Source organism: Pseudomonas marginalis (assembly GCF_001645105.1).
Lineage (GTDB): Bacteria > Pseudomonadota > Gammaproteobacteria > Pseudomonadales > Pseudomonadaceae > Aquipseudomonas > Aquipseudomonas petroselini.
Genome location: NZ_LKEG01000044.1, coordinates 113,762 through 340,817, shown reverse-complemented (window position 1 = coordinate 340,817; position 227,056 = coordinate 113,762). Strand labels below are relative to the sequence as shown.

The 227,056-nt window shown below is 61.1% G+C and carries 211 protein-coding genes, 2 pseudogenes and 1 riboswitch (1 of these 214 only partly in view); of the genes and pseudogenes, 118 read left to right on the top strand and 95 right to left on the bottom strand.

Annotated elements, in window-relative coordinates; translation table 11 throughout:
- Positions 1-186: 186 nt before the first annotated feature.
- The 3 genes from AO064_RS19760 to gcvH all read left to right on the top strand — a co-directional run bounded on the left by AO064_RS19760 (position 187) and on the right by gcvH (position 3,479).
- Complete coding sequence (locus tag AO064_RS19760) at positions 187-1,803, top strand: ABC transporter permease (RefSeq protein ID WP_064054372.1); 1,617 nt, start codon at positions 187-189, stop codon at positions 1,801-1,803.
- A 156-nt stretch (positions 1,804-1,959) separates the two neighbouring features.
- The gene (gene gcvT, locus AO064_RS19755) at positions 1,960-3,042 is read left to right on the top strand and encodes a glycine cleavage system aminomethyltransferase GcvT (RefSeq protein ID WP_064054371.1); all 1,083 of its coding nucleotides are present in this window, start codon (positions 1,960-1,962) and stop codon (positions 3,040-3,042) included.
- 53 nt (positions 3,043-3,095) lie between these two features.
- Positions 3,096-3,479 carry a glycine cleavage system protein GcvH gene (gene gcvH / locus AO064_RS19750; protein ID WP_015886436.1) on the top strand — a complete coding sequence of 128 codons (384 nt, stop codon included), beginning with the start codon at positions 3,096-3,098 and terminating at the stop codon, positions 3,477-3,479.
- A 41-nt stretch (positions 3,480-3,520) separates the two neighbouring features.
- Here gcvH and AO064_RS19745 read toward each other — a convergent pair whose 3' ends face one another.
- From AO064_RS19745 to AO064_RS19715, 7 genes are all read right to left on the bottom strand, one after another.
- Positions 3,521-4,660 (bottom strand): DegT/DnrJ/EryC1/StrS family aminotransferase, encoded by a 1,140-nt coding sequence (locus tag AO064_RS19745; RefSeq protein WP_015886435.1) that lies wholly within the window; start codon positions 4,658-4,660, stop codon positions 3,521-3,523.
- Positions 4,661-4,818: 158 nt separating this feature from the next.
- The gene (locus AO064_RS19740; RefSeq protein ID WP_064054370.1) at positions 4,819-5,484 is read right to left on the bottom strand and encodes an outer membrane protein; all 666 of its coding nucleotides are present in this window, start codon (positions 5,482-5,484) and stop codon (positions 4,819-4,821) included.
- 188 nt (positions 5,485-5,672) lie between these two features.
- Complete coding sequence (locus tag AO064_RS19735) at positions 5,673-5,987, bottom strand: DUF2388 domain-containing protein (RefSeq protein ID WP_003176799.1); 315 nt, start codon at positions 5,985-5,987, stop codon at positions 5,673-5,675.
- 69 nt (positions 5,988-6,056) lie between these two features.
- Positions 6,057-6,503, bottom strand: coding sequence for an NfeD family protein (locus tag AO064_RS19730; RefSeq protein WP_015886433.1), 447 nt, complete (start codon positions 6,501-6,503; stop codon positions 6,057-6,059).
- Positions 6,504-6,513: 10 nt separating this feature from the next.
- A complete protein-coding gene (locus tag AO064_RS19725) occupies positions 6,514-7,434 on the bottom strand; it encodes an SPFH domain-containing protein (RefSeq protein WP_010207363.1) in 921 nt (306 codons plus the stop codon).
- Positions 7,435-7,511: 77 nt separating this feature from the next.
- The gene (locus AO064_RS19720) at positions 7,512-9,191 is read right to left on the bottom strand and encodes a GspE/PulE family protein (protein ID WP_064054369.1); all 1,680 of its coding nucleotides are present in this window, start codon (positions 9,189-9,191) and stop codon (positions 7,512-7,514) included.
- 82 nt (positions 9,192-9,273) lie between these two features.
- The gene (locus tag AO064_RS19715; protein WP_064054368.1) at positions 9,274-9,612 is read right to left on the bottom strand and encodes a hypothetical protein; all 339 of its coding nucleotides are present in this window, start codon (positions 9,610-9,612) and stop codon (positions 9,274-9,276) included.
- Between the two features lie 127 nt (positions 9,613-9,739).
- Here AO064_RS19715 and AO064_RS19710 point away from each other — a divergent pair, with 127 nt between their 5' ends.
- A complete protein-coding gene (locus tag AO064_RS19710) occupies positions 9,740-10,210 on the top strand; it encodes an Lrp/AsnC family transcriptional regulator (RefSeq protein WP_015886430.1) in 471 nt (156 codons plus the stop codon).
- Between the two features lie 85 nt (positions 10,211-10,295).
- Here the strand turns inward: AO064_RS19710 and AO064_RS19705 are convergent, their stop codons facing one another.
- Entirely contained in the window at positions 10,296-11,663 is a 1,368-nt protein-coding gene (locus AO064_RS19705; protein WP_064054367.1) for a CYTH domain-containing protein, read from the bottom strand.
- Positions 11,664-11,821: 158 nt separating this feature from the next.
- On the opposite strand from AO064_RS19705, the gene argE reads away from it, so the two are divergent.
- Positions 11,822-12,970: an acetylornithine deacetylase gene (gene argE, locus AO064_RS19700; RefSeq protein ID WP_046034906.1), complete on the top strand. Its 1,149-nt coding sequence runs from the start codon at positions 11,822-11,824 to the stop codon at positions 12,968-12,970.
- 135 nt (positions 12,971-13,105) lie between these two features.
- Positions 13,106-14,407 carry an amino-acid N-acetyltransferase gene (gene argA / locus AO064_RS19695; protein ID WP_015886427.1) on the top strand — a complete coding sequence of 434 codons (1,302 nt, stop codon included), beginning with the start codon at positions 13,106-13,108 and terminating at the stop codon, positions 14,405-14,407.
- Between the two features lie 167 nt (positions 14,408-14,574).
- Here the strand turns inward: argA and tauA are convergent.
- Positions 14,575-14,946: pseudogene (gene tauA, locus AO064_RS31315) on the bottom strand (taurine ABC transporter substrate-binding protein); the annotation flags it as partial.
- Between the two features lie 370 nt (positions 14,947-15,316).
- Here tauA and AO064_RS19685 point away from each other — a divergent pair.
- The 8 genes from AO064_RS19685 to AO064_RS19650 all read left to right on the top strand — a co-directional run bounded on the left by AO064_RS19685 (position 15,317) and on the right by AO064_RS19650 (position 22,638).
- Positions 15,317-16,717 carry an OprD family porin gene (locus AO064_RS19685; protein WP_064054365.1) on the top strand — a complete coding sequence of 467 codons (1,401 nt, stop codon included), beginning with the start codon at positions 15,317-15,319 and terminating at the stop codon, positions 16,715-16,717.
- Positions 16,718-17,009: 292 nt separating this feature from the next.
- The gene (locus AO064_RS19680) at positions 17,010-17,648 is read left to right on the top strand and encodes a peroxiredoxin (protein ID WP_015886425.1); all 639 of its coding nucleotides are present in this window, start codon (positions 17,010-17,012) and stop codon (positions 17,646-17,648) included.
- A gap of 314 nt (positions 17,649-17,962) precedes the next feature.
- A complete protein-coding gene (gene ssuE / locus AO064_RS19675) occupies positions 17,963-18,556 on the top strand; it encodes an NADPH-dependent FMN reductase (protein ID WP_064054364.1) in 594 nt (197 codons plus the stop codon).
- A gap of 94 nt (positions 18,557-18,650) precedes the next feature.
- On the top strand, positions 18,651-19,619 hold the full coding sequence (locus AO064_RS19670) for a sulfonate ABC transporter substrate-binding protein (RefSeq protein WP_064054363.1): 969 nt from the start codon (positions 18,651-18,653) through the stop codon (positions 19,617-19,619).
- 25 nt (positions 19,620-19,644) lie between these two features.
- Positions 19,645-20,793: an FMNH2-dependent alkanesulfonate monooxygenase gene (gene ssuD, locus AO064_RS19665; protein ID WP_015886422.1), complete on the top strand. Its 1,149-nt coding sequence runs from the start codon at positions 19,645-19,647 to the stop codon at positions 20,791-20,793.
- Between the two features lie 9 nt (positions 20,794-20,802).
- Positions 20,803-21,591 carry an aliphatic sulfonate ABC transporter permease SsuC gene (gene ssuC, locus AO064_RS19660; RefSeq protein ID WP_064054362.1) on the top strand — a complete coding sequence of 263 codons (789 nt, stop codon included), beginning with the start codon at positions 20,803-20,805 and terminating at the stop codon, positions 21,589-21,591.
- Entirely contained in the window at positions 21,588-22,394 is an 807-nt protein-coding gene (ssuB, locus tag AO064_RS19655) for an aliphatic sulfonates ABC transporter ATP-binding protein (protein ID WP_015886420.1), read from the top strand. Before ssuC ends, ssuB begins: the two co-directional genes overlap by 4 nt.
- Before the next feature lie 28 nt (positions 22,395-22,422).
- Entirely contained in the window at positions 22,423-22,638 is a 216-nt protein-coding gene (locus AO064_RS19650; RefSeq protein WP_003213899.1) for a TOBE domain-containing protein, read from the top strand.
- A 115-nt stretch (positions 22,639-22,753) separates the two neighbouring features.
- Here AO064_RS19650 and AO064_RS19645 read toward each other — a convergent pair whose 3' ends face one another.
- Positions 22,754-23,383: a TetR/AcrR family transcriptional regulator gene (locus tag AO064_RS19645; RefSeq protein ID WP_046034907.1), complete on the bottom strand. Its 630-nt coding sequence runs from the start codon at positions 23,381-23,383 to the stop codon at positions 22,754-22,756.
- Positions 23,384-23,614: 231 nt separating this feature from the next.
- A complete protein-coding gene (locus AO064_RS19640) occupies positions 23,615-24,991 on the bottom strand; it encodes a glutamine synthetase family protein (protein ID WP_003213894.1) in 1,377 nt (458 codons plus the stop codon).
- Positions 24,992-25,269: 278 nt separating this feature from the next.
- Here AO064_RS19640 and AO064_RS30385 point away from each other — a divergent pair, with 278 nt between their 5' ends.
- The 8 genes from AO064_RS30385 to AO064_RS19605 all read left to right on the top strand — a co-directional run bounded on the left by AO064_RS30385 (position 25,270) and on the right by AO064_RS19605 (position 34,004).
- A complete protein-coding gene (locus tag AO064_RS30385; RefSeq protein ID WP_015886418.1) occupies positions 25,270-25,509 on the top strand; it encodes a hypothetical protein in 240 nt (79 codons plus the stop codon).
- A 79-nt stretch (positions 25,510-25,588) separates the two neighbouring features.
- On the top strand, positions 25,589-26,947 hold the full coding sequence (locus AO064_RS19635; RefSeq protein ID WP_015886417.1) for a glutamine synthetase family protein: 1,359 nt from the start codon (positions 25,589-25,591) through the stop codon (positions 26,945-26,947).
- A 59-nt stretch (positions 26,948-27,006) separates the two neighbouring features.
- Complete coding sequence (locus AO064_RS19630; protein WP_015886416.1) at positions 27,007-28,371, top strand: aspartate aminotransferase family protein; 1,365 nt, start codon at positions 27,007-27,009, stop codon at positions 28,369-28,371.
- A 195-nt stretch (positions 28,372-28,566) separates the two neighbouring features.
- Positions 28,567-29,661, top strand: coding sequence for a polyamine ABC transporter substrate-binding protein (locus AO064_RS19625; protein WP_064054398.1), 1,095 nt, complete (start codon positions 28,567-28,569; stop codon positions 29,659-29,661).
- Positions 29,662-29,902: 241 nt separating this feature from the next.
- A complete protein-coding gene (locus AO064_RS19620) occupies positions 29,903-30,997 on the top strand; it encodes a polyamine ABC transporter substrate-binding protein (protein WP_064054361.1) in 1,095 nt (364 codons plus the stop codon).
- A 66-nt stretch (positions 30,998-31,063) separates the two neighbouring features.
- Positions 31,064-32,206: an ABC transporter ATP-binding protein gene (locus AO064_RS19615; RefSeq protein ID WP_064054360.1), complete on the top strand. Its 1,143-nt coding sequence runs from the start codon at positions 31,064-31,066 to the stop codon at positions 32,204-32,206.
- A 35-nt stretch (positions 32,207-32,241) separates the two neighbouring features.
- A complete protein-coding gene (locus AO064_RS19610; protein ID WP_231810212.1) occupies positions 32,242-33,123 on the top strand; it encodes an ABC transporter permease subunit in 882 nt (293 codons plus the stop codon).
- The gene (locus AO064_RS19605) at positions 33,120-34,004 is read left to right on the top strand and encodes an ABC transporter permease subunit (RefSeq protein WP_046034911.1); all 885 of its coding nucleotides are present in this window, start codon (positions 33,120-33,122) and stop codon (positions 34,002-34,004) included. The genes AO064_RS19610 and AO064_RS19605 overlap by 4 nt, the downstream gene beginning before the upstream one ends.
- A 211-nt stretch (positions 34,005-34,215) precedes the next feature.
- Here the strand turns inward: AO064_RS19605 and AO064_RS19600 are convergent, their stop codons facing one another.
- Positions 34,216-34,857 (bottom strand): HD domain-containing protein, encoded by a 642-nt coding sequence (locus tag AO064_RS19600; RefSeq protein ID WP_064054359.1) that lies wholly within the window; start codon positions 34,855-34,857, stop codon positions 34,216-34,218.
- Between the two features lie 208 nt (positions 34,858-35,065).
- Here AO064_RS19600 and AO064_RS19595 point away from each other — a divergent pair, with 208 nt between their 5' ends.
- Positions 35,066-36,031: a GlxA family transcriptional regulator gene (locus tag AO064_RS19595; protein ID WP_064054358.1), complete on the top strand. Its 966-nt coding sequence runs from the start codon at positions 35,066-35,068 to the stop codon at positions 36,029-36,031.
- Positions 36,032-36,076: 45 nt separating this feature from the next.
- On the opposite strand, the gene AO064_RS19590 is transcribed toward AO064_RS19595, so the two are convergent.
- On the bottom strand, positions 36,077-38,431 hold the full coding sequence (locus AO064_RS19590) for a penicillin acylase family protein (RefSeq protein ID WP_064054357.1): 2,355 nt from the start codon (positions 38,429-38,431) through the stop codon (positions 36,077-36,079).
- A gap of 30 nt (positions 38,432-38,461) precedes the next feature.
- Positions 38,462-39,037, bottom strand: a complete 576-nt coding sequence (locus AO064_RS19585) for a DUF6436 domain-containing protein (protein WP_064054356.1) — start codon at positions 39,035-39,037, stop codon at positions 38,462-38,464.
- A 99-nt stretch (positions 39,038-39,136) separates the two neighbouring features.
- Here AO064_RS19585 and bipL point away from each other — a divergent pair, with 99 nt between their 5' ends.
- The gene (gene bipL, locus AO064_RS19580; RefSeq protein WP_015886407.1) at positions 39,137-40,078 is read left to right on the top strand and encodes a phospholipase BipL; all 942 of its coding nucleotides are present in this window, start codon (positions 39,137-39,139) and stop codon (positions 40,076-40,078) included.
- A gap of 46 nt (positions 40,079-40,124) precedes the next feature.
- On the opposite strand, the gene AO064_RS19575 is transcribed toward bipL, so the two are convergent.
- Complete coding sequence (locus AO064_RS19575; protein ID WP_015886406.1) at positions 40,125-40,877, bottom strand: DUF2059 domain-containing protein; 753 nt, start codon at positions 40,875-40,877, stop codon at positions 40,125-40,127.
- Between the two features lie 131 nt (positions 40,878-41,008).
- On the opposite strand from AO064_RS19575, the gene AO064_RS19570 reads away from it, so the two are divergent.
- Together AO064_RS19570 and AO064_RS19565 are read left to right on the top strand one after the other, a co-directional pair.
- The gene (locus AO064_RS19570; RefSeq protein WP_043206041.1) at positions 41,009-41,641 is read left to right on the top strand and encodes a 2OG-Fe(II) oxygenase; all 633 of its coding nucleotides are present in this window, start codon (positions 41,009-41,011) and stop codon (positions 41,639-41,641) included.
- A gap of 2 nt (positions 41,642-41,643) precedes the next feature.
- Complete coding sequence (locus AO064_RS19565; protein ID WP_015886404.1) at positions 41,644-42,138, top strand: 2-thiouracil desulfurase family protein; 495 nt, start codon at positions 41,644-41,646, stop codon at positions 42,136-42,138.
- 104 nt (positions 42,139-42,242) lie between these two features.
- On the opposite strand, the gene AO064_RS19560 is transcribed toward AO064_RS19565, so the two are convergent.
- Complete coding sequence (locus tag AO064_RS19560) at positions 42,243-42,737, bottom strand: transporter substrate-binding domain-containing protein (RefSeq protein ID WP_064054355.1); 495 nt, start codon at positions 42,735-42,737, stop codon at positions 42,243-42,245.
- 134 nt (positions 42,738-42,871) lie between these two features.
- Between AO064_RS19560 and AO064_RS19555 the strand changes: the two genes are divergently transcribed.
- Complete coding sequence (locus tag AO064_RS19555) at positions 42,872-43,312, top strand: DUF4399 domain-containing protein (RefSeq protein WP_064054354.1); 441 nt, start codon at positions 42,872-42,874, stop codon at positions 43,310-43,312.
- Between the two features lie 64 nt (positions 43,313-43,376).
- On the opposite strand, the gene serA is transcribed toward AO064_RS19555, so the two are convergent.
- Positions 43,377-44,606: a phosphoglycerate dehydrogenase gene (gene serA / locus AO064_RS19550; RefSeq protein WP_003176761.1), complete on the bottom strand. Its 1,230-nt coding sequence runs from the start codon at positions 44,604-44,606 to the stop codon at positions 43,377-43,379.
- 204 nt (positions 44,607-44,810) lie between these two features.
- Between serA and AO064_RS19545 the strand changes: the two genes are divergently transcribed.
- The 4 genes from AO064_RS19545 to AO064_RS19530 all read left to right on the top strand — a co-directional run bounded on the left by AO064_RS19545 (position 44,811) and on the right by AO064_RS19530 (position 49,033).
- The gene (locus tag AO064_RS19545; RefSeq protein WP_015886401.1) at positions 44,811-46,205 is read left to right on the top strand and encodes an FAD-binding oxidoreductase; all 1,395 of its coding nucleotides are present in this window, start codon (positions 44,811-44,813) and stop codon (positions 46,203-46,205) included.
- Between the two features lie 21 nt (positions 46,206-46,226).
- Positions 46,227-46,892, top strand: a complete 666-nt coding sequence (locus tag AO064_RS19540) for a fumarylacetoacetate hydrolase family protein (RefSeq protein ID WP_064054353.1) — start codon at positions 46,227-46,229, stop codon at positions 46,890-46,892.
- Between the two features lie 179 nt (positions 46,893-47,071).
- Complete coding sequence (locus AO064_RS19535; RefSeq protein WP_064054352.1) at positions 47,072-47,998, top strand: SdiA-regulated domain-containing protein; 927 nt, start codon at positions 47,072-47,074, stop codon at positions 47,996-47,998.
- A gap of 120 nt (positions 47,999-48,118) precedes the next feature.
- The gene (locus tag AO064_RS19530) at positions 48,119-49,033 is read left to right on the top strand and encodes an SdiA-regulated domain-containing protein (RefSeq protein WP_064054351.1); all 915 of its coding nucleotides are present in this window, start codon (positions 48,119-48,121) and stop codon (positions 49,031-49,033) included.
- A gap of 27 nt (positions 49,034-49,060) precedes the next feature.
- On the opposite strand, the gene rpiA is transcribed toward AO064_RS19530, so the two are convergent.
- On the bottom strand, positions 49,061-49,732 hold the full coding sequence (gene rpiA / locus AO064_RS19525) for a ribose-5-phosphate isomerase RpiA (RefSeq protein WP_015886397.1): 672 nt from the start codon (positions 49,730-49,732) through the stop codon (positions 49,061-49,063).
- Positions 49,733-49,868: 136 nt separating this feature from the next.
- Here rpiA and ilvA point away from each other — a divergent pair, with 136 nt between their 5' ends.
- Both ilvA and AO064_RS19515 read left to right on the top strand, forming a co-directional pair.
- Positions 49,869-51,383, top strand: a complete 1,515-nt coding sequence (gene ilvA, locus AO064_RS19520; protein WP_015886396.1) for a threonine ammonia-lyase, biosynthetic — start codon at positions 49,869-49,871, stop codon at positions 51,381-51,383.
- Positions 51,384-51,423: 40 nt separating this feature from the next.
- On the top strand, positions 51,424-51,837 hold the full coding sequence (locus AO064_RS19515) for a DUF2269 family protein (RefSeq protein ID WP_064054350.1): 414 nt from the start codon (positions 51,424-51,426) through the stop codon (positions 51,835-51,837).
- Positions 51,838-51,939: 102 nt separating this feature from the next.
- Here the strand turns inward: AO064_RS19515 and AO064_RS19510 are convergent, their stop codons facing one another.
- Positions 51,940-52,596, bottom strand: a complete 657-nt coding sequence (locus AO064_RS19510) for a histidinol-phosphatase (RefSeq protein WP_064054349.1) — start codon at positions 52,594-52,596, stop codon at positions 51,940-51,942.
- A 143-nt stretch (positions 52,597-52,739) separates the two neighbouring features.
- On the opposite strand from AO064_RS19510, the gene AO064_RS19505 reads away from it, so the two are divergent.
- Together AO064_RS19505 and ptsP are read left to right on the top strand one after the other, a co-directional pair.
- Entirely contained in the window at positions 52,740-53,219 is a 480-nt protein-coding gene (locus AO064_RS19505; RefSeq protein WP_003176750.1) for an RNA pyrophosphohydrolase, read from the top strand.
- Positions 53,220-53,241: 22 nt separating this feature from the next.
- Complete coding sequence (ptsP, locus tag AO064_RS19500; protein ID WP_015886393.1) at positions 53,242-55,521, top strand: phosphoenolpyruvate--protein phosphotransferase; 2,280 nt, start codon at positions 53,242-53,244, stop codon at positions 55,519-55,521.
- A gap of 147 nt (positions 55,522-55,668) precedes the next feature.
- Here ptsP and AO064_RS19495 read toward each other — a convergent pair whose 3' ends face one another.
- Positions 55,669-56,415, bottom strand: coding sequence for an NRDE family protein (locus tag AO064_RS19495; protein WP_064054348.1), 747 nt, complete (start codon positions 56,413-56,415; stop codon positions 55,669-55,671).
- Positions 56,416-56,536: 121 nt separating this feature from the next.
- Between AO064_RS19495 and AO064_RS19490 the strand changes: the two genes are divergently transcribed.
- The 3 genes from AO064_RS19490 to AO064_RS19480 all read left to right on the top strand — a co-directional run bounded on the left by AO064_RS19490 (position 56,537) and on the right by AO064_RS19480 (position 59,094).
- Positions 56,537-57,319: a sulfite exporter TauE/SafE family protein gene (locus tag AO064_RS19490; RefSeq protein WP_015886391.1), complete on the top strand. Its 783-nt coding sequence runs from the start codon at positions 56,537-56,539 to the stop codon at positions 57,317-57,319.
- 77 nt (positions 57,320-57,396) lie between these two features.
- A complete protein-coding gene (gene lgt / locus AO064_RS19485) occupies positions 57,397-58,209 on the top strand; it encodes a prolipoprotein diacylglyceryl transferase (RefSeq protein ID WP_064054347.1) in 813 nt (270 codons plus the stop codon).
- 51 nt (positions 58,210-58,260) lie between these two features.
- Entirely contained in the window at positions 58,261-59,094 is an 834-nt protein-coding gene (locus tag AO064_RS19480; protein ID WP_015886389.1) for a thymidylate synthase, read from the top strand.
- Positions 59,095-59,222: 128 nt separating this feature from the next.
- Here AO064_RS19480 and cadR read toward each other — a convergent pair whose 3' ends face one another.
- The gene (cadR, locus tag AO064_RS19475) at positions 59,223-59,663 is read right to left on the bottom strand and encodes a Cd(II)/Pb(II)-responsive transcriptional regulator (protein ID WP_015886388.1); all 441 of its coding nucleotides are present in this window, start codon (positions 59,661-59,663) and stop codon (positions 59,223-59,225) included.
- 85 nt (positions 59,664-59,748) lie between these two features.
- Between cadR and AO064_RS19470 the strand changes: the two genes are divergently transcribed.
- The 8 genes from AO064_RS19470 to AO064_RS19435 all read left to right on the top strand — a co-directional run bounded on the left by AO064_RS19470 (position 59,749) and on the right by AO064_RS19435 (position 69,426).
- Positions 59,749-61,995, top strand: coding sequence for a heavy metal translocating P-type ATPase (locus AO064_RS19470; protein WP_064054346.1), 2,247 nt, complete (start codon positions 59,749-59,751; stop codon positions 61,993-61,995).
- Between the two features lie 16 nt (positions 61,996-62,011).
- Positions 62,012-62,875 carry a LysR family transcriptional regulator gene (locus AO064_RS19465; protein WP_046034919.1) on the top strand — a complete coding sequence of 288 codons (864 nt, stop codon included), beginning with the start codon at positions 62,012-62,014 and terminating at the stop codon, positions 62,873-62,875.
- A 223-nt stretch (positions 62,876-63,098) separates the two neighbouring features.
- The gene (locus AO064_RS19460; RefSeq protein WP_064054345.1) at positions 63,099-64,163 is read left to right on the top strand and encodes a putative 2-aminoethylphosphonate ABC transporter ATP-binding protein; all 1,065 of its coding nucleotides are present in this window, start codon (positions 63,099-63,101) and stop codon (positions 64,161-64,163) included.
- Position 64,164: 1 nt separating this feature from the next.
- Positions 64,165-65,871, top strand: a complete 1,707-nt coding sequence (locus AO064_RS19455) for a putative 2-aminoethylphosphonate ABC transporter permease subunit (protein ID WP_064054344.1) — start codon at positions 64,165-64,167, stop codon at positions 65,869-65,871.
- Between the two features lie 18 nt (positions 65,872-65,889).
- The gene (locus AO064_RS19450) at positions 65,890-66,912 is read left to right on the top strand and encodes a putative 2-aminoethylphosphonate ABC transporter substrate-binding protein (protein WP_015886383.1); all 1,023 of its coding nucleotides are present in this window, start codon (positions 65,890-65,892) and stop codon (positions 66,910-66,912) included.
- Between the two features lie 124 nt (positions 66,913-67,036).
- Entirely contained in the window at positions 67,037-68,170 is a 1,134-nt protein-coding gene (locus AO064_RS19445; protein WP_064054343.1) for a TIGR03364 family FAD-dependent oxidoreductase, read from the top strand.
- Positions 68,170-68,721: a phosphonate degradation HD-domain oxygenase gene (locus AO064_RS19440; protein ID WP_015886381.1), complete on the top strand. Its 552-nt coding sequence runs from the start codon at positions 68,170-68,172 to the stop codon at positions 68,719-68,721. The genes AO064_RS19445 and AO064_RS19440 overlap by 1 nt, the downstream gene beginning before the upstream one ends.
- A gap of 141 nt (positions 68,722-68,862) precedes the next feature.
- The gene (locus AO064_RS19435; RefSeq protein ID WP_064054342.1) at positions 68,863-69,426 is read left to right on the top strand and encodes a hypothetical protein; all 564 of its coding nucleotides are present in this window, start codon (positions 68,863-68,865) and stop codon (positions 69,424-69,426) included.
- Between the two features lie 9 nt (positions 69,427-69,435).
- On the opposite strand, the gene AO064_RS19430 is transcribed toward AO064_RS19435, so the two are convergent.
- Entirely contained in the window at positions 69,436-70,794 is a 1,359-nt protein-coding gene (locus tag AO064_RS19430; protein ID WP_064054341.1) for a DUF3482 domain-containing protein, read from the bottom strand.
- Complete coding sequence (locus AO064_RS19425) at positions 70,787-72,166, bottom strand: DUF2868 domain-containing protein (RefSeq protein WP_064054340.1); 1,380 nt, start codon at positions 72,164-72,166, stop codon at positions 70,787-70,789. Before AO064_RS19425 ends, AO064_RS19430 begins: the two co-directional genes overlap by 8 nt.
- 69 nt (positions 72,167-72,235) lie before the next feature.
- On the opposite strand from AO064_RS19425, the gene AO064_RS19420 reads away from it, so the two are divergent.
- On the top strand, positions 72,236-72,748 hold the full coding sequence (locus tag AO064_RS19420; protein ID WP_043206339.1) for a dihydrofolate reductase: 513 nt from the start codon (positions 72,236-72,238) through the stop codon (positions 72,746-72,748).
- A gap of 94 nt (positions 72,749-72,842) precedes the next feature.
- Here AO064_RS19420 and AO064_RS19415 read toward each other — a convergent pair whose 3' ends face one another.
- Complete coding sequence (locus AO064_RS19415) at positions 72,843-74,234, bottom strand: L-cystine transporter (protein ID WP_015886376.1); 1,392 nt, start codon at positions 74,232-74,234, stop codon at positions 72,843-72,845.
- Positions 74,235-74,476: 242 nt separating this feature from the next.
- On the opposite strand from AO064_RS19415, the gene AO064_RS19410 reads away from it, so the two are divergent.
- The 4 genes from AO064_RS19410 (at position 74,477) to AO064_RS19395 (ending at position 79,804) form a co-directional block, all read left to right on the top strand.
- On the top strand, positions 74,477-75,535 hold the full coding sequence (locus AO064_RS19410; protein WP_064054339.1) for an HAD family hydrolase: 1,059 nt from the start codon (positions 74,477-74,479) through the stop codon (positions 75,533-75,535).
- A 212-nt stretch (positions 75,536-75,747) separates the two neighbouring features.
- Positions 75,748-76,281, top strand: a complete 534-nt coding sequence (locus AO064_RS19405; protein ID WP_015886374.1) for an RNA polymerase sigma factor — start codon at positions 75,748-75,750, stop codon at positions 76,279-76,281.
- Positions 76,278-77,225, top strand: coding sequence for a FecR family protein (locus AO064_RS19400; RefSeq protein WP_064054338.1), 948 nt, complete (start codon positions 76,278-76,280; stop codon positions 77,223-77,225). Before AO064_RS19405 ends, AO064_RS19400 begins: the two co-directional genes overlap by 4 nt.
- A gap of 131 nt (positions 77,226-77,356) precedes the next feature.
- On the top strand, positions 77,357-79,804 hold the full coding sequence (locus tag AO064_RS19395; RefSeq protein WP_064054337.1) for a TonB-dependent siderophore receptor: 2,448 nt from the start codon (positions 77,357-77,359) through the stop codon (positions 79,802-79,804).
- Between the two features lie 91 nt (positions 79,805-79,895).
- On the opposite strand, the gene ilvD is transcribed toward AO064_RS19395, so the two are convergent.
- The 3 genes from ilvD to AO064_RS19380 all read right to left on the bottom strand — a co-directional run bounded on the left by ilvD (position 79,896) and on the right by AO064_RS19380 (position 84,490).
- Positions 79,896-81,737 carry a dihydroxy-acid dehydratase gene (gene ilvD, locus AO064_RS19390; protein ID WP_003195159.1) on the bottom strand — a complete coding sequence of 614 codons (1,842 nt, stop codon included), beginning with the start codon at positions 81,735-81,737 and terminating at the stop codon, positions 79,896-79,898.
- A gap of 240 nt (positions 81,738-81,977) precedes the next feature.
- The gene (locus tag AO064_RS19385) at positions 81,978-83,168 is read right to left on the bottom strand and encodes an MFS transporter (RefSeq protein WP_064054336.1); all 1,191 of its coding nucleotides are present in this window, start codon (positions 83,166-83,168) and stop codon (positions 81,978-81,980) included.
- Between the two features lie 125 nt (positions 83,169-83,293).
- Positions 83,294-84,490: a class I SAM-dependent rRNA methyltransferase gene (locus tag AO064_RS19380; RefSeq protein ID WP_064054335.1), complete on the bottom strand. Its 1,197-nt coding sequence runs from the start codon at positions 84,488-84,490 to the stop codon at positions 83,294-83,296.
- Positions 84,491-84,784: 294 nt separating this feature from the next.
- Here AO064_RS19380 and AO064_RS19375 point away from each other — a divergent pair, with 294 nt between their 5' ends.
- Together AO064_RS19375 and mutM are read left to right on the top strand one after the other, a co-directional pair.
- Positions 84,785-85,597 carry an HDOD domain-containing protein gene (locus AO064_RS19375; RefSeq protein WP_173390415.1) on the top strand — a complete coding sequence of 271 codons (813 nt, stop codon included), beginning with the start codon at positions 84,785-84,787 and terminating at the stop codon, positions 85,595-85,597.
- A gap of 21 nt (positions 85,598-85,618) precedes the next feature.
- Positions 85,619-86,431: a bifunctional DNA-formamidopyrimidine glycosylase/DNA-(apurinic or apyrimidinic site) lyase gene (gene mutM, locus AO064_RS19370; RefSeq protein ID WP_064054334.1), complete on the top strand. Its 813-nt coding sequence runs from the start codon at positions 85,619-85,621 to the stop codon at positions 86,429-86,431.
- 101 nt (positions 86,432-86,532) lie between these two features.
- Here mutM and AO064_RS19365 read toward each other — a convergent pair whose 3' ends face one another.
- The 5 genes from AO064_RS19365 to AO064_RS19345 all read right to left on the bottom strand — a co-directional run bounded on the left by AO064_RS19365 (position 86,533) and on the right by AO064_RS19345 (position 91,322).
- Complete coding sequence (locus AO064_RS19365) at positions 86,533-86,784, bottom strand: YfhL family 4Fe-4S dicluster ferredoxin (RefSeq protein WP_003195146.1); 252 nt, start codon at positions 86,782-86,784, stop codon at positions 86,533-86,535.
- A gap of 272 nt (positions 86,785-87,056) precedes the next feature.
- Positions 87,057-87,536 carry a pantetheine-phosphate adenylyltransferase gene (coaD, locus tag AO064_RS19360; RefSeq protein ID WP_003176711.1) on the bottom strand — a complete coding sequence of 160 codons (480 nt, stop codon included), beginning with the start codon at positions 87,534-87,536 and terminating at the stop codon, positions 87,057-87,059.
- Positions 87,537-87,639: 103 nt separating this feature from the next.
- A complete protein-coding gene (locus tag AO064_RS19355) occupies positions 87,640-89,235 on the bottom strand; it encodes a GMC family oxidoreductase (protein ID WP_064054333.1) in 1,596 nt (531 codons plus the stop codon).
- Positions 89,236-89,320: 85 nt separating this feature from the next.
- Positions 89,321-89,866: a hypothetical protein gene (locus AO064_RS19350; protein ID WP_064054332.1), complete on the bottom strand. Its 546-nt coding sequence runs from the start codon at positions 89,864-89,866 to the stop codon at positions 89,321-89,323.
- A 28-nt stretch (positions 89,867-89,894) separates the two neighbouring features.
- Positions 89,895-91,322 carry a coniferyl aldehyde dehydrogenase gene (locus AO064_RS19345; RefSeq protein WP_064054331.1) on the bottom strand — a complete coding sequence of 476 codons (1,428 nt, stop codon included), beginning with the start codon at positions 91,320-91,322 and terminating at the stop codon, positions 89,895-89,897.
- A gap of 146 nt (positions 91,323-91,468) precedes the next feature.
- Here AO064_RS19345 and AO064_RS19340 point away from each other — a divergent pair, with 146 nt between their 5' ends.
- The gene (locus AO064_RS19340; RefSeq protein WP_015886364.1) at positions 91,469-92,140 is read left to right on the top strand and encodes a TetR/AcrR family transcriptional regulator; all 672 of its coding nucleotides are present in this window, start codon (positions 91,469-91,471) and stop codon (positions 92,138-92,140) included.
- A gap of 33 nt (positions 92,141-92,173) precedes the next feature.
- Complete coding sequence (locus AO064_RS19335) at positions 92,174-93,028, top strand: sulfurtransferase (protein ID WP_064054330.1); 855 nt, start codon at positions 92,174-92,176, stop codon at positions 93,026-93,028.
- Here the strand turns inward: AO064_RS19335 and AO064_RS19330 are convergent.
- The 4 genes from AO064_RS19330 to AO064_RS19315 form a co-directional block, all read right to left on the bottom strand.
- Positions 93,015-94,007, bottom strand: a complete 993-nt coding sequence (locus tag AO064_RS19330) for a hydrolase (RefSeq protein WP_064054329.1) — start codon at positions 94,005-94,007, stop codon at positions 93,015-93,017. The two genes, AO064_RS19335 and AO064_RS19330, sit on opposite strands and share 14 nt — an antisense overlap.
- A gap of 146 nt (positions 94,008-94,153) precedes the next feature.
- A complete protein-coding gene (gene rsmD / locus AO064_RS19325) occupies positions 94,154-94,762 on the bottom strand; it encodes a 16S rRNA (guanine(966)-N(2))-methyltransferase RsmD (protein ID WP_064054328.1) in 609 nt (202 codons plus the stop codon).
- Positions 94,762-96,252 (bottom strand): M16 family metallopeptidase, encoded by a 1,491-nt coding sequence (locus AO064_RS19320; RefSeq protein WP_064054327.1) that lies wholly within the window; start codon positions 96,250-96,252, stop codon positions 94,762-94,764. The genes rsmD and AO064_RS19320 overlap by 1 nt, the downstream gene beginning before the upstream one ends.
- Positions 96,245-97,600, bottom strand: a complete 1,356-nt coding sequence (locus AO064_RS19315; protein ID WP_064054326.1) for a M16 family metallopeptidase — start codon at positions 97,598-97,600, stop codon at positions 96,245-96,247. Before AO064_RS19315 ends, AO064_RS19320 begins: the two co-directional genes overlap by 8 nt.
- A 337-nt stretch (positions 97,601-97,937) precedes the next feature.
- Here AO064_RS19315 and ftsY point away from each other — a divergent pair, with 337 nt between their 5' ends.
- From ftsY to rpoH, 4 genes are all read left to right on the top strand, one after another.
- Positions 97,938-99,329, top strand: coding sequence for a signal recognition particle-docking protein FtsY (ftsY, locus tag AO064_RS19310; RefSeq protein WP_064054325.1), 1,392 nt, complete (start codon positions 97,938-97,940; stop codon positions 99,327-99,329).
- Positions 99,326-99,997 carry a cell division ATP-binding protein FtsE gene (gene ftsE / locus AO064_RS19305; RefSeq protein WP_003234627.1) on the top strand — a complete coding sequence of 224 codons (672 nt, stop codon included), beginning with the start codon at positions 99,326-99,328 and terminating at the stop codon, positions 99,995-99,997. Before ftsY ends, ftsE begins: the two co-directional genes overlap by 4 nt.
- Positions 99,994-101,019 carry a permease-like cell division protein FtsX gene (gene ftsX / locus AO064_RS19300; protein ID WP_015886357.1) on the top strand — a complete coding sequence of 342 codons (1,026 nt, stop codon included), beginning with the start codon at positions 99,994-99,996 and terminating at the stop codon, positions 101,017-101,019. Before ftsE ends, ftsX begins: the two co-directional genes overlap by 4 nt.
- Positions 101,020-101,148: 129 nt before the next feature.
- Positions 101,149-102,003: an RNA polymerase sigma factor RpoH gene (gene rpoH / locus AO064_RS19295; RefSeq protein ID WP_003176698.1), complete on the top strand. Its 855-nt coding sequence runs from the start codon at positions 101,149-101,151 to the stop codon at positions 102,001-102,003.
- A 121-nt stretch (positions 102,004-102,124) separates the two neighbouring features.
- On the opposite strand, the gene mtgA is transcribed toward rpoH, so the two are convergent.
- Complete coding sequence (gene mtgA, locus AO064_RS19290) at positions 102,125-102,847, bottom strand: monofunctional biosynthetic peptidoglycan transglycosylase (RefSeq protein WP_064054324.1); 723 nt, start codon at positions 102,845-102,847, stop codon at positions 102,125-102,127.
- A 74-nt stretch (positions 102,848-102,921) separates the two neighbouring features.
- Between mtgA and AO064_RS19285 the strand changes: the two genes are divergently transcribed.
- From AO064_RS19285 to trmB, 4 genes are all read left to right on the top strand, one after another.
- Complete coding sequence (locus AO064_RS19285; protein WP_015886355.1) at positions 102,922-103,299, top strand: DUF423 domain-containing protein; 378 nt, start codon at positions 102,922-102,924, stop codon at positions 103,297-103,299.
- A gap of 71 nt (positions 103,300-103,370) precedes the next feature.
- Positions 103,371-103,571, top strand: coding sequence for a sulfur carrier protein ThiS (gene thiS / locus AO064_RS19280; protein WP_015886354.1), 201 nt, complete (start codon positions 103,371-103,373; stop codon positions 103,569-103,571).
- A 52-nt stretch (positions 103,572-103,623) separates the two neighbouring features.
- The gene (locus AO064_RS19275; protein ID WP_064054323.1) at positions 103,624-104,418 is read left to right on the top strand and encodes a thiazole synthase; all 795 of its coding nucleotides are present in this window, start codon (positions 103,624-103,626) and stop codon (positions 104,416-104,418) included.
- 9 nt (positions 104,419-104,427) lie between these two features.
- Positions 104,428-105,153 carry a tRNA (guanosine(46)-N7)-methyltransferase TrmB gene (gene trmB, locus AO064_RS19270; protein ID WP_015886352.1) on the top strand — a complete coding sequence of 242 codons (726 nt, stop codon included), beginning with the start codon at positions 104,428-104,430 and terminating at the stop codon, positions 105,151-105,153.
- A gap of 141 nt (positions 105,154-105,294) precedes the next feature.
- Here the strand turns inward: trmB and AO064_RS19265 are convergent, their stop codons facing one another.
- The 9 genes from AO064_RS19265 to AO064_RS19225 form a co-directional block, all read right to left on the bottom strand.
- Positions 105,295-105,618 carry a DUF3392 domain-containing protein gene (locus tag AO064_RS19265; RefSeq protein ID WP_016972961.1) on the bottom strand — a complete coding sequence of 108 codons (324 nt, stop codon included), beginning with the start codon at positions 105,616-105,618 and terminating at the stop codon, positions 105,295-105,297.
- Between the two features lie 17 nt (positions 105,619-105,635).
- Positions 105,636-106,838, bottom strand: coding sequence for a radical SAM family heme chaperone HemW (gene hemW, locus AO064_RS19260; protein ID WP_064054322.1), 1,203 nt, complete (start codon positions 106,836-106,838; stop codon positions 105,636-105,638).
- Positions 106,835-107,431, bottom strand: coding sequence for an RdgB/HAM1 family non-canonical purine NTP pyrophosphatase (gene rdgB, locus AO064_RS19255; RefSeq protein ID WP_043206037.1), 597 nt, complete (start codon positions 107,429-107,431; stop codon positions 106,835-106,837). The genes hemW and rdgB overlap by 4 nt, the downstream gene beginning before the upstream one ends.
- Complete coding sequence (locus AO064_RS19250; protein WP_015886348.1) at positions 107,428-107,862, bottom strand: DUF4426 domain-containing protein; 435 nt, start codon at positions 107,860-107,862, stop codon at positions 107,428-107,430. Before AO064_RS19250 ends, rdgB begins: the two co-directional genes overlap by 4 nt.
- 21 nt (positions 107,863-107,883) lie before the next feature.
- Entirely contained in the window at positions 107,884-108,504 is a 621-nt protein-coding gene (gene metW / locus AO064_RS19245) for a methionine biosynthesis protein MetW (RefSeq protein ID WP_003234603.1), read from the bottom strand.
- A gap of 7 nt (positions 108,505-108,511) precedes the next feature.
- Positions 108,512-109,651 carry a homoserine O-succinyltransferase MetX gene (gene metX, locus AO064_RS19240; RefSeq protein ID WP_046034941.1) on the bottom strand — a complete coding sequence of 380 codons (1,140 nt, stop codon included), beginning with the start codon at positions 109,649-109,651 and terminating at the stop codon, positions 108,512-108,514.
- A 135-nt stretch (positions 109,652-109,786) separates the two neighbouring features.
- Positions 109,787-110,377, bottom strand: coding sequence for a YggT family protein (locus tag AO064_RS19235; RefSeq protein ID WP_015886346.1), 591 nt, complete (start codon positions 110,375-110,377; stop codon positions 109,787-109,789).
- Positions 110,378-110,386: 9 nt separating this feature from the next.
- The gene (gene proC, locus AO064_RS19230; protein ID WP_046034942.1) at positions 110,387-111,205 is read right to left on the bottom strand and encodes a pyrroline-5-carboxylate reductase; all 819 of its coding nucleotides are present in this window, start codon (positions 111,203-111,205) and stop codon (positions 110,387-110,389) included.
- Positions 111,206-111,238: 33 nt separating this feature from the next.
- On the bottom strand, positions 111,239-111,925 hold the full coding sequence (locus tag AO064_RS19225) for a YggS family pyridoxal phosphate-dependent enzyme (protein ID WP_064054321.1): 687 nt from the start codon (positions 111,923-111,925) through the stop codon (positions 111,239-111,241).
- Positions 111,926-111,982: 57 nt separating this feature from the next.
- Between AO064_RS19225 and AO064_RS19220 the strand changes: the two genes are divergently transcribed.
- Entirely contained in the window at positions 111,983-113,017 is a 1,035-nt protein-coding gene (locus tag AO064_RS19220) for a type IV pilus twitching motility protein PilT (RefSeq protein ID WP_064054320.1), read from the top strand.
- Positions 113,018-113,140: 123 nt separating this feature from the next.
- Here AO064_RS19220 and AO064_RS19215 read toward each other — a convergent pair whose 3' ends face one another.
- On the bottom strand, positions 113,141-113,776 hold the full coding sequence (locus AO064_RS19215) for a C40 family peptidase (RefSeq protein WP_046034944.1): 636 nt from the start codon (positions 113,774-113,776) through the stop codon (positions 113,141-113,143).
- 268 nt (positions 113,777-114,044) lie between these two features.
- Between AO064_RS19215 and AO064_RS19210 the strand changes: the two genes are divergently transcribed.
- Positions 114,045-114,455 carry an NINE protein gene (locus tag AO064_RS19210; RefSeq protein ID WP_167355335.1) on the top strand — a complete coding sequence of 137 codons (411 nt, stop codon included), beginning with the start codon at positions 114,045-114,047 and terminating at the stop codon, positions 114,453-114,455.
- An 85-nt stretch (positions 114,456-114,540) separates the two neighbouring features.
- On the opposite strand, the gene AO064_RS19205 is transcribed toward AO064_RS19210, so the two are convergent.
- The 7 genes from AO064_RS19205 to gshB all read right to left on the bottom strand — a co-directional run bounded on the left by AO064_RS19205 (position 114,541) and on the right by gshB (position 120,596).
- A complete protein-coding gene (locus tag AO064_RS19205) occupies positions 114,541-115,812 on the bottom strand; it encodes a dihydroorotase (RefSeq protein WP_064054318.1) in 1,272 nt (423 codons plus the stop codon).
- Positions 115,809-116,813 carry an aspartate carbamoyltransferase catalytic subunit gene (locus AO064_RS19200; protein WP_015886339.1) on the bottom strand — a complete coding sequence of 335 codons (1,005 nt, stop codon included), beginning with the start codon at positions 116,811-116,813 and terminating at the stop codon, positions 115,809-115,811. Before AO064_RS19200 ends, AO064_RS19205 begins: the two co-directional genes overlap by 4 nt.
- A gap of 24 nt (positions 116,814-116,837) precedes the next feature.
- On the bottom strand, positions 116,838-117,344 hold the full coding sequence (gene pyrR / locus AO064_RS19195; RefSeq protein WP_015886338.1) for a bifunctional pyr operon transcriptional regulator/uracil phosphoribosyltransferase PyrR: 507 nt from the start codon (positions 117,342-117,344) through the stop codon (positions 116,838-116,840).
- A 73-nt stretch (positions 117,345-117,417) separates the two neighbouring features.
- The gene (gene ruvX / locus AO064_RS19190; protein ID WP_003176676.1) at positions 117,418-117,855 is read right to left on the bottom strand and encodes a Holliday junction resolvase RuvX; all 438 of its coding nucleotides are present in this window, start codon (positions 117,853-117,855) and stop codon (positions 117,418-117,420) included.
- Entirely contained in the window at positions 117,855-118,424 is a 570-nt protein-coding gene (locus tag AO064_RS19185; RefSeq protein WP_015886337.1) for a YqgE/AlgH family protein, read from the bottom strand. The genes ruvX and AO064_RS19185 overlap by 1 nt, the downstream gene beginning before the upstream one ends.
- 235 nt (positions 118,425-118,659) lie before the next feature.
- Positions 118,660-119,565, bottom strand: coding sequence for an energy transducer TonB (locus AO064_RS19180; protein WP_064054317.1), 906 nt, complete (start codon positions 119,563-119,565; stop codon positions 118,660-118,662).
- Between the two features lie 77 nt (positions 119,566-119,642).
- Positions 119,643-120,596: a glutathione synthase gene (gene gshB, locus AO064_RS19175; RefSeq protein ID WP_005792255.1), complete on the bottom strand. Its 954-nt coding sequence runs from the start codon at positions 120,594-120,596 to the stop codon at positions 119,643-119,645.
- Positions 120,597-120,835: 239 nt separating this feature from the next.
- Between gshB and pilG the strand changes: the two genes are divergently transcribed.
- The 8 genes from pilG (at position 120,836) to AO064_RS19135 (ending at position 131,679) form a co-directional block, all read left to right on the top strand.
- On the top strand, positions 120,836-121,243 hold the full coding sequence (pilG, locus tag AO064_RS19170; RefSeq protein ID WP_003176671.1) for a twitching motility response regulator PilG: 408 nt from the start codon (positions 120,836-120,838) through the stop codon (positions 121,241-121,243).
- 46 nt (positions 121,244-121,289) lie between these two features.
- A complete protein-coding gene (pilH, locus tag AO064_RS19165) occupies positions 121,290-121,655 on the top strand; it encodes a twitching motility response regulator PilH (RefSeq protein WP_014720320.1) in 366 nt (121 codons plus the stop codon).
- Positions 121,656-121,667: 12 nt separating this feature from the next.
- Positions 121,668-122,192: a chemotaxis protein CheW gene (locus tag AO064_RS19160; RefSeq protein WP_015886335.1), complete on the top strand. Its 525-nt coding sequence runs from the start codon at positions 121,668-121,670 to the stop codon at positions 122,190-122,192.
- A complete protein-coding gene (locus AO064_RS19155) occupies positions 122,189-124,240 on the top strand; it encodes a methyl-accepting chemotaxis protein (RefSeq protein WP_015886334.1) in 2,052 nt (683 codons plus the stop codon). The genes AO064_RS19160 and AO064_RS19155 overlap by 4 nt, the downstream gene beginning before the upstream one ends.
- A 106-nt stretch (positions 124,241-124,346) precedes the next feature.
- Positions 124,347-130,166 carry an Hpt domain-containing protein gene (locus AO064_RS19150; RefSeq protein ID WP_064054316.1) on the top strand — a complete coding sequence of 1,940 codons (5,820 nt, stop codon included), beginning with the start codon at positions 124,347-124,349 and terminating at the stop codon, positions 130,164-130,166.
- Positions 130,159-130,614 (top strand): chemotaxis protein CheW, encoded by a 456-nt coding sequence (locus tag AO064_RS19145; protein ID WP_015886332.1) that lies wholly within the window; start codon positions 130,159-130,161, stop codon positions 130,612-130,614. The genes AO064_RS19150 and AO064_RS19145 overlap by 8 nt, the downstream gene beginning before the upstream one ends.
- Before the next feature lie 284 nt (positions 130,615-130,898).
- The gene (locus tag AO064_RS19140; RefSeq protein WP_082893961.1) at positions 130,899-131,282 is read left to right on the top strand and encodes a polymorphic toxin type 44 domain-containing protein; all 384 of its coding nucleotides are present in this window, start codon (positions 130,899-130,901) and stop codon (positions 131,280-131,282) included.
- The gene (locus AO064_RS19135) at positions 131,260-131,679 is read left to right on the top strand and encodes a hypothetical protein (protein ID WP_064054315.1); all 420 of its coding nucleotides are present in this window, start codon (positions 131,260-131,262) and stop codon (positions 131,677-131,679) included. Before AO064_RS19140 ends, AO064_RS19135 begins: the two co-directional genes overlap by 23 nt.
- 555 nt (positions 131,680-132,234) lie before the next feature.
- Here AO064_RS19135 and AO064_RS19130 read toward each other — a convergent pair.
- Positions 132,235-135,546, bottom strand: coding sequence for a dermonecrotic toxin domain-containing protein (locus tag AO064_RS19130; RefSeq protein WP_244159535.1), 3,312 nt, complete (start codon positions 135,544-135,546; stop codon positions 132,235-132,237).
- A 396-nt stretch (positions 135,547-135,942) separates the two neighbouring features.
- On the opposite strand from AO064_RS19130, the gene mdcA reads away from it, so the two are divergent.
- The 9 genes from mdcA to madM all read left to right on the top strand — a co-directional run bounded on the left by mdcA (position 135,943) and on the right by madM (position 143,064).
- Complete coding sequence (gene mdcA / locus AO064_RS19125) at positions 135,943-137,613, top strand: malonate decarboxylase subunit alpha (protein WP_064054313.1); 1,671 nt, start codon at positions 135,943-135,945, stop codon at positions 137,611-137,613.
- Positions 137,614-138,447 carry a triphosphoribosyl-dephospho-CoA synthase gene (locus AO064_RS19120; protein WP_015886329.1) on the top strand — a complete coding sequence of 278 codons (834 nt, stop codon included), beginning with the start codon at positions 137,614-137,616 and terminating at the stop codon, positions 138,445-138,447.
- A complete protein-coding gene (locus AO064_RS19115) occupies positions 138,447-138,746 on the top strand; it encodes a malonate decarboxylase subunit delta (RefSeq protein ID WP_015886328.1) in 300 nt (99 codons plus the stop codon). Before AO064_RS19120 ends, AO064_RS19115 begins: the two co-directional genes overlap by 1 nt.
- A complete protein-coding gene (locus AO064_RS19110) occupies positions 138,739-139,581 on the top strand; it encodes a biotin-independent malonate decarboxylase subunit beta (protein ID WP_064054312.1) in 843 nt (280 codons plus the stop codon). Before AO064_RS19115 ends, AO064_RS19110 begins: the two co-directional genes overlap by 8 nt.
- Positions 139,578-140,348, top strand: coding sequence for a biotin-independent malonate decarboxylase subunit gamma (gene mdcE / locus AO064_RS19105; RefSeq protein WP_064054311.1), 771 nt, complete (start codon positions 139,578-139,580; stop codon positions 140,346-140,348). The genes AO064_RS19110 and mdcE overlap by 4 nt, the downstream gene beginning before the upstream one ends.
- Positions 140,342-140,938 carry a malonate decarboxylase holo-ACP synthase gene (locus AO064_RS19100; protein WP_043206034.1) on the top strand — a complete coding sequence of 199 codons (597 nt, stop codon included), beginning with the start codon at positions 140,342-140,344 and terminating at the stop codon, positions 140,936-140,938. Before mdcE ends, AO064_RS19100 begins: the two co-directional genes overlap by 7 nt.
- Positions 140,935-141,834, top strand: coding sequence for a malonate decarboxylase subunit epsilon (gene mdcH / locus AO064_RS19095; RefSeq protein ID WP_064054310.1), 900 nt, complete (start codon positions 140,935-140,937; stop codon positions 141,832-141,834). Before AO064_RS19100 ends, mdcH begins: the two co-directional genes overlap by 4 nt.
- Before the next feature lie 67 nt (positions 141,835-141,901).
- Positions 141,902-142,294, top strand: coding sequence for a malonate transporter subunit MadL (gene madL, locus AO064_RS19090; protein ID WP_064054309.1), 393 nt, complete (start codon positions 141,902-141,904; stop codon positions 142,292-142,294).
- 5 nt (positions 142,295-142,299) lie between these two features.
- Positions 142,300-143,064, top strand: coding sequence for a malonate transporter subunit MadM (gene madM / locus AO064_RS19085; RefSeq protein ID WP_026067508.1), 765 nt, complete (start codon positions 142,300-142,302; stop codon positions 143,062-143,064).
- Here the strand turns inward: madM and AO064_RS19080 are convergent.
- Positions 143,061-143,975, bottom strand: coding sequence for a LysR family transcriptional regulator (locus tag AO064_RS19080; RefSeq protein ID WP_064054308.1), 915 nt, complete (start codon positions 143,973-143,975; stop codon positions 143,061-143,063). The two genes, madM and AO064_RS19080, sit on opposite strands and share 4 nt — an antisense overlap.
- Positions 143,976-144,120: 145 nt before the next feature.
- Between AO064_RS19080 and trhA the strand changes: the two genes are divergently transcribed.
- Complete coding sequence (trhA, locus tag AO064_RS19075; RefSeq protein WP_015886320.1) at positions 144,121-144,738, top strand: PAQR family membrane homeostasis protein TrhA; 618 nt, start codon at positions 144,121-144,123, stop codon at positions 144,736-144,738.
- A 23-nt stretch (positions 144,739-144,761) separates the two neighbouring features.
- Here the strand turns inward: trhA and AO064_RS19070 are convergent, their stop codons facing one another.
- Complete coding sequence (locus AO064_RS19070; protein WP_064054307.1) at positions 144,762-145,664, bottom strand: LysR family transcriptional regulator; 903 nt, start codon at positions 145,662-145,664, stop codon at positions 144,762-144,764.
- A 108-nt stretch (positions 145,665-145,772) separates the two neighbouring features.
- On the opposite strand from AO064_RS19070, the gene AO064_RS19065 reads away from it, so the two are divergent.
- The 3 genes from AO064_RS19065 to AO064_RS19055 are packed head-to-tail and all read left to right on the top strand — an operon-like array spanning position 145,773 to position 148,284.
- A complete protein-coding gene (locus AO064_RS19065; RefSeq protein ID WP_064054306.1) occupies positions 145,773-146,996 on the top strand; it encodes a D-amino acid dehydrogenase in 1,224 nt (407 codons plus the stop codon).
- A gap of 10 nt (positions 146,997-147,006) precedes the next feature.
- Positions 147,007-147,357 carry a RidA family protein gene (locus AO064_RS19060; RefSeq protein WP_046034957.1) on the top strand — a complete coding sequence of 117 codons (351 nt, stop codon included), beginning with the start codon at positions 147,007-147,009 and terminating at the stop codon, positions 147,355-147,357.
- A gap of 24 nt (positions 147,358-147,381) precedes the next feature.
- Positions 147,382-148,284 carry a transporter substrate-binding domain-containing protein gene (locus tag AO064_RS19055; RefSeq protein WP_064054305.1) on the top strand — a complete coding sequence of 301 codons (903 nt, stop codon included), beginning with the start codon at positions 147,382-147,384 and terminating at the stop codon, positions 148,282-148,284.
- Positions 148,285-148,314: 30 nt separating this feature from the next.
- Here the strand turns inward: AO064_RS19055 and AO064_RS19050 are convergent, their stop codons facing one another.
- Both AO064_RS19050 and AO064_RS19045 read right to left on the bottom strand, forming a co-directional pair.
- Positions 148,315-149,034, bottom strand: a complete 720-nt coding sequence (locus tag AO064_RS19050) for a 16S rRNA (uracil(1498)-N(3))-methyltransferase (protein ID WP_064054304.1) — start codon at positions 149,032-149,034, stop codon at positions 148,315-148,317.
- Positions 149,035-149,084: 50 nt separating this feature from the next.
- Positions 149,085-150,491 (bottom strand): adenosylmethionine--8-amino-7-oxononanoate transaminase, encoded by a 1,407-nt coding sequence (locus AO064_RS19045; protein ID WP_064054303.1) that lies wholly within the window; start codon positions 150,489-150,491, stop codon positions 149,085-149,087.
- A gap of 273 nt (positions 150,492-150,764) precedes the next feature.
- Between AO064_RS19045 and AO064_RS19040 the strand changes: the two genes are divergently transcribed.
- Positions 150,765-151,316, top strand: coding sequence for a cytochrome b (locus AO064_RS19040; RefSeq protein WP_015886313.1), 552 nt, complete (start codon positions 150,765-150,767; stop codon positions 151,314-151,316).
- Positions 151,317-151,348: 32 nt separating this feature from the next.
- Positions 151,349-151,927, top strand: coding sequence for a YceI family protein (locus tag AO064_RS19035; RefSeq protein WP_046034960.1), 579 nt, complete (start codon positions 151,349-151,351; stop codon positions 151,925-151,927).
- Positions 151,928-152,128: 201 nt separating this feature from the next.
- Here AO064_RS19035 and rhlE2 read toward each other — a convergent pair whose 3' ends face one another.
- From rhlE2 to ahcY, 5 genes are all read right to left on the bottom strand, one after another.
- Entirely contained in the window at positions 152,129-154,015 is a 1,887-nt protein-coding gene (gene rhlE2, locus AO064_RS19030; RefSeq protein ID WP_015886311.1) for an RNA helicase RhlE2, read from the bottom strand.
- Between the two features lie 221 nt (positions 154,016-154,236).
- Entirely contained in the window at positions 154,237-155,028 is a 792-nt protein-coding gene (locus AO064_RS19025; RefSeq protein ID WP_064054302.1) for a substrate-binding periplasmic protein, read from the bottom strand.
- 63 nt (positions 155,029-155,091) lie between these two features.
- Positions 155,092-156,174, bottom strand: coding sequence for a hypothetical protein (locus AO064_RS19020; protein WP_064054301.1), 1,083 nt, complete (start codon positions 156,172-156,174; stop codon positions 155,092-155,094).
- 78 nt (positions 156,175-156,252) lie between these two features.
- Positions 156,253-157,098, bottom strand: coding sequence for a methylenetetrahydrofolate reductase [NAD(P)H] (metF, locus tag AO064_RS19015; RefSeq protein ID WP_015886308.1), 846 nt, complete (start codon positions 157,096-157,098; stop codon positions 156,253-156,255).
- A 186-nt stretch (positions 157,099-157,284) separates the two neighbouring features.
- Positions 157,285-158,694: an adenosylhomocysteinase gene (ahcY, locus tag AO064_RS19010; RefSeq protein WP_015886307.1), complete on the bottom strand. Its 1,410-nt coding sequence runs from the start codon at positions 158,692-158,694 to the stop codon at positions 157,285-157,287.
- 21 nt (positions 158,695-158,715) lie between these two features.
- Positions 158,716-158,822: riboswitch (S-adenosyl-L-homocysteine riboswitch) on the bottom strand.
- A 198-nt stretch (positions 158,823-159,020) separates the two neighbouring features.
- On the opposite strand from ahcY, the gene AO064_RS19005 reads away from it, so the two are divergent.
- The 3 genes from AO064_RS19005 (at position 159,021) to AO064_RS18995 (ending at position 162,413) form a co-directional block, all read left to right on the top strand.
- The gene (locus tag AO064_RS19005) at positions 159,021-159,425 is read left to right on the top strand and encodes an acyl-CoA thioesterase (RefSeq protein ID WP_010207175.1); all 405 of its coding nucleotides are present in this window, start codon (positions 159,021-159,023) and stop codon (positions 159,423-159,425) included.
- Between the two features lie 97 nt (positions 159,426-159,522).
- Complete coding sequence (locus tag AO064_RS19000) at positions 159,523-161,454, top strand: patatin-like phospholipase family protein (RefSeq protein WP_064054300.1); 1,932 nt, start codon at positions 159,523-159,525, stop codon at positions 161,452-161,454.
- A gap of 71 nt (positions 161,455-161,525) precedes the next feature.
- The gene (locus AO064_RS18995) at positions 161,526-162,413 is read left to right on the top strand and encodes a formate/nitrite transporter family protein (RefSeq protein WP_064054299.1); all 888 of its coding nucleotides are present in this window, start codon (positions 161,526-161,528) and stop codon (positions 162,411-162,413) included.
- Here the strand turns inward: AO064_RS18995 and AO064_RS18990 are convergent.
- A complete protein-coding gene (locus AO064_RS18990; protein WP_064054298.1) occupies positions 162,407-163,666 on the bottom strand; it encodes a cation:proton antiporter in 1,260 nt (419 codons plus the stop codon). The genes AO064_RS18995 and AO064_RS18990 overlap by 7 nt on opposite strands.
- Positions 163,667-163,872: 206 nt before the next feature.
- On the opposite strand from AO064_RS18990, the gene AO064_RS18985 reads away from it, so the two are divergent.
- Positions 163,873-164,259: an MAPEG family protein gene (locus AO064_RS18985; RefSeq protein WP_043206031.1), complete on the top strand. Its 387-nt coding sequence runs from the start codon at positions 163,873-163,875 to the stop codon at positions 164,257-164,259.
- A gap of 196 nt (positions 164,260-164,455) precedes the next feature.
- Here AO064_RS18985 and mltA read toward each other — a convergent pair whose 3' ends face one another.
- Positions 164,456-165,640: a murein transglycosylase A gene (gene mltA / locus AO064_RS18980; RefSeq protein ID WP_064054297.1), complete on the bottom strand. Its 1,185-nt coding sequence runs from the start codon at positions 165,638-165,640 to the stop codon at positions 164,456-164,458.
- 129 nt (positions 165,641-165,769) lie between these two features.
- Here mltA and AO064_RS18975 point away from each other — a divergent pair, with 129 nt between their 5' ends.
- Complete coding sequence (locus AO064_RS18975; protein WP_015886301.1) at positions 165,770-166,219, top strand: c-type cytochrome; 450 nt, start codon at positions 165,770-165,772, stop codon at positions 166,217-166,219.
- A gap of 6 nt (positions 166,220-166,225) precedes the next feature.
- On the opposite strand, the gene AO064_RS18970 is transcribed toward AO064_RS18975, so the two are convergent.
- The 5 genes from AO064_RS18970 to AO064_RS18950 form a co-directional block, all read right to left on the bottom strand.
- On the bottom strand, positions 166,226-166,621 hold the full coding sequence (locus AO064_RS18970; RefSeq protein ID WP_015886300.1) for a DUF1090 domain-containing protein: 396 nt from the start codon (positions 166,619-166,621) through the stop codon (positions 166,226-166,228).
- Between the two features lie 42 nt (positions 166,622-166,663).
- The gene (gene ligB / locus AO064_RS18965; RefSeq protein ID WP_064054296.1) at positions 166,664-168,328 is read right to left on the bottom strand and encodes an NAD-dependent DNA ligase LigB; all 1,665 of its coding nucleotides are present in this window, start codon (positions 168,326-168,328) and stop codon (positions 166,664-166,666) included.
- Positions 168,329-168,423: 95 nt separating this feature from the next.
- Positions 168,424-168,774, bottom strand: a complete 351-nt coding sequence (locus AO064_RS18960; RefSeq protein ID WP_064054295.1) for a hypothetical protein — start codon at positions 168,772-168,774, stop codon at positions 168,424-168,426.
- A 222-nt stretch (positions 168,775-168,996) separates the two neighbouring features.
- Positions 168,997-170,187 (bottom strand): methionine adenosyltransferase, encoded by a 1,191-nt coding sequence (metK, locus tag AO064_RS18955; protein WP_015886297.1) that lies wholly within the window; start codon positions 170,185-170,187, stop codon positions 168,997-168,999.
- Between the two features lie 19 nt (positions 170,188-170,206).
- Complete coding sequence (locus tag AO064_RS18950) at positions 170,207-171,202, bottom strand: ArsR/SmtB family transcription factor (protein ID WP_015886296.1); 996 nt, start codon at positions 171,200-171,202, stop codon at positions 170,207-170,209.
- 259 nt (positions 171,203-171,461) lie between these two features.
- Between AO064_RS18950 and tkt the strand changes: the two genes are divergently transcribed.
- The 7 genes from tkt (at position 171,462) to AO064_RS18915 (ending at position 178,565) form a co-directional block, all read left to right on the top strand.
- A complete protein-coding gene (gene tkt, locus AO064_RS18945) occupies positions 171,462-173,459 on the top strand; it encodes a transketolase (protein ID WP_064054294.1) in 1,998 nt (665 codons plus the stop codon).
- A 142-nt stretch (positions 173,460-173,601) separates the two neighbouring features.
- Positions 173,602-174,657, top strand: coding sequence for an erythrose-4-phosphate dehydrogenase (epd, locus tag AO064_RS18940; protein WP_058415149.1), 1,056 nt, complete (start codon positions 173,602-173,604; stop codon positions 174,655-174,657).
- A 17-nt stretch (positions 174,658-174,674) separates the two neighbouring features.
- Positions 174,675-175,838 (top strand): phosphoglycerate kinase, encoded by a 1,164-nt coding sequence (locus AO064_RS18935; protein WP_015886293.1) that lies wholly within the window; start codon positions 174,675-174,677, stop codon positions 175,836-175,838.
- Between the two features lie 29 nt (positions 175,839-175,867).
- Positions 175,868-176,095, top strand: a complete 228-nt coding sequence (locus AO064_RS18930; protein ID WP_064054293.1) for a hypothetical protein — start codon at positions 175,868-175,870, stop codon at positions 176,093-176,095.
- A 61-nt stretch (positions 176,096-176,156) separates the two neighbouring features.
- Complete coding sequence (locus AO064_RS18925; protein ID WP_015886291.1) at positions 176,157-176,489, top strand: MliC family protein; 333 nt, start codon at positions 176,157-176,159, stop codon at positions 176,487-176,489.
- 280 nt (positions 176,490-176,769) lie between these two features.
- Positions 176,770-177,834 carry a class II fructose-bisphosphate aldolase gene (fba, locus tag AO064_RS18920; protein WP_003177554.1) on the top strand — a complete coding sequence of 355 codons (1,065 nt, stop codon included), beginning with the start codon at positions 176,770-176,772 and terminating at the stop codon, positions 177,832-177,834.
- 359 nt (positions 177,835-178,193) lie between these two features.
- On the top strand, positions 178,194-178,565 hold the full coding sequence (locus AO064_RS18915) for a hypothetical protein (protein WP_375232531.1): 372 nt from the start codon (positions 178,194-178,196) through the stop codon (positions 178,563-178,565).
- Between the two features lie 60 nt (positions 178,566-178,625).
- On the opposite strand, the gene AO064_RS18910 is transcribed toward AO064_RS18915, so the two are convergent.
- Positions 178,626-179,291 (bottom strand): polysaccharide lyase family 7 protein, encoded by a 666-nt coding sequence (locus tag AO064_RS18910; protein ID WP_064054292.1) that lies wholly within the window; start codon positions 179,289-179,291, stop codon positions 178,626-178,628.
- A 313-nt stretch (positions 179,292-179,604) separates the two neighbouring features.
- On the opposite strand from AO064_RS18910, the gene AO064_RS18905 reads away from it, so the two are divergent.
- The 3 genes from AO064_RS18905 to AO064_RS18895 are packed head-to-tail and all read left to right on the top strand — an operon-like array spanning position 179,605 to position 182,570.
- Positions 179,605-181,710, top strand: a complete 2,106-nt coding sequence (locus tag AO064_RS18905) for a putative bifunctional diguanylate cyclase/phosphodiesterase (protein ID WP_064054291.1) — start codon at positions 179,605-179,607, stop codon at positions 181,708-181,710.
- 43 nt (positions 181,711-181,753) lie between these two features.
- Positions 181,754-182,254: a M48 metallopeptidase family protein gene (locus AO064_RS18900; RefSeq protein ID WP_015886287.1), complete on the top strand. Its 501-nt coding sequence runs from the start codon at positions 181,754-181,756 to the stop codon at positions 182,252-182,254.
- Positions 182,255-182,273: 19 nt separating this feature from the next.
- On the top strand, positions 182,274-182,570 hold the full coding sequence (locus AO064_RS18895; RefSeq protein ID WP_015886286.1) for a winged helix-turn-helix domain-containing protein: 297 nt from the start codon (positions 182,274-182,276) through the stop codon (positions 182,568-182,570).
- A gap of 104 nt (positions 182,571-182,674) precedes the next feature.
- On the opposite strand, the gene AO064_RS18890 is transcribed toward AO064_RS18895, so the two are convergent.
- Positions 182,675-183,127, bottom strand: a complete 453-nt coding sequence (locus AO064_RS18890) for a GNAT family N-acetyltransferase (RefSeq protein WP_064054290.1) — start codon at positions 183,125-183,127, stop codon at positions 182,675-182,677.
- A gap of 201 nt (positions 183,128-183,328) precedes the next feature.
- Here AO064_RS18890 and AO064_RS18885 point away from each other — a divergent pair, with 201 nt between their 5' ends.
- Positions 183,329-184,066, top strand: coding sequence for a substrate-binding periplasmic protein (locus AO064_RS18885; RefSeq protein ID WP_015886284.1), 738 nt, complete (start codon positions 183,329-183,331; stop codon positions 184,064-184,066).
- 104 nt (positions 184,067-184,170) lie between these two features.
- On the opposite strand, the gene yccS is transcribed toward AO064_RS18885, so the two are convergent.
- The 10 genes from yccS to betI all read right to left on the bottom strand — a co-directional run bounded on the left by yccS (position 184,171) and on the right by betI (position 198,947).
- Entirely contained in the window at positions 184,171-186,354 is a 2,184-nt protein-coding gene (gene yccS / locus AO064_RS18880) for a YccS family putative transporter (RefSeq protein ID WP_064054289.1), read from the bottom strand.
- Between the two features lie 134 nt (positions 186,355-186,488).
- The gene (locus tag AO064_RS18875; RefSeq protein ID WP_015886282.1) at positions 186,489-187,667 is read right to left on the bottom strand and encodes a BaiN/RdsA family NAD(P)/FAD-dependent oxidoreductase; all 1,179 of its coding nucleotides are present in this window, start codon (positions 187,665-187,667) and stop codon (positions 186,489-186,491) included.
- Between the two features lie 196 nt (positions 187,668-187,863).
- Entirely contained in the window at positions 187,864-189,201 is a 1,338-nt protein-coding gene (gene dbpA, locus AO064_RS18870) for an ATP-dependent RNA helicase DbpA (protein ID WP_231809651.1), read from the bottom strand.
- Between the two features lie 130 nt (positions 189,202-189,331).
- Positions 189,332-190,759, bottom strand: coding sequence for a multidrug transporter subunit MdtD (gene mdtD / locus AO064_RS18865; protein ID WP_015886280.1), 1,428 nt, complete (start codon positions 190,757-190,759; stop codon positions 189,332-189,334).
- 36 nt (positions 190,760-190,795) lie between these two features.
- On the bottom strand, positions 190,796-191,686 hold the full coding sequence (locus AO064_RS18860) for an alpha/beta fold hydrolase (protein ID WP_064054288.1): 891 nt from the start codon (positions 191,684-191,686) through the stop codon (positions 190,796-190,798).
- 288 nt (positions 191,687-191,974) lie between these two features.
- Entirely contained in the window at positions 191,975-193,291 is a 1,317-nt protein-coding gene (locus tag AO064_RS18855; RefSeq protein WP_064054287.1) for a TldD/PmbA family protein, read from the bottom strand.
- Positions 193,291-194,733 (bottom strand): TldD/PmbA family protein, encoded by a 1,443-nt coding sequence (locus tag AO064_RS18850; protein ID WP_064054286.1) that lies wholly within the window; start codon positions 194,731-194,733, stop codon positions 193,291-193,293. Before AO064_RS18850 ends, AO064_RS18855 begins: the two co-directional genes overlap by 1 nt.
- A gap of 191 nt (positions 194,734-194,924) precedes the next feature.
- Complete coding sequence (gene betA, locus AO064_RS18845) at positions 194,925-196,628, bottom strand: choline dehydrogenase (RefSeq protein ID WP_064054285.1); 1,704 nt, start codon at positions 196,626-196,628, stop codon at positions 194,925-194,927.
- A gap of 142 nt (positions 196,629-196,770) precedes the next feature.
- Positions 196,771-198,243, bottom strand: coding sequence for a betaine-aldehyde dehydrogenase (gene betB / locus AO064_RS18840; RefSeq protein WP_015886275.1), 1,473 nt, complete (start codon positions 198,241-198,243; stop codon positions 196,771-196,773).
- A gap of 110 nt (positions 198,244-198,353) precedes the next feature.
- Positions 198,354-198,947 carry a transcriptional regulator BetI gene (gene betI, locus AO064_RS18835; protein WP_015886274.1) on the bottom strand — a complete coding sequence of 198 codons (594 nt, stop codon included), beginning with the start codon at positions 198,945-198,947 and terminating at the stop codon, positions 198,354-198,356.
- A 389-nt stretch (positions 198,948-199,336) separates the two neighbouring features.
- On the opposite strand from betI, the gene AO064_RS18830 reads away from it, so the two are divergent.
- A complete protein-coding gene (locus AO064_RS18830) occupies positions 199,337-201,271 on the top strand; it encodes a BCCT family transporter (protein ID WP_236381388.1) in 1,935 nt (644 codons plus the stop codon).
- Between the two features lie 188 nt (positions 201,272-201,459).
- Here the strand turns inward: AO064_RS18830 and choV are convergent, their stop codons facing one another.
- From choV to AO064_RS18810, 4 genes are all read right to left on the bottom strand, one after another.
- Entirely contained in the window at positions 201,460-202,638 is a 1,179-nt protein-coding gene (gene choV, locus AO064_RS18825) for a choline ABC transporter ATP-binding protein (protein ID WP_015886272.1), read from the bottom strand.
- Positions 202,635-203,480, bottom strand: a complete 846-nt coding sequence (gene choW, locus AO064_RS18820) for a choline ABC transporter permease subunit (protein WP_015886271.1) — start codon at positions 203,478-203,480, stop codon at positions 202,635-202,637. Before choW ends, choV begins: the two co-directional genes overlap by 4 nt.
- A gap of 68 nt (positions 203,481-203,548) precedes the next feature.
- Positions 203,549-204,496 carry a choline ABC transporter substrate-binding protein gene (locus AO064_RS18815; protein WP_015886270.1) on the bottom strand — a complete coding sequence of 316 codons (948 nt, stop codon included), beginning with the start codon at positions 204,494-204,496 and terminating at the stop codon, positions 203,549-203,551.
- Between the two features lie 196 nt (positions 204,497-204,692).
- Positions 204,693-204,908, bottom strand: coding sequence for a hypothetical protein (locus AO064_RS18810; RefSeq protein ID WP_064054283.1), 216 nt, complete (start codon positions 204,906-204,908; stop codon positions 204,693-204,695).
- Positions 204,909-204,912: 4 nt separating this feature from the next.
- Here AO064_RS18810 and AO064_RS18805 point away from each other — a divergent pair.
- Both AO064_RS18805 and gbdR read left to right on the top strand, forming a co-directional pair.
- Positions 204,913-206,290: pseudogene (locus tag AO064_RS18805) on the top strand (L-serine ammonia-lyase).
- A 532-nt stretch (positions 206,291-206,822) separates the two neighbouring features.
- Complete coding sequence (gene gbdR / locus AO064_RS18800) at positions 206,823-207,926, top strand: choline metabolism transcriptional regulator GbdR (RefSeq protein WP_005792167.1); 1,104 nt, start codon at positions 206,823-206,825, stop codon at positions 207,924-207,926.
- 95 nt (positions 207,927-208,021) lie between these two features.
- On the opposite strand, the gene AO064_RS18795 is transcribed toward gbdR, so the two are convergent.
- The 5 genes from AO064_RS18795 to AO064_RS18775 form a co-directional block, all read right to left on the bottom strand.
- Positions 208,022-208,285 carry a hypothetical protein gene (locus tag AO064_RS18795; protein WP_015886268.1) on the bottom strand — a complete coding sequence of 88 codons (264 nt, stop codon included), beginning with the start codon at positions 208,283-208,285 and terminating at the stop codon, positions 208,022-208,024.
- Positions 208,286-208,509: 224 nt separating this feature from the next.
- On the bottom strand, positions 208,510-209,010 hold the full coding sequence (locus tag AO064_RS18790; protein WP_064054282.1) for a thioesterase family protein: 501 nt from the start codon (positions 209,008-209,010) through the stop codon (positions 208,510-208,512).
- Between the two features lie 13 nt (positions 209,011-209,023).
- Positions 209,024-209,989, bottom strand: coding sequence for an L-carnitine dehydrogenase (locus AO064_RS18785; protein WP_015886266.1), 966 nt, complete (start codon positions 209,987-209,989; stop codon positions 209,024-209,026).
- Positions 209,990-210,054: 65 nt separating this feature from the next.
- A complete protein-coding gene (gene cdhC / locus AO064_RS18780; RefSeq protein ID WP_015886265.1) occupies positions 210,055-210,942 on the bottom strand; it encodes a 3-dehydrocarnitine:acetyl-CoA trimethylamine transferase CdhC in 888 nt (295 codons plus the stop codon).
- Between the two features lie 87 nt (positions 210,943-211,029).
- Positions 211,030-211,974, bottom strand: a complete 945-nt coding sequence (locus tag AO064_RS18775) for a choline ABC transporter substrate-binding protein (protein ID WP_064054281.1) — start codon at positions 211,972-211,974, stop codon at positions 211,030-211,032.
- Positions 211,975-212,168: 194 nt separating this feature from the next.
- Here AO064_RS18775 and AO064_RS18770 point away from each other — a divergent pair, with 194 nt between their 5' ends.
- Positions 212,169-213,113 carry a GlxA family transcriptional regulator gene (locus AO064_RS18770; RefSeq protein WP_064054280.1) on the top strand — a complete coding sequence of 315 codons (945 nt, stop codon included), beginning with the start codon at positions 212,169-212,171 and terminating at the stop codon, positions 213,111-213,113.
- A 237-nt stretch (positions 213,114-213,350) separates the two neighbouring features.
- Complete coding sequence (locus tag AO064_RS18765; protein ID WP_064054279.1) at positions 213,351-213,779, top strand: hypothetical protein; 429 nt, start codon at positions 213,351-213,353, stop codon at positions 213,777-213,779.
- Positions 213,780-213,786: 7 nt separating this feature from the next.
- Here AO064_RS18765 and AO064_RS18760 read toward each other — a convergent pair whose 3' ends face one another.
- Positions 213,787-214,200 (bottom strand): DUF3010 family protein, encoded by a 414-nt coding sequence (locus tag AO064_RS18760; RefSeq protein WP_064054278.1) that lies wholly within the window; start codon positions 214,198-214,200, stop codon positions 213,787-213,789.
- A 217-nt stretch (positions 214,201-214,417) separates the two neighbouring features.
- On the opposite strand from AO064_RS18760, the gene AO064_RS18755 reads away from it, so the two are divergent.
- Positions 214,418-214,714, top strand: a complete 297-nt coding sequence (locus AO064_RS18755) for a helix-turn-helix domain-containing protein (protein WP_064054277.1) — start codon at positions 214,418-214,420, stop codon at positions 214,712-214,714.
- The gene (locus AO064_RS18750; RefSeq protein ID WP_064054276.1) at positions 214,711-215,949 is read left to right on the top strand and encodes a type II toxin-antitoxin system HipA family toxin; all 1,239 of its coding nucleotides are present in this window, start codon (positions 214,711-214,713) and stop codon (positions 215,947-215,949) included. Before AO064_RS18755 ends, AO064_RS18750 begins: the two co-directional genes overlap by 4 nt.
- A gap of 3 nt (positions 215,950-215,952) precedes the next feature.
- On the opposite strand, the gene AO064_RS18745 is transcribed toward AO064_RS18750, so the two are convergent.
- Positions 215,953-216,354 carry a lysozyme inhibitor LprI family protein gene (locus AO064_RS18745; RefSeq protein ID WP_015886258.1) on the bottom strand — a complete coding sequence of 134 codons (402 nt, stop codon included), beginning with the start codon at positions 216,352-216,354 and terminating at the stop codon, positions 215,953-215,955.
- A 219-nt stretch (positions 216,355-216,573) separates the two neighbouring features.
- Between AO064_RS18745 and AO064_RS18740 the strand changes: the two genes are divergently transcribed.
- From AO064_RS18740 to etfB, 6 genes are all read left to right on the top strand, one after another.
- Complete coding sequence (locus tag AO064_RS18740; protein ID WP_015886257.1) at positions 216,574-217,551, top strand: dipeptidase; 978 nt, start codon at positions 216,574-216,576, stop codon at positions 217,549-217,551.
- 69 nt (positions 217,552-217,620) lie between these two features.
- Entirely contained in the window at positions 217,621-218,151 is a 531-nt protein-coding gene (locus AO064_RS18735) for a DUF5943 domain-containing protein (RefSeq protein ID WP_015886256.1), read from the top strand.
- 15 nt (positions 218,152-218,166) lie between these two features.
- Positions 218,167-220,227 carry a dimethylglycine demethylation protein DgcA gene (dgcA, locus tag AO064_RS18730; RefSeq protein ID WP_064054275.1) on the top strand — a complete coding sequence of 687 codons (2,061 nt, stop codon included), beginning with the start codon at positions 218,167-218,169 and terminating at the stop codon, positions 220,225-220,227.
- Between the two features lie 170 nt (positions 220,228-220,397).
- On the top strand, positions 220,398-222,341 hold the full coding sequence (gene dgcB / locus AO064_RS18725) for a dimethylglycine demethylation protein DgcB (RefSeq protein WP_064054274.1): 1,944 nt from the start codon (positions 220,398-220,400) through the stop codon (positions 222,339-222,341).
- Positions 222,341-223,561: an electron transfer flavoprotein subunit alpha gene (gene etfA, locus AO064_RS18720; RefSeq protein WP_015886253.1), complete on the top strand. Its 1,221-nt coding sequence runs from the start codon at positions 222,341-222,343 to the stop codon at positions 223,559-223,561. The genes dgcB and etfA overlap by 1 nt, the downstream gene beginning before the upstream one ends.
- Positions 223,562-223,571: 10 nt before the next feature.
- A complete protein-coding gene (gene etfB / locus AO064_RS18715; RefSeq protein WP_064054273.1) occupies positions 223,572-224,342 on the top strand; it encodes an electron transfer flavoprotein subunit beta in 771 nt (256 codons plus the stop codon).
- A gap of 923 nt (positions 224,343-225,265) precedes the next feature.
- Here etfB and gbcA read toward each other — a convergent pair.
- On the bottom strand, positions 225,266-226,561 hold the full coding sequence (gene gbcA, locus AO064_RS18710) for a glycine-betaine demethylase subunit GbcA (RefSeq protein WP_015886251.1): 1,296 nt from the start codon (positions 226,559-226,561) through the stop codon (positions 225,266-225,268).
- A 280-nt stretch (positions 226,562-226,841) separates the two neighbouring features.
- Between gbcA and gbcB the strand changes: the two genes are divergently transcribed.
- Positions 226,842-227,056, top strand: the start of a protein-coding gene (gbcB, locus tag AO064_RS18705; protein WP_015886250.1) for a glycine-betaine demethylase subunit GbcB. The gene runs 886 nt beyond the window's last position; only the first 215 of its 1,101 coding nucleotides appear in the window; it begins with the start codon at positions 226,842-226,844; its stop codon lies beyond the right edge, outside the window.

The following is a 227,056-nucleotide window of genomic DNA, read 5'->3' as shown; positions in this document are numbered from 1 at the left end:
TGTAGTGACCGGGCTTCCTGTGATGAGCGAGCTTCCTGTGGTGAGCGGGCTTGCCCCGCGCTGGGCTGCGGAGCAGCCCCAAGGTTCTGCAGTGAACCCGTCGGGGGCAAGCTCCCTCACCACAGCAAGCCCCCTCCCACATTGGGTTGCGGCGATTTCAAGCTATTCATTCACTGAGAACTGACTTTGGCCCACCCCGCCCAACGCCGCTGGTACCTGCCGGTCTTTACCGTCGCCGCCCTGGTGCTGCTGCCGCTGAGCGTGCTGTTGCTGTCCTGGCAGAGTATCGACGCGCAAATCTGGTCTCACCTCTGGGAAACCCAGATGCCCCGCCTGCTGGGCAACACGCTGACGCTGGTGCTGGGTGTCGGTGTTGGCGTAACCCTATTAGGCGTGAGCCTGGCCTGGCTCACTAGCCTTTGCGAATTCCCCGGCCGACGCTGGCTCGACTGGGCGCTGATGCTGCCCTTCGCCATACCGGCTTATGTGCTGGCGTTTGTATTCGTCGGCTTGCTGGACTTCTCAGGGCCTGTGCAAACCCTGCTGCGCGAATGGTTCGGCACCGGCCTGCGTCTGCCACGGGTGCGCTCCACCAGTGGTGTGATCATCGTCCTCGTGCTGGTGTTCTACCCCTACGTCTACTTGCTGGCGCGCTCCGCGTTCCTGGCCCAGGGCAAAGGCCTGATGGAAGCAGCGCGGGTGCTCGGCCAATCGCCGTGGCGAGCGTTCTGGCACGTGGCACTGCCCATGGCGCGGCCGGCGATTGGTGCCGGGGTGGCGTTGGCATTGATGGAAACCCTGGCGGATTTCGGTGCAGTCTCGGTGTTCAACTTCGACACCTTCACCACGGCCATCTACAAGACCTGGTACGGCTTTTTCAGCCTTTCCAGCGCCGCCCAATTGGCCAGCCTGTTGCTGCTGGTGGTGATGCTGGTGCTGTACGGCGAACGGCGTGCCCGGGGCGCGAGCCGACCGAGCAATGAGCGGCCACGGGGCCAGGCGCTGTATCAGCTGCGCGGGTTCAAGGCGGCGGCGGCCAGTAGCGGGTGTGGGCTCGTGTTCGCCTGTGCGTTTGTCATCCCGATGCTGCAATTGTTCGCCTGGTTCTGGCAGCGCGGCCGCTTCGATCTGGATGAGCGTTATTCCGGACTGATCCTCCACACCCTGTACCTGGGTGGCATCGCTGCCCTGATCACCGTCAGCGTGGCACTGGTGCTGGCCTTCGCCAACCGCCTGGCGCCGACACGGGCGATCCGCTCCGGCATCAGCCTGGCCAATGTCGGCTATGCATTGCCGGGCTCGGTGCTGGCAGTGTCGATCATGTTGGCGTTCAGCTACCTGGACCGTGAACTGGTGGTGCCGCTGTCCGGCTGGCTCGGTGGTGCGGGCAAACCGTTGCTGTTGGGCAGCCTGTCGGCGTTGGTGCTGGCGTATCTGGTGCGATTCCTGGCGGTGGCCTACGGGCCGTTGGAAAACAGCCTGGCGCGTATCCGGCCCTCGTTGCCGGAAGCGGCACGCAGTCTTGGCGTCAGCGGTCCACGACTGTTTTGCAAAGTGTATCTGCCGTTGTTGTTGCCGGGCACCTTGAGCGCAGCGTTGCTGGTGTTCGTCGACGTGCTCAAGGAAATGCCCGCTACCCTGCTGATGCGCCCGTTCGGCTGGGACACGCTGGCGGTGCGGATCTTTGAAATGACCAGTGAAGGCGAGTGGGCCCGGGCGTCTTTACCTGCGCTGACCCTAGTGCTGGTGGGCCTGTTGCCGGTGATCGGGCTGATCCGACGCTCCGCCCGGCAAATCGGTTAGGTGCCAGTCCTACGGCTTGCGGCTACAATGCGCGGCATTCGGTGCGGTCCGTCTTTCGGATCGAGTCGCTGGACGTGGCTGCAGGCCTTGTAATTCAAGGTGTCCGGCACGAACAGCGATGCTGCGCACCTTCGCCAAGCCCGGAAGGAGAAACCCATGGGACAGCGTACGCCTCTGTATGACCTGCATCTCGCCCTCGGCGCGAAAATGGTCGATTTTGGCGGTTGGGATATGCCTCTGCACTACGGCTCGCAAGTTGAAGAACACCACCAGGTGCGACGCGACTGCGGGGTGTTCGATGTATCTCATATGACCGTGATCGATGTCACCGGCCCCCAGGCCAAGGAATGGCTCCAGCGCCTGCTGGCCAATGATGTCGAACGTCTGCATGGCTGTGGCCGTGCGTTGTACAGCGCCATGCTCAACGAAAAGGGCGGCGTGGTGGACGACATGATTGTCTACCGTACCGAGGCCGCCTATCGGCTGGTGGTCAATGCCGCCACTCGCGACCAGGACATGGCCTGGATGCATGCGCAACTGGGCAATTACCAAGTGCAACTGCATGAGCGGCCTGAGTTGGCGATGCTGGCCATTCAAGGTCCCCACGCCCGGCAGAAGATCGCCGAGTTGGTCACCCAGTCTCGTGGCACGCTGATTCACCAGCTCAAGCCCTTCGAGGGCCAGGTTGATGGCGATTGGTTTATCGCGCGTACGGGTTATACCGGGGAAGATGGCCTGGAGATTGTCTTGCCGGCTGATCAGGCGCCGGGTTTTTTCAACGACCTGGTGGGCGCTGGTATTTCACCCATTGGTCTCGGCGCCCGCGATACGCTGCGTCTCGAAGCCGGTATGAACCTGTACGGCCAGGACATCCACCAGAGCGTTTCGCCCTTGGCTTCGAACATGGCCTGGAGTATCGCCTGGGAGCCTGCCGAGCGTCATTTCATTGGCCGCGCTGCGCTGGAAGCGGAAAAAGCAGCCGGCGTGCAGTTCAAACTGGTCGGGCTGGTACTGGAAGAACGCGGGGTTTTACGCGCTCACCAGGTGGTTCGTATCGCCAATATTGGCGAAGGGGAGATCACCAGTGGTAGTTTCTCTCCTACGCTGAGCAAATCCATTGCCCTGGCGCGTGTACCGACGGCAACCGCTGATCGGGCCGAAGTGGAAATCCGCGGCAAGTGGTACCCGGTTCGAGTGGTCAAACCGACCTTCGTGCGCCATGGCAAAACCTTGATCTAACCTATTTCCGGCAGGCCGAAGGCCGCTGACATTACTTCTTGAGGACACAGACTATGAGCGATATCCCTGCCGACCTGCGTTTCGCCGAAAGCCACGAATGGGCGCGCCTGGAAGCTGACGGCACTGTGACCGTCGGTATCTCCGACCACGCTCAGGAAGCGTTGGGTGATGTGGTGTTTGTTGAATTGGCCGAAGTTGGCGCTCAGTTTGACGCTGCGGGCCAAGCGGGCGTGGTTGAGTCGGTGAAGGCCGCCTCGGATATCTACGCTCCGATTGCGGGCGAAGTGATTGCCGTCAACGAAGAACTGAGCGGTAGCCCCGAGCTGCTCAACTCCGACCCGTACGGCGCGTGGATCTTCAAGCTCAAGCCTGGCAACCCGGCTGACCTGGAAAAACTGCTGGATGCTGCTGGCTACAAAGCCGCCATCGGCGAGTGATCCTGTTGCGGGAGCCGGTTATCCGGCTCCCGCAATGTGTTTCAGCGCTGTAGAACCGCCTTCACCGCTGCCACCGAGCGCTCCACATCCGCCTCAGTCATCGCCGTAAACATCGGCAGTGACACGATCAAACGCCCCACCTTCTCCGCCACCGGAAACATACCTTCCTTGAACCCCTGCGCCCGATAAAGGCTCAGCAGGTGGATCGGCGGATAGTGATAGCCAATGCCGACCCCGTGGGCCTGCATCTGCTCCATGAAGGTGGCGCGGGCCGGTAGGCCGTCGTGGCGCTCCGGCAGTACCAACTGGAACAGGTGCCAGTTGCTATTTTCGAAATCAGCCGGCGGCAGCTGTGCGCCGTATTGCTCTTCGAAATCACTGCCAAAGCATTTGAAATAGTGGCGCGCCAGGTGCTGGCGGTGTGCGGTGATCTTCTCGATATGGGCAAATTGCCCCAGGCCAATGGCGGCGGCGATGTCGGTCATATTGAACTTGCCGCCCAGCACGTCCACGTCCAGACCATCGAAGCCGCTGCGGGTAACGCCTTGCAGGCGGTACTTCTCTGCCAGCCGCGCTTCCTCGGCGTTGTTCAACACCAGGCAACCGCCTTCGGAAGAGGTGATGTTCTTGTTGGCCTGGAAGCTGAACGACACGAAATCCCCAGTGGCGCCGATACGTTCGCCATCCCAGCTGGAACCCAGCGCCTGCGCTGCGTCCTCGACGATGCGCAGGTTGTACTTGTTGGCCAGTGCATACAGCATCGGCATGTCCAAGGGCAGGCCGGCCAGGTACACCGGGATGATCGCCTTGGTGCGCGGGGTGATGGCAGCCTCCACCTGTACCAGGTCGAGATTGCGGGTCACCGGGTCAATATCGGCAAACACCGGTGTGGCACCCACTTCCAGGATCACGTTGGCCGTGGCCACCCAGGAGATCGGCGTGGTGATGACTTCATCGCCTGGCCCGATACCGGCAATGCGCAAGGCAATCTCCATGGTGCAGGTGCCCGAGTTGAACGTGCGCACCGGCCGTCCGCCAAAGTATTCCGACAACTGCGCTTCGAAGGCCTGCACTTTCGGCCCGCTGGTAATCCAGCCCGAACGCAGTACATCGCCGACCGCGGAGATGGTGGCTTCATCAATGGTGGGTTTGGAAAACGGCAGGAAGGGCTGTTGGCTCATGACGACGAAGGCATCCGTTTCAGATTGGCGATGAGTAAGCGAGGTATCAGTACCGGCATGGTTGCACGGCTTGACTGAATATAGCCTGTCGCCTGTGAATGAATCGTCACCGTCCGGTTAAAAAATGCCGCTTCGAAAGCGGCATTTCCTACTGGGTTTCAGAAGGAATAGCGCGCCTCCAGAAACACATTCTGTTCCTTGAGCGTACCTTTGAGTTGCTCATCCCGAGCGTTCACACGGTTTGCGAAAGTGTTGTAGCCGGTTTCAACATCGCCCATTGCGATGTAACGATAGCCGGCACCCAGCGTGATTTGCTCACTGACCTTGGCCTCCAGCCCCATGCCTACGCTGTAGGCGAAATGATGCTGGCGGTTGCTGGCGAAACGACGGGTCTCATTGGTTTGATAGCCCTCGGCTTCAATGCGTGCGACGCCCACCCCGGCCATGCCGTAGAACGACAACCATGGGTTGATCGGGATGTCTTTATAGCCATTGAGCATCAAGCGTTGGCTCTGGACATGCAGGCTGTTGACGTTGGCATTGAAGGGGGCCCAGTGGGATTTGAATGTCGAGTTGTTCGGCATGGTGTATTCCCCTTCGAGGCGCCAGCCATTGTCAAAGGCATAGCCCGCGGCGAAAGAGGCCACAAATGACTTGCTGCTATCCGGGGCGTCCACCCTGTCAGTGACGCGTGGGCTGGTCAGCAGCGAGCTGGAGAGATTCTGGCGAGCGCTGTTGATTTTGGCTGATCCGTACCAGCTTTCCGCTTGTGCGTAAGGGGTGGCAAATGCAGAGAGCAGCAGTGCGTAGGCAAGCGTGTGCATGGGCAGTGGTTCGCTTTATTTAAAAAGGAACCCTTAGCTTGTTGCCTGGCAGGGTGAGGCTCGACAGGACTTCTCCGTGTTCACTTGGGAAAGCAGGGATGCTTATGTAGTAATCAGCGGCGATGACCGTAGGAATTGAAGACAAAAAAATGCCGCTGTCAAAAGCGGCATTTTTTATCGAGCCCGAGTTATTCGGTGACGGCGTTTTTCGCGAGGATGGCGTTGGCCAGCTCCATGTCCGTGGCCTGCAGGCCAGGGTTATCGGCGCGGACTTTCTGCATCGCGGCTTCCAGGTACGGGCCACGGATGCCGCCGTCGCTGGCAACAAAGCTGCCTGCGTCATCTTGCGCGGCAACCACCAGCTTGTGGTCTTTGAAGGTCAGGTACGTCGAGCCGGTAGTGGCGCCCGACGAGATGACATTGCGCCAGAAACTGTCGGCCATGGCTGAACCGACAGGGAGGGAAAGCACAGCGAGGGTTGCGACAGCATATTTGAGACGCATGATGGGTGACTCCGGGTGGGTTATCTGTAGTTTATGATTGTAGTTAGGCCAATCGAGTTCCATCACTGACTAAACAGTTTCAACCTTTAACACCACGCCTTCCTGGCCAACCACCCGTACTTGAGCGCCTACGGGGCTGTCCGGGCCGGTCACCATCCACACGCCATCGCCGACCTTTACCTTGCCCCGGCCATCTACAATCGCCTGATGCACCACGAAGGTGCGGCCGATCAGCTCCGAGCCACGCTCGTTCAAGCCTGGCTGGTCACTGGCCTTGGCGCTGCTGCGTTGGCGCTTCCACCAATACACCGCTGTCAGGATCGACAACACGGCAAACAGCAGGAGTTGCCATTCCAGCCCAAGAGGCGGCACCAGGAACTTGATCACACCCACGGCGGCCGCTGCGATACCCATCCACAACAGGTAACCACCGGCGCCAAACACTTCAAGAATCAACAGCACGGTACCCAGTGCCAGCCAATCCCAGAACGACAGATGCTGCAGGAAATCCCACATGGCGATGGCCTCAGCCTTTCTTGTTGTCGAACGTCGCCTTGACGATCTCGCCGATACCGCCGACCGCGCCGATGACTTGGCTGGCTTCCAGCGGCATCAGGATGACCTTGCTGTTGTTGGCCGAAGCCAGCTTGCCCAGGGCATCGATGTATTTCTGCGCGACGAAGTAATTGACCGCCTGCACGTTGCCCGATGCGATCGCCTCGGACACGACCTGGGTGGCACGGGCTTCCGCTTCGGCCTGACGTTCGCGGGCCTCGGACTCAAGGAACGCCGCTTGGCGGCTACCTTCAGCCTCAAGGATCTGCGCCTGCTTCTTGCCTTCGGCAGTCAGGATCGCCGAGGCGCGCAGGCCTTCGGCTTCGAGGATTTGCGCACGCTTGATCCGCTCGGCTTTCATCTGGCCCGACATGGCGGCCATCAGGTCGGCCGGCGGGCTGATGTCCTTGATCTCGATACGGGTGATCTTGATGCCCCAAGGTGCCGTGGCTTCGTCCACGGTTTTCAGCAGTTTTTCGTTGATGCCGTCACGCTGGCTGAGCATGGCATCCAGCTCCATGGAGCCGAGCACGGTACGGATGTTGGTTTGCAGCAGGTTGCGGATGGCATGTTCGAGGTTGTTGACCTCGTAGGCGGCCTGGGCCGTGTTGACCACCTGGAAGAAGCACACGGCGTCGATCTGCACGGTGGCGTTGTCGGCGGTGATGACTTCCTGGGGCGGGATGTCCAGCACGCTTTCCATCACGTTGATCTTGCGGCCGATGCGGTCCATGACCGGGATGATGATGTTCAGGCCAGGCTTGAGGGTGTTGGTGTAGCGGCCGAAACGCTCGACCGTCCATTGGTAACCCTGGGGGACGACCTTGAAGCCCATGAACAGGATGGCGATGGCCAAGCCCACGAAAAGAAGCAGTACGGTTCCGATCTGCATAGCGATTCCCTATCTGATGGTGTCAGTGAAACGACGTTCGGCCGATTGTAACGGTGTTGTCACCGATAAGAACGGTTTCACCGCGTAACAAACAAAGGATTTGTTACCGAATCCCCAGGGGTCACCCGCAATACCTCCGTCAGGGTGGTCAGCCCTGCCTGGACCTTTTGCACGCCAGCCATGCGCAGGCTGCACATACCTTGTGCCACCGCCGCCTGACGCAGCGCCTGCACGTCGGCGCCGGGCGTGATCAGCGTCTTCAGTGCTTCGTTCAACACCATGATTTCGTATACGCCGGCGCGTCCCCGATAACCGCTGTTTCTACATTCAACGCACCCCACGGCCTCATGCACGTCACCCCGTGCACGCTTGCAGTGGGGGCACAAAACCCGCACCAAGCGCTGCGCCATCACGCCCAGTAGCGTTGCTTTGATCAAATAATGAGCAACTCCCAGTTCCTGCAAGCGGCTGATGGCACTGGGTGCATCGTTGGTATGCAGGGTCGACAGCACCAAGTGTCCGGTCAACGCGGCTTGGATCGCCATTTCAGCGGTTTCCTGGTCGCGAATCTCGCCGATCATGATGATGTCCGGGTCCTGGCGCAGCAGGGCGCGGATGCCGCTGGCAAAGGTCAGGTCGATGTTGTGCTGCACCTGCATCTGGTTGAATGCCGGCTCGACCATCTCGACCGGGTCTTCCACGGTGCACAGGTTGACCTCCCGGGTCGCCAGTTGCCTGAGCGTCGTGTAGAGGGTGCTGGTCTTGCCCGAACCGGTAGGGCCGGTGACCAGGATGATGCCATTGGTCTGGCTGGTCATGACGTGCCAGCGCTGTTGGTCATCAGCAGACAAGCCCAACTGGTCAAAGCCTTTGAGCAACACCTGCGGGTCGAAGATCCGCATCACCAGCTTCTCGCCAAACGCCGTGGGCAAGGTGGAAAGGCGCAGCTCCACTTCCGCGCCTGTCGGGCTTTTGGTCTTGACCCGGCCGTCCTGGGGCCGACGCTTTTCCGCCACGTTCATACGGCCCAGGCTTTTCAGGCGGCTGACCACCGCCATCGTGACCTGGGGCGGAAACTGATAGACGTCATGCAGCAGCCCGTCGATACGAAAGCGTACCCGGCCCTGTTCGCGGCACGGCTCTATGTGGATATCACTGGCACGCTGTGCGAAGGCGTACTGCAACAACCAGTCGACGATGTTGACGATATGCGCGTCATTGGCATCCGGCTCTTGCTCGCTGGCGCCGAGGTTGAGCAATTCGACGTGGCCAGGCGCCGCGACCCTTTGGTCGGCACCGCTGACGGATTTGGCCAGCCGGTAAAACTCGCCGATGCAGCGCGCGATGTCCTGCGGGTTGGCCACCACGCGTTTGATCGAACGCTTGAGCACCTGCGCCAGCCCGGCTTCCCAGCTGGTGATGTGGGGTTGGGCGCTGGCGACAGTGACGGTCTGCGCGTCCACCGCCACCGCGAGAATGGCATGACGTTGGGCGAACGCGTGAGACATCAGCGGCACCACGGCTGCCACATCGATCTTCAACGGGTCGATACGCAGATAGGGTTGCCCGGCATGCTGGGCAAGCCATTCGGTCAGGGTTTCCAGGTTGGGGCCTTGGGCTGCGATGCTCTCCAGGGGATGCTGGCTGTTGCTGGCCGGCAGCGCCGACAAGCGCTGCGCCACTTCGGGTGTGATCAGGCGCCCGTCGACCAAAGCCGGCAACAGCTGATGCAGTTCCAATCGTTGATCAACAAGCATGAAGGTTTTCCTGGGGCAATGGGTGTAAAACCCAGGCTAGTCAGCCTCTGAATATCCACCTCCCAGCGTGTATTGCAGGTTTTTACTGCGCAACGGCCATCACCGCCTGAGGCCCCGCCGAATCAGCCGACCACACGTCCAGCGAGCACACGCTGATCAGGTTTCGAATCTTTTCACCGATCACCTGGGCGCGGTGCCAGCTCAAGCCATCCGTCAGGATATCGATGTTCAGCAGGTCATCTTCCCTGTTCACCGTGACCTGTCGCGGCGTGAGAAATTGCAGGGCGAAATAGTTGAGTACCCGGCACAACACATCCGGTTCCGCCTCGGCGACGATGCGGTAATGCGCCTGGCAGTGGGCACTGTTGACGGCCCACGCATCGGCGCGGGTTACAGGGTGGGTGGTTTCGATGGCGTGCATGCTGGCTCTCCAGATTCGACTGGAGAAATTTTTACATTCGCTCGCGGAGATTTCTTATCTAAGATGAGCCTTTTGTGCGATTAATCGAATCGTACAATTCAAGATAGGCACAATAAAGGGTATTTATATGCACAGCCAGTTAGACGCCTACGACCGCCGTATCCTGGCCCTGTTGCAAGAAGACGCCTCGCTCTCCAGCGCGCAGATCGCCGAACAGGTCGGCCTGTCTCAATCGCCGTGCTGGCGACGGATCCAACGGCTCAAGGAAGAGGGCGTGATTCGCGGTCAAGTGACCTTGTTGGACCGCAAGAAGATCGGCCTCAACACGCAGATTTTCGCCGAGGTGAAACTCAACGCCCACGGTCGCTCCAACTTCACCGAGTTCACCGACGCGATTCGCGGGTTTCCGGAAGTGCTGGAGTGTTATGTGCTGATGGGGGCGGTGGATTTTCTGCTGCGTATCGTCACCTCGGACATCGAGGCCTATGAGCGGTTTTTCTTTGAAAAGCTGTCGATGGTGCCGGGGATTCAGGAAGTTAATTCGATTGTGGCGTTGTCGGAGATCAAATCCACGACCAGCCTGCCGGTCTTGCGCTGACCGGACCGGCCTCATCGGGAGCAAGCTCCCTCCCACATTTGGAATGCATTTCAAATGTGGGAGGGGCTTGCTCCCGATGGCGATCTTACAGACGCAGCAACATCTTCCACGCACGGTTCTGGTACACCGCAATCGCCTGATGCATCCGCGCGTCCAGCGACTCGTCGGTGATCGGCTGGTTGGCCAGTTGCACCAACTTGTTCAGCTCGCCGTACAGGCGGTCCAGTTCCGGAATATCCACCACCTGGCGCGCATGGTGCAGCCAGGCCTGGATGCGTTCGATGCGCGGCAGCTGCTCAGCCAGGTCTTCCGGCTGTTGCTGGTAGCGCGGCAGTTGCAGGGCGACGGCATCGTCGGCCAGCAGGCGTGGCAGCCAGTTGGTGATTTGCGCAGCGCCCTGGCGGTTGCCGCGTACGTTGCGGTCGGCGGTCCAGGTGCGGGCCAGCAGCCAGCGCGAAGCGTTCAGTGAGAACAGGCCCCAACGCACGTCGTCCAATTCTGCGATGAACTGTTCCGGTGCGGCTTTGCGAATGTCTTCGTCGTCATCACCGGCTTGCACCAGCGGGCGCCAGTCTTCCAGCAGGGCGTCGAGTGCGCTGCGCAGTTCGCTGGTGGATTGGCGCGGTGCCGCCTGACCGAGGCTACCGATCAGGGCGCGCAGTTCGCCGAGGTTGTCGACCCAGTCCTGCAGCAGGCGCCAGTGGCCATTAAAACGGTATTGCTCGGCCAGGCGCTGGCTGCTGCCAAGCAAGTGCCACATGATCGCGGCGAAGGCGTCGTCCAGCGGCATTTCGGCCGGCAGTTGCGGCGCCGGCAGGCTCAAGGAGTAGCTGCTGGCGTCGTACAGGCGATAGCCACGCTCGGCTTTGCTGATGTCGCATGGCATCAAGGCAAGGGTGGCGGCCAGTTCGGCGGCGAGTTCCAGCAGGGCAGCCGGTTCGCCTTCGCGCAGTTCCAGTTCCAGCTCACAGATTTCTTCTTTCTGCTTGCCGACCACCACATGGCCCAGGTCCAGGGCGGCTTCGATGACCACCTTGGCCTTGCCACGGCCCCAGGCGATTTCGGCGCGTTCACGCACGAAGTCGGTGGTGAAGATCGGCTTGAGGGTCTTTTTGTCCAGCTCGGCCAACTGCTCTGGCCAGCATTCGCCGTCGAGCTTCTTCACGTCGAGCTTGGCTTTGGGCAGTTCCCAGTTGTATTCGTTACGTTCCGACAGGCCGGCGACGCTCTGGCCACGGGTCTTGAGGGTCTGGATGATGTCGTCACCGTCCTTGCGCAGGCGCAGGGCGACTTTGGCCTGGGCCAGGTCGCGCTCGGGGGTGTCGAAGTATTGGTTCATCAACTCACGGCGTTCCCAGCCACTTTTGTTGCGTTTTTTCAGTAGCGGGTGCTCACGCAGCGCGGCGAGTGTTTCGCGGCTGACGCGGAGCTTGATTTCGGTTTCTTTCTGCATGGCCGGAAAATCCAGGATCGGGAGCGCAGCCGGGGAAAAGTGTGGCTGCCAAGGTCGTGCAGTGTACAGGACTGAGCCCGGCAACGTGCCGCAACGGTTTATTGTGTTGTGCAGATGCCTCTATAGTGAGGTTCATCCGGGAAGTTGAGAGACCGCGCATGCCGTTACCGTCCATGAAAGAGCAGTTCGCCGCACTGGTTGCCGCGCCTTCGGTCAGTTGCACCCAAGCGTCTCTCGACCAGACCAACCGCCCGGTGATCGATTTGCTTGCCAGCTGGCTGGGAGACCTGGGCTTCGCCATCGACATCCAACACGTCAGCCCCGGCAAGTTCAACCTGCTCGCCAGTTTTGGCAGCGGCCCCGGCGGCTTGGTGCTGGCGGGGCATAGCGACACCGTCCCTTATGACGCCGCGTTGTGGAAAACTGATCCGCTCAAACTGACGGAAGTCGACGGCCGCTGGGTAGGATTGGGCAGTTGCGACATGAAGGGCTTTTTCGCGCTGGCCATCGAAGCGGTATTGCCGCTGCTGGACCAACCGTTCAAGCAGCCACTGCTGATCCTCGCGACCTGCGATGAAGAAAGCTCGATGTCCGGCGCGCGCGCACTGGCCGAGGCGGGTCGCCCCCTGGGCCGTGCGGCCGTGATCGGCGAGCCCACCGGCCTCAAGCCGATCCGCCTGCACAAAGGCGTGATGATGGAGCGCATCGACATTCTTGGGCAAAGCGGCCACTCGTCGGACCCGCGCCTGGGTCACAGTGCCCTGGAAGCCATGCACGACGCCATTGGCGAACTGCGTGGTTTGCGCCTGGCCTGGCAGCGGGAGTACCGCAACCCGCAATTCAGTGTGCCCCAGCCGACCATGAACTTCGGTTGCATCCACGGCGGTGACAACCCCAACCGCATCTGCGGCCAATGCTCCCTGGAATTCGACCTGCGACCTTTGCCGGGCATGGATCCCGAAGTGCTGCGCGCGGCCATCCGGCAGAAGCTTGAACCCTTGGCCGAGCGCCATCAGGTCAAGATCGACTATGCGCCGCTGTTCCCCGAAGTGCCGCCGTTTGAGCAAGTCGAAGACGCCGAGCTGGTGCGGGTCGCGGAACGATTGACCGGTCATCGTGCCGAAGCAGTAGCGTTCGGCACCGAAGCGCCTTATCTTCAGCGCCTTGGTTGTGAAACCCTGGTGCTCGGCCCCGGCGACATCGCCTGCGCCCACCAGCCGGGCGAGTACCTCGAAATGTCACGCTTGACGCCTACAGTGCGTCTATTGCGGGAACTGATCGAACATTACTGCCTGAAACCTGCATAAATTAACCCCTGCCTATTCGTACATAGAAGGAGAGTGAGCGTGTCGCCAAGCCTGTTCCGACGATAACCATCAGCCCGCTGTGCGTTTTCACGACTCATCCTTTTTCGGCTGCTTTTTATTACAGGCCCAGGTTCCATGCCCGAATACGTCAATTGGCTTCGTCACGCTTCGCCCTACATCAACGCTCACCGGGACTGCACCTTTGTGGTCATGCTGCCCGGCGATGGTGTGGAACATCCCAACTTCGGCAATATCGTCCACGACCTGGTGCTGCTCCACAGCCTCGGCGTGCGACTGGTGCTGGTGCACGGTTCGCGCCCACAGATTGAGGTGCGCCTTGAGGCGCGTGGCCTGACTCCGACTTACCACGAAGGCATGCGCATCACCGATGCCGCGACACTGGAGTGTGTGATCGACGCCGTCGGCCACTTGCGTATCGCCATCGAAGCACGCCTGTCGATGGACATGGCCTCGTCGCCGATGCAGGGCTCGCGCCTGCGCGTGACCAGCGGCAATTTCGTAACCGCACGTCCTATCGGCGTACTGGAAGGCGTGGACTACCACCACACCGGCGAAGTGCGTCGTGTCGACCGCAAGGGCATCAACCGCCTGCTGGACGAACGCTCCATCGTGCTGCTGTCGCCGCTGGGGTATTCACCGACCGGTGAGATCTTCAACCTGGCCTGCGAAGACGTCGCTACCCGCGCCGCCATCGACCTGGGCGCCGACAAGCTGCTGCTGTTTGGTGCCGACCTGGGCTTGATCGATGAAAACGGTCGCCTGGTGCGCGAGTTGCGCCCGCAACAAGTGCCGGCTCACCTGCAACGCCTGGGCAGCAGCAACTACCAGGCCGAGTTGCTGGATGCGGCCGCCGAGGCCTGTCGGGGCGGCGTAGGACGCAGCCATATCGTCAGCTACGCCGAAGACGGGGCCTTGCTCACCGAACTGTTCACACGGGACGGCGGCGGTACGCTGGTGGCCCAGGAGCAGTTCGAACTGGTGCGTGAAGCGGCGATTGAAGATGTCGGCGGCTTGCTCGACCTGATCAGCCCGCTGGAAGAGCAGGGCATCCTGGTGCGCCGTTCGCGCGAAGTGCTTGAGCGTGAGATCGAGCAGTTCAGCGTGGTGGAGCGCGAAGGCATGATCATCGCCTGTGCGGCGTTGTATCAGATCGCCGATTCGGACGCGGGTGAGTTGGCCTGCCTGGCGGTGAACCCGGAATACCGCCACGGCGCACGGGGTGATGTGTTGCTGGAGCGTATCCAGACCCGTGCGCGGGCGCAGGGGTTGAAGACCTTGTTCGTGCTTACCACGCGTACCGCGCACTGGTTCCGTGAGCGCGGCTTTGTGCCGAGCAGTGTGGACCGTCTGCCGTCGGCGCGGGCGTCGCTGTACAACTATCAGCGTAACTCGAAGATTTTCGAGAAGGCGCTCTAAACCCGATTTCGGGAACGACACAGGTGTGAAAATGTGGGAACGGCCTTGCTCGCTCCCACATTGTATCTGAGGTGTCTGGGCGTCCGGCAATCGGACGCTGGCCAGCAGTTCGGAAATGTCCGTAGTTTTTTAGGCTGTCAGTTTCGAGAATTATTGCGCTGTCACCCGAATACAGCGTCGATTTCGCTACGTTTCCACTCAGCGGCAATTTCTGCCGCGTTCAGGTTCAACACATTCACTTTCCGAGCATGCAGGCCCCAAGGCTTCAGCGTGCCGAGCTGGCTTTTATGAGAGGTTGAGAGGATCGGTGTGGCGATGGTTCTTCCGATCAGGTCCTGGGCTGCGACATTGTGGCCGCCGTTATGCACCGCTCATGCTTCAGAAGTATTGATCTGGGCCGATACTAACGATGCAACGAGGGGTAGATTTCGTGAAGCCGCTGCGGTATGCGATCGCAAATGGGCGGCTTTGACATCAAAAGAAAGAATTAGTGACACAAAAACTGTAACAAATTGACGGGAGGATATGCGTTTGGCCATGATGGCGTCGCGTTTTTGATCGTAGGTGACGTATGCAACCGTATGGCCACGCTATTCGATCTAAAAAGGCGTTAAGAAATACCTTTTAGGCATTAGCTAATGGAGCGGTTGGTCTACCCTGACCTGTCCGCGTCACGAAATGGCTTATTCCCAAATCGTATGAAAAAGAATGAAACAATTCTTTTTGGGTGTATGAAAAACTCATTACCCTGCAGGGACCAAATCAACTGCGGTTAGACGAAGGTAGTAGACACACAAGGTTACGATTGACTTGTCAGTCACTATGCGGTGCTAATCGCGCATCTGTGGATCGAGGGCGTTAGACCCGAGACCTAAGAAATACAAAAATTAGAAATGAGAGGAGCGGTACATGAAGAAGTCCACCTTGGCTTTGGCTGTAGCTTTGGGCGCAATCGCCCAGCAAGCAGGCGCTGCCGGTTTTATCGAAGACAGCAAGGCCACACTGGGTCTGCGTAACTTTTACATCAACACGGACAACCGTGATGACGCCACCAAAGCGGCTGGCGCGCAGAACAAGCAAGAAGAATGGGGTCAAGCCTTTGACCTGCGTTTCATCTCCGGTTACACCCAAGGCACCGTAGGTTTCGGTCTTGACGCTATCGGCCTGCTGGGCGTGCGCCTGGATTCGGGCGGCGGCACCAACGGCGCTACCCCAGCTTCGGCTGGCAACGCCGGGTCATACGGCGGCACGGTTTTCCCGAGCAAGTCCAATGGCGAAGCCGTTGATAACTACTCCAGCCTGGGTCTGACGGCTAAAGTCAAGATCTCCCAGACCGAGCTGAAGCTGGGTACCCTGCAGCCTAAGCTGCCTGTTATCGTGACCAACGATGGCCGTCTGCTGCCGCAAACCTTCCAGGGTGGCCAGATCACCACCAACGACATCAAGGACCTGACCCTGGTTGCCGGCCAGATCGAAAAGGCCAAGGGTCGTAACTCCAGCAACGTCGAGAACCTGTCTCTCGCAGGTGCCAACGGCCGTACCGCCGCGGGTCGCGACAGCAACAAGTTCGTGTATGCCGGTGGTGACTACAAGATCACCAAGGACCTGACTGCCCAGTACTACTACGGCAATCTGGACCAGTTCTACAAGCAACACTTCCTGGGCCTGCTGCACAACTGGGCAATCGGTCCTGGCGTGTTGAAAACCGACCTGCGCTACTTCAATAGCCGCGCGGATGGTTCCAACAGCAACGATGCGAACTACTTCACCAGCGGTGACTACGGTACTAACGCTGCCGGTGCCAATATCGTCAAAGGTAAAGTGGACAACAACCTGTACAGCGGCTTGTTCCTGTACTCGGTGGCAGGTCACACCTTCGGTGGTGGTTACCAAGTCAGCAATGGCGATAGCGACTTCCCATGGTTGAACCAAGGCGACGGTTCGTCGGCTTACCTGACCACTGACTCGCAAATCTCCAAGTTCGCCCGTGCAGGCGAGCGTACCTGGCAAGCTCGCTACGCTTATGACTTCGCCAAGGTTGGTGTACCCGGCTTGACCGCTGGTGTGGTTTACCTGCGTGGCGATAACATTGATACCCGTGGCCGAGTAGGTGTTGCTCAGACCCAAGTCAACTCCAATGGCGCGAACGAGTGGGAACGTGACATCACCGTTGCCTACGTCGTACCAGAAGGCACCTTCAAGAACGTCGGTGTCGCCTGGAAAAACGCTATGTGGCGCAACGACATTGCTGGTCAGCGCAATCAAGACGAAAACCGTGTGATCGTCAGCTACTCGCTGCCACTGCTGTAATAGCGTGAAGCTGTTGTAAGCCTGTAAAACCTTGCCCGGCGCAACACCGGGCAAGGTGTCTTACTTTTCAAGTCGGGCTCAACCCCCGCAAGCCCTTCCTGAACCCCTCTGTGTACAGCGTCTCAAGGCCTTCTCAAACCTTGAAATGGATGTTGCTCCTCGCACGTACGCCCGTCCAATGAACAGATTTTTAATATTCCTTTATCGTCTAGATAAATCGATATTTATTCTTTTTAAATAATCCACAATCCATGCACAGTGGGCTCCATAAGCACTCACCAGGAGCCACACCATGAGCCTAAGACTGGGCGATATCGCCCCCGACTTCGAACAGGATTCCAGCGCCGGCAAGATTCGTTTCCACGAATGGCTGGGCGATAGCTGGGGTGTGTTGTTTTCCCACCCAGCGGACTTCACGCCGGTGTGCACCACCGAGCTGGGTTTCACCGCCAAACTCAAGGATGAATTCGCCCAGCGTGGCGTCAAGGCCATCGCCCTGTCGGTGGACCCGGTGGACTCGCACCACAAGTGGATCGAAGACATCAACGAAACCCAGAACACTGTCGTCAACTTCCCGATCCTGGCCGACGCCGATCGCAAAGTGTCCGACCTGTATGACCTGATCCACCCCAACGCCAGTGACACGCTCACCGTGCGTTCCTTGTTCGTGATCGACCCGAACAAGAAGATCCGCCTGACCATCACCTACCCGGCCAGCACCGGGCGCAACTTCCACGAAATCCTGCGGGTGATTGACTCGTTGCAACTCACCGACAACCACAAGGTCGCCACGCCCGCCAACTGGCAGGACGGTGATGAAGTGGTGATCGTGCCGTCGCTCAAGGATGAAGAGGAAATCAAGAAGCGCTTTCCGAAGGGTTATCGCGCAGTGAAGCCGTACCTGCGACTCACCCCGCAACCCAATCGTTAACGCGGATATAGGCATCGGGGAAAAGCCCCCCTCCCGCCGTTGACCGCATTTCCCTGTGGGAGGGGGCTTGCCCCCGATGGCGTCAGTACATGCACCACAGAATTTGAGTTGTACCGAAACACATAGCAGGGGTTTTCAGGCCGTTTCGACGGCCTTTTTTTTCGCCTGGCGTTTAACCGCCCATATATGCATTTAAAGAATAAACAAATGAAAAAATAAGATTTAAAGATATATAAATCTGCTGATAAGGTCTGTTCCATCTTGGCGCCATCGCCACACAGCGAACCGCCGGCACTTGCTCAAGGAATTCCTGCATGTTGGTCGTAACACTTGGAGGCAGTCCCAGCCAGCGTTCCCGCTCCGGGGTGTTGCTGGATAAAACCCGTCAGTGGTTGCAAGACAAAGGCGTAGAAGTCGTGAGTTACCAGATACGGGACTTCCCGGCTGAGGACTTGCTGCATGCGCGCTTCGACAGCCCAAAGGTCATCGACCTGCTGCAACAAGTGGCTAACGCGGACGGTCTGGTGATCGCCACGCCGGTGTACAAGGCCTCGTTCTCCGGCGCGCTGAAGACGGTGCTGGACCTGCTGCCCGAGCGCGCCCTGGCCCACAAGATCGTGTTGCCGATGGCGACCGGCGGCAGCATCGCGCACATGTTGGCGGTGGATTACGCGCTGAAGCCGGTGTTGTCGGCGCTGAAAGCCCAGGAATTGCTCCACGGTATTTTTGCCGAAGACAGCCAGATCGCCTATGGCGAAGGCAGCGCCCAGGCGCAGCTGGTGCCGGTGCTTGAACACCGTTTGCACGAGGCCCTGGAAACGCTCTACGGCGCGATGGTCCGTCGCCCGAAACCGCTGGACCCCCATGTGTTGAATGAACGTTTGTTGAGTGCTCGCTGGAGCATCTGAGCCTTACCGGATTTTGTAGTACTCACCTTACTCAGCCGCTAACGGCCAAGCAGGTGCAGCCAACCCCCTCATCGCATTATTTGGAGAGAGCGCCATGCGCACTGTCATCTTGCGTCGTGGTCTGGTCGCACTGTTTGCTGCGGCTGTGTCCTTCGGCGCCATTGTTCAAGCTCAAGCCGCCGAGACCCTGCGTATCGGTTATCAGAAGTACGGCACGCTGGTGCTGCTCAAAGCCAAGGGTTCCCTGGAAAAACGCCTCGCGGCCCAGGGCGTCAATGTCCAATGGACCGAGTTTCCGGGCGGCCCGCAACTGCTTGAAGGCCTGAACGTCGGCTCCATCGACTTCGGCGTGACCGGCGAAACCCCGCCGGTATTCGCCCAGGCCGCCGGTGCCGACTTGCTCTACGTGGCCTACGAGCCGCCAGCGCCGACCAGCGAAGCGATCCTGGTGCCGAAAGATTCGCCGATCAAATCCGTGGCCGAACTCAAGGGCAAGAAAGTCGTGCTCAACAAAGGCTCCAACGTGCACTACCTGTTGGTACGTGCCCTGGAAGATGCCGGCCTGAAATACACCGACGTGCAGACCGTGTTCCTGCCGCCCGCCGATGCCCGTGCCGCCTTCGAGCGTGGCAGCGTGGACGCCTGGGTGATCTGGGACCCGTACCAGGCGGCCGCCGAGAAACAACTGCAGGCCCGCACCCTGCGTGACGGTACCGGCATCGCCGACAACCATCAGTTCTATCTGGCCACCAAGCCATACGCTGAAAAACACCCTGAGGTGCTCAAGGCTCTGATCGAAGAAGTGCGCGCCGTGGGCGAGTGGTCCAAGGCCAACCCTCAGGAAGTGACTGAACAAGTGGCGCCGCTGCTCGGCCTGCCGGCAGACATCACCCTGACCTCGGTGAAGCGCCAAGGCTACGGCGCACTGTTCCTGACCTCGGAAGTGGTGGCGGCCCAGCAGAAAATTGCCGACAGCTTCTACCAACTCAAATTGATCCCCAAGCCCTTGAGCATCAAGGACGTGATCTGGGCGCCACCCGCCGCCGTGGCTAAAGCGCCGTAATCCGACTTCTTCAGGAGACAACTCCATGAGCCTCAATATTTTCTGGTTCCTGCCTACCCACGGCGACGGCCATTACCTTGGCACCGCCGAAGGCGCTCGCGCCGTTGACCACGGTTACCTGCAGCAAGTGGCCCAGGCCGCTGATCGCCTGGGTTTCGGCGGGGTGCTGATCCCGACCGGGCGTTCGTGCGAAGACTCGTGGCTGGTGGCCGCTTCGCTGATCCCGGTGACCCAGCGTTTGAAATTCCTCGTCGCGCTGCGCCCTGGGATCATTTCCCCGACGGTGGCGGCGCGTCAGGCCGCGACCCTCGACCGCCTGTCCGGCGGTCGTGCGTTGTTCAACCTGGTCACCGGTGGTGATCCGGAAGAATTGGCCGGCGACGGTCTGTTCCTCAGCCACGAGGAGCGTTACCAGGCCTCGGTGGAATTCACCCGTATCTGGCGCCGTGTGCTGGAAGGTGAAACCGTGGATTACGACGGCGAACACATCAGCGTTAAAGGCGCTAAGTTGCTTTACCCGCCGATCCAGCAACCGCGTCCGCCGTTGTACTTCGGTGGTTCCTCCGAAGCGGCCCAGGACCTGGCAGCCGAACAGGTGGAAATGGTCCTGACCTGGGGTGAGCCACCGGCCGCTGTCGCGGAAAAAATCGCACAGGTGCGGGCCAAGGCCGCGAAGCTGGGGCGCACGGTGCGCTTTGGTATTCGCCTGCATGTGATCGTGCGCGAAACCAACGATGAAGCGTGGAAAGCCGCCGACAAACTGATCTCCCACCTGGACGACGACACCATCGCCCGTGCCCAGGCCTCCCTGGCGCGCTTCGATTCCGTTGGCCAGCAACGAATGGCGGCCTTGCATGGCGGCAATCGCGACAACCTCGAGGTCAGCCCTAACCTGTGGGCCGGCGTCGGCCTGGTGCGCGGCGGTGCGGGCACCGCGCTGGTAGGCGATGGCCCAACCGTCGCGGCACGCGTGAAGGAATACGCAGCACTGGGCATCGACACCTTTATCTTCTCCGGTTATCCACACCTGGAAGAGTCGTATCGGGTGGCTGAGCTGTTGTTCCCCCACTTGGATATCGAACGTCCCGAGCTGCCGAAAAGCGCCGGGTACGTGAGCCCGTTCGGCGAAATGGTCGCCAACGACATCCTTCCTAAAGCTGCGTCACAGAGCTGAGGTGGCGCCATGAATTTTGAAAAGTTAAGCCACCGCGTCGCACCCTGGGTGCTGCCGGTGTTGTTGCTGGCGGTGTGGCAGTTGTCGGTGTCGGCGGGTTGGTTGTCGACGCGTATTCTGCCGGCGCCCAGCGCCGTGATTGCAGCCGGCGTCCACCTGGTGGCCAGCGGCGAAATCTGGACCCACCTGGCCATCAGCGGCTGGCGCGCGGGCCTGGGTTTTGTGATCGGCGGCAGCATCGGCCTGGCCCTGGGTTTTATCACCGGCCTGTCGACGTGGGGCGAACGCCTGCTGGACAGCTCGGTGCAGATGATCCGCAACGTGCCACACCTGGCGTTGATTCCGCTGGTGATCCTGTGGTTTGGCATCGACGAGACGGCGAAGATTTTCCTGGTCGCGCTCGGCACGCTGTTCCCGATCTACCTCAACACGTACCACGGCATTCGCAACGTCGACCCGGCACTGGTGGAAATGTCGCGCAGCTACGGCTTGTCCGGGTTCAGCCTGTTCCGCCAGGTGATCCTGCCGGGCGCGCTGCCGTCGATCCTGGTGGGCGTGCGGTTTGCCCTGGGCTTTATGTGGTTGACGCTGATTGTGGCGGAAACCATTTCCGCCAGCTCCGGCATCGGTTACCTGGCGATGAATGCGCGTGAATTCCTGCAAACCGACGTGGTGGTGTTGGCCATCGTCATGTACGCCATCCTCGGCAAGCTCGCCGATCTGGCCGCTCGCGGTCTGGAGCGGGTGTGGCTGCGCTGGCACCCGGCGTATCAAGTGAATAAAGGAGGTGCGGCATGACAGCTCAACAACCCCCGCGCCTGCTCAAGGGCATCCCCCTGGCGGTACGCAAGTTGCGCAAGGCCTTTGGCGCGCGCGAAGTGCTCAAGGACATCGACCTGCACATTCCAGCCGGCCAATTCGTGGCGGTGGTCGGTCGCAGTGGTTGCGGCAAAAGTACCTTGCTGCGCCTGCTGGCCGGCCTGGACAAAGCCAGCGGCGGTGAGCTGCTCGCCGGTTCTGCACCGCTAAGCGAAGCCATTGAAGACACGCGGCTGATGTTCCAGGAAGCGCGCCTGCTGCCGTGGAAAAAGATCATCGACAACGTCGGCCTGGGCCTTAAAGGCAACTGGCGCCCCAAAGCGTTGGAAGCCCTTGAAGCGGTCGGCCTGGCCGAGCGTGCCAATGAATGGCCGGCGGCGCTGTCCGGCGGGCAGAAGCAACGCGTGGCCCTGGCCCGTGCGCTGATTCACCAACCGCGCTTGCTGCTGCTCGATGAACCGCTGGGCGCGCTGGATGCCCTGACCCGCATCGAGATGCAGCAACTGATCGAAAACCTCTGGCAGAAGCACGGTTTCACCGTGTTGCTGGTGACCCACGACGTCAGCGAAGCCGTGGCCATTGCCGACCGGGTGATCCTGATCGAAGACGGCGAAATCGGCCTCGACCTCATCGTCGACCTGCCGCGCCCACGTGCCCGGGGCTCACATCGCCTGGCCGCGCTGGAAGCCGAAGTGCTCAACCGTGTGTTGTCGTTACCCGGCACGCCGCCGGAACCCGAACCTGTTTCACCGCTGCCTACGCAATTGCGTTGGGCTCAATAACTCACTTGTCCCATGAAGGAAGAACAACATGACTATTAAAGCCATCAACGTGCGTAACCAGTTCAAAGGCACCATCAAGGAAATCGTCGAAGGCGACGTGCTGTCGGAAATCGACGTACAGACCGCGTCCGGCATCGTCACTTCCGTGATCACCACCCGCTCGGTCAAAGAGCTGGAGTTGGTGATTGGCAGCGAAGTGATCGCCTTCGTGAAGTCCACCGAGGTGTCGATTGCCAAGTTGTGATCGCGCCTGAGGCCGCCATCGGGGGCAAGCCCCCTCCCACCTTTTGAATGTATTCACAGATCAAAATGTGGGAGGGGGCTTGCCCCCGATGAGGCCGGCCCAGCCACCACACTACTCAGCGCTTGGGCAGGTACGCCGGCAAATAAAGCCCCACATACGCATCAAACACCCGCATCCCTTCCTCCGCCATGCGTGGCGTGATCAGCCCATGCTGATGCACCGAGCGCGCATACACGCGATCGCTCAGTTCCAGCGCCAGGGCAAACACGTCGACATCGCTGGGCAGTGTCGGCACCTCGAAGTGGCGATTGAACACGTCCAGCATCAAGTTCCCCAATTCCAGATCATGCTGGCGATCCGCCTGGGTGACCTCGGTCAGCCCGTGCTGGGCCAGGATCAACTGGCGTGCAGCGGCGTCCTCGTCGTAGATCGCGAGCATGCGTTGCTCGACGATGTAGGACAGATCACGCCAGTGCTTGAGTGAGTCGTGCTCGATGGGCGCCTGAATAGCCGCCCGGAATGCTGCGTGCACATCTGCTGTCAGCGCTTCCAGCAACGCGGGCACGCTGGCGAAAAAGTGATACACCGACGACGGCGGGATCTGCGCCCGTTCGGCCACGCTGTAGATCGACAAACCGGCCACGCCTTCGGCGGCCAGCAAGGTGCGGGCGGCGTCGAGGATCGCGTCGATCCGGGCCTGGCTACGGGCGCGGGGTTTGCGAGGGGTGGCGGGGCGGGTGGTCATGGAAGTCTCCTACAAGGCAGCGGGCATTGTATGAGCAGGAAGGTTTGTTGTCTGCCAAACCGCCATCGGGAGCAAGCCCCCTCCCACATTCGACCGAGTTCCAACATTAGAATGCAGTCAACTGTGGGAGGGGGCTTGCTCCCGATGAGGCCAACTCGGTCTTCAGTAAGAGACCCATAAAAAAACGCCACAGGCCCAAGGCCCGCGGCGTTTTTTCAATGTCGCAACCGCTTACACGGTATGCAGGTACCAGTTGTACTCAAGGTCGGAGATGGAATGTTCGAACTCTTCCAGCTCACTTTCCTTACAGGCAACGAAGATATCGATGTATTTAGGATCGATGTACTTGGCCATCACCTCGCTGTCGTCCAACTCACGCAATGCATCGCGCAGGTTGTTCGGCAGGCTTTGTTCGTTCTGCTCGTAGCTGTTGCCTTCCACCGGTGCGCCAGGCTCGATCTTGTTGGTCAGGCCGTGGTGCACGCCTGCCAAAACCGAAGCCATCAGCAGGTAAGGGTTGGCGTCGGCGCCCGCCACGCGGTGTTCGATACGCACGGCATCGGACGAGCCGGTCGGTACGCGAATCGCCACGGTGCGGTTATCCAGGCCCCAGCACGGCGAGTTCGGCACGTAGAACTGTGCGCCGAAACGGCGATAGGAGTTGACGTTGGGGCACAGGAACGCCATTTGAGCGGGTAGGGTCTCGAGCACACCGCCGATCGCGTGACGCAATGCGGCGTTCTGCTCGGGATCCTCGCTGGCAAAGATGTTCTTGCCGTCTTTGTCCAGGATCGAAATGTGTACGTGCAAACCGTTGCCTGCCTGGCCTGGGTAAGGCTTGGCCATGAAGGTGGTGTCCATCTCATGGTCGTAGGCGATGTTCTTGATCAGACGCTTGAGCAGGACCGCGTAGTCGCACGCCTTGATCGGGTCGGCCACGTGGTGCAGGTTCACTTCGAACTGCGCCGGGGCACTTTCCTTGACGATGGCGTCGGCCGGGATGCCTTGCTCTTTGGCACCTTCCAGGATGTCCTGGAGGCAGTCGACGTATTCGTCGAGGTCGTCGATCAGGTAGACCTGTGTCGAGTGCGGGCGTTTGCCGGAGATCGGCGAGCGGGGCGGTTGTGGGCGGCCGTTCACGTTCTCCTGGTCGATCAGGTAGAACTCGAGTTCGAAAGCGGCGCAGATGGTCAGGCCAAGGTCGTCAAATTTGCTTACAACTTGGCGGAGCACTTCGCGCGGATCGGCGAAGAAAGGTTCACCTTCAAGTTCGTGCATGGTCATCAGCAGTTGCGCGGTAGGGCGCTTTTGCCACGGTTCATTGCACAGGGTGTCGGGGATTGGATAACAGATTCGGTCAGCATCACCGATGTCCAGGCCCAGGCCGGTGCTTTCCACCGTAGAGCCGTTGATATCCAGGGCAAATAAAGAGGCAGGCAGGTTAATGCCCTTCTCGTAAACCTTGTGGAGGCTGGTGCGTTCGATGCGCTTGCCGCGCACCACACCATTCATATCCGCAATTAGAAGGTCTACGTACAGAACCTCAGGATGATCCTTAAGGAACGCGTTCGCTTCGTTAAGCTGAACGGCACGCGGGGGTACCGACATGATGCAACACCTTTGTTGTTAAAAATATCAATCATTGATCTTTTCTCGTTTCAGTCAACCCGAACGGCATGCCGAAGTCAAGCGAGGCCTTTTTTGCCCTAAAAAAGCGCTGCGAAGGCTTTTTTGGGGCTTTTTGGGGCGGTTTTTTGGGTTTGACGGGCTTGGGACTCGCAGGCTTGAGCGGGCCGTGTTGTATTTTTTACGGGGGTGTTGTGTAAAAAAATGAACAAGGCTAAGCTCGATTCAAACCCATAACAGCAATAATACCGGGGTGCTTCATGTCTCGCCTGCCGCCACTCGGCGTCTTGGCCTGCTTCAGCCAGGCTGTGTCATCCGTCCATTCCTCCCGCGTGATTGCTCGCGCCCCGGCCAATATTCTTGACGCCCGGTCCGACCTCTTTTTTGCCTCCTCGTTTGCCACCGAACGGCTCGCTTCCGCTGTGCTGCTCAAAATTGCACACAACTTTGGCGTGAGGAATGCAACGCTGCAGCAAATGGCAGGTAAGCTCCTACCCTGAATGAAAAAACGACGCGGATGCTGCGTCAACCAACGCCTGGCCTTTAATGGATGCCAGGAAACCCAGCCCAGAGGCATTTATGAGTAACAACCTCGACCAGCTCACCGATTGGTTGAAAGACCACAAGATCACAGAAGTCGAATGCATGATTGGCGACCTCACCGGCATCACCCGGGGCAAGATCTCGCCGACCAACAAGTTCATCGCCGAAAAAGGCATGCGCCTGCCCGAGAGCGTTCTGTTGCAGACCGTGACCGGCGACTATGTCGAAGACGACATTTATTACGAATTGCTCGACCCGGCCGACATCGACATGATCTGCCGCCCCGACCAGAACGCGGTGTTCCTGGTGCCTTGGGCCATCGAGCCGACCGCCCAGGTGATCCACGACACCTACGACAAGCAAGGCAACCCGATCGAGCTGTCGCCGCGCAACGTACTCAAAAAAGTCCTCAAGCTCTATGCCGACAAAGGCTGGCAGCCCATCGTGGCGCCGGAGATGGAGTTCTACCTGACCAAACGCTGCGAAGACCCGGACTTCCCGCTGCAACCGCCGATTGGCCGTTCCGGGCGCCCCGAGACCGGTCGCCAATCTTTCTCTATAGAAGCCGCCAACGAATTCGACCCGCTGTTCGAAGACGTCTACGACTGGTGCGAACTGCAGGAACTGGACCTCGACACGCTGATCCACGAAGACGGCACGGCGCAGATGGAAATCAACTTCCGTCACGGCGATGCCCTGTCGCTGGCCGACCAGATCCTGGTGTTCAAGCGCACCATGCGTGAAGCCGCGCTCAAGCACAATGTGGCCGCGACCTTTATGGCCAAGCCGATGACCGGCGAGCCTGGCAGCGCGATGCACCTGCACCAGAGCATCATCGACATCGCTACCGGCAAGAACGTCTTCTCCAATGAAGACGGGTCCATGAGCGAGCTGTTCCTCAACCACATTGGCGGCCTGCAGAAATTCATCCCTGAATTGCTGCCGCTGTTTGCGCCTAACGTGAACTCGTTCCGCCGCTTCCTGCCGGATACCTCGGCGCCGGTGAACGTGGAGTGGGGCGAAGAAAACCGCACCGTGGGCCTGCGCGTACCGGATGCCGGCCCGCAGAACCGGCGGGTGGAAAACCGCCTGCCGGGCGCCGACGCCAACCCGTACCTGGCGATTGCCGCCAGCCTGCTGTGTGGCTACATCGGCATGGTCGAAGGCCATAACCCCAGCGCGCCAGTGGTAGGCCGTGGTTACGAGCGTCGCAACCTGCGCCTGCCGTTGACCATCGAAGACGCCCTGGAACGCATGGAAAACAGCAAGACCATCGAGAAATACCTGGGTCAGAAATTCATCACAGGCTACGTCGCGGTCAAGCGGGCCGAGCATGAAAACTTCAAGCGCGTCATCAGTTCGTGGGAGCGGGAATTCCTGCTCTTCGCCGTCTGATGCGCCGGGCGCGCCCTTGAAAGCGGCGCGCCCTTTACTGAAAAGTCTAGGAGATCGGTATGTCCAGCAACAACCCGCAAACCCGTGAATGGCAAGCCTTGAGCAGTGATCACCACCTGGCGCCGTTCAGCGACTTCAAGCAATTGAAAGAGAAAGGCCCACGGATCATCACCAAAGCCCACGGCGTTTACCTGTGGGACAGCGAAGGCAACAAGATCCTCGACGGCATGGCCGGCCTGTGGTGCGTGGCGATCGGTTACGGTCGCGATGAACTGGCTGACGCCGCCGCCAAGCAGATGAAAGAACTGCCGTACTACAACCTGTTCTTCCAGACCGCTCACCCGCCGGTACTGGAGTTGGCCAAGGCCATTTCCGATATCGCACCGGCCGGCATGAACCACGTGTTCTTCACCGGTTCCGGCTCCGAAGGCAACGACACCATGTTGCGCATGGTCCGCCACTATTGGGCGATCAAGGGCCAGCCGAACAAGAAAACCATCATCAGCCGCAAGAATGGCTACCACGGCTCCACCGTGGCCGGCGCCAGCCTGGGCGGCATGACCTATATGCATGAGCAGGGCGACTTGCCGATCCCGGGCATTACCCACATCGCGCAGCCGTACTGGTTTGGCGAAGGCGGCGACATGAGCCCCGAAGAATTCGGCGTGTGGGCTGCCAACCAGTTGGAAGAGAAGATCCTGGAACTGGGCGTGGACAACGTTGGTGCCTTTATTGCCGAGCCGATCCAGGGTGCCGGTGGCGTGATCGTGCCGCCCGCCACCTACTGGCCGCGCATCAAGGAAATCCTCGCCAAGTACGACATCCTGTTTGTCGCCGATGAGGTGATCTGCGGTTTCGGCCGGACCGGTGAGTGGTTCGGTAGCGATTTCTACGACCTCAAGCCCCACATGATGACCATCGCCAAGGGCCTGACCTCGGGTTACATCCCCATGGGCGGCCTGATCGTGCGCGACGACGTGGTGGCCGTGCTCAACGAAGGTGGCGATTTCAACCACGGCTTCACCTACTCCGGCCACCCGGTGGCGGCGGCAGTGGCCCTGGAAAACATCCGCATCATGCGCGATGAAAAAATCGTTAACCGCGTTCACGACGAAACGGCACCGTATTTGCAGAAACGTCTACGGGAGCTGGCGGATCACCCGTTGGTGGGTGAAGTGCGCGGTGTGGGCATGCTCGGTGCGATTGAGCTGGTGCAGGACAAGGCAACGCGCAAGCGTTACGAAGGCAAGGGCGCAGGCATGATCTGCCGAACCTTCTGCTTCGAGAATGGCCTGATCATGCGCGCCGTGGGCGACACCATGATCATTTCGCCGCCGCTGGTGATCAGCCAGGCCGAAATTGACGAGCTGGTGACCAAGGCTCGGCATTGCCTGGACCTGACTTTGGCGGCATTGCAGGGCTAAGTGCTAGGCTCAGTGCGCAGCGGCTTTCGGGCGCTGTGTGCCGAGCAGTTATAGATGAGGCTTTGGTTGAAAGCCGGCCTCAGAACTTGCCAGACTGTCGCCCTGTTTTGTTGCCCTTTAGACGGGCCGCAAAACCTTGTAAGAACGTGGCCCAAAAAAGAAAAATTGGAGCATCACCAAATGAAGGCATTAGGTTTGAAGAACGCTGGCAAGACCCTCCTCGCCTTGTCCCTGATGGGCGCAATGGCGGGCGCGGCCCAGGCAGACGATAAAGTGCTGCACGTCTACAACTGGTCCGACTACATCGCGCCGGATACCATCGCCAACTTTGAAAAAGAGTCCGGCATCAAAGTGGTGTACGACGTGTTCGACAGCAACGAGACCCTGGAAGCCAAGTTGCTGGCAGGCAAGTCCGGTTACGACATCGTCGTACCGTCGAACAACTTCCTGGCCAAGCAGATCAAGGCGGGCGTCTACCAGGAGCTGGACAAGACCAAACTGTCCAACTACGACAACCTGAACACATCCTTGCTGAAAGCCGTGTCGGTCAGCGACCCGGACAACAAGCACGCTTTCCCTTACATGTGGGGCTCGATCGGCATCGGCTACAACCCGGAGAAGGTCAAGGCTGCGCTGGGCGTGGACAAGATCGATTCCTGGGACGTGCTGCTCAAGCCTGAGAACATCGCCAAGCTGAAAAGCTGCGGTGTGAGCTTCCTCGACTCGCCAACCGAAATGCTGCCGATCGCGCTGCATTACCTGGGCCTGCCGACCGACAGCCAGAAGAAAGACGACCTCAAGCAAGCCGAAGCGCTGTTCCTGAAGATCCGTCCTTCGATCGGCTACTTCCACTCGTCCAAGTACATTTCCGACCTGGCCAACGGCAACATCTGCGTCGCCGTGGGTTATTCGGGTGACATCCAGCAGGCCAAGTCCCGCGCGGCTGAAGCCGGTGGCAAAGTGAAAGTGGCCTACGACATTCCGAAAGAAGGCGCCGGTAGCTTCTTCGACATGGTCGCCATCCCTAAAGATGCCGAAAACGTCGACGCCGCCTACAAATTCATGAACTACCTGTTGAAGCCGGAAGTAATGGCTTCGATCACCAACAGCGTACGTTTCCCGAACGGTAACGCGAAAGCCACCGCACTGGTCGACAAAGACATCACCAGCGACCCGGGCATCTACCCGCCAGCAGACGTGCAAGCCAAGCTCTATGCCATTGCTGACCTGCCAGCCGCAACCCAGCGTGAAATGACGCGCAGCTGGACCAAGATCAAGTCCGGTAAATAAGCCCTGAACCTTGTGGGAGGGGGAAATGTGGTGAGCGGGCTTGCCCCGCGCTGGGCTGCGAAGCAGCCCCATCGATCTGCGGTGAACCCGGCGGTGGACAAGCCGCCTCACCACAGCAAGCTCCCTCCCACACATTAAATGCCAGAAAGTTTTGCCGGATCGGTTTATCGAGGGTAAGTTGCGCGCCGGTTTTGTTGCCGGGCAACAACTTTAAGGCCCAACTATTTAAGAGGACCTCCACGTGCCAATTTCTTTATTTCGCAAAGCCTTGCTGGTGGGTGCAGGTATCACGCTGGCTGTCAGCGTGCAGGCCGCACCGACTGTGCATATTTATAACTGGTCGGACTACATCGGCACCGACACCCTGGCCAACTTCGAAAAAGCCAGCGGCATCAAGCCCGTGTATGACGTGTTTGACTCCAACGAAACCCTGGAAGGCAAGCTGCTGGCCGGGCGTACCGGCTACGACGTGGTGGTGCCGTCCAACCACTTCCTCGGCAAGCAGATCAAGGCCGGGGCGTTCCAGAAGCTCGACAAGTCGCTGCTGACACATTACGCCAACCTCGATCCGGCGTTGCTCAAGCGCCTGGAAAAGAACGACCCTGGCAACCAGTACGCCGTGCCGTACCTGTGGGGCACCAATGGCATCGGCTACAACGTCGACAAGGTGAAAGAAGTGCTGGGCGTCGACCATATCGACTCCTGGGCCGTGCTGTTCGAGCCGGAAAACATGAAGAAGCTGGCGACGTGCGGCGTGTCGTTCATGGACTCGGCGGATGAAATGCTGCCGGCAGTGCTCAACTACATGGGCCTTGATCCCAACAGCACCAACCCTGATGACTACAAGAAGGCTGAAGCCAAGCTGCTGAAAGTGCGTCCTTACGTGACCTACTTCCATTCGTCCAAATACATCTCCGACCTGGCCAACGGCAACATCTGCGTGGCGGCCGGTTTCTCCGGCGATGTGTTCCAGGCCAAGGCCCGCGCGGCCGAGGCGGGCAAAGGCGTGAACATCGCCTACGCCATTCCGAAAGAAGGCGGCAACCTGTGGTTCGACGTGCTGGCCATCCCCAAGGATGCGACCAACGTCAAAGAGGCCCACGCCTTCATCAACTATTTGCTGCAACCTGAGGTGATCGCCCAGGTCAGTGATTACGTCGGTTACGCCAACCCTAACCCTGGGTCGGACAAACTGATGGAGCAATCGATACGCACCGACGAAGCGGTTTACCCACCGCAGGCGGTACTCGACCGGACATTCGTCAACTTCGAGCTACCCCCGAAAGTGCAACGTTTGATGACCCGTAGCTGGACCAAGGTCAAGACGGGCAAGTAAGGCTCAAACTATCCTGGGTTCGCCCGCCTCGGGCGAACTGCACTGTTTTTTTTGGGAGTTTCGTAAATGGCAGTTGCCTCCGGCGCCTATAAGAAAGCCCTTGAGGGCGACCAGACACCGAAGAAGGTGTTGGTCAAAATCGACCGGGTCACGAAGAAGTTCGACGAGACGATTGCCGTGGACGATGTGTCCCTGGAAATCAAGAAAGGTGAGATATTCGCCTTGCTCGGCGGTTCGGGTTCGGGCAAGTCCACCTTGCTGCGCATGCTCGCAGGTTTCGAGCGCCCGACTGAGGGGCGCATCTACCTCGACGGTGCGGACATCACCGACATGCCGCCCTATGAGCGGCCGATCAACATGATGTTCCAGTCCTATGCGCTGTTCCCGCACATGACCGTGGCGCAGAACATCGCGTTCGGCCTGCAGCAGGACAAGATTCCCAAGGCCGAGGTCGACGCCCGTGTGGCGGAGATGCTCAAGCTGGTGCAGATGAGCCAGTACGCCAAGCGCAAGCCGCACCAGTTGTCCGGCGGCCAGCGTCAGCGTGTGGCGTTGGCGCGCTCCCTGGCCAAGCGCCCGAAACTGCTGCTGCTCGATGAGCCGATGGGCGCCCTCGACAAGAAACTGCGCTCGCAGATGCAGCTGGAGTTGGTGGAAATCATCGAGCGCGTGGGTGTGACCTGTGTGATGGTGACCCACGACCAGGAAGAGGCCATGACCATGGCCGAGCGCATCGCTATCATGCACCTGGGCTGGATCGCCCAGATCGGCAGCCCGATCGACATCTACGAAACGCCCACCAGCCGCCTGGTGTGCGAGTTCATCGGCAACGTCAACATCTTTGACACCCAAGTGGTGGACGACGCCGAAGGCCACGCGGTGCTCAAGTGCCCGGACCTGGACCGCGATATCTACGTGGGTTACGGCATCGCCACCTCGGTGGAAGACAAGTCGGTGACCTACGCCATCCGCCCGGAAAAGCTGCTGGTTACCACCGAAATGCCGACCTGCGAGCACAACTGGTCGAGCGGCAAGGTGCACGACATCGCCTACCTGGGCGGCCACTCGGTGTTCTACGTGGAGCTGCCGAGTGGCAAGCTGGTGCAGTCCTTTGTGGCCAACGCCGAGCGCCGTGGCCAGCGGCCGACCTGGGGTGACCAGGTCTACGTGTGGTGGGAAGACGACAGCGGCGTGGTACTTCGCTCATGAACACCAAGAAGCTCAAGCGCCGCTTGAACCGCATAATCCCCACCGGGAAGCAGGTCGTCATCGGGATTCCGTTCCTGTGGCTGTTCCTGTTCTTCGCGTTGCCGTTTTTCATCGTCCTCAAAATCAGCTTCGCCGAAGCCGACGTTGCGATCCCGCCCTACACCGAGATCTACACCTACGTTGAGCAGAAGCTGCAGGTGGTGCTGAACCTGGCGAACTACAGCCTGCTGGCGGGCGACGAGTTGTACATCGCCGCGTACCTGGGCTCGCTGAAAATGGCGTTCTTCAGCACGCTGCTGTGCCTGCTGATCGGCTACCCGATGGCCTACGCCATTGCCACTGCGCGCAAAGAGATGCAGACCGTGCTGGTGCTGCTGATCATGATGCCGACCTGGACCGCGATCCTGATCCGCGTGTATGCGTGGATGGGCATCCTCAGCAACAACGGCTTGCTCAATGGCTTCCTGATGTCCATGGGGTTGATCAACGAGCCGCTGCAGATCCTCAACACCAACATCGCGGTATATATCGGCGTGGTCTATTCGTACCTGCCGTTCATGATCCTGCCGCTGTACGCCAACCTGGTGAAGCATGACCAGAGCCTGCTGGAAGCCGCATCCGACCTGGGCTCGAGCACCTTCAACAGCTTCTGGAAAATCACCGTGCCGCTGTCCAAGAACGGCATCATCGCCGGCTGCATGCTGGTGTTTATCCCGGTGGTGGGCGAGTTCGTGATTCCGGAACTGCTGGGCGGCCCGGAAACCCTGATGATCGGTAAAGTGTTGTGGCAAGAATTCTTCAACAACCGTGACTGGCCGGTGGCGTCTGCCCTGGCGGTGGTGATGCTGGCGATCCTGATCGTGCCGATCATCCTGTTCAACCGCAGCCAAGCCAAAGAGTTGGAGGGCAAGATATGAAGCGCTTCAGTTTCTCGAGTTTCATGCTGGTAGCGGGGTTGTTGTTTATCTACCTGCCGATGCTGATCCTGGTGATCTACTCGTTCAACGAATCCAAGCTGGTGACGGTTTGGGGCGGTTGGTCGATCAAGTGGTACGTGGGCCTGCTGGACAACACCCAGTTGATGGGCTCGGTGGCCCGCTCCCTGGAAATCGCCTGCTACACGGCAGTGGCGGCAGTGGCGCTGGGTACGCTGGCGGCGTTCGTGCTGACGCGCATCAGCCAGTTCAAGGGCCGCACGCTGTTCGGCGGCCTGGTGACCGCACCGTTGGTGATGCCGGAAGTGATCACCGGCCTGTCGCTGTTGCTGCTGTTCGTGGCCATGGCGCAGATGATTGGCTGGCCCCAGGAACGTGGCATCGTCACCATCTGGATCGCCCACACCACGTTCTGCGCGGCGTATGTGGCCGTGGTGGTGTCGGCGCGCCTGCGTGAGCTGGACCTGTCGATCGAAGAAGCGGCGATGGACCTGGGCGCGCGGCCGTGGAAGGTGTTCTTCCTGATCACCATCCCGATGATCGCGCCGTCGTTGGCGGCGGGCGGCATGATGTCGTTCGCGCTGTCCCTGGATGACCTGGTGCTGGCGAGCTTCGTGTCGGGGCCGGGGTCGACGACCTTGCCGATGGAAGTGTTCTCGGCGGTGCGTCTTGGGGTTAAACCCGAGATCAACGCCGTGGCCAGCCTGATCCTGTTGGCGGTGTCGCTGGTGACCTTCCTGGTGTGGTTCTTCAGCCGCCGTGCGGAAGAGATGCGCAAGAAGGCGATCCAGCAAGCCATCGAAGAAGCAGCGGCAGATGGCTGGCAGCAGCCGGACAAGCGTCGGGCGCCTGCACCGGTTTAAAACCCGGAACGGGGACCCAATGTGGGAGGGGCTTGCTGTGGTGAGCAGGCCTGTTGTGGTGAGCGGGCTTGCCCCGCGCTGGGCTGCGGAGCAGCCCCAAAACCAGGCACCGCGTTCTTTCTGAAGGAATGTGGTGCCTGCAAAAGGGGCCGCTCCGCAGCCCAGCGCGGGGCAAGCCCGCTCACTACATGGATCGGGTTTGGCTTGTTGGTTAAGCAGTCCAGGGGGATTTGCGGATGACTTCGACAAAATTCATCGGCCGGAACCCCGGCTCCTGATCCACCAGCACATCCGTCTTCACGTTGCCAAACGTGGTGTGTGGGCGATGGCGCAAGCCGTCGGCGAACGCGCAGATGATGCACTCCTTGAACCCTTCACCGCGTGGATGCGCATGCACCACGGCGTCGCGCTGCACGTTGCTGAACGCGGCGTAGTCCATGCCCAGCACGTCCATTTCGACACCCGCAGTCACCAGTGCAACGGTTGGACGCAAATGCTGCGGCACCCCCGGCGTGGTGTGCAGGGCGATGGACAACCACACCTGTTCGATGTCGTCATCGCTCAGCCCGTAAGGCTTGAGGAAGGAAGCGGCGGCGTTGGCGCCGTCCACTTCGAAGCGTTCGTCGTTACTGCGATGGCCTTCCACCAGGCCGAGGTCATGGAACATCGCGCCGACGTAGAGCAGCTCCGGGTTGTAGGCGAGTTGCTTGCGTTCGCCACTCAACGCGCCGAACAGGAATACCCGGCGGGAATGGTGGTAAAGCAGGTCGGATTCGACGTCGCGGATGTATTCGGTGGTGGCCTTGGCCAGGGCGCTGTCAGGGATCTGGATGCCGGCGATGGTGGTGGTCATGGGCGTTCTCCTCTGGAAAGCATCCAGTCTGGTCGCGTGCCCGTGGAGGGGCTAGCGCGGCGAGGAAGCGATGTCGGCCAATGTGCAGCCACATCGTGCCAAGGCAAAATCAGCTAGGGTGTAGCAGGCGATTGGTCCCTCGAACCTTGCAAAAATCAAACTGTGGGAGGGCAATTGCGTTTATTCAGTTAGAGAAGGTGTGTTGTTCATGGGCAAAACCGTTGCCATCCTGATTTTCCCCGGCGTCCAGTCACTGGACGTGACCGGCCCCATGGATGTGTTTTGCGAGGCCAACCGGTTTCTAGCGCCTGAGGACCATTACCAGCTTGAAGTGATTGGCCTTGGCCGCGGCACCATGGCCGCCTCCAACGGCCTGTCATTGCAGGCCCAGCGGCACTACAGCGAAGCCCTGCACGCTTATGACCTGCTGCTGGTCGCTGGCGGCCCGCAGTTACCCTTCGAAGACTTCGGCACGCAGTTCGATGATTGGTTGCGGGGCGCCACCGCGCGTGCGCAACGCTTCGGTTCGATCTGCAACGGCGCGTTCATGCTGGCCCGAGCCGGGCTGCTGGATGGGAAAACCGTCACCACCCATTGGAACGACGCGGCTGATCTGGCGCGCCTGTGCCCCACCACCCAGGTTGAGGCCGACCGCCTCTACGTGCAGGACGGCAACCTCTACACCTCGGCTGGGGTCACGGCGGGCATCGATCTGTCGCTGTATCTGCTGGCCCAGGATCATGGCCCGGAAGTCGCGTTGAGTGTGGCCAAGCGCCTGGTGGTGTTTACCCAGCGCTCGGGTGGGCAGTCGCAGTTCAGCCCGTTTCTCACGCCCCACGCCGAAACCACGTCAGCGGTGGCGCTGGTGCAGCTGCACGTGCTGGCGAACCTGACGGGGGACCTGACCATTGCCGACTTGGCCAAGGCAGCCAATATGAGCGCGCGCAACTTCTCGCGGGTGTTTGCCCGTGAAGCACGCATCACCCCGGCGGAGTTTGTCGAGCGGGCGCGGGTGGACGCCGCGCGGGTGATGCTGGAAAGCAGCCCGGCGCCGCTCAAGACTGTGGCCTATCAATGCGGCTTTCGCGATGCCCAGCACATGCGCAGTGTGTTCAACCGCCGGCTGGGCGTGACGCCGCAACAGTTCCGGCTTAACTTTGCGGCGCCGATCTAATGTGGGAGCGAGCAAGCCCCCACCGTTTGACCGCGTTGCAAGCGGTTATCTGGCGGGCAGCAGTTTCAGTGTGCCGCGCGTATTGGCCGTCACTTCCTCATCGGTGAAATGCGCCTGTTCGTAACCGCCTTCGATGTAGGTTTCCGCCTGGTCGCCGTAATGCCGGTCAAACGGCACACCGCTTTGCCCGACCGGGTTGATGGTCAGGGCGTGCGCCACGTCGGCGAAGTCGATCAGGCGGCGCGTAGAAGGCCCGTAGGTGACGGGCCACGGCGCCGGGCCGATATTGGCGGACTGGTTGTTCGGCACTTCGTGGGTGCCCGGCGCCGGGAACGGGCCGACATTGACGATCAGGTCCAACGGCTTCTGCGAGCCCAGCGGGTGGCCGTGGGTCAGGGTGTGCGCCTTGCCCCACTGCCACTGGGTCGGATCATCCCCTAAGGTGGCCTTGAGGTGCGCCATGCTGTTGTCCCAGGCGAGCTTGACGGTCTCCGCGCGCTTGCCATTCCACCACGGCGAATCCGGCGCGGCGGCCAGGCGTGGCAGGGCAGCGTCGATCACGCGGGTGCTGAGCAGGGTCTTGAACATGGCGTCGCCGAGCTTCGGGTGGAAGGCGGCGTCGGCCAGGTTGAACAGGAACTGGTTGAACAGCGTGGCGCTGGTGGAGTCCAGCGGGTAGTCACCCTTCCAGCGTGCAAGCTGCTCCACCAGTTTCAACTGCGCCGGGTCCTTGACACCCTCGCGCAGCACCGGCAACAGCGGCGCCAGCAGGCGCGGGCCGAAGGCGGTGGTGGTGCCCAGCTGCAGGGCCTGGCTGTTGTTCACGTCCCACTTCACGCTCTTGTCGCTCAACTGCGCGTTCAACTGCTGGCCACGGTCGGCCAGGTTGTAATAGCCGGGGATCTCCATGCCGGTGGGCGAAACCGGCTGGGCGTTGGCCGACACCACATAACCACGTGCCGGATTCTCTTCCTGGGGGTTGGCGCTGAAGGGGTAGAAGCCCAGTTTGTCGGCTTGGGGGCTGCTGCCGTCGAGGATAAACCCGGCGTTGACCCCGGCCGGACGAATCGGCAACTGCGCCGCCGCCCACCAGCCGATATCGCCCTTGGCATTCGCCCACACAATGTTCAGCCCCGGCGCGGACACCTTGGCTGCCGCCGCACGCGCCTTGACCAGGGTGTCGGCGCGGTTGAGCTGGTAGAACCCTTCGAGGATCGGGTTCTGGGTGTCGAGGAACGCCCACCACATGGCAATCGGTGTGTTGCCGGCGTTTTCGCCCAGCACGTCATTGATGATCGGGCCGTGGGGCGATTGGCGCAGGGTCAAGGTCACCGGCGCCTGGCCCTTCACCGCAATCTGTTGCTCGGTGCTTGTCATGTCGACCCACTGGCCGTGGTACCAGACCTGGTTGGGGGTGTCCGGGTTGGTCTTTTCGGCGATGAGGTCGAGGTCATCGTTCTGGAACATGGTCAGGCTCCAGCCGAAGTCCAGGTTGTGCCCCAGGAACGCCACCGGCACGAGGGCGTTGTGATAGCCATACAACTCGAACCCTGGCGCTGACAGCTGCGCTTCATACCACACCGACGGCACCGAGAAACGGATATGCGGGTCGCCGGCCAGCAACGGTTTGCCGCTCTGGGTGCGGTTGCCGCTGATGGCCCAGGCGTTGCTGCCTTCGAACTGCGGCAGGCCGTTGTCGGCCAGGGCCTGCTCACTCAGGGCGGCGATGGCGCCGAGGGTCTGCCAATCGCCGGCAGCCAGGTTGAGGGCGCCCTTGGGTTGCCAGTCGAGGTCGAAGACTTTCAGGTAGTCGCTGCCCAATTGGTCACGTACGTAAGTCAGCAAAGGCTCGGTACGAAAGGCAGCGGCAAAGCTGTAGGCCATATACCCGGCGACGCTGATGGTGTCCTCGGCGGTAAACGGCCGCTTGGGGATGCCCAGCACGTCGAACTCCATCGGGCGGGCGTGGCTGTCCTGATATTGGTTAATCCCGTCCAGATAGGCTTGCAGCGCCTTCCAGTGCGCCGACTCATGGTCCAGCTGCGCCACATAGGTGGCCGCGCGGTCGCGAATGCGCAGGCTGCGGAACAACTTGTCGGTCTCCAGCACCTTGGGCCCGAGCACCTCGGCCAGCTCGCCACGGGCCAGGCGCCGCATGATCTCCATCTGGAAAAGGCGGTCCTGGGCATGCACATAGCCCAAGGCGCGATACAGGTCGGTTTCATTCTCGGCCCGAATGTGCGGCACGCCACGGTCGTCGTAGCGCACCGTGACCGAGCCTTGCAGGTTGGCCAGTGTCACCGTGCCCTGGCGGGTGGGTTGTTTGCTGTAGACGTACGCGCCTGCGCCGAGGGCGATCATCACTACAAGAACCGCGAGAACCCGCAAGACGCGCTTCATGAACATTCCTTACCAAGAGTGGGTGGCGAGTTACGAGCCTGTTGGCCACGAACAATAGCAGCCCACCGCCAGAGTGTGCGTGGCATTCACCTCGCGTCCCGCTTCAAGGGCCTTCAAGATCGGCTCAATAAAACTGTTGCTGGAATTGCACGTGAGGCCTTCGCTGTAGGGGCCGAAATACGCGAGCTTGCCGCTGCGGTCCCAGATGCCCACTGCCGGGCTGGCCGGTACTTGGTCGGCACCGGGCAGTGCGGTGAGGGTTTTCATGCGGCGCAGGTTGTCGGGCAGTTGGCCGTGGCTGCCGGGCTTTTGCAGGGCGTAGAACTCGACGCCTTGGGGCGCGTAGTGCTCGATCAGCTCGCCCAGGTGCTGCTGGTTGCCGACGTTGCAGGGGCAGGCGGGGTCCCAGAAGTGCACCAGGCGGATCGGGCCGGGGCCGGCGAGGTCGGCAGGCAGTTTCAGCGGGTCTCCGGAAAACACCGCCGTGTGTTCGCTGAAGGCGCGCAGGTAGCGGCCCTGGAACCAGTCATACGCGGCCCACAGCACGCCGGTGCAGATAATCAGGATCAGGCTGGCGAACAGGGCGGTACGGTAGGGCTGTCGCATTCAGATGTATCCTCGAAGGTCGCGTAGCTTGCCATGCTTGTCCTGACAGATGAATATCGCAGCTCGATATTCATCTTCGCCGTCAGTCTGGAACCGTTTATGCCCGTCACCTTTGACCCCGATCATCTGCGCGAAAGCTTGCGGCCCCTGGTGGATGCACAGCCGCTTTCAGCCGAGGCACGGGTCTATCAACGTTTCTACGGGCTGGACCTGGCGGCGCGCAACGTTCCGGTGGTCAGCCGTCTGGGACGCTTCGAGGTGGACGGCTTCGAGGTGGTCGCGCAAGTGTGGTGGCCGCCCGTGCCGGTGGCGACGATGTTCATGTTCCACGGCTTCTACGACCATATGGGCTTGTATCGCCATGTGGTGGACTGGGCGTTGGACCAGGGCTTCGTGGTGATCGCCTGCGATTTGCCGGGGCACGGCCTGTCCAGCGGCGCGCGCGCCAGCATCGATGATTTTGCGGTGTATCAACAGGTGGTGCAGGCGCTGTTTGGCCAAGCCGAAGCACTGCAACTGCCGCAACCTTGGCACCTGTTCGGGCAAAGCACCGGCGGCGCGGTGGTGGTGGATCACGTGCTCAACCATGGCGTTGAGAGCCCGGCCCAAGGCAAGACGTTCCTGCTCTCGCCACTGGTGCGGCCGCGTGCCTGGGGCTGGTCGCAGGTCAGCTATTACCTGTTGCGGCCATTCGTCAAAGGCATCGCGCGGCGGTTCAGCGAGAACACCCACGATCCCGCGTTCAAGCCCTTCCTTGAGGCCGACCCGCTGCAGCCGCGTCAACTGCCTACCGCCTGGGTGGGCGCCTTGGCGCGCTGGATCAAGCGTATCGAAGCCGCACCGCGCAGCCCTCGGAGGCCGGTGATTGTGCAGGGGGAGGAAGATATGACGGTGGACTGGCAGCACAACTTGCAGGTGCTAAGGAGCAAGTTCGACCAGCCCGAGGTGTTGATGCTGCCGCGTGGCAGGCACCATTTGGCGAATGAGATACCGGAGATTCGCGAAGCGTATTTCACGTACCTCACCGATCACCTGAAGTAACTCAATCTAACAAATGAGGGAGGGGGCTTGCCCTCTCCCTCATTTGTTACTGCGTCAGGCTAGAGGTGCTTTGGCCGACCGCAAGGCCCGCGCGAATGGCTGCCAGCGCCGCCTGGTAATACGCCTTACCCTCCGGCGACTCCGCAAACGTAGCGAATTCTTCCAGCTCCGGGTCAGACAAATCTCGATAGACGTACAACAACGTGTTGTTCAGATCTTTGTCGATCTGCTGCATCAGCCGCTCGCGTTGGCCATTCAACATGCCCTGGGCCTGACCACCGCCCAACAAACCGGGGATCATCTGGCTCAGGCTGTCGGCCGCCACACCGGCAATCGCCAGGCTGACTTCCGCGCCGGCTTCACGGGCGGGCAGGGCCTGGGCCAGGTGGCCGATGATCAGGCTGCGGGTCGCGTCGGCTTGGATTTTCGGCAAGCCCTGGGCGTTTTTTGCCAACTGGTCGCGGCGCGTGGCGAGCAACTCAGCGGCGACGATCTTGCGGCCCAGGGGCGATTGGAAAAAGGCCAGGGCGGGCTTCGGGTCCGCCAGGTTCTTGCGCAATTGCGCCTCGGCGCGCTGGTCCATGGACTGGGCGGCAAAGCGTTTATTACTGTTGTCCACCAGCGCCTGGTACACCGCTGGCGGCAGGCTATTGCGGTAGCGTTGCTGGGCGGCACTGAGGGCGTCATTGAAATGTGCACGTTGTTCGGCCCAGCCGGCGACCTTGTACAACTGGTCATGGCCGTCTGCCCAGGCGGGCAAAACGCAGAACATCAGCAATGAAAAAAACAAACGACGCATATGGACTCCTGTCAGTCGGCCACTATTGTCCGTGTCGGGCGTAGGATTTGTCGAGAAGTCCTATCAGTCACCTGACTAAAGTGTATTCAGACGCTCGGCGGCTCTGTCGGATTCACAGGCGTATGGATACTATGCGCGCCATGCAAATACCCCTCGATCACCCTTTGCTGCAACGTATTGTCGACGACCTGGCCGAAAAGGGCTGGTCCCGGCAGGACGGCTTCCTACCCCAGGCTCTGACCCTGGAACTGGCGGCTGAGTGCCATAAACGTGCAGCCGAGGGTGAGTTGGCTCCGGCAGCGGTGGGACGCGGTCCGACCCAGGAGATTCGCGAAGGTATTCGCGGCGACCACATCCAGTGGCTGGAAGAGGGCGATGCGGCGGTCTGCGACACCTATATGGCGTTGATGGACAGCCTGCGCCTGGCCATGAACCGCAGTTTGTTCCTCGGCCTTGAGGATTTCGAAAGCCACTTCGCGCTGTACCCGCCGGGGGCGTTTTACCTCAAGCACCTGGACCGCTTCCGCGACGATGACCGGCGCATGGTCTCGGCGGTGATCTACTTGAACGACGCTTGGCTGCCCGAGCATGGCGGCCAGTTGCGCATGTACCTCAAGGACGGCGTCGAATACGATGTGGTGCCCACGGGCGGTTGCCTGGTGGTGTTCCTGTCGGGCGAAGTGCCCCACGAAGTCATGCCCGCTACGCGCGAACGCCTGTCCCTCACCGGCTGGTTTCGCCGGCGGGGCAACGAGCCGTTTTAAGCATGCAAAAGATTCTGATCAGCCGCTGTCTGCTTGGCCACAAGGTGCGCTACGACGGCGGGGCCAGCGGGCCATTCGACCTGTTGGCGGTGTGGCAGGCCGAGGGGCGCGTGGTTGCGATCTGCCCGGAAGTGTCGGGTGGCTTGCCGACGCCGCGCCCGGCGGCGGAGATTCCGGGCGGGCAGGGCGTGGATGTGTGGGAGGGCCGCGCTCAGGTGCTGACCGCTGAGGGCGAAGATTTCAGCGCCGCGTTCCTTGATGGCGCCCGCCAGGCATTGGCGCTGGTGCAGCGCCACAACATCCGCATCGCTGTGCTCAAGGCCAATAGCCCGTCGTGCGGTAACCTGCAGACCTACGACGGCACCTTCAGGGGCGTGAAGGTGGCAGGCGAAGGCGTCACCACGGCGCTGCTCAGGCAGCATGGGGTACAGGTGTTCAGCGAGCTGGAACTCCCCGAGGCCGCCGCCGCCCTGACCCAACTCTCAAGCCCTGCCTAGATCAAAAATTGTGGGAGGGGGCTTGCTCCCGATAGCGGTGAGTCAGTCAACCATGCAGTCACTGACACTCCGCAATCGGGAGCAAGCCCCCTCCCACCGTTGATCTACTGTGCCTTGGCTACCGGTGTGTCGCCTTCAAGCCACTTCTGCGCCAATGCCTTTAATCGGCCATCCGCCTTCAAGCGTTGCAACGCCTTGTCCAGGCTCGCCTTGAACGCCGGATTACCCTTCTGGAACGGGATCGCCAGCTCAGGCTTCTCGTTGTAAGGCTCACTGAAATCGAACCGATCCTGCAGCTCGGCAGTCATAGCGATATGGTTGATGGCCACGTCGTACTTGCCGGTTTCCACCCCCGGCAGCAGGTCGGTGTCATCGGTGGTGATAAACGAGGGGCGCACGTCCATCTCCTGGGCCAGTTGCTCACCCAGTTCCACTTCGAAGCCAGTCAGTTTGTCGCCTTGCTTGAAGTTGAACGGCGGGGTGTTGGCTTCAACGGCGATGCGCAGTTCGCCACGGTCGAACACATCATCGACCAGTTCGGCATGCGCCAAAGGGCTCAGAAGAGGAAGCAGCAGTAACAGGCCAGGCGAAAAGCGCATGGTCACTCCTAAAGAATTCGAATGTGCGAGGCGCCGTTCAGCCTCGCTTTGCTATGGTGTTGAGTGCCTTGGACCGCAATTTGTCGCGAAGTTGTCATAACCCTACAGATTTCATAGAAAAACTGGAGAAGCGAATGAAAGCCCTTTTGTCCCGTGCAACGATTGCCAGCCTGCTGCTGGGTGCTTCGATGTTGGCCACCGCCGCCGACGGCATCCCGCGCAGTGCTCCACCTGAAGGCGCCAAAGTATTCATCGTGTCGCCAAAAGACGGCGCCACCGTCGACAAGACCTTCACCGTCAAATTCGGCATGGAAGGCCTGAAGCTGGCCCCGGCCACCAGCCAGGATCCAGACACCGGTCACCACCATCTGCTGATCGACCAGAAAGAACTGCCTGACGCGAGCGTGCCGATCCCCGCCACCGACACCGTGATCCACTACGGTAAGGCCCAGACCGAAACCGAGCTGACCCTCACCCCAGGCAAACACACGCTGCAACTGGTTGCCGGCGACAAACTGCACATGCAGTTCAACCCGACTGTAGCCTCGAAAGTGATCACGGTTAACGTCAAGTAAGATGTGTTCAGATGAAAAAAAGGGAGCCCCGAGGGTCTCCCTTTTTCGTGCTGCGATCGAAACCTTAGAACAACACGCGGCTACGAATCGTGCCGTTGATGTGCTGCAGCTTCTCTTGCGCCAGGTCCGAGTACTCGGCGTCGACGTCGATCACCACGTAGCCGACTTTCTCGTTGGTCTGCAGGAACTGACCGGAGATGTTGATGCCGTTTTCCGCGAAGACCTTGTTGATCTCCATCATCACGCCAGGGATGTTCTGGTGGATGTGCAGCAGACGATGCTTGCCAGGGTGAGCCGGCAGGGCCACTTCCGGGAAGTTGACGGACGAGACCGACGTACCGTTGTCGCTGTACTTGACCAGCTTCTCCGACACTTCCAGGCCGATGTTGGCTTGGGCTTCAGCGGTGGAACCACCGATGTGCGGGGTCAGGATCACGTTGTCCAGGCCACGCAGCGGGCTTTCGAAGATGTCGTCGTTGGAGCGTGGCTCTACCGGGAACACGTCGATGGCGGCGCCGATCAGGTGCTTGTCCTTGATCGCGTCGGCCAGGGCGTCCAGCTCGACCACAGTGCCGCGTGCAGCGTTGATCAGGATGCCGCCTTTCTTGATGGCGCGGATTTCCTTCTCGCCGATCATCCACTGGGTCTCAGCGGTTTCCGGAACGTGCAGGGTCACGATGTCGGACATCCCCAGCAGCTCGGTCAGGCTCGACACTTGCGTGGCGTTGCCCAGCGGCAGCTTGGTCAGGGTGTCGTAGAAGAACACCTGCATGCCCAGGCCTTCCGCCAGGACCGACAGTTGCGTACCGATCGAACCGTAACCGACGATACCCAGCTTCTTGCCGCGGATTTCGAAGGAGTTGGCCGCGCTTTTGATCCAGCCGCCACGGTGGCAGGAAGCGTTCTTCTCAGGAATGCCGCGCAGCAGCAGGATAGCCTCGGCCAGCACCAGTTCCGCAACGGAGCGGGTGTTGGAGTACGGTGCGTTGAACACCGCGATGCCGCGCTCGCGCGCTGCGTTGAGGTCGACCTGGTTGGTGCCGATGCAGAAACAGCCGACCGCCACGAGTTTCTTGGCGTGATCGAAGATCTCTTCGGTCAGCTGAGTGCGGGAGCGAATGCCGATAAAGTGCGCGTCGGCGATCTTTTCCTTGAGCTGGGCTTCCGGCAGAGAACTGGTGATGTACTCAATGCTGGTGTACCCGGCGGCTTTCAGAACGTCGACAGCCGATGGGTGGACGCCTTCCAGAAGAAGGAACTTGATCTTGCTCTTATCGAGAGAAGTCTTGCTCATCTGCGTAAACCTGTATCCCGGAGAAAAATGGCAGGGAATCGAGCAGCGCAAGCTGACCCGGACGGCAGGAAAGCCGTCACCGCAGAAACGCCCTTGGGCTCTGTCCTGCGGGGGCGGTATGCTAGCATATGCGCCCCGCTAACACTCATTCCTGCGACGTGAAGCGTTCTCAGGATGACCATGAATTGTTCGAGAGTTCTGTCGATGACCCATCCTGCCCTGATTGATGAGCTAAAGACCCTGGTTGAGCCCGGCAAAGTGCTGACCGATGCCGACTCCCTGGAGGCTTACGGCAAGGATTGGACCAAGCATTTCGCACCCGCGCCGACCGCCATCGTCTTCCCCAAGACGACCGAGCAGGTGCAAGCCATTGTTCGTTGGGCCAATGCACACAAGGTGGCGCTGGTGCCGTCGGGTGGTCGTACGGGCCTGTCGGCGGCGGCCGTGGCGGCCAATGGTGAAGTGGTCGTCTCGTTCGACTATATGAACCAGATCCTCGACGTGAATCTCACCGACCGCACCGCCGTGTGCCAGCCGGGCGTGGTTACCAAGCAATTGCAGAACGTCGCTGAAGAAAAAGGCCTGTACTACCCGGTGGACTTCGCGTCGTCGGGCTCCAGCCAGATTGGCGGCAATATCGGCACCAATGCCGGCGGGATCAAGGTCATTCGCTACGGCATGACCCGCAACTGGGTGGCCGGCATGAAGGTCGTCACCGGCAAGGGCGACGTACTGGAGCTGAACCGCGACCTGATCAAGAACGCCACCGGCTATGACATGCGCCAGCTGTTCATCGGTGCCGAAGGCACCCTGGGCTTTGTGGTTGAAGCCACCATGCGCCTGGACCGTGCGCCGAAAAACCTTACTGCGATGGTGCTCGGCACCACCGATTTCGACTCGATCATGCCGGTGCTGCACGCGTTCCAGAGCAAACTGGACCTGACCGCCTTTGAATTCTTCTCTGACAAGGCCCTGGCCAAGGTCATGGGCCGTGGCGACGTGCCAGCGCCGTTCGACACCGAGTGCCCGTTCTACGCGCTGCTGGAGTTCGAAGCCACCACCGAAGAAGTTGCCAATCACGCGCTGGAAACCTTCGAGCACTGTGTGGAGCAGGGCTGGGTGCTGGACGGCGTGATGAGCCAGAGCGAAACCCAGCTGCACAACCTGTGGAAACTGCGCGAGTACATCTCCGAGACCATTTCCCACTGGACCCCTTACAAGAACGATATCTCGGTGACGGTCTCCAAAGTCCCAGGGTTTTTGAAAGAAATCGACGCGATCGTCGGCGAACACTACCCGGATTTCGAAATCGTGTGGTTCGGCCACATCGGCGACGGCAACCTGCACCTGAACATCCTCAAGCCGGAAAACCTGAGCAAGGATGAGTTCTTCGCCAAGTGCGCCACCGTGAACAAGTGGGTATTTGAAACCGTCCAGAAGTACAACGGTTCCATCTCGGCCGAGCACGGTGTGGGCATGACCAAGCGTGATTACCTGACCTACAGCCGCTCGCCGGTTGAAATCGAATACATGAAGGCCGTCAAAGCGGTGTTCGACCCTAACGGGATCATGAACCCCGGCAAGATCTTCGCTGTTTAACTGCCCTTAAGGAGTCGTTCCATGAGCTACCAGCACAAGTATGTCGACGGCACCAACATTCACTTTCCGGTCGGTAAAGTGGTGTGTATCGGGCGTAACTACGCCGAGCACGCCAAGGAACTGGACAACCCGGTGCCGACCGAACCGTTGCTGTTCATTAAACCGGGCAGCTGTGTGGTGCCGCTGGAAGGTGGTTTCAGCATCCCTACCGAGCGCGGTTCGGTGCACTACGAAGCGGAAATCGCGGTATTGATCGGCAAGCCGTTGTCGAACAAGCCCAGCCGTGAAGAAGTACTGGACGCCATCTCCGGCTTCGCCCCGGCCCTGGACCTGACCCTGCGCGACAAGCAGGCCGAGCTGAAAGCCAAGGGCCTGCCGTGGGAAATCGCCAAGTCGTTCGACGGTGCGGCGGTGATTGCGCCGTTCGTAGTGGGCAGCACTTTCCAGGACGTGACCGATATCGGTATCCGCCTGAGCATCAATGGCGAAGTGCGCCAGGACGGTAACAGCGCGCAGATGCTCAACCCGATCATCCCGATGATCCAGCACATGGCCGGCTGCTTCTCGCTGCAGGCGGGCGATGTGATCCTCACCGGCACCCCGGCCGGCGTGGGCCCGCTGAATGTGGGTGATGAGCTGGTGCTGGAACTGTCGGGTGTGAACCGCTTCGAAAGCAGCGTGCGCTGACGAAACGCGGTTAAAACTGTGGGAGGGGGCAAGCCCCTCCCACCTTTATTTGTGTGTCGCCGCAAAATCCAAGTTTTTGCATTTTTTTCACACCCCATCCGGATAATCCTCTGCCTCAAGCGCGCGGGTCCGTTGTTCCTGTGCTATCACCTAACGCTGACTTTCCGGAAAAGTGCCCAATGGCCGTGCCCCTGCCTACCGCCACCCCTAAGCTGCGTTCCCGTTTTGCCCTGCGCTGGTATTCCTGGGTGTTTCTCGCCGGGGCGATTGTGTACGGCATTGCCTGGGCCATGCACTGGGATGATCGCGGTGTGCTGTGGGTGCTGGAACGTTTCGAAACCACCGCTGAGCGCCAGGAAAGCGTGTGGTTGCCGGACTACCACGCAGTCATCGACGCCAAGTTGCTACCGGGTATGGAGAAGGACGAGGCCTCGGACCTGGCCTATAACCCCCAGACCAAGACGCTGTTCTCGGTCATGGGCAAAAACCCGTTTCTCGTCGAGCTGACCTTGCAAGGTGATGTGCTGCGCAAGATGCCGCTCAACGGATGGAACAACCCCGAAGGGCTGACAATGATGGAAAACGGCCTGATGGCCGTGGTCGACGAGCGCCAGCATAGCCTGAGTATCGTCAAGGTCGACGCTGCCACCACGGCGCTGAACAAGGCCGACTTCCCAAGTTATGACCTGGGCCCGTCCAAGGACCAGAACAAGGCCTTTGAAGCGATCACCTGGGATAAGCGTAACCAGCAATTGGTCCTGGGCGAAGAGCGCCCGCCGGCACTGTTTACCTGGAAAAGCGATGGCAGCCAGACCCTGGCGGGTAACAAGGTGAAGCTGACCAACACCGAGCTGGACATGCGCAACCTCTCGGCACTGGCGGTCGACCCGCGCACCGGGCATCTACTGGTGTTGTCGGCCGACTCCCATCTGCTGCTGGAGCTGGACGAGAAGGGTGAGCAAGTCAGCTTCATGACCTTGCTGGGCGGTTTCAATGGCCTGAAAGACACCATTCCGCGTGCCGAGGGCGTGACCATGGACGACGACGGCACGCTCTACATGGTCAGTGAGCCCAACCTGTTCTATCGCTTCGAAAAGCAGAAATAACAACTGATTACGTCGGATATGTCGCTGTGTGCGGCATTCGCCAGACATCAGGGCGCGTTTAAGTTTAAATTCAGACAGGCGTGATATTCATTCGCCACTTTTGACTTTGAGCCCGCCCCGATGCGTCGACTAGCCCGCCCCAAACCCGTTTTCTCTATTCTTGTGTTGATCGCGCTGATCAGTGCCGGGGCCGTTGCGCAGCACTTTCGCCTGTTCGAGCGTGCCTGGTTCAACTGGCAGGCGTGGCGTCAGCCGACGAATGAGCGCTCCATCGGCTTGGCGGATTACCGTGTGGCGCTGGAGGCCCAAGTGATCGAAGGACTCGATGACGATGTGTCGGCCCTGACCTACGACCCGGTGCGCAAAAGCCTGTTTACCGTCACCAATAAAAACGCCGAGCTGATCGAGTTGTCCCTTGAGGGCAAGATCCTGCGGCGTATTCCCTTGGTGGGCTTCGGCGATGCCGAGGCGGTGGAATTTATCAGCGACAACATTTATGTCATCAGCGATGAGCGCCAGCAGCGGCTGATCAAGGTGCATGTGGACGACGACACCCAATTCCTCGATGCCGCCGATGCGGAACAGATGACGCTGGGCCTGCACGTGGGGGGCAACAAGGGCTTTGAAGGCCTGGCCTATGACTCGGTGGGCAAGCGCCTGTTCGTGGCCAAGGAGCGCGACCCGATGCTGATCTACGAGGTCCACGGCTTCCCGCATTTCAAACCGGAAAAAACCTACTCGGTGCACGTGATCAACAACCCCAAGCGCGATGCCGGGCTGTTTGTGCGTGACCTGTCGAGCCTGCAATACGATGAGCGCAGCGGCCATTTGCTGGCGTTGTCGGATGAGTCGTTCCTGGTGCTGGAACTGGATATCGACGGTCGCCCGCTAAGCAGTCTGTCACTGCTGAACGGGCGCCATGGCCTGACGAAGCGGGTGCCGCAGGCCGAAGGGATCGCCATGGATGACGAGGGCACGTTGTACCTCGTCAGCGAGCCGAACCTGTTCTACGTCTTCAAGAAACCCAGTTCCTGAAGATACTGCATGACTAATGGGGTGTTCTCAGGCCTTGAGGGTTTTCACGCCTTCAGAGGTGCCGAGCAACAGCACATCCGCCGGGCGCGCCGCGAACAGGCCGTTGGTGACCACGCCGACGATCGCGTTGATCTGCGTCTCCAGCTCTACCGGGTTGGTGATCTGCAGGTTGAACACGTCAATGATGATATTGCCGTTGTCGGTCAACACGCCTTCGCGGTACACCGGGTCGCCGCCCAGTTTCACCAGCTCGCGAGCCACGTGGCTGCGGGCCATCGGGATCACTTCCACCGGCAGCGGGAACGCGCCGAGGACCGGCACCAGCTTGCTGGCGTCGGCGATGCAGATAAAGGTCTTGGCCACGGCCGCGACGATCTTCTCGCGGGTCAGGGCTGCGCCGCCGCCTTTGATCAGGTTCAGGTGTTCGTCGCTTTCATCGGCGCCGTCGACGTAGAACTCCAGGTCGCTCACGGTGTTGAGCTCATACACCGGAATGCCGTGGCCCTTGAGGCGAGCGGCGGTGGCTTCGGAGCTGGCCACGGCGCCGTCGAACGCGCCCTTGTGCTGGGCCAGCGCATCGATAAAGCAGTTGGCGGTGGAGCCGGTGCCGACACCGACGATGCTTTTGTCGTCGAGTTTAGGAAGGATTAAATCGACGGCGGCCTGGGCCACTGCCTGTTTGAGTTGATCCTGGGTCATGCGGGCTCCGGAACGGGCGGGGAGTAAAGAGGGGCGCGAGTATAACCCAACAAAACCTCTGGATTCGTGTGGTCGCCCGCCCAAACGCTGGGTTAGACTCCTTGGCCCTGCCCAACTCGCCCAGTGATTTCCGCCGATGCTTGAACAGTACGTCAAAAAGATCCTCACCTCGCGCGTTTACGACGTTGCCGTAGAAACCCCGTTGCAGACCGCTCGCCAGCTCTCCGAGCGGCTGGGCAACAAGGTCTGGCTCAAGCGCGAAGACTTGCAACCGGTGTTCTCGTTCAAGATTCGCGGCGCCTATAACAAGCTGACGCAGCTGACCGCTGAAGAGCGTGCGCGTGGCGTGGTCACCGCGTCGGCGGGCAACCATGCGCAGGGCCTGGCCCTGGCGGCCAAGGTGCTGGGGGTGAAAGCCACCATCGTGATGCCCAAGACCACCCCCGAGATCAAGGTCGAAGGCGTGCGCTCCCGTGGCGGCAAAGTGGTGCTGCATGGCGATTCCTTTCCGGAAGCCCTGGCCTACTCGCTGAAACTGGTCGACGAAAAAGGCTACGTCTACATCCACCCCTACGACGATCCGCACACCATTGCCGGGCAGGGCACCGTGGCGATGGAAATCCTGCGCCAGCACCCAGGGCCACTGGACGCGATTTTCGTACCGGTGGGCGGCGGCGGGCTGATTGCCGGTATCGCGGCCTACGTGAAGTACCTGCGTCCGGAGATCAAGGTCATCGGCGTCGAGCCGGACGACTCCAACTGCCTGCAAGCCGCCATGGCCGCGGGCGAGCGCGTGGTGCTGCCGACCGTGGGCCTGTTTGCCGATGGCGTGGCGGTGGCGCAGATCGGCCAGCACACCTTCGACATCTGCAAGCACTATGTGGATGAAGTGATCACCGTGAGCACCGATGAAATCTGTGCGGCGATCAAGGACATCTACGACGACACCCGTTCCATCACCGAGCCGGCGGGGGCATTGGGTGTGGCCGGGATCAAGAAATACGTGGAAACCCGTGGTGTGACCGGCCAGACCCTAGTGGCCATCGACTCCGGCGCCAACGTTAACTTCGACCGCCTGCGCCATGTGGCCGAGCGCGCCGAGCTGGGTGAAGGCCGCGAAGCCATCATCGCCGTGACCATTCCCGAAAAGCCCGGCAGCTTCAAGGCGTTCTGCGAAGCCGTGGGCAAGCGCCAGATTACCGAATTCAACTACCGCTACCACTCCGGCAGCGAGGCGCACATTTTCGTCGGTGTGCAGACTCATCCGGAAACCGACCCGCGCAGTGCACTGATCGCCAGCCTCACGAGCCAGGGTTTCCCGGTGCTGGACCTGACCGAGAACGAACTGGCCAAGTTGCACATCCGTCATATGGTCGGCGGGCACGCGGCCAAAGTCAGTGACGAAGTGGTGTTGCGTTTCGAATTCCCGGAGCGTCCGGGCGCCTTGTTCAACTTTCTTAACAAATTGGGCGGGCGCTGGAACATCTCGATGTTCCACTATCGCAACCACGGCGCAGCCGATGGCCGTGTGGTCGCCGGCCTGCAAGTGCCGGCGGACGAGCGTCACCTGGTACCGGCAGCCCTGGAAGCCATTGGCTACCCATACTGGGATGAAAGCGATAACCCGGCCTACACACTGTTCCTCGGTTGAGCGACTACGCTGACGGGGCGGCCTTTAAGGAAAACGACACATGGAAACCCTGACTACCTTGAAAGTTATCCACGTTGCAGCCACCGTGTTGCTGCTGCTCAGTGGTCTGGGGCTGGCGTTGCTGGCCTGGCGCAAACGCAGTGTCGGCCCGGCGGTGACCGTGCAGCGCCCGTGGGCATTCGTCTGGTTGTTGATGGGGATTTGCGTGGTGAGCATGCCGTTTACCGGCTGGTGGCTGGCGCATCTGATCGGCTGGCCGCTGGGGCAGACGTGGATCCTGGGGTCCAGCCTCCTCTATACCGTGGCGGCGCTGGCGTGGTTCTGGCTGGTGGCGCGGCTTAATCGGCTGCGTCGGGGCGAGGGTGGTAGCTTGAACTTCACCTTGGTGCTGGCAGTGGTCAGCCTGGTGGGGTTTGTGGCGATTGCGGGGCTCATGGGTGCAAAGCCGGTTTGAGGCTTTAGACCGAGTCGCCTGCATCGGGGGCAAGCCCCCTCCCACATTTTGACCGTGTGAACCCGATCAAGTGTGGGAGGGGGCTTGCCCCCGATAGATTTATCAGCCGCGCAGCGTAATCACCGGCCAACCACGCTTTTCGGCTTCAGCCCGCAGATTCGGGTCCGGATCCACCGCCACCGGGTGGGTCACCTGCTCCAGCAACGGCAAATCATTCATCGAATCGCTGTAAAAGTAGCTGTCTTCCAGGCTGTACCCGGTTTCTTCCAGCCAGCGGTTCAAGCGCGTCACCTTGCCCTCACGAAAGCACGGCACATCGGTGCTGCGCCCGGTGTAGCGACCGTTTTCCATCTCGCACTCGGTGGCGATCAGGGTTTCGACGCCCAGGCGTGCGGCAATTGGCGCGGTGACGAAACGGTTGGTGGCGGTGATGATGACCAGGGTGTCACCGGCGGCGCGGTGTTTGGCCAGCAGTTCCAGGGCCAGGGGCAGCACGATCGGCTCGATGCAGTCGCGCATATAGTCGTTGTGCCACTCGTCCAGCTGGGCCATTTCGGTGCGGCCAAGGATTTCCAGGCAGAAGTTCAGGTAGGCGGCGTTGTCCAGCTTACCGGCCAGGTAGTCCTGGTAGAACTCGTCGTTGCGGGCCTTGTAGGCCACAGGGTCGAGAATCCCGCGTTCACAGAGGTAATCGCCCCAGGCGTGGTCGCTGTCACCGCCGAGGAGGGTGTTGTCCAAGTCGAATAAAGCCAGGCGCATTGCAGTTACTCGCTGAAAAGTCTGTAAAAAGGCGTCCAGAATACGGTCTTTTCACAAGAGTGCACATAAGGTAAGAAGCCTCGTTGCCGCTTCATCAACCTTTGTGGAACAATGCGGCGACATGCGTTTGCGAGGTTGTTGCCGTGATCGACCCCGATGGTTTCCGTCCTAATGTCGGGATTATTCTTACGAATGATGCCGGACAGGTGCTATGGGCTCGCCGAATCAACCAAGATGCCTGGCAGTTTCCTCAAGGCGGAATCAACCCCGACGAAACCCCTGAAGACGCCTTGTACCGTGAGTTGAATGAAGAAGTCGGCCTTGAGCGTGAAGATGTACAAATTCTGGCCTGTACCCGTGGCTGGTTGCGCTATCGTTTGCCGCAACGCCTGGTGCGTACCCACAGCCAACCGCTGTGCATCGGCCAGAAGCAGAAATGGTTTCTCCTGCGCCTGATCTCCAACGAGCAGCGGGTGCGGATGGATTTGACCGGTAAACCGGAGTTCGATGGCTGGCGTTGGGTCAGCTATTGGTACCCGTTGGGCCAGGTGGTGACATTCAAGCGCGAAGTTTATCGTCGCGCTCTCAAAGAGCTTGCCCCGCGCCTTTTAGCGCGCGACTGACGACGGAGTTCGACCCCGAGCCATGCTCAATACGCTGCGCAAGATCGTCCAGGAAGTTAACTCCGCCAAGGATCTCAAGGCGGCGTTGGGGATTATTGTGTTGCGCGTCAAGGAAGCCATGGGCAGCCAAGTCTGCTCGGTTTACCTGCTGGACCCCGAGACCAACCGTTTTGTGCTGATGGCCACCGAGGGCTTGAACAAGCGCTCTATCGGTAAGGTCAGCATGGCGCCCAATGAAGGTCTGGTGGGCCTGGTGGGGACGCGTGAAGAACCCCTGAACCTTGAACACGCCGCCGATCACCCGCGTTACCGCTACTTTGCCGAAACCGGTGAAGAGCGTTACGCCTCGTTCCTCGGCGCACCGATCATTCACCACCGCCGCGTCGTCGGCGTGTTGGTTATCCAGCAAAAAGAACGCCGCCAGTTCGACGAAGGTGAAGAAGCCTTCCTCGTGACCATGAGTGCGCAGCTCGCTGGCGTGATTGCCCACGCCGAAGCCACCGGCTCGATTCGCGGCCTGGGGCGCCAGGGCAAGGGCATCCAGGAAGCCAAGTTCGTCGGCGTACCGGGTTCGCCAGGTGCGGCGGTCGGTACCGCCGTGGTCATGCTGCCGCCGGCCGACCTCGATGTGGTGCCGGACAAGACCGTCCATGACATCGACGCTGAAATCAAACTGTTCAAGACCGCCCTGGAAGGCGTGCGCGCCGACATGCGCAACCTGTCGACCAAGCTGGCCACCCAGCTGCGCCCCGAAGAGCGTGCGCTGTTCGACGTGTACCAGATGATGCTCGACGACGCGTCGCTGGGTAATGAAGTCAAGACCGTGATCAAGACCGGCCAGTGGGCCCAGGGCGCGTTGCGCCAGGTGGTCACCGATCACGTCAACCGTTTCGAATTGATGGACGACGCCTACCTGCGCGAACGCGCCTCGGACGTGCGTGACCTCGGTCGCCGTCTGTTGGCGTACCTGCAGGAAGACCGCACCACCAACCTGGTCTACCCCGACAACACCATCCTGATCAGTGAAGAACTGACCGCCACCATGCTTGGCGAAGTGCCGGAAGGCAAGCTGGTCGGCCTGGTGTCGGTATTGGGTTCGGGTAACTCCCACGTCGCGATCCTGGCCCGTGCCATGGGCATCCCGACGGTGATGGGCCTGGTGGACCTGCCGTATTCCAAAGTCGACGGCATCGACATGATTGTTGATGGCCACCGCGGCGAAGTGTTTACCAACCCCAGCGAAGTGATGCGCAAGCAGTACGCCGAAGTGGTTGAAGAAGAGAAGCAACTGGCGCTGGGCCTTGATTCATTGCGCGAGCTGCCGTGCGTGACCACCGATGGCCACCGTGTGCCACTGCTGGTGAATACCGGCCTGCTGGCCGACGTGGCCCGTGCGCAACAGCGCGGCGCCGAAGGGGTGGGGCTGTACCGCACCGAAGTGCCGTTCATGATCAACCAGCGTTTTCCGAGTGAGAAGGAGCAGCTGGCGATTTATCGCGAGCAACTGCAAGCCTTCCACCCGTTGCCGGTGACCATGCGCAGCCTGGACATCGGCGGCGACAAGTCACTGTCGTATTTCCCGATTAAAGAGGACAACCCGTTCCTCGGCTGGCGCGGTATCCGCGTCACCCTCGACCACCCTGAAATTTTCCTCGTACAGACCCGCGCCATGCTCAAGGCCAGCGAAGGCCTGAACAACCTGCGCATTTTGCTGCCGATGATCTCCGGTACCCATGAACTGGAAGAGGCACTGCACCTGATCCACCGTGCCTGGGGCGAAGTACGCGACGAAGGCGCCGACGTGCCGATGCCGCCGATTGGCGTGATGATCGAAATCCCGGCGGCGGTGTACCAGGCCAAGGAGCTGGCGCGGCAGGTGGACTTCCTGTCGGTGGGCTCCAACGACCTGACCCAATACCTGCTGGCCGTGGACCGTAACAACCCACGGGTGGCCGACCTCTACGACTACCTGCACCCGGCGGTGCTGCAAGCCCTGCAACACGTGGTGCGCGACGCCCATGCCGAAGGCAAGCCGGTGAGCATCTGCGGTGAAATGGCCGGCGACCCGGCGGCGGCGGTGCTGTTGATGGCGATGGGCTTTGACAGCCTGTCGATGAACGCCACCAACTTGCCGAAGGTGAAGTGGATGCTGCGCCAGGTTGAACTGAGCATGGCCAAGGATCTGCTGGCGGAACTGATGACCATCGACAACCCGCAAGTTATCCACAGCTCGCTGCAGTTGGCGCTGAAGAATTTGGGGCTGACGCGGATGATCAACCCCGCCTCCGCAAAAACCCTCTAATTTCAGCCGGTCGGCTTTTGTAGTGAGCGGGCTTGCCCCGCGCTGGGTGGCGAAGCCGCCCCACAACCCGCTAACCGGTTCTATCTGAAAGCATGCGGCGCTTGTATTAGGGCGGCTTCGCCACCCAGCGCGGGGCAAGCCCGCTCACTACAGGAGGAGTTCTACCTCGCCCAGTCTGCCGCCATGCGGTCCAAAACTACGCTCCACCATCCGCCTCGTCCCGTCGGCATTCACAATCAGCGCCGTACTCGCCCGCGTCCCGTAACTCGGGCTGGCAATAAACACGCTGGATAAAAGGCTTTCCGTCGCCAATCCCACCCCTGTATCTGGCAGGTCCGCAAACGGCGCCGTCTGTGGATCACTCAAAATCCCCAGCAACGCCTCCGGCTGCGGGTCCCCAAGTAGTTCGCTCAACGCCGCCTTGGCCTTGAGCAACTTAGGCCACGGCGTATCCAACCCTGCATTGGATAACCCGTACACCCCAGCCTTCAACCGCGTCGGCTCGGTATGGTTGGCGTTGTAATGCCACAACTCATCCCGCGTGCCCACCAGCAGGTTGAACCCGGCATATTCAATCGAACGGCCGTTAACGTCGGCCAAATAGTCCTCAATCGGCAGTGAACCGTTGAGAAAACGCGCCACCAGTTCCCCTCGGGACTTGCGTGCCGGCGGCTGGTGGGGATCGCGGATATTGGTCAGGGCGGCAAAACGCCCATCGGCATTCACACCCAGCCAAGTGCCCCCCGCTTCCTGGTCGCGACCGGCATAGACACCGGGCGCATCCGGCCACTGGGCCAGCGGCAGGCTGGGGCGGGCGTAGAACTCATCGCGGTTGGCCGCAACGACCAGCGGCTGGGCATGGTCCGGCCGCCAGGCGAAAACAATCAGGCACATCAGGCGATCCCTTTTGTGTTTTTTTGCCACTCTACCCACACCGGCTGCAGCGTTCCATCGTATCCAGTTGGGTCGCATGCCTTCCATCCGTTAACATGCCGGACTTGGTTGGGGGGCTCCCATGGAATTTCTGCTGTATTTGCTGCTTGGCGCCTGTGCGGGCGTGCTCGCCGGGCTATTCGGCGTGGGCGGCGGGATAATCATCGTGCCGGTGCTGGTGTTCAGCTTCACCTTGCAGGGCTTCGACCCGCAGGTGCTGACCCACCTGGCCGTGGGCACGTCCTTGGCAACAATCATCTTTACCTCGGTGAACGCGGTGCGTGAGCACCACCGGCGTGGCGCGGTGCGTTGGCCGATCTTCGTGTGGATGACCGTGGGCATCCTGCTCGGCGCCGGCTTTGGTGCGCTGACTGCCGAAGCGATTTCCGGCCCGCACCTGCAGAAGATCATTGGCGTGTTCGCCCTGCTGGTGGCCGTGCAGTTGGCCCTGGAGGTCAAGCCCAAAGCCAGCCGGACGGTGCCGGGCAAGGTCGGCCTGACCCTGGCGGGCACGGTGATTGGCTGGGCCTCGGCGATTTTCGGGATTGGCGGCGGCTCGCTGACCGTGCCGTTCCTGACCTGGCGCAGCGTGCCGATGCAGCAAGCGGTGGCCACCTCATCGGCCTGTGGCCTGCCGATTGCGCTGGCCAGCGCTTTAAGTTTCATGATTCTGGGCTGGCATGACCCACTGTTGCCCGCTCATAGTCTAGGGTTCGTGTATTTGCCGGCACTGTTGGGCATTGCCCTGACCAGCATGGTGTTTGCCCGCTTCGGCGCACGCTTGGCACATCGGTTGTCGCCGCGTTTGCTCAAGCGGTTGTTCGCCGGGTTGCTGTTCTGCGTCGGCATAAACTTTTTGCTTTAAACAACTTGAGTAATGCAGGCTTAATCGCGCCCCGGCATGGTCCGGCGCCATCACGAATGATTTAACGAGGAGTCGCAATGCTGCCTTACCCGCAGATCGACCCGGTGGCCCTGGCCATCGGTCCGCTGAAAATCCACTGGTACGGGTTGATGTACCTGATTGGCATCGGCGGTGCCTGGTTTCTGGCTTCCCGACGCCTGAACCGTTTCGATCCGACCTGGACCAAGGAGAAGCTCTCCGACCTGATTTTCTGGCTGTCGATGGGGGTGATCGTCGGTGGGCGCCTGGGGTATGTGCTGTTTTACGACCTCTCCGCGTACATCGCCAACCCGACGCTGATCTTCGAAGTGTGGAAAGGCGGCATGGCGTTCCACGGCGGCTTTATCGGCGTGATGATCGCGGCCTGGTGGTTCGGTCGCCGCAATGGCAAGTCGTTTTTCCAACTGATGGACTTCGTTGCGCCGATGGTGCCGATCGGCCTGGGCGCCGGGCGTATCGGTAACTTCATCAACGCCGAGTTGTGGGGCAAGCCGACCGACGTGCCGTGGGCGATGATCTTCCCGCCGTTCAGCGACCCGGCGCAATTGCCGCGCCACCCGTCGCAGCTCTACCAGTTCGCGTTGGAAGGTGTGGCACTGTTCCTTATCCTGTACATCTTCTCGCGCAAGCCGCGCCCCACCATGGCGGTGTCGGGCATGTTCGCGTTGTTCTACGGGATCTTCCGCTTTGTCGTCGAGTTCGTGCGCGTGCCGGATGCGCAACTGGGCTACCTGGCGTTCGGTTGGGTGACCATGGGCCAGATCCTCAGCCTGCCGATGATCCTGGGCGGCCTAGGCCTGCTGTGGTGGGCCTACAACCGCCCGCAGCCTTTGAAGAACACCGCGCTATAAATTCGAATGCCGAGGCTTCCAAGCCTCGGCTTCAACGATACGGGTACCCAAATGAAGCAATATCTCGAACTACTGAACGACGTCGTGACCAATGGGTTGACCAAGGGCGATCGCACCGGCACCGGCACCAAAGCGGTGTTCGCCCGTCAGTATCGGCATAACTTGGCCGACGGCTTCCCGTTGCTGACCACCAAGAAGCTTCACTTCAAAAGTATCGCCAACGAGCTGATCTGGATGTTGAGCGGCAACACCAACATCAAGTGGCTCAACGAAAACGGCGTGAAAATCTGGGACGAGTGGGCCACTGAAGACGGTGACCTCGGTCCGGTGTACGGCGAGCAGTGGACCGCCTGGCCGACCAAGGACGGCGGCACGATCAACCAGATCGACTACATGGTCCATACGCTCAAGACCAACCCTAATAGCCGTCGCATCCTGTTCCACGGCTGGAACGTCGAGTACCTGCCCGACGAAACCAAGAGCCCGCAGGAAAACGCGCGCAACGGCAAACAAGCCCTGCCGCCGTGCCACCTGTTGTATCAGGCGTTCGTACACGACGGTCACTTGTCGATGCAGTTGTATATCCGCAGCTCCGACGTGTTCCTCGGCCTGCCGTACAACACCGCCGCGCTGGCGTTGCTCACCCATATGCTGGCCCAGCAATGTGATCTGATCCCTCACGAGATCATCGTCACCACCGGCGACACCCACGCCTACAGCAATCATATGGAGCAGATTCGCACCCAGCTGGCGCGCACACCGAAGAAGTTGCCGGAACTGGTGATCAAGCGTAAGCCTGCGTCGATCTACGATTATAAATTCGAAGATTTTGAAATCGTAGGCTACGACGCTGACCCAAGCATCAAGGCCGACGTCGCTATCTGAAGACGGTCTCGGTCTAAATGTGGGAGGGGGCTTGCTCCCGATAGCGGTGGGTCAGTTAAGTCATCGGTGACTGACACGCCGCCATCGGGGGCAAGCCCCCTCCCACATTTGAACCGTGTTCGCTTGAATTAATGGCCGTGGCTTCTGCCCACATGCGAGGGCTCTGCCTCGCTGGCGGCAACACCTCCGCTCACCTCCAGTTGCTGCAAAATCCCGCAATGATCTCCGCCGCCACAGCGCTGGCGCAGGTCCAGCAATTGCTCCTGCAGCGCCAGCAGCCCGTCGATCCGCGCTTTCACATGGTGGATATGCTCATCGATCAACGCATTTACGTTTTCGCATTGGTCCTGCGGGCTGTCCCGTAGCCCGAGCAGGCTGCGGATTTCTTCCAGGGTCATGTCCAGGCTGCGGCAGTTGCGGATAAAGACCAGCCGCTCGGTGTGCGCCTGGGTGTACACGCGGTAGTTGGCGTCAGTGCGCGCCGGGGGCGGCAGCAGGCCTTCCTTCTCGTAATAACGGATGGTTTCCACCGGGCAGTCGGTCAGTTTGGCCAATTCGCCGATCTTCATCGCAGCAATCTCCAAATGGGTGCTTGACCCTATAGTGGCTACAGGGTCTTTACTTGGCAACAGGCACCTCTACGGACGCGACAGAATGAGCGATTCCATCCACACCCCGCACAAACATGACCACGATCATGGCCCGAAGAAATTGACCCCCGTGCATGACCACGGCCACGGCGGCTCCTGCTGTTCCGGCACGCCGGCCCCTGCGTTGGTGCAACTGAGCGAAGCGCCCACCGCCGGTTCGCGGCTGAGCACCTTTCGCATCGAAGCCATGGACTGCCCCACCGAGCAGACGCTGATCCAGAACAAACTGGGCAAGCTTGCGGGCGTGCAGCAGCTGGAATTCAACCTGATCAACCGCATCCTCGGCGTCACCCATGACCTGCCGAGCACCGCGCCGATCATCGACGCGATCAAATCCCTCGGCATGCAGGCCGATCCCATCGAAGAAGGTACGCCTGCCGCTGAGCCGCCCGCCAAGAAACACTGGTGGCCGCTGGCGTTGTCCGGCGTCGGCGCGTTGGCTGCCGAAGTGCTGCACTTCAATGACGCCGCGCCTACCTGGGTGATCGCGGTGGTGGCATTGGTGTCGATCCTCAGCGGCGGCCTCACCACGTACAAAAAGGGCTGGATTGCCCTGAAAAACCTCAACCTGAACATCAATGCCTTGATGAGTATCGCGGTGACCGGCGCGATCCTGATTGGCCAGTGGCCGGAAGCCGCGATGGTGATGTTCCTGTTTACTGTCGCCGAGTTGATCGAAGCCAAATCCCTGGATCGCGCGCGTAATGCCATCAGCGGCTTGATGCAGATGACACCCGAGCAGGCCACCGTGCAGCAGGCTGACGGAACGTGGGTTGAAAAAGAGGTCAAAAGCATAGAAATGGGTGCCATCGTGCGGGTTAAGCCCGGCGAACGCATCGGCCTGGACGGTGAAGTCACTGCCGGCCAATCCACCATCGACCAGGCGCCGATCACCGGTGAAAGCCTGCCGATTGAAAAAACCGTGGGCGATAAAGTCTTCGCCGGCACCATCAACCAGGCCGGTTCCCTGGAATATAAAGTGACCGCGGCGGCCAACAACTCCACCCTGGCGCGCATCATTCACGCGGTGGAACAGGCCCAAGGCGCACGGGCGCCGACCCAGCGGTTCGTCGACAGGTTCTCGAAAATCTACACCCCGGCCGTGTTCCTGTTTGCCTTGGGCGTGGCCATTATTCCGCCGCTGTTCATGGCTGGCGTCTGGTTCGACTGGATCTACCGTGCCCTGGTGCTGCTGGTGGTGGCATGCCCGTGTGCGCTGGTGATTTCCACCCCAGTGACCATCGTCAGCGGTCTCGCTGCGGCGGCGCGCAAAGGCATCCTGATCAAGGGCGGCGTGTACCTGGAGGGCGGTTACAAGCTCGACTACCTGGCCCTCGACAAGACCGGCACCATCACCCACGGCAAGCCGGTGCAAACCGATTACCTGGCGCTGTTCCCTAACGTCGAAGACAGCGCGCCGGCCCTGGCCGCCAGTCTGGCCGGGCGTTCCGACCACCCGGTGTCGCTGGCGATTGCCAACGCGGCTGTGGATAAAAATCTGCCCACCCACGTTGTGGATAACTTCGAGGCCCTGGCCGGTCGCGGCGTGCGCGGGGATATCAATGGCGAAACCTACCACTTGGGCAACCACCGCCTGGTGGAAGACCTGGGCCTCTGCTCGCCGGCGCTGGAAGAGAAACTCTTCGCCCTCGAGAAACAGGGCAAGTCCGTGGTGCTGCTGCTCGACAAATCCGGCCCGCTGGCGCTGTTCGCTGTGGCCGACACGGTCAAGGACAGCAGCCGTGAGGCCATCCAGCAACTGCACGAGCTGGGCATCAAGACCCTGATGCTCACCGGCGACAACACCCACACCGCCCAGGCGATTGCTGCCCAGGTCGGTATCGACCAGGCCCAGGGCGACCTGTTGCCTACCGACAAATTGCAAGCCATCGAAACCCTCTACGGCCAAGGCCATCGCGTGGGCATGGTTGGCGACGGCATTAACGACGCACCGGCGCTGGCCCGTGCCGAGATCGGTTTTGCCATGGCCGCAGCCGGTACCGACACCGCCATCGAGACCGCTGACGTAGCGCTGATGGATGATGACCTGCGCAAGATTCCGGCATTCATTCGTCTGTCGCGGCAAACGTCGAGTATCCTCAAACAGAACATCGCCCTGGCGCTGGTGATCAAGGCGATTTTTCTCGCCGTGACCTTCCTGGGCATGGCCACCATGTGGATGGCGGTGTTCGCCGACATGGGCGTGAGCCTGTTGGTGGTGTTCAATGGCCTGCGCCTGTTGCGCAAATAGTCGATGAGAGGGTGGTGTGCTGAGTGCCGAGTTGAAGGCGTTTTACATGGTCGCCCGCCTGGGCAGCATCACCCAGGCGGCGAAAAAGCTCGGCCTGAGCCAACCCACGGTCACCACCCAGGTCCGTAACCTGGAAAGCCAATACGGCGTCGAGCTGTTCTACCGAGGCGGCCGCCGCCTCACCGTCAGCGATGACGGCGCGCGCCTGCTGCCGATGGTCAAGGCGCTGTTGCAGCAGGAAGCGGATATCGAGTTCTTCCTGCGCAACAATGGCCAGGTCCAGGGTGCATTGAGAATTGCCGCGACCGCGCCGTATTACATCCTCGATTTGGTCAAAGCCTTCCGCGAACGCCTGCCGCAGGTGGAGGTGTCGGTAGAAATCGGCAACTCCCAGCAAGTGCTGGAAGCGCTGGACGATTATCGCGTCGACGTCGCCGCCTCCTCGCAATTGCTGGAAGACCCACGCCTGATTCGCCGCGTATTGGGCACTGATCCGCTGGTGTTGGCGGTGCATCGCAATCATCCACTGGCCCAGCTTGATCATGTGTCGTTGAACGCGTTGGCAGGGCACACGCTGTTGATGCGTGAGGCCGGCTCCACCACCCGCAGGTTGACCGAAGACATGCTGCAGGGCGCCGGCGTGAGTTACGGCCCGCTGCTGGAAATCGGCAGCCGCGAATCCATTCGTGAAGCGGTGCTGCGCAATATCGGCATCAGTATCATTGCCCGTCAGGAAGTGCCTCATGACCCGCAGCTGCGGGTGCTGACGATCGAGAATGCGCCGCAGATTCCGGAATACCTGTACTGCCTGAAGGAACGAAAGGGCGCGCGGTTGCCGGCGGCGTTTCTGGGGTTGGCGCAGGAAATGTCTCCAATTTAGAGGTGTGTGGCTGCCTTGAGGGCCAATCGGGGGCAAGCCTCATCTTGGAACTCGGTCAAGTGTGGGAGGGGGCTTGCCCCCGATAGCGATAGACCAGGCAACTCACCGCTGAGAGCCCTACCCAAATCCACCAATACCACTATCACCGCGTTTTGCCTTTCTGCCACATCAGGGACGCATTGCCTGCCTAGCATGGCCTTCATCAGTTTGATGAGGTGCCACCATGAACACAGCCCTGACCCAACCCGGCGCGCCGATGAAGGTGCGCGGTATCCAGAAACGCTTCGGCGCCTTTACCGCGCTGGATAACGTCTCCCTGGACGTCGCCGCCGGCGAGCTGGTGTGCCTGCTGGGCCCGTCCGGCTGCGGCAAGACCACCTTGCTGCGCTGCATCGCCGGGCTGGAGCGCCAGGACAGCGGCGAACTTTACCTGGGCAACCGGGATGTTTCCCTGCTGCCGCCCCAGGCACGGGACTACGGCATTCTGTTCCAGTCCTACGCGCTGTTTCCCAACCTCACCGTCGAAGCGAACATCGGCTACGGCCTCACCGGCAGCAGTCGTGATGAAGTACGCCAGCGCGTTGGCCAGATGCTGGAATTGGTCGGCTTGCTGGGCAGCGAAAAGAAATACCCCGGGCAACTCTCCGGTGGCCAACAGCAGCGGGTCGCGCTGGCGCGTGCCTTGGCCCCGGCGCCGTCGTTATTGCTGCTGGATGAACCGATGTCAGCCCTCGACGCCCGCGTGCGCGAGCATCTGTGCACCGAGTTGCGCCAACTGCAACGACGCCTGGGTATCACCACGTTGATGGTCACCCACAACCAGGACGAAGCCATGCTGATGGCCGACCGCATTGCCGTGATGAACAACGGCAAGGTCGAGCAATACGCCACGCCCCAGGAGATCTACGACCGCCCGGCCACGCCGTTCGTGGCGGAGTTCGTCGGCCAGGGCAATTGGCTGCCGTTCAGCCGCAACAGTGTCAGCCACGCCCAGGTCGGCGGCATGAACATGCGCCTGGCCGACGATGCCGGTGCGGCCAAGTCCGGGCGCCTGTTCTGCCGCCCGGAGGCGATCAGCATCAACCCGCCGGTGCACGAAGAGAACCTGTTCCCGGCCAAGGTCCGTGAGATCACCTTCCTCGGCAACCGCTGCCGCATGAGCTTTGAACTGGAGCAATTGCCCGGCCACCCGTTACTGGCCGAATTGGCGCCGGAAGCCATGCCGCGCCTGGGCGCCCAGGATATCTGGGTGGCCTTGCCGCCGCGCAGCCTGCAGGTGTTTGCCTGAGATGGCTACGGTGATGACGCTGCCGCGCCAGGCTTCCCGCGCCGAAACGGGCGACCGTATTTTCGTGCTCGGCGGCAAGCTGTTGTGGCTGTTGCTGCTGGGCATCGCCGTGCTGCTGCCATTGCTGGCGATCTTCTGGCGCGGTTTCAGCAGCGAAGCCGGGCAGGGCGGTGGTCTGGTCGCCGCGCGGGAACTGGTCACGAGCGACAACTTCCACTGGCTGCTGGGCAACAGCCTCAGAGTCTCCCTCAGCGTGGCGGCCATCGTCGTACCGCTGGCTTACCTGTTTGCCTACGCCCTGCAACGTACGCTGATTCCCGGCAAGGCGATCTGGCGCGGCCTGTCGCTGCTGCCGTTGATGGCGCCGTCGATGTTGCCGGGCATTGCGCTGGTGTACCTGTTCGGCAACCAGGGCATGCTGCGCGGGCTGCTCTCGGACAACATCTACGGCTTCTGGGGCATTGTGCTGGGTGAGGTGATCTACACCTTTCCACATGCCTTGATGATTCTGCTGTCGGCGTTATCCCTGGCGGATGCGCGGCTGTTTGATGCGGCTTCCAGCATGGGCGCGAGCCCGGCTCGGGCGTTTCGCAGCATCACCTGGCCAGCCACACGCCAGGCGGTGTTCGCCGCGTTTTGCCTGGTGTTCACCCTGACCATCACCGACTTCGGTGTGCCCGTGGTGGTGGGCGGCGATTATCAGGTGCTGGCGCTTGAGGCCTACAAAGCCGTGGTTGGCCAGCAGCAGTTCGGGCGTGGCGCATTGATCGGCATGGTGTTGCTGCTTCCGGCGCTGTTCAGCTTTGGCGTGGATGCCTGGCTGCGTCGTCGCCACGGCGATTCCATGAGCGGCCGCGCCCAAGTGTTCCAGCCGGCACCCTCGCGCCTGAGAGACGGCTGCTATCTGAGTATCGTGCTGTTGATCTGTGCCGTGTTGCTGCTGGTGTTCGGCATGGCGGTGTATTCGTCGCTGGTGAAATTCTGGCCGTACAACCTGTCGCTGTCCCTTAACCACTATCAGTTCGAAGACACCGCCGGCGGCGGCTGGCTGGCCTACCGCAACAGCCTGAGCATGGCGCTGTGCACGGCGTTGATCGGCAGCGTGCTGATCTTCACCGGGGCCTACCTGATGGAAAAGACCAAGGGCCAAAAGGGCTTGAACCTGGCGCTGCGCATGCTCAGTTTTGTGCCGATGGCGGTGCCTGGGTTGGTACTGGGCCTGGGCTACGTGTTCTTTTTCAACCTCAACGGCAACCCCCTGCATGTGTTCTACGGGACCATGACCCTGCTGGTGGTGTGCACCATCGCGCACTACCTGACCACCGCACAGATGACCGCCACCACTGCACTGCGTCAGCTCGACGCGGAGTTCGAAGCCGCCGCGCTGTCGCTCAAAGCGCCGCTGTACCGCCATTACTTGAAAGTGACGGTGCCGATCTGCCTGCCGGCGCTGCTGGACATCGTGCGCTACCTGTTTGTGTCGGCGATGACCACCGTGTCCGCCGCGATCTTCCTCTACAGCCCCGACACCATCCTCGCTGCCGTCGCCGTGCTGAATATGGACGACGCCGGCAACGTCGGCGGTGCGGCGGCCATGTCCACTTTGATTCTGTTCACCTCGGCCGGCGTCTCGCTGCTGCTGGCGTGGGCTTCACATGGCGCGCTGCGCCGCTCCCAAGCCTGGCGCCAGACCGCGCCGGGCCAATAATCCTGAAGGAGGTGTTTCATGTTCAAGCCCCTGGCGCTGGTCGCTGCCGTACTCACTGCATTCAGCCTGAATGCCTTCGCCAAGACCGAGTTGACCGTGTACACGGCCCTCGAAGCCGAGCAGTTGAAGACCTATAAGCAGGCCTTCGAAAAGGCCAACCCCGATATCGAAATCAAATGGGTACGCGACTCCACTGGCATCATCACCGCCAAGCTGCTGGCCGAGAAAGCCCGCCCGCAGGCCGATGTGGTGTGGGGCCTGGCCGCCTCCAGCCTGGCGATCCTCGACCAGCAGGGCATGCTGGACAACTACGCACCCAAGGACCTGGACAAGATCGGCAAGAACTACCGCGACGCCGCCAACCCACCGGCCTGGGTCGGCATGGATGTGTGGGCCGCAACGATCTGCTTCAACACTGTGGAGGCCGAGAAACAAGGCCTGACCAAGCCGGTGAGCTGGCAAGACCTGACCAAGCCTGAGTACAAGGGCAAGATCGTCATGCCCAACCCGGCGTCGTCCGGCACGGGCTTCCTGGATGTGAGCGCCTGGCTGCAGACCTTTGGCGAGAAGCAAGGCTGGCAGTACATGGACGACCTGCACCAGAACATCGGGCAGTACGTTCACTCCGGCTCCAAGCCGTGCAAGCTGGCAGCGTCGGGTGAATTCCCGATCGGGATTTCGTTCGAATACCCGGCCGTGCAGTTGAAGCGCCAGGGCGCGCCGCTGGACATCATCCTGCCGAAGGAAGGCCTGGGCTGGGACATCGAAGCCACGGCGGTGATCAAAGGCACGGCCCACGCCGACGCCGCGAAAAAACTCGCCGACTTCTCCGCAAGCCCAGCTGCCATGGACCTGTACAAGGACAACTTCGCCGTCCTCGCCCAGCCCGGCATTGCCAAGCCGCAGACCGAATTGCCGGCCGATTATGAACAGCGCCTGATCAAGAACGACTTTGCCTGGGCCTCGAAGAACCGCGACAGCATTTTGACCGAGTGGCGTAAGCGCTATGACGGCAAGTCCGAGAAAGTGGCAGGGCAGTAAGGTTTTTCGTTAGGGCTACTGGCATCATCGGGGGCAAGCCCCTCCCACACGGATGGCATTCACAAATCGAACTGTGGGAAGGGGCTTGCCCCCGATGGCGGTCTGGAAAACAGGACATCACGATATGACACACCACAGCGACCTGCTGATCATCGGCGCCGGCATCCTCGGCCTGTCCCATGCCTACGCCGCCGCCAAGCGCGGCCTCAAGGTCAAGGTGTTCGAGCGCAGTGCCACCCCGCTGGGCGCCTCGGTGCGCAACTTTGGCCAGGCGCTGGTCACCGGCCAACCGCCGGGGCCGATGCTCGACCTGGCACGGGAAAGTCGCGCTATCTGGGGGCAATGGGCTGAGCGGGCGGGTCTGCAGCTCAAGCGCAACGGCGCCTACCTGTTCGCCCGCACCGAAGCGGAAGAGCATCTGCTGGAAGCCTTCTGTGCCGGCCGTGCACAGGAGCACGGCTACAACGTTGACCTGCTGCAAGGCGCAGCGATGAAAGATCTATACGGCGGCCAGTTCCGTCATCATCGCGCCGCGCTGCATGGCAAGGACGATCAGCAGCTGTATTCGCGCGAAGCGATCCCGGCGCTGATCAACTACCTGGCGCAAGCGCTGAACGTGGAGTTCTACTTCTCAACGCTGGTGCGCGATGTGGAACCGGGCCAGTTGCACAGCACGGCGGGCAGCTTTCGCGGCGAGCAGATCATCGTGTGCTCCGGCCACGACTACCAGACCCTGCTGGCCGAGGTGATCGCCGAACTCAACCCGAGCATCTGCCGCCTGCAAATGCTGCGTGCGCGGCCTGCGGTGAACCTGAACCTGCAACACGCGTTGCTCACCGGCTTGAGTTGCGTGCACTACGGCGCCTTCGCCGATCTGCCGGAAGCCGCGCCGGTGCAGGCGCAGATCCTGCGTGAAGCGCCGCACCTGCACGAACACGGCATCCATCTGCTGATCAGCCCGACACCCCATGGCGAGCTGATCATCGGCGACTCCCATGACTACGGCAGCGATGCGTCGCCCTTCAATGCCGAGCAGATCGACGACTGGATGATCGAACTGGCCGAGCAGACGCTGGGCTGCAATATCCAGGTGGTGGAACGCTGGCAGGGCGTGTACGGCTCGCGCGGGCCGGCGCCGTTTTCCTTCCTGCGGGCTGCTCCAGGCATCAGTGCGGCGTTGATGCACACCGGCGTGGGCATGAGCGTCGGGCCGGCGATGGCAGAGCGCAATATCACCACACTGTGGGGAGCGGCGTGATGAACCCGGAACAGGCAATCGCCGACGTCTTCGGCTTGTATGAGCAATACGGCACGGCGGACTACATCGGCGAGCCGGTGTCGCAGCTCGAGCACATGTCCCAGGCTGCGCAGTTGGCCATGGCCGAGGGCGTTGATGATGAAGTGGTGCTGGCGGCGTTTTTCCACGATATCGGTCACCTCTGCGGCCAGGGTGGCGAAAACATGGACGGTTATGGCGTCGTCAGCCATGAGCGGCTGGGTGCGGATTATCTACGCCGTGCAGGGTTCAGCGAGCGCATGGCCAAGTTGGTCGAGTATCACGTACAGGCCAAACGCTACTTGACCTTTGTTCAACCGGATTACTACGCGCGCTTGAGTGAGGCCAGCCGCCGTACCCTGGCCTATCAGGGCGGGGTGATGAGCGCCGAAGAAGCCCGAGCCTTTGAGCAGGACCCGCTGTGCGCCGTCAGTTTGCGCATGCGTCACTGGGACGAACAGGCCAAAGGCGTGAACGTACCCGTGTTGGACGTTGAGGTGCTGAAGGTCAAGGCCCGTGGGATGTTGCGCTGACAGGGGACTTTTGCCGACAGGGAAAGGTACAGGCAGGGTGTTGTTCAGTTGTACTTTCCTGTCTTCGGCATGGCCGCGCTGACCTAGTTGATAAACCTCCCTTGCGCTAGCGTGTGAGCGTGTTCTAAAGGGAGAAGGTCCATGCGTTATTTAAAGGTGATTGCTCAAGACCGCTCTTACAGTGGCAGGCCAGATACCGTCGTGCTGCAGTTTTGCGCAACGGTGGCTGGCAGCAAAGAAGCGGTGATTAATAACGCCTACGCGCTGGACATCAATGAAGACGGAGACATTGATGTCTGCTTGGGGGATGTCACAAATAATAAGCTGGAAAGTACCCGTGATCACCAGTTGCTGAGCAAGTTTGCCGGCGCCTATCTGAAATTTAACTGGTTCAGCAGCGGGCTTGCTTCAATGCGTTATATGCATATCTTTACCGAGGATTTTTATAAGGACGGCACCCCAGATACTGTCCGTTTACATCTGTATAAGGGCTTCGGCCCTATCACTAAAAAAACACGGGTCATGTGGAACGCTGCGTATGACTTCGATAACGACGGGGCGCTCGAATGGAACATTCACTTTGATGTTAACCATGATGGCGTTATTGACGACATCGACAGGACGCTGGTTCAACAGCTTGCCGAGACCTACTTGAGATTCAAATGGCATGAGCCCGAGGGGGCGCCACGTTGTAACGGGCGTTGAGCGCTGGTCTCAGAGTGCGTTGGCCAGGCTTTCGATCTGTTCGTTGCGCTCTGCCTGGCTCAGCTTGGCATTCGGGTTCAGCGATGACCACTGCGGATGCGCGCGGGCTTTGTGCAACGCGTCCGGCAACTTGCCTTCGCGCCAGCTTTTGTCCTGGGGCGTGTCGACCTTGATGCTGTGCATCGCCGCATGGCCGCGCAGGTTGAGGGCCTTGAGCAACTGGCGTTGGCGCAGGGCGAGCAGGCGCAACACGCTGTCGTCGACGGTCAGCTCGCGCTGGCCTTTGATTTTGCCCAACAGGCGGCTGCCATAACTGCGTGCGGTTTGCAGTGCGCCACCGGCAATCGCGCCAGCCAGGGCGGCGGCGCCAAGCGTCAAGCCACCGACCAATAAATCCACACCGGCCCCTGCGGCCGCGCCTGCCGCGATCCCCCCGCCGACGCGCACGCCCAGTTGCTTGAGGGTTTCCGGGTTGAACAGGTCATCGCCCCAGCGCCCGTCCAGCAAGGGAAGGTCGCTGGCGGCGGCGTCCTGCGGGCGGAAGCCGAATAATTTGAGCAAGGCTTCCACGCATTTTTGTTCACGTTGGCGTACGGCTTTGCGCAGGTCACCGATGGCTTGCTGTTCATCTTCGGTGAGCACGCTGCGGCGGCAGGCGGCGCAGTCGATCAGCAGCTCGGCGATCAAGCGCACGGCGCTTTGCTGACGGGCCTGGCGTTGGGCTTGCTGGTCGAGAATCAACCGCTCCAGCTGTGGCCGCGCGTTCTCCAGCAGCAAGGCAAGGCTTTCATACAAGCGTCGCTCGCCGTCTTCCGGCGGCGCCACGCTGTCGAAGCGCACCAGCGCATGCAGGCCAAGGCGGGCGAGGGCTTCGCGCCAGTCCGGCTCGCGGTGGTCGCTGCTGCTGACAAAGTTGAGCACCGGCAGCAACGGCTTACCGCAGCTGGCCAGCACTTGCAGCTCATCGCGGTACTTGGCCAGTACCGGCTCGCGGGCGTCGATCACGTACAATCCGGCGTCGGAGGCCTGCAGTTGGCGCAGCACTTTGGCTTCCTGCTCGAAGCGCTGGCGGGCTTCGCTGCCCTCCAAAAAGCGCGCCAAGCGTGCCGGGCCGTCGAGGCGTTCGCCGGGGCGATCCAGGCGCTCCAGGTAATCGAGCAGGGCGATGGCGTCTTCCAGTCCGGGCGTGTCGTACAGCTCCAGCAAGGCTTCGCCGTCCACCGACAAACGCGCGCCTTCGACATGCCGCGTGGTGCTGGGGCGGTGGGAAACTTCGCCAAAGCCCACGTCACGCGTGAGGGTGCGCAGCAGCGAGGTCTTGCCGACATTGGTGTGGCCGACCACGGCGAGTTTCAGGGGCTTAGTCATGACCGCTCTCCAGCCAGTTCAATGGCGCACAATCGGCGAACGGCAGTTCAAGCTGTTGCAGTGCGGCGTGCCAGTCGCCCAAGCGTTCGGCGTCCAAGGCCTGGCCGGACGGGGCTTGCAGCAACCACACGCGGGTGGCGGTGGCGCTGCGCGCCAGCTCGGCGATCAGCGCCAGGCTGCCACGGTCGGGCGAACGGCGCGGGTCGCAGGCAATGGCCAGGCGTGCGGGCGGAAAGCGCGTCAGTTGTTCGAGCAGTTTGTGACGCGATTCGCGGCTGTCGAGGATGCCGGCGTTCTTCACGCTGGCCGGCAGTTTGGGTGGCCAAGCGTGTTGATCGTCCAATTCGATGGCGACCACCAGCGCGCCGTCGCTTTCCAGTTCACTGACGCCGCCGCTGACGTGATGCAGCTGTTCGGGTGCGGCGTCGTTGACGCCGAGGCGCTCGCTGCTCGGCATCAAACGCTCACGCAGTTGGCTGTAGCCCGGCAGGTTCAGGTCCAGGCGCAATGCCGCGCGCCCGCGTTTCCAGCGCCACAGGCACAGCAGCGCGAGGACCAGGCGGGGCAGCAGGCCGTAGACCAGCAGCACGCCCACCAGCCAGGCGGCCCAGGCTTGGCGGGCGCTTTCGATATTCAGCGCGGAGTCGCCGCTGGCGCGGATCATCTCGACGGTCGGCACGTTGAAGCCGAGCAACGCGGGCAAGGTGCCGAGGGCCTGGGTGACGGCGACAAAAGTGTCGGCACCAAGAATGGTGGTTTCCCACACAAAGCCGTAGCGGCGGGTGGCGAGCAGCGTAAGAAGAATCACCAGCGCACTGAGCAACGCCAACAACCACAGGCTGTTGACCAGCACACCCACCGCCCAGCGATTGAGTTTGTGCCGTTGCAGCAGCAGTAACAGCGCGGGTGCCAGTTGGGCCGCTTTAGCGTCACGGGCGAGTTTTTCGCTGAGCCACAACCACAGTCGCCCCAGGCTGGCACTGTGTTCGCCGGCAAACAGCAGGCCCAGCGCCCAACTGATCAGCAGGATCAGGTTCAAACCGAGCAGGCTGCCCAGGGCCCAGAACACATTCACCGGGGTCAGGCCGTTACCCAGCGCAGCAAAGGCCAGTCCGGCGCCGCTGATCACGGCGACGATGGCCAGCAGCACCAGCGCCAAACGCGCGCCTTGCAGCCAGCGGGTGAGGGCGGCGGTGAGTCCATCGCGCTCGGCCAGGTGCAGGGCGCGCTGCTGGATGCGCGTCGGCAGGTCACCGCCGGCCGAGCGGGCCAGGCGGTTGGCTTCCAGATCTTCCAGGTTGCCGGCGTGTTCTTCGCGCAGGCGTACGGTTTCTGTCAGCCAGAGTTTTTGCAGGGGGTTCAGTGCAGTCACGCGCCGTCCTGTTGAGCAAGTGAGGTTGGAGCATAACCGCAGACCTGCGGCTCTGGTATTCTCGTCGCCATGAAAAAAACTCTCCCTTTAAGCCTGATCGCAGCCCTCGGTGAAAACCGTGTGATCGGCGTCGACAACAGCATGCCCTGGCATTTGCCGGGGGATTTCAAATATTTCAAGGCCACCACGCTCGGCAAGCCGATCATCATGGGGCGCAAGACCTGGGATTCCCTGGGCCGACCGCTGCCGGGGCGCCTGAACCTGGTGGTTAGCCGTCAGACCGATCTGGCGCTCGAAGGTGCGGAAGTTTTTCCGTCACTGGATGCTGCGGTTGAACGCGCCGAGGCGTGGGCGTTGGAGCAGGGCGTGGATGAGCTGATGCTGATCGGCGGTGCGCAGTTGTATGCGCAGGGGTTGGAGCAGGCGGATCGCCTGTATTTGACGCGGGTGGCGCTGAGCCCGGAAGGGGATGCGTGGTTTCCGCAGTTTGATGCGGGCCAGTGGACGCTGGTGTCGAATGTCGAGAATGCGGCTGAGGGTGATAAGCCAGCGTACAGCTTCGAAGTTTGGGAAAAAGCTTAAGAGCATCGGGAGCAAGCCCCCTCCCACAGTTGACCGAGTGGTTTTGAACAACGCGGTCCAATGTGGGAGGGGGCTTGCCCCCGATTGCGGTCTATCAGGCCTGCGCTAACTCAGCATGCTCATCCGCATTCAACCGTTCTTTATCCGTCTGCCCCATGATCTGGCTGGTAATCGCGCCCGCCGTCATCGAACCATTCACGTTCAGCGCCGTACGGCCCATGTCGATCAGCGGCTCCACGGAAATCAGCAGCGCCACCAGCGATACCGGCAGGCCCATCGCCGGCAGTACGATCAATGCGGCGAAGGTCGCCCCGCCGCCCACGCCCGCCACACCGGCCGAACTCAGGGTCACAATCGCCACCAAGGTCGCGATCCACAGCGGATCCAGCGGGTTGATGCCGACAGTCGGTGCAACCATCACCGCCAACATCGCAGGGTAGAGACCCGCGCAGCCGTTCTGGCCGATGGTCGCGCCAAACGACGCGGCGAAACCGGCGATGGATTGCGGGATGCCCAGGCGACGGGTCTGCGCTTCAATGCTCAGCGGGATCGCCGCCGCGCTGGAGCGGCTGGTGAAGGCAAAGGTCAGCACCGGCCACACCTTGCGGAAGAAGCGCAGCGGGTTGATCCCCGCCAGCGACAGCAGCAGGCCATGCACCACAAACATCAGGCCTAGCGCCAGGTATGACACGACCACAAAACTGCCGAGCTTGATGATGTCTTGCAGGTTGGAGCCAGCGACGACTTTGGTCATGAGTGCCAGCACGCCATAGGGCGTGAGCTTCATGACCAGGCGCACCAAGCGCATCACCCAGGCTTGCAGGGTGTCGATGGCGTTGAGCACTTTCTGGCCTTTTTCCACGTCATCCTTGAGCAGTTGCAGTGCGGCAACACCCAGGAAGGCGGCGAAGATCACCACGCTGATGATCGACGTCGGCTTGGCCCGCGCCAGGTCGGCGAACGGGTTGGCGGGCACGAACGACAGCAGCAATTGCGGGATATTCAGGTCGGCGACCTTACCGGCGTAGTCACTCTGGATCACTTGCAGGCGCGCCATTTCCTGGGTGCCGGCCACCAGGCCTTCGGCGGTGAGGCCGAACAGGTTGGTCAGCGCGATACCGATCAGCGCCGCAATCGCGGTGGTGAACAGCAGCGTGCCGATGGTCAAAAAGCTGATCTTGCCGAGTGATGAGGCGTTGTGCAGACGTGCCACGGCGCTGAGGATCGAGGCGAATACCAGCGGGATCACGATCATTTGCAACAGTTGTACGTAGCCGTTACCGACGAGGTCGAACCAGCCGATGGAGGCTTTGAGCACAGGATTGCCGTCGCCGTAGATCGTGTGCAGAACGGCACCGAACACCACGCCGAGAACCAGCGCAAACAGGACCTTCTTGGCGAGGCTCCAGTTTGTGCGGCGGGTTTGTGCCAGGCCCAGCAAGAGGGCCGCGAACACCAGTAAATTGAGAATCAGGGGAAGATTCATTGAAACTCCGTTGAGAGGGCAGCCAATCGCGCGAGCCTGCGACTGCGAACCGGCAAGCCTAACAGCTTGAAATATATTGATTTAATATCGATATGGAATGGTGGCTGTCGTTTTTGGAATAAGCACCTGACGCTCAGGCGCATGAGGGTGACGGGATCAGGACGCGTACGGTCGTGCTCAACGTGGGAACTGTCACAGGGATTTGTTAGCGTCGGTATCTTTCACTCAGGGAGACACCGCCTATGAAGTTCGCGCCGAAATTACTAGCCGCCGCATTCTGCCTCGGACTCGTCAGCCAGGCGTTCGCCGCCACCGAGTTGAAACACTGGCCGGCGCCTGCCGCCAAGCAGCTCAATGAAATGATCGCCGCCAATGCCAACAAGGGTAACTTCGCGGTGTTCGACATGGACAACACCAGCTACCGCTACGACCTCGAAGAGTCCCTGCTGCCCTACATGGAAAACAAGGGCCTGATCACCCGCGACAGCCTTGATCCGTCGCTCAAGCTTATGCCGTTCAAAGACACCGCCGACCATAAGGAAAGTCTGTTCAGTTACTACTATCGCCTCTGCGAAGTGGACGACATGGTTTGCTACCCGTGGGTCGCCCAGGTGTTCTCGGGCTTCACCCTCAAGGAGCTCAAAGTGCAGGTCGATGAGCTGATGGCCTCCGGCAAGCCCGTGCCGGTCAGTTATTTTGACGGCGACGTGGTGAAGCAGTCCGAAGTGCAACCGCCGAAAGTCTTCACCGGCCAGGCCGAGCTGTACAACAAGCTGATGGAAAACGGCATCGAGGTGTATGTGATGACCGCCGCTTCCGAGGAGCTGGTGCGCATGGTCGCCGCCGATCCGAAGTATGGCTACAACGTCAAACCCGAGAACGTCATCGGCGTGAGCACCTTGCTCAAGGACCGCAAGACCGGTGAGCTGACCACCGCGCGCAAACAGATCACCGCCGGCAAATATGACGAGAAGGCCAACCTCGGCCTGGAACTGACCCCGTACCTGTGGACGCCGGCCACTTGGATGGCGGGCAAGCACGCGGCGATCCTCACCTACATCGACGAATGGAAGAAGCCGGTGATCGTTGGCGGTGACACACCGACCAGCGACGGCTACATGCTGTTCCACGATGTGGACGTGGCCAAGGGCGGCATCCACCTGTGGATCAACCGTAAAGACAAATACATGACCCAACTGAACGGCATGATCGCCAAGCACGCGGCGGCGCAGGCCAAGGAAGGGTTGCCGGTGACGGCGGACAAAAACTGGGTGATCGTCAAACCTGACGAAATTCAGTAAGCCTGAGGTGGCTTTAATCGGGGGCAAGCCCCTCCCACATTTGACCGAGTTCCAACATGAGGATGCAGTCAGTGTGGGAGGGGGCTTGCCCCCGATAGCGATTTGATTGACACCGCAAAGCCTCGGCTAAAATAGATATCAATTGCGAACCAATCTCATCCTCTGCTAGCGTGCGCACTTCCTGAACCCTCCGTTCTTCTCAAGGTAGTGCTGTGCCCTCCTGGAATTCGCAGATCGCGCGCCTGTTCGCGGAGCAGAAGAAAGCCCTCGAAGCCTTCGTCACCCGCCGCACCGGCAGCGCCCAGGTGGCCGCCGACCTGACTCAGGAGTCGTTCCTGCGCCTGGCGCGCCTGGACTCCGGCGAGAAGATCGACAACCTCCCGGCCTTCCTCTTCACCATTGCCAGTAACCTGGTGCGCGATCACCAGCGCCAGGCCATCCGCCGTGAACGCCTGGATGCCGGTGAGCCCAGCGAAGAGTTGCCGTGCGGCAACCCAGGTGCCGACGAACAATTGGCCGCCTACCAACAGGAGCAACTCATGCAGGACGCGATCCTGGCGTTGCCCGAAGCGACTCGGCAGATCTTCCTGCTCTATCATGTCGACGAACTGTCCTACCGCGAAATTGGTGAGCGCCTGTCGATCACCCCGCGCAGTGTGGAATACCAATTGCGTCGCGCCTTGATTGAATGCCGCGCTTACATCAAGACGCGGCTTGCCTGCGAGACACAAGGACGTCGGTCATGACTGCCACACACACTGCCGACGACCTATTCGAAGAAGCATCCGGCTGGTATTTCCGCCTGCAGGCTGAGGATGTAACCCCGGCCGAAATGGACGCCTTTGCCGCGTGGCTCGGGCAGGGCCAGGCCCAGGATGACGCCTGGCAGGAAGTGCAGGCGATGCTCGGCGGCTTGCGTGAACCGGCACGCCTGATCCGCCGCGCCGAACAGGCTGCCTGGCGCAAACCCGCCCGGCGTTGGGCCTGCGCCGCCGCCGTGTTGCTGGCGGTGGGGCTGACCGTGCAGAACACGCCCTGGCTCGACCGCCTGCGCGCGGACTACGCCACTGGCACCGGCGAATCGCGCACGGTCGAACTGGCTGACGGTTCCCACTTGCAGCTCAACACCGACAGCGCCGTTCAGGTCCGCATGAGTGCCGGTGAGCGGCAGATTCGTTTGCTGCGTGGCGAAGGCTTTTTCGACGTCACCAAAGACCCGGCGCGGCCCTTCGTAGTGCAGTCCGGCGATGGCTGGGTGAAGGTGGTCGGCACTCAGTTCAGCGTGGCACGGCGCGATGCGCAGACGCGAGTGCAGGTGGCGCAGGGCAAGGTGCAGGTCAGTTCCGGCGGTGATACGGCGGTTTATTTGGAACCGGGACGGGCGGTGGAGTATCAGGGCCAGCGCCTCGCCGACGTCCACGGTTTCGATCCAGCCAGCGGCTTTGCCTGGCGTCAGCGGCAGTTGGTGTTCCGTCAACAACCGCTGTCCGAAGTGGTCAGCGAGTTGAACCGCTATTGGCCGGGCAAGACCCTGGTGCTGGGCGAGGCGCTGCGTAATCGCGTGGTGTCCGGCGTGTTCGAGATCGACAAGCCCGAGGCCGTGATCAAGGCGCTGGAATACACCCTCAACCTGCGCGCCGAGCACTACACCCCGTATTTACTGGTGTTGCGCGAAGGCAAAGCGTCCTGACAGCAACTTTTTCAAAATATTTTCAGGGTTTCCCCGCAAGCCATCGTCCTTGATCACTGAGGCGTAAATAGTAAGCACTCTCAAGTAGTGCGGCGCCGATCACAGACTTTTTGCACCGGGGAGCACCATCCATGGCACACCAATTCGCCGCACGGCCCTTGCTGGCACTGGCCATTTCCTTGGCCTGCGGCACTGCGCCGCTGTATTTGCAAGCTGCTGAAAGCACCCAGGCCCAGGCCTACCGCTTCGATATTCCAGGGCAGAGCCTGGACGGTGCGCTGGCGGCGTTTTCGGCGGTCACGCGGGTTCAGGTGTTGGTGTCCGGTGAGTTGACACAGGGTGTGATGTCGCCCGGTGTGAGTGGCAATCTGGGTCAGCGCGAGGCGTTGGGCCAGTTGTTGGGCGGCACAGGGTTGAGCGCCGCTTTTATCAATGCCGATACCGTCACCCTGGAAAAACGTGTCGACACAGGCGGCGCCCTCGAAGTCGGCGCCACCACCATCAGCGCCGAACGCCTGGGGGCCACCACCGAAGGCACCGGCTCCTACACCACGGGCGCCGTGACCTTGGGCAAGGGTGAGCAGAAGCTCAAGGACATCCCGCAATCGGTCAGCGTCATGACCCGCAAGCAGATGGATGACCAGAACACCACCAAGCTTTCCGAGGTGGTCAAGCGCACGCCCGGCCTGACGGCGACCAAATCCCCCGGCCCTGGGATGTTCATCTTCTCCCGGGGGTTCGAAGTCGGCACCCTGCAATACGACGGCGTCGGCATTCCGCGTAACACCTACGCGTTGGGCAGCTACCTCACCGAAAACATGGCGATCTACGACCGTGTGGAAACCCTGCGCGGCCCAGCCGCCTTGCTGCAAGGCGCGAACAGCCCCGGCGGCACCATGAACCTGGTGCGCAAGCGCGGGCAACAGGCACCGACCGTGACCATCACCGCCAAGGCCGGCTCGTGGGACCATTACGGTACCCAAGTCGATGCCGGCGGCCCGCTCAATACCGAAGGCACATTGCGCGGCCGGTTTGTGGCGGATTACGACACCACCGACTCCTTCGTCGATTACGCTGGCGGCTGGAATCAGACGGTCTATGCAGCGGTGGACTACGACTTCACGCCAGACACCACCGTCGGCGTGGGCATCAGCAACCAGAAGGGGCATTCGCGCCCCAACTTCATGTCGCTGCCGCGTTACGCCAACGGCAGTGACATCGGCTTGTCGCGATCGACCTTCGTCGGCGCCAGCTGGAACCGCAACGTCAATAACCAGACCCAGGTGTTTGCCGATATCGAGCATCGCTTCAACGATGACTGGAAAGTGAAGGCCGCCCTGGTGGCGATGGACGAACACAATGACGCGACCTACCAGGCGACGTGGGACACCATCCCCAACCCCGGCGACACCGGCACCGTGCGTTATGTCGATTGGGTCACTGACTTCAACACCAAGAGCCGTGGTGTCGATGTGTATGTCGACGGCAAGTTCGAAGGCCTGGGTTTCCAGCAGGAAATGATTCTGGGCGCCAACTATTCCAAACTCACCACGGATGATTTCTGGGCGCGCGCGGCGACGCCGGGTGCAGATATTTTCAACATCGACCACAACCGGCCGCAGCGCGACAGGAATCAGTTGTTCCAGGCGGGGAATGCGACGAAGAGCTGGTATGACATTCGCCAGAAGGGCATTTATGGCACCTGGCGTGTCAAGGTCGCGGACCCGCTGACGTTGATCCTCGGTGCGCGCACCAGTTGGTATGACTATTCCTACAGGGACGAGAGCGGGTTCCAGGGTGTGTACGGCGACCCAACCCGGAGCACCACGCACAGCAATGGTCACGTCACGCCCTACGCCGGCCTGGTCTATGCACTCAACGAGCAATGGTCGGCCTACGCCAGCTATACCGATGCCTTTGAGCCACAAACCAACCTGACCACCTCATTGACCGTGCTCAAGCCTATTGAAGGCCAGAATTACGAGCTGGGCCTGAAGGGCGAACTGGCGGACGGTCGGCTCAATACCTCGTTCGCTCTCTTCCGCTATGACCAGGAAAACCGCGCGGCTCAAGACCTGCAAGGCGGTAAAGTCTGCGGCGGCTGGTACTGCTCGCTCGCCTCCGGCAAGGTCCGTAGCCAAGGCTTCGAGGCCACCTTGAGCGGTGAAGTGCTGCCGGGCCTGCAACTGGTCTCCAGCTACACCTACAACACCACCAAATTCCTCAAGGACGACACCTACGAAGGCAAGATCTTCAGCACCTGGACGCCCAAGCACCTGCTCAAGGTCTGGGGGGACTACCAGTTGCCGGGCGACTGGAACAACGTCAGCGTCGGTGCCGGCGTGACCGCACAAAGCAGCACCGTCGCCTATGACCGCACGTTCAGCGTGCCCGGCAATGCGCTGTGGGATTCGCGGGTGGCCTACAAGATCAACCAGGAGTTCACCGTTGCGGCGAACCTGAACAATATGTTCGACAAGAAGTATTACATCCCGGCGTACAACGCGAATTGGGGCAGTAACTACTATGGCGACCCGCGCAATGTGATGTTTACCATGACCTACACCCCACAGTTTTAAAGAGCGCCCACATTTGATCTCCATTGTTTTGGAGCGTTGTTTCAGGCAAAAAAATGCCCCGCACCTGGCGGGGCATTTTTATGGGCGAAGCTTACAGACCGTCGAGCATCGCTTTGTTACGCACCGCACCCTTGTCGGCACTGGTAGCCAGCAAGGCATAGGCCTTCAGCGCGGTGGTCACTTTACGTGGACGCTTCTCCACCGGCTTCCAGCCTTTCTTGTCCTGCTCGACCCGGCGTGCAGCCAGTTCTTCGTCGCTGATCAACAAGTTGATCGAGCGGTTCGGAATGTCGATCAGCACCTTGTCGCCATCCTGCACCAGGCCAATCGCGCCACCGGCAGCGGCTTCCGGCGAAGCGTGGCCGATGGACAGGCCTGAGGTGCCGCCGGAGAAACGGCCGTCGGTCAGCAAGGCGCAGGCTTTGCCCAGGCCCTTGGACTTCAGGTACGACGTCGGGTAGAGCATCTCCTGCATACCCGGGCCGCCTTTCGGGCCTTCGTAGCGGATGATCACGATGTCGCCTTCTTTCACTTCGTCAGCGAGGATGCCGCGTACCGAGCTGTCCTGGCTTTCATAGATCTTGGCGCGGCCTTCGAAGACGTGGATGGATTCATCCACGCCGGCGGTTTTCACCACGCAGCCATCCAGGGCGATGTTGCCGTACAGCACGGCCAGGCCGCCTTCTTGCGAGTAGGCGTGCTCGACACTGCGGATGCAGCCGTTTTCACGGTCGTCGTCCAGGGTGTCCCAACGGGTCGACTGGCTGAACGCGGTTTGCGTCGGGATGCCCGCCGGGCCAGCCTTGAAGAAGGTGTGCACGGCTTCATCGTCAGTCTGGGTGATGTCCCACTTGGCGATGCCTTCGGCGATGGACTTGCTGTGCACGGTCGGCAGGTCGGTGTGCAGCAGGCCGCCACGGGCCAGCGAGCCGAGGATCGAGAAGATCCCGCCGGCGCGGTGCACGTCTTCCATGTGGTACTTCTGGATGTTCGGCGCGACTTTGCACAGTTGTGGCACGTGACGGGACAGACGGTCGATGTCGCGCAGGTCGAAATCGATCTCGGCTTCCTGGGCGGCGGCCAGCAAGTGCAGGATGGTGTTGGTGGAACCGCCCATGGCGATGTCCAGGGTCATGGCGTTTTCGAACGCCTTGAAGTTGGCGATATTGCGCGGCAACACCGACTCATCGTTCTCGCCGTAGTAACGCTTGCACAGCTCGACGATGGTACGGCCGGCCTGCAGAAACAGCTGCTCGCGGTCACTGTGGGTGGCCAGGGTGGAACCGTTGCCCGGCAACGCCAGGCCCAGGGCTTCCACCAGGCAGTTCATCGAGTTGGCGGTGAACATGCCGGAGCACGAGCCGCAGGTCGGGCAGGCGCTGCGCTCGTATTCCGCGACCTTCTCGTCAGAAGCGCTGGAATCGGCGGCGATGACCATGGCGTCGACCAGGTCGAGGCCGTGGGAGGCGAGCTTGGTCTTGCCGGCTTCCATCGGGCCGCCGGAGACGAAGATCACCGGGATGTTCAGGCGCAGGGCGGCCATCAGCATGCCAGGGGTGATCTTGTCGCAGTTGGAGATGCATACGATGGCGTCGGCGCAGTGGGCGTTGACCATGTACTCCACGGAGTCGGCGATGATCTCGCGGCTCGGCAGGGAATACAGCATGCCGTCATGGCCCATGGCGATGCCGTCGTCCACGGCAATGGTGTTGAATTCTTTTGCTACGCCGCCAGCACGTTCGATCTCACGGGCGACCAGTTGGCCCAGGTCCTTGAGGTGGACGTGGCCTGGTACGAATTGGGTGAACGAGTTGGCAATCGCGATGATCGGCTTCTTGAAGTCGTCATCTTTCATCCCCGTGGCACGCCACAGTGCGCGCGCGCCGGCCATGTTGCGGCCATGGGTGGATGTTTTCGAGCGGTAATCTGGCATGGAGCACTCCGGGCGGCTAATCAAGTAACTACTATCAGGTACTACTGGGGAGTGAGCTTCTAATTGACGACTGGAACACCCGAAAATAGCCGTGTGTCCGGAAGTTGCCACTCGCGTCGCGGGATCGCCGCTTGCTTGGGCCTCGAGCTCATAAACCCGCCGGGGGATGACTGGCGATGAATAGGCCGATTCTACACCGCTGGAGGCTGGAGGGAATGGCCGAAACCGTGAAGATAACGGCTACGGGACGTGCGGGTGGCGCCGTGCCCATGCGTTCAGGACCAGGGCGGCGATGCTCAGGATCAGAAAGCACAGACCCAGCGCGGTGCTCAGGTGGTGCGTAAAGGTGCTGATGAATGCACTGATAAGGCCACCGGCAATGAATAATACCGCTGCAACGGCTGAAGCCGCCGTACCTGCGTTGTCTGGAAACAAGCTCATGGCCTTGGAGTTGGAAATGGGCCGGGTGATTGTGGTGCCAGCAGTGCAGAGCAGCATGGGCACCAGCACGGTCAGTGTTGATAGGCCGAAATGATAGGCCAGGGACAGCATGACCACGCCCGAGATCGCGATCAGTACCAGCCCGATGGCCATCTGGGTCGCAGCCGGTAGCCGTTTATGCAGGAAGCCTGCACAAATTCCGCCCAATACGTAAGCGGCGCCGTAGAGAAGCAAGGTCAAGGAGTATTCGTGGGGCGACAGCTGTAGCTGGTCCATGAAAATCAGCGGCGAAACCACGATGAACGAGAAATGGCAGGCGAAAGTAATCGCCGAGATCGTGGCATAGCTGGCGAAGTGGCGGTTGGCGAAGACCTTGGCGTAGGCCTTGAACATGCTCTGCTGGCTCGCTGACGCTTGAGGCAGGCCGCCATGGAGTAGCCGGTGAGCCATGATCAAGGTTGCGGCACAAAGCGCTATAAACACATAGAAGCTTGCTTGCCATCCCCAGTGCAGTTGCAGCCACGCGCCCAGCAGCGGGGAAATCGAAATGAAGATTCCTCCGGCCGTGACCATTGCGATCCGCAACCGCTCTTGTTCTCTGCCGAAGAACAGGTCCTGTACCAGCGCTTGGGACAGTATGAAGCCGCCGCAGCCCATGGCCTGGATGACACGGAAAAACAGGAATTGGGGCGTGTTGCTGGCCGCCAAGCACCCGGCCGCGCCAATGATTGCAACGACCATGCTGGCCAGTAGCAGTTTTTTGCGGCCGATCCTGTCGGACAGCGGGCCGATCAACAGCATGGAGCAGGAAAACCCAATAGCGAATAGGCTGACTGAGCGGGCGATCTGGGTGGTCGAGGTGGAGAAGTGTTCCGCCAAGGCGGGAAAGGACGGCAGCACGACGTCAAGCGGGAAGACGCCCAGCAAGGTCATGGTCATCAGCCAGAAAATAATGAAGGGTTTTTCAGCGTGTGTGATTGCCGCCGACATGCGCGAGCCTCGATTCCGTGAGGGGGTCGAGGATCGAGCCTGAGCAGAGGAAAGTCAAAACCTGGTGCGGTGCGAAACTTCCTGAAAGCTCGTAGGAGCCCGGAGGCTCCTACAGGCCAACGGCATCAGCTATTCGGCAACAACCGGCACGTAATGCTCTTGATATACCGCGTCTCGACAATCGCCGGGTGCACCGGATGGTCCGGGCCCTGGCCGCCGCGTTCCAGCATCTGGATATTGCGGTCCAGGTGTCGGGCGCTGGTCAGCAGGATGTTCTGCAGGTCGTCTTCCGGCAGGTGCATGGAGCACGAGGCGCTGACCAGGATGCCGTCTTTGCTGAGCAGGCGCATGGCTTGCTCGTTCAGGCGGCGGTAGGCGCCTTCGCCGTTCTTCATGTCTTTCTTGCGTTTGATGAAGGCCGGCGGGTCGGCGACGATTACGTCGAAACGCTCTTCGCTGGCTTTCAGTTCCTTGAGGGCTTCAAACACGTCGCCTTCGATGCAGGTCATTTTCTCGGCAACGCCGTTCAGTGCGGCATTGCGCTCCACGCCGTCGAGGGCGAAGGCCGACGCGTCGACGCAGAACACTTCACTGGCGCCGAAGGCCGCAGCTTGCACGCCCCAGCCGCCGATGTAGCTGTAGAGGTCCAGCACGCGTTTGCCTTTGGCATACGGGGCCAGGCGGGCGCGGTTCATGCGGTGGTCGTAGAACCAGCCGGTTTTCTGGCCCTGGATCACCGGGGCTTCGAATTTCACGCCGTTTTCTTCCAGCGTCACCCACTCCGGCACCAGGCCGAACACGGTTTCGACGTAGCGGTTGAGGCCTTCGGCGTCGCGCGCGGCGGAGTCGTTCTTGAACAGGATGCCGCTCGGCTTGAGCACTTGGGTCAGGGCGGCGATCACGTCTTCTTTATGAGCTTCCATGGTCGCCGAGGCGATCTGTACCACGAGGATGTCGCCGAAACGGTCGACTACCAGGCCTGGCAGCAGGTCGGAATCGCCGTAGACCAGGCGGTAGAACGGCTTGTCGAACAGGCGGTCACGCAGGGACAGCGCGACGTTGAGGCGGTGCACGAGCAGCGACTTGTCCAGCGGCAACTTGATGTCGCGCGACAGCAGGCGGGCGCAGATCAGGTTGTTCGGGCTCATGGCCACGATGCCCAGGGTCTTGCCGCCGGCCGCTTCGAGGATGGCCTGGTCGCCCGCCTGGAAGCCGTGAAGTGGGGTGGCGGCCACGTCGATTTCGTTGCTGTAGACCCACAGGTGGCCGTTGCGCAAACGACGATCGGCGTTGGCTTTGAGACGCAGGCTTGGCAGGGACATGACGTCGCTCCGGAAAAAAGAGCGGGAGTATACCTTTTTGTATAGGGCTCGGTGGCGCCGCCGGACATGTGGGCGCTGGCTTGCCTGCGATAGCCTCACCTCGGTTTGACTGTTACACCGAGGCGCCTGCATCGCAGGCAAGCCAGCTCCCACATTTGATCCGGTTTCAATTCGGGTTTTGAGGTGTCAGTCAGCTTTGCTTAGGGGTTAGAATCCCTGCCTAGCCCAGAGTGTGTACTTATGTCCCAAGAGCTTTCCGCCGAACAGATCCAACAGGCCCTGCAAGGCATCAGCGTGCCGCCCCAGCCGCAAATCATGGTGGATTTGCAAATGGAGCAATACATGCCCGATCCGGACCTGGAAGTGATCGCGCGGTTGATCTCCCAGGACCCCGGCCTGTCCGGCGCGCTGCTGAAGATCGTCAACTCGTCGTACTACGGACTGAGCAACAAGATTGCCTCGATCCAGCGAGCGGTGAATTTGCTGGGCAGCCGGTCGATCATCAACCTGATCAACGCCCTGTCGATCAAAGGCGAGATGAGCGACGACACCATCGTCACGCTCAACCGTTTTTGGGACACCGCCCAGGATGTGGCCATGACTTGCCTCACCTTGGCCAAGCGCACCGGCGCCCAGGCGGTGGATGAGGCCTACGCGCTGGGGCTGTTCCACGACTGTGGCGTGCCGCTGATGCTCAAGCGCTTTCCCAGCTATATGTCGGTGCTGGAACAGGCGTATGCGAATGCCGGCCCCGACTGCCGCGTGGTCGACACCGAGAACAACGCGTTCAACACCAACCATGCCGTGGTGGGTTACTACACCGCCAAGTCCTGGCGCCTGCCGGAGCATGTGACCGACGCGATCGCCAACCACCACAACGCCCTGGCGATTTTCAGCGACGAGTCTTCGCGCAATCCGCAGCTTAAAAACCTGCTGGCGATCCTGAAAATGGCCGAGCACATTTGCTCGTCCTACCGCGTACTAGGCAACCAGGCGGTCGACCATGAGTGGAATGCCATTAGCCACCTGGTGCTGGACTACGTGGGCCTGTCGGACTACGACTTCGAGAGCTTGAAATTGTCGATTCGCGAGCTCGGCGCCCACTGATCCTTCTTGCAAGAGGTACACATGCCCGAGTTACCAGAAGTCGAAACCACCCGGCGCGGGATTGCCCCGCACTTGGAAGGCCAGCGGGTCAGCCGCGTGGTGGTGCGTGAGCGGCGCTTGCGTTGGCCGATCCCGGAAGACCTCGATGTGCGCCTGTCCGGCCAGCGCATCGTGTTGGTGGAGCGGCGCGCCAAGTACCTGTTGATCAATGCCGAAGTGGGCACCTTGATCAGCCATTTGGGCATGTCGGGTAACCTGCGCCTGGTGGAGGTCGGCCTGCCGGCGGCTAAGCATGAACATGTGGATATCGAACTCGAATCGGGCATGGCCCTGCGCTATACCGACCCGCGTCGCTTTGGCGCGATGCTCTGGAGCCAGGACCCGCACAATCACGAACTGCTGCTTCGCCTGGGGCCGGAGCCGCTGACCGAGCTGTTTGACGGTGAGCGTTTGTTCCAGCTGTCGCGTGGCAAGTCGATGGCGGTGAAGCCGTTCATCATGGACAACGCTGTGGTGGTGGGCGTGGGTAATATCTATGCGACTGAAGCGCTGTTCGCGGCGGGGATTGACCCGCGTCGGGCCGCAGGCGGTATTTCACGTGGGCGCTATTTGAAGCTGGCGATCGAGATCAAGCGTGTGCTGGCGGCTGCCATCGAACGCGGTGGCACCACGTTGCGAGACTTTATCGGCGGCGACGGGCAACCGGGGTATTTCCAGCAGGAACTGTTCGTCTACGGCCGGGGAGGGGAGGCGTGCAAGGTCTGCGGGACCGAGTTGCGCAACGTGGTGCTGGGGCAGCGGGCGAGTGTGTTTTGCCCTAGGTGCCAGCGCTGATTCTATGTGATGGCTGATATTGCCATCGGGAGCAAGCCCCCTCCCACATTTGAATTGCGAACATTTGCCCCCGACGAGGCCATGACAGGCGCTAAACAGCGTCAGGCCTTACCGGTAATCTTCCGGTACTTCTCCATCAGCTGCTCTTCCGTCTCCGGATGAGCTTCATCCAGCGGAATGCAATCCACTGGGCAAACCTGCTGGCACTGCGGCTCGTCATAGTGACCGACACACTGGGTGCACAGGTTGGGGTCGATCACGTAGATCTCTTCGCCTTGGGAAATCGCGGCGTTCGGGCACTCGGGTTCGCAGACGTCGCAGTTGATGCAATCGTCGGTGATGATCAAGGACATGGAAACTCCTGCCAGGGCTGTCAGCCAAGGCATCTGAAAACTAATGCGCGCAATTGTGCCGCATTGGCGCCCGCAGTGCGAGCCTGAGGTAGGTGCTTGTCTGTAGTGAGCGGGCTTGCCCCGCGCTGGGGCGCGAAGCGGCCCTAAACCCTGACGGCAAGGTGTAACCGACAGTGCAAGGTGTGTTCAGAGGGGCTGCTGCGCAGCCCAGCGCGGGGCAAGCCCGCTCACCACAGCAAGCCCGATGGCTACAACTGGACCGCTCATCAGAATTATTTCTTGAAGCGCAGCGTCAGCGCATCGGCCACGGCCGGATGCACGAACTTGGTGATATCTCCGCCCAAAGCGGCGATTTCACGGACTAACGTCGAGGAAATGAACGAGTAACGCTCCGACGGGGTGAGGAACAGGCTTTCAACGTCCGGCGCCAGTTGGCGGTTCATGTTGGCCAGCTGGAATTCGTATTCGAAGTCCGACACCGCGCGCAGGCCGCGCAGGAACACGTTGGCGTTCTGCTCTTTGGCGAAATGCGCCAGCAGCGTGGAAAAACCCACCACTTCCACGTTGGGCAGGTGTTTGGTGACCTCACGCGCCAGCTCCACGCGCTGTTCCAGGGGAAACAGCGGGTTTTTCTTGGGGCTGGCCGCGACCGCGATGATCACATGGTCGAACAAGCGTGAGGCACGTTCGACCAGATCGCCATGGCCTTTGGTAATCGGGTCGAAGGTACCTGGGTACAACACTCGGTTCATCGCGTCGTCCTGGCGGAGTCCGTTGGGGAATCGGATGGTATCGCAGCCATCCCGGTCGGCCAAGTCGACTTATGGAGATACATGCCGTTAATCGACGGTTTTTTCATGCCGTTTTCAGACGTTCGGCCAATGCCGTCGCCAGTTGCGCGGTCAAGCCGTACACCGATAATTGTGGATTGGCCCCAATGCTGGTGGGGAATAGCGACCCATCGTGGATCGACAGGTTGCGCAACTGGTGATGGCGCCCGAGGCTGTCGGCCACCGCATTTTTGGGGTCTTCACCCATGGCACATCCGCCCATCACATGGGCGCTGCCCAGGCACGTGCGGTGCAATTCCAGGTTGAGGCCTTCAATCATCGCGCGCGCTTCTCCCAAGGTTTTCACGTAGCGCGCATCGTGATGCAGCGGCTTGACCGACGTGGCGCCTGCGGCGAACTGGATCTCGGCCATGCTGTGGAACGCACGGCGCAAGCCATCCCAGGCGTAGTCCGACACATGATAGTCAAGCACCGGCGTGCCATCGCCGCGCAGCTCCACGCTGCCGCCCGGGCTGTCAGGGTGGAAGCCGTCGCGCAGCAGCGCCAGCATCGCGTGAGTGTTAGGCAATTGGCTCATGTCCAGGGCGTTCTGGGTGCCGTAGCCACCGAGCAGGGTGCTGGCCAACGCTGGATGTAAAGGCGGTGCTTCCAGCTTGTAGGACATTTTGCCGGTGGTGCCGTCCTGCCACTGGAAATGGTCGGAATAGATCGACTGCGGCGCGCCGTAGAACGGGTTGATCACCTCATCGAACAGCCCGGCGGAGAAATTCACCAAGTGCAGGAAGGTGCGTTTGCCCAGCCGTGAGTGCGGGTCGGGCGCGTCCGAGCGCATCAGCAGTGCAGGGCTGTTGATGCCGCCGCCCGAGAGCACGTAATGCTTGGCTTTCACCGTGATCCTGCGTCCGGTCGGCGCCACGCACAGGGCGTCCATGGCCACGCATTCCAGGCTGCTGATGGTGTCGCCGCTGTAGATGAGGCGTTCGGCACGGGCCAGGTAGAGCAGTTCTCCACCCTTCTCCAGGGTCGACGGAATCGTGGTCACCAGCATCGACTGCTTGGCGTTGACCGGGCAGCCCATACCGCAATACCCCAGGTTGAAGCAGCCGCGTACGTTGCGTGGGATCACATGCCAGCTGTACCCGAGCTTTTCGCAGCCTTTGCGGATCACATCGTTGTTGGGGTTGGGCGGCAGAGCCCAGGGCGCGATGCCCAGGCGTTGTTCCATTTTTTCAAACCAGGGCGCCATTTCGGCACTGCTGTGGCCTTTCACGGCGTATTCGCTGGCCCAGTGGGCGAGGGTGGCGTCCGGGGTACGAAAGCTCGACGTCCAATTGATCAGCGTGGTGCCGCCCACGGCCCGGCCCTGCAGGATGGTGATCGCGCCGTCCTTGCTCATGCGGCCGATGCCTTCCTGGTAGAGGCTGGTGTAGGCCTCGTCTTCGAGCAGCTTGAAATCGCTGCTGGTCTTGAGCGGGCCTTCTTCGATCAGCAGCACTTTGTAGCCCGCTGCGCTGAGGGTTTCAGCGGTGGTGCCGCCCCCCGCGCCGCTGCCGATGATCACCACGTCGGCTTCCAGGGTCAGGTCGTTGTCGAGGGCGGCGCCATTGTGGGTTTTCCAGCCACGGGCCATGCCGTCGCGGAACAGATCAGGTACGGGCATAGGAATGCACTCTTATTTTTGTACGAAGTTGAGTTCGGGAAAACACTGCACATCCCCTCCCACAGGGGGGGGGCGGTTATCAAGGCTAGATCTTCGGCGGGCCGGGGTAGCCGCAGTGGGCCCAGGACGCCGGTTGGAAGTACCAGGCCATGATCACCAGCTTGAGCAGCGAGCCCTGGCCCATGCGCAGCAGGTTCAGGTAGCTGTTCTCCCAGCGGTGCAGGAAGTTGCGGATCTGCTCGCCGCTGGCGTTTTCCCAACTGCCCCAAATCCCGGTCAACGGCCCGCGGGTGATACCCATGCTCAATACGTCGAACAATTGCTGGGTGAGCTTGAACATTTCCGGCGACAGGCGCTGCAGGCTGAAGTCGAGCTTTTTAAGCGTGTCTTCCACCCCGCTGGCGACTTCCTGGGCGCTGGCCACGCCCTCGAGCAGTACGGGGATGACCGCGCGCAAGAACGGCAAGTCACTGCTGCGCAACAGGGCAAAGCCGCTGGCCGGGGTGCTGCTGGAGCAACCGCTGAGGCTGGCGCCCAACCCGGCGGTGGCCAGGAACGCGCTGGCGCACAGGCCGATTTTCAAGACGCCGCGCCGCGACAGCGCAGGTGAATCAGTCAGGCTAGGGTTCATTGTTATTGTTGTCCCGTGGGTGGCGGTTTCAGCGAACGAACAGCTTCTGGATTAACTTCTGAATGGATTTGCCGTAGGGCGGGTAGATCAACTTCGCCGCGTTCAGGCGCTGTTTCACCAGCACGCCCTTGGCCTTGCTGAAGGTGAGAAAACCTTCATGACCGTGGTAGTGGCCCATGCCCGACGGGCCGATGCCGCCAAACGGCATATCGTCCTGGGCCACGTGCAGCAGGGTGTCATTCAGGCACACGCCGCCGGAATGGGTTTCGTGGAGTACGCGGTTCTGCTCGGCCTTGTTGTAGCCGAAGTAGTACAGGGCCAGTGGGCGAGGGCGCTGGTTGATGTAGGCAAAGGCCTGGTCAAGGCCGCGATACGGCACGATCGGCAGCACCGGGCCGAAGATTTCGTCCTGCATCACCGTCATGTCATCGCTGACATTCAGCAACAGGCTGTGGGCCATGCGCCGTGCCTGGCCCTGGTCGTACAGCGGGATCAAGGTGGCGCCTTTGTCGGTGGCGTCCTTGACGTAGGCATTCAGCCGGGCCAGTTGCCGCTCATTGATGATGGCCGTGTAGTCCGGGTTGTCGACCAGGGTCGGATAAAATCCGCGAACGGCCTGGGTGTAGGCCGCGACGAACGCGTCGACCCGGTCTTCCGGTACCAGCACGTAGTCTGGCGCGACACAGGTCTGGCCGGCGTTCAACGCTTTACCGAAGGCAATACGTTCGGCGGCGTCCTTGAGTGGTACGTCGGCAGACACGATGGCGGGCGACTTGCCACCCAATTCCAGAGTGACCGGCGTGAGGTGTTCGGCCGCTGCACGCATCACATGCTTGCCGATGCTGGTGGCGCCGGTGAACAGCAGGTGATCGAAGGGCAGTTTGGAGAAGGCCATGCCGACTTCCGCTTCACCCAACACCACGCACACCAGGTCCTCGGGGAAGATTCTTGCCAGCAGCGCCTTGAGCAGTTCGCCGGTGGCGGGAGTGGATTCGCTGAGCTTGAGCATCACCCGGTTACCCGCCGCCAACGCGCCAACCAAGGGGCCGATGGCCAGGTACAGCGGGTAGTTCCAGGGCACGATCACCCCGACCACGCCCAGCGGTTGGTAGATGACTTTGGCTGACGCGGGTTGGAAGGCAATGCCTACAGCGCGGCGGGAAGGTTTCATCCAGCCCTTGAGGTGTTTGCTGGCGTAGTGAATGCCATGCAGGCTGGGCATCAGTTCAGCGAACAGGGTTTCGTCGGCGCTGCGGTGGCTGAAGTCCTGGCTGATCGCGTTGATCAGCGCCTGGCGCTCGTCGCTGAGCAGATCGCGCAGGGCCTTGAGCCATTGCTGGCGCTGGGCCGCTGGCGGCATCGGGTTGGCTGCGTAGGCACGGCGCTGGGTGTCGAACAGGTGCTGGAGTTGATCCAGCGCCTGGGAATCTTGCAGGTAGGCAACGTTGGCGGACATGGCGGCGTTCCCGATTGTTATAGGTCTGCCTGGATTTTTAGAGTCATTACTCTAAATTGTCAAATGTCATTACGCCTACATGCGGATTTATCCCTACGAGAATAGGCCGTAAGATGCCCCATCACGTGTACAGAAGCTGATCCCCTATGGCACCACGAGTAAAGACCAGCGAGCGCATTGTGCAAACCAGCCTGGAGCTTTTTAACCAGCAGGGTGAGCGCAGTGTGAGCACCAACCATATTGCCGCCCATATGGAAATTTCGCCGGGCAACCTGTACTACCACTTCCCCAACAAGCAGGCGATCATCGCCTTGCTGTTTCGCGAATACGAAGCCCTGGTGGACAGTTTCCTGCGCCCGCCCCAAGGCCGCGCTGTCACTGTCGAAGACAAACGTTTCTACCTGCAAGCCGTATTGGCCGGCATGTGGCGCTACCGCTTCCTGCACCGCGACCTCGAACACCTGCTGGAAAGCGACCCGGAACTGGCCACTGGTTATCGGCGCTTTTCCCAACGCTGCCTGGTCCAGGGCGGCGCCATTTACCAGGGGTTCGTCGACGCCGGTATTCTCAATATGGACCCGGTGCAAACCGAAGCCCTGACCCTCAATGCCTGGATCATCCTCACCTCCTGGGTGCGTTTTTTGTGCACCACCAACGAAAACTCCGCCCACTTGAGCGCCGAGGCGATCAAGCGTGGGGTGTATCAGGTGCTGGTGCTGGAGGCTGGGTTTGTCACGCCCCAGGCCAAAGAGGCAGTGGATGCATTGTTCAAAGAATTTTATGTGCCGTTGAATCAGGCATTGGAAGAAGTGAAGTAGGACCTTTCCCGAATCTGTTCATAGGAGTCCGTCATGCCGCTTGCCCAACTGATCAGCCCCCAGCAATTGGCCGAACGCCAGAAGGCCGGCGGTGTGGTGATGCTCGATTGCCGCTTTGCCTTGGAAGACCCGGATTACGGGCGCTGCAGCTATGCCGAAGGGCATATCGAAGGCGCGCAGTACGCCGATCTGGAGCGCCACCTCAGCGGGCCGGTGACCAAGGGCGTGACCGGCCGTCATCCATTGCCGGCAGCGAATGCCTTCGCCGAGCAATTGCGGGCCTGGGGCGTCAATGCCGACACCGACGTGGTGCTCTACGACGACGGCCCTGGCGCCTATGCCGCACGGGCCTGGTGGTTGCTGGCCTGGCTGGGCAAGCGTGATGGCGTGTTTATTCTGGATGGCGGCCTCAAGGCCTGGCATGCGGCGGGGTTCCCGTTGAGCCTCGACGCACCGGTGGTTGAGCCGGGCACTTTCGTCGGTACGCCGGATAATCGAATGGTGCTGGACGCCGAACACCTACAAGAACGCCTGGGCCAACCCAGCCTGACCCTGATCGATGCCCGCGCCCAACCGCGCTTTCGCGGTGAAGTGGAGCCCATCGACCCGATTGCCGGGCACATCCCTGGCGCGCAGTGTGCGGCGTTCAACGAAAACCTCGGCAGCGACGGCCGCTTCCTGCCGGCTGAGCAGCTCAAGCAGCGCTTCGCCACCCAATTGCAGGGGCGCTCGCCAGATGAGCTGGTGGCGTATTGCGGTTCGGGGGTGACGGCGTGCCACAACCTGTTCGCCTTGAGCCTGGCGGGGTATCCGTTGGGCAAGTTGTATGCGGGGTCGTGGAGTGAGTGGATTAACGATCCAGCGCGGGCAATCGCTACCGGCGACTGAGCAGCCAGTCAGGAATGCGGCGCTCCAGGTAATAACCGGGGCGCTTCAGGGTTCCTTCGACAAAGCCGACATGCCCCCCTTTGGCCAGCAGTTCAAACTCCGTGCACGCCGACAGTTCATGTGCCTCGGGCAGGCTGTGGGCGAACACAAACGGGTCATCCGCTGCCTGGATGATCAGGGTGGGTGTGCGGATATCGCCCAGGTAATAGCGGCTCGATGCACGGCGGTAATAGTCCTCTGCACTCAAGAAGCCGTGCAGTGGCGCGGTAACCCGGCCATCGAAATCCCAGAACGTGCGCATCTTCTCCAATGAGCCCAGGGCTTCCAGGGTTTTCAGCCCATCCGCCCGCCCATCCTGTAGAAAGCGGCTTTGTTTGACGCGGATATACGCCAGCATTTCACGCATGAAATGCTTCTGGTAAACCCGCGAAAAGCCCAGGCCGATACGGTCCGCACACTGGTCCAGACGAAACGGCACGGACACCGCCGCCGCGCCTTGCAGCCCTGACGCCTCGCCGGTTTCGCCCAAATGCTTGAGCAGCACATTGCCACCCAGTGAATAACCCACGGCGTACAGCGGTGCCAACGGCCGCTTGGCCCGCAGATGGGCAATCGTCGCTGCCAGGTCTTCGCTCGCGCCCGAGTGATAGCTGCGCGCCAACAGATTTGGTTCGCCCGAGCACCCGCGCCAGTTCAGCGCCGCGCTGGCCCAGCCTTGCGCGGCAAGGACTTTTTGCAGGCCGGCCACGTAGGGCGAGTTGGAGGAGCCCGTCAGCCCGTGCAACACCAGCACCAACGGCGCTTGCGCGTCGTGGGGGCCGTGCCAGTCGAGGTCGAGGAAGTCGCCGTCTTCCAGCCACAGACGTTCGCGTTGGCGTTCGATGTGGGTGGTGGGTCGCCACAGCGGGCCCCACAGCGTTTGCAGGTGGGGGTTGCCGAGGCCGAAGGCGGGGGTGAATTTTTCAGCGCAAGGGTTCATGCAAATCTCTGTGGTGAGCGGGCTTGCCCCGCGCTGGGTGGCGAAGCCGCCCTAATCCGGTCAATGCATTCTTCCAGGCGGACTGCAGGTGCCTGGTTTTGGGGCGGCTTCGCCACCCGGCGCGGGGCAAGCCCGCTCACTACGGGTCAGGCGGCGCTGCGGTGCCACAACGCGTAATACACCCGCCCGGACTTCTGCTCCCGGTGCAGGCGCCATGCGCCCGGTAAGCCCAGGGTAGAAGGCGCGGTCTCGCTTTCAGTGTAGATCCACGCGTCCGGTGCCAGCCATTGACGTTCTTCCAGCAGTGCGCACACGGTCGGCAGCAGGTTCTGGTTGAACGGCGGGTCGAGGAACACCACGTCGTATTCGCTGGCGGCCTGGGTTTCGAGGTAGCGCAGCGCGTCGGCGGTTTGCACCTGACCGTTGGTGCAGCGCAGGGTGCCCAGGTGTTCCTTGAGGCTGGAGACTGCGACATTGCTCGCATCCAGCGCCTGAGCCTGTGCGGCACCGCGGGACAGCGCCTCCAGGAACAGTGCGCCGCTGCCGGCGAACGGGTCCAGCACCTTGGCGCCGGCGATGTACGGCGCAAGCCAGTTGAACAGGGTTTCACGCACGCGGTCCGGCGTCGGGCGCAGGCCTACGACGTCAGGGAAGCTCAGCTTGCGGCTGCCCCATTCACCGCCAATGATGCGCAGTTGGCCCACACCGTTATGCACGTTGTGGACAGGTTTTTTCGGGCGAGATGAACTGGCCATTAATGCTCCGGAACCCCGAGCGGCTGCTCGGCGGGTTTATCAGTGGGGGGCGGTAGTGGCTTTTGCGCAATGGTCGGGCCGGCGGTCACGATGACCATCTTGTCGGCACTCAAGTGTTTGTTCATTGCAGCCTTGACCTGATCTACGGTCAGGGCCTGGGATTGTTTCATGAAATCTTCCAGATAGCTCAGCGGCAGGTTATAGAAACCCATGGCGCCCAACTGCCCGACGATATCGGCGTTGCTCGCGGTAGACAACGGGAAGCTGCCGGCCAGCTCGCGCTTGGCGTCATCCAGCTCCTTTTGCGTCGGGCCGGTCTTGAGGTAGTCGGCCACCACGTCCTCGACCAGGCGCAAGGTGCCGCCGCTCATTTCTGCGCGGGTTTGCAGATTGATCATGAACGGTCCGCGTACCTGCATCGGCGAGAAGCCGGAGTACACGCCGTAGGTCAGGCCACGTTTCTCGCGCACTTCGCTCATCAAACGGGTGCCGAAACCACCACCGCCGAGGATCTGGTTACCCAGCGACAAGGCGGCGTAGTCCGGGTCGGCGCGGTCGATGCCCAGTTGCGCGAACAGCAGGTGCGTTTGCTTGGACGGGAATTCGATACGGCTCAAACCTGGTTTGGGTTCGGTCGGCTGGGCGATTTTTGCCAGGGCCGGGCCCTTGGGCAGCGATGCGGAAACCTTGGCCGTCATGGCTTCGGCTTCGGCGCGGGTCAGGTCGCCGACCACCGCAATCACCGCGTTGCCCGCTGCGTATGCCTTGGCGTGGAAGGCCTGCAGCTGTGCCAGGGTAATCTTCGGGACGCTCTCTGGCGTGCCTTCGGTGGGGTGTGCATAAGGGTGATCGCCGTACAGGCGCTTGAACAGTTCAAGGCTGGCCAACTTGGCGGGGTTTTGCTTCTGGTATTCAAAGCCGGCCAGGATCTGGTTTTTGATTCGCGCGAGGGAGTCGGCCGGGAAGGTCGGTTTGCCGATCACGTCGTCAAACAGCGCGAGCGCCGCGTCGCGTTTGTCGCTGTCGCTGAGGCTGCGCAGGGACACCAGCGCCATGTCGCGGTACGCGCCATTGCCAAAGTCCGCGCCCAGGCCTTCGAAGTCGCGGGCGATCTGGCTCACATCCTTGCCCGGCACGCCTTCGTTGAGCATGGCGTTGGTCATCAGCGCCAGGCCAGGTACGTTGCCGTCCTGGCTGCTGCCGGCGGCGAACAGGATGCGCACGTCGAACATCGGCAGTTCATGGGCTTCGACGAACAACACCTTGGCGCCTTCGGCGGTGGTCCAGGTTTGCACATCGAGCTTGCGGTTGGTCGGGGCTTTGCCGTCCAGTTCCGCCAGGGATTGCAGCTGGTTGCTCGATTGGGCTTTTTCCAAGGCCTGGCTGGCGACGGATTCGCTCGGGCGCAGGAAGTACACGGCACCGGCGGCGATCAGGGTAACGACGATCAGGCCAGGCAGGATCAGGCGGCTGCTTTTGCGATCACTCATGAGCGGTCTCCTGAGGCAGGACATGGGCGACGCTGAGACGTTCGCGGGTGAAATAGGTGCGTGCGGCTTTCTGGATATCTTCCGGCGTCACGCTTTGCAGGTCGGCAAGTTCGGTGTCCATCAATTTCCACGACAGGCCGACGGTCTCCAGGGAGCCAATGGCCGTGGCCTGGCTGGTGATGGAGTCACGCTGGTAGACCAGGCCGGCAATGATCTGGGCGCGGATGCGTTCCAGTTCTTCGGCGGTCGGCGGCTTGGCCTTCAGCTCGTCCAGCAGGCGCCACAGGCCGGCTTCCGCTTGGGCGACGGTTTTCTTTTTCTGCTGGTTGGGTGTGGCGCTCAACATGAACAGGGTGTCACCGCGGGTATAGGCGTCGTAGTTGGTGGACGCAGCAGAGACCAGCTCTTCACCGCGCTCCAGCTGCTCGGAGATACGTGCGCTGTAGCCGCCGTCCAGCAAGGCGGAGATCAGGCGCAGAGCCTGTACCGAGCGTTTGTCGTCGGCGGTGGCCAGGCCGGGTACGTTGAAGCCCAGCATCACACTCGGCAGTTGGGTCTGCACATGCAGGGTCAGCTGGCGCTCGCCGGGTTCGGCCAGTTCCATCGGGATCTTGGCCGGTGGTACGTCGCGCTTGGGAATCGGGCCGAAGTAGCGCTGGGCGAGGTTCTTCACCTCGTCCGGGGTGACGTCGCCGACCACGACCAGGGTGGCGTTGTTCGGTACGTACCAGGATTGGTACCAGTGCCGCAGCTCTTCGACTTTCATGCGGTCCAGGTCAGCCATCCAGCCGATGGTCGGCGTGTGGTAGCCGCTGGCGGGGAATGCCATGGCCTTGAAACGCTCGTAGGCCTTGGACATCGGGTTGTCGTCGGTGCGCAGGCGACGCTCTTCTTTGATGACCTCGATCTCGCGGCTGAACTCGTCGGCCGGCAGGCGCAGGCTGGCCATGCGGTCGGCTTCCAGCTCGAAGGCAACGCCCAGGCGGTCGCGGGCCAGCACCTGGTAGTAAGCGGTGTAGTCATCGCTGGTGAAGGCGTTCTCTTCGGCGCCCAGGTCGCGCAGGATCAGCGAGGCTTCGCCGGGGCCGACCTTGGCGCTGCCCTTGAACATCATGTGTTCCAAGGCGTGGGACAAACCGGTCTGGCCCGGGGTTTCATAGCTCGAACCGACCTTGTACCAGACCTGGGAAACCACCACCGGGGCGCGATGATCTTCGCGCACGACGACTTTTAGGCCGTTGTCCAAGGTGAATTCGTGGGTGGGTTGTGGGTCGGCAGCCAAGGCTGAAAGAGGCAGACAAACTGTGCTGAACAGCAGGCCTGCGGCGCGGCGGGCTAGAGCATTCATTCGTTTTTAAACCTGTTGGGCTGCCCGCTTGGTCTTAGCGTCGGCGGGCGAGGAGGTGCTAGGATACTGATCCGATTTAGGGACGGCCACTGCGGTAGTCATCTTGTCCCGAATCCGGTCGTAGGAATGTTGGAATAGATGGAGGGTTTCCCCGATGATCTTCCACTTTTCGCCGATTTTGTCGCTTCAGTCCTATATTGAGTCGATTTGTTGAGGCCTTTATTTACGCCTTACAAAATGTTGCGCATGAACAAGCGGGCGTTAAAGCAGTCTGTTCTGCATCGAATTTATTTACCGAGGCGCCCTGGCGCATCGCTACCTTGAGATAGCCGTCTCCATGTTTGGTTCCAACGACGACAAGAAGACCCCAGCCCCGGCTGGCGAGAAAAAAGGCCTGTTCGGATGGCTGCGCAAAAAGCCGCAGGAAACCGTTGACGAACAGCCGCAGGTTCAAGCCGAACCGATCCCCGAGCCTATAGTAGAAGCCGAGCCGGTCGCCGAAACCCCGGCGCCGGTGGTATTGCCGATGGCTGAGCCGGTATTGCAGCCGGTCGCCGAGGCCGAGCCGGAACCTGAGCCGGAACCCGAGCACAAGCCATGGCTGGAACTGCCGGTGGCTGAAGAGCCCGTGGCACTGGTTGAAGATGTGCAGGCCGAGCATGTGGTTCCACCGATTCCGGTGATCGTTGAGCCGCAGCCGGTTATCGTTGAAGCACCAGCACCAGCACCCGTGGCGGTCGAGCCATTGGTTGCCGCTCCTGCGGTCATCGAGCAACCCGTTGCCCCTGTTGAAACCAGCAAAGCTGGCTTTTTCTCCCGCCTCAAGCAAGGCCTGAGCAAGACCAGCGCCAGTATCGGCGAAGGCATGGCCAGCTTGTTCCTGGGTAAAAAGGTCATCGATGACGAATTGCTGGAAGACATCGAAACCCGCCTGCTCACCGCCGACGTGGGTGTCGAAGCCACCGCCGTGATCATCCAGAGCCTCACCCAGAAGGTCGCGCGCAAGCAACTGACCGACGCCGACGCGCTGTACAAATCCCTGCAGGCCGAGCTGGCCGCCATGCTCAAGCCGGTGGAAGCGCCGCTGGTGATCACCCCGAAAAAGCCGTTTGTGATCCTGGTGGTGGGCGTCAACGGCGCCGGCAAGACCACCACCATCGGCAAGCTGGCCAAAAAGCTGCAGTCCGAAGGCAAGAAGGTGATGCTGGCGGCGGGCGATACGTTCCGTGCCGCAGCGGTTGAACAGTTGCAGGTCTGGGGTGAGCGCAACAAGATCCCGGTCATCGCCCAGCACACCGGTGCCGATTCCGCCTCGGTGATCTTCGATGCGGTGCAGGCCGCCAAAGCGCGGAACATCGATGTGCTGATCGCCGATACCGCCGGTCGCCTGCACACCAAAGACAATTTGATGGAAGAGCTGAAAAAAGTCCGTCGCGTGATCGGCAAGCTCGACGCAGACGCGCCGCACGAGGTTCTGTTGGTGCTGGATGCCGGTACCGGCCAGAACGCCATCAGCCAGGCCAAACAATTCAACCAGACGGTCCAACTGACCGGCCTGGCATTGACTAAGCTCGACGGCACGGCCAAGGGCGGTGTGATCTTCGCCCTGGCCAAACAGTTCGGGTTGCCGATTCGTTATATCGGTGTCGGTGAAGGCATTGATGACCTGCGCACCTTTGAAGCCGAACCCTTTGTACAGGCACTCTTTGCCGAGCGGGAGCGTTCATGATTCGATTCGAACAGGTCGGTAAACGCTATGCCAACGGGCATGTCGGCTTGCATGAGCTGAGCTTTCGAGTGCGTCGCGGCGAATTTCTGTTTGTCACCGGCCACTCCGGCGCCGGTAAAAGTACGTTGCTGCGCCTGCTGCTGGCCATGGAGCGCCCGACCACCGGCAAACTGCTGCTGGCCGGCCAGGACCTGGCAACCATCAGCAATGCGCAAATCCCGTTCCTGCGCCGCCAGATCGGCGTGGTGTTCCAGAATCACCAGTTGCTGTTCGATCGCACCGTGTTCAACAACGTGGCGCTGCCGTTGCAGATCCTCGGGCTGTCCAAGGCCGAGATCGTCAAGCGCGTGGATTCGGCCCTGGAGCGCGTGGCGCTGTCGGACAAGACCGATCTCTACCCTGGCGACCTCTCCACCGGTCAGCAACAGCGCGTCGGCATCGCCCGCGCCATCGTCCATCGCCCGGCCCTGCTGCTGGCGGACGAACCCACCGGTAACCTCGACCCGCGCCTGGCGGCCGAGATCATGGGGGTGTTCGAAGACATCAACCGCTTGGGCACCAGCGTGCTGATCGCCAGTCACGACCTGGCGCTGATCGCACGCATGCGCCATCGCATGCTGACCCTGCAACGCGGCCGCCTGATCGGTGATGGGGAGGCCGGCGTATGAGTGCAACACGCAGCCCAAAAGTCTCCGAGCGCGTGGCGCCGAAACCGGCCGACCCGCAACCGCAGAAGAAAAAACACGATCACGATGACGACGGTCCGGACTTCGGCACCTTGCTGCGCGCCTGGATCGAAAGCCATCGCGCCAGCCTGCTCGACAGCCTGCGCCGCCTGGGCAAACAGCCGATCGGCAGCTTTTTCACCTGCCTGGTGATGGCGGTGGCCCTTAGCCTGCCGATGGGCCTGTCGCTGCTGCTTAATAATGTGGAGCGCCTGGGCGGCTCCTGGCAGCGCGCGGCGCAGATCTCGCTGTACTTGAACATCGACGCCAGCGCTAAAGACGGCGAGTCCTTGCGCGATGACATCAAGAACCTGCCCGGCGTGGCGGATGCCGAGTACATCAGCCGCGATCAGGCGCTGGAAGAGTTCCAGCAACAATCCGGCCTGGGCGAGGCGCTCAAGGAGTTGCCGCAGAACCCGCTGCCGGGCGTGGTGCTGGTGACGCCGAATGAAGTCGACAAGCCGGCGCTGGAGGCCCTGCGACAAAAGCTCGCAGAGATGCCGAAGGTGCAGCAGGCACAACTTGATCTAGTCTGGGTAGAGCGCCTGGCGGCGATCCTCAAGCTCGGCGACCGGTTTGTGTTCGGCCTGACGGTGCTGTTGGTGTCTGCATTACTTTTGGTGATAGGTAATACCATTCGTCTTCATATTGAAAACCGTCGCACAGAGATAGAAGTGATTAAACTGGTCGGCGGCACGGACAGCTATGTGCGTCGTCCATTTCTGTACATGGGCGCGCTTTATGGCTTCGGGGCAGGGATTTTGTCCTGGGGGGTGCTGGCATTTGGCCTAGACTGGCTGAACGACGCGGTGGTCGGGCTTGCCGGACTCTACGGCAGCGATTTCGCGCTGGCCGGTGTGCCGGTAGCCGATGGTCTTAGTCTCTTGCTTGGCGCGGTATTGTTGGGGTATATCGGTGCTTGGATTGCGGTCGCTCGGCATTTACGTGAGCTGGCACCGAAGTAGTTAATGTCAGATTAATGTGGTTTCGTTTGTATTGACCGTATCAGTGATTTAGGGAACTTGTCCTACGGTTCCCGGTCAATTTTCGCAGTGCTGAACTGCACGAGTTATGTGAGTCGGAGGTTTTTTCGTATGACCACTTCTTTGCAACCTGCTTATGCCTTGGTCCCGGGTGCGAACCTGGAAGCCTATGTGCACACGGTCAACAGCATTCCATTGCTGACGCCCGAGCAGGAGCGTGAACTGGCCGAGAGTCTCTACTATGAGCAGGATTTGGGGGCGGCTCGGCAGATGGTGCTCGCCCACCTGCGTTTTGTCGTACATATCGCCCGTAGCTATAGCGGCTACGGCCTGGCCCAGGCTGACCTGATCCAGGAAGGCAACGTTGGCCTGATGAAGGCGGTAAAGCGCTTCAACCCTGAGATGGGTGTGCGCCTGGTGTCGTTCGCTGTGCACTGGATCAAGGCGGAAATCCACGAGTTCATCCTGCGCAACTGGCGCATTGTGAAAGTCGCGACCACTAAGGCCCAGCGCAAGCTGTTCTTCAACCTGCGCAGCCAGAAAAAACGCTTGGCGTGGCTGAACAACGAGGAAGTCCACCGCGTGGCCGAAAGCCTGGGTGTGGAGCCGCGTGAAGTGCGCGAGATGGAAAGCCGCCTGACCGGCCATGACATGGCCTTCGATCCGGCCGCCGAAGCGGACGACGACAGCGCCTTCCAATCGCCGGCCAACTACCTGGAAGACCACCGGTACGACCCGGCGCGTCAACTGGAGGATGCGGACTGGAGTGACAACTCCAACCACAACCTGCACGAAGCGCTGGAAGTGCTGGACGACCGCAGCCGTGACATCCTCTACCAGCGCTGGCTGGCGGAAGAAAAAGCCACGCTGCACGACCTGGCACAGAAGTACAACGTGTCGGCCGAGCGGATTCGTCAGCTTGAGAAAAGCGCGATGAATAAGCTGAAGTTGTCGATCGCCGCCTAAAACGCTGCGCGGTAAAAATGTGGGAGGGGGCTTGCCCTCGATAGCAGAGTGTCAGTTAACATCAAAGTGACTGGTCCACCGCTATCGGGGCAAGCCCCCTCCCACAGTTGTTTGTGTTGTGTCAGTCGGACCAGGGGGCCTTGCGGGAGTTGTTCAGCTCAACCAAGTAACCATCGCCACCCAACTGACCCATCTGCTGCCGAATCCAAGCCGCGCGCCTTGCCACGTACGCCGTCGGATGACTGGCACTCCACACCCGAGGGTTCGGCAACACCGCGGCCAAATAGCTGGCCTGCTGCCGCGATAACCCCTTGGCACTCACCCCAAAGTGATGCCGCGCGGCTGCTTCCGCGCCGAAGACGCCTTCATCCCACTCCACGCTATTGAGGTACACCTCAAGAATCCGCTGCTTGGGCCACAACACCTCGATCAGCCCGGTAAACCAAGCCTCCAGGCCTTTGCGCAAATAACTGCGGCCGGCCCACAGGAACAGGTTTTTCGACACCTGCTGGCTCAACGTGCTGGCGCCGCGTATCGAACCACCGCGCTCGTTGTGCTGGATAGCCGCCTGGATCGCGCCGAAATCAAAGCCCCAGTGCTGCGGGAAACGCTGGTCTTCACCGGCCATCACCGCCACTTTGAGGTCATCGGAGATCTCGTCCCACGGCACCCAACTGCGCTGCAGGTCAATGGGTTCGCCGTCGAACCAGGATTCGACCTTGCGCTCCACCATCAGCGCGGTGAAGGGCGGCGGGACGACGCGAAACAGCAGCACCAACAGCACACTGGCGATGGCAAACCATTTAACGACATTGAGAAAGCGTTTGAAGAGGAGACGCAGCATAGAGATGGCTTGGCCGAACCCGTTGAGCGGGCCATTATACAGACCCTGCCCGATGAGTCTGACTGGAGTTCCTGATGCTGCGTAGCTTTCTGATGCTGGCTGCCTTTTTTGGCTTCACCGGTGTGGCCCTTGGCGCGTTCGCCGCCCATGGCCTGAAAAACCGCTTGAGCGCCGAGTACCTGGCGATCTTCCATACCGGGGTGACCTACCAACTGGTACATACCTTGGCGCTGTTCGGCGTAGCGCTGCTGGCCGCGCATATTCCTGGTCGGTTGGTCAGCTGGGCGGGCATCTCCTTTACTGTCGGCATCCTGTTGTTCTCCGGCAGCTTGTATGTGCTGACGATGACGGGCATCAGCAAGCTGGGCATCATCACGCCATTTGGCGGGTTGGCGTTCTTGCTGGGCTGGTTTTTCCTGGGGCTGGCTGCCTGGCGCTTGCAGGCGATCTGACCGAGGGACTTGGGTCATCAACCTTGATCGGGCTAGAATGCGGGCCCCTAAAAACGATGGCGGCCCGTGGCATGCGCATTCAGTTGAACGGCGAATCCTTTGAACTGCCCGACGGTGAAACCGTTGCGGCCCTGCTGACCCGCCTGGACCTCACCGGGCGTCGCGTCGCAGTGGAACTTAACCTGGATATCGTCCCGCGTAGCCTGCACGCCGAGACCGCGCTCACCGAAGGTGACCAGGTCGAAGTGGTCCACGCCATCGGCGGCGGCTGATCGCGCAGCTTCCTGAATTCTGCAGAACCTCACCCCATTTCGAGGATTTCCCATGAGCATCGTTCGTAGCGACAAGCCCTTCGTCCTGGCCGGTCGTACCTACCAGTCCCGTCTGCTGGTCGGCACCGGCAAGTACCGCGACATGGAAGAAACCCGCCTGGCCATCGAAGCCTCGGGCGCCGAGATCGTCACCTTCGCCGTGCGCCGCACCAACCTCGGCCAGATCGAAGGCGAGCCGAACCTGCTCGAAGTGCTGTCGCCGGATCGCTACACCTTCCTGCCGAACACCGCCGGTTGCTACGACGCCATCGAAGCCGTGCGCACCTGCCGCCTGGCCCGTGAGCTGCTCGACGGCCACAACCTGGTGAAGCTGGAAGTGCTGGCTGACCAGAAAACCCTGTTCCCCAACGTGATCGAAACCCTCAAGGCCGCTGAAACCCTGGTCAAGGAAGGCTTCGACGTGATGGTCTACACCAGCGATGACCCGATCATCGCGCGGCAACTGGCGGAAATCGGCTGTATTGCCGTGATGCCGCTGGCCGGCCTGATCGGTTCCGGCCTGGGTATCTGCAATCCGTACAACCTGCAGATCATCCTTGAAGAAGCCAAGATCCCGGTGCTGGTGGATGCGGGCGTGGGCACGGCCTCCGACGCGACCATCGCCATGGAGCTGGGCTGCGACGCAGTGCTGATGAACTCGGCCATCGCCCATGCCCAGCAACCGATCATGATGGCCGAAGCCATGAACCACGCCATCGTCTCGGGCCGCCTGGCCTACCTCGCTGGTCGCATGCCGAAAAAACTCTACGCCAGCGCCTCTTCGCCGCTGGATGGTCTGATCAAGTAAGAGCCATTGATGACTGAATCAAACGAAACGCCGAACACCCCGGAAGCAGGCGACGAGTCCAAGCACCGCCGCATCAAGAGTTTTGTGATGCGTGCCGGTCGCATGACCGAAGGCCAGCAAAAGGGCCTGGAGCAAGGTACGCCCCTGTTCGTGTTGCCCTTGGCCGACGCGCCGGTGGACTACGACCAGGTGTTCGGCCGTTCGGCCCCGCGTTCCCTGGAAATCGGCTTCGGCATGGGCCACTCCCTGCTGGAAATGGCGGCCGCCGCGCCGGACCAGGACTTCATCGGCGTGGAGGTCCACCGCCCCGGTGTCGGCGCGCTGCTCAATGGTGTGTTGACCCAAGGGTTGACCAACCTGCGGGTCTACGACTGCGACGCGATTGAAGTGCTCAACCGCTGCATCGCCGACAATAGCCTCGACCGCCTGATGCTGTTCTTCCCTGACCCATGGCACAAAGCCCGTCACCACAAGCGCCGCATCGTCCAGGCCTCCTTCGCGGAGCTGGTACGCAGTAAGCTCAAGGTTGGCGGCATCCTGCACATGGCCACCGACTGGGAACCCTACGCGGAATACATGCTGGAAGTGATGAACGTCGCCCCCGGCTATCGCAACCTGGCGGAAGACGGCAAATGCGTGCCACGCCCGGCTGAACGCCCGATCACCAAGTTCGAACGCCGTGGCGAGCGGTTGGGGCATGGGGTGTGGGATCTGAAGTTCGAGAAGTTGGCGTAACTCACCATTAGCTTGAAATGCAATCAAATGTGGGAGGGGCTTGCCCCCGATAGCGGAGTGTCAGTCACCACAAACAGTGACTGGTCCACCGCCATCGGGGGCAAGCCCCCTCCCACATTTGTATCGACGTTTTGCTCAGGATCAGCGGCGGTCGGCGACTACACCGATCAGTACCAGCACCACCACCAACACCGGCGCCAGGCTGTAGTTATTGAACTGGCTCAACCCCCGTACAATCCACGGCGTGGCATAGATCAACGCCGCGCCGCTGCCGATCATGCACACCAACGCCATCAACGGGACGCGCAATGCGCCTGCGATGCTGCCCAAGCGCGCTTCCACCCAGCCTTTGATATCGGCGCCAAACAGCACCAGCAGGCAGCCGACGAGGGCCAGGGAGATTTCCGACAGGTTGCTACGGCTCCAACGGGATACGGTGGCGAGCAGGTCGAGTACCAAATCCATTCGATTTCCTTAGAGCGTCAGCTCAAAAACTTCTGCAACAGGTCATTGAGAAAGAGTTGCCCGCGGTCGGTCGCCGCCAGGCGTGACGGTTCGACCTGCATTAAGCCACTTTGTTCTGCCTCGCGGCGGCCTTCATCCAGGCTCGACAACGCCAGCCCGGTGCGCTCAGCGTAGAGCTTCGCTTCGACGCCTTCGGTCAGGCGCAAGGCGTTCATCAAAAATTCGAACGGCAGTTCTTCGTTAGTCAGTTCTTTCGCGCCGGCCTGGAAGCTTTTGGCCGGGTTGAGGTAGTCCTTCGGTGCTCGGGTCTTCCAGGTACGTACAATGCGTCCGTCGGGGTGGCTGAGTTTGCCGTGGGCACCGGCGCCGATGCCAATGAAGTCACCGAAGCTCCAGTAGTTGAGGTTATGCCGCGCCGGGCGGCCCGGTTGGGCATAAGCCGACACTTCATATTGCGCATAACCGTGTTCGGCGAGCAGTGCCTGGCCGGCTTCCTGGATATCCCACAAGGTGTCGTCCTCCGGCAGCGCGGGCGGCTGGTTCCAGAACACGGTGTTGGGTTCCAGGGTCAGCTGGTACCAGGACAAGTGCGTCGGCTTCAGCGCGATGGCCTGGCGCAGGTCGCTCAAAGCGTCGTCCAGGGACTGATCGGGCAAACCGTGCATCAAGTCCAGGTTGAAGTTATCGAACCCGGCCTGGCGCGCCATACCGGCAGCGCGTACGGCTTCATCGCCGTTGTGAATACGGCCCAGAGCCTCGAGCTTTTGCTGCTGGAAGCTCTGGATACCGATGGACAGGCGATTGATCCCCAGCTTGCGGTACGCCACGAACTTTTCCTGCTCGAACGTCCCGGGGTTGGCTTCCAGAGTGATCTCGATATCACTGGCGAACGGGATGCGCGCTTCCACACCCTTGAGCAAACGGCCCAACGCTGCGGCGCTGAACAGGCTCGGCGTACCGCCACCAAAGAAGATCGAGTTCAGTTCGCGACCGTAAACCGCGTGCAGGTCCTGATCGAGGTCGGCCAACAGGGCGTCCACGTACTCTTCTTCCGGCAGCACTTTACTGGCGGTGTGGGAGTTGAAGTCGCAATAGGGGCATTTGCGCACGCACCACGGGATATGGATATACAGCGCCAGAGGCGGCAGCACAGGCAAGGCCGCCCGAAGTGTTTGCGCGCCACCGTGGATCAGTGGCTGCGCAGAGGTGTTCTGGGTCATTTCAGGCTCAGGCGTTGGCGCAGCAAATCCATTGCGCGAGCACGGTGGCTGATCTGATTCTTATCGGCCGGGCTCAGTTCGGCGCTGGAAACGTTACGTTCCGGCACCCAGAACAGCGGGTCATAGCCAAAACCGTGCTCACCACTGGCCGCGTGCAGGATGCGCCCGTGCCACAGGCCTTCGCACAGGATCGGCAGCGGGTCATCGGCATGCCGCACCAGGGCCAGCACGCAGACGAACTGTGCGCCGCGCTCGGCGTCGGGCACGCCCTTGAGCGCATCCAGCAGCTTGGCGTTGTTGGCGGCGTCGCCCTTGCCATCGGCGTAGCGTGCCGAGTAGATGCCCGGCGCACCGCCGAGGAAGTCCACCGCCAGGCCCGAGTCGTCCGCCAGCGCAGGCAGGCCGGAGATACGCGCAGCATTACGCGCCTTGAGGATGGCGTTCTCGACGAACGACAGGCCGGTCTCTTCCGGCTCCACCTGGCTGAACTCGCCGATCGAGCGCAACTGCACGGAATCGCCGAGCATGGCTTGCAGTTCTTTAAGCTTGCCGGCGTTATGGCTGGCCAGTACGAGTTGGGTAAGGTTCATCATTCCGCCGGAAACAGTTCCTGGTTGAATTGGAAGCTATGGGCTTTGCCGCCGGTTTCAACGTTGATGGTAAAGGTCTTGTATTCGCGCTGGGTCACGGCGTAGGGCGCGAGATAATTGATGCCACCTTTCTCGTTGATTTGCTTGAAGGTGAGGATCTCGCTTTTGCCACCCAAATCCTTGATGGTGCCCGTCACTTGCGCGGCCACCGGGGTCACGCCCTTGATCACGGTCACGTTGATCAAGCCCTTCTCTTTGCTGCGCACCACGCCGACTTTCTGGGCGGTTTCCGGTTGCAGGAAGCTGGAGGTGAACGTGTTGTAGTGAACGGTGATATCGCCGAAGTCTTTCTTGCGATTAGCGTCGATAGCGTCCGCGGCCATGGCGCTGGCACCCAGGCATGCGGTCAATAGAAAAACAGCCAAACGACTCATGATCGTCCCTCTTGAAAATGATTAGACGGCAATCTTGTGGTCCGTCAGGCCAGGACTGCTGACCCGATAAATACCGATTTCGCCCAACAGATTGGGCCATAGCTTACTCGCCCAGCCGTGGCGATGCTGTTGATCGACGGCAAGGCGGTTGATCACCTTGGCTTCACGCTCGCCACACAGGGCTTCGAAATCTTCGAAGGTGCAAAAGTGGATGTTCGGCGTGTTGTACCAGGTGTACGGCAGGAAGTCCGACACCGGCATGCGGCCCTTGGTGGCCAGGTACCAGCGGCAGCGCCAATGCCCGAAGTTGGGGAAGGTGATGATGCACTGGCGACCTACGCGCAGCATCTCGTCGAGGATGCGGTCCGGGTAGTGCACCGCCTGCAGGGCCTGGGTCATCACCACGATATCGAAGCTGTTGCTGGCAAAGTTGCCCAGGCCCTTGTCCAGGTCCTGCTCGATCACGTTGATGCCCTTGGCCACGCACTGGGCGATGTTGTCCGGGTCGTTTTCCAGGCCGTAGCCGGTGACTTGCTTGTGGTCGCGCAGCCAGCTCAGCAGTTCGCCATCGCCGCACCCAAGGTCGAGCACGCGGCTGCCGGCGGGGATCCAGTCTTGGATGATGTCCAGGTCGGCTCTCATGGCGTTCTCACAAAGTTATGCGGTTCATGTAATTGCTGAAGGCCTGCAAGTAGCGTGGGATCGGGATCAGGAAGGCGTCGTGGCCTTGCGGTGCATCGATCTCCAGGTAGCAGACGTCCTTGCGCGCAGCCATCAGAGCATCCACCAGCTCGCGGGAGCGCGCCGGCGAGAAGCGCCAGTCGGTGGTAAATGACATCACGCAGAACTTGGCCGTGGCGCCTTCGAAGGTTTTCGCCAGGTCGTCATCAAAGTTGGCGGCTGGGTCGAAGTAGTCCAACGCCTTGGTCATCAGCAAATAGGTGTTGGCGTCGAAACGCCCCGAGAACTCCTCACCCTGATAACGCAGGTAGCTTTCTACCTGGAACTCGACGCTGTGGAAGTCGTAGTTGAGCTTCTCGCTCTTGAGGCCACGGCCGAATTTCTCGCCCATGGAGTCATCGGACAGGTAAGTGATGTGACCGACCATCCGCGCCAGCATCAGGCCGCGCTTGGGGATCACACCGGCCTCCTGGAACGAACCACCGTGGAACTCAGGGTCGGTCAGGATCGCCTGGCGCGCCACTTCGTTGAAGGCGATGTTCTGCGCCGACAATTTAGGAGCCGAGGCGATGGCCAGGCAATGGCGCACGCGATCGGGGTAAGTGATGGTCCATTGCAGCGCTTGCATGCCGCCCAGGCTGCCGCCGATCACGGCGGCCCATTGGTCGATGCCCAGCAGGTCGGCCAGGCGCGCCTGGCTGTGCACCCAGTCTTCCACGGTGAGCACCGGGAAGTCCGCGCCGAACGGCTTGCCGTTCTCAGGGTTGACGCTGCTCGGGCCGGTGGAGCCGTTGCAGCCGCCGAGGTTGTTCAGGCTGACCACAAAGAACTTGTTCGTGTCGATGGGTTTGCCGGGGCCGATGCAACTGTCCCACCAGCCGGGTTTGCGCTCGTCGACCGAGTGGAAGCCGGCAGCGTGGTGATGGCCGGACAAGGCGTGGCAGATCAGCACGGCGTTGCTCGCCGTGGCATTCAGTTGGCCGTAGGTTTCATAGATCAGGTCGTAGGCAGGCAGCGAACGGCCGCAGGCCAGGGCCAGCGGTTCGCTGAAGTGCGCCATTTGGGGCACGACCAGTCCAACAGAATCGGGGGGAAAGGCAGTTGGCATCGACCCTGCTCTCGTTTAAATGAGGCGTAAGTCTAAAGAGCGCGAACCCCAGCGGCAAGCAAAGGCCTGCGCGGATTGAATTCAGTGTGCAGTTCGAAAATGTGGGAGCAGGCTTGCTCCCACATTTGATCCGCGTTAGATCAGCAAACGCAGAATGTCCGGCATCATGGTCATCGCCGCCAGGTTGTTGATCACCAGCATATCCAGCAACTTGAGCACCATGAACGCCAGGATCGGCGAAATATCCAGGCCGCCCAGGTTCGGCAGCAGCTTGCGGAACGGCGCCAGGGCCGGTTCGCAGATCTGGTTCACCAGCTCGGCGCCAGGGTTGTGGCTACCCGGCGCGACCCAGGACAGGATCACGCTGATGATCAAGGCGAAGAAAAAGATCTTCAGGAACAGCGCGGTCACGCCGATGATCGCCCAGATCAGCAACTGTACGAAATTGCCGGTGGTGCCGTAGGTCAGCAGCAGGGTCAGCGCCATCAAGGCCAACTGCACCAGGATCGCCAGCACCAGCGACGACATGTCCAGGCCGAACAGGCTCGGGATGATTCGACGCAACGGCTTGAGCAGCGGCTGGGTGGCCTTGACGATGAACTGGCACAGCGGGTTGTAGAAGTTCGCGCGTACCAGTTGCAGCACGAAGCGCATCAGTACGATCAGCAGGTACAGGCTGCCGAGGGTTTGCAGCACGTAGACGGCTGCGGTGTTCAAACCAATCATGTTGGCTCCTTATTTGCCCAGTTGTTCGGCGAGTTCCGCCGAGCGGTGCGCAGCGGCACTCAATGCTTTTTCCACCAAGGCTTCAAAGCCCCCGGCCTGGAACGACTCGATGGCCGCCTGTGTGGTGCCGCCGGGGGAGGTCACGCGGCGGCGCAACTCGGCCGCGTCCACATCGCTGGCAACCGCCATATGCGCGGCACCCAAGGCGGTCTGCTCGGCGAGTTGCTCGGCAACGTCCTTGGACAGTCCCAGCTTCACCCCGGCGGCGGTCATGGCTTCGATCAACAGGAAAAAATACGCCGGGCCGCTGCCGGACACGGCGGTGACCGCGTCCAGCTGCTGCTCGTGTTCCAACCACAGGGCGGTGCCCACGGCGGACAGCAGCGCTTGCGCCTGGTTGCGTTGTTCGGCGCTCACTTCGGCGGTGGCGTACAAGCCGCTCACGCCTTGGCTGACCAGCGCTGGGGTGTTGGGCATGCAGCGTACGATCGGCTGGGCGCCCAGCCAGTTATTCATGCTGGCGCAGGTAATGCCGGCGGCGATGGACACCACCAGTTGCTGCGGTTGCAGGCTCGGGCGAAGGCTTTCGCACACGGCCTTCATGGCCTGCGGCTTCACCGCCAGCACGATCACATCGACGCCACGGATGGCCTCGGCGTTGTCGGCAAAGGTTTCAATACCGTGCTCGGCGCTGACGCGGGCACGGGTGTCGGCGCCGGGGTCGCTGGCGCGGATCTGCGCGGCGTCCAGGCCCTTGGCCCGCAGGCCACCGATCAGGCTGGCCGCCATGTTACCGGCGCCGATAAAGGCAATACGCGTGTTGCTCATGACAGGTCCTTACTCAGATGGAAGTCAGCCATTTCATGGCTGGCCGTAGTCGCGGGCGCCAAACAGGGCGGTACCGATCCGCACCCAGGTGGCGCCTTGGGCGATGGCCGACTCAAGGTCGTGGCTCATGCCCATGGAAAGTGTGTCGAGCGGCAGGTTCAGGCTGTTTTGCAGGTCGCGTACAGCGGCAAACGCTGCATCTTGCGCGGCACGATCTTCAGTCGGCTCAGGAATCGCCATCAGGCCACGCAACTTCAGGCGCGGCAGGGCGCTGATCGCATTGGCCAGGGCGGGCAGGTCGGCGGGCGTACAGCCGGACTTGCTGGCTTCGCCACTGACGTTGACCTGGATGCAGATGTTCAGCGGTGGCAGGTCGGCCGGGCGTTGTTCGGACAGGCGTTGTGCAACTTTGAGGCGGTCCACGGAATGCACCCAAGCGAAGTTCTCGGCGATAGCGCGCGTCTTGTTCGATTGAATGGGGCCGATGAAGTGCCAACTCAAGGGCAGGTCGGTTAATTCGGCCTGTTTGCCCAAGGCTTCCTGCAGATAGTTCTCGCCAAAGTCGCGCATTCCGGCGGCATAGGCTTCGCGCACGGCTTGCGCGGGTTTGGTCTTGCTCACGGCCAGCAGGTGGATGCTGCTTGCGTCACGTTGCACGGCGTCGGCTGCGGCGCGGATGCGCTGGCTAACCTGGCCGATGTTGTCTGCTATCGTCGACATTCAAGATGCGCCCGTGGATATGGAGTCCGCGGCATTCTACTGGAAATGGAAAGCCCTATGGATATCACTGAATTGCTGGCGGCCAGCGTAAGCCGTGGCGCCTCCGACCTGCATCTGTCGGCCGGCCTGGCGCCGATGTTGCGGGTGGATGGCGAGGTGTGGCCGTTGGATTGGCCGGTGCTCTCACCCCGGCAAGTGGCGGACTTATTGAGCCCGTTGCTCAATCAGCACCAGCAAAAGGATTTCGAAACATCTCTTGAAACGGATTTTGCGTTCGAACTGCCTGGCGTGGCGCGCTTCCGGGCCAATGTGTTCACGCAGGACCGTGGCATGGGGGCGGTGTTTCGCACGATTCCCAGCGAGGTGCAAAGCCTGGAAAGCCTTGGCCTTGGCGAAGTGTTCCGGCGTATCGCCCAGCTGCCACGCGGCTTGGTGCTGGTGACCGGCCCGACCGGCTCGGGCAAGTCCACCACCCTGGCGGCGATGATCGATTTTCTCAATCAGCATCGGCGCCAGCACATCCTCACTCTGGAAGACCCTATCGAGTTTATCCACACGTCCAAGACCGCCCTGATCAACCAGCGCCAGGTGCACCGTGACACTCACAGTTTTTCGACCGCTCTGCGCTCGGCGCTGCGTGAAGACCCGGACGTGATCCTGGTAGGCGAATTGCGCGACTTGGAAACCATTCGCCTGGCGCTGACAGCGGCTGAGACCGGACACCTGGTATTTGGCACCCTGCACACCACGTCTGCGGCAAAGACCGTAGACCGGCTGGTGGACGTGTTCCCGGCGGGGGAAAAGGCCATGGTCCGCTCGATGCTGTCGGAGTCGTTGCAGGCGGTGGTGTCCCAGGTCCTGGTGAAGAAGGTCGGCGGCGGGCGCGTGGCGGCCCATGAAATCATGCTGGGCACGCCGGCCATTCGCAATCTGATCCGCGAGGACAAGGTGGCGCAGATGGTCTCAGCGATCCAGACCGGTGGGGCGTTGGGGATGAAGACGTTGGATATGAGCTTGAAGGCGCTGGTCGGGGAGGGGGTGATCAGTCGTGAAGACGCACGGGAGAAGGCGAGGGTGCCTGGGGAGATATGAAGATCCAAATGTGGGAGGGGGCTTGCTCCCGATTACAGTGGGTCAGCTACAAATAAGCTGACTGATCCACCGCTATCGGGGGCAAGCCCCCTCCCACATTGTTTACCGCATTTCAGCCTGGAATCAGCGCTGGACGACCCGCAGATTGTTCTGCTCTTTCGGCAGCACCCGCTTGGCGATCACGTAGTTCTTGTCCCAGAACGGCTTCTTCAGCGTGTCGATGCTGACCGCCTTGCCACGGCGCGGTGCGTGGATGAAACGGTCGTTGCCCAGGTAGATGGCAACGTGGTTCACCTGGCGGCTCTTCAGTTTGAAGAACAGCAGGTCACCCGGTTTCAGGTCCTTGCGGTCAACCTTCTGCCCGTGGCCGGCGGCCATGGCGTTGGAGGTGCGCGGCAAATCCACGGCCGCTACGTCGTTAAACGCATATTTCACCAAACCACTGCAGTCGAACCCTTTACTTGGGCTGCTGCCGCCCCAACGATAAGGAGTACCGAGCACGTTCACGGCGCGGCTGAGGACGGTGCTGCTCTGTTTGGTGTTGACTGCCATCAGGGCCGGGTTTGCTTTACCGTGGGCCTTGCTCAGTTGAGTCGGGCGGTTGACGGTCAGCTTTACCGATTTGGCCGTGCTTGGTGTGCTGTGAACTTTAGGGGTGAAACCGTTAACGTTAGGAAGTCGTTGCTCACGATTGGTGGCGTGGGCGGCCAGTGGCATTAATAGGCAAATGGTTAGCCATGTCTTGAAAAATGGTCGCATTAGGCGTGGCTCTTATGGGTTTGCGCGCAACTTTATAACAGCTTTTTGTGTCGTTCTCAGGCCGTTTGTCGACTGAACCTTGACGTCAAAATCAGGAAAAACGCGACGATTCGCCGCAATTGTCCTACACGAGTCAGGTGGCATAAGGCTTTCAGGGCAGGGAAGATACCATTTGCCGTACGTCGGGCGCCTGTAAAAAAGTCACAAAGAAAGTGAAAAAATTTATCTATCGAGGCAAAAGAGGTACGCGATGAACACCTATCAGCAGATTGGTTCGCAGCAAGACACCCACAGCAAGGTGATCGGTTACCTGCTGTGGATTTTTGGTTTTACTGGGGCGCACCGCTTCTATTACGGCAAGCCGGTGACCGGCACGATCTGGTTTTTCACCTTTGGCTTGCTGGGTATCGGCTGGCTGATCGACCTGTTCCTGATCCCGTCCATGGACCGTGAAGCGGACCTGCGTTTTACCGCCGGGCCGATCGAATACAACGTGGCCTGGGTGCTGTTGGCGTTTCTCGGGGTGTTTGGCGTGCACCGCATGTACCAAGGCAAATGGATCACCGGCCTGATCTACCTGCTGACCGGCGGTTTGTTCTTGGTAGGGGTGTTGTATGACTTCTGGACGTTGAATACACAGATATCGATCCGTAATGCCGAGCGCAACAGCGGCCGCTGATCTTTAACTTCTGGTGGAGATCAACATGTGGGAGGGGGCAAGCCCCCTCCCACATTGATCATGCCCACATTAGATGTGGGATTTTTCAGGCTTGGTAGCTGATCCGCCCATCCACCAAGGTGTAGCGCACCGTCGCCGGCAGGCTATGGCCGATGAACGGGCAGTTTTCACCTTTGGACAGCCATTGCTCCCCGGCAACCGTGGAGCGGGCCGGGTCAAACAGCACCAGGTCCGCCGCCGAACCCACCGCCAACTTACCCGCCGGCAGGCGCAATGCCTCAGCCGGGCCGGTGCTGAGGCGTGCCAGCAGTGTCGGCAAGTCCAGCAATCCGTCCTCCACCAGTGTCATCGCCAGCGGCAGCAACAGTTCGACGCTGCTGATGCCCGGCTCTGTCGCGCCAAACGGTGCCAGCTTGGCATCCCGCTCATGGGGCTGGTGATGGCTGGAAATCGCCGAGACCACACCGGACTTGACCGCCGCACGCAAACCTTCGCGGTCGGCCAGGGTGCGCAGCGGCGGTTGCACGTGGTACAGGCTGGAGAAGTCGATCAGCGCCTCATCCGTCAGGATCAACTGATACAACGCCACATCCGCCGTGACCGGCAGTCCGCGCGCCTGTGCCTGGGCGATAAGGGCGACGCCTCGGGCGCTGGTCAACTGGCTGAAGTGCGCACGCACACCGCTTTGTTCCACCAGCAGCAGGTCACGGGCCAGGGCCACGGTTTCGGCGGTTTCCGGAATGCCCGGCAGGCCGAGGAAGCTGGCCACGGCGCCTTCATGGGCCAGGCCGCCTTCAGCCAAGTCGCGGTCCTGGGAGTGGAAGATCACCGTCAGGTCGAAGGTGGCTGCGTATTCCAGGGCGCGTAACAGCGTCCGGGTGCTGCGAAAGCTTTCCAGGCCGTTGCCGAAGGCCACGCAACCGGCGTCACGCAGGGCGATCAGCTCGGCGAGTTGTTCGCCTTCCAGGCCTTTGCTCAGGGCGCCGATAGGGAACACTTTGCAATTGCCGGCCTCACGGGCGCGGTCGAGGATCAGTTCGGTAACCGCCGAGGTGTCCAGCACCGGCTTGGTGTGCGGCGGGCAGCACAGGCTGGTCACGCCACCGGCTGCAGCGGCGCGGGTTTCGCTGATGATGTTGCCCTTGCGGCTGTAGCCTGGCTCGCGCAGGGCGACGTTCAGGTCGACCAGGCCAGGCGCGGCCACCAGGCCTTTGGCGTCTAGGGTCTCGCTGGCGCTGAAGCCTGCGGGCGGGGCGCCGATGGCGATGATCTTGCCGGCTTCCAGATGAAGGTCGGTGACGTGATCCAGGCCACTGGCCGGATCGATGACGCGGGCGCCGAGGATGCTGAGCTTCACTGGGCGTTCTCCTGCTCGAATTGACGTTGCGCGGTTTGCCCGCTCATGGCCATGGACAACACCGCCATGCGCACGGCGATGCCGTAGGTCACCTGGTTGAGGATCACCGACTGGTTACCGTCGGCCACCGCCGACTCAATCTCCACGCCACGGTTGATCGGGCCAGGGTGCATCACGATGGCATCCGGTTTGGCGCCGGCCAGGCGTGCAGTGGTCAGGCCGAACAGGCGGTAGAACTCGCCTTCGCTCGGCAGCAGGCCACCGGACATCCGTTCGCGTTGCAGGCGCAGCATGATCACCACATCCACATCCTTGAGGCCTTCTGCCATGTCGGTGTAGACCTTCACGCCGTACTGCTCGATACCGATCGGCAGCAGGGTTTTCGGCGCGATCACGCGGATGTCCGGGCAACCCAGGGTTTTCAGGGCCAGCATGTTCGAGCGCGCCACTCGCGAGTGCAGGATGTCGCCGACGATGGCTACCGAGAGGTTTTCAAAGCTGCCCTTGTGCCGACGGATAGTGAGCATGTCGAGCATGCCCTGGGTCGGGTGGGCGTGACGGCCGTCGCCGCCGTTGATGATCGCTACCTGCGGGCACACGTGCTCGGCGATGAAGTGCGCGGCGCCGGAGTCGCCGTGGCGTACCACGAACATGTCGGCGGCCATGGCTTCCAGGTTGCGCAGGGTGTCGAGCAGGGTTTCGCCCTTGCTCGCCGACGAGGTGGACACGTTCAGCGTGATCACGTCGGCCGACAGTCGCTGGGCCGCCAGTTCAAAGGTGGTGCGGGTGCGGGTGGAGTTCTCGAAGAACACGTTGCAGATGGTCTTGCCGCGCAACAGCGGGACCTTCTTCACCGCGCGGCCACCGACTTCGAGGAATGAGTCGGCGGTGTCGAGGATTTCAGTCAGCAGTTCGCGGGGCAAACCGTCGAGGGACAAGAAGTGTTGCAACTGACCCTGAGCATTGAGCTGCAGCGGGCGCTTGGCATCTAGAGGCGTCATCGCGGGGACTCTTTACAAGGCGGTTTAAAGGGCGAGGTCTTGCAGTTCGAGTTCGAGCGGCGTGGGACCGGACAATTTTACCCGTTGGTGGGCTTGCAGCGACAGGGTGGCGCCGACCACATCCGGGCTGATCGGCAACTCACCGGCGTCCAGGTCCAGCAGGCACACCAGCGTCACGCTGGCCGGGCGGCCATAGTCGAACAATTCGTTCATGGCGGCGCGGATGGTGCGACCGCTCATCAGCACGTCGTCGATCAGCACCAGGTGCTGGCCTTCGATTTCGAAAGGCAGCGCCGACGGACGCACTTGCGGGTGCAGGCCGTTCTGACTGAAGTCATCGCGGTAGAAGGACACATCCAGGGTGCCGAGGGGCGAGTCACTGCCCAGCGCTTCCAGCAACGCCTGGGCCACCCACACACCACCGGTGCGAATGCCAATGAAACGTGGCTCGCTGATGGCACGGTGTTGCAGATGGGCCGTGAGGTTTTTGGCCATTTGGCTGATCAGTTCGGCGGGGTTCGGCAAGCTCATGCAGGCTCCTTCAGGACCTTGGCGCAGGCAAGGTCCGGGCTCAAACGTAAAAAGACGCGGCAAGCCGCGTCAGTCAGGATTCAAATAAAGCGGTGTTTTCGTCCAGCCAACCCTGCAACAGCAGCGCGGCGGCGATGGCGTCCACGGGGTTGTCGCGGTAGCTGCCCTTCTGGCCGCCACGGTCACGGCGCTCACCCTTGGCTTCGAAGGTGGTCAGGCGTTCGTCGTGGGTATAGAAGGGGATGTTGTAGCGGCCATTGAGGCGTCGGGCGAATTTTTCCGCGCGCAGGCACATGTCGCTGGGCGTGCCATCCATGTTCAAGGGCAGGCCAACCACCACGGCGTCGGGCTTCCACTCTTTAATGAGGGCCTCGACCTGGTTCCAGTCCGGTATGCCGTTCTGGGCTTTCAAGGTGCACAGTTCGCGAGCCTGGCCGGTGATGACCTGGCCGACGGCTACGCCGATCTGCTTGGTGCCGTAGTCAAAACCGAGGATTAAGCGCAAAGCCATCAGGCGTGCCCCGCCTGGCTGGTCAGCAGGTTGAGGTTGACGCGCAGTTTGGCCGCGGCTGCCTCCAGGCGCAGTTCGCTGGGGGTGTTGAACAGGATTTCGGCGTCGAAGGGGCAGGTCAGCCACGCGTTGCTGGCCAACTCGGCTTCCAGTTGGCCGGCTTCCCAACCCGCGTAGCCGAGGGTGATCACACTTTGCTCAGGGCCCACGCCGTCCGCGATGGCGAATAGCACGTCCTGTGAAGTGGACAGCGACACGCCTTCCAGGTCGACCGTGGCCTGGAACTTCGGCCCGGTGGGGTGTAGCACAAAGCCGCGATCGGTCTGCACCGGCCCGCCGATGTAGATCGGCACGCCCTGGCAGCGGGCTGGAGGGTCGACCTCCGGGCGCAGTTGCTCAAGGATATCCGCCAGGTTCAGCTCTTGCGGGCGGTTGATGACCAACCCCATGGCACCTTTGGCGGTGTGCTCGACGATGTAGGTCAAGGTCTGCGCAAAGTTCGGGTCGGCCATATGGGGCATGGCGATCAGGAATTGGTGCTTGAGGTAGGTCGGGCTGACATTTTTCATGTCCGCTAGTGTGGCGGTGGAGGGGCGAACTGACAAGCTGGGGTGGACCATAATTGTGGCAAACACGGTTGTTGGGGTGAGCGGGCTTGCCCCGCGCTGGGCTGTGAAGCCGCCCCAAAACAGGATGTTTCATTTTAGCTGGAGAACTTCAGTGCCTGGATTGGGGGGGCTTCGCCCCCCCAGCGCGGGGCAAGCCCGCTCACCACAGCAAGCCAGCTTCTACAGGGGCTGCGGGTCAGTTGCTGGACAGGCGGTCGCCCTTGGCGAACTTCCAGGTGCGGATGATTTCAAGGCGGTCGACGTCGTTCAAGTCGCCGCTGAACGGGGCAAAGGGCGCGGCCAGGCGCACGATGCGCTGGGCGGCCTGGTCCAGCAGTGGCTGACCTGACGATTCCAGCACCTGGACTTCATATAACGTGCCGTCGCGGTTGATCGACACCAGTAAGCGCAAATTGCCATAAATCTGCTGGCGGCGCGCTTCATCCGGGTAGTTGAGGTTACCGATACGCTCGACCTTCTTGCGCCACTCGTCCTTATACCAGGCGCCTTTGTCGCGCATGGTCGAGGCGGCGTTCAGCCGGTAGATGCGCGGGCGCTTGGCGTACAGCTGCTGTTCGTTGGCCAGCTCGGCTTCCAAGCTGGAAATCTCGTCGGAGAGTGTCGAACTGTCGAACGTCGGCGCGGGCTTCACGGGCTCGGGCGTCGGTTCGGTCTTGGTTTTTTCGCGCTGGGTCGGGGCTTTTTGGGGTTTGGGCGCGACGGTGGTCACCGCAGCCTTGGGCGCGGCCTGCTTCACCTCGGGCTTGGGCGCCGGCGGCGGAGTGACTTTATTCACCTTGTTGTCCTGGAACGGCGCCACTTCAGTGGTCTTGGGCACGGCTTTCTTGTCGAGGGTGCCGCTGCCCTGCTGGTTGTCCTGGGCGAGAAAGTCAGCCTTCTCGGGTTTCTTTTCGCTCTTGAACGTGGCGAGGGTGATTTCCAGGGTTTTGCTGATCTGCTTGGGTTCGACCATTGTGAACCCCACGCCGAGGATCAAGGCCAGGTGAATAAGCGCAGCGAGGAACAGGGTAAATCCGAGCCGATCAGCCGGGCGCACGCCGCTATGGGAGAGTTCGGGGGGCAGTTCGGACGGGAGCGTCATGACAAAAAAACCAACATCGCGCGTTTCACAGGTGGCGCATGATAACGCAATGTTGGTGTGTGTCCGGCTGTTCTATGTCACTTGGCTTGTAGCTTGCGCTCAATGGCAGCCATCAACATTTCGCCGATGTTCGTGCCAAATGCGTTGTCGATCTCGCGAATGCAGGTGGGGCTGGTGACGTTGATTTCAGTCAGGTTCTCGCCGATCACGTCCAGGCCGACAAACAGCAAGCCCTTTTCACGCAGGGTCGGGCCAACCTGGGCTGCAATCCAACGGTCCTTGTCCGACAGAGGGCGTGCTTCACCACGACCGCCGGCCGCCAGGTTACCGCGGGTCTCGCCAGCCGCCGGGATGCGCGCCAGGCAGTAGTCCACCGGCTCGCCGTCGATCATCAGGATGCGCTTGTCGCCGTCCTTGATCGCCGGCAGGTAGGCCTGGCCCATGATTTGCTGGGTGCCCAGGGCGGTCAGGGTCTCCAGGATCACCGACAGGTTCGGGTCGCCCGCGCGGTGACGGAAGATCGAGGTGCCGCCCATGCCGTCCAGCGGCTTGAGGATCACATCGCCGTGCTTGGCAGCGAATTCACGCAGCACGTCGGCGCGGCGGCTGACCACGGTGGGCGGGGTGCACTGCGGGAAGAGGGTGGCGAACAGCTTTTCATTGCAGTCGCGCAGGCTCTGCGGCTTGTTCACGATCAGCACGCCGGCGCGCTCGGCCTGCTCCAGCAGGTAGGTGGAGTAGACGAATTCCATGTCGAACGGCGGGTCCTTGCGCATCAGGATCACATCCAGATCGCTCAGCGGGCTGTCGATTTCGTCCGACAGCTCGAACCACTTCTCAGGGTTGGCGAACACCTGCAGCGGACGCATGCGTGCGCGGGCCTCGCCGTCACCCTGGTAAAGATCGCGCTGCTCCATATAGAACAACGTCCAGCCGCGGGCCTGGGCGGCCAGGAGCATGGCCAGCGAGCTGTCCTTTTTATAGGAGATGCTGGCGATAGGGTCCATGACAATGCCGACGCGAACGCTCATGGGGGATTTCCTCTAGCAAATTAGGGCGCATAAAAGTGGCGTCAGAGTGGCGCTGTGGCTGTTGTGGGTCAAGGAAAAACCACCTGGCCGGTTGCTCGATAGATTGCGCCCGGAGACTGTGCTAAAAAGACTGCCACGGCGCAGCAGCCCTTGAATTCCAAGGCTTGCGGCGCTCATCCTGTGCAACATCAGGCAGTACACACCGAAAACCGATTCGCTGTGGCGATGGCAGAGCAGATATGGAACAGCATTCCAACGCCTTGAGAGTGATGGTGATCGACGACTCAAAGACGATCCGCCGTACCGCTGAAACCTTGTTGAAGAACGTGGGGTGCGATGTCATCACGGCCATCGACGGTTTCGATGCCCTGGCCCGGATTGTCGATCATCACCCGCACATCATCTTTGTCGACATCATGATGCCGCGCCTGGATGGCTATCAGACCTGCGCCCTGGTGAAGAACAACCCGGCGTTCAAGTCGATCCCGGTGATCATGCTGTCCTCCAAGGACGGCCTGTTCGACAAGGCCAAGGGGCGCATCGTCGGCGTCGATCAGTTTTTGACCAAGCCTTTCAGCAAGGAAGAACTGCTGAGTGCGATCAAGGCCTACGTGCCCGGCTTCGCCGCAGTAGAACAAGCACACTGACGTCGCCTCACGAGGGTCGGCGCGAACTTATGTAGCGGGGAAAACCATGGCACGTGTTCTGATCGTCGACGATTCGCCGACCGAAATGTACAAACTGACCGGCATGCTGGAAAAGCATGGTCATCAGGTTCTCAAGGCCGAAAACGGTGCGGACGGCGTGGCCCTGGCCCGCCAGGAAAAACCCGACGCCGTGCTGATGGACATCGTGATGCCGGGCCTCAATGGCTTCCAGGCCACCCGCCAACTGTCCAAGGAGCCGGAAACCAACGGCATCCCGATCATCATCATTACCACCAAAGACCAGGAAACCGACAAGATCTGGGGGGCGCGCCAAGGCGCCAAGGATTACCTGACCAAGCCGGTGGATGAAGAAACCCTGATCGCCACCCTGAACAAGGTGCTGGCCGGCTGACGGTTCGCCATCATGACCGAGTCGCAAACCGCCTTCGAGCTGCTGTTGGACATCGACCGGCGCTGCCGCCTGCTGGCCGCCGACCTGCCGTCCCAGGAAGCCCGCCTGCAACGTTGGAGCGGAATCGGTTTTCGCCTGGGGCCGCACTGGTATGTGGCACCCATGGGCGAAGTTGCCGAAGTCCTGCATGAACCGCGCTGCACGCTGATGCCCGGGGTCAAGGCCTGGGTCAAGGGCGTGGCTAACCTGCGTGGGCGCCTGTTGCCGGTGATGGACCTGGGTGGGTTTCTCGGGCTTGAACTGTCCAAGGCGCGCAAACAGCGGCGCGTATTGGTGGTGGAATTCAACGACTTGTTTGTCGGGCTGCTGGTGGACGAGGTGGTGGGGATGCAGCATTTCGCACAAGACGCACTGCTGGCGAGCGCCGCGCCCGGTGTTCCGTTTATCCAGGGCCAGTTCGAGGGCGACCAGCAGTGGCAGGTCTTCAGCCCCTTCGCCCTGGCCCAGGCCCCAGGCTTCATGGATGTTGCCGCATGACCACCGCCACCACGCCAAAACCCCAGGCCGGCTCGCGCAGCCGCTCGCAGATCATCGTGCTGTTCATCGCACTGATCGTGTTCATCATGTTGCTGTTCGCCAACTTTGCGTACCTCAACACCCAGTCCACCTATGACAAACAGTACATCGGCCACGCCGGTGAGCTGCGCGTGCTGTCCCAGCGCATCGCCAAGAACGCCACCGAAGCCGCCGCCGGCAAGGCCGCCGCGTTCAAGCTGCTGGGCGATGCGCGCAACGACTTCGCCCAGCGCTGGGGCTACCTGAAAAAAGGTGACCCGGAAACCGGCCTGCCTGCCGCGCCCAACGCCGTGCGCGCCGAAATGCGCGCGGTGCAGACCGACTGGGAAGCGCTGCTGAAAAACACAGACGCCATCCTCGCCAGCGAACAGACCGTGTTGTCCTTGCATCAGGTCGCCGCGACGTTGGCCGAAACCGTGCCGCAGTTGCAGATGGAGTCGGAAAAGGTCGTCGATATCCTCCTGCAGCGTGGCGCCCCGGCCAGCCAGGTGGCCTTGGCCCAGCGCCAGTCACTGTTGGCCGAACGGATCCTTGGCGCGGTGAACACCGTACTGGCCGGCGACGAAACCGCCGTGCAGGCCGCCGACGCCTTTGGCCGTGACGCCAACCGCTTCGGCCAGGTGCTCAACGGCATGCTCCAGGGCAACCCCGGCCTGCGCATCACCCAGGTCGAAGACCGCGACGCCCGTGCGCGGCTGGCGGAAATCGCCGAGCTGTTCGAATTTGTCTCCGGCTCCGTGGATGAAATCCTCGAGACCTCGCCGCAACTGTTCCAGGTCCGCGCCTCGGCGAGCAATATTTTCAACCTGTCGCAAACCCTGCTCGATGAAGCCTCGCACCTGGCCACCGGTTTTGAAAACCTGGCCAGCGGGCGCAGTTTCGACACCATCGGCGGTTATGTGCTGGGGCTGTTGGCGCTGACCTCGATCATCCTGATCGGCCTGGTGATGGTGCGCGAGACCAACCGCCAGTTGCATGAAACCGCCGAGAAGAACGAACGCAACCAGAACGCGATCATGCGCCTGCTGGATGAAATCGAAGACCTGGCCGACGGCGACCTCACCGTGACGGCCTCGGTGACCGAAGACTTCACCGGCACCATCGCCGACTCCATCAACTACTCCGTCGATCAACTGCGCGACCTGGTCGCCACCATCAACCTCACCGCCGGGCAAGTCGCCGGTGCGGTGCAGGACACCCAGGCCACCGCGATGCACTTGGCCCAGGCGTCGGAGCACCAGGCCCAGCAGATCGCCGAAGCGTCCACGGCGATCAACCAGATGGCCCAGTCCATCGACCAGGTGTCGGCCAACGCCGCCGAGTCCTCGGCGGTGGCGGAGCGCTCGGTGGAGATCGCCAACAAGGGTAACGAGGTGGTGCACAACACCATCCACGGCATGGACAACATTCGCGAACAGATCCAGGACACCGCCAAGCGCATCAAGCGCCTGGGTGAGTCGTCCCAGGAGATTGGCGACATCGTCAGCCTGATCGACGACATTGCTGACCAGACCAACATCCTCGCCCTCAACGCCGCGATCCAGGCGAGCATGGCCGGTGACGCCGGGCGCGGCTTTGCGGTGGTGGCCGATGAAGTGCAACGGCTGGCCGAGCGCTCGTCGGCGGCCACCCGGCAAATCGAAACCCTGGTACGGGCGATCCAGGCTGACACCAACGAAGCGGTGATCTCCATGGAGCAGACCACCACCGAAGTGGTGCGCGGCGCGCGGCTGGCCCAGGACGCCGGGGTGGCGTTGGAAGAGATCGAAGGCGTGTCGAAAACCCTGGCGGCGCTGATCCAGAGTATTTCCAACGCGGCGCAGCAACAGACCTCGTCGGCGGGGCAGATCTCCCTGACCATGAACGTGATTCAGCAGATCACTACCCAGACCTCGTCGGGCTCCACGGCCACCGCCGAAAGCATCGGCAACCTGGCGAAAATGGCCAGCCAGCTGCGCCGGTCGGTGTCGGGGTTTACCTTGCCGCCGCCAAAGCAGGTCGACGATTGAAATGCAGTACCAATGTGGGAGGGAGCTTGTCCCCTCCCACATTTGATCTCTATCTGTCTTGAGATCTCGCACCACCAGCAACCCACGAATTCTAAGCGGAGCAGTTATGGTTGATCGGCACGACTACGTGGCCCTCGAATGGGTCAAGGGCGACATTGCCGAAACCCTGCAACAGGCCCGTTCGGCGCTGGATGCGTACGTCGAAACCACTGACGGCGACGCGATCAGCGAATGCCTGGCCGGCATCCATCAGGTGCATGGCGCGCTGCAAATGGTCGAGTTCTACGGCGCGGCCCTGCTGGCCGAGGAAATCGAAGCACTGGCCCTGGCTCTGCAAGCCGGCCATGTGAGCCAGCGCGACGAAAGCATCCGCCTGCTGCAACAGGCCCTCAACCAATTGCCGCTCTACCTGGACCGCGTGCACAGCGCCCGCCGCGACCTGCCGCTGGTGGTATTGCCGCTGCTCAACGACTTGCGCAGCGCCCGCGGCGAAAGCCTGCTGTCGGAGACCAGCCTGTTCAGCCCGCAACTGCTCACCATAGCGCCGCTGCCCGATGAAGCCCTGGCGCAACGCGCGGTGCCCGACCTGAAAGAGCAACTGCGCCAGTGGCATCAGCTGCTGCAACAGGCCCTGGCCGGGCTGCTGCGCGAAGACCACGGCCCCAGCAACCTGGAGGACATGGCGCGGGTGTTCGCGCGTCTCGAAGCCTTATGCCAGGGCGCGCCGTTGTTGCCGCTTTGGCAAGTCACTTCGGCGCTGGTCGAAGGCATGCTCATCGGCGTGATCGCCAACAGCCCAGCGCTGCGCAGTTTGCTCAAGGCCAGTGACAAACAGCTCAAGCGCCTGCTTGCCCAAGGCATCGGCGGCATCAACCAGCCGGCGCCAGATGAGTTGCTCAAGAGCTTGCTGTTTTATGTGGCCAAGGTCACCCGGCCGACACCGCGCATGCAAAGCCTCAAGGAACGCTACGGCCTGGATGAAGCCTTGCCGGACAGCACGGTGGTCGATGCCGAACGCGCACGCCTGGCCGGGCCGGACCGCAACGCCATGGGCTCGGTGCTGGGTGCATTGTGTGAAGAGTTGGTGCGGGTAAAAGAACGCCTCGACCTGTTCGTACGCAGCGACCGTCAGCACACCAGCGACCTCGACGCGCTGCTCGCGCCACTGCGGCAGATCGCCGACACCTTGGCGGTGCTGGGCTTCGGCCAGCCGCGTAAAGTCATCATCGACCAGCTTGCCGTGGTGCTGAGCCTGGCCCAGGGCCAACGCGAGCCCAACGATGCTGTGCTGATGGACGTCGCCGGCGCCTTGCTCTATGTCGAAGCCACACTGGCCGGCATGGCCGGCACCGTGGAGCCGGAAAGCCGCGAAGAAAGCCGCCTGCCCACCACCGACCTGACCCAGATTCACCAACTGGTGATCCGTGAATCTTGCCAGTGCCTCAAGCAAGCCAAGGAGCTGGTGATCGATTGCATCGAAGCCGACTGGGACCGCCAGCGCCTTGAGTCCCTGCCGGAACTGCTGAGCCAGGTGCGCGGCGCCCTGGCCATGATCCCTTTACCCCGCGCGGCGAGCCTGATGCGCGGTTGCACGGACTACGTCGATGAACAGTTGATGGGCAACGACGCGCCGCCGACCGAGCGGCAACTGGCGCATTTTGCCGACGTGATCAGCAGCCTGGAGTACTACCTCGAACGGATGCTCCAAGACCCCGATGCCGCAGGCGAACGGGTGCTGGAGCTGGCCACCCAAGGCCTGGCGGCGCTGGGTTACCTGCCTGCCGAGAAACCCTGGCGCCAAGCCTTGGTTGCACCGGATGGAGCGCTGGCGGTGGAGGTCGCGCCGAGCCAGTCGCAGTTCGACGCGCTGGCCAGCCCCACGTCGCGCCTGAACCCGCCGGCCCTGCAACGCCCCGGTAGCCTGCTGCCGCCACCGGCCGACGAAGAGCCCATCGACGATGAACTGCGCGAGGTCTTCCTCGAGGAAACCGACGAAGTCCTCGACGTGCTGCACCGTTACCTGCCCAACAGCGCGGACAAAACCGCCCAGGGCGAAATGCGCCGTGCTTTCCACACCCTCAAGGGCAGCGGCCGCATGGTCCGCGCACTGGTCCTGGCCGAGCTGGCCTGGGCTGTGGAAAACCTGCTCAATCGCGTACTGGAACGCAGCGTAGCCCTGAGCCCCGAGGTGCAACAGGTGCTGGATGAAGCGGTGGCCTTGCTGCCGGAGTTGATCGCCGACTTCGCCACCGACGACCAGCGCCAGCGCGATGAAGTCGACGCCCTGGCCGCCCGCGCCCACGCCTTGGCCAGCGGTACGCCGCAGCCGTCTGCCGAACCCCATGACCCGATGCTGCTGGAGATCTTCCGCAACGAAGTCCAAAGCCATCTGGACAGCCTCAATCACTTCCTGCAACAGGCCGCCGAGCATGTACCGCTGCACGTCAGCGATGAACTGCAACGCGCCCTGCACACGCTCAAAGGCAGCGCCTACATGGCCGGCGTGCTGCCCATCGCCGAACTGGCGCGCCCGCTGGACCACCTCACCCGCGAATACAAGGCACACCGCCTGCCGCTGGACCTGGACGAAGTGGAGTTGCTGCTCGAAGCCGAGAGCCTGTTCCAGCGCGGGCTGCGTGATCTGGACAGCGACCCGTTGGCGCCGATCAAAGGCGCAGAGGACCTGATCAACCGCACCCAACGCCTGCTGGACCAGCAGCTTGAAGCATTGCTCGACGCCCCGAATACCGGCCTGCGTATCAAGCGCGACCCGCAACTGATCGCCAACTTCCTGGCCCAGGGCATGGACATTCTGCTCGACGCCGAAAGCCTGCTGCGCCGCTGGCAACAGCATCCCGGCGAACGCCAGGAACTCACCGCGCTGCTGGACGAACTGACCACCCTGGGGGAGGGCGCGCACGTCGCCGACCTGCACGCCATCGACGCACTCTGCGAAGCGCTGCTCGACCTCTATGGCGCGGTGGAGGAGAGCAGCCTGGCGGTGAGCGAGCGGTTTTTCCACGAGGCCGAGCAGGCCCATGAAGCCTTGATCAACATGCTCGACCAATTGGCCGCCGGGCAGGAAATCAGCCCGGCGCCGGCACGGGTACAGGCGTTGCGCGAGTTGTTGGATGAGGCCCTCGACCCGTCGGCCACCGGCCTGATCAAAAGCGACGGCAGCCGCGCCTTGAGCATCTCCGAGCTGGGGGCGGCCACGGCGCAATTGGATCAGCCAACGACGATGGACGATGAGATCGTCGAGATCTTCCTGGAAGAGGCCGTGGACATCCTCGACAGCGCCGGGCAGTCGCTCAAACGCTGGTTGCTGGAGCCGGATAACGCGGGACCGTTGTCCTCGTTGCAACGTGACCTGCACACCCTCAAGGGCGGCGCGCGCATGGCCGAAATCGGGCCGGTGGGTGACCTCGCCCACGAGCTGGAATGTTTGTATGAAGGGCTGGTGGACCGTCGCTACAGCTACTCTTCCGAGCTGTCGCTGTTACTGATGGCCAGCCATGAGCGGCTGGCCTTGCAGCTTGATGAATTGCAACAGCAACGGCCCCTGAGCGATGCCGGCGAGTTGATCGCCCAATTGCGTGGATTCCGCCAGGGCAGCACACCGACGGCACCGACCGAGGCTGCGCAAGCCTCGGGTGCTGATCCTGAATTGCTGGATATCTTCCTCGAAGAAGCCGCCGACATTCTCGACAGCTCAGGCAGCGCTTTGCTGCGTTGGCAGGCCGAGCCCGGCAGCCGCCAGGAAGTCGAAACCCTGCTGCGCGACCTGCACACCCTCAAGGGCGGCGCGCGCATGGTCGAGATCGGGCCGATCGGCGATCTGGCCCATGAACTGGAGTTTCTCTACGAAGGGCTGTCCGCAGGCCTGCTGGCGCCGTCCGCCGAGCTGTTTGCGTTGCTGCAAGGCTGCCACGACCGTCTGGCGCAGATGATCGACGCGGTGGCCGACGGTTTGCCGGTCGGCTCGGTGGACAAGCTCATCGAGCGAATCAAAAGCCTGGTGCACCCCAGCGACGAACCGGTGACACCGGTGGCGTTGCCGACGGGCAAGGCGGAGGCCGTGGTAGACCCGGCCGCCGACATGGTGAAGATCTCTGCCGAGCTGCTCGACGACTTGGTCAACCTGGCCGGTGAAACCTCGATCTTCCGTGGCCGTATCGAGCAGCAAGTCAACGACGCCCGCATTGCCTTGACCGAAGTGGAAACCACGATCGAGCGCATGCGCGACCAACTGCGGCGTCTCGACACCGAGACCCAGGGCCGCATCCTCAGCCGCCAGCAGGCCGAGGCCGAGCGCCTGGGTTATGAAGAATTCGACCCGCTGGAAATGGACCGCCACTCGCAGTTGCAGCAATTGTCCCGCGCGCTGTCCGAGTCCGCTTCCGACCTGCTCGACCTCAAGGACACCCTCGAGCGCCGCAACGAGGACGCGCACGACCTGTTGCAGCAACAGGCGCGCATCAACACCGAGTTGCAGGAAGGCCTGATGCGCACGCGCATGGTGCCGTTCGAACGCATGCTGCCGCGCCTCAAGCGTATCGTGCGCCAGGTGGCGGGTGAGCTGGGCAAGGACGTGGAATTCATCGTCGGCAACGCCGAGGGCGAGATGGACCGCAATGTGCTGGAACGCATGGCGGCACCGCTGGAGCACATGCTGCGCAACGCCGTCGACCATGGTCTGGAGTCCCGCGATGTGCGGCTGTTGGCCGGTAAGCCCGAGAAAGGCCGCATCACCCTGGACCTGACCCACGAAGGCGGCGACATCGTTTTCGACATGCGCGATGACGGCGCAGGTGTACCGCTGGAGGCCGTGCGGCGCAAGGCGATCAAGCGTGGTTTGCTGGGCCCGCATCAAGAGATCAGCGACCGCGACGTGTTGCAGTTCATCCTGCAGCCGGGCTTCTCCACCGCCGAAAAGATCACGCAGATTTCCGGACGCGGCGTGGGCATGGACGTGGTGCATGAGGAAGTGCGTCAGCTTGGCGGCTCGATGGTCATTGATTCGACGCCGGGCGAGGGTGTGCATTTTCGTATTCGCTTGCCGTTTACCGTGTCGGTCAACCGTGCGCTGATGGTGCAATGTGCGGACGACCAGTACGCGATTCCGCTCAACACCATCGAAGGGCTGGTGCGGGTGCTGCCCCATGAGCTGGCGGGGCATTACCAGCAAGACCCACCGTGTTATGAATACGCCGGCCAGCGCTATGAGCTGTTCTACCTGGGCGACCTGCTGCACACCGTCAGCCGCCCGAAACTGCTGGGCCAGTACCAGCCGGTGCCGGTGCTATTGGTGCAGTGCAACGAGCGGCGCGTGGCCATCCATGTGGACGCCATGGCCGGTACGCGGGAGATTGTGGTCAAGGGCCTGGGCCCGCAGTTTGCCGGGGTGCAGGGCCTGTCGGGCGCGACGATTCTGGGCGACGGGCGCGTAGTGCTGATCATCGATTTGCTCGCGCATATCCGCGCCCGCCAGCCGGCCTTGCCGGCCCAGTCGGTCGATGCGCCGCTGATCCTCAACGACCCCTTGAAAAAACGCCCGTTGCTGGTGCTGGTGGTGGACGACTCCGTCACCGTGCGCAAAGTCACCAGCCGCCTGCTGGAGCGCAACGGCATGAACGTGCTCACCGCCAAAGACGGCATCGACGCCCTCGCTGTGCTCGAAGAACACACCCCGGACCTGATGCTGCTCGACATCGAAATGCCGCGCATGGACGGCTTCGAAGTCGCCACCCAGGTGCGCAACGACCCACGGCTGATGCGCCTGCCGATCATCATGATCACCTCGCGCACCGGCCAGAAACACCGCGACCGCGCCATGGCCATCGGCGTCAACGACTACCTCGGCAAGCCGTACCAGGAATCGGTGCTGCTCGAAAGCATCGCCTACTGGAGCAAGTCCCATGCTTGACCACCGCACCAGCCAACTCACCGGCCTGCTGCTGCCGCTGGCCGACCGCCACCTGGTGCTGCCCAACGTCGCCATTGCCGAGCTGATCGACTTCCAGCGCGGTGAGCCCGCCAGTGATGCGCCGCCGTGGTATTTGCGGCAAGTAACCTGGCGCGATCGGCAGATACCGCTGATCAGCTTTGAAGCGGTGTGCGGTGAAGCCAGCATGACCGGCGAACGCTCGCGAATCGTAGTGTTGAATGCCTTGGGTGGGCGGCCGACGTTGAAGTTTATCGCGCTGGTGATTCAGGGGATTCCACGGTCTTACAAGCTCGACAGCGAGTTGAGTTATGTGGACGTGCCGCTGTGCCCGTTGGAGTTGGCGGCGGTGCAGGTAGGGGAGCATGTGGCGAAGGTGCCGGACTTGATGGGGTTGGAAGCGCTATTGGTCGAGTCCGGCTTGGCCTGACCCCTCATTCTCAATCCCAGTGAATATCAAAATGTGGGAGGGGGCTTGCCCCCGATGGCTGACTGTCATTTGATACTTTTATACCTGAACCACCGCAATCGGGGGCAAGCCCTGTCTTACATTTGATCCTCTGTGTTTGACCGGCCGTCGCGACCCTAGCCGTCCAAAAATGTCGGAACTGAATGTTATTTGTGTAAGTAATTTCTTTAACTGGATTGGGCCGGTTTTCTGGCCTGAGTGGGATGCTAGGTTCGGCGCTTCCCTATGCCAGTAAGGACACGCAAATGGCTGTGCCGTTAATGCCTCCCGGTGTTTCAATGTTTGAAAATATGGCGATTGCCAAGTGCAAGCGCATCCATCTCAGGCCGGGTTCGGCGTTCGCCTATTCTTGGTTTTATTCGCAGGTCAGAGCTGCAGGGCCGTGGAACTACAAGAAGCAAGGGCGTCAATACGAGGCTTTTGGTAATTTCAATTACGGTGCCACGGGCACGGTGTTAGGCATTCCCGATCATGTGTTACTGCGGGCTGCAGGAGTTGCTCAAACCATCGCCAAAACCACCCTGCCGGACTTTGGCTCATGGTGGGGAGGTGACCCTTTTGGTGATGACCCGCGAGATCAATATTGGATAAGGAGAGGTATCGAGTATGCGATTTCACAAGGCTACTGAAGGCCTCATACCGATCCTGCGTAACTGCCTGCTGGTGGGCTGCCTGATTTATATCGCAGGCAGTTGGTTAATATCGCCCGGAACACCGGATTTGGACGAAGTGGTGTTGAAGCATTCCTTGGGCAACGGCTCCTCGATCTACGGCGCGCGGGATGGCCAAGGCGGTGCGACGGTGGGCTTTTCATACCGCTACTACGTGCATAGGAACTTGAGTAACGATCGGGAAATACTCACCACATTGGTGTCGGCGCATCCTTTTCTGAAAACCAAGGAACCCAATGTTCAAGTGAGTGAGCATGAGGGCGTGCTTCTATTGGATATTCAGGGGCGAGTGTATGAGTACAACAGCTATGCCCTCGAAGGTCTTGGCCCGATCAAGGTGGTGATGGGGTTGTGATGGACTGACCTTCGGATTTTTCCTGCAAGATTTTGGGCCGTGCATGAACTTGTCGCGTGCAGCCAGCGCGCCTAGTCTTCGTCTCGTCATCGCAAAAAACGGTGACACGGATGTGCAAGTCCGACGAAACTGTTTAGGCGTACAAACGCCCAGCCATCCAACGGGCGTTTTTTGTGCTCGCTGCTTTGATGGCGGCTGCGCGCAGGAGGTCTTCGGACCTGCTGGGTGTCCTAAACAGGCCCGGTTTTGCACACCTGCGCACGGTCGCCCCCCTCTTCACCGTAAACCCACACCAAAATACCGAAACCCAAAAAAGGGACCTATCGATNNGGCAAACACTGTACCTGTGGCGAGGGAGCTTGCTCCCGTTGGACTGCGCAGCAGTCCCAGTCTTTTGAAACAAAGAGCTGGGGTCGCTTCGCGGCCCAGCGGGAGCAAGCTCCCTCGCCACAGGTTATTTTTTACCCTTTCTACGTCTTAACTGACTGGCATTAACCTATCGTTCCCTCTCTGGGACTCATTGGCCGCCGCCATGCGTCTGCCTGCAAGGCGGGGTCAGGTTGTCAAAGGTGTTCTCCCATGCGAAATAATGCGCTGGGTCAAATCAGCGTTCGGTCCGCTTCGATAGGTCGTTGGAATGGAAAACGGTGTTTCCAGGTAAAAGATATGAGGGTTGTCAGGGCTTTGGATGAGGTTCAGTCCCGATGTATTCACTTCGTAGTGATACGTCATTTTATCCTGCCAATTGCCGAATTTACGCCGCCCGAAGATGGTCTCGGACAGCTGCTTGCTGGGCATATCGTCTGGCGCCAGGTCCGTAAAGTAGTGCCGGCCTTTTCCTCGGGGAAGGGGGTCACCCTTCAAATTGGTATCTGAAGGGCTGAAAGCGCGGTCGGCGTTGAACTTGGCATGGCGATCTTTCGCTACATATTTGTAGAAAACGGTTTTGCCTTTGACAGGCGGTTCCAGCTGCGCTTTTTCACCGGGGAAGGCCTCTGGCACTCGGGGGCGTTTAGTGAGTGGTTGACCGTTTGGCGTATGTCCTGAAGTCGAAACAGCGGGCTCCAGCGGGCGTTTTATTGGGGTGCCTGCTGGCAATCTGCTCGCTCGCCATTCACCGTTGGTGGCACGCACCAGGTTCTCCCTTCGTCGAAAGAACGTTGATCTCGTCGCAGGCTCATTGGGGTCCAGGATGGAAACCCTTCCGGACCGTGCATGAAAGCTTGAATCGATCAGGTACACCTTGCTGACCTCAGTCGCGTCGGTATAACGCACGTAGCAATTTTCGCCAACCTGATAGGTGCCATTCGCCTTCATCGGGACGCCTTTGATGACGTCGTCCGGAACGCTGAAAGCGCTCAGGTCTCGCTTTGGGGCTGGCGTGTCAACCACGGAAGGGCGTAGCGGTGTGGGTGGCGGCGTGTGGCTGGATGCTGGGCGTAAAGGCGCTGTGCGAACACTCGAGAGACGTGTCGGCGCCCCGGTACCATCGGCATACACCGCAGGCCCCAGGCCGGGCCCCTTGACCAGCCGCGGCAGCGTTTTCCCGTTGGCACGCAGGGCCCTCAGGCCAGTCTTTGCCAATCGGGCTCCCGCCGAAAGGCCTTTGCCAACCACGGGCAACAGATCAAGCAGTGCAAAGCCCACTTCAACGCCGAACAGGACTTTGTTGATTCTCGATTGAGCCGCGACTTCCGCGCTGCTCACAGATTGGTGGTCCGCTTTGTCGATGAGCAACTGCACGTGCTGTTTGTACAGCTCATCCTGAACGTTACCTTCTATGGGCTGGAGTGTCGTGCCGGCGCCCGTCAGCTTGAGCACCTTGACGAGCAAATCAATGGCCTTGAAGGGGTTCGTCAGCTGGCCGGTTGCTTGCTGCTTGAGCGCATCATAGGCTTTGGCCACGTCATCTTTATTGACGGGTGATTTCCTGCTTGCGGTGTAGACCCGCCATTCGTTTTTCTCCAGCAAGGTATTCAGCGCATTCTGGTCTGCTACTTCACGAAACGACATGCCGTCGGGCGCACCCGGTGTGTACAGGACCAGCGCGTCATCCGTCTGATTGCCAATCACCATCACCCCCTGTACCGGTACCCCGCGCTGGATAAGGGCATTGGCGGTGATGGTTTTTCCATCGACCTGAGGCCGGTCGGCCGGGTCGGGATTGCCCAGCACGGCGGCAACCCATTGCGCGCCTCGCTGGGTGGTGGTGTCGAGCGTTGCTTTTGCCTTGTAAACATCCGGGTTGAGTTCTGCCAGAAGCGCATCCTTTTCCAGGCTATCGCTCAGGTTGGCTTTCCACGCTTTGCGAATCTCGCTCGCGGGCCCTGACTCGGTATCCGTGGCCAGCGTTTCCTTGAGCAGCTTGGTGTATTCGCCACCGACATCTGCGGTATTGACCAGCGTCTTAAGCTGCTCGGTGGTCCAGATGACCTGCTTGCCGCTAACGTCCAGGACAGGTTTGCCTTGAGAGTCGGTGAGCGGCAACGTAAAGGTAGTTTCGGTGAAGTGACTGCTTTCAGCGGTTGGGAACTCGGTGGGGTTTTTCAGCGCCAGATCTGTCAGCGACACGTTGTGGGTTTTGATAAACGGCGTTTCATTGCTGCTGGGTCGACTGAGATGAATCCGGGTCTTCGTTGTAACCGTTACCTTTAACTGGTCTGCATCCAACCGCCCAGGCGGAGATAGCCTTTGGATGGCCGCCGTGATCCTGTCCCGGGCGAAGGATGCCAGGTCAGGGATCTTTTCCAGCAGGGACGCCAGCGTGCGCGTGCTTTGTTTTTCGGCATGCTCCAGGTGGTCGAACAGTGCTATTTGTTTCGGGCTCAGGTTTTTCAGCCACTGGGGTTGCAGCTTATCGGCCAGCTTGGCGTCGCGTGCTGACAGCGCATTGCTACCGTCGAGCAAGTACGACCAGTCGGCGGATTCCTCGAGAGCCTCCAACGCAGTCGGCTCTGTCAGCGGGTTGCCACCGGATTGCGTGAATGCCTGGGCAGCTTTTGCCTGGATTTCCTCTTGCTGACGCTTGAGCATCCAGGGTATCCCTTCGGCCAGCACATCCCCGGTCAGCGGTTCAGCGCTGAGCATCAGGTCATCCCCGGTGGGGGGATCGTCACGGTTTTGCATGGCCAGTGGCATCTGTTGCAACAGCAGGTCGGCAGTGGCACCCCCTTGTTCAAGGCGATCGGCCAATGCCTGGCGTGCCTGGGCGGGAGTGGTGAACTCCTCGAAACCTTCACCGGGTGTATACAACACCACGGGGCCATTGGCATCGTTGAGCGGGAGCGCGCGGCCGTTCGGCCATGTGGGTTCTGTGGCCCAGGAATTATCGGTCTTGGTGATGAGAAAAGCGCCGGCCAGCAGCGCACCCCGTTCGGTGCCGTCATCGACGGTGATCGGGTAAACCCCAGGTCGGGCACCGTTGGCGAAGGCGCGCTCGCGTTCGGCCAGCGTGGGGTGTTGCAGCGCGGCATCAATCAGCTGTTTGCTGGCCGGGGTCAATGTGCCGTCGCTCACGCGCAGCGCCGCCAGGACCGACAGTTGTTGCTTGTGCAGGGTCAGTAGCTGGTTTTGCGGCGCCTCCAGAGTGCGCGGTTCTCTCTCCTTCGGACGGGGCGTGGTCCAGAACGCCTGCAGGCTCTTGGGGTATTGGGTGGCGATGTCCTTGGTGATGGCGTGCTGCGTCGTTTCGGCATTGAGCGGCCTGACGTCTGGAAAGGCTTGCTCACGTTGCGTCTGCACAAAAGCTTTGAGGCTGGGTTGCTGGCTGTGTAGGCGTTGAATCTGGGCACTCAGACTTTCATGTTGACGGATGAGAAGTTCCTCGTCGCTGATATTGTGGCGTATTGCTAGATTGGGACGATCCACCGTGACCGGCGTTATGCCCGGTGATGTGGGCAAGTGATAGCCGTTGGGTAAATAGGTTGACGTGGGTGAAGCGAGGGCAGGCTGCTGTTGGGTAATAGTCTGTGCCGCAGACGGGGTAACGGGCTGTGAGGGGGGCGGAGGCGATTCGGGGGGGCGGGTTTCCATCAATCGAGCAGTTTGGGTCATAAAGACATCTCGCAAGGTGATTGTGCAGTAATAACTACTTTCTTCGCATGCCGTTAGATGGGTGAATATTTGAGGCTGTCGGGTTCCCGTTGAAGTTTAAGAAAGTAAGCATCGTTACTCTCACCGTAACTGTTGCTCAACCAGCGTGATTGATCGCCCGGTTGGTCATCCCTAAGGTAGTCCCACGACAGCAAACCTCGTGGAGCGACCATGACAACAACAATTACCCCCGACTCGCGCTGGACGCGGCGGCGCGACGAGAAGCAGCGGCGGCTCGGGCTGGTCAAGAAATACGCAGACGGGGTGGTGTTGCCCAGTGACAGGATCGTCGAGGCGCTCGAAGCCCTGATCCTCCCCGGCGACCGCGTCGTGCTGGAAGGCAACAACCAGAAGCAAGCCGACTTCCTCTCGCGCTCCTTGGCCAAAGCCGACCCGGCCAAGCTCCACGATTTGCACATGATCATGCCCAGTGTTGGCCGTTCCGAGCACCTGGACCTGTTTGAAAAAGGCATCGCGCGCAAGCTGGACTTCTCCTTCGCCGGCACCCAATCCCTGCGCATCAGCCAGTTGCTCGAAGACGGCCTGCTGGAAATCGGCGCGATCCACACCTACATCGAGCTCTATGCGCGGCTGGTGGTGGACCTGATTCCCAACGTGGTGCTCTCGGCCGGCTTCATGGCCGACCGCGCTGGCAATATCTACACCGGCGCCAGCACCGAAGACACGCCGGCGCTGATCGAGCCTGCCGCTTTCAGCGATGGCATCGTGATCGTGCAGGTCAACCAGTTGGTGGACGACGTCACCGATTTGCCCCGTGTCGACATCCCCGCCAGTTGGGTGGATTTCGTGGTGGTGGCCGACAAGCCGTTCTACATCGAGCCGTTGTTCACCCGCGACCCACGCCACATCAAGCCGGTGCATGTGCTGATGGCGATGATGGCGATCCGTGGCATCTACGAAAAACACAATGTGCAGTCGCTCAACCACGGCATCGGCTTCAACACCGCCGCCATCGAGCTGATCCTGCCCACCTACGGCGAATCCCTCGGTCTCAAGGGCAAAATTTGCCGCAACTGGACCCTCAACCCGCACCCCACGTTGATCCCCGCGATTGAAAGCGGCTGGGTGCAAAGCGTGCACTGCTTCGGCACCGAGCTGGGCATGGAGAACTACATCGCCGCGAGGCCGGATGTGTTCTTCACCGGTCGCGACGGCTCGATGCGCTCCAACCGGATGTTCTGCCAGCTCGCCGGCCAATACGCGGTGGACCTGTTTATCGGTGCCACCCTGCAGGTCGACGGCGACGGCCATTCCTCCACCGTGACCCGTGGCCGACTCGCCGGTTTTGGCGGCGCACCGAACATGGGGCATGACCCACGCGGTCGCCGTCACGGCACGCCGGCCTGGCTGGATATGCGCCACGACGATGCGCCCGAAGCCTTGTTGGAACGCGGTAAAAAACTCGTGGTGCAAATGGTCGAGACCTTCCAGGAAGGCGGCAAACCCACCTTTGTCGACACCCTCGACGCCGTCGAAGTCGCGCGCAAAAGCGGCATGCCGCTGGCACCGATCATGATCTACGGCGATGACGTCACCCACTTGCTCACCGAAGAGGGCATCGCCTACCTGTACAAGGCGCGCTCCCTCGAAGAGCGCCAGGCGATGATCGCCGCTGTCGCAGGCGTCACGGCCATCGGCATGCGCCACAACCCTAAAGACACCGCGCGCATGCGCCGCGAAGGCCTGATCGCCTTGCCCGAAGACTTGGGCATCCGCCGCACCGACGCCACCCGCGAGCTGTTGGCCGCCAAAAGCGTGGCCGACTTGGTGGAGTGGTCCGGTGGCCTGTACAACCCGCCCGCCAAATTCAGGAGCTGGTAAATGCGCGCCCTCAAACTGCATGAACTCAGCCTCGCGGATCGCCTGGCGGATAGGGCCGTCGATGCGCTGATCGATGAAGCGGACCTGTCGCCCAAACCCGCCTTGGTGGACCGGCGTGGCAACGGCGCCCACAGCGATTTGCACCTGGGCCTGATGCACGCCTCGGCGTTGTCGCTGTGGCCGATGTTCAAGGAAATGGCCGAGGCCGCGATTGAACACGGTGAAGTCGGCTTGCCCCTGCGTGAAGCGCTCGGGCGTATTGGTCGTGAAGGTGAGCAAGCGATGCTCATCACCACCCACGGCGTGAACACCCATCGCGGTGCGATCTGGGCCCTTGGCTTGTTGACGGCGGCTGCCGCGTTGGAACCACGCGCCGTCACGCTGACGGCAGCCAAACTGGCCTTGCTCAACGACCGCTACGCCCCGCAGCCCATGAGCCACGGTGCCCAGGTCGCCCAGCGTTATGGCGCACGCGGCGCCCGTGAAGAAGCGCAACTGGGCTTCCCGTCGGTGGTGCAACGCGGCTTGCCGCAACTGCACAGAAGCCGCCAGCAAAACGCTGGCGAACAGAACGCCCGCCTGGACGCCTTGCTCGCGATCATGACGGACCTGGCCGACACCTGCGTGCTCTACCGCGCCGGCACCGAAGGCCTTCAAGCCATGCAACACGGCGCCCAGGCCGTGCTGGATGCCGGCGGCAGCGCAACCCTGGCCGGTCGCCGCCAGTTGCACGCGCTGGACCTCCAACTGCTGGCCCTGAATGCCTCCCCAGGCGGCGCCGCCGACCTGTTGGCCGCCTGCCTGTTTATCGACCGCCTCGACGGAGCGTTGTGATGGAAACCTTATCCTTTGAATTCCCCGCCGGGCAGCCGCCAAAAGGCCGTGCGTTGGTGGGTTGCGTCGGCTCGGGCGACCTGGAAGTGCTGCTGGAACCGGGCACGCCTGGCACCCTGACCATTCAGGTACAGACTTCGGTGAATGGCGCCGAACAGCGCTGGCAGCATCTGTTCGAACGCATCTTCCAAGAGCAAACCCCGCCGGCCTTGAACATTGATATCCACGACTTCGGCGCCACCCCCGGCGTGGTGCGCTTGCGCCTGGAGCAGGGTTTCGAGGAGATCGGCCATGACTGACTTACTCGCCAAACACAGCTTCGTTGAACTGGGCGCTCGGCAGCGCGCCAAGGCCTTGCTGGACGCGGGCTCTTACCGCGAATTGATCGACCCGTTCCAGCGCGTCATGTCACCGTGGCTCAGCCGCCAAGGCGTGGTGCCGCAGGCCGATGACGGCGTGGTGATTGCCAAGGGCAGTATCGACGGAAAACCTGTGGTCATTGCCGCCATCGAAGGCAACTTTCAGGGCGGCAGCCTTGGCGAAGTGGGCGGCGCGAAAATCGCCGGCGCCTTGGAGCTGGCAGCCGAAGATAACCGCAAAGGCATCCCGACTCGCGCGGTGGTGCTGCTGGAAACCGGTGGCGTGCGCCTGCAGGAAGCCAACCTCGGCCTGGCCGCCATCGCGGATATCCACGCGGCGATTGTCGACCTGCGCCAGTACCAGCCGGTGATCGGCGTGGTGGCCGGCAGCGTCGGTTGTTTTGGCGGCATGTCCATCGCCGCCGGGTTGTGCAGTTACCTGGTGGTCACGCGCGAAGCCCGCCTGGGCCTGAATGGCCCGCAAGTCATCGAACAGGAGGCCGGCCTGGAGGAGTACGACTCCCGCGACCGGCCTTTCATCTGGAGCCTTACGGGCGGTGAGCAACGTTTCAACAGTGGCCTGGCCGACCGTTATGTGGCGGACGATGTGGCCGAGATTCAACAGACCGTCAGCGCATTGCTGCAACAAGGCCTGCCCACCCAACAACGCAGCCGCCAGCCCGCGTACTACCTGGCGCGCCTGGCCGAACTGGATGCCACGGCGCAGATCGACCCGGCGACGGTGCGCGAGCTGTATCAAGGAGAACGCTCATGAGAGGTTTGCAGTGGTTCGACGCGCTGAGCGCGGGTGCGACGTCTGTCGAGGGGTTGCCGAACTCCCTAAAAGTGGCCGATGGCCTGTTGGGCGAGTACGCCGTGCGCTTTATTGCCGTGGTCACTGACGCGCAAAACCGCTTCCCGCGTGCGCGTAATGGCGAAGTCGGCTTGCTCGAAGGCTGGGGCTTGGCCAACGCGGTGGATGAAGCCATCGCCCGAGGCGACAAACGCCCGATCATCGCCATCGTCGACGTGCCCAGCCAAGCCTATGGCCGGCGCGAAGAAGCCCTCGGCATCCACCAGGCCCTGGCCGCCGCCGCCGACAGTTACGCCCGCGCTCGACTCGCCGGGCACCCGGTGATTGCACTGTTGGTGGGCAAGGCCATGTCCGGCGCCTTCCTCGCCCACGGCTACCAGGCCAACCGCCTGATCGCCCTGCGCGACCCCGGCGTGATGGTGCACGCCATGGGCAAGGCTTCGGCCGCGCGGGTGACGTTGCGCAGTGTTGAAGAACTGGAAGCCCTGGCCGCCAGCGTGCCGCCCATGGCCTATGACATCGACAGTTATGCCAGCCTCGGTTTGCTCTGGGAGACCTTGTCGGTCAGCCAGATCGAACAGCCCACGGCGGACGACGTGGCGCGGGTCAGCGATTGCCTGGTGCATGCAATCAAGGATATCGGCAGCACCGACTTGAGCGGGCGCCTCGGTGCAACCCATCGCGCAGCCTCCAGCCACGTACGGCAGTTGCTGCGGGAGCAATGGTGAACGCCCACGATTTGCTCTGGGGCATGACCCCGGCGCATCTGCCTGCCGAGGCTCCGGCCTGGGCGGTGGAAGCGATCAGCGCCGGACACCCGGTGGTGGTGCGTCGCGCCATCGCCGCACCGGGCTACGTGGCGGTCGGTGTGCGCGGGCGCCTGCGGGAGCAGCGTTTCGCCGCCGAGATGCCCATGGCAGCGGTGCAGCGGCGCGTGATACCCGAAGCGTTGCGCGGTGTGATCTCGCCACGGGATTTGCCGGCGTTGCGAGCGCTCGCAGCCCTGCGGCGGGTGCTGACGCAGGAGACCTGGGGCGTCACGGGCAGCGCGGGCTTCGAATTGGCCAGCGGGATCGAAGCGCTGCATGCACAGAGTGACCTGGATTTGATTCTGCGCACACCCGAGCCTTTGGCTCGAGGTGATGCACACGACCTGCTGGCGATCCTGGAGACGGCGGCGTGCGCCGTGGACCTGCAACTGCAGACTCCATTTGGCGCCGTTGCCTTGCGCGAATGGGCGAGTGGCTCACGCCGCGTGCTGCTTAAAACCGCCAGCGGTGCGCACTTGGTGCTTGATCCTTGGCAGGCCGTGGCATGAGTAGCCTTCTGGTGTTCCCGGGACAGGGCGCCCAACGGCCGGGCATGCTCCAGGCGTTGCCGGCCGAGGTGTTGGAGCAGGCCAGCGATGCGCTGGGTGAAGATGTTCGTGCATTGGATTCGGCTGAGGCTCTGGCGAATACCCGCGCGGTACAACTCTGCCTGTTGATCGTCGGCGTGGCACACGCCCGCCTGCTGCAACACGCCCCGGATTACGTCGCGGGCCTGTCCATCGGTGCCTACCCGGCGGCGGTGGTCGCCGGCGCTTTGGACTTCAACGATGCCATCAAACTCGTCAGCCTGCGCGGTGAGCTGATGCAAAACGCTTATCCACAGGGCTACGGCATGACCGCTCTGATTGGCCCTGAGTTATCCACCGTCGAAAGCGTGCTGGCCGACATACACAGTGCTGAAACCCCGGTGTACCTGGCCAATATCAATGCCGACAACCAGACCGTCATCGCCGGCAGCAACGCGGCCATGCAGCGTGTCGCCGACCGCATCAAAGGCAACGGCATCGCCAAGCGCCTGGCCGTCAGCGTGCCGTCCCATTGCGCGTTGCTGGAAGCGCCTGCCCAGGCCCTGGCGCGCGCCTTCGTGCCGCTCAAGGCGCCGCGCATCACCTACCTGAGCAGCACCCGCGCGCGGCCGATCCATCACCCCGAGCAATTGCGCGACGACCTGGCCTTCAACATGTGCCGCGTCGTCGACTGGCGCGGCACCGTGCAAAGCGCCTATGAGCGCGGTGTGCGCCTGCAAATCGAACTGCCTCCGGGCGCGGTGCTCACCGGCCTGTCACGCCGGGTGTTTGAACAGGGCACGGTGATCGCCTGCGAAGGCGCACGCCTGGACACCTTGCAGGCCCTGCTGCAAGAGGAGGAACGCCGCCACCGATAAAGCACCACCCAAGGCTTTCGAAGCACAAAAACAACAATTTCGATCGAGCACTTTGAGGATAACAACAATGATTATTTACGGTGTGGCGTTTCTGGCGTTTTGTACGCTTGTAGGGCTGTTTGTGGGCGAGTTGCTCGGTAAGTGGCTGGGCATTCCGGCCAACGTCGGCGGGGTGGGGATCGCCATGTTGCTGCTGATCGGCCTGGGCAGCTACTTGCAAAAACGCGGCTTGTTTGTGGGCAAGTCCGAGCAGGGCCTGACGTTCTGGGCGGCGATTTATATTCCGATTGTGGTGGCGATGGCGGCGCAGCAAAACGTCTATGGCGCGATCAAGGGTGGGCCGATGGCAATTCTGGCGGGCACCCTGGCGGTGGTGTTGGGTTTTGCGTTGGTACCGGTGCTGGTGCGTATCGGCAACCGTGAACCAAGTGCTGTTGTTACCACTAAAGAAGCCGGGTGATCGCCATGTACGAATCGATGATGAAAGTGATCACCGGCTATGGCCTGATCAGCGGTTTCGCCGTAATCGGCCTGACCATGTGGGTCTCCTATTGGATTTCCGACACCTTCACCAAGGGCCGCCTGCACGGTTCGGCGATTGCCATCCTGTTGGGGCTGGTACTGTCTTACGTCGGCGGTGCGTTTACCGGTGGTTCAAAAGGTGTGGTGGATATTCCGTTGTTGTCGGGTATTGGCCTGCTGGGCGGGGCGATGTTGCGGGACTTTGCCATTGTCGCGACGGCCTTTGGCGTGAGTGTCGATGAGCTCAAGCGCGCGGGCTATGTCGGGGTACTCGCGTTGTTTGTCGGCGTGGGCTCGTCCTTTGTTGCTGGCGTCGGCGTGGCCATGGCGTTCGGCTACACCGATGCCGTGAGCCTCACCACCATTGGTGCGGGTGCCGTAACCTATATCGTTGGCCCGGTCACCGGAGCGGCGATCGGCGCCAGCTCCGAAGTGATGGCGTTGTCCATCGCTGCCGGGTTGATCAAGGCGATCCTGGTGATGGTGATGACACCTTTCGTTGCGCCCCTTATCGGCCTGAACAACCCGCGCAGTGCGGTGATCTTCGGCGGCTTGATGGGCACCTCCAGCGGCGTGGCCGGCGGGCTGGCGGCCACCGATCCGAAACTGGTGCCGTATGGCTGCCTGACCGCAGCGTTTTATACGGCGTTGGGTTGTTTGCTGGGGCCTTCGCTGCTGTTTCTGCTCATGCGCGGCCTGGTCGGCTAGCCGCTGCGGTTCGCGTACATCCGACACTCGGCCAGCAACGCGAGCAAGTTCGGATCGCGCTCTTTGGCCTTCAAAAACACCACCCCAATATGCTGCTGCAACCGATACCTGGGTTGCAGCGGTATCAACTTCACCCGGTTTTCATACACCGCCGCAATCCTCCCCGGCAACAGCGCATAACCCACGCCCGAGCTGACCATGCTCAGCAGGGTGAAGATGTCATTGACCTGCATCGCCACCTTCGGCTCGAACCCCGCTTGCTTGAACACGCGATTGCCATCCTGGTGCGTGGCGAAGCCTTGGGTGAGGGTGATGAAGGTCGCGTCGCGTACGTCGGCGAGGTCGATTTCGTGTTCGCGGTCGAAGGGCGAGTCGGCCGGGGTGGCGAGGAAGATGTCGTCGGAAAACAGCGCGATCTGCTCGCAATCGGGGTCGTTGGCGTGTTCGTCCAGGGAGATGAGGATCGCGTCCACTTCCATGTTCTTGAGCTTGTAGAGCAGGTCGAAGTTGGAGCCCAGGATCAGGTCGATATTGAGTTCGCTGCGGCGGATCTTAAGGCCCATGATCAGTTGCGGCACGGTCTTCACCGTCAGCGAATACAGTGAGCCCAGTTTGAAGCGCTCGGCGGAGAACCCGGCGGCTTCGCGGGTGAGGCGTACGCTGTCGACCACGTCGGCCACCAGTTTCTGCGCGCGCTCTTCCAATACGTAAGCGCTTTCCAGCGGCGTGAGGTTGCGCCCCTCGTGCTTGAACAGCGGGCAGCGCAGGGCGTTTTCCAGGGAGTGGATGGCGCGGTGCACACTGACGTTGCTGGTCTGCAGCTCGGCGGCGGCGCGGGCCAAGTTGCCGGTGCGCATGAACGCCAGGAAGATTTCCAGTTTCTTGAGGGTGAATTCTTCGTCGATCAGCATGGCCATGGGCTCTTGTTCGAATGCGGTCGATTGTGCCCGCAAAACCGTCTGGCGTCCTCGGAACGTCATAACCTGCTTGCACTCTTATGCGCAAGGCTGGACGCTTGCCAGCCAGTGTTTAACGGTTACAGGAGGTCAGTGACAGATGTATCACGGGGAACGGTTCAACGCCTGGAGCCATTTGCTCGGTGCAGTCGCGGCGTGTATTGGCGCCGTGTGGATGTTGGTGGTGGCGAGCCTGGATGGCAGCCCCTGGAAGATCGTCAGCGTGGCGATTTATGGCTTTACGCTGATGGTGCTGTACAGCGCGTCGACGGTTTACCACAGCGTGCAGGGACGGCGAAAAGAGATCATGCAGAAGGTCGATCACTTTTCGATCTACCTGTTGATCGCCGGCAGTTACACGCCGTTTTGCCTGGTGACGTTACGCGGGCCATGGGGCTGGACGTTGTTCGGGATTGTGTGGGGGCTGGCGGTGATCGGCATCCTGCAGGAGATCAAGCCGCGCTCCGAGGCGCGCATCCTGTCGATCGTGATCTACGCGGTGATGGGTTGGATCGTGCTGGTGGCGGTCAAGCCGCTGATCGCCGCACTGGGCATGGCGGGGTTTGTATGGCTCGCATCGGGTGGGGTGTTGTACACCGTCGGCATCATCTTTTTTGCCCTGGAGGACCGCCTGCGGCATTCCCATGGGATCTGGCATTTGTTTGTGATTGGCGGGAGCCTGCTGCACTTTGTGGCGATCATGCATTACGTGCTGTGACCCTGTAGATCATCGGTATTCTGTTAGAGCCGCTCCAATAACTCCCGGGCACGGTGGCCGAAGATCTCCAGCAGATTAGCCAGCATATGCGGCGGCGGTTCATCGGCGCGGGTCAGGGCGTACAGCGTGATCGGCAGCGGCGGGGTGAGCGTGCGGATGCAGGTGGTGGCGGTCGAAGCACCCAGGGCGGTGAAGGGGTCGATCACCGTCACGCCGGCGCCGGATTCCACCATCGCACGGGCCAGCGAGTAGGTTTGCACCGAGATCGTCACCCTTGGCGGCGGGTCGACGTGTTCCAGGTAACTGTCGAGTTTAGCCGCCAGCGGGTCGGCGCTGGAAAGACCTATCAGCGGCGTACCCGCCAGGTCAGCCAGGGGCAGTGGGCTGTTCAACTCGGCATCAGGCCAATAGCCTTTGGACGCCAATGCCACCAACACGCCGTTGGCCAGCACTTGCGTGGTCAGCCCTGGATGACCAGAGAAGTTGAGCGTCAGCGCCAGGTCAATCTCACGCATCAGCAGCTTCTGTACCAGCTCGCGGCTGTGGTCGCTGGACAACTCACAGGCCATGTCCGGGTAATCGCGCTTCCACTCAAGAATAGCGGGCGGCAGCAGCGACAGGGCCAGCGCCGGGATCGCGCCGATGCGCACACTGTGGCCCGGTGCACGGCGCAGGCTCTTGGCCAGGCGGCGTACGCCTTGCAGGCTTTCGGTGACTTTCTCCACTTCGCCTTCCAGCGCCAGGGCTTCCGGCGTGGGCTGCAACTTGCCGCGCACGCGCAGAAACAGCGGGAAGCCCAGCTGCAATTCGGCGTGCTGCAACACCTTGGTCACCGCTGGTTGCGACACATGCAGCAGTTGTGCGGCGGCGCTGACGGAGCCGGTCTGGCGAATGGCCTGGAAAATTTCGATATGACGCAAGCGCATGGCAAGTCCATAACCTTTGTTTATAGGTGACCCATCTTTATTCATTGTCGGCGGCCTGTCACCTGCCCCTAGGCTTGAGGCCTCTTGATTCAACGGCGGGCGGCGGGAATGGTGCACATCATTGGGGGTGGGGTGATTGGTCTGGCCAGCGCGTATGCGCTGGTGCGTGCGGGCCATGAGGTGACGGTGATCGACGCGTGCGAGACCCTGGGCAGTGAAACCAGTTTTGCCAATGGCGGGCAATTGTCCTATCGCTATGTGGCGCCGCTGGCCGATGCCGGCGTGCCGCTTCAGGCCATCGGTTGGCTGTTGCGCGGTGACTCGCCGTTGAAGCTGCGCCCACGCCTCGACCCGCAGCAATGGCGCTGGATGACCGCGTTCCTCGGCGCCTGCCGTAGCTCGGTGAACACACGCAATACCGCCCACCTGCTGCGACTTGCCTCCCTGAGCCAGGACACTTTGCAGCAATGGCGCGAGGATGATCACCTGGACGGCTTCGACTGGCGGCGCAACGGCAAACTGGTCACCTTCCGCAACGCCAGTTCCTTTGCGCATGCCCGCAGCAAGGTCACCGATATCCTTCAGCAGCAGGTGCTGTCGGCCGCCGATTGCGCACGCCTGGAGCCGGCGCTGGCGGGCGGTGGTTTTGTCGGCGGGATCTACACGCCGAATGAGGAGGTGGCGGATTGTCATGCCTTCTGCCAGCGCTTGGCGGCGCGGCTTGAAGCGTCCGGCCGCTGCCGCTTTTTGCTGGGGCGCAAGGTCACCGGCATTCGCCACGCTGACGGTGTGGTGCAGGCTATCGAACTGGGCGCAGAGGTGATGCCTGTCGAGCATCTGGTACTGGCGGCCGGGTATCGCAGCGCGGCGTTGGGTGTGCCGCTGCCGCTGTACCCGCTCAAGGGTTATAGCCTCAGTGTGCCGATTGGCGCGCAGCACCAGGCGCCGAACGTGAGCATCACCGACTACGACCGCAAGATCGTCTATGCGCGCATCGGCGAACAACTGCGGGTGGCGGCCATGGTGGATATCGTCGGCTTCGACGCCAGCCTTGAACCCAAGCGCCTGGCGCTGATGAAGCGCCAGGCGCTGGAGATATTTCCTTTGGCGGGCGATTACGCACATGCGGTGGAGTGGGCGGGTATGCGCCCGGCCACCCCGACGGGCGTGCCGCTGATTGGTGCCAGTGTCTATCGCAACCTATGGCTGAACCTGGGCCACGGTGCACTCGGCTTTACCCTGGCGTGCGGCAGTGGCCAGTTGCTGGCTGAGTTGATCGGGCAACACACGCCTTCCATTGATATGCAGGGCCTTGCGCCCCGCGCCGCATGAGGATGTATTGATGACCATCACCCGAATCAGCAGCAATGAGCGCCTCTCGGGCGCAGTGACCTTCAAGGACCTGGTGTTCCTCTCGGGCCAGGTGCCCGGTGACGGCCAGGACGTGGCGACACAAACCCGGGAGGTCCTGACCAGGATCGATGCACTGCTGGCCCAGGCGGGCAGCGATAAGGATCATCTGCTCAACGCAACGATCTATTTGAAAGATATCGGCAGCGGTTTTGCACCGATGAACGAGGTCTGGTCCGCCTGGCTGTCACCGGGCATGGCGCCGACGCGCACAACCCTGCAAGCGGAACTGGCGCGGCCGAGTGTGCTGGTGGAAATCAGCGTGATTGCGGTACGCAAATAACCGAAAGCCCCACGGAGAATAACAATGAAAAAAATCCTGTTGACCGGCTGCACCCTGGGGCTTTTGCTGGGCGCTCAAGCCCATGCGAACCCAGCGCCGTTGGACGGCACGCTGGGCAAGATCGCTGACGCCAAGTCCATCACGTTGGGCTATCGCGATGCGTCGGTGCCGTTTTCCTACGTCGGGGATAACAGTGGCAAACCCATGGGCTATTCGGTGGAGCTGGCCGATAAGATCGTCGAGCGCATTCGGCAGAAAACCGGGGTGCCCACGCTCGATGTGAAGTACACCCTGGTGACGTCCCAAACGCGTATTCCGCTGGTGCAGAACGGCACTGTCGACCTGGAATGCGGCTCCACCGGCGTGACGGCCGAGCGGCAGAAGCAGGTGGCGTTTTCCTACGGGTTTATCTACGTGAAGGGGCAATTGCTGACGGCCAAGGACAGTGGCATCCAAGGCTTTGCCGATCTTGCGGGCAAGAACGTAGTGACCACCGCCGGTACCACCAATGAGCGTTTCCTCAAAAGCTACAACGCCGAGCACAAGGCCAATATGTTCGTGATCAGCGCCAAGGACCATGGCGAAGCATTCAAGATGCTCGATACCGGCCGCGCGGCGGCATTCTACATGGATGACGCGCTGCTTTACGGCGAGCGCGCCAAGGCCAAGGACCCGCACAATTGGGTGGTGGTGGGGGAGGAGCAGTCGCGGGAAATCTACAGCTGCATGGTGCGCAAGGACGACCCGCAATTTCTCGCAGTGGTCAACGAGACTCTTGGCGACCTTTATCGCAGTGGGGAGATCAACGGGATTTACCAGCGCTGGTTTGAATCACCGATTCCGCCCAAGGGCTTGAACCTGGAATTCCCGATGACCCGTGAGTTGAAGGCGATTATTGCCAAGCCAGTGAGTGATCCGGTGGAGTGATGTAACGGCTTGGTCACCCAATCAAGAGGGTTAGAAGTCGCCCCAGAGTTGTTGGGCCACGGCCAGCGCCACCACCGGCGCCGTCTCGGTACGCAAGACGCGCGGGCCGAGGCGGGCGGCGTTGTAGCCGGCACCTTGGGCCGCTTGGACTTCTGCGTCGGTCAACCCACCCTCAGGCCCGATCAAGAAGGCCAGGCTCGAGGGCTTGGCATGGCTGACCAGCGGCTCGGCCACCGGGTGCAGCACCAGCTTCAAATCTGCCTCGGTCTGCTTCAACCAGTCCGCCAGCAACAGCGGTGGGTGAATCAGCGGCACCGTCGAACGCCCGCATTGCTCGCAGGCGCTGATGGCCACCTGGCGCCAGTGCAGCAGGCGTTTGTCGGCGCGTTCATCCTTGAGGCGCACTTCGCAGCGGTCGCTGAAAATCGGCGTGATCGCGTTGACGCCCAGTTCAGTGGCTTTCTGAATGGCCCAATCCATGCGCTCGCCACGGGACAGGCCCTGGCCGAGATGGATATGCAGCGGCGATTCGGCCTGGCCCGCAACGCTTTCGGTGAGTTGCACAGTGACGCGCTTTTTACCGACTTCGAGCAAGCTGCCCAGGAACTCCTGGCCGGAGCCGTCGAACAATTGCACGGCATCGCCTTCGCCCATGCGCAGCACGCGGCTGATGTAATGCGCCTGGGCTTCAGGCAGCTCGTGGTCGCCGAGGCTCAGCGGGGTGTCGGTAAAAAAGCGGGACAGTCTCATTTCTGTTCTCTGAAAAGGTTTTTCAAGCGCGAGCTCTACAGGGGCTGGTATTAGCCCGGATCGCGGAAACCTGGGTGGAAGTCCTTCGGCACCGCCACACTGACCTTGCTGTTGGTGGCGATATCAATGCCCTCGCTGGCGACTTCGGCGAGGAAGTCGATCTGCTCCGGCGTGATCACATACGGCGGCAGGAAATACACCACACTGCCCAGTGGCCGCAACAGCGCACCACGTTCCAGGGCGTGCTCGAATACCTTCAGGCCACGACGTTCCTGCCACGGGTAGGCGGTCTTGGTGGCTTTATCCTGGACCATCTCGATGGCCAGCACCATGCCAGTCTGGCGCACTTCCGACACATGCGGGTGGTCCACCAGGTGCGCGGTGGCCGTGGCCATGCGTTGGGCCAGGGCCTTGTTGTTTTCGATGACGTTGTCTTCTTCGAAGATATCCAGGGTCGCCAACGCGGCCGCACATGCCAGCGGGTTGCCGGTGTAGCTGTGGGAGTGCAGGAAGGCACGCAGGGTCGGGTAGTCGTCGTAGAAGGCGTCGTAGACGTCATCGGTGGTGACCACGGCCGCCAGTGGCAGGTAGCCGCCGGTCAGGGCCTTGGACAGGCACAGGAAGTCCGGGCGGATACCTGCCTGTTCACAGGCGAACATGCTGCCGGTGCGGCCGAAGCCTACGGCGATTTCGTCGTGGATCAGGTGCACGCCGTAGCGGTCGCAGGCCTCGCGCAGCAGCTTGAGGTACACCGGGTGGTACATGCGCATGCCGCCGGCGCCCTGGATCAGCGGTTCGACGATCACGGCGGCGACGGTGTCGTGGTTTTCGGCCAGGGTCTGTTCCATGGCCAGGAACATCGTGCGCGAATGGTCTTCCCAGCTCATGCCCTCGGGGCGCAGGTAGCAGTCCGGGCTTGGCACTTTGATGGTGTCCAGCAGCAGCGCCTTGTAGGTCTCGGTAAACAGCGGCACGTCGCCCACCGACATCGCGGCGATGGTTTCGCCGTGGTAGCTGTTGGTCAGGGTGACGAAACGCTTTTTGTTCGGCAGGCCGCGGTTGAGCCAATAGTGGAAGCTCATTTTCAGCGCGACTTCGATGCACGACGAACCGTTATCGGCGTAGAAGCAGCGGGTCAGGTCTTCGGGTGTCATTTGCACCAAGCGCTCGGACAGTTCGATCACCGGTTGATGGCTGAAACCGGCGAGGATCACATGTTCCAGTTGGTCGACCTGGTCCTTGATGCGCTGGTTGATGCGCGGGTTGGCATGGCCAAACACGTTGACCCACCAGGAACTGACGGCGTCGAGGTAGCGCTTGCCTTCGAAGTCTTCCAGCCACACGCCTTCGCCGCGCTTGATCGGGATCAGCGGCAGTTGCTGGTGGTCTTTCATCTGGGTGCAGGGATGCCACAGCACCGCGAGGTCGCGTTGCATCCACTGGTTGTTCAAGCCCATCGGTTCTCTCCTCGAAGCGGTCCTGCGGCGAGCGCAGGTAAAACAATCGCGCAAGCCTATGCAATGGTGGCGCGTGTCACAACCTATTGTGAGGGAATTCGCGGTAAACACAGGACGGTCTGTCACGTTTCTTAGGAATAGTCCTTAATCCTTGGTTAACTTATTGTGCATAGGCTCTTGATCGTATTTCTCGATATTTCAAAGCGAAATTTTCCGCTTTAATTCGATAGGTAAATCGCTAGTCTTGGGCGCAGCTCTTACGGGATTTGGGACATGCAGCTACGTAATTCTTCGGCCCGCTATGGTTGGGTCAGTATTGTTTTGCATTGGGGCGTGGCCCTGGTGGTGTTCAGCTTGTTCGCCCTGGGCTTGTGGATGGTCGGCCTCGACTACTACAGCGCCTGGCGCAAAGACGCGCCGGACCTGCACAAGAGCATTGGCATCACGCTGTTCGCCATCATGCTGGTGCGTATCGTCTGGCGCCTGGTAAGCCCGCCGCCACCACCGCTGGCCAGCTACAGCCGCCTGACCCGTATCGGTGCGGCGTTCGGCCACGCGTTCCTGTATCTGGGGCTGTTCGCCGTGATGATCGCCGGTTACCTGATTTCCACCGCAGACGGTGTCGGTATCCCGGTGTTTGGCTTGTTTGAAATTCCTGCCGTGGTTTCCGGTCTACCGGACCAGGCAGACACTGCGGGCGTGGTGCACTTGTACCTCGCTTGGGTGTTGGTGGTCTTTGCCGGCTTGCACGGCGTGGCTGCGTTGAAACACCACTTTATTGATCGTGATGTGACCCTTACGCGAATGCTGGGGCGCAAAGCCTGATGTTCAACCTCGACTCACAAGGAATAGAAAGCATGTTGAAAAAGACTCTCGCTGCTCTGGCCATCGGTACTGCCCTGCTGTCTGCAGGTCAGGTGATGGCGGCTGACTACAAGATCGACAAAGAAGGCCAGCACGCCTTCATCGACTGGAAAATCAGCCACCTGGGCTACAGCTACATCCACGGTACCTTCAAGGACTGGGATGGTACGTTCAGCTGGGATGCCGCCAAGCCGGAAGCCAGCAAAATCGCGGTCGACGTGAAAACCGCCAGCCTGTGGTCCAACCACGCAGAGCGTGACAAGCACATCGCCAGCAAAGACTTCCTGGACGTTGCCAAGTTCGCCGACGCCAAGTTCGTGTCCACCGCCGTTAAATCTACCGGCGAGAAAACCGCTGACGTAACGGGCGACCTGACCTTTCACGGCGTGACCAAGCCTGTGACCTTCAAGGCGACCTTCAATGGTGAAGGCAAGGATCCATGGGGCGGCGAACGTGCTGGCTTCAACGCCAAGACCACCGTCAACCTGAACGACTTCGGCATCAAAGGCCCAGGCCCGTCCTCGCAGACCGTGGACCTGGACATCTCGCTGGAAGGCGTCAAGCAGAAGTAATGTCTGGCTTGGCAATGCGGTCCTTGTGGGAGAGGGCTTGCCCTCGATAGCGGTGTGTCAGTTAAAAGTAGGTCAGCTGACACTCAGCTATCGGGGGCAAGTCGAATCGTCGTACCGCCCCTTCCACATCGGATCGTTATTGAGTCCAAAAAAAATGCCCCGCATCGAAAGATACGGGGCATTTTTTATGGGGCTAAAAACTCAGCGGTTGCGAGTCAGCAATGCTGGCTTTTCACCACGAGGACGGCCTGGCAACTGATCCAGTTGCTCGGGTGTCGGGAAGCGATCCGCTTTCGACTCCTTGTGGATGATCTTTGGCGCTGGGCCACCGCGCGGATTCTGCACGGCCGGTTCGGACAAGCGAGGCTGGTCGTCACGGGCTGGGCGGCGGTTGTTGCTGCGCGAGTCTTCGCGACGGGCTTGGCCGTCACGCGGTGCGCCATTACGCGGGCCGCTGCGCTTGGCCGGTGGAGTGCCGGTGGTGCCGCCGCTGCTGTTGCGTGGGCCGTTCTGGCGAGCGCCTTGTGGCTGACCGCCACGTGGAGCGCCTGCGCCTGCACCTTGTGCAGGCGCGCCGGGACGACGGCCACGGCCTTGGGCCGGCTTGGCCTGAGGCACGTAGTCAACGCGGTTGCCGAAGTTATCCACGTCGTCGTCGAGGAACTCGTCCGGGGCACGGTCAGCGGCGGCGCGTGGCGGCTGGCTCGGCTGGCGCTGTTCGCGGGCCGGGGTGCCTTCACGGGGCTTCTGCTCGCGGGCTGGGCGTTCGCCACGGCCGTTGGTAGGCGCTTTTTCCTTGCCGCCCTTGTCCTTGCCCTTGTCGCGCCGACCACCGCCGCCACCGCCGCCGTTCGGGCCATCACCCTTCGGACCGCGTGGGTTGCGTGGGTTGCGCACGTCCGGACGCTCGCGCACTTCAGGCTTCTCAGCCTCTACGGCGCTGGCATCGAAGCCCATCAGGTCGCCGTCGGCGATTTTCTGCTTGGTCATGCGCTCGATGCTTTTCAGCAGTTTTTCTTCGTCCGGTGCAACCAGGGAAATGGCTTCACCCGAACGACCGGCACGGCCGGTACGGCCGATACGGTGCACGTAGTCTTCATCGACGTTTGGCAGCTCGAAGTTGACCACGTGTGGCAGTTGGTCGATATCCAGGCCGCGGGCGGCGATATCGGTGGCCACCAGGATGCGCACGGAACCGGCCTTGAAGTCCGCCAGGGCTTTGGTGCGCGCGTTCTGGCTTTTGTTACCGTGGATGGCGACAGCGGTGAGGCCGTGCTTGTCCAGGTACTCGGCCAGACGGTTGGCGCCGTGCTTGGTACGGGTGAACACCAACACCTGTTCCCACGCGCCGGCGGTGATCAGGTGGGCCAGCAGCGCACGCTTGTGGCTGGCGGCCAGGCGGAAGACGCGTTGCTCGATACGCTCGACCGTGGTGTTCGGCGGCGTGACTTCAATGCGCTCAGGGTTGTGCAGCAGCTTGCCGGCCAGGGCAGTGATGTCCTGGGAGAACGTTGCCGAGAACAGCAGGTTCTGACGTTTGGCCGGCAGGCGGGCGAGGACCTTTTTCACGTCATGGACAAAGCCCATGTCGAGCATGCGGTCGGCTTCGTCCAGCACGAGGATTTCCACGTGGGACAAATCGACGCTGCCTTGGCCGCACAGGTCGAGCAAACGACCGGGGCACGCCACCAGCACGTCCACACCACGGGACATGGCCTGAACCTGTGGGTTCATGCCGACGCCGCCGAAGATGCAGGCACTGACGAACTTCAGGTCGCGGGCATACAGCTTGAAGCTGTCGTGCACCTGGGCGGCGAGTTCGCGGGTTGGGGTCAGGACCAGTACGCGCGGTTGGCGCGGGCCGTGACGCTGGGATTTGTCCGGGTGACCGTTGGGAAACAACCGCTCCAGAATCGGGAGGGCGAAACCGCCGGTTTTACCAGTACCTGTCTGAGCCGCAACCATCAGGTCGCGACCTTGCAACACGGCGGGAATGGCCCGCTGTTGCACCGGAGTAGGCTCGGTATAGCCCGCTGCCTCGATGGCGCGGACTAAAGCCTCGGAGAGACCGAGGGAAGCAAAGGACATGAGTAATCCTGTTTTAGTTAGGGCTTGGCCCAAAGGGATAATCTTGCCGGGCGTGAATGGCGCTTAGGGGAGCGCAACCCCGTCCGGTCCTGCTGCGTCTGGCGGGCACTCCACCGGCTCGCGCGGGCTGAAAGCTGCGCTGTAGCGGGGTTGGGTGCCTTTTTCAAGACCTCAGCGGCCGGGCGTGAGCCTGGCGGAAAGGCCGGAGTATAACAGAGCAATCACGGTACGCTGCTTTCCTGCTGCTCAACGGTGTGTCCAACCCCCGTAATTGCTTGGATTCCACCATATTTGATGCTCAAAGCGGTGTACGCAGGTTCTTGTTTGAAGCGTTTGAGCTCGGCGGCAAAGCGTTGTACCAGCAGATCCATGCCCGCGCCACGGCGCACCGCAAGGAACTGCGGCTGGTGGCTGACCACAGCCGGCGCCTGACTGACCTTGCCCTCCAGGCCCAGTGCCTTGATCACATGCTGGCCTACCCGGCGGTCGGTGATCACCAAATCGATGCGTCCCAACATTAATTTGCCGAAGTTGGCCTCATGGCTGGGGGCCGCTTCGCGGTTGAACAGGGTGGAGTCGCTGAATGCTGCGCCGTACAAGTAACCCGGCGACGTGCCGACGGTCAGGTCGCGCAGGTCTTCGAGGCCCTGGACAGGGTGGGGGCGATCATTGGCATAGAAGAGCACGAAATTCACTTCCGACAGCGGTTCGCTGGGGTATAGAAGCACGGCGTCGCGCTCGTGGCTGTGGAAAATGTCCAGCGCCCCGTCGGCCTGGCCTTGGTCGAGCATGGCCAGGCAGCGCTTCCAAGGCAGGAATTGCCATTGCACCTCAATACCCAGGCGCTGGAACACGATCACCGTGGTTTCGTAGTCCAGCCCGCGCATCGTGCCGTTGTCGTCGTACACATAAGGCGCCCATGGCTCGGTGACAATGCGCAATTTCTCGCCATAAGCCGCCAGGCTCAGGCAAGTAAAGAGGGCAGCAGTCAGCAACTTCAGAATGACAGGCATGCCCTGAGGTTACGACGCTCCTGCCTTAAAGAGAAGCTCTGGCACGCGCATCCGCGGGCGGGGCTATTTGGCGGGTGAGGTCATCAAGTGTTCGTAGATCGCGGTGCGCCGCTCGCCGAGAATCAGGCGTACCACGGGGTTGGCGAACCAGTGTTCCAACTGATGCGCGTCAAGCGGGCGCTTTTGACGTTCCTCTTGGTTTTGTCGGGCTTTGTCCCACCAAACCGGGCCACACGCCTGATCGAATTCGTTCTCGTGCTCGTAGCAGCCGTAGAGGATTTCGCGGATGAACTGCTGCTGGTGCTTGGGTAACAGCAGGGTGATCAGCTTGTAGAGCAAGCGCTGCGGGCGGGGAGGGCGCGGCAGGTGCGAGGAGACCTGGCGGGTGTCGGCCAGTGCCAATGCGCTGGTAGGGGCGGCCGCATGCTTGGCGATCCAGGCCTTGACCTTGGCGCGAAACAGTTGCTTGCGACTCCAGTAATGATGGATCAGGTCGGGGCACTCGCGCACGTTGACGCTGCGATAAGCGGCAATCGACAGGCAGAACTCTTCGAGGGTGTAGGCGCCCTCGGCATAGGGAAACAGTTCGTCCATCAACGCGATGGAGCGGTCGAGGATGTGCGCGTCCTGTTGCGTCAGGCCCATGACCCCGGAATTGAGGGTCATCATGTCATCGTCGGCGACGCCCATGTCCAGCAGGCGCTGGCGCAGCGCGGTGTACAGAATACTTTCGGGGTTGTCGCCGTACTTGGTGTAGAAGGCGTTGCACAGCAGGGTGCCGGGTTGCACGCGCTCGAACAGGTCCATCGGTGAATGATGGAAGAACGTGTCGGTGTCGATCAGCATGGCCACCGGCGACTCTGCCAGCACTTGGCGCAGCACCACATGTTTGGTGCGGAAGTGATAGCCGTGTGGCTCGCTCCAGCGTTTGCGAGTGGCTTCGTCCAGCGGGCGCACGCGCACCGGCAAAAGGCGATAGGGCTCGGGGTTATCGCTGAATACCTGGATATCCACGGCGGCGTCCGGGGTGTCGTTCAGGAAGGCCAGCGCGCTGGCGATGCTGAACACCGCTTCCTGGTGGTAGGTCTCGGAGCCGAAGACCAGGTAGACCAGTTGCGGGCGGGAAGTCGTGGACACTGTATTCATGGACTGCTGGGTTCCGTGGGCATGTAAAACGACAAAGGCCCTCGTCGAGACGAGGGCCTTGGCACAGCCGGACAAGCTTCAGCGTGGCAGCTTGAGGTTGTTCCAGATGGCAAGGCTGGGTTCAGCCTGGTTCAGGGTATAGAAGTGCAGGCCTGGCGCGCCACCTTGCAACAATTCTTCACACATTGTGCTGATGACCTGTTCGCCGAACGCCTGGATGCTCTTGACGTCGTCGCCATAGGCTTCCAGTTGTTTGCGCACCCAGCGTGGGATTTCGGCCCCGCAGGCGTCGGAAAAGCGTGCCAGCTTGCTGTAGTTGGTGATCGGCATGATGCCCGGCACGATCGGGATGTTCACCCCCATGGCCCGTACACGCTCGACGAAGTAGAAGTAGCTGTCGGCGTTGAAGAAGTATTGAGTGATCGCGCTGTCGGCGCCAGCGTTGGCCTTGCGCACGAAGTTCTGCAGGTCGTTTTCGAAGTTGCGGGCCTGGGGGTGCATCTCCGGGTACGCCGCCACTTCGATGTGGAAGTGGTCGCCGCTTTCTTCACGGATAAAGCTCACCAGGTCATTGGCGTAGCGCAGCTCACCGCTGGCCATGCCCATGCCGGACGGCAGGTCGCCGCGCAGGGCGACGATGCGCTTGATGCCGGCTGCCTTGTATTGGGTCAGCAGGCTGCGCAGGTCGGCTTTGCTGTCGCCCACGCACGACAAGTGCGGAGCGGCGGGAACTTTGACTTCACTTTCCAGCTGCAGCACGGTGTTGATCGTGCGATCACGGGTCGAACCGCCGGCGCCGTAGGTGCAGGAGAAGAAGTCGGGGTTGTAGCTGGCCAACTGCTTGGCAGTCGCCATCAGTTTTTCATGCCCAGCATCGGTCTTGGTCGGGAAGAATTCGAAGCTGTAGCGACGGTCTTGGGACATGGTAATACCCTTTGAAACTCAGAATGCCGACGGTGCCCCCCTGTAGGAGCGAGCTTGATGTGGCGAGGGAGCTTGCTCCCGCTGGAGTGCGAAGCGCTCCCAAAATCTTGGGGCCGCTTCGCAGCCCAGCGGGAGCAAGCTCCCTCGCCACAACAAGCCCGCCCCAGCAAAGCAGGGGGCTGTTACTCAGTAACGGTAAGCGTGCGGCTTGAACGGACCTTCAACGGTCACGCCGATGTAGTCGGCCTGGGTCTTGGTCAGTTGAGTCACCACGCCGCCGAAGCCGCGGACCATTTCCAGGGCCACTTCTTCGTCGAGTTTCTTCGGCAATACTTCCACGGTCAGGCGCTCGGCTTTCTGGGCGGGCGACAGGTCGGCGTACTTCTGGCCGAACAGGAAGATCTGGGCCAGGACCTGGTTGGCGAACGAACCGTCCATGATGCGGCTTGGGTGGCCGGTGGCGTTGCCCAGGTTAACCAGGCGGCCTTCAGCCAGCAGGATCAGGTAGTCGTCGTTCTGGGCGTCGAACGCGCCAGCACCGGTACGGTGAACCTTGTGTACCTGTGGCTTCACTTCTTCCCATGCCCAGTTCTTGCGCATGAAAGCGGTGTCGATTTCGTTGTCGAAGTGACCGATGTTGCAGACAACAGCACGCTTCTTCAAGGCTTTGAGCATGTTCGCGTCGCAAACATTCACGTTACCGGTGGTGGTCACGATCAGGTCGATCTTGCCAAGCAGGGCCTTGTCGATGCTCGCTTCGGTGCCGTCATTGACGCCATCGATGAACGGCGAAACCACTTCGAAGCCGTCCATGCAGGCTTGCATGGCGCAGATCGGGTCGACTTCGGAGACCTTGACGATCATGCCTTCCTGACGCAGGGACTGGGACGAGCCCTTGCCCACGTCACCGTAGCCGATCACCAGGGCTTGCTTGCCCGACAGCAGGTGGTCGGTGCCGCGCTTGATGGCATCGTTCAGGCTATGACGGCAGCCGTACTTGTTGTCGTTCTTGCTCTTGGTCACCGAGTCGTTGACGTTGATGGCCGGGATTTTCAGCTCGCCCTTGGCCAGCATGTCCAACAGGCGGTGTACGCCCGTGGTGGTTTCTTCGGTCACGCCGTGGACGCGGTCCAGGATTGCTGGGTACTTCTTGTGCAGCAGCTCGGTCAGGTCGCCGCCGTCGTCGAGGATCATGTTGGCATCCCAAGGCGCGCCATCTTTCAGGATGGTTTGCTCCAGGCACCACTCGTACTCTTCTTCGGTCTCGCCTTTCCAGGCGAATACCGGGATACCGGCGGCAGCGATGGCGGCAGCGGCCTGGTCTTGAGTCGAGAAAATGTTGCAGGACGACCAACGTACTTCGGCACCCAGGGCAACCAGGGTTTCGATCAGCACGGCGGTCTGGATGGTCATGTGGATGCAGCCGAGGATCTTCGCACCCTTGAGCGGTTGCTCAGCGGCATACTTGCGGCGCAGGCCCATCAGGGCAGGCATTTCGGATTCGGCGATAAAGGTTTCACGACGGCCCCAGGCGGCGAGGGACATGTCGGCGACTTTGTAGTCGTTGAAATCTGCAGGCGTGTTTACTGCGCTCATGAAGAGCCTCCATTCGTAGTGTGCGAATGGGCGCCGTTGTGCGTTTAGTATCAGGCCAGGTGGACCAGGCCGGACAACGCCCCATCCGAGCCTGACAGGTTGAACCTGCTGCAGCGCCCCTCGGACAGGTGGCGGGAGAACGGTATCAACTGAAGATGACCGTTTTGAAGCGGGGGCGATTATAGCCGTGTGCGCCAGACTTCCCAAGCCTTTCTGTCGGCAACATGAAGATCGCGCATGGGCGTGATAGGCAATGGCTCATAGAGCTTGGGGCCGGGCTCTGCCATGATGTTGCCCATCATTTCGCAACACGCTTTGGAGTGACCATGAACTTCCACACCCGCAAATGGGTAAAACCCGAAGACCTCAACCCCAACGGCACCCTGTTCGGCGGCAGCCTGTTGCGCTGGATCGATGAAGAAGCGGCGATCTATGCCATCGTCCAACTGGGCAACCAGCGGGTGGTCACCAAGTACATCTCCGAAATCAACTTCGTCAGCGCCTCGCGCCAGGGCGACATCATCGAGCTGGGCATCACCGCCACCGAGTTCGGCCGCACCTCCATCACCCTGACCTGTGAAGTACGCAACAAGATCACGCGTAAGAGCATCCTCACGGTAGAGAAAATGGTCTTCGTCAACCTCGGTGAAGATGGCCTGCCAGCGCCTCATGGCCGCACCGAGATCCGGTACGTGAAGGACCAGTTCAAGGACGACAGTCTTCCTGAGTAACAAACCCTCGGCGTGATTTGCTTTACCAAATCATTCCGCATGGATCTCTGCCAGGCTCTCTCATCACTCAGGACCACACCCTGTAGAGAGCCTGCGTATGAAAGTGATTAACTCGATCGCCCGGAATCAACCCGCATGGAGTGATAAGGCTCATTCCCCGACCCAGCACCCTGTGAAGACGGCGCTGGTGGAGGGCGTGGGCGAGCGCAATGTGACGCTTCTACGCGATAGTAAGGGGCGGGTAGAGGTGATTTTATCGGCGCCGCCCGTCACGAGCCTGGTGTTGAGCGGTGGAGGGGCCAAGGGCGTCGCTTTTTCGGGGGTGGTGCAGGCGCTTGAGGACGCCCGGAAGCTGAACGGTATTCAGTCGATATCCGGCTCATCCGCCGGTGCGATTTCGGCGGCGTTGATTGCCAGCGGAATGGGCGCTGCGGCATTTGACCGGTTGTCGGACAGCATCGATTTACCAAGCCTACTGAACAGCCAGGACGCCGTGACGGCCTGGATGCAGGATGCCTGTACGACACTTGGCAAATGTGCGGGGCGTTTGCCCGGTGGTGTCGGCACTATTTCCCGTTTGTTGATGACCTTGGCGCCGCGCCTGCAGACTGAAGCCCTTCCCCTTGAGGAACTGATCCGCAACGAGTCGCGCGCGTCGATTCTTGGTCATATCGCGCAAAGCCCTCGAGAAACCAGGCCGACCGAAGTCATGAGTATTACTGACAAGCTGAATGCGGGTGGCGCACCCACGTTTGGTGATCTCGAGGTGTTGAGCCGGCATATTCCTGCGATCAAGCAACTCAGTATCACCGGTAGCGGCATGTTTGATGGCCGCCCGCAATTAGTGATGTTCAATGCCAGCCTGACTCCAGCGATGGATATTGCCCGGGCCGCGCATATTTCGGGTTCGTTACCGGTGGTGTTCAAAAAACCGGTGGAACAAGGTCATGCCTTCCAGGCATCAGCTGAAAAAACCGCATTCAAGGATGGTGGGTTGCTGCTCAACACTCCGGCGCCAGGTGTTGTGGCGCGGCCATGTTCCGATAGTCCGCTGAACAAGCTTGAATCGCTGATCGTTAAATTTGAGTCCAGCTCTTCTGATGCATCCGCTCGCAGTGGCAGTTTTTTCAGCAGTCTGGCCGACCATCTCGTGGGCGTTGAGCATTCGGCCGCTGGAGCGTTTCAGGATAAAAGGCTCGAAGCGTTCGCCGATCAGATTGTGACACTGCCCCTGAAGACCGAAAAAGGCGACTTTACGGGTCTGCTCAATGGCACGGTCAACTCCACTATGCAGGATGAGCAGAAGCAACTTCTGCAGACGAAAGCGCGACAAGCGGTGGAGACGCATTTGGAGCGACGGACCAAGGCACTTGAGCATCATTCGTTCCAATCACTGAATGAAGCCGTGCTGGCCATGGATGATGAAATGCTCGCCAGCGTGCAACCCACGCTGCAAAGCGACCCGGCGGTCGCGGATGTGCTGATGTTTCGGAAAAACGCGCAACAGGCGTTGCGAAACCTGGATGGTGCGATCACCCAGGCCAATCAGTCACAGGGCTCCCTGGTGTTCACGCCGAACATTTCATCGGCCCTGCGTGACTTGGATGCCCTTGCCCGACGGCCAGAGCATATCGACTGGTTGGGGCGCAGCCTCAATGTTGCAAGTCAGCGCAACTTTCAGCAATTGCTGCAAGTGGCGGCCAAACAGATCGAAAGTGATGCAATGCCTCTGTCCAAAGTCATCGGCGGTGCAGTGACCGAAATGAAAGTGCGCGATATTTCGATGAAAGCTGAAAACTTCACACGGGAAGTGATCTACCCCTCGTTGTTTCGGCCAGGCCAGCCCAAGTCTAACGTTGAACTGTTGCACCGTGCGGCTCAGGACCTGGCTCGGGCTACTACCCCCAGCGAATTCAACCAGGTACTCGACACCATCAGTGGTCACTACAAAGCGCGTAACAAGCCCTGGGACAAGGCGCGCCGCTCAACCACCGTGGAGATGGCAAAGGCCTGGAGGGTGCAGGTTTAGTTGTGTGGCCACTGAACAGCTACTGTGGCGGCGTGTCGTAGCTACAGGCACCCCTAGGACTCTGGAACATCATGGCCACTCAAGCAGACGGCAAGACCCCAAACCTGTCGCAGGAAGAGCAACAGGACGTGGACGAGAACCAACCACCCCGTGCGGCGGTGTTGCATGAAATCATCCGTACACAGGGTGACCAGGAACTGGAGCGCAGTGTTGCTGCCTTGTGGTGGTCGGCATTGGCGGCCGGGTTGACCATGGGCCTTTCGCTGATGGCCATGGGGCTGCTCAACTCTCGGCTGCCGGATGGCGAAAGCTTTAAGGTTATCGCCAGCTTCGGCTACTGCGCAGGGTTCCTGGCAGTGATCCTGGCGCGCCAGCAACTGTTCACCGAGAACACCCTGACCGCTGTTTTGCCGGTGATGAGCAAACCCACGCTAGGCAATGCCGGGCGATTGTTACGGCTATGGACAGTGGTGCTGGTGGGCAACCTGTGCGGCACCTTGCTGGTGGCTTATGTGATGTTGCACCTGCCGATCTTCGACACCAAGACCGACCTGGCCTTCCTGGAAATCGGCCGCAAGATCATGGAAAACGACGCCGGCCAGATGTTTGCCAAGGGCATCGTCTCCGGCTGGATGATCGCCACCATGGTGTGGATGATCCCCTCCATGGAAAGCGCCAAGATGTGGATCATTATTCTGATCACCTACCTGATGGCTCTGGGCGACTTCACCCATATCGTCGTCGGCTCCGCCGAGGTGTCGTACCTGGTATTCGCTGGCGAGTTGCCGTGGAAGGATTTCTGGCTGGTGTTCGCCGGGCCGACCCTGGCGGGCAATATCATTGGCGGCAGCTTTATCTTTGCGCTGATCAGCCATGCGCAGATTCGCAGCGAAAGCAGTCTGCCGGGCAAGAAAGCTGCGGACCCGAGGCATCCGCAGCAGATCGACAAGGCTCAGTGAGCGTCCGGCGCGGCCTGGGGATCGTCCCGGGTCACGCGCTTGACCAGCTTGCCGATGCTCAACCCCTGCAGCAGGATCGACGACAGCACCACGATGTAGGTGATGCTCAGCAGCAAGTCGCGCTCCGGGCCCAGCGGCAGGGCCAATGCCAGTGCCACGGACACCCCGCCACGCAGGCCACCCCACGTCAGGATGCGGATGGTCCCGCGTGGCACTGTGCGCCAGCGCCGCAGCAGCAGGATGGCCGGTGCAACCGTCAACAGACGCGACAGCAGGATCGCCACGGCCAGCAAGCTGGCGGCGAACACGTGCAGCCAGTTAAACGGCAACAGCAGCAGCTCCATGCCGATCAGTGCGAACAGCAGCGCATTGAGCATGTCATCGAGCAATTCCCAGAAGCCGTCCAGGTAGCGCCGGGTCATGTCGTTCATTGCCAGTTTGCGCCCCAGGTTGCCGATGATCAGCCCGGCGACCACCATCGCAATCGGTGCCGAAACGTGCAGTTCGGTGGCCATCGCCGAGCCGCCGATGACCAGGGCGAGGGTCAGCATCACCTCGATCTGGTGCTGCTCGATGCTCTTGATCATCAGGTACACCAGGTAGCCGATCAGGCCACCGAACACCACGCCGCCAATCGCCTCATGGGCAAACAGCATCGCGGTGGCGCCCACGGTCGGCGTTTCGCCTAACTGTGCAATGCCCAGCAAAACGGTAAACACCACGACGGCCGTGCCATCGTTGAACAGCGACTCACCGACAATGGTGGTCTTCAATGGCTTGGAGGCGTTGGCGGTACGCAGCACACCCAGTACCGCAATCGGGTCGGTGGGGGAAATCAGCGCACCGAACAGCAGGCAGTAGAGGAAGCTGACGTGCCAGCCGAACAGGGCAAAGATGTAATACGCCAGGCTGCCGATCACCACGGTCGCGATCAATACGCCGAAGGTCGCCAGTAGGCCGATGGGCCAGCGGTAGCTGCGCAGGTCGTTGAGGTTTACGTGCAAGGCACCGGCGAACAGCAAGAATGAGAGCATCCAGTTCATCAGCAGATCGCCGAAGTCGATCTGGCCAATCAGTTGCTGGATGCGCTCTTCCAGGCCTGGATAGCCGAGAAAACTCAAGCCTTGCAGGATCAGCGAAAACAGCAGGGCCGTGACCATCACGCCGATGGTGGGCGGCAGGCCAATGAAGCGGAAGTTCACATAGGTGAGCAGGGTGGTGAGGCAAATGAAGGCGGCGACAAGTTCAAGCATCCGGGGTCCTTGGAAGTTGGGTGGAAGAGCGTTAATGGGGGATGGACCGCAACCTCTGCACGATGTTGCAGGGCTGGGGGCAAATCACCGATAGAACCTTTTGCGGGGCTGGCGGCTCATAGCGATGGGTGCGGCGTTTCATGTTGAGTGCTAAAACTCTAAATTCTGCTTCAAACTAAAAAGCAAACTAAAAAAAGGAATCAGTGATGACGGTGGCCTTCTGGTGTGTGTTGATCGCAATCTTTCTGCCTTATCTGTGCACAGGGGTGGCCAAGTTCAGCGGTGGCAAGTTCGGGCCGCGGCAGAACCACGACCCTCGCGCGTTCCTGGACACCCTCGAAGGGGTTGCCAAGCGTGCCCACAGTGCTCAACTCAACAGCTTTGAAGTGACGCCGGCATTTGCGGCGGCAGTGATTATCGCGCACTTGGCCGGTACGGCTGAGTTGGTCACCATCAATGTGCTGGCCGTGCTGTTTATCACCAGTCGCCTGCTGTACATCATCTGCTACCTGGCCGACTGGGCGATCGCTCGCTCACTGGTGTGGTTCGTGGGTATGGCGCTGATTGCGAGTTTCTTCTTCGTCTCGATCTGAAGGCTGAAGCAGAGCCACTGTTGGCGCGGTGTTTGTAGTGAGCGGGCTTGCCCCGCGCTGGGTGGCGAAGCCGCCCCGGAACCATACGCCTCGGTGTGCCTGAATAAATGGGGTGAGGCTGATGGGGGGGCTGCTGCGCAGCCCAGCGCGGGGCAAGCCCGCTCACTACAGTAAACCGAGCGTGGCGGAGCGGTTTTCAGCTCCCGACAGGTGCATCCGGCACTTGCGGCAATGCTGCGCCCTTGGGCCACAACATCCAGATTTGCCCCTGCTGCTTCATGTTCCCCGCCAGTTCACCCGCCGCATCGCCAGTGCCCCAGAACAAGTCCGCGCGCACTTCACCCGTGATTGCACCGCCGGTGTCCTGTGCCGCTACCGGGCGGACGATGGGCGAACCATCCGGCTTGGTGGTCGAAAGCCACAGCAGACTGCCCAACGGAATCACCTTGCGATCCACCGCGACGCTGTAGCCGGCGGTCAACGGTACGTTCAAGGAACCGCGCGGGCCTTCATTGCTGTCGGGCCGTGCGCTGAAAAACACATAGCTTGGGTTGCTCGCCAGCAGCTCCGGAATACGCTGCGGATGCGCCTTGGCCCAAGCGCTGATGGCGCCCATGGTCACGTCTTCCTTCTTCAGCTCGCCTTGTTCCACCAGCCAGCGACCGATCGGGCGGTAGGGGTAGCCGTTCTGGTCGCCATAACCGACGCGCAGTTGGCGCCCACCGGCCAGTTGAATGCGACCCGAGCCCTGGATTTGCAGGAATTGCAGGTCCATCGGGTTCGTCAGCCAGGCGATCGGCTTGGCCGTGGAGCCCTGGCCGTTGATGGCGCTGGCGTCGTCGTAGGGCTTGAGCACGCGACCTTCCAGGCGACCGCGCAGGCGCTTGCCCTTGAGCTCGGGGTAGATGCTTTCCAGGTTGACGATGATCAGGTCGTCCGGCACGCCGTACACCGGCACGTTGGCCTTGGCGGTCTTGGTCAGGCTACCGGGGTAGACCGGTTCGTAGTAGCCGGTGATCAAGCCGTTCGGTGTGTTGTCGGCCGAGCGCAGGCCGAACACATCCAGGCGCTCCTTGAGGAACCCGCGCACGGCCAAGGCATTGCTCGGCACTGTGGCGGCTGCCGCACAGGTCGCGCCCCACACCGGGTCGGCCTTGAGCCGTTGGCAGGCACTGCGCCAGGATTCAAAACCGGCCAGCAGATCGCTGTCGGACACCGTCGGCAAGGCTTCCCACGGTGCGCTCACATAGGTGGCGACGGCGTGGGGTTTGGAAGTTTCATCTTTGGCTGTTTCTTTACCCGCGTCGCAGCCGGCCAGCAGTGCGATTATCGGCAGAGCCCACGCCAGGCGGCGGCTCCAGGGTTTCAAGCTGACATTCATACAAACACTTCCTGAAGCGATTGCCCGCGTCGCAGCGCTGTTGGGCAACCCTTATTAATAATAGGGCTATTGGTCTTTGCGGGCGGGGCGAGGATACTGGCCGCCGTTTTCCGTGACCTCGAAGCCACCATGACTTTTAAACGACTGACCGTTGTACTGCTGGCCTGCCTGACGTTGTCCGCCTGTGGCGGCGTTGATCCGAATTCGCCGCTGGGCCAGCGCAAGGCGATCTTCAAGCAGATGCTCAAGACCGGCGAAGACCTGGGCGGCATGCTGCGCGGGCGCATCCCGTTCGACGGCGCGAAATTCGCCGACGGTGCGGTCAAGCTGGACGCGTTGTCCCATGAACCATGGAAACATTTTCCGAGCGTGCGTGAAGAGGATCACACCAGCGCCAAGGACGATGTCTGGCAGAAACAGGCGCAATTCCAGCAACTGGCCCGCAACCTTGAAGCGGCCACCGGTGAATTGGTGACCGCCAGCCAAGTGCAGCCTTACAAGGCCAGCAACCTGGGGCCTGCGGTGCAGAAAGTCGAAGATGCCTGCAGCGCCTGCCATAAACAGTTCCGGGACCACTGACCGGTTTTACTGGTCGAGTTCTTCCACCGCGTCCTGCAGTTCCTTGCGGGACTCGGCGAGTTTGTCCTTACGCTTGTTGATCTTGTCCGCGTCGCCTTTTTTCATGGCCTTGTCGAGGTCGGCCTGACGGCGGCTGACTTCATGCTTGGCGTCGAGCACCTTGTTTTCCCGCTCTTTCCTCAGGGAGGCGTCGGTGCAGTTGGCAGTGACTTCGCTCAGGGCTTTTTCCAGGCCGGCTTGTTGTTCGCTGTTGCCGTGGACCTTGGCCTGTTCGATCTGGGTGCTGATGGCTTGGCGCTTGGCCGCGCAGCCGGTGAGCTGAGGGGCTTCTTCGGCGGCCAGCAGCGGCGTGGCCATGAAGCTTGCGACGGTCAGCAAGGCAAAGGGGGCTAGAAATTTCATGTGGGGCTCCAAAGTCGCAATCTGATGGCGCGGACAGCAGGTTCAAAAACCGTCTATCCCCGCCACGCGTAATGTTTCAGCCAAGGCCTGTACGTGCGGGTCGCGAAAAAAAGCGCTCAGTTGCGCTGCGCGGCCCGGGCCGATGCCATCGATGGCCAGCCAGGCCTGGGTGTCTCTGGCGACCAGCGTCTGCCAGTCGCCTTCCAGGTTATTACGTGCCGCAGGCGGTACACCCAAGGCCTTGAGCCATTGTGCGAAGGGCCGTTGCCGCGCGCTGTGGAAGCTGTCGACCACGCGCGCACGGGTGCGATCACCGAAGCCATCAATGTTAGCAAGCTCTGCCGTATCCAGGGTTAACCAATCGAGAAAGCCTGCGATTAGACCGGCCTGGATCAATACGTTCCAGGTCTCGCGGCCAATGTGTGGCAAGGCGAGGCCCTGGTTGCCGCTCAGCCAGGAAAGGCGCGCCAGCAACTGCTCCTCGCAACCGGGGTCCAGTTGCCAGCAACTCAAGGCATGGAATTTCCCCGGATTGGGCACGGGCAAGTCCGCCCTTGTGCTACTGCGCAGGATGACCTCATCCAGCCGAGGGATCACCTGGCCCGCCAGGCTGATGGAGACGTGGTCGCCAGGGCGGATATCCAGCGATTGCCAGCGCTTCAATGAGCCGGCGCTCACCCGGCTGATCTGCCGGTCATCCAAGCGCACCGGTTCCAATTCCAGTATGGGTGTGATGCGCCCGGTACGGCCGATCTTGAATTGCACGTCGCGCACCAGCGCCAGGGCCTTGGTCGTCGGGTACTTCCAGGCGGCGGCCCAGTAGGGTGTACTGACCTGCCAACGCTCGGCAGGGGCGTGCTGCGCCTGGTGCAACACCACCCCATCGCTGGCGAACGGCAGTGGATGGCCATACCAATAGGCGCGCCAGTGCGCGGCTTCGCTGATGTTCCGGATGGGCTGGCTGAAGCGCTGGGTGTCAGTGAACCCCCAACGTTTCAGTGTGGAAAGGCGCTCGGTAAAGGCTGCCGGCCCTTGTGGCCAAGCCCAGACGAACAGGCCAATACCGGCGGCATCGGTGTCGCCCAAGTGTTTGCGGTTCATCAATCCGGCCACCTTGCTGCGGGCATTGAGCCCGCCGCTGGCCGATTGCACATGGTCGTCGAGGCGCCAATAGAGTTCGCCTTGCAGTACCAGGTCGATGGGGTCGGGCAACTGCTGGACAATGCCGGGGATTTTGCGCGCGGAGGCAGACCAGTCATGGCCCATGACGCCATCGCCTCGACTGATGACTTGGCGCAGGCGACCCTGTTGATACACCAGGGTCACCGCAACACCGTCCACCTTGGGTTGAATCCAGACATCCTTTCGTGTGCCCAGCCAGGCGTCGACTGCGTGTTCGTCCAGCAGTTTCTCCAGGCCTGTATGCGCAACGGGGTGAGGCTGGGCGCCACGTGAACTCGCCAGTGGGTTGTTGGGTGTGGCGGTGGGGGCGGGGAAGCACTGATGCCACTGAGCCAGGCGCTGGCGCGCCTGGTCGTAGAGTTCGTCGCTCACCGGGGACTGGCCAAGCCGGTGGTAACTGTCATCCCATTGGCGTATCTGTTCGGCCAGGGTACTGACGTGTGCTCGGGCTTCATCGGAGCACGCTTGGGCCCACACCCAGCAGGGTAGGGCGCTGAGTAAAAGGGCAAACAGTAAGTGCATCATGAGCATCCTTGCTCGGAAAGGGTGCCCAGCCTAAATGATCCACGCGGCCACAAAAAAGCCCCGGCAGTGCGGGGCTCTTTACGAGGTGTTTCTATTTACTTGAACAGGCCGCCCAGGGCTTTTACCGCGTCGGGCTTATCGGCCTTGGCCTCTTGGGTTTGCTGCTTGGCGTCGGCTTTGGCCTGGGCCTCAGTGAGTTTGTTACAACCTTTGTTGATCTGGTCCTGCGCCGCTTTGAAGGCTTTCACTTTCAAGCTGTCCTTCTGGGCCTCGGCTGCATCGATCTTGGCTTGCAGGTCGTTGGCTTGCTTCTGGCAGTCGCCGGAGTTGCCGCCGCCCAGTTGGGAGCCCAGGGCGCCACTCAGTGCGCTCAGGTCGGCGGCGTTTGCCGGCAGGGCAAACAGGCTGAGCAGGAGGGCGGCAGGGGCGAGCGTGGAGATGCGCATGGAAAACCTCAATGTTCGATTGCCTGCGCGCTGATGAGTCCCGGGCTGGCGCAGGGCAATATCCAAATAAGGTGACGGGCCCGAGAGGGCGCGGATTCTAGAGGGCCATCATTGAGCCTGCAAGGTTTGGATCCAAAAAACGTGAAGGCCATCGCGCAAATGGCGGGGCAATAAAAAGCCCCGCCGGGCGAACCCGGCGGGGCTTTTGTGTACCGAGAGCGATTACAGGCCGGCGGCAATCCGCAGGTCGTTGGCGCGGTCGGTTTTTTCCCAGGTGAAGGTGGTGAAGGTGTCGTCGCCGACCGTCTTCTGCGCAGGGGTACGACCGAAGTGGCCGTAGGCTGCGGTTTCCTGGTACATCGGGTGCAGCAGGTCGAGCATGGTGGTGATCGCGTAAGGGCGCAGGTCGAAGATCTCACGCACCAGCTTGACGATCTTGTCATCGCTGATCTTGCCGGTGCCGAAGGTATTCAGCGAGATCGACGTAGGCTGGGCCACACCGATAGCGTAGGACACCTGGATCTCGCAACGCTCGGCCAGGCCGGCGGCGACGATGTTCTTGGCCACGTAACGACCGGCGTAAGCGGCGGAACGGTCAACCTTGGAAGGATCTTTACCCGAGAACGCGCCACCGCCGTGACGGGCCATGCCGCCGTAGCTGTCGACGATGATCTTGCGACCGGTCAGGCCGCAATCGCCTACCGGGCCACCGATGATGAACTGGCCGGTCGGGTTGATGTGGAACTGGGTGTCCTTGCTCAGCAGCTCGGCCGGCAGCACGTGCTTGACGATCAGCTCCATCACGCCTTCACGCAGGTCGGCGTAGGACACGTCCGGGTTGTGCTGGGTCGACAATACAACGGCGTCGATACCCACGACTTTACCGCCTTCGTAACGGCAGGTGACCTGGGACTTGGCGTCCGGGCGCAACCACGGCAGCAGGCCGGACTTACGCGCTTCGGCCTGACGTTGCACCAGTTGGTGCGAGAAGGTGATCGGTGCAGGCATCAGCACGTCGGTTTCGTTGCTGGCGTAGCCGAACATCAGGCCCTGGTCGCCGGCGCCCTGGTCTTCCGGCTTGGCACGGTCGACGCCTTGGTTGATGTCTGGGGATTGCTTGCCGATGATGTTCATCACGCCGCAGGTCGCGCCGTCGAATCCGACGTCGGAGCTGGTGTAGCCGATGTCGGTGATCACGTCACGGACGATCTGCTCCAGGTCGACCCAGGCGGTGGTGGTCACTTCGCCAGCGATGATCGCTACACCGGTTTTCACCAGAGTCTCGCACGCCACACGGGCGAACTTGTCTTCAGCAATGATGGCGTCCAGCACCGCGTCAGAAATCTGGTCGGCGATTTTGTCCGGATGCCCTTCAGACACGGACTCGGAGGTGAAAAGGGAGTATTCGCTCATCTCGATGTTTTCCTGATATTTACCGATGGTGAGTGTCGCCAGCCGGCCGCTGAAAATGGCGGACCTGGATCTGGAAACCATTACGTAAACCTACATAGAGGCTTTCCCCGGGAACGAGTCCCGCAGCGGTGGCCCAACGGGCCAGATCGTCCTGTTCAAAACCCAACCAGAGATCACCGCAGGCCTCCCTGGCCCAATTCTGGTTGTGGCTGCATAAATCTGTCACCAGCAGGCTACCGCCGGGGTGCAGCAGCCCGGCCATTTGCTTGAGGGCGTCGGCGGGGGCGGCGAAATGGTGCAAGACCATATTCAACACTACGCAGTCGGCCTTTAACGCCGTGCTATTCAATGCGTCCGCCAACTGCAGGCTGACATTGCCCAGCGCTTCGCGTTCGCACAGCTGGCGCGCCAGTTCGAGCATCGCCGGGCTGTTGTCCAGCGCGGTGACCTGCTGGAAGCGCCGCGCCAGGTCCGGTAAGAAACCGCCGTCGCCTGGGCCGACCTCCAGCGCGGTGGCCTCCTCACTGAAGCTCAGCTTGTCGAGCAGCGCCAGTACGCTGTCGCGGTATTGCGGCAAACCGGCGATCAAGTCCTGTTGGGCGCGAAATTTCTCGGCGACCCGTGCGAAAAAGTCCTGGCTCGCGGCGGCGCGTTGCCCATGGACTTGGCCGATGCGCGACTGCACATCGCCCGGCAGGCCCAGGTTGTCCACCTCTTCGAGCAACGCGGCGTGCAGCTTGCCGCCAAGCAACTCGGTGTGGGGCAGGGCGCGACGGTAGAAAATCGCATTGCCTTCGCGGCGAGTAGCCACCAGGTCGGCCTGGGCCAGCACCTTCAAGTGATGACTCATACCGGATTGGCCGATGGCGAAGATCTGCGCCAGTTCCAATACGCCGAAGGAATCGTTGGCCAGTGCGCGCAATACGTTCAAACGCAACGGGTCGCCAGCGGCCTTGCATAAGGCTGCCAGTTCATCGCCGTCGTCAGGACGCAGGGAGGGCATGGGTAGGTTCATAAGGCCAGCAGTCTAGAGACGGGTGGGAGTCCTCGCAAGGCCAATATCAAAAAGTTTTGATATTGATCGATAAGTGGCGGTTATAAGCAGCCGCTATAACCTTTAGACGAACCGGTTAACGGTTTCTGCAAGCGAATGCCGCCCAAAGCACAGGAAAAACACCCACAAGTGACTATCTGTCATTGCCCGCAGGCGGTGGCTGAGGGAAAATGCCGGTCCTTTTTTCCGTTTCTTTTCAGCAAACCCCAGGAGATCAGCGATGCCCAGCCGTCGTGAGCGTGCCAACGCCATTCGTGCCCTCAGCATGGATGCCGTGCAAAAAGCCAACAGCGGCCATCCCGGTGCCCCGATGGGCATGGCGGATATCGCCGAGGTACTTTGGCGTGACTACCTGAAACACAACCCGAGCAACCCATCGTTCGCCGACCGTGACCGCTTCGTGCTGTCCAACGGCCACGGCTCGATGCTGATTTATTCGCTGCTGCACCTGACCGGCTACGACGTCACCATCGATGACCTCAAGAGCTTCCGCCAGCTGCACAGCCGCACCCCCGGCCACCCTGAATTCGGCTACACCCCAGGCGTCGAGACCACCACCGGTCCCCTGGGCCAAGGCCTGGCCAACGCCGTGGGCTTCGCGCTGGCGGAAAAAGTCCTGGGTGCGCAGTTCAACCGCCCCGGCCACGACATCGTCGACCACCACACCTACGTGTTCCTGGGTGATGGCTGCATGATGGAAGGCATTTCCCACGAAGTCGCTTCCCTGGCCGGTACCCTGGGCCTGGGCAAGCTGATCGCGTTCTACGATGACAACGGCATCTCCATCGACGGCGAAGTCGAAGGCTGGTTCACCGATGACACCCCTAAGCGTTTCGAAGCCTACAACTGGCAGGTGATCCGCAACGTCGACGGCCACGATCCGGAAGAAATCAAGATCGCCATCGACACCGCCCGCAAGAGCGCTCAGCCGACCCTGATCTGCTGCAAGACCACCATCGGTTTCGGTTCGCCGAACAAGCAGGGCAAAGAAGACTGCCACGGCGCCCCGCTGGGTGACGCGGAAATCGCCCTGACCCGTGAAGCACTGAAGTGGAACCATGGCCCGTTCGAAATCCCGGCCGACATCTATGCCGAGTGGGATGCCAAGGAAAAAGGCCTGGCTGCCGAAGCCGAGTGGGACCAGCGTTTTGCGGCCTACTCCGCCGAATTCCCGGAGCTTGCCAACGAACTGGTACGCCGCCTGGCCGGTGACCTGCCTGCCGACTTCTCGGAAAAAGCCTCGGCCTACATCGCCGAAGTCGCGGCCAAGGGCGAGACCATCGCCAGCCGTAAAGCCAGCCAGAACACCCTGAACGCTTTTGGCCCGCTGCTGCCTGAGTTCCTCGGCGGATCCGCCGACCTGGCCGGTTCCAACCTGACCCTGTGGAAAGGCTGCAAGGGTGTTTCGGCTGAAGACGCCAGCGGCAACTACATGTACTACGGCGTACGCGAGTTCGGCATGAGCGCCATCATGAACGGCGTGTCCCTGCACGGTGGCCTGGTGCCTTACGGCGCGACCTTCCTGATGTTCATGGAATACGCCCGCAACGCCGTACGCATGGCCGCGCTGATGAAGAAGCGCGTCATCCACGTGTACACCCACGACTCCATTGGCCTCGGCGAAGACGGTCCGACGCACCAGCCGGTCGAGCAACTGACCAGCCTGCGTACCACGCCGAACCTGGATTGCTGGCGCCCAGCCGACGCGGTCGAATCCGCCGTGGCCTGGAAGCACGCCATCGAACGCAAGGACGGCCCTTCGGCGCTGATCTTCTCGCGCCAGAACCTGCAGCACCAAGTGCGTACCGACGCACAGATCGCCGACATCAGCCGTGGCGGCTACGTGCTCAAGGACTGCATCGGCGAGCCGGAGCTGATCCTGATCTCCACCGGTTCCGAAGTGGGCCTGACCGTCCAGGCCTACGACAAGCTGACCGCCCAAGGCCGCAACGTGCGTGTTGTGTCCATGCCATGCACCAGCGTGTTCGAAGCCCAGGACGCTGGCTACAAGCAATCGGTGCTGCCGTTGCAGGTCAGCGCGCGTATCGCCATCGAAGCGGCGCATGCCGACTACTGGTACAAGTACGTGGGCCTGGAAGGCCGCGTGATCGGCATGACCAGCTACGGTGAGTCGGCGCCGGCGCCAGCGTTGTTCGAAGAGTTCGGCTTCACCCTGGAAAATATCCTGGGTCAGGCTGAAGAGCTGCTGGAAGACTAAGGCTGTAGATTGGGGTGGCTGTACTGACGCCTTCGCGAGCAAGCCCGCTCCCACATTTGGAATGCATTTCAACTGTGGGAGCGGGCTTGCTCGCGAAGGCGGTGGCACATTCACCCCATTACCCAAGGTAATCGAGAACCCCATGCCCCAACCGCGTCCTTACAAAGTTGCACTCAACGGCTACGGCCGCATTGGTCGTTGCGTCTTGCGTGCTCTGTTCGAGCGAGGGGCGGCTGCCGGGTTTGAAATTGTCGCGATCAACGATTTGGCCGACATGGCCAGCATCGAATACCTGACACGCTTTGACTCCACCCACGGCCGGTTCCCCGGCGAAGTGCGGGTCGAGGGCGATTGTCTGCATATCAATGGCGACTGCGTGAAAGTCCTGCGCAGTGCCACCCCCGAGGGCATCGACTGGGCGGCGCTGGGCGTCGACCTGGTGTTGGAATGCTCCGGTGCTTATCACACCCGTGCCGATGGCCAGCGTTTCCTCGACGCTGGCGCACCGCGTGTGCTGTTTTCCCAGCCGATGGCAAGCGAGGCGGATGTCGACGCCACCATCGTCTACGGCATCAACCAGGATTGCCTGACCGGCAACGAGCTGCTGGTGTCCAACGCCTCCTGTACCACCAACTGCAGCGTGCCACTGTTGCGCCTGTTGGATCAGGCGATCGGGCTGGACTACGTGTCGATCACCACGATTCACTCGGCGATGAACGACCAGCCGGTGATCGACGCCTACCATCACGAAGACCTGCGCCGCACGCGCTCGGCGTTCCAGTCAGTGATTCCGGTGTCCACCGGGCTGGCACGCGGTATCGAGCGACTGTTGCCGGAACTTGCCGGGCGAATCCAGGCCAAAGCCGTACGTGTGCCGACGGTGAACGTGTCCTGCCTGGACATCACCATGCAAACCGTCAGCGACACCGATGCGACGGAGGTCAACCGGATCCTGCGCGACGCCGCCACCAGCGGGCCGCTCAAAGGCTTGTTGGCCTACACCGAGTTGCCCCACGCCAGTTGTGATTTCAACCATGACCCGCATTCGGCCATTGTCGATGCCAGCCAGACCCGCGTTTCCGGCCCGAGGCTGGTGAACATCCTGGCCTGGTTCGACAACGAATGGGGTTTTGCCAACCGAATGCTCGACGTTGCGGAACATTATCTGCATATCGCCTCTAAACAACCTCAACAGTAATTCAGGAACTGCCACCCATGACCGTGTTGAAGATGACCGACCTCGATCTGCAAGGTAAGCGCGTACTGATTCGCGAAGACCTCAACGTCCCAGTCAAGGACGGTGTTGTCACCAGCGATGCGCGAATCCTGGCCTCGCTGCCGACCATCAAGCTGGCCCTGGAAAAAGGCGCGGCCGTGATGGTCTGCTCCCACCTGGGTCGTCCGACCGAAGGTGAGTTCTCCGCCGAAAACAGCCTCAAGCCGGTAGCCGAGTACCTCAGCAAAGCCCTGGGCCGCGACGTGCCGCTGGTGGCTGACTACCTGGGTGGTGTTGACGTGAAGGCCGGCGACATCGTGCTGTTCGAAAACGTGCGCTTCAACAAAGGCGAGAAAAAGAACAGCGACGAGCTGGCCCAGCAATACGCTGCGCTGTGCGACGTGTTCGTGATGGACGCGTTCGGCACCGCTCACCGCGCCGAGGGTTCGACCCACGGCGTGGCCAAGTTCGCCAAGGTTGCCGCTGCTGGCCCGCTGCTGGCCGCTGAGCTGGATGCACTGGGCAAGGCCCTGGGCGCTCCGGCGCAACCGATGGCCGCGATCGTCGCTGGCTCCAAGGTGTCCACCAAGCTGGACGTGCTCAACAGCCTCAGCCAGATCTGCAATCAGCTGATCGTCGGCGGCGGTATTGCCAACACCTTCCTGGCCGCTGCCGGTCACCCGGTGGGCAAGTCCCTGTACGAGCCGGACCTGCTCGACACCGCTCGTGCCATCGCCGCCAAAGTCAGCGTGCCGCTGCCGGTGGACGTGGTCGTCGCCAAGGAATTTGCCGAAAGCGCCGAAGCCACCGTCAAGCTGATCGCTGACGTGGCTGACGACGACATGATCCTGGATATCGGCCCGCAAACCGCGGCCAACTTCGCCGAATTGCTGAAAGCTTCCCAGACCATCCTGTGGAACGGTCCGGTCGGCGTGTTTGAGTTCGACCAGTTCGGCAACGGCACCAAAGTGCTGGCCAAGGCCATCGCCGAAAGCTCGGCATTCTCCATCGCCGGCGGCGGCGACACCCTCGCGGCCATCGATAAATATGGCGTTGCTGACCAGATCTCCTACATTTCTACTGGTGGCGGCGCATTCCTTGAATTCGTCGAAGGCAAAGTCCTGCCGGCCGTTGAAGTGCTGGAAACCCGGGCCAAAGGTTAAGGCGCGTGATCCGGAAAAGGAGTATTCCCATGATCAAGTCGTTGGCAGTGTTGACCGCAGCGGGCCTGTTGGCGGGCTGCGGCAGCACGCCAAACGCAGAGCCGGAAGCTGGAAAGCCTGCGGCGCAGCAGAAAAAAAGCTGCTACCAGGCGGACTGGCAAGCCGAGACCATGCCGGTGATCAACAAGCGCATCGGCAACGAACGGCTGGAGAAATACGACTCCGCGCCCAACGGTCAGGAACAGGGTTGCCCTTGATGGGTCTGATCAACTAACCGACAGCAGCGGCGGCCCCCAGGTCGCCCTGTGAGGATTGGCAATGAAAGGCGTTTTCGCCCTGGCAGCCCTGGCCCTTTTGGCCGGCTGCAGCAGCATGAACATGTTCAACAAGGCAGAGCCTGCCGATAAATGGACCACCTGGACCTGCGACAGCAAGGCCGAGGTCAACTGGCGCTTTGCCAACCAGGCTCGTAGCGAGGTGGATGTACGCCTCGGCGGTTCCGACCAGGTTTATCGCCTCAAGCAGGAGGTTGCCGCCTCGGGTGTGCTGTATGCCAACGATCAACTGGCGTTTCACACAAAAGGTGAGGAAGGCCTGGTTTACTGGGTCGCCACCGATGATTTGATCGGGCGGGGCTGTAAAGCCCAATAGAGACACCAGGGTCTTGAAATTAATGAGATCCAAATGTGGGAGGGGGCTTGCCCCCGATAGCGGTGTGTCAGGCACCGACTTCGTTGGGTGAACCGCAGCCATCGGGGGCAAGCCCCCTCCCACATTGATTCGATTCCAGACTGGAATTTGGGTCAGCCTCATCAGCAATAACGATTCAGCAGGCCAGGCATGCAAACCCTGACCCGCAATAACTTGAATAGCAGCCGCCGCTACGGCAGGCTTGCACGATTAACGACCCTCGACCGGGAGAGACAACACAATGGCACTTATCAGCATGCGTCAAATGCTGGACCACGCAGCCGAGTTCGGCTACGGCGTCCCAGCCTTTAACGTCAACAACCTTGAGCAGATGCGCGCCATCATGGAAGCCGCTGACAAGACCGACTCCCCCGTGATCGTCCAGGCTTCGGCCGGTGCGCGCAAATACGCCGGCGCGCCCTTCCTGCGTCACCTGATCCTTGCTGCGATCGAAGAGTTCCCACACATCCCGGTGTGCATGCACCAGGACCACGGCACCAGCCCTGACGTGTGCCAGCGCTCCATCCAACTGGGCTTCAGCTCGGTCATGATGGACGGCTCCCTCGGCGAAGACGGCAAGACCCCGACCGACTACGAATACAACGTCCGCGTCACCCAACAAACCGTGGCCATGGCTCACGCCTGCGGCGTATCGGTTGAAGGTGAGCTGGGCTGCCTGGGTTCCCTGGAAACCGGCATGGCCGGCGAAGAAGACGGCATCGGCGCTGAAGGCGTGCTGGATCACAGCCAGATGCTGACCGACCCGGAAGAAGCCGCTGACTTCGTGAAGAAGACCCAAGTTGACGCCCTGGCCATCGCCATCGGCACCAGCCACGGCGCCTACAAGTTCACCAAGCCGCCTACCGGCGACGTGCTGGCCATCGACCGCATCAAGGAAATCCACAAGCGCATTCCTAACACCCACCTGGTGATGCACGGTTCTTCCTCGGTCCCGCAAGAGTGGCTGGCGATCATCAACCAGTACGGCGGTGACATCAAAGAAACCTACGGCGTACCGGTTGAAGAAATCGTCGAAGGCATCAAGTACGGCGTGCGCAAGGTCAACATCGACACCGACCTGCGTTTGGCGTCCACGGGTGCGATGCGCCGTTTGATGGCGACCAACCCGAGCGAGTTCGACCCGCGTAAATTCTTCGGTGCTACCGTGACTGCGATGCGGGATGTGTGTATCGCACGCTACGAAGCGTTCGGCACTGCGGGTAACGCTTCGAAGATCAAGCCGATCTCGTTGGAAGCGATGTACCAGCGTTACCTGAAAGGTGAGTTGAACGCCAAGGTGAACTGAGCCTGGGACGTTTAAAAGAAGCCCGCAGCGATGCGGGCTTTTTTATGGCTGCGATTGGGTCCGGCGGCGTTGAGGGTATCGAAACCACGGTGTTCGATGGCCGTGTTCAGTGAGTACGTTTATCACCGCACAGTCATCCGCTATACAGCGAAGTAAAAAAGTTAAGAGTCCTTTGAAAAGTCGTCGGTGCTTGTAAGTTTAAATGACGTGCGCTGTTGTCACTTTCTGCTTTGTTTGTATGCCATTGAAGAGGCGACTTTATCGGATATAGATGGTTTAAGGTTGGCCTTTGATTGCGCGTTGCAATCTATTTAAGGGTGAGGTTGAACGTGAGCTTTATTAAAACTACCGGTGTTGTCATGGTGTTGGTAGCAGCATTTTCAGTTGTTTCGGCCTATGCGCAGGGCCGTATATTTACCGCGTCTATTGATGAGAAAGGCACTGTCACCGCTCAATCGTCTAGGTGGTTGAAGGAGGTGAAGTTGACCGCGCAGCCTGATTACTTCTCAGAATATAAGGTCAGATTTGTTCCCGGCGTCTTTAAACAGGCACCCCGTTTTTGTACGGTCTCGGTAACAGATGTCAGTTCAAATGAGCATGTTTTTTATGGTCATGCCAAGTTGGGTGGCTTGCCGAAGATTAACTACGTTAATGTAGTGACGCTCAAAGTGGGTGATAACAAACCTGCGGGTGATTCTTCGATGGGGTTCATGTTGATGTGTGTTGAGTAAAGTGATGTAACCAAGAGGCCCCGGCGGGTTGCGGGGGCTTCTTTCATAAGTCTGGAGGGGTCAATCGTGATCTATATCCAACTTGGCAAACGTCACCCGCGCGCCTTCCTTGCTGTCCCCACTGTTGTCCTGCACATACGCCCCGGCCTTGAAGTACAGCGGCTTGGCGCCCCACGCCGCACCAATGCGCTCATTCCACTCACCGTCCGCGGCGTACACACTCAGTAACCCCGCCTTATTGAGGTTGATCACGTAGGTGAAGCTCTTCTCCAGCGGCACATTCGACGCCACGGTGATCACCCGCCCATCGCCGTCATCCGGGCGCATGCGCACCTTGGCGACGATATTGCCGGTCTGGGTTTTTTCCTTGAATTGGTATTCCAGCTTGATCAGCGGCTTCTGGCTGTCGTACGCATGAATCTGCCCAATCACGATTTTGCCGGTAGAGGGCACTTGATTGACGGTCAGGGTGGCGCGCAGGAAGTTGTCCGCATCCGGGTAGGTCCAGTTGCGCAGGCGCCCATCGGCGTAGGTCTCGCGCAATTCGCTGCGCGGGTACACGGCATTTTCGGTGCGGGTGCCGGTGACGGGGGTCCAGAATTGCACGTTGCTGCCTTCGGCCTGGAAATACTGGTCTTTGAAGCCGCTCATCAGCTTTGGGGTCTCGATGGTGGCGGGCGGGGAGCCGACCGGAATGCTCAGGTTCCAGGTGGAAAGATCAATCATGGCGTAGGCCTTTTTACAGAGGGGTATAGGCTATGGCCCTTGGGCCAGACAGGTTCTTTATAGGCGGTAGTCCTGCGCTTGTTAATTAATCCCTGGCAAATTATTGGCGCCAAAGGAATGCCAAAAAGCCATGTTTCCCATGCGCCGTGGCCTCCAGACCCTGACCGTTAGTCGGCTTCCTGAACTTTGGCGCGATGATGGCACCGCGGTCACTTCTGATTTTCCGGAACCGAGGCTAGAGTGAGGCCTCAGTATTTGTCCGGGTTTTATACCAGAAGTGACCGGAGCAGCTCCTTCAAGGAAGAGACGTAGCATGGATTGCGCTCCACACCTAGGCGATGGCGGATCGGTTTTACTGGTAGTCGATGACTATCCGGAAAACCTGGTCAGCATGCGTGCACTTTTACAGCGCGAAGACTGGCAAGTGGTCACCGCCGGTTCCGGTGTGGAAGCCCTGGAGTTACTGCTCAAGCATGACGTCGACCTGGTGTTACTGGACGTGAAAATGCCCGGCATGGACGGCTTCGAGGTGGCCCGCCTGATGCGTGGCAACCAGCGCACCCGCATGACGCCGATCATCTTCCTCAGTGCCAATGCGCAATCCCCGGCCGCTGTGCTGGAGGGCTACGCCAGCGGTGCCATCGATTACCTGTTCAAACCCTTCGACCCGCATATCCTCAAGCCCAAGGTCCAGGCGTTGCTGGAGCACCAGCGCAATCGCCGTGCCTTGCAGCGCCTGAGTCATGATTTGGAGTCTGCCCGCGCCTTTAATGCGTCGGTGTTGGACAACGCCGCCGAAGGCATTCTGGTGGTGAGTGAGGAGGGCGTGATCGAGTACGCCAACCCGGCGATTTCACGCCTGCTCAATGCCACGATGGATGAGTTGCAGGGGCAAGAGTTCTTGAGCTTCCTGCAGAAACCCCATGTGCCCGCGTGGCTGGAGTCGCAGATGTATGCCGGTTACCGCGACGGCGAAACCTGGCGCCTGCACGATGCGATCTTGCGCACCGGCCGAGGCCAGCAGGTGCCGGTGGCCTTGTCCTGTGCACCGTTGCCCGCCGAACAGAAGGCCATGGTGGTGACGGTGCTGGACATGTCCGAGGTGCGCCACCTGCACCAACAACTGGAGTTCCAGGCCGTCACTGACCCGCTGACCGGGCTGCTCAATCGGCGTGGTTTTTATCAGGCGGTGGAGAACACCCTGCTGCGCAGCGAGCGGGTAGAGCAATCGCTGGTATTGCTCTACCTGGACCTTGACGGCTTCAAGCGGGTCAATGATTCCCTGGGCCATGACGCCGGCGACCGGGTATTGCGCTGGGTCTCGGAGCAGTTACAGGGTTGCCTGCGCTCCTATGACATTCTGGGGCGCATGGGCGGTGACGAATTCACCGCGCTTTTAGAGCTGGAGTTCCCCGAGCAAGCGGCGAAGATCGCGGAAAAACTGATCGAACGCGTGTCGATCTGCCAGCAGGTGGATGGCCTGGATGTGATGCTCGGCGTCAGCATCGGCATCGCCACGTTCCCGGATTGCGGCTCGGACTTGAACGGCCTGCTGCGCGCGGCTGACATCGCCATGTACGAAGCCAAGCGTGCGGGCCGTCAGCAATATCGCTATTACGACCAGGAAATGAACGGCCGCGCCCGTTCGCGCCTGATGCTGGAAGACAGCGTGCGCACGGCGATTCAAAACAAGGATTTCACCCTGGTCTACCAGCCCCAGGTTTCCCTGGCGGACGGGCGTTTGCGCGGTGTAGAGGCGCTGTTGCGCTGGCAGCATCCGAGTGTCGGCGATGTGCCGCCAGGGCTGTTCTTGCCATTGCTGGAAGAGGCGCGCTTGATCAGCCAGCTGAGTAGCTGGATTTACCAACAGGTCGCCGCCCAGCGCCTGGCCTGGCAAGCCACCTTCGATCAGGAACTGGTGCTGAGCGTGAGCTTGAGCAGCCACCAGTTCAATATGCCCAACCTGGCGGCCCAACTGCAGCAGGTGCTTGAGCGCCATGGGTTGCATGGGCGCCAGTTGGAGGTGGAAATCAGCGAAGACAGCCTCACTAGTAACCTGGAAGAGTCGGGCAAGCAGCTGAAGTTATTGCGCCAGATCGGTGTGCGGATTGCCCTGGATGACTTCGGTTCGGGCAACTGTTCCCTGGCCCATCTGCGCGACCTGGCCTTCGACACCCTCAAGCTCGACCCGCAGTTGATCGCCCGCCTGCCGGGCTCCGCACGGGATGCGGTGATGGCGCGCAGCATCATCGAGCTGTGCGGGCATTTTGATGTGCTCGTGGTCGCCGAAGGTGTGGAAACCTCGGAGCAAGCCCAATGGCTCAAGGCCAATGGTTGCGCGTATATCCAGGGCCCGTGGGCCGCGCAGCCGATGGTGGCCGAGGACGTGCTGGACTGGTCACGCGCCCGCGTGCGTTGAATTCGTTACACTGGCGACCCTCCGAACCCTGTTGCCGAGCCCCATGACCGCGCTGAAATACCTCCAGGCTTATCCCGCAGCCCTCCAAGAACAAGTGCGCCAGATGATCGCCAAGGATCAGTTGGGCGCTTACTTGGAACAGCGTTACCCCGAGCGCCACGCGGTGCAGAGCGACAAGGCCCTGTACGCCTACGCTCTGGCCTTGAAGCAGGAGCACCTGCGCAACGCGCCGGCCATCGACAAAGTGCTGTTTGATAACCGCCTGGACCTGACCCACCGCGCCCTCGGCCTGCACACGACGATTTCGCGGGTGCAGGGCGGCAATCTTAAATCCAAGAAAGAGATCCGCATTGCGGCGCTGTTCAAGGAGGCCGCGCCCGAGTTCCTGCGCATGATCGTGGTGCACGAACTGGCGCACTTCAAGGAGTCGGACCACAACAAGGCGTTCTACAAACTCTGTGAGTACATGATGCCGGGCTACCATCAGGTGGAATTCGACCTGCGGGTCTACCTCACGTACCGCGACCTGCAGGGCAAACCCTGACCACACAAGGCGACCGACCATGGATGTGAGCAAGACCAAGAGCAGCTTCTACCGTCGCCTGTATGTGGCGTACCTGATCGACAGCGGCCAGGCGAGCAGCGTCCCGGCGCTGACCGACGCCACGGGCATGCCTCGGCGTACGGCCCAGGATACGATTGCGGCATTGGCCGACTTGGATATCGTGTGTGAGTTCGAACAGGAAGACGGCGCCCGCAACCACGCCGGGCACTATCGGATTCGCAGCTGGGGAGCGATTGATCGGCGGTGGATCGAGGCGAATCTGGCTTCGGTGAAGCAGGTGCTGGGGTATCCCTGAAGTTCGGCGGTGTGTGAACTGGCGCTATCGCGGGCAAGCCCACTCCCACCTTTGATCGGTGAATACTCTCGAATGTGGGCGCTGGCTTGCCTGCGAAGAGGCCCTCAGGCGCGGCGCATCCCTATATGGGGAATATCATCCTCAAGGTATTCCTCACCCGCCACCACGAACCCATACCGCCCGTAGTACCCCTGCAAATGCGCCTGGGCTGACAGAAACATCGGCGTCTGCGGCCATATATCGGTAATCCGCTCTAGCGTCTCTTCCATCATCCGATGCCCCAGCCCTGTGCCGCGCGCCACGGGCGCCACAATCACTCGGCCGATCACCACATCGCCGCCCTGGGACTCCGGGTCCAGCAGGCGCAGGTACGCCACGAGTTGATCATCCTGCCAGGCCATCAGGTGGTGGGTGTCGCCCGACAAGTCCTGCCCGTCAAGATCCTGGTAAAGGCATTTTTGCTCCACGACAAAGACCTCGTTGCGCAGGCGCAGGATGGCGTAAAGCTGTTCCTTGCCCAGGTCATCGTGATGTTTGCAGACCCATTCAACTGTCATGACGTGTTCTCTTATCAATGTCTGTTCCGGATAGTAAGCGCAGCCGGCAATGCTGTCTAAGTGAGCTATTTTTGTGAGTGAAATCAAATTGCCATCATTGAGTGCGTTTGCCGTCGGCTTCTTTGTGTAATCTGAGCTACTGTTAGAACCTCGGGCCCCGCCTGGGCTAAGGCCACCGCCTGCCTGTCAAGGATTTTGAGCATGCCGCGATTCTCTCGTGCCGTTGCTTTGATTGGAGTGTTGTTGCTGGCGACGCCTGCGTTCGCACAGCGCCTGCGCCTGGTAGCGGATGCCTGGCCACCGTTTACCGATTCCACCCTGATCAACGGCGGGCTGGCCACGGACATCGTCAGCACCGCCCTGGCCCGTGCGGGCTATGCGAGTGATTTTGAACAGGTGCCGTGGGCCCGTGCGCTGATGGGCGTGGGCGATGGGCGCTATGACGTGCTGGTCAACGCCTGGTATGACGATGCCCGCACACAGTTGGGGCAGTTCTCCGGCGAATACCTGCTCAACCGCGTGCGCTTCATCAAGCGCCGCGACGATCCCATCGAGTTCCAGAACCTCGCGCAACTGCACGACTACCCCATCGCCGTGGTGCGCGGGTATGCCTATTCGGCGGCGTTCGATGGAGACCCTCAGCTACAGAAAGTCCCTGTGCATAACTTCGCCATGGCGGTGCGCATGCTCGCGGCGCAGCGGGTGCGGCTGACGTTGGAGGATGAATATGTGGCGCGCTATTACCTGTCCCGTGAATCGGCGCGGGTGCGCAATGCGGTGGAGTTTTTACCCCAGCCGTTGAGCGAAAACAGCCTGCATATCCTGGTCAGCCTGAAACACCCGGAGCACGAGCAGATCGTCGCTGCCTTTGACCGAGAGATTATCAAGATGAAGGCTGATGGCAGTTACGCGCGGTTGATGAAGCAGCACGGGATGTAGTGCTCTTCAGAGCCTCTTCGCGAGCAAGCCGCTCCCACATTCAACCGCGGACATCCATTGGGAAGGCGGTCGAATGTGGGAGGGGGCTTGCTCCCGATAGCGGGCTAAGCCGCGCGGGTGTCCTTGATCAAATGTGCTGCCAGCGTGCGCAACGGCCCCAACTGGCGACAAATCAACGCCAGTTGCGTCTGCACCAACCGTTGCCCTTCATCAATCTCATCCGGCATCTGCTCCAGGTCCGCCGCCAGTGCTTCCTCGGCATCGCTCTGAATCGCAATCGGCTGCTTGTTGGCCAGCCCGCTGGCGATGTCATCGATGCTCGCCGCCAAGGTATTACCGGCGCCTTCGATCAAGTGCTCACGCACTTCGGCCGGCAGTTGGGTTTCCCGATGCGCACCCAACCCTGACAAGTAGCTGAGCAATGTGTGCGACAGCACCAGGAAACGGAAGCCTACGTCCGCCTCCTTCCGGAAGTGCCCTGGCTCCATCAACATGTTCGCCAAGGTGGTGGACAGCGCCGCATCGGCGTTGTGCGCGTTGCGCCGGGCCAGGCGGTAGGCCAGGTCGTCGCTCTTGCCGGCGGCGTATTGCTGCATGATCTGGCGCAGGTAGATGCTGTTGCAGGTCAGGGTGTTGGCCAGCACTTTGTTCAGGCGCCGGCCTTGCCAGTCCGGCAGGAATAGGAACACCGCCAGGCCCGCAATCAAGCTGCCGAGCAAGGTATCGAACAGGCGTGGCAGGAACAGCCCATAGCCATCGCCGACCTGGTTGAAGCAGAACAGCACCATCAAGGTGATGGCGGCGGTGGCCAGGGTGTAGCGGGTGGTGCGGTTGATAAAGAACACCAGGCCGGCGGCGATGGCGAACATCGACTGCACCAGGGGGCTCGGGAACAGGTCGAACAGCGCCCAGGCCACGGTGAGGCCGATGGCGGTGCCGATGATCCGTTGGCCGAGCTTGCGCCGGGTAGCACCGTAGTTCGGTTGGCACACGAACAGCGTGGTGAGGATGATCCAGTAGCCTTGGGAGGCGTGGATCGCATGCAGCATGCCGTAGCCGACGGTCAGCGCCAGCGACAGGCGCAGCGCATGGCGGAACAGCAGCGAGGTCGGCGTCATCTGGGTGCGCAGGCGCGTCCACATTTCCTTGAGGTTGCGCGGGGCGCGGTCCAGCAGGTTGCTGTCGGTGGCGTCCGCCAGGCTGTCGGGGTTGCTGGCGTCGCCCAGCAGGCGATCCAGCGTGGACAGGTTGGCCGCGAGGGCGCGCAACGAGCGCAGCAAGCCGCGCCAGGCCGGGTTGCTCTGGATGCGCAGGTGTTCCAGGGACGCTTTCAGGTCGCCCAGGGCTTCGGCGAAGCTGTCGTCATAGATGAACGGCTGGCGCAATTGAATCGATTCGGCCAGTGCCTGGCAGGCCTTGCCCTGCTGGCGCAACAGGCGCTGGCAACGGAACAGCACGTCGCTGTGGAAGAAGGCCTCGGCCAGCGCGTTGTAGGGGTAGTGGGACGAGCTGGCGCGTTCGTGGATGTCCTGGGCGAGGAAATACAGCTTCAGGTAGCGGCTGACTTTCGAGCCGGGGCGACCATTGCCTACGCGGTGCAGGATGATTTCCTTCGCCGCGTTGAGCGCCGCCACCACCCGGCCGTTCTGCTGCGCCAGTTCCAGGCGCCGCGCTTCCACATCCAGTTGGCGGATCGGTTCGAACAACGACGACTTGAGCTTGAGGTAACGCCCCAATTCGCGAAACAACCGCGCCAGGCTCTGTTGCACCGGCTGGTTGGAAAACAGCGCCTGCCACAGCACCGACAACACGCCGTACCAGGCGGCACCGGCCACCAGCAGCAGCGGTTCATGCCAGAAATCGGAGACCGCGCCACCGCGCTGGTCCACGCCGATCATGGTGTACACCGACAGAATCAGCGTCGCCGAGGCAATCGCGCCATAGCGTTCGCCCAAGGCGCCCAGCATGGTCAGGCAGAAGGTGGCCAGGGCCAGGGAGATCGCGAAGATCCAGGGATAAGGGAACAGCAGCTCCACCGACAGTGCGGCGATGCTGAAACATACCAGCGTGACTGCCAGGGCGTTGAGGCGACCTTGCCAGCTGTCATCGGTCTCGGCCAGGGCGCTGGCGATAATCCCCAGGAACAGTGGGATCAGCAGCGTCATTTCATCTTGGTACCAGCACAGCGCCATGCTGCCGGTGAGGGCGATGAATACCCGAATGCTGTAGCTGAATTTATCCAGCGCCCACAGGCGCCGCATGGACTGCTTGAACGAGGTCGATGACATGAAGGCTGGAGTCTTCCGGGACGATGCCGTTAAATTGAGCTATCAAGGACGCCACGGCAAGCGTGGCGATCACATCAATTCGCAAAATATCTCCCAGACACACCCTAAACCAAATGTGGGAGTGCATCCTTCAGTCAGGCGTATTGCGCGGCTGCGTAGCCCGACGCCCACGCCCACTGGAAGTTGAAACCGCCCAGGTGGCCGGTCACATCCAGCACTTCACCGATAAAGTACAACCCCGGGCTTTTCAGCGATTCCATGGTCTTGGACGACACTTCCCGCGTGTCCACGCCACCCAGGGTCACCTCGGCGGTGCGATAGCCCTCGGTGCCCGCCGGCACCAGTTGCCAGTTGCCGAGTTTCTGCGCGATGTCGGCGATTTCAGCGTGGGTGTACTGCTTCATCGGCTTGGACACAAACCAGCTGTCCGCCAGCAGGTTGGCCATTTTCTTGGTGAAGATCTCGCCCAGCAGGGTTTTCAGCTCGCTGTTCGGACGCTCGGCCTGTTGCTGTTGCAGCCAGGTGTGAGCGTCATGGTCGGGCAGCAGGTTGATCTCCACGGTGTCGCCGGGTTCCCAGTACGAGGAGATCTGCAAGATCGCCGGCCCGCTCAGGCCACGGTGGGTAAACAGAATGTTCTCGCGAAAGCTCTGGCCGTTGCAGCTCACCAGGCAATCCACCGACGTACCGGACAGCTCGCCGCACAGGTCCTTGAGCTGGTCAGTGATGGTGAACGGTACCAGCCCGGCGCGGGTCGGCAGCAGTTCATGGCCGAATTGCTTGGCCACCTGGTAACCAAAGCCGGTGGCGCCCAGGGTCGGAATCGACAGGCCGCCCGTGGCGATCACCAGGGATTCGCAGCGCAGTTCACCCAAGGTGGTTTGCAACTGATAACCGGCGTCCAGCTTGGCAATCTCCTGGACCGACGTGTCCAGGTGCATGCTCACACCGACCTGAATGCATTCATCAAGCAGCATGCCGAGAATATCGCTGGATTTGTTATCGCAGAACAGCTGGCCGAGCTTCTTCTCGTGGTACGGCACGCCGTGCTTGGCCACCAGCCCGATGAAATCCCACTGGGTATAGCGGGCCAGGGCGGATTTACAGAAGTGTTCGTTGTGCGAAAGGAAATTGGCCGGCTCGGTGTACATGTTAGTGAAATTGCAGCGGCCACCGCCGGACATCAGGATCTTCTTGCCGGCCTTGTTCGCATGGTCGATCAACATCACCTTGCGCCCACGCCCGGCGGCGGTCAGTGCACACATCAAGCCTGCGGCGCCGGCGCCAATGATCACAACTTCGGTCGAGCGCACAGCGATGTCCTCATAAAAACTTGGTATGAAATGCAATTGAATGTGGGAGAGGGCTGTTGTAGTGAGCGGGCTTGCCCCGCGCTGGAGTGCGTAGCGCTCCCAAAATTTTGGGGCTGCTTCGCAACCCAGCGTGGGGCAAGCCCGCTCACCACAGCAAGCCAGCCCCCACATTAGATCTCCATTGAATCGGAGATATTTACAGGATCCGCACGCGCAACGACCGGCCTTTGATCTTGCCGTCGTTCAAACGCTGCAACGCCTGCTTGGCGATCCCGCGTTCCACGGCCACGAACGCCTGGAAGTCAAAGATCGCGATCTTGCCGACCTGGGCGCCTGGGATACCGGCTTCACCGGTCAGGGCGCCGAGGATATCGCCCGGACGAACCTTGTCTTTACGCCCGGCAGCGATGCACAAGGTGCTCATCTGCGGCAGCAGCGGGCCACCGCTTTGCGGCTTGAGGTTGTCCAGTTGGTCCCAGTTCAGCGGCGACTTCTGCAGTTGCTCGATGGCCTGGGCGCGGTGTGCTTCGGACGGGGCGACCAGGCTGATGGCAATCCCGGTCTCACCGGCACGACCGGTACGGCCGACGCGGTGGATGTGGATTTCCGAATCGCGGGCCAGTTCGACGTTGATCACCATGTCCAGCGAGTCGATGTCCAAGCCACGGGCGGCGACGTCGGTGGCCACCAGCACGGACGTGCTGCGGTTGGCGAACATCGCCAGTACCTGGTCACGGTCGCGCTGTTCCAGGTCACCATGCAGGCCGACGGCGGAAATACCCTTGGCGGTCAGGTGATCCACGGTTTCCTGCACTTGCTGCTTGGTGAAGCAGAAGGCGACGCAGGAGGCCGGGCGGAAGTGCGCCAGGACCTTGGTCACGGCTTCCATGCGCTCTTCCGGCGAGATTTCGTAGAAACGCTGCTCGATCTGGTCATCGGAGTGGAACGCTTCGGCCTTCACTTGCTGCGGCGCGCGCATGAACTTCGAGGCCAGCTGTTTGATGCTCACCGGGTAGGTGGCCGAGAACAGCAGGGTCTGGCGGCGCGGCGGGGTCTTGCTGATGATGTCTTCGATGGCGTCGTAGAAGCCCATGTCGAGCATGCGGTCGGCTTCGTCGAGGATCAGCGTGTTCAGGCCATCCAGCACCAGCGAACCTTTGCGCAGGTGCTGCTGGATACGGCCCGGCGTGCCGACGATGACGTGGGCACCGTGTTCCAGGGAGGCGATCTGCGGGCCGAGGGACACGCCGCCGCACAGGGTCAGCACCTTGATGTTGTCTTCGGCGCGGGCCAGGCGACGGATTTCCTTGGCGACCTGGTCGGCCAGCTCACGGGTCGGGCACATGACCAGGGCCTGGCAGCCGAAGTAGCGCGGGTTGATCGGGTTCAACAGGCCGATGCCGAACGCAGCGGTCTTGCCGCTGCCGGTCTTGGCCTGCGCAATCAGGTCCAGCCCTTTGAGGATCACCGGCAAGCTTTGCGCCTGGATCTGCGTCATCTCGACATAACCCAGCGAGTCGAGGTTAGCCAGCATGGCGGCGGACAGGGGCAAAGTATTAAAAGCGGTGGCGATGGTAGTCACGGGACTGGCTCTGCAAAACAAAATGTCGCGCAGTGTACCAGTCTCGTGGGAATTTCCCTGCAAGTTCTAGACGAGAAGCCTGTCAGTGCTCAATGTCGTGCTCACGGCTGACCACACGTTTGCCGTCTTTTGGCGACAGTTGCAGGAAGATCGCCGCCGCCAGCATCGCCATGATGCCTACAGTGAGGAAGGTCAACTGGAACGCGCCAAGCACGCTTTCTACCCCGTCATTGCCCGTTTCGGCGGTAAATCCGCCCAGCAGTGCACCGGCGCACGCCACCCCGAGGCTCAGCGACAATTGCGCCACCACCGAGAGCAAACTGTTGCCGCTGCTGGCCTGAGCATCATCGAGGTCGATCAGGGTGACGGTGTTCATCGCGGTAAATTGCAGGGAGTTGATCGCCCCCAGTACCGCCAGCATGCACAACAGCAGCGGGTAGGGCGTGTGCTCGCTGACCAGGCCCATGCTGGCGAGCATGATGCCCAGCGCCAGGGTGTTGCCGGTGAGCACGATGCGGTAGCCGAGGCGTTCGATCAGCGTGCGGGCGATGGATTTGGCAAACATCGCCGCGGCGGCCAGGGGCAACATGCTCATGCCCGCTTCGGACGGCGAGTAACCCAGCGCGACCTGCAGCAGCAGCGGCACCAGGAACGGCAGTGCGCCGCTGCCCAGGCGTGCGAACAGGTTACCCAGAATGCCCACGGCGAAGGTGCGCGTCTTGAACAGCACCGGCGAAAACAACGGGTTGTCGATATGCCCGGCGCGTAGCCAATACGCCGCCAGGCACGCCAGCCCACCGAACAGCAACAACATCACCCGCAGGTGCGGCAGGTGCAGTTCGCCCAGGCCTTCCATGGCGATGGTGATCAGCACCATCGCCGCGCCAAACAGCAGAAAACCGATACCGTCGAAGCGCGTGCGTTCACTGCCCCGCAGGTCGGGGATCAGTTTCCACACGGCATAACAACCGACCATGCCCACCGGCAGGTTGATCAGGAAGATCCAGTGCCAGGTCAGGTATTGCACCATCCAGCCGCCCATCGTCGGGCCGAGCAACGGGCCGAGCAGGCCGGGGATGGTGATGAAGCCCATGATGCGCACCAGCTCGGAGCGGGGGTAGGCACGCAGCACCACCAGTCGTCCCACCGGCAGCATCAGCGCGCCGCCCAACCCTTGGATCACCCGTGCGCCCACCAGCATGGTCAAGCTGCTGGACAAGGCGCACAGCAGCGAGCCAATGCTGAACAGCATGATTGCGCCAAAGAAGATTTTCTTGGTGCCGAAGCGGTCGGCGATCCAGCCCGAGGCCGGGATCAGCAAGGCGACGGTGAGCATGTACGCGATCACCACCCCTTGCATGCGCAGCGGGTTTTCCGCGAGGTCCCGGGCCATGGCCGGCAATGCCGTGTTGAGGATCGTCCCGTCCAGCGACTGCATGAAGAAGGCAATCGCGACCACCCAGGGGAGCCAGCGGGCGGTCTTGGCATCGAGCGGGACGCGATTCGGCATGGAAAACCTTTTTGTTAGCAGGCTATGTGTTGGCGATTATGCGCCATCCGTCGCTCCTTTTCCCACTGGCGATTCGTCTAAATCCGACAACGCGGCGTGCTCACCCACCAGGAAATCCAACAGCGCCCGGTGTACCGCCAGCGCGGCCTCGCGGGACTCCAGGTCGAGCAAGTGGCCGGTATGTTCGGCCACGGCAAAGCTGCTGCGCCCCACGTATTGCTGGAACACCTTTGCCTCGGCGGCCGGGGTGTATTCGTCCAGTGCACCGTTGAGAAAGTGCACCGGTGTTTCAATCTGCTTGAGTGCCGGCAGGTAGTTGCCATCGCCCAACGCCAGCACCTGGTGGATATGAAAACGCGCCTGGCGGTATTCGGTGGTGGCCATGGTCGACAGGTGCCGATGGTTGTTGCGCTTGAGCCGGGATGACAGGTATTTGCCCACGGTCTCGTTGAGCAAGTGGCCGACGGCGGATTTGTCATCCGCTTCGATCAGCACGCGTACGCGCTCCACATAGTCGAGCATCGCCTGGTTGAGGTTGGGCGCCAGGGCCATCACCACCGAGCTTTCAATGGAGGGAGGGTTATGCGCCAGGGTCAGCAGGGTCGAGATACCGCCCCACGACGCCGACACCAGATGGTTGACCTGGAAGCGCTCCACCAGGGCGCGCAGGATTTGCACTTCGTCGTCCTTCGTGACCAGGTCCAGGTCAGCGTTGTGTTCGCGGGAATAGCCGGAGAACGGCAGGTCGAACAGCAACACATTGAAATGCTCGGCCAGGCATTTGCTGGTGCGGGCAAAGGAGCGTGTGGTGGACAGCGCGCCATTGACCATCAGCACGGTCTTTCTTTGCGGATTGTTTCCCAGCTGCTCAACATGAACGTTGTAGTGCTTGAACAGCTTTTCAATGACAAAACTTCCATGGTTCATGTCAACGCTCCAGCTTGCCCTTCCCGGGCAAGGTCGTGCTCTCGTGGGGGGGAGTGGCGGGACGCCACCAACTGTTATAACGAGGTTTTTTGCAGGCGACAACAGGCTGCCCGTGCAGACTGAGCTGCCGAGAATTGACCGTAGGAAAGTGTAAAGCGAAGGTGTATGAACCCAGTACGAAACAATGTGGGAGGAGGCTTGCTCCCGATTGCGGTGTATCAGTCAACTTATCTGTGGCTGACACACCGCTATCGGGAGCAAGCCCCCTCCCACAGGGACCTGCTGTGTTTAAAGGGTGAGGGTCAGGCGTTTGACCAGGGCGCCCGGCAGCAGGTTGGAGGCCGTGTTGCGCTGGCTGTAAGTACTGGCCGACAGCAGCAGTTCCCGATCCGCTGTCAGCGCTTCCAACTGCGACCCCAGCAGTTGGTAGACGCTGTCATCAAAGCGCATGGTGCTGACCGGCGCTTTGATCTCGCCGTCTTCCACCCAGAAGGTGGCGAAGCGTGTCATGCCGGTAAGGCGCGCCGCCGGGAGGTCGGAGTAGTTCAGGTACCACAGGTTGCTGATGTACAGCCCGGTGCCCAACCGTTTGAGGATGTCGGCCTGGGCCAGGTTGCCCGCCGCTATTTGCAGGGCGCTGGGCGATTCATCACGGCTGGCGCCGTTGGCGCTGAGGCCGTATTCGGCGGCGCTGCGTGAGTTCACCAATTGGCCGTCGGCTTTGCCGGCGCTGATCAGCGTGACATCGCCCCGTGGGTAGCCTTCGGTGGAAAACGCCTGGCTCAATGAGCCGCTGATCTGCTCTTTCACCGTCACCAACGGGCTCAGGGACTGTTCACCGGCATACAGTTTTTGCAGCGAGCTGCCTTTGCTGGCGATGGCCTGGGCGGAAAACCCACCCCAGGTGATGATGCTGATGATTTCTTCCAGTGCCGCCGGCGCGAGGTAGGCGCGGTATTGCCCAGGTGCCAGCTTGTGCAGCGGGCGGCCAAGGAATTCCAGCTGTTCACGGGCGAGTTGGAAGCGACGGGCGAATTCGGCACTGTCCCATTGGTCACCGGCGTAGCTGGCTTTAACGGCCTCGCCATTGGCATGGAACAGGCTGAAGTCGAAGTTGAAGCTGTTCGCCTGATGCCAGCCAAAGGCGCCGTCGGAGCTGGCAAAACCACGGCTGATCGGCCCGGCGGCGTAGAAACCGGCCAGGTCCACGCCTTGCGCGGCGCGGCTGATGTCTTCCAACACCAGGGCCAGGTCGGGCAGGGGGCGGGCCTGTTCGTTGTGGCTTTGCCAGGCGTTATGGTTCAGCAGCAGGTACGGGTCCTGCGGCAGCAGCGGCAAGGTTTCGCGCAACTGTTGCAGGCCCTCGGCGAGGCGTTGGCGGTCGACTTCCGGTTGGCCGCCCAGGGTGATACCCAGGTCGGCATGACGGCCGTCGTTGATCAGTTTCAGCGTGAGGCTGGCCTGTTGCACCTGTCCGGCCTGACGCACGTGTGCGTGGTTGAAGCGCACGAACTCGGACGACTCATCCGCGTAGCCCAGATGGAAGCGTTCACCGTCGGTGATGGCGTGCTTGAGCCAATCCACCAGTGCCTTGAAGTTGTTCATCAGGCATCTCCCCCAAATACATCGACATCACTGAATACACAGGCAGGCGAGGCATGGCCCACGCGGATCACCTGGTTGGGTTCGCCCTTGCCGCAGTTCGGCGTCCCCAGGACCTTGAACGTGCTGGCGTCGCCGACGGCGCTGAGCTTGCGCCAGAACTGCGCGGAAATGGCCCGGTAGTTGGGGTTTTTCACCACGCCTTTGAGTTCGCCGTTTTCGATCAGTTGGCCCCATTCGCAGCCGAATTGGAATTTGTTGCGCGCGTCGTCGATGGACCAAGAGCGGTTGGTCGACATCAAGATACCGTGCTCGATGCCGCCGATCAGTTGCGTCAGGCTCTGGTCGCCGGGTTCGATATTCAGGTTGGCCATGCGGTCGATCGGCGGGCGGTTCCAGCTGCACGCGCGACTGTTGGCGACGCCGCCCATGCCGGCGCGGAACTGCGACAACGCTCCACCCAGCGGTTTGAGTAGCAGCCCTTCGCGGATCAGGAACTGTTTGCTGGCGCGGGTGCCGTCGTCGTCATGGCTGTAGCTGGCGAGTTGTTCGGGGATGTCCGGGTCGAAGGTCACGTTGAGCAGCGTGGAGCCATATTGCAGGTGGCCGAAGTCGCTGGCCTTGACGAAACTGGTGCCGGCGTAATTGCGCTCATCGCCGAGGATGCGGTCGAGTTCCAGCGGATGGCCGATGGATTCGTGGATCTGCAGGATCATCTGGTCGGGCATCAGCAGCAGGTCACGCGGGCCCTGGGGCGTGTTGGGTGCCAGCAGCAGTTGCAGGGCTTCGTCGGCAATACGCGGCGCGGCGCCGATCAGGCCGAAGCGGCTGATCACGTCGAAGCCACCTTGCTGGCCGAAGTTGCTGCCGCCGAGCGTGCGCGACTGGCTGTCGTTGCCGTCATAGGCCGTGACGTTGACGCCGGGGAATACAAAGCGCTGGGCCTGGCGCAGTTCGGCGCCTGCGTTGTTGAGGTAGATCTGCTCGACGTGGGTCAGGCCAAGGCTGACTTCCCAGTTCACCAGGCGTTCGTCCCGGGGGACGGCGGCCGACTCGCTCCCCAGCAGTTGGTAGCAATCGCTCAGGGACGCAAAGGGCTGGTCGAGGTCGGGTGACAGGTAGTCCGCGACGTCGCTGGAAACGTGTTGGTCGCGCAGGTCGAGCAGGGCGTGGGGCTTGATCAACCGGGCTTGCTGTTCGGCACGCTCAAGGGCGGCTTGCAGGCCGGAAAGGGAAATGTCGTGGGTCGCGGCGTAGGCTTCCACCCCGTTGACACGCACCGTGAGCATGGCGCCCTCGTCGTGGTTCAGGTGTGGCGGTTCGGCGACGTTCTTGCGTACGGCCAGGTAGTGGCCGGATTCGCGTACATAACGCAGCGAGAAAAATTCGGCGCGGGTGCGCAGGGCACTGAAGTGCTTTTTGAGTGTGGCGTGGTGGTCGAACATGGGGCCTTCCTTGTGGGGGGCTCAGCGCGGGCAGGCAAACAGAGTAGGCCTGGGCTGGAAGCTGATCAAGGAAAGCGGATCATTGTAGTGAGCGGGCTTGCCCCGCGCTGGGCTGCGCAGCGGCCCCAACATCTTGGGAGCGCTTCGCACTCCAGCGCGGGGCAAGCCCGCTCACTACAAAGGTGTTTCAGTTACTGAGCGGTCGGGCCTACTTCACGCAGCGGCTTGCCACGCACTGGCGCATCGCCTGCCACGTAGTAGTCGGCGGTGCTGCGCGGCAGAGGCTGGCGGCCGCGGATCTTGTCGGCGATTTTCTCGGCGATCATGATCGTCGGCGCGTTCAGGTTGCCGGTGGTAATGATCGGCATGATCGACGCATCGACCACACGCAGACCCTGCATGCCATGCACGCGGCCTTCACCGTCGACAACCGCCATCTCGTCGGTGCCCATCTTGCACGAACAGGACGGGTGGAACGCGGTTTCGGCGTGTTCGCGGATGAACTTGTCGAGTTGCTCATCGGTTTGCACGTCAATACCAGGGCTGATTTCGCGACCACGGTACGGGTCCAGTGCCGGCTGCTGCATGATTTCACGGGTCAGGCGGATGCCATCGCGGAATTCCTGCCAGTCTTGCTCAGTGGCCATGTAGTTGAAGAGGATGCTCGGGTAGTCCCGTGGGTTCTTCGACTTCAGTTGCACGCGGCCACGGCTTGGTGAACGCATGGAGCCCATGTGCGCCTGGAAACCGTGCTCTTTCACACCGTTGCTGCCGTTGTAGTTAATCGCCACCGGCAGGAAGTGGTACTGGATGTTCGGCCAATCGAATTCCGGACGCGAGCGGATGAAACCCCCGGCTTCGAACTGGTTGCTGGCGCCAATGCCGGTGCCGTTGAACAGCCACTCGGCACCGATCGCCGGCTGGTTGTACCAGAGCAGCGAGGGGTACAGCGACACCGGTTGGGTGCAGGCGTATTGCAGGTACAGCTCAAGGTGGTCCTGCAGGTTCTCGCCGACGCCCGGCAGGTCGTGGACCACGGGGATGTCGAGACTTTCCAGCAATTTGGCCGGGCCGACGCCGGAGCGTTGCAGCAGTTGCGGCGAGGCGATCGCGCCGCTGCACACCAGCACTTCTTTGCGGGCACGGGCTTCAACGCGCTCTTCGGCGGCGCCGATCAGGTAACGCACGCCAACGGCACGCTTGCCTTCGAACAACACTTTGTCCGTGAGCGCGTGGGTGACGATGGTCAGGGTCGAGCGCTTCTTCGCCGTGTCGAGGTAACCGCGTGCAGTGCTGGCGCGACGGCCATTTTTGGTCACGGTACGGTCCATCGGGCCGAAGCCTTCTTGCTGGTAGCCGTTCAGGTCTTCGGTGCGCGGGTAACCGGCCTGCACGCCGGCTTCGACCATGGCGTGGAACAGCGGGTTGTTGCCGGCTTTTGGCGTGGTCACGCTGACCGGGCCTTCGCCACCGTGGTAGTCGTTCGGGCCGATGTCGCGGGTTTCAGCTTTTCTGAAATAGGGCAGGCAGTCCAGGTACGTCCAGTTTTCAAGCCCTGGAAGTTTTGCCCAGTTGTCGTAGTCCATGGCGTTGCCACGGATGTAGCACATGCCGTTGATCAGGGAAGAGCCACCCAGGCCCTTGCCGCGACCGCATTCCATCCGGCGGCCGTCCATGTGGGGCTCTGGATCGGTCTCGTAGGCCCAGTTGTAGCGGCGGCCCTGCAGCGGGAAGGCCAGGGCAGCGGGCATCTGGGTACGGAAGTCGAGACGGTAGTCGGGGCCGCCGGCTTCCAGCAGCAGGACGGTGACGCCTTCGTCTTCGGTCAGACGGGTCGCCAGGGTGTTACCGGCGGAGCCGGCACCCACAATGATGTAATCGTATTCTTGGGACATAAATGCACCCTCTTTGAAGTGTGGTCAGGTCGGGCCTCATCGGGAGCAAGCCCCCTCCCACATTTGATCGGGTTTACACAGTCAAAGGTGGGAGGGGGCTTTCCCCCGATGGCGGCCTCAAAGGCGATACAAATCTCGAGTCTTAGAACACCGAGGCGTAGTCGCCCAGCTCAACCTGTACCGATTTGATGCGGGTGAAGTTGTTCAGCGAGCTGATGCCGTTCTCACGGCCAACACCCGATTGCTTGTAGCCGCCGACCGGCATCTTCGCGTCGGACTCGCCCCAGGCGTTGATCCAGCAGATGCCCGCTTCCAACTGATGAATCACGCGGTGGGCGCGGTTCAGGTCCTTGGTTACCAGGCCGGCAGCCAAGCCGAAGTCGGTGTCGTTGGCGCGGCGGATCACTTCTTCTTCGGTCTCGTAAGTGAGGATGCTCATCACTGGGCCGAAGATTTCTTCACGGACGATGGTCATCTCGTCGGTGCAGTCGGTGAACACCGTTGGGGCCACGTAGGCGCCTTTGGCGAAGTCGCCGTCGGTCAGGCGGTCGCCGCCGCACAGCAGGCGTGCGCCTTGCTCTTTACCTTTGGCGATGTAGCCGAGCACGCTTTCCATGTGGGCGAAGCTGACCAGCGGGCCGAAGTTGGTGTTTTCGTCTTGCGGGTCGCCAACGCGGATACGGGCAACACGCTCAACGATCTTGGCTTCGAAAGCCGCCTGCAAGTGCTTAGGCACGAACACACGGGTGCCGTTGGTGCAGACTTGGCCGGAGCTGTAGAAGTTGGCCATCATCGCGATGTCGGCGGCACGATCCAGGTCGGCGTCTTCGAACACGATCAGCGGCGACTTGCCGCCCAGTTCCATGGTCACTTCTTTCAGCGAGGAGCTGGAAGCGCTGGCCATGACTTTCTTGCCGGTGTCGGTGCCGCCGGTGAACGAGACTTTCTCGATGCGCGGGTGCTCGGTCAGCCAGGTGCCGACTTCACGGCCGCTGCCGGTCAGCACGTTGAACACGCCAGCCGGAACGCCGGCTTCGGTGTAGATCTCGGCCAGTTTCAGGGTGGTCAGCGAGGTGACTTCGCTGGGCTTGAAGATCATCGCGTTACCGGCGGCCAGGGCCGGCGCAGATTTCCACAGGGCGATCTGGATCGGGTAGTTCCACGCGCCGATACCGGCGACCACGCCCAACGGCTCGCGGCGGGTGTAGACGAAAGAGGTGTCGCGCAGTGGGATCTGCTCGCCTTCGATGGCCGGTACCAGGCCTGCGTAGTATTCCAGTACATCGGCGCCGGTGACGACGTCGACGTATTGGGTTTCGGAGAAGGCTTTACCGGTGTCCAGGGTTTCCAGAGCGGCCAGTTCGTCGTTGCGCTCGCGCAGGATGTCGACGGCACGGCGCAGGATGCGCGAACGCTCCATGGCGGTCATGGCGGCCCAGATTTTCTGGCCTTTTTCAGCGCTGACCACGGCACGTTCAACGTCTTCTTTCGTTGCGCGTTGCACTTGGGCGAGAACTTCACCGTTAGCCGGGTTGATGGCTTCGAAGGTGGCATCGCTGCCAGCGTCGCTGTAGCCGCCGTCAATGTAGAGTTTTTGCAGGTCGAAACGGGCCATAAAGTCCTCGCAAGTGCATAAGTGGTTGGCGTTACCCGCCGAAAAGTGGGCCATGAGGGTGTGGCAACACTGAGCGGCAGACGTTCAGGGGTTGAGCGTTTATAAGTGCTCTAACTCACCTGCTTGGCCAATTGGAAATCCATGTATTCGTAAGCGATCCGTTGCGCCTGCGCCGTGTCGAAAGCGTCTCCCGACAGGGCGCCGCGCAACCATAAACCGTCGATCAGGGCCGCCAGGCCTCGGGCTGCTTTGCGTGCGTGCGGCAGCGGCAGCACTCGGCGGAACTGGCAGCACAGGTTGGAATACAGACGTTGATCGTTGATCCGCTGCAACCTGTGCAATGACGGGTGATGCATGCTGGTGGCCCAGAAGGCCAGCCAGGTTTTCATTGCCGGTCCGTTGACCTGGCTGGCGTCGAAGTTGCCCTCGATGATCACCTGAAGATGTGCCCGTGGGCTGTCGTCCGTAAGCGCCAGCCGGCGTTCGTGGACGTTATCGATCAATGCGTTCATCAAATAGCGCATCGTCGCTGCAATAAGGCCGTTCTTGTCCTTGAAGTAGTGACTGATGATGCCGTTCGAGACACCGGCCAAACGGGCGATCAGCGCAATGCTGGCATCGCCCATCCCGACCTGATCGATGGCCGTCAGGGTGGCTTCGATCAACTGCTGGCGGCGTATGGGTTGCATACCGACCTTGGGCATGTAGCACCTCTCCTTAGGCCTGCGACGGGCGATGAACGTTCGTCGACTTGGTGGCCAGTCTATTTTGTTTTGATTGAACGTTCAATCAACAAAGAATAAGCTCTGCGACAAATGGTCGCTGCCTACAGGTATTTCCTACGTGTGGGCCGTGACATCTGACACCTGCAAAAACCCTTGAAACAGGCCGTATCAGGGCCTGCCCACCGTTTCGGCGGGTTCAGGAATTTTCGGGGTGTCTTTATAACACCCGTCCGTCGACTGCCGAAAAATCGATGTCCCGGGATAACCGTTGCCTTGTGTTTCTCTCTCGCACTGCCTGGAGCATCTGCGCCATGAGTTCTGCCTCTCTTATAAAGACCCCGCCGGAAAAGGTGCGGGTCAACGGTTGGGTGTTCTACACCTCCACCGCGCTGATTCTGTTGTTGACCGCCATCCTGATCATCGCCCCGCAGGAGGCCGGGCGCATGCTCGGCGTCGCCCAGGCCTGGCTGTCTAAAAGCTTCGGCTGGTACTACATGGTGGTCATCGCCGCCTACCTGGTGTTCGTGGTCGGCCTGGCGTTTTCGTCCTACGGCAAGTTGAAACTGGGCAGTAAGGACGACACCCCGGACTTCAGCTACGGCGCCTGGGCCGGCATGTTGTTCTCGTCGGGCATCGGCATTTCGCTGCTGTACTTCGGTGCCTCCGAGCCGCTGGACCACTACTTCAACCCGCCCGAAGGCGCCGCCGCCAGCAATGGCGCCGCCCGCCAGGCGTTGCAACTGACCTTCCTGCACTGGGGCCTGCACGGCTGGGCGATCTATGCACTGGTCGGCCTGGCCGTGGCGTACTTCGCGTACCGCCATAACCAGCCGCTGGCCCTGCGTTCGGCGCTGTACCCGCTGGTAGGCGAGCGTTGGGTGAAAGGCGCGGCCGGCCATGCGGTGGATGGCTTCGGCATGTTCGTGACCCTGCTCGGCCTGGTGACCAACCTGGGGATCGGCTCGATGCAAGTGTCGTCCGGGTTGGAAAACCTGTTCGGCATGCAGCACAGCAACACCAACCTGCTGATCGTGATCATCGTGATGAGCACCGTGGCGACCATCGCTGCCGTGTCGGGTGTGGAGAACGGTATTCGCCGCCTGTCCAACCTCAACATCGTGCTGTTCAGCGGATTGCTGATCTTCGTACTGCTGTTCGGGCCGACCCTGCATTTGCTCAACGGCCTGGTGCAGAACACCGGTGACTACCTCAACGGCATCATCCTGAAAACCTTCGACCTCTACGTGTACGAAGGCGACGCCGACAAGACCGAGCGCTGGATGGGCCTGTGGACCCTGTTCTACTGGGCCTGGTGGATTTCCTGGGCGCCATTCGTGGGCATGTTCATCGCGCGTATTTCCCGTGGTCGCACCGTGCGTGAATTGGTGGCCGGCGTGCTGCTGATCCCGCTGGGCTTCACCCTGGCGTGGTTGTCGATCTTCGGTAACTCGGCGCTGGACCTGGTGCTCAACCACGGTGCGGTAGAGCTGGGCAAGACGGCGCTGGAACAGCCGTCCATGGCCATCTACCAACTGCTTGAGCACTACCCGGCGTCGAAAATCGTCATCGGTGTGTCGATCTTCGTGGGCTTTGTGCTGTTCCTGACGCCGGCGGATTCCGGTGCGGTGATGATGGCCAACCTTTCGTGCAAAGGCGGCAATGTGGACGAAGATGCGCCGCACTGGCTGCGGATCTTCTGGTCGGCGGTGATCACCCTGGTGACCATCGGCTTGCTGTTTGCCGGCAACTTCGAGGCCATGCAAACCATGGTGGTGCTGGCGGGGCTGCCGTTCTCGGTGGTGCTGATCTTCTTCATGTTCGGTTTGCACAAGGCCATGCGCCAGGATGTGGCGATCGAACAGGAGCAGGCGCAATTGGCCGAACGCGGGCGTCGTGGTTTCAGCGAGCGTTTGACCGCGCTGGACCTGCAGCCGAGCCAAGGCACCGTGCAGCGCTTTATGGACAAGCACGTCACGCCGGCGCTGGAAGAGGCTGCGGTCGCGTTGCGTGACCTGGGGTTGGAAGTGCAGACGCTGTTGGGCAAGTCCAAGCGTTGTATCGGTGTGCGCATCGAGATGGAAGAGGGCAACCCCTTCGTTTATGAAGTGAGCCTGGATGCTTATTCGTCGGCGCCGAGCGATGTGCCTGAGGAAGAACGCACGCGTTATTACCGGGCCGAGGTCTATTTGCACAACGGGCCTCAGGAATACGACCTGATGGGCTTCACCCAGGAACAGATCACCCGGGATGTGCTCGATCAGTTTGAAAGCCATCGGCAGCTCCTTGGCCGTGTCTATAGCTGATAGGTGAAGACGGGTGGTGTCCTCACTGACACCACCGGGTCCACATGTGTAAACAGAACTAAATGTGGGAGGGGGCTTGCTCCCGATAGCAATGTGTCAGTCAGTACTTCTGTTACTGATACACCGCAATCGGGGGCAAGCCCCCTCCCACATTGACCCAGCTTCTACATTGAGATGTGCAGTGTTTGTCAGCCCAGGTTCTTGCCTAGCAGGGCATGGTACAGCTCGCTGTCCCCCAGAATCCCCACCACTTGGTTGTTGTCATGCAACACCAACTTGTTCCCGGTGTGATACCGAATCTGCAAGGCATCACGCATGCCGATATTCGAGTCCACCAGCGTCGGCACCCGGCCCAGTCCTTCCACCGGTTGCCCGGGCGCCCAGTTCTGCAAATTCATCACCACGCCATTCTGCCGCGCGCCCTGGATGGTATTGCCTTCGGCCAGGTCCAGCCACGAATCGCCGCCCGGGTCGAGGCACACCGAACCGTTCACGCGTTTGCAGTTGTCCAGCGTGCGCATCAGGCTGCGGCCGCACAGTACGTTCAGCGGGTTGGTATGGGCGACGAAGGTGCGCACATAGTCGTCCGCCGGGTTCAGCACGATCTCTTCCGGCACGCTGTACTGGATGATCTTGCCGTCTTTCATGATCGCGATACGGCTGCCGAGTTTCAGCGCTTCATCGAGGTCGTGGCTCACGAACACGATGGTCTTGCTCAGCTTGCGCTGCAGTTCCAGCAGCTCATCCTGCAGGCCCTGGCGGATCAGCGGGTCGAGCGCGGAGAACGGTTCGTCCATCAGCAGGATGTCGGCGTCCATCGCCAAGGCGCGGGCCAGGCCGACGCGTTGCTGCATGCCGCCGGAAAGCTCGTCCGGCTTCTTGTTGCGCCATTGGGTCAGGCCCACCAGCTCGAGTTTTTCATCCACCAGCTTGCGCCGATCTTTCTCCGGACGGCCCTGCATTTCCAGGCCGAAGCTGATGTTCTCGCGCACGGTCAGCCAAGGCATCAGGGCGAACTTCTGGAACACCATGGCGATGCGCTTGGTGCGCATCATTTTCAGCTCGGCGGGGGTGCAGGACGCGATGTCGATCTGGCGCCCTTCATGCTCCACGAACAGCTGGCCACGGCTCACGGTGTTGAGGCCGTTGATGCAACGCAGCAGGCTGGACTTGCCGGAGCCGGACAGGCCCATCAGCACGCAGATTTCGCCTTTCTCAACGTCCAGGCTGGCCTTTTCAACGCCGACAATCTGCCCGGTCTTTTTCAGGATCTCGTTACGGCTCATGCCCTGGTCCAGCAGCTTGAGCGCTTCGCGTGGGTCTTTGGAGAAGATCACGTCGACATTGTCGAATCGGATAATGCTCATGCATCACCCCCTACTTTAGCGTCGGGTTGTTTGCAGATGCGGTCGAGCATGATGGCCAGCAACACGATCGCCAGGCCGGCTTCGAAGCCCAGGGCAATGTCGGCGGTGTTGAGTGCGTTGACCACCGGCTTGCCGAGGCCATCGGCGCCCACCAGGGCCGCGATTACCACCATCGACAGCGACAGCATGATGCATTGGGTAATGCCGGCGGCGATGCTCGGCATGGCGTGGGGCAGTTCAATGCGCGAGAGCAACTGACGGCGCGAGCAGCCAAAGGCCTTGCCGGCGTCCATCAACTCTTGTGGTACATCGCGGATACCCAGGTAGGTCAGGCGGATCGGCGCGGCAATCGCGAACACCACCGTGGAAATCAGCCCAGGCACCACACCCAACCCGAAGAGGGTCAGGGTAGGGATGAGGTAGACGAAGGTCGGTACGGTCTGCATCAGATCGAGCACCGGCCGCATCAGGGTGTAGAACATCGGCTTGTGCGCGGCAACAATGCCCAGCGGCACACCGATCACCACGCAGACCAGGGTGGCGAACAGCACTTGCGCCAGGGTCTCCATGGTTTCCTGCCAGTACCCCAGGTTCAGGATCAGCAGGAAGGAGGCGATGACAAAAACAGTCAGTCCCCATTTACGTTGAATAAAGTGAGCCAGCAGCGCAATCAGACCGATCAATGCCAGCGGATTGAACCAGGTCAGCGCAAACGTCACGCCGTGGATCATCGTTTCCAGTGTCGATGCGATTGCGTCGAAGTAGTTGGCGCCGTGTTGGGTCAACCATTCGACGAAGGCAGCGATGTACTGGCCTAGTGGGATTTTCTGTTCAGTCAGCATGGTAGTGAATGTCCACATGCGAAGGGGAAAACATCCCGGGCCAGCGCACCGGCCCGGGGTCAGCTGCGTTACTTGTCGAGGTAGGCTTTTACGGCTTCCAGACCGGGTTTGCCGTCAACGGTAGTGACACCGGCGAGCCAAGTGTCGAGGACTTGCGGGTTCTTCTTCAGCCAAGCCTTGGCGGCGGCGTCGGGCTTCATCTTGTCGTCCAGGACGTTACCCATCAGGGTGCTTTCCATGTTCAGGGTGAACGACAGGTTTTTCAGCAACTGACCCACGTTGCTGCATTCCTGGGTGTAGCCCTTGCGGGTGTTGGTGTAGATGGTCGCCTGGCCGTAGTTGGGGCCGAACGAATCGTCACCCCCGGTCAGGTACTTCATCTTGAAGCGGGTGTTCATCGGGTGCGGTTCCCAGCCGAGGAACACGATGGCCTGGTCACGCTTGGTGGCACGTTCAACCTGGGAGAGCATGCCGGCTTCGCTGGACTCGACGACTTTGAAACCGGCGGTTTTCAGGCCGAAGGCGTCTTTGTCGATGAGGGTCTGGATGGTGCGGTTGCCGTCGTTGCCCGGCTCGATGCCGTAGATCTTGCCGCCCAGCTCATCCTTGAATTTGGCGATATCGGCGAAGTCCTTCAGGCCTTTGTTGTACAGCGCTTCCGGGACCGCGAGGGTGTACTTGGCGTTCTCCAGGTTGGCGCGCACGGTTTCCACGGTGCCGGCATCACGGTACTGCTTGATGTCGTTTTCCATGGTCGGCATCCAGTTGCCGAGGAAAATGTCCATGTTCTTGCCGTCGGCCAGGGACTTGTAGGTCACCGGTACCGAAATCATCGTGGTGCGCGGCTTGTAGCCCAGGCCCTTGAGGACTTCGCTGGTGGTCGCGGTAGTGACGGTGATGTCGGTCCAGCCGACATCGGAGAAGTTGACGGTCTGACATTGTGCCGGTTCTGCAGCGTGCGCCAGGACTGGCAGACTCAGCATGGCGGCCAACAACAACGAGGGTGAAGCTTTCATGGGGCTAGACTCCTGTGTTTTTTCTGGCGGCCTTCGCCGCGCTTTATAAGTGTTGCGGTTGGTGCGTGCGACAACAGCTCTGGCACGGTGCCTTGCAAACGAGTCGAGACTGATCATGTACCAGTGAAAATCTGACGCCTACAGGGGGCGTCGTATCCAGTACAGGCAGGGTCGCATCCAGTGTCGGTGACGTCGCTTACAGGTTTTTCCCAAGGCAAAACTGCAGTTTTTGCCCATCTGCACCGCCAAAAACGGCCAAAACAGGTGATTGCGCACGGGCGACGCTGGTGAGCATGGTTACGTCGGTGTGAGACGCCGTGAGGGCGGATAAAAGCTTGATGATGCCGCCATCTGGGCGATCTGAGCGTAGCAGCTCCTTGGTGCCTGGCCCGTACTCACCGAGGAGTTTCACGGCAATGGCTATCAGCGTTTTCGACCTGTTCAAGATCGGCATCGGGCCTTCGAGTTCTCACACCGTCGGCCCCATGCGCGCCGCGGCGTTGTTCGTTCAAGCACTGCGTGAACGTGAACTGTTGGAACAGGTTCGGCGCGTTGAAGTTCAGCTCTACGGTTCCTTGTCGGCCACGGGCATCGGCCACGGCAGCGACACGGCCACCATCATGGGCCTGATGGGCGAGTGGCCGGACGCGATCGATCCGGCGCAAATCGGCCTGCGGGTCCACACCCTGCGCGAGACCGACACCCTGCTGCTGGACGGGCGCTTGCCCGTGCCGTTCGTGTGGGCCCGTGACATGCGCCTGCTGGACGAAAACCTGCCCTTCCACCCCAACGCCATGACCTTGGTGGTGTACGACGATAACGGTGAGTTGCACCGCGACACCTACTATTCGGTGGGAGGCGGCTTTGTGGTGGATGAGGCCCAGGCGCGAAGCGGCGTAGCCGATATGGACCGCACCGAGTTGCCCTATGATTTTTCCAGCGCGGTGGAGCTGTTGCAGCTGTGTAAGACCCACAACCTGCGCGTGGCCGAATTGATGTTGGCCAACGAAAAAACCTGGCGCTCGGAAGAAGAAATCCGCAGTGGCCTGATGAAGCTCTGGCGCGCCATGCAGGATTGCGTGGAGCAGGGCCTCAAGCACGAAGGCATCCTGCCCGGCGGCCTGAACGTGCGCCGCCGCGCCGCCAAGCTGCACCGCAGTTTGCAGGAGTTGGGCAAGCCGAATGTGATCGGCTCGACCTTGAGCGCGATGGAATGGGTCAATCTGTTCGCCCTGGCGGTGAACGAGGAAAACGCGGCCGGTGGGCGCATGGTCACGGCACCCACCAACGGGGCGGCGGGGATTATTCCGGCGGTGCTGCATTACTTCATGAAATTCAGCGAGGAGGTGACGGAAGCCAACGTGGTCGACTACCTGCTCGGCGCGGCGGCGGTAGGCATCCTGTGCAAGAAAAACGCCTCGATTTCCGGCGCCGAAGTCGGCTGCCAAGGGGAGGTAGGCTCGGCCTGCGCCATGGCCGCCGCCGGGCTGGCGGAGATCCTTGGCGCCACGCCGGAGCAACTGTGCAACGCCGCCGAAATCGGCCTGGAGCACAACCTAGGCCTGACCTGCGACCCCGTGGGTGGGCTGGTGCAAGTGCCGTGCATCGAGCGCAATGCCATTGCAGCGGTGAAGGCGATCAATGCGGCGCAGATGGCTTTGCGTGGCGACGGCCAGCACTTTATTTCCCTGGACCGGGTGATCCGCACCATGCGGGATACCGGGGCNGGATATGCATGACAAGTACAAAGAGACATCGCGGGGTGGGTTGGCGGTCAGCGCAGTAGAGTGTTGAAGACTGTGTAGTGAGCGGGCTTGCCCCGCGCTGGGGGGCGAAGCCGCCCCAATAAAGGCACCACATAGTTTCAGGTAAAGCCGAGTCGCCTGATTTTGGGGCGGCTTCGCACTCCAGCGCGGGGCAAGCCCGCTCACTACANAGTGAGCACCGGAGCGAAAAGCGCCACCTTTTGGCGCGTCGCAAATAGATAAGTAGCTTGCGAACGATTTTACTCTCAACCACCCGTCACCTGTGCGTGTGGTGACAGACGTTTCCCACACCCTCAAAGCGCCTTCCCACAAGTGCTACCGAACTGCTCACACAGCTTGAGCAGGCTCGCTCTGACGTCCTTTTCAGGTCATATCCCGCACTTCCTGCGCGGGCTTATATAGACGCGTCATCAGGTCGTTTTCAGGAGTTATTGAATGGCCATTCAATTTTAGGCATGGCATTTGCTCTATCAATCCAAAGCGTCGCCTTCCTTAGGCTGAGCGCAATAACAAGAGCCTCGCCTGAGGCCACCACCCGCTTTGTGTGAGGAGATACCGCGATGACGTCGTTCAACTCAGGGGCTCAACCCCAGAACCGTGCGCCTCAATCCATCGGCTTTTTGCTGCTGGACAATTTCACGCTGATTTCCCTGGCGTCCGCAGTCGAACCGCTGCGCATGGCCAACCAGTTGTCCGGCCGTGAGCTGTACCGCTGGACGACCTTGAGCGTCGATGGAAACCAAGTGTGGGCCAGCGACGGTCTGCAAATCACCCCCGATGCCTCCATGCACAAAGCCCCGGCCCTGGACACGGTGATCGTGTGCGGCGGCGTGGGTATCCAGCGCACCGTTACCCGTGAACATGTGTCGTGGCTGCAAAGCCAGGCGCGCCAGTCCCGTCGTCTGGGTGCGGTGTGCACGGGCAGTTGGGCCCTGGCCTGCGCCGGTTTGCTCGACGGTTTTGATTGCAGCGTGCACTGGGAATGCCTGGCGTCGATGCAGGAAGCCTTCCCCCGCGTGGCCATGAGCACACGCCTGTTTACCCTCGACCGCAACCGCTTCACCAGCTCTGGCGGCACCGCGCCGCTGGACATGATGCTGCACCTGATCAGCCGCGATCACGGTCGCGAACTGTCGGCCGCCATCTCCGAGATGTTTGTGTACGAACGCATTCGCAACGAACAGGATCACCAGCGGGTGCCGCTCAAGCACATGCTCGGCACCAACCAGCCCAAGCTGCAGGAAATCGTGGCGCTGATGGAAGCCAACCTGGAAGAGCCGATCGACTTGGATGAACTGGCCGTGTACGTCGCCGTGTCCCGTCGCCAGTTGGAGCGCTTGTTCCAGAAATACCTGCATTGTTCGCCGTCACGCTACTACCTCAAATTGCGCCTGATCCGTGCGCGGCAGTTGCTCAAGCAAACGCCGATGTCGATCATCGAAGTGGCATCGGTGTGTGGGTTTGTCTCTACACCGCACTTCTCCAAGTGCTACCGCGAATACTTCGGCATTCCGCCACGGGATGAGCGTGTAGGTTCCAACACCACCCAGCAAGTGGCGATGATGCCGATTCCGCAGGCGCTGGTGTTGTCACCGTTGTCGGGGCCGATGTCGGCGTTGAGCCAGGCGCGTAATGAGTCGACGTTTGCCAGCGTACGGCTGTAGACCGAGTCGTCTGCATCGGGAGCAAACCCCCTCCCACCTTTGACTGTGTTCACACATCAACCTGTGGGAGGGGGCTTGCCCCCGATAGCAATCTATCAGGCGCCAGAGTTCTGCCTGAACTGCACCAGTGCCGGCAACAACTGCTTATCGATCGCCTGCCTCACTGCCGGCAAAATCGTCGCACTGCCGCTGTACATCTGCTCAACCATGCCCTTGAGCGCCCTGGCCCGTGCTTCGTTCAAACCGCGCACCGCGCACTCGCAAGCCTGTTCGGCGGTGGCGCCGCTGGACACGTCGAAACCCAGCGAGCGCAGTTGGCCCAGCAGGTCATCCTGGTCAATCAAATCCGCATGCATCATGACGTTTATCCTGGTGAGGGGAGCGGGGTCTGACTGGGATTCTGGTAGCCGCTCAACCGGTCGGCAAGGGCAGATTGCACGAATGCCTCAGATGGCTATGAACAGGTCGTTTTCGAGGCATTGACCGGCAGAAGTAATAGGCACACTGAACGCCAGGCAAGCAACTTGAAGGTTTGGTCACCCTCGGGATGTCACGCCACACAAAGCACTCTGCCCCGATCCTGTCACGGCTTGATCGGGGCTTTTTTTGCCTGCGACGGTGGCAGCCCTATCACTCGGCCAAGGAGTACGGGGCGCGCGAGGTCAGCCTGTTGAGCGCTGATGGCCGCGAGTTTTTCCAGCGTGGCCTCGGTGAACGGCGCCGAATGCGGGCCGGCGAGGTCGACGTGCAAGAGCATCTGTTCGTTGCCCGCCAGCTCCCGTTCTTCACCCACAAGATGCAGGCTATGATAGAGGTGCAGGCGCTTGGCATCGTGCGCGATCAGTTGCGTATGCACTTCGACGTCGGCGCCCCGTTTCACTTCGTGCAGGTAGTTCAGGTGCAGCTCCAGGGTGAACAGCGAGTGGCCGCTGGCTTCGCGGTTTTCACTGTCCAGGCCCAGGGTGTCCATCAATGCATCGGTGGCGTAGCTGAAGATCAGCAGGTAGAACGCGTCGCGCAAGTGGCCGTTGTAGTCCACCCACTCGGGGTGGACCTGGGTGGTGTAGGTGGTGAGTGCGGGCATGTCAGGGTTTCCGTTATTCGGCGAAGTTCATGCCGTGTTTGGCCTTAGTGGTTTTCACCGCCTCCAGCACCGCCAGCAGGCAATCATCACGATAGCGCTCCAGCGCCGAAATACTGTGCTTGCCCAGTTGATCGCTGGTGCCGTCGACCACATCGTCAATCAACTTGTCGGTCAGTTCCGGCGCCGGCAGGTAGGTCCACGGCAACTGCAGCGCCGGACCGAACTGCGCCATGAAATGCCGCATGCCGGCATCACCACCCGCCAGGGTATAGGTGAGGAAGGTGCCCATGAACGACCAGCGCAGGCCCGCGCCAAAGCGGATCGCGTCATCGATCTCGCCGGTGGTGGCCACACCATCGTTGACCAAGTGCAGCGCCTCGCGCCATAGCGCTTCCAACAGGCGGTCAGCGATAAAACCGGGCACTTCCTTGCGCACATGCAGCGGGCGCATGCCGAGGGATTCATACACCTTGATCGCCGCCTGGATCGCCTCTGGCGCAGTGTGCTTGCCGCCCACCACTTCCACCAGCGGCAGCAAGTAGACCGGGTTGAACGGGTGCCCGACCACGCAGCGCTCGGGGTGGGTCGAACCTTCGTAGAACTCGCTTGGCAACAAGCCCGAAGTGCTTGAACCAATTAACGCGTTCGGCTTGGCTGCAGCGCTGATCTGGCTGTGCAGATCCAGTTTGAGTTCCAGGCGCTCCGGGGCGCTTTCCTGGATGAAGTCGGCGTCTTTCACGCACGCTTCGATGGTCGCGACAAAGCGCAGGCGGTCCTGGGATGCGCCCGGTGCCAGGCCTTGTTTTTCCAGGGCGCCCCAAGCGTTGGCAACGCGCTTGCGCAGCGCCGCTTCGGCACCGGGCGCGGGGTCCCAGGCGACCACATCCAGGCCGTGGGCCAGGGCGCGAGCCACCCAGCCGCTGCCGATAACGCCGCTGCCGAGGGCGGCGAAGGTTTTGATTTCAGTGATAAAGCTCATGGCGACGTCCTAAAGAGTTCGGTGATCCCTTGTGGGAGGGGGCAAGCCCCCTCCCACCGTTTTGATTAGCTGCGTTTGGTCAAACCCATCTTGATGCGGCCTTCGGCCGGGGTCATGACCCGTGCACCCAGGCGGCTGAGGATTTCACTGGCGCGTTCCACCAGTTGACCGTTAGTGGCGAGCACGCCTTTGTCCAGCCACAGGTTGTCTTCCAGGCCGACCCGCACGTTGCCGCCCAGCAACACCGCTTGTGCGGCCATTGGCATTTGCATGCGGCCGATGCCGAAGCCGGCCCACACAGCGTCGGCGGGCAGGTTGTCGACCATGGCTTTCATGGTGGTGGTGTCGGCCGGCGCGCCCCACGGGATGCCCAGGCACAATTGGAACAGCGGGTCGTCCAGCAGGCCTTCCTTGATCATCTGTTTGGCGAACCACAGGTGGCCGGTGTCGAAGATTTCCAGCTCGGCTTTCACGCCCAATGCCTGGATGCGTTTGGCACCCGCCCGCAGCTGCGCCGGGGTGGACACGTAAATGGTGTCGCCATCGCCGAAGTTCAGCGTGCCGCAGTCGAGGGTGCAGATTTCCGGCAGCAGCTCTTCCACGTGGGCCAGGCGAGTCAGCGGGCCGACCAGGTCGGTGTTGGGGCCGAATTCCATCGGGTGCTCGCCGCCGCCGATCTCCAGGTCGCCGCCCATGCCGGCGGTGAGGTTGACGATGATGTCGATGTCGGCCTCACGGATGCGCTCCATCACTTCACGGTACAGGGCGACGTCGCGGCTGAACTTGCCGGTTTCGGGGTCGCGCACGTGGCAATGCACCACGGTGGCACCGGCCTTGGCGGCTTCCACGGCGGCGGCGGCGATTTGTTTCGGGGTGACCGGCACGTGCGGGCTTCTGCTGGTCGTGTCGCCAGCACCGGTGAGTGCGCAGGTGATGATGACGTCGTGGTTCATGAGGCGGTTCCTTACAGGCGTGATTTCAAGGGCGTGGCGATGCCGTTCGCGGTCGAAAGTGACCGCGAAGCGGTGATTGAAAGGGGGTTACTTGCTGGTCAATTGCAGGTTGGCTGCCGCCGGTTTGCCGTCGAAGGTGGTCACCCCTTCCAGCCAGCGCGCCTGGTCCTGCGGGTGATCCTTGAGCCACTGTTTGGCGGACTCGAGGGCATCCTTGTGATCCAGCAACGGCTGCATCATCCGGCTCTCGTCGGCGGCGGTGAAGGTCAGGTTGGTCAGCAGTTTGTGCACGTTGGGGCACTGTTCGGCGTAGGTTGGCGCGGTCACGGTCCACACGGTCGCCATGCCTTCGTTCGGGCCCAGGGCGTCGTCGCTGCCGGTGAGGTACGTCATGGCGACGTTGACGTTCATCGGGTGCGGCGCCCAGCCGAAGAACACCACGGCTTCCTTGCGGCGAACCGCACGGTCGACGGCGGCGAGCATGCCGGCTTCACTGGATTCGACCAATTGGAACTTGCCCAGGCCGAAATGGTTCTTGGCGATCATCGCCTTGATCTGGGTGTTGGCGCCCGAGCCTGGCTCGATGCCGTAGATCTTGCCGCCCAGCTCTTTCTCGAACGTGGCGATGTCGGCGAAGGTTTTCAGGCCTTTGTCCGCCAGGTAAGTCGGCACGGCGAGGGTGGCGCGGGCATCTTCCAGGCTGGGCTTGTCCAGCACCTTGACTTGCTTGGCGTCGACGAACGGCGTGATGGTCTGGGTCATCAGCGGGTTCCAGTAGCCCAGGAACAGGTCCAGGCGCTGGTCGCGGATACCGGCGAAGATGATTTGCTGGGAGGCGCTGGTCTGTTTGGTCTTGTAGCCGAGGCCGTCGAGCAACACTTGGGTCATGGCGCTGGTGGCGATTACGTCGGTCCAGTTCACCACGCCCATGCGCACGTTCTGGCAGGACGCCGCATCGGCGGCCATTACGTGGGTGCTCAAGATGGCGCTGGCGCTGAGTGCGAGCACGCAGCGGCGAATCAGTCGGTTCATGGTGGATCCCTCGGCAGGTCGTTATTGTGGGGTCCGGCGTCTTTGTGCGCCGTGGGATCACGTTACGTAGCTTTAGGGGCGACAAAACGCACGGCGGCGACCCGCTCTTGCACTGCAGCGACCTGTGCTCTTGAATGGCCCGTTGAACTGGCGTATCACAGTGAGCACGCTGCCCGTATTACGAGAGCGCCACCATGTCCCAGGATTTCTACTTTCTGCTGATGCCGGGTTTTTCGGCCATCGGGTTTATCTCTGCGCTGGAACCGCTGCGAGTGGCCAACCGCTTTCGCGGCGAGTTGTACCGCTGGCACATATTGAGCGCGGACGGCGGCGCGGTGCTGGCGAGCAATGGCATGTCGGTCAACGCCGATGCAGCGCTGGAACCGCTGAAAAAAGGCGCGACCTTGCTGGTGGTGGCCGGCTTCGAGCCGCTGCAGTTCGCCACTCCTGCGCTGGAACACTGGCTGCGCCGCCTCGACCATGACGGCGTGACCCTCGGCGCCATCGACACCGGCGCCTGTGTACTGGCCGAAGCCGGTTTGCTCGACGGCCACCGCCTGACCCTGCATTGGGAAGCCATCGACGCGTTCAAGGAATCCTATCCGCACCTGAGCGTGACCCAGGAGCTGTTCGAAATCGACCGCCGCCGCATCACCTGCGCCGGCGGCACGGCGTCCATCGACCTGATGCTCGACCTGATCGCCCAGGCTCATGGCTCGGAGCTGGCGATCCAGGTTTCCGAACAATTCGTGCTCAGCCGTATCCGCCCGCGCAAAGACCACCAGCGCATGCAGATCGCCACGCGCTACGGCATCAACAACAAAAAACTGGTGCAAGTGATCGGCGAGATGGAGCAACACACCGAGCCGCCCCTGAGCACACTGGCCTTGGCCGAGGCGATCAAAGTCACCCGGCGGCAATTGGAGCGCCTGTTTCGCCTGCACCTGAACGACACACCGAGCAACTTCTACCTCGGCCTGCGCCTGGAAAAAGCCCGGCAGCTGTTGCGCCAGAGCGATTTGAGCGTGCTGGAGGTGAGCATTGCCTGTGGGTTTGAGTCGCCGTCGTATTTCACCAGGAGTTATCGGGCGAGGTTTGCCAAGTGTCCAAGGGAGGATCGGCGACCGGAGGTGGTTTGACGCGAATTATAGGCAAGTGACGTGGTGTGGTTGGTTTCCATTGCAACGAAATTTCGGATAAGTCGGCGTAAGAAAACTCATTTGGCACGTGGGAAAGTTCTTGTTTTCTATCATTAACGACGGCGTATGGAGGGTCGCTGCTAATGTCCTATGGGCTTGAAGTTGCTCTCGGCCAGGTGCTTTGAAAGTTAAGGCACGTGTGCCAGGAGCGTCATTACTTAACCATAAGAGGTTGGCATGCTGAAAAAACTAGTTGCTGTGATTGCACTCGTTTCCACCCCAGTTTGGGCTGCTCCGGCGCCTGCACTCTTTACCGGAGCCGATTACAGCGGGCGTTATGAGTGCAACGGCCAGGATAAACATATCGGCAACTTCAAGGGCGTTGTTGACATGAAACTCGACGCCACGCAAAGCACAGGCAAGTACGCCGCCTACACTTTCACCCTGACCCTGGAAGACAAGTCCCGCTATGACGGAATGGCCGCCGGGACCGCAGATACGCTGGGCATCTACTTTGCCCACACCAACCCAGCCTTAAAAGACTTTGGCGTGGGCGTGGCACAAGTGACACCCACCCCCGACGGTAAAGTATCTTTCGTCAAGTATTACTATGGCCCTGAATACGAAGGCGGTGGGCACGGCCTGGAACACTGTGTCAAAAGCTGATGGCCGGTTACTTCTTCATCAGGCACGAGCAGGCTGTTTTATAAGCCTCGTGTTGATATTTGTTGAGCGTCGCAGGCAGATCAAAGGCGTGCTTCTTGTTCTGCGCATTGATCGTTTGCGGCGACAGCAACGTCACCTCCACACCGTCCAGCAACTGAAACACCCCTTCAATCTTGAACGTCGTCGGGCCACCGGCGAATTCACCTTTCTTGCTGCGCTTCTTGATGGCGATGCGCTCGATGGCGTTCTCCTGCACAAACGCCTTCACCTGGGCCGCGAAGGCTTTGACGTTGGCAGCCTCATCGTCGTCCAGCGCGATTTTCTTGGTCGCCAGGGCGACATGGGTGAGCGCCTGGTTGTCCAGGGAGGCGACGGCGATGATGGCTTCGCTGCCTTTGATTTCGATGCCGCAGGTTTTCATGGTTTGGCCTTGAGGGACGTGAGATGACGCAGATGGTCGCGCACCTTTCGGGGAGGGTCAAAGGTGCTGCAAGCGAGGTCAAATTTGTAAGCATATAAGAGATAATATATTGTCTTTTATTTTGATATATAAAGGTTTTTGGATAGCTCGTTATCCATTATTTAAAATACTCATCCAGCGCCTGCTACACTTGCTAACACTCATTTGAGGTCGAACCATGGCCCTTACCCATATTCTCTACGCCCCCGGCGAGATTGCTTTGCAGATCGCTGGAAATGCCAAGGCACTGCGGCTGAGCAAGAACCTTTCTCGCCGAGCCTTGGCAGCCCAGTCGGGGGTGGCCGAGTCCACGCTCAAGCGCTTTGAAACGACCGGAAAAGTTTCCCTTGATGCCTTACTGCTGATCGCGATGAGTCTGGGGGTAGGGGCGCAAATGGCGGATCTGTTCAGTGCGCCGCCGCCGATCAGTCTCCAGGAATTGAAAAGTCAAACCAGGCTTCGAGGGCGTCGATGAAAACAGTCTCCGCACTGCACGTCATGTTGCAAGGCTCACACGTCGGTGAGCTGGTGGATGCACCCGGCAGGGGGATTTATTTTTCGTATGATCCGAGTTGGCTGGCGAACGGCTTCAACCTGGCGCCGTTGTACATGGACTTTTCTTCCACACCTCAGTTGGCAGCTGACGAGTTACTTTTCGGTGGCCTGCCAGGGGCGTTCAGCGATTCGTTGCCCGATGGCTGGGGGCTGTTGCTGATGGACCGTTTCTTTCGCATGAAATTGGGAATTGAACGGCGTGCGATACGCCCATTGGACCGGCTGGCCTATATGGGCAATCGGGGCATGGGGGCGCTTGAGTACAGGCCGATGCTAGAGAAAGATTCAGAGCAAGGCGAGCTGGATCTGGCGTCCCTTTACCAAGCTTCGCAAAACGTATTGTCTGGCGAAACGCACGAGGTGATCGAGTCATTGCGCCTGGCGGGAGGCTCTCCCGGTGGTGCGCGGCCAAAGGCAGTCATTGGGCTCTCGACCGACAAGCAGCAGGCCATTTCTTCATTTGGTGAGATGCCTGAAGGCTATGAGCACTGGTTGATCAAATTCCGCAGTCAGGACGAGCATCGCGACAGTGGCGCTATCGAACAAGCCTACGCCGAGATCGCTCGTAACGCGGGGGTCGAAGTCTCGGATTCAAGCCTGCTCGAGGTACAGACGGATACCGGACTAGAGCGTTTTTTCAACACTCGACGCTTTGACCGAACCGGTCACATCAAGCGCCATATGCTGACCTGCGCGGCGATCCTGTATGCCGATTTCCGCATGCCCAGCCTTGACTACGGCGACCTGTTGCGCCTGACCTTCGCCATCACCCAAAACGCCGGTGATGTGCAGAAAATGGCTCGGCTGATGGTCTTCAATGCGTTGGCTCACAATCGCGACGATCACGCAAAAAACTTCTCGTTCTTCGGCTCCTCGGTTGGCTGGCAGATGGCGCCAGCCTATGACCTGACGTTTGCCAATACCAGCGGTCGCGGGAATGAGCATACCTGTGCCTTTGCAGGTACGGGCCAGCCATCACGCCAGGCAATCAGGAAGGTCTGTGAACCCTTCAGCTTTCTCGAACCCGAGCTTTACATCGAGCAGACCATGGAGGCCTTGTCGAAGTGGAGCCAGCATTGCGCGGACCTCCATATCGACAACACTCAGCGTGATCATCTGCAAATGGCCTTCAACTCAATATGGAAAGCCTTCTAGCCGTCACTCCTGCCCGATCGACTCCAAAAACTCCGACCGCTCATCACTCATCCGCGCCAAACAATCATTCTGCGCAATCGCATAGGCCTTGGTGCCGTTCACGGCCGGGAACGTATCCACGGCGCAATCGGCATCGCGCAATTTCTCCCACTTCTGCTGCGCATCCTTCAGACGAGCGGTAATGTCGGCCAGTTTGGTCTTGTCGCTGCCATAGGTCGAACCCATGCGTTCCAGCAGGCCCTGATAGTTATCCTTGAGCAGTTGCTCAGCGGTGGTTTTGTTGTAAGAGGCGCATTCCAGGGTTTGCTTGTCGTTTTCGATGCCGTCGCACGGCGTGCTATCGGTGTCTTCGGCCGCGTGAACGCCGGTTGCGATGAGTGCCAAAGCCAGGAAAATCGATTTCATTGCGCCGTCTCATATCAGGTGATGCGGGAATTCTGGCTCAAGCGTAAGACAAAGAACAGTCGCCAGTCAGACCTCTCTTAACAGCCTTTGTCGTGGATTGACGCTTTCGGCAATTCCCCTGTCGTTTTTGCACCCGGCTCCGTCGGCCCCTGGGCATATGCTGGCCCCAAAGCGCCGGCAGACGATTCGGCGCATGAATCGCCAATAAGGGGACGCCTGATGAGCCCAGCCGAATTGCACGCCGACAGCATCGTTATCGACGGGCTGATTATTGCCAAGTGGAACCGCGACCTGTTCGAAGACATGCGCAAAGGTGGCCTCACGGCTGCCAACTGCACGGTGTCGGTGTGGGAAGGGTTCCAGGCCACTATCAACAATATCGTGGCCAGCCAGACCCTGATCCGTGAGAACAGTGACTTGGTGATCCCGGTGAAAACCACCGCGGACATCCGCAAAGCCAAGGAACAGGGCAAGACCGGCATCATCTTCGGCTTCCAGAACGCCCATGCCTTCGAAGACCAGCTCGGCTACGTCGAGATCTTCAAGCAGCTCGGCGTCGGTGTGGTGCAGATGTGCTACAACACCCAGAACCTGGTCGGCACCGGTTGCTACGAGCGTGATGGCGGCCTGTCGGGCTTTGGCCGTGAGGTGGTCGGCGAGATGAACCGCGTCGGCATCATGTGCGACCTGTCCCATGTGGGCTCCAAAACGTCCGAAGAAGTCATCCTCGAATCGAAGAAACCGGTGTGCTATTCGCACTGCCTGCCGTCCGGGCTCAAAGAGCACCCGCGCAATAAATCCGATGAAGAGCTGAAGTTCATCGCTGACCACGGCGGCTTTGTCGGCGTGACCATGTTCGCGCCGTTCCTGGCCAAGGGCATCGATTCGACCATCGACGACTACGCCGAAGCCATCGAATACACCATGAACATCGTCGGTGAAGACGCGATCGGCATCGGCACCGACTTCACCCAGGGCCATGGCCAGGATTTCTTCGAAATGCTGACCCATGACAAGGGCTACGCACGCCGCCTGACCAGCTTCGGCAAGATCATCAACCCGCTGGGCATCCGCACCGTGGGCGAGTTCCCCAACCTCACCGAGACTCTGCTCAAGCGCGGCCATCCTGAGCGCGTGGTGCGCAAGATCATGGGCGAGAACTGGGTCAACGTGCTCAAGGACGTCTGGGGCGAATAAGCCACCGCATTTCTCCCCCGGCCGTTCGCGTCGGGGGCACTACCAAGAATTTTCTGGAGTTAAGTTTCCATGGCCAAGATCGCCCCGCAATTGCCTATCGAAGTTGACAGCGAAACCGGTGTCTGGACTTCCGACGCCCTGCCGATGTTGTACGTGCCACGTCATTTTTTCGTGAATAACCACATCGGCATCGAAGAAGTGCTGGGCGCCGACGCCTATGCCGAAATCCTCTACAAGGCCGGCTACAAATCCGCCTGGCACTGGTGTGAAAAAGAAGCCGAGTGCCACGGCCTGGAAGGCGTCGCGGTGTTCGAGCATTACATGAAGCGCCTGTCGCAACGCGGCTGGGGCCTGTTCAAGATCCAGGACATCGACCTCGACAAAGGCACCGCCAGCGTCAAGCTCGAACACTCGGCGTTCGTCTACGTGTACGGCAAGGTCGGGCGCAAAGTGGACTACATGTTCACTGGCTGGTTTGCCGGCGCGATGGACCAGATTCTCGAAGCGCGCGGAAGCAAGATCCGCACCGTCGCCGAACAAGTCTACGGAGGCTCCGAAGAGGGCCACGATGACGGCCTGTTCACCGTCAAGCCGTTGTAAGCCGAGGACCGTGCCATGGCTTTCGAAGCAATGTTTGCGCCGATCCAGATCGGCAAACTGACCATCCGCAACCGCGTGCTCAGCACCGCTCACGCCGAGGTGTATGCCACCGACGGCGGCATGACCACCGACCGCTATGTGAAGTATTACGAAGAGAAAGCCAAGGGCGGCATCGGCCTGGCGATCTGCGGCGGTTCCTCGGTGGTCGCCATCGACAGTCCGCAGGAGTGGTGGAGCTCGGTCAACCTGTCCACCGACCGTATCATCCCGCACTTCCAGAACCTGGCTGACGCCATGCACAAGCATGGCGCCAAGATCATGATCCAGATTACCCACATGGGCCGTCGCTCGCGTTGGGACGGCTTCAACTGGCCCACCCTGATGTCGCCGTCCGGCGTGCGTGAGCCGGTGCACCGTGCCACCTGCAAGACCATCGAGCCCGAGGAAATCTGGCGCGTGATCGGTAACTACGCCAGCGCCGCCAAGCGCGCCAAGGCCGGTGGCCTGGACGGTGTGGAGCTGTCGGCCGTGCACCAGCACATGATCGACCAGTTCTGGAGCCCACGGGTCAACAAGCGTACCGACGAGTGGGGCGGTAGCTTTGAAGGCCGCATGAAGTTCGGCCTGGAAGTCCTCAAAGCCGTGCGTGCCGAGGTCGGTGACGACTTCTGCGTGGGTATGCGTCTGTGCGGTGACGAGTTCCACCCGGACGGCCTGTCCCACGAGGACATGAAGCAGATCGCCAAGTATTACGACGACACTGGCATGCTCGATTTCATCGGCGTGGTGGGCTCGGGTTGCGATACCCACAACACCCTGGCCAACGTTATCCCCAACATGAGTTATCCACCGGAGCCGTTCCTGCACCTGGCCGCCGGTATCAAGGAAGTGGTCAAGGTCCCGGTGCTGCACGCGCAGAACATCAAGGACCCGAACCAGGCCACGCGCATTCTGGAAGGCGGCTATGTGGACATGGTCGGCATGACCCGTGCACACATCGCCGACCCGCACCTGATCGCCAAGATCAAGATGGGTCAGATCGACCAGATCAAGCAGTGCGTCGGCGCCAACTATTGCATCGACCGCCAGTATCAGGGCCTGGATGTGCTGTGCATCCAGAACGCTGCGACTTCCCGTGAATACATGGGCGTGCCCCACATCATCGAGAAGTCCACCGGACCCAAACGCAAAGTCGTGGTGGTCGGTGCCGGCCCGGCTGGGATGGAAGCCGCACGCGTGGCCGCCGAACGTGGCCACGACGTGACCCTGTTCGAAAAGAAAGAGTTTATCGGCGGGCAGATCACCACCGCCTCGAAAGCGCCACAGCGCGATCAGATTGCCGGGATCACCCGCTGGTTCCAGTTGGAGCTGGCACGTTTGAAAGTCGACCTGCGCCTGGGCGTGGCGGCCGATGCCGACACCATCTTGGACCTGCGCCCGGATGTGGTGGTGCTGGCAGTGGGCGGGCACCCGAATGTGGAGCAGAACGAACACTGGGGCGCGGCCGAAGGCTTGGTCGTCAGCAGTTGGGACGTGCTCGACGGCAAGGTCGCACCGGGTAAAAACGTGTTGGTGTACGACACCATCTGCGAATTCACCGGCATGTCGGTCGCGGATTTCCTCGCGGACAAAGGCAGTCAGGTCGAGATCGTCACCGACGATATCAAACCGGGCGTGGCCATCGGCGGTACGTCGTTCCCGACCTACTACCGCAGCATGTACCCCAAGGAAGTGATCATGACCGGCGACATGATGCTGGAAAAGGTCTACCGCGAGGGCGACAAGCTGGTGGCGGTACTGGAGAACGAATACACCGGTGCCAAAGAGGAACGGGTGGTCGACCAGGTGGTGGTTGAAAACGGCGTGCGTCCGGATGAAGCCATCTACTACGCGCTCAAGGAAGGCTCGCGCAACAAGGGTCAGATCGACGTCGAAGCCTTGTTCGCGATCAAGCCGCAGCCGTGTTTGAGCGAGGCGGGTGACGGGTACTTGCTGTTCCGCATTGGCGACTGTGTGGCGCAGCGTAATACCCACGCTGCGATCTATGACGCCCTGCGCTTGTGCAAGGATTTCTGACCCGACACCGAAATAATGTGGACTCGGTCCAAAGGTGGGAGGGGGCTTGCTCCCGATGGCAGTGTGTCAGTTGATGCATGTGTGGCTGATTCGCCGCCATCGGGAGCACGCCCCCTCCCACATTAAGGCCAGTTTCACAGTAGACCTGTGTGGTCTGTGGGAGCTTCACCATGTTGAACACCTTGCTGCCTATTCTGTTGTTTGCCGCGTTGGGCCTGGCCGTCCTCGGCGCCCTGCGCCGGGTGAACATGTGGCGCCGTGGCCGCGCTTCCAAGGTTGACCTGCTGGGCGGCCTGCTGGCCATGCCCAAGCGCTACATGGTTGACCTGCACCACGTGGTCGCCCGCGACAAATACATCGCCAACACCCACGTCGCGACCGCGCTGGGGTTTGTGCTGTCGGCGCTGCTGGCGATCCTCGTACACGGTTTCGGCCTGCATAACCGCATCCTCGGCTACGCCTTGCTGCTGGCCTCTGTGCTGATGTTTGTCGGCGCCACGTTCGTCTACCTGCGGCGGCGCAATCCGCCGTCGCGCCTGTCGAAAGGCCCGTGGATGCGCCTGCCGAAAAGCCTCATGGCGTTCTCGGTGAGTTTCTTCCTGGTGACGCTGCCGGTGGCCGGAATCCTGCCGGCTGATTTTGGCGGCTGGCTGCTCGCTGCGCTGCTCAGCGTTGGTGTGTTGTGGGGCGTGTCCGAGATGTTCTTCGGCATGACCTGGGGCGGCCCGATGAAACACGCCTTCGCCGGTGCCTTGCACCTGGCCTGGCACCGCCGCGCCGAACGCTTTGGCGGTGGCCGTTCCACCGGTTTGAAGCCGCTGGACCTCAGCGACAAGTCCGCGCCGCTGGGCGTGGAGAAACCCAAGGATTTCACTTGGAACCAATTGCTCGGTTTCGACGCCTGCGTGCAGTGCGGCAAGTGCGAAGCCGCGTGCCCGGCGTTCGCCGCCGGCCAGCCGCTGAACCCGAAAAAGCTGATCCAGGACATGGTGGTCGGCCTCGCCGGCGGCACCGATGCCAAATTCGCCGGCAGCCCCTATCCAGGCAAACCGATCGGCGAACACAGCGGCAACCCGCACCAGCCGATCGTCAACGGCCTGGTGGACGCCGAGACCCTGTGGTCATGCACCACCTGCCGTGCCTGTGTGGAAGAGTGCCCGATGATGATCGAGCACGTGGACGCCATCGTCGACATGCGCCGCCACCTCACCCTGGAAAAAGGGGCCACGCCCAACAAGGGCGCCGAAGTCCTCGAGAATTTGATCGCCACCGACAACCCCGGCGGTTTCGCACCGGGTGGTCGCCTGAACTGGGCGGCGGATCTGAACCTGCCGTTGCTCAGCGACAAGGGCAGTGCCGAGGTGCTGTTCTGGGTCGGCGATGGCGCCTTCGACATGCGCAACCAGCGCACGCTGCGAGCCTTTGTCAAAGTGCTCAAAGCGGCCAAGGTGGACTTTGCCGTGCTCGGCCTGGAAGAGCGCGACAGCGGTGATGTAGCCCGCCGTCTGGGCGATGAAGCGACATTCCAGTTGCTGGCCACGCGCAATATCCAGACGTTGGCCAAGTACAGCTTCAAGCGCATCGTCACGTGCGACCCGCACAGTTTCCACGTGCTGAAGAACGAGTACGGCGCCTTTAACGGCAACTACCTCGTGCAGCACCACAGTACCTTCATGGCCGAGTTGATCGGCGAGGGCGCGCTGAACCTGGGCCAGCACAAGGGCAACAGCGTGACCTATCACGACCCGTGCTACCTGGGCCGCTACAACGGCGAATACGAGGCGCCGCGCCAAGTGCTGCGGGCGCTGGGCATCGAGGTCAAGGAGATGCAACGCTCGGGCTTCCGTTCTCGCTGCTGCGGCGGTGGGGGTGGGGCGCCGATTACTGACATTCCCGGCAAGCAACGTATCCCGGACATGCGCATGGACGACATCCGCGAAACCGGCGCCGAGCTGGTGGCCGTGGGCTGCCCGCAATGTACCGCGATGCTGGAAGGTGTGGTCGAGCCGCGCCCATTGATCAAGGACATCGCGGAGTTGGTGGCTGATGCGTTGCTGGAAGACGCCGCACCGGCCAAGGCCCCGGCCAAACTTGAACCTGCGGAGGTGCATTGATGAGCGACATTATCCGCCGCGACCCACGGGCCGAATGGATCGCCCGCAATCGCTTGCACCCGCTGCACGCGGCCATGCAGCCGGTACAACACAGTTGGATGGGACCTAACGGTGTCATTCGCAAGAACGTACACGGCGTCGGTTTCATCGGCCCCAACGGCATCAAGCGTATCGACCGCAGCGGTGCCCAGCAGGGCGGCGCGGCCAAGCGCACGGCGGCGGTGGAAGTGCAGTTGCCGCTGCATCAGGTGCCTGCGCCTGCGTTCTACATCAACGTGGTGCCGGACATGGTGGGCGGCCGCCTGAGCAGCCACGACCGCGACCTGCTTGGCCTGGCGCGGCAACTCGCCGGCAGCGACGGCGCGGTGCTGGCGGTAGTGTTTGGCGAGCACAAGGAAAGTGCGTTTGCCACCGCTGGCGTCGACCGTCTGCTGGTGCTTGAGGGCCACGAATTCGACGGTTATTCACCGGAGCAACGTGTTCAAGGTTTGCGCGCTGTGGATAACCAGTTCAACCCGCGTCATTGGTTGCTGCCGGACAGCCGCAGCGGTGGCGGCGAACTGGGCCGACGTTTTGCCGCGAGCCTCAAGGAACGCCCGGCCACGCGGGTGTGGCAGATCAAGGGCGACGAGTGCATCGGCCGCGCCGGTGCTGGCCAGGAAGACTTGGCCCGGCCGCTGCCGCGCCTGATCCTGGCTGCCGTAGAGTGCGCGGAGCCCGTCAGCGAAACCCGTCACGAAGCGTTGCCTGTGGAGTTATCCACAGCCCTGGCGCGCAGCTTGCCGCGTATCGAGGACCTCGGCGCGGTGGCGGTGGACCCGGGGGCTATTCCCATGGCCGAGGCCGAATTCATTTTCTCCGGTGGCAATGGGGTGAAGGACTGGGCGCTGTTCCACCAGACCGCTGCGGCGTTGGGTGCCACCGAAGGCGCCTCCCGCGTCGCAGTGGACGATGGCTTCATGGCGCGTGACCGTCAGGTGGGTGCCAGCGGCACCTGGGTCACGGCGCGGGTGTATGTGGCCGTGGGCATTTCCGGGGCGATCCAGCACCTGCAGGGCATCGGCGCCTGCGACAAGGTGGTGGCGATCAACCTGGATCCTGGCTGCGACATGATCAAGCGTGCCGACCTCTCGGTCATCGGCGAAAGTGCCGCGATACTGCAAGCCTTGATCGCGGCGGTCGAGACCTACCGCAACGGCGCCAAGCGCGATGCTGCTTAAGGATATGACCATGACGACGAATGTAATCAGCCTGGTGTCCGTCGGTGCCCACCCTACCTCCGGGCGCCCGCGCCGTGCCGAGCAGGACGCGCGCGCCGTCGAACTGGGCCTGCAAATGGCTGGGGATAAGTTGCAGGTGCTGCACGCCGGCAACATCGCCGAACCGACACTGCGCAGTTACCTGGGCATGGGCTTGCCAGAGTTACATGTACTGGAGCAACCGGCTGGCAGCGATGCGTTGCCGGTACTCAGTGAGTACTTGCGCGATGCCGGTGCCCAGGTGGTGCTCACTGGCAGCCAGGCCGAAACCGGTGAAGGCTCGGGCATGTTGCCGTTCTTGCTGGCCGAGCAGTTGGGCTGGCCGCTGATTGTCGGGCTGGCGCAGGTTGAATCGATCGAAGCGGGCGTGGCCCATGTGCTGCAAGCCCTGCCACGCGGCCAGCGGCGCCGGTTGAAGGTGCGTTTGCCGTTCCTGGCGACCGTGGATAACGCCGCGCCCAAGCCTCGGCAAAGTGCGTACGGCCCGGCGCAGCGCGGTGAACTGGCGGCTCACGAAGTTGAAGTCGAGCAGGACGCGTTATACACAGGGGCCGTGCTGCAACCGGCCAAGCCTCGGCCCAAGCGGCTCAAGGTGATCAAGGCCAAGAGCGGCGCCGATCGTATGAAAGCCGCCACGGCCAAGGCCAGCGGCGGCGGTGGGCAAGTGCTCAAGGGCCTCACTCCGGAAGCGGGCGCCGAGGCCATTCTCAAGCTGTTGGTTGAGGAAGGCGTCGTACGCTGATCCCCTGTGGGAGCAGGCGTATCTGTAACTGTAGTGAGCGGGCTTGCCCCGCGCTGGGGGGCGAAGCCGCCCCAATAAATACGCCGCTGAGTTTCAGATAAAACCAAGTCGTTTGGTTTGGGGCGGCTTCGCCCCCCAGCGCGGGGCAAGCCCGCTCACTACAAAGATGTGTAGATTCCAATGGCTATAGCAGGGAAGCCAGCTCTCCAAGCTTGAAGTCCCTTGGGCTTACCCACAATCCCTGTTGACCCGTCTGTGGATAACCTGTTCGCGGTTGTCCACAGCCCCTGTGAATCAAGCCCTGCAGCCCTCTGTACGAAAAACAACCAAGCTAACTGACGGTTTTTACTTGGGTTTTTCACTGTCTCTGTGCATTTTTCCCAGCCGACTTGCCCCCATACTCTGTTGGCGCTTCTGTGGATAACGTGTTCGCTCTCGGCTGCAGCCCTTATAAATAAAGGCTTTCATTCAGTTGGTCAAAATCTGATCGATTCACAGTTTTTTTCGACTAAAACCCCTGTAAACCGCGATTTATGAAGGTTTGAAGCGGTTTTCCACAGCACCGTCAAAGTTGCCCCCAAAGTCTGTTGGTGCTTCTGTGGATAAGGTGTTTGCGTACCGCTACAAGCCACGGTTTACTTGGCTTTCACGGTATTGGTCAGAAAATGATCAGCTGTGCTTTAAAACTGGCAGCACGAATAAGTCACGGATTTTCTTCATTTATTTTTAGGGGATAGCACAGTTGCCCACAATTGCTGTGGGTGGCTTTGTGGATAAGTTGTTGGGGAAAGGCTGGAAGGCAGGGTGCGAGTGGTCTGCAAGGGGGTTGATCAAATTTTGATCATGGGTGAAAGCTAATGTGGGAGGTGCCTGCGATGGCGTTGTATCAGCCCATACCGCCATCGCAGGCAAGCCCCACCTTTTTATTCGTGTACGGCAACACCTTTGAGGTACGGCGCCGGGGCGGCACCCAAGTTGCTGAGCATGCGCTCGCTGTACCAATCCACGAAGTTCACCACGCCGAACTCATAGGTCTTGGAGTAAGGGCCGGGCTGGTAGGCGGTGGAGTTGATCCCGCGCTGGTTCTCTTCGGCCAGGCGACGATCCTGGTCGTTGGTGGCGTCCCACACCTGGCGCATGCGCTCCACGTCATAATCCACGCCCTCGACCGCATCCTTGTGCACGATCCACTTGGTGGTGACCATGGTTTCCTGGGCGCTGATCGGCCACACGGTGAACACGATGATGTGGTCACCCATGCAGTGGTTCCACGAGTGCGGCAGGTGCAGAATGCGCATCGAGCCCAGGTCCGGGTTCTTGATGCGACCCATGAGTTTGGCGCAGCCCTGCTTGCCGTCCAGGGTCATCGACACGGTGCCCTTGAGCAGCGGCATGCGCACGATGCGGTTACGCAAGCCGAAGCTCGCGTGGGCGTATGGGATCTTCTCGGCATCCCAGGCAGCGGCAGACGCGGCCACGTGGTCCTTGAACGCCTGGTCGGCGCGCGGGTCGGTGACGTCATCCCATTCCAGCAGGGTTTTGAGCAGTTCCGGGTGCGACGCGTTGCAGTGGTAGCACTCGCGGTTGTTTTCCAGCACCAGCTTCCAGTTGGCCTTTTCGAACAAGGTGGTCTGAATCGCCACCTTGGTGTTCTCCATGTCGTAGGGTTCCATGTAGTGGTTCAGTGTCGACAGGAAGTCATCGATGGCCGGCGGGTTCTCAGCCAGGCTGATGAAGATGTAGCCACCCGCGGTCTTCACGTTCACTGGCTTCAAGCCGTACTGCTTCATGTCGAAGTCGGCGCCCATCTCGGTACCGGCGAACAGCAGGCGCCCGTCCAGTTCGTAGGTCCACTGGTGGTAATGGCACACCAGTTTGGCGACCTTGCCCTTGTCGCTGGTGCACAAGCGCGAGCCACGGTGGCGGCACACGTTGTGGAAGGCATGCACCACGCCTTCGGCGCCACGGATCACGATGATCGGGTTTTTGCCCACTTGCAGGGTCAGGTAGTTGCCCTTGGTGGGGATCTCGCAGGTCATGCCGGCGATCAACCACTCTTTCTGGAAGATCTCCTGCATGTCGATATCAAACAACCGCTCATCAGAGTAGAACGGCTGTGGCAGCGAAAAGGTGCGCTCGCGCTCTTGCAGCATCTGCGCGGTGGCCTTGCGTGCGGGTTCCAGCGGATCGCCCAAGCTTAAAGTTGCGGTGACGTCCATCGTGTGTGTCCTCATGGCCATTCTGTGTGGCCGAGATAAGTGGCTAATCAGGTTTGCAGCAAGGCGTAAAGAAAGCGTCTGTGTTGGGAGCGAGTGTGGGGCCGCCGATGCGCCGAACCTTATCCATGAGCGACATGGCCCACTCTGATCCCGACGCGCAACCCCCGTGGTATGGGGGCTGGTCGCGATAAGTATGTGAATGTCGCAGATAGGTAAATGGGTGGTTCTCGCGTTACGCAGAATCGCCACCATAAGGCCGACCTCGGCGGTGGAGAACAACATGTCCAGCAATTTCCTGAATCCGGTAACGACCCAGACCTGGGCCAATGGTCGGCACATCGTCCGTTGCGTCAAAGTCATCCAGGAAACCTGGGACGTGCGCACCTTTTGCTTCATGGCCGACCAGCCAATCCTGTTCTTTTTCAAGCCGGGGCAGTTCGTCACTCTGGAGCTGGAAATCGAAGGCCAGCCGATCATGCGTTCGTACACCATTTC

Excerpts from the sequence above, each read along its gene's own strand:
- etfB (WP_064054273.1), top strand. The coding sequence starts at position 223,572 with ATGACGACGAATGTAATCAGCCTGGTGTCCGTCGGTGCCCACCCTACC.
- AO064_RS19365 (WP_003195146.1), bottom strand. The coding sequence starts at position 86,784 with ATGTCCTTGATCATCACCGACGATTGCATCAACTGCGACGTCTGCGAA.
- gbcA (WP_015886251.1), bottom strand. The coding sequence starts at position 226,561 with ATGGACGTCACCGCAACTTTAAGCTTGGGCGATCCGCTGGAACCCGCA.
- AO064_RS19535 (WP_064054352.1), top strand. The coding sequence starts at position 47,072 with ATGGCCGTGCCCCTGCCTACCGCCACCCCTAAGCTGCGTTCCCGTTTT.
- AO064_RS19670 (WP_064054363.1), top strand. The coding sequence starts at position 18,651 with ATGCGCACTGTCATCTTGCGTCGTGGTCTGGTCGCACTGTTTGCTGCG.
- gshB (WP_005792255.1), bottom strand. The coding sequence starts at position 120,596 with ATGAGCGTTCGCGTCGGCATTGTCATGGACCCTATCGCCAGCATCTCC.
- AO064_RS18785 (WP_015886266.1), bottom strand. The coding sequence starts at position 209,989 with ATGAGCTTTATCACTGAAATCAAAACCTTCGCCGCCCTCGGCAGCGGC.
- ssuB (WP_015886420.1), top strand. The coding sequence starts at position 21,588 with ATGACAGCTCAACAACCCCCGCGCCTGCTCAAGGGCATCCCCCTGGCG.
- ssuE (WP_064054364.1), top strand. The coding sequence starts at position 17,963 with ATGTTGGTCGTAACACTTGGAGGCAGTCCCAGCCAGCGTTCCCGCTCC.
- serA (WP_003176761.1), bottom strand. The coding sequence starts at position 44,606 with ATGAGCAAGACTTCTCTCGATAAGAGCAAGATCAAGTTCCTTCTTCTG.
- AO064_RS19185 (WP_015886337.1), bottom strand. The coding sequence starts at position 118,424 with ATGAAAAATGTCAGCCCGACCTACCTCAAGCACCAATTCCTGATCGCC.
- AO064_RS19315 (WP_064054326.1), bottom strand. The coding sequence starts at position 97,600 with ATGAATGCTCTAGCCCGCCGCGCCGCAGGCCTGCTGTTCAGCACAGTT.
- AO064_RS19025 (WP_064054302.1), bottom strand. The coding sequence starts at position 155,028 with ATGCCTGTCATTCTGAAGTTGCTGACTGCTGCCCTCTTTACTTGCCTG.
- AO064_RS19715 (WP_064054368.1), bottom strand. The coding sequence starts at position 9,612 with ATGCACGCCATCGAAACCACCCACCCTGTAACCCGCGCCGATGCGTGG.
- AO064_RS18960 (WP_064054295.1), bottom strand. The coding sequence starts at position 168,774 with ATGCGCATCTCCACGCTCGCCCCTGCCGCCCTCCTGCTCAGCCTGTTT.
- cdhC (WP_015886265.1), bottom strand. The coding sequence starts at position 210,942 with ATGAACCACGACGTCATCATCACCTGCGCACTCACCGGTGCTGGCGAC.
- AO064_RS19510 (WP_064054349.1), bottom strand. The coding sequence starts at position 52,596 with ATGCGCCTGGCTTTATTCGACTTGGACAACACCCTCCTCGGCGGTGAC.
- AO064_RS18740 (WP_015886257.1), top strand. The coding sequence starts at position 216,574 with ATGAGCCCAGCCGAATTGCACGCCGACAGCATCGTTATCGACGGGCTG.
- AO064_RS19235 (WP_015886346.1), bottom strand. The coding sequence starts at position 110,377 with ATGATTGGTTTGAACACCGCAGCCGTCTACGTGCTGCAAACCCTCGGC.
- AO064_RS19495 (WP_064054348.1), bottom strand. The coding sequence starts at position 56,415 with ATGTGCCTGATTGTTTTCGCCTGGCGGCCGGACCATGCCCAGCCGCTG.
- ftsX (WP_015886357.1), top strand. The coding sequence starts at position 99,994 with ATGAGTGCAACACGCAGCCCAAAAGTCTCCGAGCGCGTGGCGCCGAAA.
- AO064_RS19080 (WP_064054308.1), bottom strand. The coding sequence starts at position 143,975 with ATGCTGATCGACGAAGAATTCACCCTCAAGAAACTGGAAATCTTCCTG.
- AO064_RS19565 (WP_015886404.1), top strand. The coding sequence starts at position 41,644 with ATGCAAAAGATTCTGATCAGCCGCTGTCTGCTTGGCCACAAGGTGCGC.
- bipL (WP_015886407.1), top strand. The coding sequence starts at position 39,137 with ATGCCCGTCACCTTTGACCCCGATCATCTGCGCGAAAGCTTGCGGCCC.
- AO064_RS19735 (WP_003176799.1), bottom strand. The coding sequence starts at position 5,987 with ATGCGTCTCAAATATGCTGTCGCAACCCTCGCTGTGCTTTCCCTCCCT.
- AO064_RS19645 (WP_046034907.1), bottom strand. The coding sequence starts at position 23,383 with ATGACCACCCGCCCCGCCACCCCTCGCAAACCCCGCGCCCGTAGCCAG.
- AO064_RS19155 (WP_015886334.1), top strand. The coding sequence starts at position 122,189 with ATGACCACCGCCACCACGCCAAAACCCCAGGCCGGCTCGCGCAGCCGC.
- AO064_RS19515 (WP_064054350.1), top strand. The coding sequence starts at position 51,424 with ATGGAAACCCTGACTACCTTGAAAGTTATCCACGTTGCAGCCACCGTG.
- ilvA (WP_015886396.1), top strand. The coding sequence starts at position 49,869 with ATGCTTGAACAGTACGTCAAAAAGATCCTCACCTCGCGCGTTTACGAC.
- trmB (WP_015886352.1), top strand. The coding sequence starts at position 104,428 with ATGACTGAATCAAACGAAACGCCGAACACCCCGGAAGCAGGCGACGAG.
- AO064_RS19630 (WP_015886416.1), top strand. The coding sequence starts at position 27,007 with ATGTCCAGCAACAACCCGCAAACCCGTGAATGGCAAGCCTTGAGCAGT.
- ruvX (WP_003176676.1), bottom strand. The coding sequence starts at position 117,855 with ATGGCTTTGCGCTTAATCCTCGGTTTTGACTACGGCACCAAGCAGATC.
- ahcY (WP_015886307.1), bottom strand. The coding sequence starts at position 158,694 with ATGAGCGCAGTAAACACGCCTGCAGATTTCAACGACTACAAAGTCGCC.
- AO064_RS19460 (WP_064054345.1), top strand. The coding sequence starts at position 63,099 with ATGAACACAGCCCTGACCCAACCCGGCGCGCCGATGAAGGTGCGCGGT.
- AO064_RS19725 (WP_010207363.1), bottom strand. The coding sequence starts at position 7,434 with ATGCAGATCGGAACCGTACTGCTTCTTTTCGTGGGCTTGGCCATCGCC.
- AO064_RS18990 (WP_064054298.1), bottom strand. The coding sequence starts at position 163,666 with ATGCTTGAACTTGTCGCCGCCTTCATTTGCCTCACCACCCTGCTCACC.
- yccS (WP_064054289.1), bottom strand. The coding sequence starts at position 186,354 with ATGTCATCGACCTCGTTCAAGCAGTCCATGCGGCGCCTGTGGGCGCTG.
- AO064_RS19680 (WP_015886425.1), top strand. The coding sequence starts at position 17,010 with ATGAGCCTAAGACTGGGCGATATCGCCCCCGACTTCGAACAGGATTCC.
- AO064_RS19200 (WP_015886339.1), bottom strand. The coding sequence starts at position 116,813 with ATGACGCCTCTAGATGCCAAGCGCCCGCTGCAGCTCAATGCTCAGGGT.
- AO064_RS18895 (WP_015886286.1), top strand. The coding sequence starts at position 182,274 with ATGGATGTGAGCAAGACCAAGAGCAGCTTCTACCGTCGCCTGTATGTG.
- AO064_RS19335 (WP_064054330.1), top strand. The coding sequence starts at position 92,174 with ATGCCGCTTGCCCAACTGATCAGCCCCCAGCAATTGGCCGAACGCCAG.
- betB (WP_015886275.1), bottom strand. The coding sequence starts at position 198,243 with ATGGCCCGTTTCGACCTGCAAAAACTCTACATTGACGGCGGCTACAGC.
- AO064_RS18765 (WP_064054279.1), top strand. The coding sequence starts at position 213,351 with ATGCTGAAAAAACTAGTTGCTGTGATTGCACTCGTTTCCACCCCAGTT.
- coaD (WP_003176711.1), bottom strand. The coding sequence starts at position 87,536 with ATGAACCGAGTGTTGTACCCAGGTACCTTCGACCCGATTACCAAAGGC.
- AO064_RS19445 (WP_064054343.1), top strand. The coding sequence starts at position 67,037 with ATGACACACCACAGCGACCTGCTGATCATCGGCGCCGGCATCCTCGGC.
- AO064_RS19705 (WP_064054367.1), bottom strand. The coding sequence starts at position 11,663 with ATGCAGAAAGAAACCGAAATCAAGCTCCGCGTCAGCCGCGAAACACTC.
- AO064_RS18770 (WP_064054280.1), top strand. The coding sequence starts at position 212,169 with ATGTCCCAGGATTTCTACTTTCTGCTGATGCCGGGTTTTTCGGCCATC.
- AO064_RS19585 (WP_064054356.1), bottom strand. The coding sequence starts at position 39,037 with ATGCGACAGCCCTACCGTACCGCCCTGTTCGCCAGCCTGATCCTGATT.
- AO064_RS19340 (WP_015886364.1), top strand. The coding sequence starts at position 91,469 with ATGGCACCACGAGTAAAGACCAGCGAGCGCATTGTGCAAACCAGCCTG.
- fba (WP_003177554.1), top strand. The coding sequence starts at position 176,770 with ATGGCACTTATCAGCATGCGTCAAATGCTGGACCACGCAGCCGAGTTC.
- gbdR (WP_005792167.1), top strand. The coding sequence starts at position 206,823 with ATGACGTCGTTCAACTCAGGGGCTCAACCCCAGAACCGTGCGCCTCAA.
- AO064_RS19440 (WP_015886381.1), top strand. The coding sequence starts at position 68,170 with ATGAACCCGGAACAGGCAATCGCCGACGTCTTCGGCTTGTATGAGCAA.
- gcvH (WP_015886436.1), top strand. The coding sequence starts at position 3,096 with ATGAGCGATATCCCTGCCGACCTGCGTTTCGCCGAAAGCCACGAATGG.
- AO064_RS18795 (WP_015886268.1), bottom strand. The coding sequence starts at position 208,285 with ATGATGCATGCGGATTTGATTGACCAGGATGACCTGCTGGGCCAACTG.
- AO064_RS19745 (WP_015886435.1), bottom strand. The coding sequence starts at position 4,660 with ATGAGCCAACAGCCCTTCCTGCCGTTTTCCAAACCCACCATTGATGAA.
- AO064_RS18915 (WP_375232531.1), top strand. The coding sequence starts at position 178,194 with ATGGTGTTGGTAGCAGCATTTTCAGTTGTTTCGGCCTATGCGCAGGGC.
- AO064_RS18755 (WP_064054277.1), top strand. The coding sequence starts at position 214,418 with ATGGCCCTTACCCATATTCTCTACGCCCCCGGCGAGATTGCTTTGCAG.
- AO064_RS19560 (WP_064054355.1), bottom strand. The coding sequence starts at position 42,737 with ATGCGCTTTTCGCCTGGCCTGTTACTGCTGCTTCCTCTTCTGAGCCCT.
- choW (WP_015886271.1), bottom strand. The coding sequence starts at position 203,480 with ATGCTGACTGAACAGAAAATCCCACTAGGCCAGTACATCGCTGCCTTC.
- AO064_RS19605 (WP_046034911.1), top strand. The coding sequence starts at position 33,120 with ATGAAGCGCTTCAGTTTCTCGAGTTTCATGCTGGTAGCGGGGTTGTTG.
- AO064_RS19160 (WP_015886335.1), top strand. The coding sequence starts at position 121,668 with ATGACCGAGTCGCAAACCGCCTTCGAGCTGCTGTTGGACATCGACCGG.
- AO064_RS18890 (WP_064054290.1), bottom strand. The coding sequence starts at position 183,127 with ATGACAGTTGAATGGGTCTGCAAACATCACGATGACCTGGGCAAGGAA.
- AO064_RS19545 (WP_015886401.1), top strand. The coding sequence starts at position 44,811 with ATGACCCATCCTGCCCTGATTGATGAGCTAAAGACCCTGGTTGAGCCC.
- AO064_RS19035 (WP_046034960.1), top strand. The coding sequence starts at position 151,349 with ATGTTGAAAAAGACTCTCGCTGCTCTGGCCATCGGTACTGCCCTGCTG.
- metK (WP_015886297.1), bottom strand. The coding sequence starts at position 170,187 with ATGAGCGAATACTCCCTTTTCACCTCCGAGTCCGTGTCTGAAGGGCAT.
- AO064_RS19145 (WP_015886332.1), top strand. The coding sequence starts at position 130,159 with ATGCTTGACCACCGCACCAGCCAACTCACCGGCCTGCTGCTGCCGCTG.
- AO064_RS19345 (WP_064054331.1), bottom strand. The coding sequence starts at position 91,322 with ATGTCCGCCAACGTTGCCTACCTGCAAGATTCCCAGGCGCTGGATCAA.
- AO064_RS18910 (WP_064054292.1), bottom strand. The coding sequence starts at position 179,291 with ATGATTGATCTTTCCACCTGGAACCTGAGCATTCCGGTCGGCTCCCCG.
- AO064_RS19380 (WP_064054335.1), bottom strand. The coding sequence starts at position 84,490 with ATGTCCCTGCCAAGCCTGCGTCTCAAAGCCAACGCCGATCGTCGTTTG.
- AO064_RS19455 (WP_064054344.1), top strand. The coding sequence starts at position 64,165 with ATGGCTACGGTGATGACGCTGCCGCGCCAGGCTTCCCGCGCCGAAACG.
- AO064_RS19570 (WP_043206041.1), top strand. The coding sequence starts at position 41,009 with ATGCGCGCCATGCAAATACCCCTCGATCACCCTTTGCTGCAACGTATT.
- AO064_RS19355 (WP_064054333.1), bottom strand. The coding sequence starts at position 89,235 with ATGCCCGTACCTGATCTGTTCCGCGACGGCATGGCCCGTGGCTGGAAA.
- mdcH (WP_064054310.1), top strand. The coding sequence starts at position 140,935 with ATGAGTAGCCTTCTGGTGTTCCCGGGACAGGGCGCCCAACGGCCGGGC.
- AO064_RS19615 (WP_064054360.1), top strand. The coding sequence starts at position 31,064 with ATGGCAGTTGCCTCCGGCGCCTATAAGAAAGCCCTTGAGGGCGACCAG.
- AO064_RS19635 (WP_015886417.1), top strand. The coding sequence starts at position 25,589 with ATGAGTAACAACCTCGACCAGCTCACCGATTGGTTGAAAGACCACAAG.
- etfA (WP_015886253.1), top strand. The coding sequence starts at position 222,341 with ATGAGCGACATTATCCGCCGCGACCCACGGGCCGAATGGATCGCCCGC.
- AO064_RS18750 (WP_064054276.1), top strand. The coding sequence starts at position 214,711 with ATGAAAACAGTCTCCGCACTGCACGTCATGTTGCAAGGCTCACACGTC.
- AO064_RS18905 (WP_064054291.1), top strand. The coding sequence starts at position 179,605 with ATGGATTGCGCTCCACACCTAGGCGATGGCGGATCGGTTTTACTGGTA.
- mdcA (WP_064054313.1), top strand. The coding sequence starts at position 135,943 with ATGACAACAACAATTACCCCCGACTCGCGCTGGACGCGGCGGCGCGAC.
- AO064_RS18985 (WP_043206031.1), top strand. The coding sequence starts at position 163,873 with ATGACGGTGGCCTTCTGGTGTGTGTTGATCGCAATCTTTCTGCCTTAT.
- AO064_RS19050 (WP_064054304.1), bottom strand. The coding sequence starts at position 149,034 with ATGAGACTGTCCCGCTTTTTTACCGACACCCCGCTGAGCCTCGGCGAC.
- AO064_RS18760 (WP_064054278.1), bottom strand. The coding sequence starts at position 214,200 with ATGAAAACCTGCGGCATCGAAATCAAAGGCAGCGAAGCCATCATCGCC.
- AO064_RS19430 (WP_064054341.1), bottom strand. The coding sequence starts at position 70,794 with ATGACTAAGCCCCTGAAACTCGCCGTGGTCGGCCACACCAATGTCGGC.
- madM (WP_026067508.1), top strand. The coding sequence starts at position 142,300 with ATGTACGAATCGATGATGAAAGTGATCACCGGCTATGGCCTGATCAGC.
- rdgB (WP_043206037.1), bottom strand. The coding sequence starts at position 107,431 with ATGATGAACCTTACCCAACTCGTACTGGCCAGCCATAACGCCGGCAAG.
- ptsP (WP_015886393.1), top strand. The coding sequence starts at position 53,242 with ATGCTCAATACGCTGCGCAAGATCGTCCAGGAAGTTAACTCCGCCAAG.
- AO064_RS19285 (WP_015886355.1), top strand. The coding sequence starts at position 102,922 with ATGCTGCGTAGCTTTCTGATGCTGGCTGCCTTTTTTGGCTTCACCGGT.
- AO064_RS19555 (WP_064054354.1), top strand. The coding sequence starts at position 42,872 with ATGAAAGCCCTTTTGTCCCGTGCAACGATTGCCAGCCTGCTGCTGGGT.
- AO064_RS19740 (WP_064054370.1), bottom strand. The coding sequence starts at position 5,484 with ATGCACACGCTTGCCTACGCACTGCTGCTCTCTGCATTTGCCACCCCT.
- ssuD (WP_015886422.1), top strand. The coding sequence starts at position 19,645 with ATGAGCCTCAATATTTTCTGGTTCCTGCCTACCCACGGCGACGGCCAT.
- AO064_RS18900 (WP_015886287.1), top strand. The coding sequence starts at position 181,754 with ATGACCGCGCTGAAATACCTCCAGGCTTATCCCGCAGCCCTCCAAGAA.
- metW (WP_003234603.1), bottom strand. The coding sequence starts at position 108,504 with ATGAGAGCCGACCTGGACATCATCCAAGACTGGATCCCCGCCGGCAGC.
- argA (WP_015886427.1), top strand. The coding sequence starts at position 13,106 with ATGCCCGAATACGTCAATTGGCTTCGTCACGCTTCGCCCTACATCAAC.
- AO064_RS19055 (WP_064054305.1), top strand. The coding sequence starts at position 147,382 with ATGAAAAAAATCCTGTTGACCGGCTGCACCCTGGGGCTTTTGCTGGGC.
- AO064_RS19600 (WP_064054359.1), bottom strand. The coding sequence starts at position 34,857 with ATGACCACCACCATCGCCGGCATCCAGATCCCTGACAGCGCCCTGGCC.
- AO064_RS19120 (WP_015886329.1), top strand. The coding sequence starts at position 137,614 with ATGCGCGCCCTCAAACTGCATGAACTCAGCCTCGCGGATCGCCTGGCG.
- mutM (WP_064054334.1), top strand. The coding sequence starts at position 85,619 with ATGCCCGAGTTACCAGAAGTCGAAACCACCCGGCGCGGGATTGCCCCG.
- metX (WP_046034941.1), bottom strand. The coding sequence starts at position 109,651 with ATGCCAACTGCCTTTCCCCCCGATTCTGTTGGACTGGTCGTGCCCCAA.
- rhlE2 (WP_015886311.1), bottom strand. The coding sequence starts at position 154,015 with ATGTCCTTTGCTTCCCTCGGTCTCTCCGAGGCTTTAGTCCGCGCCATC.
- rsmD (WP_064054328.1), bottom strand. The coding sequence starts at position 94,762 with ATGGCCAGTTCATCTCGCCCGAAAAAACCTGTCCACAACGTGCATAAC.
- AO064_RS19640 (WP_003213894.1), bottom strand. The coding sequence starts at position 24,991 with ATGTCGGTACCCCCGCGTGCCGTTCAGCTTAACGAAGCGAACGCGTTC.
- choV (WP_015886272.1), bottom strand. The coding sequence starts at position 202,638 with ATGAGCATTATCCGATTCGACAATGTCGACGTGATCTTCTCCAAAGAC.
- AO064_RS19225 (WP_064054321.1), bottom strand. The coding sequence starts at position 111,925 with ATGTCGACGATAGCAGACAACATCGGCCAGGTTAGCCAGCGCATCCGC.
- epd (WP_058415149.1), top strand. The coding sequence starts at position 173,602 with ATGCCCCAACCGCGTCCTTACAAAGTTGCACTCAACGGCTACGGCCGC.
- thiS (WP_015886354.1), top strand. The coding sequence starts at position 103,371 with ATGCGCATTCAGTTGAACGGCGAATCCTTTGAACTGCCCGACGGTGAA.
- AO064_RS19265 (WP_016972961.1), bottom strand. The coding sequence starts at position 105,618 with ATGGATTTGGTACTCGACCTGCTCGCCACCGTATCCCGTTGGAGCCGT.
- ftsE (WP_003234627.1), top strand. The coding sequence starts at position 99,326 with ATGATTCGATTCGAACAGGTCGGTAAACGCTATGCCAACGGGCATGTC.
- argE (WP_046034906.1), top strand. The coding sequence starts at position 11,822 with ATGCCGTTACCGTCCATGAAAGAGCAGTTCGCCGCACTGGTTGCCGCG.
- AO064_RS19020 (WP_064054301.1), bottom strand. The coding sequence starts at position 156,174 with ATGAATACAGTGTCCACGACTTCCCGCCCGCAACTGGTCTACCTGGTC.
- AO064_RS18860 (WP_064054288.1), bottom strand. The coding sequence starts at position 191,686 with ATGAACCATGGAAGTTTTGTCATTGAAAAGCTGTTCAAGCACTACAAC.
- rpiA (WP_015886397.1), bottom strand. The coding sequence starts at position 49,732 with ATGACCCAGGATCAACTCAAACAGGCAGTGGCCCAGGCCGCCGTCGAT.
- AO064_RS18950 (WP_015886296.1), bottom strand. The coding sequence starts at position 171,202 with ATGAACCTACCCATGCCCTCCCTGCGTCCTGACGACGGCGATGAACTG.
- dbpA (WP_231809651.1), bottom strand. The coding sequence starts at position 189,201 with ATGCTGGCTAACCTCGACTCGCTGGGTTATGTCGAGATGACGCAGATC.
- rpoH (WP_003176698.1), top strand. The coding sequence starts at position 101,149 with ATGACCACTTCTTTGCAACCTGCTTATGCCTTGGTCCCGGGTGCGAAC.
- AO064_RS19575 (WP_015886406.1), bottom strand. The coding sequence starts at position 40,877 with ATGCGTCGTTTGTTTTTTTCATTGCTGATGTTCTGCGTTTTGCCCGCC.
- betI (WP_015886274.1), bottom strand. The coding sequence starts at position 198,947 with ATGCCCAAGGTCGGTATGCAACCCATACGCCGCCAGCAGTTGATCGAA.
- AO064_RS19350 (WP_064054332.1), bottom strand. The coding sequence starts at position 89,866 with ATGAACCCTAGCCTGACTGATTCACCTGCGCTGTCGCGGCGCGGCGTC.
- AO064_RS19110 (WP_064054312.1), top strand. The coding sequence starts at position 138,739 with ATGACTGACTTACTCGCCAAACACAGCTTCGTTGAACTGGGCGCTCGG.
- metF (WP_015886308.1), bottom strand. The coding sequence starts at position 157,098 with ATGTCCCAAGACCGTCGCTACAGCTTCGAATTCTTCCCGACCAAGACC.
- AO064_RS19045 (WP_064054303.1), bottom strand. The coding sequence starts at position 150,491 with ATGGGCTTGAACAACCAGTGGATGCAACGCGACCTCGCGGTGCTGTGG.
- AO064_RS18745 (WP_015886258.1), bottom strand. The coding sequence starts at position 216,354 with ATGAAATCGATTTTCCTGGCTTTGGCACTCATCGCAACCGGCGTTCAC.
- AO064_RS18930 (WP_064054293.1), top strand. The coding sequence starts at position 175,868 with ATGATCAAGTCGTTGGCAGTGTTGACCGCAGCGGGCCTGTTGGCGGGC.
- AO064_RS18735 (WP_015886256.1), top strand. The coding sequence starts at position 217,621 with ATGGCCAAGATCGCCCCGCAATTGCCTATCGAAGTTGACAGCGAAACC.
- AO064_RS18855 (WP_064054287.1), bottom strand. The coding sequence starts at position 193,291 with ATGAACAACTTCAAGGCACTGGTGGATTGGCTCAAGCACGCCATCACC.
- AO064_RS18775 (WP_064054281.1), bottom strand. The coding sequence starts at position 211,974 with ATGAACCGACTGATTCGCCGCTGCGTGCTCGCACTCAGCGCCAGCGCC.
- AO064_RS19150 (WP_064054316.1), top strand. The coding sequence starts at position 124,347 with ATGGTTGATCGGCACGACTACGTGGCCCTCGAATGGGTCAAGGGCGAC.
- AO064_RS19650 (WP_003213899.1), top strand. The coding sequence starts at position 22,423 with ATGACTATTAAAGCCATCAACGTGCGTAACCAGTTCAAAGGCACCATC.
- AO064_RS19415 (WP_015886376.1), bottom strand. The coding sequence starts at position 74,234 with ATGAATCTTCCCCTGATTCTCAATTTACTGGTGTTCGCGGCCCTCTTG.
- AO064_RS19470 (WP_064054346.1), top strand. The coding sequence starts at position 59,749 with ATGAGCGATTCCATCCACACCCCGCACAAACATGACCACGATCATGGC.
- AO064_RS19730 (WP_015886433.1), bottom strand. The coding sequence starts at position 6,503 with ATGTGGGATTTCCTGCAGCATCTGTCGTTCTGGGATTGGCTGGCACTG.
- AO064_RS18925 (WP_015886291.1), top strand. The coding sequence starts at position 176,157 with ATGAAAGGCGTTTTCGCCCTGGCAGCCCTGGCCCTTTTGGCCGGCTGC.
- AO064_RS19410 (WP_064054339.1), top strand. The coding sequence starts at position 74,477 with ATGAAGTTCGCGCCGAAATTACTAGCCGCCGCATTCTGCCTCGGACTC.
- AO064_RS19400 (WP_064054338.1), top strand. The coding sequence starts at position 76,278 with ATGACTGCCACACACACTGCCGACGACCTATTCGAAGAAGCATCCGGC.
- dgcB (WP_064054274.1), top strand. The coding sequence starts at position 220,398 with ATGTTGAACACCTTGCTGCCTATTCTGTTGTTTGCCGCGTTGGGCCTG.
- AO064_RS18970 (WP_015886300.1), bottom strand. The coding sequence starts at position 166,621 with ATGAAATTTCTAGCCCCCTTTGCCTTGCTGACCGTCGCAAGCTTCATG.
- ssuC (WP_064054362.1), top strand. The coding sequence starts at position 20,803 with ATGAATTTTGAAAAGTTAAGCCACCGCGTCGCACCCTGGGTGCTGCCG.
- tkt (WP_064054294.1), top strand. The coding sequence starts at position 171,462 with ATGCCCAGCCGTCGTGAGCGTGCCAACGCCATTCGTGCCCTCAGCATG.
- AO064_RS19720 (WP_064054369.1), bottom strand. The coding sequence starts at position 9,191 with ATGCTTGTTGATCAACGATTGGAACTGCATCAGCTGTTGCCGGCTTTG.
- AO064_RS30385 (WP_015886418.1), top strand. The coding sequence starts at position 25,270 with ATGTCTCGCCTGCCGCCACTCGGCGTCTTGGCCTGCTTCAGCCAGGCT.
- mdcE (WP_064054311.1), top strand. The coding sequence starts at position 139,578 with ATGAGAGGTTTGCAGTGGTTCGACGCGCTGAGCGCGGGTGCGACGTCT.
- AO064_RS19450 (WP_015886383.1), top strand. The coding sequence starts at position 65,890 with ATGTTCAAGCCCCTGGCGCTGGTCGCTGCCGTACTCACTGCATTCAGC.
- AO064_RS19710 (WP_015886430.1), top strand. The coding sequence starts at position 9,740 with ATGCACAGCCAGTTAGACGCCTACGACCGCCGTATCCTGGCCCTGTTG.
- AO064_RS19480 (WP_015886389.1), top strand. The coding sequence starts at position 58,261 with ATGAAGCAATATCTCGAACTACTGAACGACGTCGTGACCAATGGGTTG.
- AO064_RS19115 (WP_015886328.1), top strand. The coding sequence starts at position 138,447 with ATGGAAACCTTATCCTTTGAATTCCCCGCCGGGCAGCCGCCAAAAGGC.
- AO064_RS19250 (WP_015886348.1), bottom strand. The coding sequence starts at position 107,862 with ATGAGTCGTTTGGCTGTTTTTCTATTGACCGCATGCCTGGGTGCCAGC.
- AO064_RS18815 (WP_015886270.1), bottom strand. The coding sequence starts at position 204,496 with ATGAAAGCTTCACCCTCGTTGTTGTTGGCCGCCATGCTGAGTCTGCCA.
- madL (WP_064054309.1), top strand. The coding sequence starts at position 141,902 with ATGATTATTTACGGTGTGGCGTTTCTGGCGTTTTGTACGCTTGTAGGG.
- AO064_RS19590 (WP_064054357.1), bottom strand. The coding sequence starts at position 38,431 with ATGAAGCGCGTCTTGCGGGTTCTCGCGGTTCTTGTAGTGATGATCGCC.
- AO064_RS18885 (WP_015886284.1), top strand. The coding sequence starts at position 183,329 with ATGCCGCGATTCTCTCGTGCCGTTGCTTTGATTGGAGTGTTGTTGCTG.
- mtgA (WP_064054324.1), bottom strand. The coding sequence starts at position 102,847 with ATGCTGCGTCTCCTCTTCAAACGCTTTCTCAATGTCGTTAAATGGTTT.
- pilH (WP_014720320.1), top strand. The coding sequence starts at position 121,290 with ATGGCACGTGTTCTGATCGTCGACGATTCGCCGACCGAAATGTACAAA.
- trhA (WP_015886320.1), top strand. The coding sequence starts at position 144,121 with ATGTATCACGGGGAACGGTTCAACGCCTGGAGCCATTTGCTCGGTGCA.
- AO064_RS19100 (WP_043206034.1), top strand. The coding sequence starts at position 140,342 with ATGGTGAACGCCCACGATTTGCTCTGGGGCATGACCCCGGCGCATCTG.
- dgcA (WP_064054275.1), top strand. The coding sequence starts at position 218,167 with ATGGCTTTCGAAGCAATGTTTGCGCCGATCCAGATCGGCAAACTGACC.
- AO064_RS19005 (WP_010207175.1), top strand. The coding sequence starts at position 159,021 with ATGAACTTCCACACCCGCAAATGGGTAAAACCCGAAGACCTCAACCCC.
- AO064_RS19385 (WP_064054336.1), bottom strand. The coding sequence starts at position 83,168 with ATGTCGGCGGCAATCACACACGCTGAAAAACCCTTCATTATTTTCTGG.
- ilvD (WP_003195159.1), bottom strand. The coding sequence starts at position 81,737 with ATGCCAGATTACCGCTCGAAAACATCCACCCATGGCCGCAACATGGCC.
- AO064_RS19060 (WP_046034957.1), top strand. The coding sequence starts at position 147,007 with ATGACCATCACCCGAATCAGCAGCAATGAGCGCCTCTCGGGCGCAGTG.
- AO064_RS19215 (WP_046034944.1), bottom strand. The coding sequence starts at position 113,776 with ATGCGACCATTTTTCAAGACATGGCTAACCATTTGCCTATTAATGCCA.
- cadR (WP_015886388.1), bottom strand. The coding sequence starts at position 59,663 with ATGAAGATCGGCGAATTGGCCAAACTGACCGACTGCCCGGTGGAAACC.
- AO064_RS18790 (WP_064054282.1), bottom strand. The coding sequence starts at position 209,010 with ATGCCCGCACTCACCACCTACACCACCCAGGTCCACCCCGAGTGGGTG.
- proC (WP_046034942.1), bottom strand. The coding sequence starts at position 111,205 with ATGAGCAACACGCGTATTGCCTTTATCGGCGCCGGTAACATGGCGGCC.
- betA (WP_064054285.1), bottom strand. The coding sequence starts at position 196,628 with ATGTCCCAAGAATACGATTACATCATTGTGGGTGCCGGCTCCGCCGGT.
- AO064_RS19490 (WP_015886391.1), top strand. The coding sequence starts at position 56,537 with ATGGAATTTCTGCTGTATTTGCTGCTTGGCGCCTGTGCGGGCGTGCTC.
- AO064_RS18850 (WP_064054286.1), bottom strand. The coding sequence starts at position 194,733 with ATGTTCGACCACCACGCCACACTCAAAAAGCACTTCAGTGCCCTGCGC.
- gcvT (WP_064054371.1), top strand. The coding sequence starts at position 1,960 with ATGGGACAGCGTACGCCTCTGTATGACCTGCATCTCGCCCTCGGCGCG.
- AO064_RS19395 (WP_064054337.1), top strand. The coding sequence starts at position 77,357 with ATGGCACACCAATTCGCCGCACGGCCCTTGCTGGCACTGGCCATTTCC.
- AO064_RS19540 (WP_064054353.1), top strand. The coding sequence starts at position 46,227 with ATGAGCTACCAGCACAAGTATGTCGACGGCACCAACATTCACTTTCCG.
- ligB (WP_064054296.1), bottom strand. The coding sequence starts at position 168,328 with ATGATGCACTTACTGTTTGCCCTTTTACTCAGCGCCCTACCCTGCTGG.
- AO064_RS19685 (WP_064054365.1), top strand. The coding sequence starts at position 15,317 with ATGAAGAAGTCCACCTTGGCTTTGGCTGTAGCTTTGGGCGCAATCGCC.
- AO064_RS19040 (WP_015886313.1), top strand. The coding sequence starts at position 150,765 with ATGCAGCTACGTAATTCTTCGGCCCGCTATGGTTGGGTCAGTATTGTT.
- AO064_RS19065 (WP_064054306.1), top strand. The coding sequence starts at position 145,773 with ATGGTGCACATCATTGGGGGTGGGGTGATTGGTCTGGCCAGCGCGTAT.
- mltA (WP_064054297.1), bottom strand. The coding sequence starts at position 165,640 with ATGAATGTCAGCTTGAAACCCTGGAGCCGCCGCCTGGCGTGGGCTCTG.
- AO064_RS19420 (WP_043206339.1), top strand. The coding sequence starts at position 72,236 with ATGAAAAAAACTCTCCCTTTAAGCCTGATCGCAGCCCTCGGTGAAAAC.
- AO064_RS19070 (WP_064054307.1), bottom strand. The coding sequence starts at position 145,664 with ATGCGCTTGCGTCATATCGAAATTTTCCAGGCCATTCGCCAGACCGGC.
- AO064_RS19135 (WP_064054315.1), top strand. The coding sequence starts at position 131,260 with ATGCGATTTCACAAGGCTACTGAAGGCCTCATACCGATCCTGCGTAAC.
- AO064_RS19530 (WP_064054351.1), top strand. The coding sequence starts at position 48,119 with ATGCGTCGACTAGCCCGCCCCAAACCCGTTTTCTCTATTCTTGTGTTG.
- ftsY (WP_064054325.1), top strand. The coding sequence starts at position 97,938 with ATGTTTGGTTCCAACGACGACAAGAAGACCCCAGCCCCGGCTGGCGAG.
- AO064_RS18995 (WP_064054299.1), top strand. The coding sequence starts at position 161,526 with ATGGCCACTCAAGCAGACGGCAAGACCCCAAACCTGTCGCAGGAAGAG.
- AO064_RS19330 (WP_064054329.1), bottom strand. The coding sequence starts at position 94,007 with ATGAACCCTTGCGCTGAAAAATTCACCCCCGCCTTCGGCCTCGGCAAC.
- AO064_RS18975 (WP_015886301.1), top strand. The coding sequence starts at position 165,770 with ATGACTTTTAAACGACTGACCGTTGTACTGCTGGCCTGCCTGACGTTG.
- AO064_RS19320 (WP_064054327.1), bottom strand. The coding sequence starts at position 96,252 with ATGAGTGATCGCAAAAGCAGCCGCCTGATCCTGCCTGGCCTGATCGTC.
- AO064_RS19180 (WP_064054317.1), bottom strand. The coding sequence starts at position 119,565 with ATGACGCTCCCGTCCGAACTGCCCCCCGAACTCTCCCATAGCGGCGTG.
- AO064_RS19435 (WP_064054342.1), top strand. The coding sequence starts at position 68,863 with ATGCGTTATTTAAAGGTGATTGCTCAAGACCGCTCTTACAGTGGCAGG.
- mdtD (WP_015886280.1), bottom strand. The coding sequence starts at position 190,759 with ATGCCGAATCGCGTCCCGCTCGATGCCAAGACCGCCCGCTGGCTCCCC.
- lgt (WP_064054347.1), top strand. The coding sequence starts at position 57,397 with ATGCTGCCTTACCCGCAGATCGACCCGGTGGCCCTGGCCATCGGTCCG.
- AO064_RS19140 (WP_082893961.1), top strand. The coding sequence starts at position 130,899 with ATGGCTGTGCCGTTAATGCCTCCCGGTGTTTCAATGTTTGAAAATATG.
- hemW (WP_064054322.1), bottom strand. The coding sequence starts at position 106,838 with ATGACCCAGAACACCTCTGCGCAGCCACTGATCCACGGTGGCGCGCAA.
- AO064_RS18935 (WP_015886293.1), top strand. The coding sequence starts at position 174,675 with ATGACCGTGTTGAAGATGACCGACCTCGATCTGCAAGGTAAGCGCGTA.
- AO064_RS19000 (WP_064054300.1), top strand. The coding sequence starts at position 159,523 with ATGAAAGTGATTAACTCGATCGCCCGGAATCAACCCGCATGGAGTGAT.
- pyrR (WP_015886338.1), bottom strand. The coding sequence starts at position 117,344 with ATGAGCTTGCCGAACCCCGCCGAACTGATCAGCCAAATGGCCAAAAAC.
- pilG (WP_003176671.1), top strand. The coding sequence starts at position 120,836 with ATGGAACAGCATTCCAACGCCTTGAGAGTGATGGTGATCGACGACTCA.
- AO064_RS19595 (WP_064054358.1), top strand. The coding sequence starts at position 35,066 with ATGGGCAAAACCGTTGCCATCCTGATTTTCCCCGGCGTCCAGTCACTG.
- AO064_RS19220 (WP_064054320.1), top strand. The coding sequence starts at position 111,983 with ATGGATATCACTGAATTGCTGGCGGCCAGCGTAAGCCGTGGCGCCTCC.
- AO064_RS19275 (WP_064054323.1), top strand. The coding sequence starts at position 103,624 with ATGAGCATCGTTCGTAGCGACAAGCCCTTCGTCCTGGCCGGTCGTACC.